Raw genomic sequence first — 230,686 nt, 5'->3', positions numbered from 1 at the left:
CCTACCGCATCGAGCTGCGGCGATCCCCTCTTCTCACCGCCTTTCCAGTGATGGTCGCGGTGGACCTGCTGGTGCTGTTCGGGCGGTCACAGTACTGGATCGGCGTGTGGCCTGAGGCGAGTGTGGCGGCGCAGATCGTCACACTCTTCCTGGGGCCCATCCTCGCTGGCGTTTCCGCCTGGCAGGCTGGACGTTCCTCTCGGGCGAGAGTCCCCGAGTTCCTACTGGCAGCTGCCCGGCCCGGCTGGCGGATCGAGGCCACAAGGCTGGCTGCCACTCTCACGCTCGGGTTCGTTGCGTATGGGGTCGGGTGCCTTACCGCCGCCGCTGTCTCGCTTCACGATGCAGGGCCAGGCTTTTTGTGGCCGTCCTACCTGCTGTTGGGAGCCGCGACCCTGATCATGTTTGCATCCGTGGGACATCTGGCCGGCCGGTGGTGGCCATCGGCCGGATTCACCCCCATCGTCTGTGCGCTGGGCTGCTTCATCAGCATGCTGGCGCTGCCGTTCAGATTCGAAGTCCTTGCAGGGCCTCCGGACACACACCTGCAGGTGCAGCCGACCGTCGTTCGTATGCTTTTCGCTCTCGCTCTCGTGGTCCTGGCAGTCACGGCACCACCGCGGAGGAGAAGGGCCGAGCGTGAAACACCTTTCCGGCGGTCATCGTGGCACATCAAGGGTGCTGCTGTCGGGGCACTGGTCTGCTCTCTTACCGCATTGTTCGCGATTCCGGCTGCCGGCGAACTGAGCGCGGACCGTCCAGCCTCTGCAACTGCGCCGCTGTGTGATCGTGTTAACGAAAGCACCTCGCGGGTGTGTGTATGGCCTGAGCACCGAAAGTACCTGCCAGATTTGACCCGAATGGTTCAGCGCCTTGGCGAGACCGGCCAGCATCAATTCAAAGCGCCCGACACATTTTATGAGTACGGGCTGCGGCGTATCGCACTGGGAGACCGAGGGTTCGATATCGCTGAAGGACATGTACGCACTGCGGCGATAGCCATGGCTGATCAGGTGTTCACCGAGTCGTTCGGGCTATGTCGCCCTCCTGCCAACGAGCGCCAAGCGTTGATGGCCATAGATAATATCCATCTATGGCTCGAATACCGGGCTATGGGCGAGGACCCGGCGGTTGCCGATAAGGGTCTCCACCAAGAAGGTGTCTCTGCCGCGCAGCGTGAAGCTACCAAGGCCGCCCGAATGTCTTCTGCTGATCAGCGGAAATGGGTCTCGCATGAGCGTAGCCATCTTCGCGAGAACTGGTGCAATCCTGATGAACGGCCCTGAACTACTCCGCTATGCAAGAGTCCACCGGGGCGGTGCCGTCCTAGCTGGAACAGCCTTCGTTGCCCTTCTATCAGCATTTTTCGGTGGTGTCCATATCTCGCTTCCCTCCATCGGTAGCGGGGGAGTCACCACAGGTGTGCCCTACCGGCATGAGCTTCCACTTCTGTCGGCCGTTTTCCTCACCGCGACCCTCGACGGAGCGCTATCGGCACATGAAGAAATGGGCACACCCACGATGTACCGATTTCGAGCCGCATACTGCATCTCCCTCACTCTGACAGCGTGCGCCTTCTCCTTTGGTGCTGAGGCACTCGCCGTCAGACCGGCGGACGGGGTGGTCTTCGTTCGCTCCATCTTGATCTGGCTTGGCCTCTCGCTGCTGTCTGTCAGGTTGCTGGGACAGCAACTTAGCTGGGCTATCCCCCTGGCTTCGACCCTCTTCCTGATCTGGTACCCCCTCTACTGGTGGGACTGGACGGCGAGTTCTCCCAGCGATCTCTTCAGTTGGGCAGCTGCCGCCATAGCTCTGAGTATTGGAGTTGGTGCGACCGCAACAACTCCCTGGCGAAGGAAAGTCTGGCTCCGCAGAAGAAAGCCTCCAGTGAAAGCAACATCTGTGTGAGAGCGGCCCCAGACCTGATCCGGCGAACGAGACGGGCTGCACATAGCCGCCGCGGAGGCCGGACGCTCGTCTTTTTCGGGCCGGCTACCCGTGGCAGGGCTCCCGCTTCAGCCGTTTCCAGCAGGCCGGTGATCTGCTCTACCCTGCCGTCGCCACCTACGTGTTGGCCGCGATCCACGGCATCGACTGGGAGCCGAGAGCCCGTGACTACCTCACAGCACCTGTACTACTACTACGACCTGTGGGCCGAGGGGTACGACCTCACGGCGTGACTCCGGGCCCGCCCGGCGGCTGCATGGGACGCAAGCTGTACGGCCGCCCAGGATCACGGCCAACTGTCCCAACTCCGGAAGGCCACGTTCGTGAACATCTGCACCGCTCGACTCCGCACGCTGCGCCCCGGCCCTACGATCGCCGCCGTCGCGCTGCTCCTGACCGGCTGTTCCTCCGGCGAGGAGTGCACGCCCGCGTGCCGCACCGTGCACTCCGAGGGCGGCGTCCTGGTCCCGTCCGGGCGGCGCCCGCCCCTGCGTCGTCCACGGAACCGGCAGCGGTGCACACCGCCCGGTCGGCCGGGGCGCGGCGGGGCCGGGCGCCCCGGCCGTCGACGCTGCAAACCACAACCAGACGAAGCCGAATGCGCCCGCTATGAAGGCCCCGGCCCTGGCGGTCAAGGCGGCCCGCGGTAAAGGCGTCTTCCTTGGTGAAGACCCGGTAGGACGCAGCCCTACTAGGCGTTCGCCACACCAGTTCGCCTCCACCAAAAACACCCTCCGCATCGAAGGTCGATGAGGAATTAGCACCCAGGGCCACGGATGACCTCTGCGCAACGACGGGATTCGTGTGCCGCCAGCCTGACCCTTACTCACGGCGTGCGTGACCGTCCGTAGCAGAAGGCCGAACGACGGACGCCCTGGTTTCGGCCTTGTCGTCGCCGCCGGACAGCCCATGACCGAACGGGGCATCCCCGCGGGCGCGGGGGCAACTGAGTCAGGCCGTTGGGGCGCTCCGCGTGCAGCGGACCATCCCCGCGGGCGCGGGGTCAACACTTCTTGACCTGGAGCGTTGTCCGGCGGCGGGGCCATTTTCATTCACTCAGAATATTGCGGCCCCCACCGCACCACACGCTGCCTTGATCACACTCCCGACGATCCATCAGGCCAACACCCCCGACGCCGCGGGGCCGACCGCGAGAAGTGTCACTCGTCGGGACGGATCGATGATCTCAGGACGGCATGACACGGGTGGCGAGTTCGCAAATTCTCGTCACCGGCTGCGGCCCCCCTTCCGGTGATGATGTCGCCTGTGATGTCAAGGTCGCCTGTGCTCCGCAAGCTGCACAGCCTGACCCGGACGACGGCCAGCACGCTCAGCGCCCCGGCGATGAGTGAATGCGCGAGAGCGTTCAAAACAACTGTTCCCTGCGGTGAGACGTAGGCCCCGGGTGCGGCGCGCACCAGGTGCGCCGCCACATCGCACCCAGGCAAATAAGAGCCCGCCACGCCGGCCTCGCCGATGCAGACGGTGTCTCCTGCCTGACCGGACACAGCAGGGACAGCGGGGATGTCATGCAATGTGGTGGGCCGGGGCGGAGCGCGAAGCCTCCCTCGACGGCCGTGGGACCCTTCAGTGACGCTCCCACCAGGGCGTCGCTGCAAAAGGCCTGGTCAAAGTTATACAGAGCTCGTCTGCGATGCGCGGGGACCCACGTTCGCCGCACCTTCGTGCGGCGAACGCTGCACGCAAAACAGCCCCCGAAAAGCGCGTTTCCCCAGGTCAGAACGACTCTGCCTGGGGATACTCGGTGAGGCGGGTGGGACTCGAACCCAAAGGCGTGACGCCCCTCACCTGCAACGATGCCGAAACAACGGACATAGCCACCCGTTTCCATCCGACTACGTCCCTCTCGATCCGGCTCGCGCGGGGGTCGGTTAGGCGTTCGCCACACCACTCCGCCCCCCCTTGGCCGGCGGCGCCGCCACCCCCTAGCGGAGCCTCATGATGCCCAGTCGCCTGACAGCGCCAGCCGTCTCACGATCAGCCCTATCAGCTCCCTCACCGCCAGAGCCATCCTTGGCAGTGACTACTCTCCGTTGTGGAGCCTTGCCGGGTGAGGGCACGCCTGTGTAGTCACGGATGACGTGGTTGCCCCCTGCTGCGATCAAGGTGGCGACTCTCACGGCAACGTCCGCGTCTGCTGCTCGTCGTTATGCCGAACGGACGGGGGCCAGCCGGCCCCTTCTCGGCATGTGGATGAGAATCCGTTGGATCCCAGTGAGAATGCCCAGTACTGCGAAGCCAGTGCCAGCAGGCAGGCGACCAAGAGAAACCGGACACAAAGAGTCTTTCCGGCCAGTGGCCCAACAGATGACGTCCCCGCCCGGACCTGGGCGGGGACTTTTGCTAACTGGCCGCGATCAGTCGCCCGGCGCCACCGGGACTCGGGCCCTCGGGCACTCTGACTGCTCAGCACTGTGGCACGGTCACAGGCACCAGTTTCCCGTCGCCAAGGTGGAGCCATCCTCTGCCTGGCGTGATCGGCCTTCCCACGATGGAGCCACTGACCTTGGCGCCGACCAGGTCGCCCGCATATCGGGCCTGTGGAGACAGAAGCAGTCCACGATGCGCGTTCCTAGCTCGTCGTGACCAGCGGAAGCCGCTCCTGAGTTCCTCCTCGTCCCCGCCGAGAACCAATGCAGTCCCGTCCGCGAAACCCTGTTGAAGTATCGCTTCCAGCAGACGCCTGGCGCCACACCCCTCCAGGCGATCCGCATCGTCCATCACGACGACGACCGGTTCCTCGCAGGACGCTTCCGCCAAGACAGCTGCGAGCTCGTCATGTCCCACGTCCTCCTGGTCGAAACAGGCAAGGACTCCGTTTCGGGAGGCCAGCTCTCGCAATGGACACGGCTTCGGTGCAACCAACACGACGCGTGTACCGGCTTCGAGGAGCGAACAGGCGATGGTGGCCAAAGTCGTGGATCGTCCCGAACCAGCCGGGCCGGCCACGGTGAAGGCCGGAACAGTCCCACGGGACAGATCGGGCCCGTAGGGCGCCAGAACGTCTCCCCCGACGCCGACAAGCGCCCACAGTTTGGAGGCCGTCGGGTCACGCAACGACCATGCCTCGTCGAAGCTGATCTGTTGAGGCAAGTCCTCGCAACGTCTCTCCACTTCCAGCGCGTCGTGGGCCGCTTCCCACAGGCCCAGGAGCAGCACATGGTCTTCCAGCATCGGGTTGAACGCGTGGGAGAAAGCGACGATTGCCTCGCGGCTGGGCAACTCGTCGTGGGTATACCAGCGGATCCAGGAGCTGGCCGGGATCCCCGTTTGGTTCTCCAGGTCTGTGAAGGACCACTTGCGCTTGACACGTTGCTCGTCGAGGCGCCGGTGCAACGTGACCAGTTCTAGGCGCGCTGGAGAGTACTCAACCTCGAACTCTCTGCTCTTCGTGCCGTAGAAGGTCGCGTTGGCGGGCCGCTGTTCCTCTGCGGCATCAGCCAGCTTGGAGAAACCAGGACTGCGGCGGACGACCCCCAGGAAGACTCTCAGTGCATCCTTGTCATCCCAAAGCGCTTGCGCCGCGTTGATGATCAAGCCCTTCAAAGACTCCTGGGCGTAGTTGAACTCCGCGGCTTGGTTTGCGTCCGCGTGTGAGCCCTTCGCGCCAGATTCTCCTCGCTCTTCCTCAACGCTGGGTTCCGTCGCCTCCTGGTCCGGCGCATCCTGGTCGAGTTCGCACTCGACGCCGCCTTCAGCGTCTGCCTGTGGGCCCACTGATGCCTGAGCAACCGTCTCCGTCACAGCCTGCTTCCACAGGCTCTTGAAGCGATTGACTTCGCTGGAGACGTCGTCGCATCGGGCGGCTCCGGCCAGAGCGGCAACGATGAGCTCAAGTCGGCCAAGGTCCGGGAGGTCAGGCCGTTGAAAGGCGTTGAGGACCGACTGATGGTTCACGATCCAGTAGTCCTGTGCGTCCCGTCCAATGTGGTTTCTTATCGTTCGAGCCGAAGGAAACCCGGCTTCGAACCTCAACGAGTGGAGCTCATCGTTCAGCTTCTTCAAGCGCGGATGCCCATCCAGGTCCGGCTTCTTCCACGGTTGGGCAACTGCCATCAGTTCCCCCCTCAGTCACGCACTGTCAAAAGGTGTCCAGCAACTCGCTTCTAGTTCCCCATGCTTGGCCGTGAGCATGCATCAGTCATTGTTCCGTCCTGGCTTTCGCTGGCCAGTTCCGTCACGCCTTGTTCTGGATCTGTCAGGCGCTCCTGTGTCGGTCCCACGGTGGCTCCCGAACCCGTTGGCCCCACAGAGAGAAGGTTCTGGTGGACCAGATCAACCGACGCCTCGTAGCCCTCCTGACAATCGGTGTCCTCGTCGCAGTTCTGTCGCTTCTGGCACCCGAAGTCGGGGCTTCCCTATCCGGTGCCGCAACCGTGGTGGCTCTGCTCGCTCAGGTCACGCATCGTAAGTAGCGTCACGGCGGCGCCCAAGCGGCCACCCTGACGACGAAGCGGCGTAGTAAGCGGCCGGCCGGTCGCAACTGAGGCCGACACAAAGTGAAAGGCTTGCGGCTGGTGGAGCAGCCGCAAGCCGGACGCACGAAGCCCCTCACCGTCGACACCTGGCGTGGGCCCTTCGTCGCGCCTGAGCCACCGAAGCTCCCACGAACAGCGCTCCCTTCCTTAGAGCTCGTGACACGATCACGAGCACGCTCTCCTCGCAACGGTGCCTACGCCAAGCAGGCTGGAGAACCCGTAGATATCCGTCAGGCACAGAGCATTGAACGCCGCCGCCTCTCAAGCGGCAGTCACGGTGCAGTTTGTAGCTCTTCATCTGGGCGAAGGCGTGCTCGACGCTGGTCCTGACCTGGCGGTGCGAGGCCTTGGGTTCGCCCTTCCAGCGCGGGAGTTCAGCCCAGCCGGGCTCACGGCGGTGAGGGGTGAGCAAGCCCGTGCCCCGGTAGCCGCCGTCTGCAATCACGGTAGTCCGGCCGACGACGTCCTTCGCTCCGGATAGATCCCATGCCGTATTTGAGATTATGCGCGTTCCACTTCTTGATCAGACGAGTGGCCGTTGGATAGGCTCCACCGATACGGTGTGTGACGCACAGGGAACATCTTGTGTGCAGCCACCGGCCCAGGGGGGTGGGCTGTGTCTGACTCAATAGCCGTGCCGACGGGTGTCCAGCCAATCAGTTTCGACGTGCACGTAGTCCGCGGGGGAGGCCTCGGCGGAGCCCGCGACGACTTCGAAACGATGATCGCTCAGCTTGCCGCCGCAACTACCCCAAACGTACGGTCCGTCGCCGCCAATCCGGGCGACTGGGGTATCGACGCCTTCGCTGGAAACCTCGGCGGGGCGATCACAGTGTGGCAGTCGAAGTACTTCATGCATGTCACCACCAAGAAGCACGTACAGCAGGTCGAAGACTCGCTCGACAACGTGCTGAAGGCAGCCGTTAAGAACGGCCACACCATCGCCAGCTGGATTCTGTGCATCCCTTCCAACATGGACGGCCCAATGACGGCATGGTGGGACACGTGGACGAGGGCGAAGGAGAAGGAGCACGGCCTCGTCATCCAGCTCTGGGACGAGACCGCCCTCCGGAAGAAGCTGCTTAGCCCCGAAGGCGACGACGTGCGTCGCGGCTTCTATGAGACGTACGCTCAGCCCGCCCCTGCCTCCGTGGAGCAGCTTCGGCTGGTACTCGAAGTCGAGGACGACGAGGCAGCCGCCCTTGGCTCCGCCTTGTTCATTCGGCAGATGGCCGAGGCCGGTCATATGGAGCTGGACTCGGCCAAGAGGCAGTTCTTCAATGCCGATCTTGTGGCTCGCGAGATCGCGCACAAGGACGTTCCGGCGGAGGTGGCGGCGCTCAGTTCCGCCGATGCGACGCTCCACGGTCTATGGGAGATGCAGTTCAACGAATGCGCGGCCGAGGACGCGCTTCGGGTTCTCCACTCCCGTGTCTGGCGGGATGTACGCAACGAGCACGACAAACTGCCGAAGTCGCTCCGCCTGGAGCTGGTGCATAGCTGGGGACTGGTCCACCGGCTGGTGGACAACCGCAAGGCGGGCTGGGTCAAACACTGGCGGCAGATCGCCGCCGAGCACTCCGACGGCTGACCGCCGTCGCCTGTCCTGTCCGACCTACGAGGAGTTCGCTGTGGAAGCACACCGGCCGGTGATGATGCCGGAGGACGAGGTGACCTTCCGGCTGGCGCAGCTGCTGCTGCTTCTCGACGCTGTCGCCGGACAGGACGCCAAGGGGGCGAGTCTGGAGCGCATCGGCTACTACGACTTCCTGTCGGCGAATCCCTTCCTCGTCGTCGATTCCGACGGCCGTGAGGGCAATATGCTCCGGCTGGCCGGGTTCGATCCGCAGGTGCTTTCGTACGCGTCCTCCTCGCAGCGCTTCACCAGTCGACGCGAGCGCATCCAGCACGACCTCGGACTGCTCGTGGCTTACGGGTGTTGCGAGGTGCACAACCGCAACGGCGCCTTCGCCTATGCGATCAGCAACCGCGGTCGGGAACTTGGGGCTCGCTTCACCGCCACCTACGCCGCGTCGTTCACCACTGCGGCGTCCATCGTCGTGCGTCGCCTGCGCAAGCTCAGCGACAAGGCGCTGCGGGAACAGACGGCACGGTGGCTGCGGCCGGATGGAGAGGGCGGGCCCGGTGCCGCGCTCCTCAGCGTCCTGGGACCGGGACCGCAGGCACCTGCCATGCCCTGGGAGGGATGACCACCATGCAGCCTCTGCCTGGCATCCGGATCCGGCGCCTGCGCCTTGCTGGCGTCAGCCGGAACTATGACGTCGATTTCACGCAGGACCAGCGGGTGCGGGACCTGTCCGTGGTGGCCGGGGCATTCAGCTCGGGCAAGACCGCGGTGTTGGAGTTCATCGCCTACGGCCTCGGTGGGAAGCGTCATCCACGGCATCTTGAGGTGTTGCGGAAGGTCCGTTCCTGCCTTCTGGAAGTCGAGCTGTCCGGCGAACCGCACGTCATCGAGCGGCCCGTCGGGGAGCCATCGAAGGTCGCCTACGTACGCCGGGGGACGCTGGACAGCCCGCCGCTCTCCAAACCTGAGAGCAGGACCATCGAGCCAGCGGGAGCCCCGGAGAGCCTCTCCGCTCTGCTGCTGGGGCACTGCAAGCTCGAAGGTGTCCAGCTGCGGGAGGCGCCCTCCAGCCGTGAGTCCCGGACCGACCCCCTGAGCATCCGCGACCTCATGAACCTCGCGTTCCTGCCCAACGAGCGCATAGCCTCCAAGAACTTCCTGTTCGAGAACGAGTACATGAAGAAGCACAAGCTGAAGCAGGTGGTCGACGTCGTCTTCGGCGTTCACGACGACCGAGCCGTCGAGCTTGGGCAACGCATCAAGGAACTGGGCGCCCGGCTCACCCAGGCACGCTCCGAACTCGCCGCAGCACGAGTGTTCGTCGACGAGCAGGACGTTCCCACCGTTGGCGCGCTGATCGCTGAGCAATACGAAGGCGAGCTACGGGAGCTGACCGAGCAGCTACGAGCCCTCGACGAGGCAGCGCAAGCCAGCACCACCTTCGCTGGACGTCTGCGCCGCGAACACCAGCAAGCTGCCCAGCGCGCCCGGCGAGCTGCCGGCGTGGTACGTGATTGCGAGACGCAACTCACCCGGATGATGCCCCTGAGGGCGCAGTACGCGGACGACCTCGTCAAGCTCAATATGCTGGCCGAAGCGCAGCGTCTGTTCGACCCACTCAGTGTCACAACCTGCCCCGCGTGCCTAAATCGGCTGCCCGCTCCCCCGTCGGTGGAGAACGGCTCGTGCAGTCTGTGCAGCCACGAGCTGCCCCACAGCGACGGGCACCTGACGCTCGGCACCGCCACGGCCGAACACTCGTCGGATGAAGAGCGGCTGAATATCGCGGCCGAGGTCAGAGCCACCAAGGCCCGTTTGAAGGAGATCACTGCCTACATCGAGGGCCTGGACAGCTCGCTCGCCACGTTGAAGATTCAGGCAGAAGGCGCCGCCATCGACGAAGAACGTGCCGCGGCCGCGGTCGACGAAGCCACTTCGCCCACCGTCACCCCGTTCCTCGCCGCTCGCGACAACCTCCAGCGTCGGCGCGAGGAAGTCCTCCGTCACCTTCAGCATGCCGAGAACGCGACGAAGCTTCAGGCTGGCCTGGAGAAGCGTGCCGCGCTCGTGGAGCGGCAGGAGGCACAGATCGAACGCCTGCGGGAGGAACGCGACCGGCTGGGAGATGCCGCACAGGACCGGGACTTGGTCGTCGGCAGAATCAACGGCCGGTACAGCGAACTCCTGCGGCAGTGGCACTACCCGAAACTCAGCCAGCCGATGATCGACACGAATCTGGTTCCTCACGTACGCGGCGATTCCTACCGCGAGGCATCATCCGGCGCCCGAACACTCCTGACCCTGGCCTGGCAGCTGGCCGCCTTCGAGGTGGCCGTCGAAACATCGGCCGCCCACCCCGGCTTCCTCATGATCGACAGCCCGCAGAAGAACCTGGGCCACGGCGGCACCCGGGACGCGGTAATTGCGGACGCGATCGCCATCGACGACTTCTACCGCCACCTGACCAGCTGGTTGGCTGAACAGGGAGCCGGCGCCCAGGTGATCATCGTCGACAACAGTCCGCCCATGCTCGTAGAGGAGAACGTCGTGGTCAGGTACAGCCGTAGCGAGGACCGGCCCCCCTATGGGCTGATCGACGACGAGACCACTACAGACGAAGGCAACCCTGAATGAGCTCCTCACCCTGCCTAGGCCATTCCCCCGTCCGCGCCTGCGCCTACCGCGGCGTTGGCGATCGGCCGCCAGCGGTCTCAGGGCTCGGCCGCGCCCTGGTAGTGGCCACGTACTGGCGGACGAACACGTCCCGCGTGACCGCCGCCCAGGCATTCCTCACCCTCAGGCGGCTGGACCACCCGAAAGTCCACATGCCGGCCTGCCCCTCTACCAGGTCCTTGACCTTCTTCAAGACCTCCTGAAGGGCTGGACCGGCACCGGCATCACCCAACCTGTGCGCCAGATCCCGAGGTCAACTCGGCCGTGGGACAGTTCATAACCCTCCCACGGCCACGGAGCCACAAAAAGCCCAGGTCACGGCCGTGCGGACCGCGTCCTCGATGCCAGAAGCCCCGCGTCCGCCACACCGCCGTGAGGCGACCGCCACACGGGAAACAGACCCGAAAAACGCGTTTCCCCAGGTCAGAACGATTCTGCCTGGGGAACCTGGGTGGGGCGGGTGGGACTCGAACCAAACCAGTGACGCGCCTCACCTGCAGTTTTCTCGGAGAAGCGGGCATATCAACCTGTTTCCGTCCGACTACATCCCGCTCGATCCGGCTCCAGTGGCTGCGGTGCAGCGTTCGCTACACCGCAGCCACTGTGACGCAAAACCAATCGGCTGATCCCTACACGGCCCATGACTCGCCTCGGTCCGCACAGAGCGAGACGCCCCTCCCCCGACGCACGGTGAACGCCCTTCCGCCTCACCAGCTCCTGCGCGGAGAGGGCGACTCACCAACCTCAGTGACGGCGATGGCGGTTCAAGCGGCGGAGCGGAGCCGTGCGACGAGATCGCGGCCACCGGCCTTGAAGGCGGGCGGGAACACCAACTTCAGCCCTTCGGGCTCCCCTTGGACGGTGAGAACGGTCTTCAGCCCCAGACCGAGCAGGGCCTTGGCCAGCGGCGCCGCGGCGAGAAGCCCACGTTCCAGCGACATCAGCGGCTTTCCCGGCCTGCCGCTCGTGGTGGCGCCGTCGAGGAATATCAGACGCTGATCCGTCAGGACCAGATACATCGGCCGCGGCTGGACGGTGGCGATGACAGTGCCCGCACTGAGCACCCCCACAAGGGTGCTGGTGAGCACCTGGCGCTTCACCGATACCGTCCCGGTCTTGGCCAGTCCAGTGAACTCGATCCGCTCCCCCGGTTGGAGCAGCGGGGTCGCGGCCTTCAGGACCTGGCGCTTCCGACGGTCGTTCATGACGCCGTCACGGCGACCGGCGCGTCCCAGGCGTCGCGGTCGATGGTGAGCGTGCCCCCGGTGTGCGTCACCTTCTTGTTGACGGCGAACTGGTGCCCGCGGCGATGCCCGGTGTAGAGCGTCGAGGCGTACGGGAAGCCCTTGGTGGTCGAGTAGACGTCGTCGTAACGGGCGTACCAGAGGATCTCCGGCAGGTCCGTGCGCGTCTTGGCGTTGGCGACGACGGCGGCGCTGGAGTTGCTGAAGCCGTAGAAGCCGGACCAGTAGCCCTTGGCCTTGACGGTCTTGTCGAAGGACCGGATATAGCTGAGGACGGTGTTCACGCAGGAGGTGTTCTTCGGGTCGAAGTACTCCATATCGAGGTAGACGGGGCTGCCGGCCTTCATCCCGAGCGCCGCCTCCTTCGCCACCGCGTCGGCCGCGTCGGTGGCCGCCAGCGAGGTGGCGTTCGACGCAGTCATCTTCTCGGGATTGTTGCTGGCCTGGCAGGGCGGCTGCGCACCGACGTACAGCGGAATCAGCTTCCAGCCCGTAGAGCTCACGGACTTGACCCAGGAGGCGGTCAGGTTCGGCTGGGCACAGCCCCGGTTCTTCCCGCCGACATACACGGCGGCCCCGCGGTAGACCGACGTGGCGTACCAGCCCTTCATCGCAGTCAGCGACGGAGCGGTGCAGGTGTCGAAAGCATGGCCGGTGAAGATCTTCGGCGCGGGCCGGGAGACCGTCCCCGCAGTGGCGGCCTCGGCGGCAAACGCGCCACCGAGCAGAACGGCCAGACCCGCCAGGGATATTCCGACATAACGCCGCTTTTTAGATATGCGGTGACTAGGCACAGAGACCTCAACGGTTCTCGAATAAGAAAAAGGGGAGCTGAGCCACGCGCATCGACAGCGGACTCAGCGGCAGATCATGCTCTCACGCCGGATACCCGGAGGGTGTTCTAATACGCGCATCACGGGAAGAGATTGCGAAAGTTTGGTGAATTCCTTGCCGAATACCCGCTTCCCAGGGCCGGTTGTGAAGCGCCGCCCGGCGAGCCCGGACACGCCGGGCGATCACTGAGGTGCCGCACCCACCGCTACGTGCGTGTGCGCACGCCGCGGCGATACCTTCCGCCACCTCGCCGGGGATACCACCGAGCCGGGGCGACCCACCGCATTGCGCAAAATCCGTCCACTGAGTTGTCGTCAACTACTGCCTCAGACACCGCAGAGGCCCACCGGATCCACTTCCGGTGGCCTCTGCGGCCAGCGGAGGAGGTTCCGCAAGCCGTTTCGAGAACACGATTACCGCGTACTCAAATTTCGGCGAATCTACTCGTAAGTTACGGCAGCACGGAATATTGCCGCGACCATTGCCCAGCTCGGCGATTCGGGAACTGGCTCTCCGATGACATTCATAAAGAACCCGTCCATCGCATTAGTCCACCGGGCAGAAGCGTCTAGGTAATCGGCGGTCAGGGGGTTCCCCAATGCAACCCGTCCATCGCTGACCGCCTTTGCCAGATCCTGCAAGTACGCAGCAAGATCATCCCTCGACTTGATCTCGTTCAGCTGCGCATCAGGCCAGTTCATGGGGCCCACCCCACTGGGTCGAAGTGATTGATCACAATCGACCTCCCTTCGTTTTTCGTCGTGAACTTCCATGATTCAGCTGCGATTTCTTCAGGGGTAGCCATCCTGAAGGGCATTTGAACCCCCGCCTTTTGGAAGGCAACCAGACGCCGATTGTCAAGCGTATGAAGGTTCCCACCCTTGTACTGGAGGCGCATAGTTGGCAAATCCTCCGGCTTTACGTAGCCCGATCGCAAGCCAGCAGCAGTCTGCTCAATTGTCTCACCGCTGCTGAAGCGCGGACTAACGGTATCCTGCGAGAACCTGACCAACTTGGGATCGATTGTCCCATTGCAGTTATGGACGAGGACCGGTGTGGCCCCAGCGAGCACATAGTACGTATGCAGGCTGCCGATGGTGAGGTCGTAGGTGGTGGTGTTGGCGTGGTAGAGGCGGACACTGATGACCTTTGCCGTGCCGGCTGGGGTCTGGAGGACGTCGCCCTGGTGGAGGTTCTTGGCCTCGGTGAATGCGGCTCGGGTTTTGTCGTAGAAGGGGTGGTGGAAGGTGGTGGTGAGGTGTTCGCCCTTCGTCGCCACCTCCTTGGCCGCCACCGGTGCTGATGCGTCAGCCGCCTGTACTTGACTGACAGCCGCGACTGTGGCCGTGTCAGAGGCCGGTCCTGTCGCGTGGTGCGCCGACAGCGCCCCCAGTACCGCGGCCGACGCTGCCAGGCCGAAGGCCGCCTTACGGACCGCCTTCTTAGCAATGCTCTTCGCCACCGACGCCTTACCCGCCGATGGTGATGCCGACGCGTCCTTCGCCGCGGCAGCTCCACCCGCCTTGACCGTCACGTCCACGAAGTCGTGGTCCGTGTGCGTGACGATCACCGCCGTGACCTTGTGAGCCTCGGTGCCCGACACGCCCGGCACCGAGTTCGCGATCGTGTCACCAACCTTGACCTGGGCAATGGCCTTCGAGAATCCGTTGGCCATCAGGACACGCGTCCCGCCGGTGAAGCTGTGGACGGTGCCGCATCCCTCGGTCCGTGACCCTGCCGCCTCCTGCTCGCCTCGTGCTGTGGCCTCGGACGTGGCGTCCGTGGCCGCGGTGTCCTCGGCTTCCGATGCGCCCTTCCCGAACAGCCCGCCGACGACCTTCATCGCCTTGGGTGCCGCTTTCGCCAGCAGGGAGCCGCCGATCTTGCCCAGGGCGCCGCCCAGTGCGCCCTCGATGCCGCCCTCGACCGCCGAGCCGGCGAAGGCTCCGACGCTGCACGCGTCGCCGCCCTTCTGGGCGCACGCGAAGCCCTGCGTGACCAGTGCTCCTGCCGCGCCCGCGGCTGCCGCGCAGCCGATCGAGCCGACGCCCGCGGTCACTGCCTCGCAGCCCGCGAACACCGCGGTCGATACGACGAATGACGTGATCGCAGCCGCATGGTGCTTGACGAACGTGGCCGCTGTCTTCGCTGCCGTGACCGTGGCGTGGTAAGCGGTGCGTGCCGCCTGCTTCACCACGTGCGCGGCCTTCTTGACGGCCTTCTTGACCGTGTGCACGACCTTCTTCGCCGCGTGCACCACACGGTGTACGACCTTCGACACCTTGTGATAGGCGGTATGCACCACATGGACCGCTGCGTGGTAGACCCGTCTGACTCTGCGTGACGTGTAGTGGTAGACGCGGCGGACGACCCGCACGGTTGCGTGGTAGACGTCCCGGACTTTGTGCACGATCTTGCGGGCGACGTGCTTGGCCGCGTGTACGACCTTCTTCACGGCCTTCTTGACCGCGTGGTAGACCTTGTGCGCCACCTTTTTGACGACGTGCTTGGCCTTGTGAACTACCTTCTTGGCACCGCAGACCACGTCGTACCAGGAGCAGTTGCCCGACTCGTCGGTGCCTGCCATGGGATTGTCATCGACGTAGGCGAAGGGGTTCGCGGACACCGAGTTCGGGACGGGGTCCAGCGCGATGCTGTCCTTATTCCGGAATGTCCCGGTGTCCGGGTTGTACCAGCGTGATGCTGTTCCGACATCACCCGAATCCGTATCCGGGGTCGAGCCCGGTTGCGTCCACCCTGACTGGAAGCCCAGGTGGCCTGCCACAGTGGACAGCCCAAGAGTGTTCCCCAGTGGGTCGTAACTCGCCGAGCCCGTCAGAGTGCTCGCGCCCGACGTGAACGTTCCGACGACGTCGTCGTGCTGATCCGTCAGCGCAAGCACACCAGGCCCGCCGGTCTGCGAGCCGATCCCGACCAGGCCGCCGGAGGGGTCGTAGGTATAGGTGGAGTCGTCGTCCGAGGCGATCGTGTTGTCCGCCCCGGAGTACTGGAAGGTCCGGGTGTCGCCGGACACGGATTCCCGGTCCGTGATGTCGCGGCCCATCGCGTCCAGGCCGAAGGACTGTGTACCGGCGGTGATCTGGCCGCCGTACGCGTCCGTTGTGAACTTCTGTGTGCCATCCGCCACCGATGACTGCGATGTCATGGTGCCGCGCGCCGAATAGCTGTAGGTGTGTGTGCCGTCCGAGGTCAGCTGGTCGCGGGCATCGTAGGTGTAGACGTCCGAGCCAACCCGTACCCGGTTGCCTGAAGCGTCGTAGCTGTAGGCGGTGTTCTTGGTTCCGTTGTTCCAGGACGTAAGGCGGTCCGCCCAGTCGAAGGTGTAGGTGTTCGAGGACGCGCCCGTCACACCCTCCGTCTTCTTCGACTTCAGGTTGCCGTTGTTGTCGTATCCATAGGTGATGTTCGACAGGTTCGTGGCGCCCTGGCGCAGTGTGTCTCCGGTCAGTTCGTGCGCGGAGTTGTAGCCCAGCGTTCTGACCTGGCCGGTGGCGCCGTACTGGATCTGCTTGACCTCGTTGAGCTGCCCGTAGGTGTACGAGAGCTGTGTGCCGGTGGCTGGATCGTCGAGGGTTTTGAGCCGGCCGGCTGTGTCGTAGCCGTACTTGGTGGTGCCGGCCGCGTCCGTCCTGGTCAGTGGGGACGAGTCGTCGTTGTAGGTGAAGCTGGATGTGCCCGCGGAGCCCGAGGCCGACAGGAGGTCGCTGCGGTCGTCGTAGCCGAATGCCTCGTGGGTGGCGTCCTGGTGGTCGGCCTGGCCTGCGATGCCCGCGGCATCGGTGTCGGCGCTCTTCACCCGGCCGTTGCTGTCGTAGGTGAAGTTGCGGGTCGCGGTGGCGGCGTCCGCGCCTTGTCCGGACATCGTTTTGAGGTCGCCGTTGGCGTCGTACGTCATCGACGTGGTCGTGCCGCCGGGCAGCACGGCCTTGGTCATCTGGCCGTCGGCGTCGTAGGCGAAGGCCGTGGTCGAGTCGGCGGCCGAGGTGTACTGCGCTGTGGTCGGCTCGGCGATCGACGCCTGCTGGCCGCGGCCGTTGTAGGTGTACCGCCAGGCGTTGCCGCGTCCGTCGGTGAAGCGTGTCCGGTTGCCTGCCGCGTCGTAGCCGAAGCTTGTCGTGATCGATGTCGAGGCGTCGACCGGCTGGATCTCCTGGGTGACCGTGCCGGCCCCGTCGTAGGTGAAGCGGCTGGTGTGCCCGTTGGGGTCGGTGGATGCGATGACGTTGCCGGCGCCGTCGTACTCCTGTGAGGACTGGCTGAGCAGTTTGTCGTTCGCGTCGTACTGCTTGTCGTACGTCGGCTGGCCGGACGCGTTGTAGTCGGTCTCGCTCCAGGTTCCGTCCGCCAGGATCGTCTTCTGCGGGTTGTCGTCGAAGTCGTAGGTGTACTTGGTCGTGTTGCCCGCGCCGTCCGTCATCGAGGTGACGTCTCCGGCCCGGTTGTAGCCGTATGACGTCGTGACGCCGCCTGGGGACGTGGTCGACGCGAGGTGTGCCCCGTACGGGTTGCCGGTGCTCACCGCATACGAATTGGTCGTGGTGAGGGTCCGCGTCGAGGGGTAGCGCTCCAGGGTGGTGGAGGTGAGGGGCCGGCCCAGGTAGTCGTAGGTCGACTGGGTGGATGCTCCTGTCGGGTCCGTCGATGTCAGCTGGTCGCCTGCGGTGTCGTACGAGGCCTGGGTGTTCTTTCCGTCCGCGTCGGTGACCTGGACGACGTTGCCCAGCTGGTCGTAGAGGGAGTGTGTGGTCCTGCCGCCCGGCGTGGTCTGCGTGAGCTGGTTGCCGTCGCTGTCGTAGGTCCACACCGAGGTATCGGCTACCGGTTCGCTCGCGTCCGGCGGTGTGTACGGCGGCAGGGCCTCGGAGACCTTGTTGCCATTGGCGTCATACGCCGTCGTTGTCACATTGCCGTCGGGGTCCTGCTCCTCCACTGACTCACCGAAGGTGTTGAAACCGCTGGAGGTGACCGGGTGCATGGTGGCCGGGTTGGTTCCGTCGGCCTCCGCCTGGACGGCCGGCGCGGTGGTGACGGCGAGGTTTCCGGCCTCGTCGTACGAGTAGTTCGTCGTGTTGTGCTCGGCGTCGGTCATCGAGGACTGGAGTCCGCGCTTGTCGTACGTGTACGACGTGGTCTGCTCGTTGGAAGAGCCGACGGTGCCGCCGTTGCGGCCCTTGCCGTACAGGGAGGAGACATCGGAGGCGGACAGAGCGCGCTGGTAGACCTGCACGTTGGATACTCCGCCGGGCAACGGATCGGAGTCGCTTCCCGCGTACTTATCCTGTCCGATGGTCAGCGGGCCGCTCGCGTTCCACGGTGTGGCGTTCGTGCCGGTTCCCGACAACGCGCCGTCCACGTAGAGCTGTTCGGCGCCGGTCGTGGCGTCGAAGACCCCCACCAGATGGGTCCAGGAGCCGGCCTTCGGCGCGGCCGTCGCGTAGGCCCCGGGGAAAGCAGTGCCTGACGCGTCCTTGGTGGTCTGCTCCATGTCCCAGAGCGGTGTGCCGTTGTGGGAGGTGTTGTACATGAGCATGAAGGAGCTGTTGGTGCTGCCCGTCTGGGCCACCACCGCTGCGTTGTGCGTGGGCAGCGAGTCCAGGTTCACCCAGGCGGAGACCGTGTACGACGCCGTGGTGTCGAGCACCGGCGCATTGGTGGAGATCTGCTGCCCCGTGGTGCCGGAGAAGTGCGCGGCGGAATCCGACCACGTCGCACCGGAGACGGTAGCTGTGTTCCCGGTCCCGGAGGAGTCGGTGACGTTGGTTCCCGAAGGCTGGTTCAGTTTCCACCAGCCGCTGGGATGCCCCGAGGCGTCGCCGTACAGCGTCTCACTGAGCGTGTTGCCCATCGCGTCGTAGGTGCTCGTCGTGGTGGCGTCATAGCCGGAGGCGTCGTGATCGCTCTCGCTGGCGACCTCGTCGTCGGGGGTGTACGAGACGGTGGAGACGCGGTCCACACCGGTCGGGTCGGTGGTGGTGGAGGTGTTGCGGGACGCCGCGTCGACCGTGTATGTGGTGACGTTCTCACCGTTGTCGGTAGTGCTGGTGAGTACGTTGCCCTCGGCGTCGTAGGTGTCCGCCTCCAGGACGGAGCTGCTGCTGCCGTCTGCGCTGGTGCGCTTCACCGTCGCGGTGAGCCCGTCGTCGGTGTAGGTGTACGCCGTGGTGTTGCCCATGGCATCGGTCACTGACGCGAGGCGGCCGGCCGGGTCGTAGGCCCGTGAGGACTCGGTGAGTAGTGAGGGGGGCTGCGGATTCAGCGGGCTGCCGCTGTACATGACGCCCTGAGTGAGCAGGTCACCGTTGTCGTTGTACGTGTACCGGGTTTCGGTGCCCGAGGAGGTGACCTCGGTGGTCTTGTTCCCGGAGAGGTCGTAGGTGTAGGTCGTCGTGTTGCCGTTGGACGCGCCTGCCGCATTGTTCGCGTCGGACTCGGTCTGCACGTGGTCGTAGGCGTCGTATGTCTGCTTTTCGGTACGGGACTTGTCTCCGCCCTTCGCGTCGGCGACCGTCTGCGAGGTCACGTTTCCGTCGGCGTCGAACGCCGTGGTGGATACGGCCGCGTGAGTGGCGCCGGTGATGCGGTCGGTGAGTTGGGGGTCGTCTTCCTCGGTGACCTGCCCTGCAGCGTCGTAGGTGAAGGTGGTGGTGAGACCGGCCGGGTAGGTGTCGGAGACGACCTTCTTGGTGAGGACCTGGCCGAGTCCGTCGTAGCTGAAGGTGGACACGAGGCCGACGGCGTCGGTGGTCGAGGCGACGTCACCGTTCTTGAAGTACGACACCGAGTTGACGGCGCCGCCCGGGCTGACCGTCTCCACGGGAAGGCCCTTCGGCACTGCTCCGCTGTCGGCGGCAGGGTAGGCGCTGGTGCCGTCGGAGTACACCGTGCTGGTGGAACGGCCGTCGGGAAATCCGGCCACCGCAGGGCCGGTGATCTTGGTCTGGTCACCTGCGGTGTCGTAGGTGTACGAGGTCAGATAGGTGTCGTCGGTCGCGGATGAGGAGCGTCCGTCCCGCTCCGTCAGCAGCAGGTCGTTGCGCGGGTCGGCGGTGGTGAGCTGGGCGGTGGTGTCGTCGGGGTAGTAGCTGTAGTAATCGGTCGAGCAGCGGTTGGCCGCCTGGTCCTGACAGGTGGTCGAGGAGACCACGTTGCCGCGCACGTCGTGGCCTGTGACGGTCATCGCCCCGTTGGGGTCGGTGACGGTGTGCTCGAATCCACCGGTGTCGTAGCCGAAGCTGGTCTTGTTTCCGAGACCGTCGGTCTCGGTCAGGGCCCGGTTGCTGTTGGTGACGTCGTAGGTGTACGTGAGGGTGGCCGGGGTCGGGGATGTCACCTTCACGGTCTCCACGGGCAGCAGCCCGGTGGAGTTCTTGGCCGCCTCCACGTGGGCTGCGGCGTCCTGCGCGGTGAGTGCGGTGCGGTAGAGCGCCGCTTCGGCGAGCGAACCGTTGTAGTAGGCGGTGGTGCCGCTGGTCAGACCGGCCCAGCCACTTCCGGTGGTGCCTGTGCCGAGATAGATCGTGCTGCGCGCGCTGTTCGTGAGGGCGGCGGTGGATGCCTTGGTCGCGGACTGGTTTCCGTCCAAGTAGAGGGTCTGGTCGGTTCCGGTGGCGCTGATCAGGGCGTGGTGCCACTTGCCGTCGGTGACCGTACCGGCGGAGGAGAGCTGGACGGAGCCGCCAGTTGTGTAGAAGCCGCCGTGCAGTTTGTTGTCCGAGCCGATCCACAGGATCGGGGCGGTGGAGGAAACAGTGCCGCCCACCGGGCCGGACTGGGCGTTGAGCAGAATGCCCCCGCCGTGCGTCGTCGAGAACCACACCTCCGCAGTCGCTTCCTTGTCACCGGTAACGGTGTCGGGTATCTGCACGCGCGACGAGGTGCCGTTGAAAGACGCTGTCTTCTGGTCGGTGAAGGGGCCGGCGGCGCCCAGCGTCGCGCCGCTGTAGGTGCCATTGCCACCGCGTGTCTCGTCGGCAGCCGTCGTAGCACCGGACGCTTCGCCGAGCCGCAAATAGGTGGCGGGCGCGCTGCCGAGCACCGCGCCCCGGTAGGTCTGGCTGGAGCCGGTGACGGTCGGGGCGCCGAGCTTCCAGACGCCGCCGTTCTCGTCGGTCTCCTGGGTCAGCGCAGTGGTGACCGGGTCGTAGGCCATCGCCTGGTAGGTCTTGCCGGACGGACGCGTGATGGAGGTCAACAGACTCGCCGCATGGGTGCCGTACTTGTAGAGCGAGCTGACGTCGGCGGCGACCAGCGGTCGGTCGTACCAGGCGGCATCCGCGATGGAGCCGTTGAAGTAGGTCGCGTACCCGTCCTTGGACGTGGAGCTCTGATGCGGCTCATCCGGCCAGTTACCGCCGAGGAATCCGGTGCCCAGGTAGTTGAAGGGCTGGTTCTTGCCGAAGGCGACCGCGCTCTGGATGGACACGGTGCCGCTGCGCGAGCCGACCTTCGCATTGTCCAGGTAAAGGCTCTGGGAGTTGCCCGCGGCCGAGAGCACCACGTGGTGCCACTTGCCGTCGGCGACCGATGCGCTGGTGGTGATGGGGTTGATGCCGCCGCTGTACCAGAACTCGGCGTTCAGTTTGCCGTCCGTACCCACGTAGACGGACGGGGTGTAGAAGCCGGCCGCGTCGCCTGAGCTGATGGGCTGGGAGGCGTAGGAGTACAGGACTCCCGGGCCGGCCGACGTCTTGAACCAGAGCGACAGCGCTCCGGAGTCGGTGTCATTTCCGAGGTCGTTCGGCAGCACGACGTCGGACGAGGTGCCGTTGAACCCGGCGACCGTGGCCGTACCGCCGGTCAGCGGACCGGGCTGTCCCAGGGCGACGTTCTGGTAGGTGGCATTGGTGGTGCCTTCGTTGGCCAGGACCGCGTCCTTGGCAGTGCTGCCGGAAGCCTCCGACATCGGCCACATCGCGTGCGGGTCGAGGTCGAGGGAGGCGTTCTGGTACTGCGAGCCCGATTGATAGCCGTACTTGGTGCAGGCGGTTGTCGATATCGGTGAGCAGACGGTGGACAGCTGGTCCCCGGTGTAGTCGTACGTCCAGGTCTGTGCGGTTGCCGGGGCACCAGCGGTGACGGGGTCGGTGACCACGGTCTGGATGTGCGCGGTGCTCGCACCGGCCGGGGTGAACCACGTCAGGTGCAGCGCGCGGCTGGACACCGTGGACGCCATCTGTGTGACGTGCCCGCCCGCCCAGGTGAGGCTGACAGCCCGGCCGTCGGCGTCGGTCACTGACGTGAGGCCGTAGCCTCCGGCGCCCAGGGACTGCGTGAAGGTGTAGGCCGTGTCGTCCTTGTCTGTCAGCGAGTACCCACCGGTGACCGCCTTGAAGGTGGCGAAGCGTCCGGCGCCCGCGGTGAACGTACCGTCGGGGTTCTTGCCGTATCCGACCTGGGAGCCGTCCGGGTAGGTGACGAAGACGCTCGATACGGCACCGGTCGCGGTGTACTGCTCGGTGGCTCGGGAGTCGAAGATGCTCGACCAGCCGGCTCCGAACCCTCCGGTCCAGCGCGGGTCGCGCGAGTTGTAGTCGCGCTCGACGTCCAGCGAAGGGCCGACGGTGGAGATCGACGCATCCGTGTCGGAGGTCGTGTAGTTGCTGCTGGAGGCGTCGAAGCCGTGGTCACTGCTGTTCTGCGAGAGCCCGGAGGTGATGGCAGGCTGCGGGACCTGAACGGAGATCGCGGTGTAGGTCGCGGTCGAGTACATGCCGGCGTCGTACGCCTGGACGGTCCAGTAGGAGGTCTGGCCCCACTTGAGCTTGCCAGCCGGTACGGTCCAGTCGCCGGTGGCGATCAGGCCGGAATCGGCGACCTTCTTGTTGGTGCTGTCATAGACCTGGAACTCGTACTTGTTCGTGCTGCCGTCGGTGGAGTTGGCGCCACCGGCCCACGCGGTCAGCTCCGGGGTGGTGGTGTTCACGACAGCGTTGTTGTCCGGGAACTGCTCATACAGCTGCGGCGGAGTGTTGGACGTGTAGTTGACGACGATGTACGGACCGAGCGACGGGTCGTTGAACGAACCGAACTGCTTCCAGTGCAGGGTGTCCGCGGTGGACGCGTACACGGCGAGCCCATTGTCGGCGGTGGTGCCGTTGAACCAGCCCTGGATGGCAGAGGCCGTCAGCGGGACGCTCACCCAGTCACCGACAGAGCGGTCCGCGGCGGAGTTGGCACAGGCGTTGGGGACACTCGGGGTGGCGTTGCCGATGGAGGAGCCGTGCGTCGGACCGGGGTAACCCGTGACACCGCTCGGAGTCCAGGCGCTCGTCACCAGGGCGACGTCGAACCGCTCGGCCGTACAGGTGGCGGCCCAGGTGTCGAAGAGATGCAGGGTCGCGGAGGTGACGGTGGCGCCGCTGCCGTCCCACGCGGTGTCCCAGTGGTTCACGTAACTGACGGCTGAGTGGGTGCCGGAGTCGTAGGAGCCGACCTTGATGGTCTGCTCGGACGAGTGGTCGCCGTCGTTGCCGGACTCGGCGTAGGTGGTGGTCCAGCCGTCGGTCACGGTCGGGTCGACCGTGACGGGGAAGACACGGCGTGTGTCGTGGAGCCAGTGCTCGTCGAGGGTCACTTTGAGCGCGTAACTGCCCTGTTCCCGGACGAGTGCGTAAGTGACCGCGTGGGTGGTGCCCGGGTCTCCGGAGCGCGGATCGATCTTCGAGTCGAAGGCATACGCCGAAGGGATGCGCTCGACCGTCTTGCCCGATGAGTTCCGCAGGTCGATGGAGCCGTCATCGGCCTGCTTCGGTGTCAGTCCCTTGAGCTTGAGGGGGAACGTCCAGGAGTTGCCGGCCTGAGCGGAGTGCAGGACGACGGACTCCTTGAGCCCGGTGGCGATCGGTGCGACTTCCAGATCGGTGTGAGGCAGAACGCCCTGGTACGTGACACGGGTTCCAGTGGTCTTGCCCGCGACCGGCGCGGCGCCCTTCAGTCCGTAGGCGAGGGAGTGCTTGTCGTCTGTTGCAAGGGAGGCGAGGGCGGAGTCGCCGGCCTGGGGTGCGAAGTCGACGGCCAGGGAGTTCTTCTTCTCGTGCCACCGGTGGTCGGATCCTGTCCGGACTGCGGTGTCGATGGGCTGCCACTGGCCTTTGCCATCCCGGTAGTTCACCGGTGACTGGTAGACTTTCCGGCTGACCGTGCCGTCTGCGTTGTCGAAGGCGGTGGCGGTGCGTGAGGACTTGCGTGCGTCGCGCTTGCTGGTGCGGGCGTCGAACCCCTGGGTGCTGCGGCTCTTGTTGCTCTTGCCGTGCTTCCCACGGCCGCCCGCCTTGGCGTAGGGACGGTAGGCGTCGAGTTCGCCGTGACCCTTCCCCGGAGCATGCCCTGCACCTTTGCCCGCCCGGGTTGCGGCAGCAGACGCGCGGTGGCTGCGGCTGACGGCCGAACCGCCCTGCTGATGGGGGAGTTTGCCCCACTTCGGATCCTTGAACCAGGACGACAACGAAGTGAGGCTCGGCAGCGCGAACGCTCCCAACGTCAGGTCTTCGGCCTCCGCCTGCTGGGTCGTCAGCATGACGGCCAGCGCCGTGAGTACGAGCAACGCCACCCGCCGTCTCATGCGGCGGGTACGGCGGTAGGGGCGAGCACGCACGGCGGAGACTCCAGCGGACAGAAGGAAAAGGAAGCGTGCTGATCTTGTGTGTATGGAAGACCTAAAGGACAGATCCCATAGAGGATCTTGACGCTTACATGATCAATACATGACCGGGGCTGAGTAGTTTGCCGCGATGATCCGTTTCGGACTTGTCTGGATTTTTTCCAGAGAATTGCCTGATGCCGGAAGAGCCAGGCACGGCGATACTCATTCCGCGAGGTGATACTCGCTGGTCAGAGCACCAAAGCCCGGTATGCGCCTCGTGCCGGACAGCCAAGGTCGGCCGTCAGTGGCGGAGACATGGCACGTAGGGTGCGCTTGTGAACGTGAAAGAGGCGTTGTTCGGGACACGGCAGCGCGTGCTGTTGTCCAGCGGTGCGGTGGTGGTCGCGGCTACTGCCGCGATGGTGGCCCTGATGGCAGGTGGAGGCGGAGCACACGAGATCCCGCCCTCTCGCGCCCGCGCCTACAGCCAGCAGCAGGCGTGCCTGCTGACACCCGCCAACGGTCTGGCGGATTCCGCCGTGACTCAGGTGTGGGAAGGGATGCAGGACGCATCCGCGCTGACCAAGGCCAAGGTGTCCTACCTCGCCGTGACGGGACCTCAGAACGCCGCCAATGCCGCCCCGTACCTCGCCTCCCTGGTCTCCCGGCAGTGCACCGTCGTCGTGACCGTGGGCGCCGCACCCGACGGGGCCGCCACCCGCGACGCCAAACGCTTCCCGAAGACGCGCTTCCTGCTGACCGGCACCCATTCGCAAGGTTCGGGCAGCGCCAATCTCACCAACGCCGAAAACACGCGCGCGGCGATTGCCTCAGCCGTGACGGCCGCAGTCCGCGACTGACTCCCCAGCTAACCAGCAGCGGCGGCAGGGAGTCGCCCCCACAGCCGGAACTCTGTCGTCGCCTCAACTCAGCTACGTTCACTGCGTCGCCCCAGCACAGACTCGGACCACTGAGCTGAACCGGGATTCGTAGCGGCCCTGAAGCCGGGCATGATTGATCCGGCAGATGGGAAGCACAGGTCTGATGCCTGCACCCCGGAAGTATCCCGACGAGCTCCGTGAGCGAGCCGTCCGTGAAGTACAGAACTCGGGCCGTCCGGTCGCCCACGTGGCTCGGGATCTCGGTATCCACAAGGAAGCCTTGCGGCTGTGGGTCCGCCAGGCCGAGGCCGACCACGGCAGCCGTCCCGACCTGCTCACCTCCGCCGAGCGAGCCGAGCTCGTACAACTCCGCAAAGAAGCAGCTGAGTTGCGACGGGCGAACGAGATCCTGAAGGCCGCCAGCGTGTTTTTCGCAAAGGAGCTCGACCAGCCCCGCACGAGGCCGACGCGGTGATCAACCACCTCCGCGATGACTTCGGGGTCGAGCCCGTCTGCCGGGAACTGGACCTGTCGGTCTCCGCCTACAACGCCCGCCGCCGGCGTCCGAAGTCCGCACGCCGGCGGCGCGACGATCACCTCGTCGCGGAGATCCGCCGCATCCACACCGACTCCGGCGAGACCACGGGAACTGGCAGCGCGGACCATCCCCGCGGGCGCGGGGTCGACAATGGCCCGCCTCGCCAAGTCGCGGTCCTCCCCGGACCATCCCCGCGGGCGCGGGGTTGACTCGTAGAGGTTCGCGTCGATCCGCTTGAGCACCGGACCATCCCCGCGGGCGCGGGGTCGACTCCAGCTCTGCATCAACGCCCGTATCGCCAAGCGGACCATCCCCGCGGGCGCGGGGTCGACTTATCGGGGATGACCCGCACGTACTGGTCGTCGGGACTATCCCCGCGGGCGCGGGGCATCCCCAGACCCTGCGTACGGATCGGGATGCCCGGACTATCCCCGCGGGGTCGACGCACCGGCCCGGCTGAGAGCCGTGGTCAGGCCCGGACTATCCCCGCGGGCGCGGGGTCGACGTCAGGGACGGGCTTTCCGCAGGTCACCTTGACGGACTATCCCCGCGGGCGCGGGGTCGACGGCGGATCAGGGCTTGAGTTCAGAGTCTGACACGGACTATCCCCGCGGGCGCGGGGTCGACAGCGCCAGCATTCGGGTCACCGGAAACCTGCACCGGACTATCCCCCAGGGCGCGGGGTCGACTGGGTGAGGCGGAGCCGTTCGCCGCTGGTCTGGGGACTATCCCCGCGGGCGCGGGGTCGACGAGCCGCGCACGCTCGCAGTCGTCGAGCCGGTCGGACTATCCCCGCGGGCGCGGGGTCGACGCATCCAGGCGCGGAGCGGCATGGCGGGCGTCCGGACTATCCCCGCGGGCGCGGGGTCGACCTGGCCATGGTTTCCGCCGACCTCGGCCAGGTCGGACTATCCCCCGCGGGCGCGGAGTCGACCACTTCACAGCGTCGGCGGTGGACCGGGGGTTCGGACTATCCCCGCGGGCGCGGGGTCGACCTCATCGCCATCCCCACCGGGCACGTAGGCCGCGGACTATCCCCGCGGGCGCGGGGTCGACCCGGTCTGCACGGTGACGCCCTGGGACCTGTCCGGACTATCCCCGCGGGCGCGGGGTCGACGCTCCGGGACGGTTGCCGTTCAAGGAGTCCTCCGGACTATCCCCGCGGGCGCGGGGTCGACCACGTCTGCGCGATCTTCTTACGCTTACGCAGAGGACTATCCCCGCGGGCGCGGGGTCGACGCCGTGCAGGTCAATCGTCGCGCACGTCTCGGGGGACTATCCCCGCGGGCGCGGGGTCGACTGAGTAGTAGCAACCAATGGTCTTGGTGTGGACGGACTATCCCCGCGGGCGCGGGGTCGACCTAACGTCCGGGGTACAGCTGTGTCTACAGAGCGGACTATCCCCGCGGGCGCGGGGTCGACACCGTCACCGCGGCCGAACTGGTGGTGCCGCCCGGACTATCCCCGCGGGCGCGGGGTCGACGCCGTCGGCCACCGTCTCGATCCCGTCGAGCGCGGACTATCCCCGCGGGCGCGGGGTCGACGTCGGTGACAGCGAGCAGGGTGGACAGCAGTGGGGACTATCCCCGCGGGCGCGGGGTCGACACACTGGGGCGGCGGCCACACGCCCCAGCTGCTGGACTATCCCCGCGGGCGCGGGGTCGACCTTTGTACTCACCGCCGGAATGTTCTCCGTGGCGGACTATCCCCGCGGGCGCGGGGTCGACTGCGAGAGCACGCGGATAAGAGCGGGGGCAGACGGACTATCCCCGCGGGCGCGGGGTCGACGCAGTTCGGCGGGACTGCGGATCCGCGCACGGAGGACTATCCCCGCGGGCGCGGGGTCGACGCTTTTTGAGCTGCGATTTTACCGAGCGGGATAGCTGTTTTCATTTAGTTGTTTCTTGGGGCGGGCAGAGAGGATCAGTCCGTCGAAGTCGACGGGCTGCCAGCGGTCGCGGCCTGCGGTACGGACGGCCCATCCCTGTTCGTTGGCGGCGGGCTCGATGAGGATGGCCTGCCCATCATCGATGCGGATGGCCAGAAGTTCCCAGAGGCGGTCGCGGATGCGGCGGCTGGGGTTGCCGACGAATACGCCGGCGCTGGCCTCGACCATCCAGCGGGTGAGGTGTCCTCGGAGGCCCTCTGGGGCGGCGATGAGGATGATGACGGTCATGATGTGGCTTCGGTGTCGTTGATTTCGGGACCGATAACGGCGATGTGGTTGTCGGTCATGTCGTGTGCTGACAGGTCTGCGTGGGCGGCGTAGTTGGTGCCGCCCGGAACAGCGCCGAGGTGCTCGTCCCACAGAAGGTTCGCTTCGGGGTCGTCGAAGTCCGTGCCTTCGGGGGTGAGCAGGTTTTTGACGTCGGTGACGATGCGGCTGAGGAGTCTGTCGCGGGCGATGAGGTCGCGCAGGCCGAGTCGTGCGTCGCGTTCTTCTGTGAGTCCTTGTGCGGCGAGATCGAAGGCGAGCGGAATGGTGTATTCGGCCTTGTAGAGGTCGGCGATGTCCAGGACGAAGGATGTTGCTTTTCCGGTGTGGACGAAACCGAGTCCTGGGCTGGCGCCGAGTCCGATGATGACGGCGTGGCAGATGCCGTAGAGGGCCGCGTTGGCTGCGGATAGGAGTCGGTTGAGGTCGTCACCTGCTGCGAAGGCGTCGCCGGCTTTGTAGAGGCGGCCATTCCAGGGGACTCCGGTGCGGTCCGCCTGGGAGCGGTAGTACTTGCGGACGCGTGTGCCTTCACGGCCGCGGAGTTGTTGCATGGTGAGGGCGGAGATGTCCTCGCCGGGGAAGCGCATGCTGTACATGGCGCGGGCGACGGCGAGGCGTTCCTTGGGGCGGGTGACGAGCCATGCCTGCAGGAGATGTCCTCGCCGGGGAAGCGCATGCTGTACATGGCGCGGGCGACGGCGAGGCGTTCCTTGGGGCGGGTGACGAGCCATGCCTGCCGGTGGAGGAGGCCGGCGCCCCGGCTGGGGCCCAGGCCGGCTGCGTACATGCGGACGCCTTGTTCGCCGACCCAGCACACGGTGGTGCCGGAGTCGGCGAGCAGGCGGATGGCACCGTGGGTGACGCGGGTTCCGGGGCCGAGGAGCATGACGGCCACCATGGCTGCGGGGACCCGGACGGTTTGCTGCTTGTTGATGATGACGACGGCGTTCTCGTCGCGGTCCAGGTGACTTCGCTCCACGTAGACGCTGGAGACCCGGTCGACGAGGCGGTGCAGATCCTGAGGGTCGGCCTTCCACCAGATATCGGGCACGGCTGTTCATGCCCCTTCGGGGAGCGGGGCGAGGGTGAGCAGTCCGCATCCGTATGCCTTGGAGGGGCCGATACCGGCCAGGAGGCGCTCGGTGAGAAGAGCGGGGTCAGTGATGCGCAAGCGTCCTTCGAAGGTCACGGAGTTCATGACGACGTGGGCTTCTTTCGCGGTGACCACCCCCTTGCCGAAGGAGCGGCGCTGACGGGTGGTGATGCGGATGTCGCGGGGTGGTTCGTTGTCTGTGTCGTGGGTTCCTTCAAGGTGTGGGGCGTTGGGAATGTCGAACCCCCAGCGTGCGGTGCGGGTGAGGAACCATCTGAGCTGGGCTGCGGTGGTCCGGTGGCCGAGGCGGAAGCTGCGGCGGTCGCCGGCTTCGACGCGTGCCTGTTGGCGCGCGGTGAGTTTGTCGGGCCGGTTGGTGTTCTGGACGGGGTTGGCCGTGAGGCGGAAAGCGAAGCTGCGGCCCAGTGCTAGTTGCTGCAGGAGCGGAGCGTAGTCGCGTACGGCATAGTGCTCGCCGTCGGCGCCGGGCCATCCTGCCTGTTCAACCAGGTGGGTCCAGTCTGGTTTGTCTGTGGTGAGGACGAACAGCTGGGGGCGGTGCGGGTTGTCCGGGTCGAGCCGCCACAGAGTGCGTTCTTGTTCGGGCAGGCCGGGGACCCCGCCTTGGACCGCGGCGTGCATCGCGCGCGGGCTGGCGAGAAGTTTGCGGCTCTCGGCGCGTAGAGGATTGATGCGGATACGGGAGAGATAAGGCATGTCGATCACCAGCCCAGTAGGGCGAAGGGGTCGTGGCCGCCGTTGGTCGGGGGCCGTGCGGGGTCGGGGGTGAGGCCGGTGGGGGCTTCGAGGTAGGTGTGGCGGGTACGGCGGGTGGTGAAGGTCCGGCCTGTGGGGGCGAAGGACAGGGGGACGTCATCGCGGACTTCGTCTCCTGCCGGATCGTCCAGGGTGGCGGGAAGGTCGATGTGTGCGGCGTCGTCGTTCTGCCGCCCCCACCGCTTGCGTACTGCGGGGGCAGCCTGCCAGGGCTCGGCACGCAGCGCGTCCTCAAGCGAGCTGGTGCGCTGGCCCAGGACCAGGGGCTGTGCGGGTACACAGGAACGGCGGCCGAGGGCGAGAGGGAAGACGGGGTGGCGTACGGCGTGTTCGAGGGCGGTGATGAGTCCCTGCGGACCTTCCACGGCAGCGAGGAAGACGGCGTCTTGGAGGTAGAAGCGCTGGGTGATGTGTGTGTGTTTGGCGGGTGAGGTGGGTTTCTGTACGCCCCTGGCGGTCACGGCGGCGGAGAGGAGCGGTTGGCCGCGGTAGTCGCTGACGGTGTGGTAATCGCGGAGGATGCTGCCGGGCTGGTCGATGCGGATGCCGAGTCCGAGACCGGCGAGGTCGTCCAAGGCGGCGTAGCGGGAGCGGCCGGCGGCTGCGGCAAGAAGGCCAACGACTCCGGACTTTGTGGGTTCGGGCCGGGTTTCACGTCGGTTGAAGGTGCTGCGGTCGCCCCATGACTGGAGGGGGGCGGCGAGCCGCAGCAGGAGGACGGAGGTGTGGCCGAGGTGCGTCACGCCTGTTCCCCCAGGGCGGTGGCGATGCGAGCGCGCAGAGTGGTGCGCAGGTCGGGAAAAGTGACGGGTTCGCCGAATGCCTGGGTAAGGGTTTCGGCGGTGTCTTTGGTGCGGGTTTCGCTGGTGGTGAAGGTGTGGCTGGCAGCTCCGTAGAGAGGGGTGTCTCCCCACACCTGTGTGGCGGTGATGTGCTCCTGCGCGAGGCGGCGGGCGGAGTTCGCCTGGATGCCGGCTTCTGCTGCGATGGGCTCTTCGAAGGCGGAGACCAGGTTGACGGGCTGGTCGGTGCGCACGACGACGGCGACGAGGCTGGGCCGGGTTCGGTGGGCGAAGGAGTTCTGGTAGCCGGTGGGGGCGGACCGGGCGAAGCTGTCGACGAACCGGTCGAGGGCGTCGAGGGCGGCTTCGGTGTCGCCGCCGAGGTTGTCGGTGAGCTGGGCGAATCCGACGGTGGCGTAGCGGTAGAGGGTTGCGGAGTTGAAGCCGATGGTGCCGATCATTCCGGCGCCGGTCTCGTCCTGTTCGTTCTGGTCGTCGACCGCAGTGAAGTAGTCGAATTCGAGTTGCGTCTCGTGGGTGGAGAGTGCGTGGGCGACCTGTACGGCGGCGTCGACGTTGAGCTTGGGGATATCGGCGACCATGCGGCCGAACAGGGCGACGCCCACGGGGTGCCCGGTCTTGAAGTTCTCGGCGACGGGCAGTTCCTTGACGGCTTCGGTGAGGGCCTTTTCGTCCAGGGCTGCTAGGTCGGTGGCGCGGTCCGTTACCAGGGCGGCCACGGCGTCGAGCTGGGCGTTGCCGTAGAAGAGGAGGTAGGCGGTGTCGCCGGCCTTCTTGCCCTGGCTCAGGCCGAGCTGTGCAAGAAGGGCTGCGGCGATCCGGTCGGTGTCCTCGCGGTCCAGTGTGGTGTTCCGTGAGATCCGGGTGCTGAGTTCGTTGGTGATGCGCTTGGTGCGGGTGGCGCGGTCGGGCTCGGGGGCCTGGGCGTCGAAGTGCTGGCGGGATGCCCGTTTCCATGCCTGGGAGGAGACGCGTGAGCGGCGAACCCCGCCGTAGATGGCCTCCTTGGGGTTTCCCTGATCGTCTCGGTTGAGGTTGGCGGGCGGGACAGTCTGGACAACGTGCACGTCGATGTAGAGGCGCTGGGTCATCGGATTGCTCCAGGTTGTGTGAGTGAGCGGTAGTCGGCGGGTCTGTTGCCAGTACGGATGCGGGCGCGCGCACAGGAGAAGGACGTCTGTGGCAAGGCGGACGTCAGGGCGTGCAGTGGATCAGCGGTCGGAACTCGGAGCTGTAGCCTTCTGGGTCCAGCCGTAGTAGTCCAAGCCCCAGCGGCGGCGGACACGGGAGCGGGAGCCGGGCCGGTCCCAGTCGTGGATGTCGCAGGCCAGGCGGTTGTAGTCGAGGGGCTGTTTGATGTCCTTGAGCTGCGTGATCAGGCCGCGCAGACGCAGTTGCAGTGCTGCCGTTGACGTTGCGGAGAACGCCTGTTGGAAGCGGGAGTCCACTGCCTCGTCACTGGTACGGTCGTGGCGCCGGAGCTCCAGCATGGCCCGGCCGAGGCTGAATCCGTCGCGGTGCATCGGTCGGTCCTGGCTCTGCTGGTGCAGCCCATAGAGAGCGAGCGCGATGTGCTCGGCCTCCTGCTCGGCCGAGACCTCGCCTCGACGTGCGGCGAAGTCGTCGACCGGACAGGTGTAGAAGGGGAACATCTCCAGCACGGTTCCCGCCGGGCGGCCCAGCCCCCGGCGCAGAACCGCGAGGTCCTCCCCGGGCGGGCGCCTCTCCGGCTCAGTGCCTTTCTTGCGGCGCCAGGTGCCGTCTGCGGCGATATAGCGGTGCCAGATTCTCTGCTTCGTGAGGTCTTCTTCGGTCATGAGCGTATCCAGACGTGATGAGGGACGCTGTGTCACAAAGGGCGTGCTGGAATGGCCCGGAGCGCGGGTATCCAGTGGCCCTGGGCCGGGGTGTGGCGCTTTGAAGGGCGTCTCGCCGGCTACTGGCTGTCAGGGGCGCGGTGGTTCCGCGGAGCTGCTTCGGCCCGGTGGAGGATCTCCTTACGACGCTTGAGGAAGGAAGCCTCGGCCAGCGAGACGCGATACGTGCGCTCGGGCTTTCCCTCCCCCTGCGAGATGTTTCTCCCCACGAATGCTCCGACGGGTACCGCCTGGAGGAGGCGGTCAGCTACCTCCCAGCTTCGGCGCCAGGCAAGCTGCTCCCAGGCGAGCTGGCCCGCCTCGATCCGCTCCAGGTCCTCCAAACCCCTCATCCCGGCCAACAGCCTTCGCACCAAGGGGTCCAAGGCATGCAGGACAAGCTCGCCGGGGCGCTGCCCCTTGTCCCAGGGGATCGGTTCGGTGCCGAGCGCACGCCGCAGATCAGCCGACAGATGATTGATAGATGTGGCCAACTGCTCAGCCTGTTCCGTCACTTCGAGGAGAGCCGAGCGGACGTCACTGTCGGCTTCGAGCGCTGCCAACGGGAGAGGCAACGCGTCAAACATCACGTCGTCGATGACAGCCGACTGATTCCCGTAGGCGATACCGGATAGTTCCACGCGCAGCGGATATGCCTCGCTGAGGTCGGGCGCCAGAGCGCCTGCTTGGTCCAGGAGCTTGCTCGTGGCGAACCCGCTCGTCTTCTCCCCGGCATCCCGCGACTGCCGTTCAGGCGCAAGGAGCGCATCGAGCCCACGCCACGCAGCCTTGCCGGGCTGGAGACGCAGAGGACGGCGCGGCGGCACGGTTCCGCCTTTGGTTCTTCGCGCGCTCCGGCCGCCGGTCGGCTCCACCCGCCACATGGTGTGCGGCTCGGTTTCAGGCGTGTGAGGCATCCGGTCCCCCGCAGCAACCAATACGCGCGTCACCCGAACACCTTCATCGGTCTCTTCGGGGAAGAGCCGGATTCGGCGAGACTGCCACGTCCACAGGTCCAGGAGCCCTTCGGGTGCCCGTTCCTGCCACTGGGGGGTACCGGCCGAGCACGGATGCGAAGGCTCGCGCCTCCTCCACTGCGGCAGGTCGGACGACGTCGGCGGAGCCCCGACCGGAAGATTCAGCAGCAAGGTCTCGAACAGTGTCGTACCGACCAATAAGGTGACGCCCATCTGCCCGAGCGGCCCAGTCGGGTTTCCTGTGGTCTTGCCCGCCTTCGCTTTCGGATCGCCCACGGCTCCCGTCTTGATCGCTGCAGTGTCCCAGCACTGCGTGTGCACCAACCAGTGCATCGCCTGCGCGGGAGTCAGCGAGAAGGCATCACCCTCCGTACGCGAAGCGAACAGCGGCACGTTGTTCCCGGTGGCAGCGGTCGCAACGATCAGCCCGGCATTCTTCGTCTCGCCCTTCGCAGTACACAGCCCGACGACCTGCCCAAAGGGCTGCGCCGGATCGAAGAGGTCGAACAACGCGTGGTGTGCGTCCAAGTAGGCTTCGAGAGTTCGGCGTTGCTCCTGTGACCATCGCCCCTTGGAGAACCAGCTCATCCACTCGCGCTCGTCGGCCGGGCGGCCCAGGGCATCGAGGACCACTGGCAGCAGAACCTGCCGGAATACTGCCGCCCTCTGGGTGGGGATCTCCACCACCAAGTCGCCGAACTCGTGCGCATCCAGCAACGCAGTTTTCAGAGGTCGCTCCCCCGCCGGTCCCCCCGCAGCAGGCGGTAAGAGCAACCAGGGATCGTCGTTCAGGGAAAAGCCATGAGTCATCATTCCCCCTCAATGGAATCTTCTATGTTTAACGCTAGCAGTGGTGTTGGGGAGCGCACATGTCTTCTCCACAACCAGGTGTAAGAATCCGGACGTTGACCCGGCAGACCAAGCCGCGATGGACGGTCTGCGGGGATGATCCCCTTCTCTGTTTGCACAGCAGATCGGGAGCTACCTCGACCCCGCGCTAGGCGGGGGCACCGAGCCGCCGGGATCCAGCCCGGCGGCTCGCCACTCCCCCTTCGGCCCGGCTACATCCGCACAAGCAGCCACAGGGCTCTACACCTGCCGGAGACCGAATTCGTCGTCGTACGACACCGTGAAGTCGCCCAGTTGGGCCCTGCGTGAAGCGTCCAGCACCAGAGCACGGCTCTGGCGCAACCACGGATGCCCGTGCCAGGCGGGCAACGGCCGCAGTTCCAAAGCCGATTGAGTGAACTTCGACGGCAGTCTCACCATCGAGCCCAACACCTCATCCAGCACATCCGGCGCCACATCACCATTGACGCTCAGCGCTCGCCCCGCCAAGGTCCGGAATGCCCCACCGGCTTCATCCCGGACCACCAGGATGACCTCGACGGATTCGTCACCGTCGCGAACCGCTGCCTGCAGCGAACTCTCGTCGCTGCCCGCAGTGGATCCCCCGTAGTGGAGGCCCGCCAGGGTGCGCCTCTCGTGTTCACCGTGCGGAGTCAGCAGAAACTGCCGCGCCTCTTCGGCACGGGCTCGGTCCCGGCCCTCCTGCTCCCGGCTGGCAACCTCACCGGCTTCTTGCCATGGCTCGGGCAGCAGCGACGTATCCGACCCGTACACCTTCTCCACCAGTCCAGGTACGTCTCCCGGAACCGACCACAGCTCTCCCGCTCCGGGGAGGACGGCAGCGGTCCGCAGGAGCAGATGGCGTCCGTAAATCATCTCGCTGGCAAACCCGAAAGCCGGCACACGGCCCTCACGCGGATCGAACCCGGTAACGAACACCCGTGGCACGCGCAGTCTGTCAGGGCGCCACGTGTCCTCATGCCGGTGCAGTCGTCCTACACGCTGCATCAGGAGATCGACAGGGGCCAGATCCGTGATCAGCATGTCGGCATCGACATCGAAGGACTGCTCAGCCAGCTGTGTGGCCACCAGAATCAACCGGCCGCTCCGGGGCCGCGGTGTCTGCGGACCCAGCAGACGCAGGCTCTCCTCTGTCAGATCGGCACGCCGGGCAACCGTGAACCGAGCATGCAGAAGCCGTACTTCGTCATCGCCGAAACGCTCGCGCAGTTCCTCGTAGAGACTCTGGGCCCTCGCAACGGAGTTGCGGATGACGAGCGCGGTCCCCCCATCGGCCAGTTCATCCGCCAACAGGCCCCCCACTTTCGCGTCCGCCGCACCCTGCAACCGCTGCCGCTCCGCACGCGAGGACCGGGCACCTGGCACCGCCTCGGGCACTACGCGCACCACCACTCCGAGATCCTCGCGCCAACTGTCCGTCGAATCAACGTGAACCTGTGCCTCCCCCAAGGCCGGCAATGATGCCGTCGTGACACTCGGATAGCCCGGCGGTGCCGGAACCTCGACCCGGAACTCCTCACGGGACGCCGCACCGGCCAAATACGCCTCGACCAATGCCTGCCGCTGTGCGGGGGCAAGCGTCGCCGACAGGACAAGCACCGGCACGGCGGCCTGGCCCAGCCACCGCAGCGCCTCACGCAGAAACTGACTCATGTACACGTCACACGCATGTACTTCGTCAAGGATCACGACTTTGCCAGCCAAGCCTGCCATCCGCAGCATCACGTGCCGCGTACGGGTAGCCGCATACAGAAGCTGGTCGACCGTGCCGACCACGAACGGTGCCAGCAGCCCGCGCTTCGCCCCCAGAAACCACTCAGCAGGCGCCAGCCGCTCCGGCGCATCGCGCACACCGGTCTCAAGGCCGTACGGGTCGCCATCCAACCCGAACTCATCCACCCCGCAGAATGCCTCGTCCGCATAGGCGCCCGCGCCCTCCAGCAGGCTCTTCCACTCCCGGTTGAACGCTCTCTTGCCGTGCAGCAGCACCACCCGAGACGCGAGCTGCTCTTCGATCGCCTTCACCCACCGACGTGTCCGGGTGAACATGGGATCGCTGGTCGCCTGGGTCGGCATCCCAACGAACACACCGTCCGCACCGAACCTGGCCGCAAGTACTTCCGCCGCAGCCTGAGCAGCTTCAGTCTTGCCCTCACCCATCGGCGCTTCGACCACCACAAGCCCTGGACCACTTATCCGGCGAGCTGCCTCGACCACCATTGCTTGCGAAGGCCTCGGCACATACCCAAACCGGTCCAGAAACGCCTCTGGCCCAGGCAGGGCCAGAGCCCCCCAGCCGCCCTGCAGCTCCAGAGCCTTCCACGCCAGTGCCGCCCGCCCACGGGAAGCATCCAGGCTCACCTGCTGCAGATCGTCCATACCCACGAAGAAACGCTCGTCGCTCGCGATCCAGTCCGCCATGACCACCAAGCCACTGAGCTGCAGCTGGAGCGCCCTGGATGGAACAGCCACCGGCTCCACCTCACCGAGCGCCCCGAAACCAACCTCCCGCGTGAAGACCTCAAGCAAGGCTTGCTGAACCCGGCGCCATGCTCCCCTGCCCCTCAACTGCCCCTTTGCCGAACGAGGTTCCTGCACATCGCGCAACGAAGGAAACGCACCATGATGCCCCGCCACCAGCGGCCACACCCAGTCCACCTGCTCCGCACTCCACCCGGCATCGGCCAGCAAGTCACGCGCCAACAGCCCACCGGCCCAGTCGTGACGCCAGCGCTTCTGCTGCTTCGCTCCCGCCACAGCAGCCATCTCCGCCCACGCCAGCCCCGACCGGCGTACGGCCTCCGCACCCTCCGGCCATAAACGCTGATGCGCCGGCGTCGCCTTCCCGCAGTCGTGGACCCCGCACAACCAGGCGAACAGCAGCCGCCCCTGTCCCGACCCACCCGCCATCTCATCCAACGCCGACCGTGTCGAACGGGCAAGGAAGCCATCCCACATCAGCTCCGCAATCGCCGCAGTATCCAAGAGATGCGCCATCAGAAGATTCGTAGAGCCCCCTGCCCGCTCCCTCGACTTCCCCCACAACGTCTCCAGCGCCGACACCACAAACGGCTCGTAACGCCCCCTCAACTCCCGAACATCCACTATGCGCCCTCGCATTCATCCAGAACTGAGCACCAGAGCGTAGAGGCGACCACTGACAACACGGCTTGAACTGCGGAAATACCGAAGCCTCCGAACCCGAAGGCACAAACACACTGGCGGCCTGAGGCCACGGCAGCAGAAGGTGGCGCCCTCAGGCACGGCGCCCAGCATTTGTCCGCCAAACAGGGTGGCGTCATTCCTCCTCACCAAAAGATCCCCGCGGATTCGAAGTCCGACAGGGGCTGGGAACGGACGGAGATTCCCGTCAGCGGAACACCCCCGCAAGTGCGTGGTCGACACCGCGAGACCCCCGGACCGGTACTGGTACGGGGGACCACCCCCGCGGGCGCGGAGTCAACTCGACTGCTGCAGAGGTCAGTTCGCTCGCCTGCCGACAGGCCATCCCCGCAGGCGCGGGGTCAACTCCTCGACCGCCGCGTACAGGTGCAGACCGGTCGGACTATCCCCGCAGGCGCGGGGGTCAACGCGCTCCGCCACCTGACCGCACGCCACTGCGCCGGACTATCCCCGCAGGCGCGGGGTCAACGCACAGGTATTTCGCTGCGGAGGGGATCGCGTCGGACTATCCCCGCAGGCGCGGGGTCAACCCGCTGATAGTGGGCGTCAACTGGTACGAGGGCGGACTATCCCCGCAGGCGCGGGGTCAACGTACAGCTCATCCAGGCTCACGTCCCGCCTCCCGGACTATCCCCGCAGGCGCGGGGTCAACGGCACCTTCGGACTGACCTTCGACACCGGGGCCGGACTATCCCCGCAGGCGCGGGGTCAACGCGTCCTACGTGCCACGATCAGCCCTTCACTACGGACTATCCCCGCAGGCGCGGGGTCAACACGGTCAGGTGTCGCAGGCATGGTCAGCTCTCCGGACTATCCCCGCAGGCGCGGGGTCAACTCACCAGGTCCAACACCAGCCCGGCCACACACTGGACTATCCCCGCAGGCGCGGGGTCAACCCCTCGGCCAGCGTCCGCTCAGCCCGCGCCACCGGACTATCCCCGCAGGCGCGGGGTCAACGCAAGCCGCCAACGGCGGTGGCAATCGACCCGGCCGTCCTGGCCCGCCGCGGGGTCGAGGACTATCCCCGCAGGCGCGGGGTCAACGCTGCGCCTGGCCGTGGCGGTCGTCGTGTGGAGGGACTATCCCCGCAGGCGCGGGGTCAACTCGGCCCGCACCTGCACCAGTTGGGCGTGCACCGGACTATCCCCGCAGGCGCGGGGTCAACGGCGTACAGCTCCCGACGCAACCGCCACTACCTGGACTATCCCCGCAGGCGCGGGGTCAACTCGCCGAAGATTTCCAGCGTGTGGTCGACCAGCGGACTATCCCCGCAGGCGCGGGGTCAACGGTGCGAGATCTGCCGAGGGGGGTGAGCTGGGCGGACTATCTCCGCAGGCGCGGGGTCAACCTGTTCAGCGTGATCGTCCGGCAGTCACTGCTCGGACTATCCCCGCAGGCGCGGGGTCAACTTCCTCATGGTTTGGCACTTACTGCACATGCGCGGACTATCCCCGCAGGCGCGGGGTCAACGAGGCTGGGGCCCATGCGGCTATGGGCTACGCCGGACTATCCCCGCAGGCGCGGGGTCAACGGACAGCTGCGGTGTCAGCCCAGTGCGCCCAAAGGACTATCCCCGCAGGCGCGGGGTCAACACGGGTACGAGGCCTCGGCCATGTCAGCCCGCCGGACTATCCCCGCAGGCGCGGGGTCAACGTACGACCCGAAGGAGAACCATGAGCACCACCCGGACTATCCCCGCAGGCGCGGGGTCAACGCCACTTGTCCGTCGGAGCCGGCGTCATCCAAAGGACTATCCCCGCAGGCGCGGGGTCAACCGCCCCACGGCGCACCCGGGGGTTGGCGTCGTCGGACTATCCCCGCAGGCGCGGGGTCAACAAGGCGGGCTCGGCGCTGGTGCGTCGGCCGCGGGGACTATCCCCGCAGGCGCGGGGTCAACATGCTGTCGCGGATCCGCCCCAGGCTGCTCGGCGGACTATCCCCGCAGGCGCGGGGTCAACGCACCGCGGCGCTCGACCTCGGCCCACACCCCCGGACTATCCCCGCAGGCGCGGGGTCAACGAGTCGTGGGGGCTGCCCGTCGTGTCCTTCAAGGGACTATCCCCGCAGGCGCGGGGTCAACGTCGAGGACGGCCTGGTGGAAGGCCACGGCGGCGGACTATCCCCGCAGGCGCGGGGTCAACTCCGTTCTGGACTGGTTTCAAGAAGGACATAGAGGACTATCCCCGCAGGCGCGGGGTCAACTTTCGTAGGCGCCCCGAAAGCAGTCCAAGGCAGGGACTATCCCCGCAGGCGCGGGGTCAACGACCGAGGCGGGGGTTAGCGGCGCAAACTCCGCGGACTATCCCCGCAGGCGCGGGGTCAACCACCCGCGCGCCGGCGCCGGCACGCCTGCCTGAGGACTATCCCCGCAGGCGCGGGGTCAACACTTCTTGACCTGGAGCGTTGTCCGGCAACAGCGCCGTTTTCATTCACTCAGAAATATTGCCACCCCTACCGCACCAACGCCGCCTTGATCACACTACCGACAGCCAGCGGGCCAACATCCGACGCCGCCCTGACGGCCTCAGTCACCGCCGTCACCCTTGTCCGTCGCTGGCGCGTCCCGGTCGCGCGGCGGGCGCAGGGCGCCGACGGCTGGGACAGAGGCGGTGAGGTTGTAGACGGCCCAGCAGGGTCAGGTTGCGGCGCAGCAGGAGCCTTCTCGGTCTATTTGCTTTAGCAATCTGCGTTACTTCTGCAAGAACTCCGATGAGCGCGAGACGCAGCCGCCCGCAAGGACATCGCGTGCGCAGATCGCGCCCGCGCAAGACCCTCAGGCAGTCAACGCACTGGCTCGATCTCACTTTCCCCACAGCGGCGACCGCAACAGCGACAATCGCCCGAAGCGCCCTGGTGACCGTGGCCACACCTGCCACAAGAGGATTCGTTTTGTCCATTTTACAACCTTTGGCGCATCGCAATCGAAAGCCAAGATCTCGAATTGATAACAGAGTCACCATCACTCATTGAAACCTGAAGCGTCCACGACAGATGGCAAACTTGCAGCTCAAACCATGATCAAGTGCTTGACTGGGTGATTTGATGCCTTTCTTGACATTGAAGGAGGCCCCGGGCGAGACACGGCGATCATGGTTTTTAGGCCACGTCTTGTCTGAGGTCTCACGTACTGTCCAAGAAGGTTCCCGCAAGCTCCACCGACGCAGCTTGCGGGTGGTTCACCGCGACTTCGCGTTAGCGAAAACAACGTGCAGAAGCAACCAGAAGGCCCGGCATCAAAGCCTCCTGACGGATCCTCGCTGGGCCCAGAGCTCTGCCGCCTGCCGCCGTTGACGTCATCGGCACGGGGCGGTGTCGAGCAGCCGGGAGCCGTCACTGCCGGTTGAAGGAGTTACCCAATGTGGCCAGGAAAGAGCGGCCGCGCCGCGGCTGAGTCAAGGGCTCCCGCCCGAGGCGCCGCAAACCGCGGGCGCCTTTGGCGCTGGCACCCAGCCACGAACCGGACGGTGGAGCGTGACCTGCATCGTCTGATCCGCCGCGAGCTGCGAGATCTCGGGATCCACCCACCGCTCGATGTCGACGAACTCTGCCGGGCTCTGAGCAGCAGGCGTGGACGGCCGTTGCACCTGCGGTCGGCGCCGCTGAAGAAGCCGGGCCACTCCGGGGCATGGTGCGAGTACGAGAATTTCGACGTCATCCTCTACCAGCAGGAAACGACGCGCCTCCACCAGGAGCACATAATCCTGCACGAAGTGGGGCATATCCTCCTGGCAGACAGAGAAGAGGCCGCGGCAGAACTATCGGCTGAGCCCGCTGAGGTCGCCGTTGATCCGGAGCGGCAGGATGCGGAGATAGCCGATTGGTCCAGCGTGCTTCCGCTGTTCGCCCCAGAGATGATCAAGCGCATGGCGCGGCGCTGTTCCTACGACGACGGCGAGGAGTGCGCAGCCGAACTGGCCGCGACCATCATTCTCGAATGGTCATCAGTGCTGGACACTGCGGCACCGATGTCGGAAGATCCGTCACTCCGACGCGTTCAGTCAGCTCTCGGTGACCGGCGGGGATGGCTGTAGGACATGGCCCTGCTACTCCTTGGACTCTCGGCTGCGGCTGTCTGGAAGCTCATCCAGTTGAAGCGATCCCCACATGACGCCCCCCTGCGTTCCGTCGCCTTGTGTCTCCTCTGCGCAGCGGTGTCCAACCTCTTGGCGATGCCAGGGGGCGAGGCCGGCGTTGAGTCAGTCGCCGGAAGCGGGACCGCGAGGCTCATTCAGAATCTTCTTCTGCTCCTCACGGTCTACTTCCTGATGTGCTTCTACCTGTATTCGGCCGACGGGCAGGCAGGACGCCGCAGGGCCAGGATCGAAGCCATCGTCGTGGCGGTGGTCGGCGTCACGATCACCGTTTGCGCGGAAACGGTCCCGGCGCGGGAACTCGCAGGAACCTTCACGTCGGGGGACATGACGGTTCCGCAGGTCGCCCTCTTCTTCAACGGGGCTGGCCTCTACCTCATGTACGCCCTGGGAATGGCCGCGTACTGGACCCGCCGCTATGCCCGTATGTCGCGGCGCCCACACTCGACAGGTCTGTGGATGGCCGCCGCGGGCCTGATCTTGATGGCCCTGGAGTGCGCGATACGCGCCGTCATTGTCACCGTCCGATGGGCGGGCGCAACGGTCCCGGAGCCGATCATCATCGCGGTGGCGTTCATGCTGATGGCCTCGATCTTGGTCTTCGTCGCGGGTATCACCTACTCAGGCGCGCGTGCCAGGGTCGCTTCGCTACAGCTCTGGCTCCGGCATCGGCGGGACCACCGTCGCCTCTACCCGCTGTGGGCATTGTTGTCGCAGGCGTATCCGCAGCATGTCCTGCCACCGGCCTCTCAGGCAGCTTTGGACCGGTGGCGGGCCCGGAGCGTGCACAGGCGGTATCACCGCAGGATCGTGGAGTGCCGCGACGGCCTGGTAGATATCAGTCCTTACCTGATCAACGAGGAAGATGACGCTACCGCTGTTCTCGACCTCGATTCCGTCCAGCTGGCGGCTCGGATCCGCCGGGCCTCCGCACTGGTGGGGCAAGGCACTCCCGCTCCCCGCACGGTTGTACCTCTCGCTATGGCGGCCGGGGGCGATCACCGGTCGGATGTGAGACAACTGATCGCGGTGTCAGACGCGTTGCGTGCGGAGCGTGGCCTTCAATGAGCAAGGAGACGAGATGCTGATCAGCGGGCGAGTACTTGTCGGATCCGGCACATACCTGGAGGGCGGCGCGGTCCTCGTTACGGGCGACTCGATCACCGCCGTTGGACCCCGGGCGCAGATCATCGAGCAGGCCGGCGCTGACACACCCCACGTCGAATTCTCGGGAGCCATCCTGCCGGGGCTGATCGACGCGCACGTGCACCTGGTCTTCGACGGCGGGGCCGAGCCTGTCTCCGTGCTTCAGGCGTCCACCGACGAGACCTTGCTCCGCGACATGCGCGACCGTGCCAAGCAGCTGCTGTTCAGCGGCGTCACCACGGCCCGGGATCTAGGTGACCGCGATGGCCTGGTGCTTCGCCTGGCCTCGGAGATCGCGGGAGGGCGTACTCCGGGACCGCATATCGTGTCCGCGGGTACTCCCCTGACCACCGTGGGAGGCCATACCCACTTCCTCGGTGGCGAGGTCTCCGGGGAAGCCGAAATTCGCGAATTGGTCCGGCGTAACGTCTCGGCAGGCGCTGGAGTGATCAAGGCCATGGTTACCGGTGGTGGACTGACGAAGGACGGCCCGAAGAGCTACGAGAGTCAGTTCTCTCCCGCCGAACTCGCGGCGATCGTGGACGAGGCTCACAAGGCGGGCGTGCCGGTAGCCGCCCACGCGCACGGCGCCGACGGCATCGCCGCATCCGTCGAAGCAGGCGTCGATACGATCGAGCACTGCACGTGGATGACCAGCACCGGCCTGGACCTTCGGCAGGACGTACTCATGCGGATCATCGAGCAAGGAATCACGGTCTGCCCGGCAGTAAGCCCTCACTGGCGGATGCTTCCCCGCTTCTTCAGTGAGGAACGAGCTGCGGCGATGTTCGGTCTCGTTCAGCAGATGGCCGAGGCTGGCGTTCATCTCATCGCCGGCACCGACGCGGGAGTCCAGCGCGCTGGCTTCGACGGCCTGGTTCCGGCCTTGTCGTTCTACTCCCACCTGGGCCCGCCGAACAGCACCATCATCGACATGGCAACGACCCAAGCGGCAGCTGCACTTGGTCTCGCGGGTACGACGGGCCGGATCGCTCCCGGCTACCGGGCCGACATCCTCTTGGTCGAGGGCGATCCGCTCAACGACCTCGGGGCACTGGGCGCTATCAGGGCGGTCTACGCCGCGGGTGTGCGCCACGAGCCGGGCGCTGTGAACGGTGAGCAGTAGTCCATTAGCGCCTGATCCCGGGCCGCACTTCGCAGCAGGCACTATTCCCCGGTGTCGGGATCAGCTTCTTCGAGTTCAATAGCCAGGTCGTTCAACAGCGCCAAGACATCGGGCGACAGCCCTTCTGGGCCACTGCCCCGACCTCTGACCCGGCGCACCTGCCCCGTCCTCGCAGCCGACATGAGGCGAAGCCCCTCATAGACCTGGCGCGCCACGGCATCGTTCGGCTCGAAGTACAGAGCGGAGACGCCGAAGGTCTCAGCAAGTCCTTGCAGGACAACCGGGGCGGGATCTTCCTCCTTGCCGGTCCGAATGCGCTCGATGTCCTCCGCAGTGGCGACCTGTGCCCCCGCGTAGGCATTCACTGCGTCCGCGATCTCCCCGTCCCTTGGTGCGGTCCCCTCGGGGTACGACCGCTCCAGGATCAGAGTGATCTTCTGGGAGAGCGTTTGAGGCGGTTCTCCGGTGGCCCCGTTGTCGGCAGGCTCCGCCATGGTCTCTTCGCCCTGGACCTTCGCGAGAGAGCGCGCCTGCGCCTGCTTCAGCTCGTCTTCGGTGACGCCGTAGGCGCCGGCCAGAGGACGGATGTACTTCTCCTTGAGCGGGCGTACCCCTTGTTCCGCACCGGCGACTGGGCCATCGCTCTTGGTTCCGATGACCTTCGCGACCTCGTATCGGTAGAGGCCAGCATCGCAGCGTAGATCGGTGAGATCGGGCAGGCCCCGTCGAGGGAAGAGTTTGTCCAGGTCCTGCTTGAGGACCCGCGCGAGGGCTGGCAGCTTTTCCTGGTCCGGCACCGAGGAGCCGAGTTCCCAACCTGCCACTGTCGAATCCGCGGCGGCGACGCCTGAAGCCACGTCGGCCTGCGGGATGTCGGCAGCTCGCCGCACAGAGCGCATACGGGCTCTATCGAAGCGTCGGGCTGGCATCAGACCTCGTCGTTTTTTGTGCGAACCGAAGAAACATCGGACTGTTGACTTTTCGTACGAGCCAAGATAGCTTCAGTTTAGCGAAAAAAGAGGGAGTTCGCACCCCCACAGCCTTCGCTCACGCGCCGAGCCCTCCCGGGCTCAGCCGCTGGCGGAGAGGAGAAGCCGCGCACTGGGCGTGCGCATCACTTCCCCCTCAACATGCCATCGGCGTCCGAGAGTTCGCACCTCCCGGACGCCAGACAGCTCGTGATCTGTGGACCCCGATAGGGGGCACAAAGATCACTCACAAGCCGCCCCATGTCCTGCACGGCACTACCGGAGCGGCGTACCACATAGAGGAGTGTCGCATGTCCCCCATTGCGGACTGCAACCCGAAGCAAGACATCGCTTCGGGGCCGCCTGAGCGGCTGGCCGCGCAGCTCACGTCCATGCTGCCCGGGGTCGCTGTAGTCCAGGTTCGCCTACAAGGCCCGCGGACCCTTTGGCCCCACCTGGGTCTTACGGCCCTCAATGAGCGTGGCCGTAAGCTTCGCGTCCCCCGGGCCAAGGCCCTGACCATCGCGCGGTGGATCATCCGTTCATTCCCTCACGCCGGGTGGGCAGCCACAGACGTTCATGCGTTCGACCTGCGAACCGCGGAGTTGCATACGGCCCGGTCACATGGGCTGGAAGCGTGATGTCTGCCGTGACGCCAGCGAGCCCGACCGCCCCCGGCCTCACAGAACTGCAGGGACTCGCCGCCGTGATGAGCGCGCTCGCGCGGGTCAGTGACATCGATGCGCTGCTGAGCACCCGCCCGTCAGAACCGCGCGATACACGTCTACACGTCGGGTACGACGAAGCGGCCGAGCGTCTCAACATTCCGGAAAAATGGCTGCGTGAGCGAATCTCTAAGCTCCCTCACCGGAAATTCGGAAAGTTCGTGCAATTCGCAGAGGAAGATCTTCGTGCGATTTCCGACATGCACTTTGTGAATCCTGGTGTGGCGAACGACAAGGACCACGAGTCGGCAGTCATGCCACTCCAGCCCTCCAAACGCGCGCGCAAGCGTTTCTGACTTTCCTCTTGCGCTCAGGCGCGCAACCGCGCTTAGCGCCGTGAACATCGTGAGATGAAATGAGCACTGGTATAACCAGCCTCACCGAGGCTGCCTATCAAGGGGATTGGGCTCCTCTCATCGCGGAGTCGAGGAAAGCCCCAGGGAAGCACTGGGCAGAAGAGGCCAGGTGCACCAACCAAGACATAAACATCTTCGTACCACTTTGCGATGGTCCGCACGAAGATCCTGAGATCGTGAAACAAAAGCTGGGCGCCTCCCTAAACCGGCCAAGGAATCTCTGTGCATCATGTCCGCTGGCCGTGGCGGCCCGGTGCCTGGTCGAATCGCTCAGGGACGACGACAAGTGGGGGATACGGGCTGGCCTCCTCGCCTCGGAGCGGTCCGCGTTGCGTACCGCCTGGCAAAAGCGTGTGAGCGAAGAGGTCGTCCAAGCGGCCTTGCATGGCTCTACAGCGGCGCTCGGCAAGGACGAGCGCGACGCGGTGATCGCTCGATTCGCGGCAGACCCATCGCTGGATCCTGACGCCGTGGCGCGGGGGCTCGGTGTTACACACGAATACGTCTTGAAGCTCGCTAGGCGACACCGGCAGAAGTATCGGCCGACGTCGGCTTCCCAGCCGTCTACTCACAGTGCTGACACTGCCTGACGCACCTCAAAGAGGAAACAATTCTTCCGCAAGCCGGTACTTGCGTTTCAGGAGTTTCCCCAATGATTTCAAACGCCTCCAGCGCTTCACGACGCATGAATATCAGTGACGCGATTCGGGAAATGGCCCCGACGGCAGTTTTGGTTCGCGTCTACCCAAAGCGTCAAGGCGTTACCCTCCTCTTCGAATCGGACTTCTACCAAATGCTCATTGATCACCAGGTCGAGGGAAGAGTGGCGTGCCTGATCCGGCAGGAGTTCGGCGCCGCCGCTGACTGGCGCCGTGCGCATGATTTCTATCTGCCTTCAGGAGCGCTGTACCTGACACCAGAACCGTACCAGAACGGGTACGTACCGGAGGACGATCGCTCCTTTGGTATTGCGCTCGCGCGACGTATAGCGATATCCGACGGGACAGAATGATGAGTGCCATAGCCACCGAACTGGTCTGGTCAGATTCCAAGTCGTGTAGGGGCTCGCGTCTCGTCATGCTCGCGCTCGCCCGTGAGGCCGATGAGATGGGGAAAGCCACGCTGACTCTGGAAGAGATTTCCCGCCTGACGCGGCTTACCGCCCGCTCGATAACGAAGTGCTTGGGTGAGCTGGCGATGCTCGGTGAACTCACCCATGAGCGCGGTGGGGGTGCTTCCAACCCCAACAGCTACTCGATACTCCTATTCGAGGGGACCACCGAAACTTCCGCTGATTCGCGGGCAGAACTTCCTACTTCACCTGGGGAATTTCCGGAAGATGGAATAAGCATCCAGGAAGTCTCTTCTCGGAAGACTCCTTCGGCAGCCACAAGCAGGAACTTTCTACATAACGAGTCGGAAGTTTCTTCCTCACATACGCGTGGTGGTAATACTCCCGAAGGGAGTATTACCACCATCAAGAAGCAAGCTAGCTTGCTTGGGTCGAGCCCACAGAGCAATCCGGCCAGCCAGGATTCAGTCAAGGTTCCGAATGGTGCTAGAGAGCTGGTAACAGCGATAACCGATGCTGGGATGCTCGTCGGCTGGCGGCTTACGGAATCGGAGTGGGATCGGGTAACAGTTCTTGCGGCTCGCTGGGGACATGAACGACTGGTCGAGATGGTCGCGCGTCGGTGGAATGTCGACCGACCGCCCCAGTCGGCCCGTTACCTGCTCCGCATCTGGGCAGACCTCCCATCGCACACCCCGGCATCAGCAGGCAACGTCGCTCCTCTGCGGCCGCATTCCGGGGGTTGGGTTCCATTTCAAATCAGTGCCGAGCCCAGTGCTTACCAGAACGGATTTTGATCATGGCACAGCCAGAACGCGCGGGCAGCGCCGGATCAATGGGCGCCCTGGAACGGATACTCGCTGCGAAAAGGATTCAGGTCATGCCCGAAAACCAAGACGCCGAGTCGGCGGGCGAGAATCCCGGTGACCAGGAGTGGCACCGCCGCGCACGGGCCGAGTACGCCCTAAACCGCTGGAAGACGGCCACCCCGCCGAGGTTCCGTGACGCCGAGGCAACGATTCCGGAGGTGGCGGCTTGGGCCGACCACGCCCTGTCGGACAACGCGTCCGCTGGGGCCCTACTCCTCACCGGCCTTACGGGGACGGGAAAGACCCATCAGGGATACGGGGCGCTGCGGAGGATCGCGGCCGGCGGTCCGGACCGATTCGAGTTGATCGCCGTGAACTCGGCGGACATGTACGGAAGCCTGCGGCCTTCGCAAGTCATGGGTGCTGGGGAGCGTGAGTTGCGACGGCTCAGTGAGGTGCAGTACCTGCTGCTCGATGATCTCGGTACGGCGAAGGCGTCGGAGTGGACCGAGGAGGTGACGTATCGGCTGATCAATTACAGGTACAACCACTGCCTGCCGACGATCATCACGTCCAATCTTCCCGCCCGCAATGAGAACGGGCCGGATCTGAGCGGCTTCGTAGGCGCTCGGGTGGCCAGTCGGCTTGCCGAGATGGTGACCGGCCTCGTGCCGATGGTCGGTGCTGACCGGCGGCGCAGCGGGAGGGCGGCCTGATGCCCGTCCGTCTTCGAGGAGCGCCCCAGGACGCCGCAGTCTTGTCACAGCCTGTGTATATGTGGGACCCCCCGCAGCCGGTACACGAATCTGTTCAGGGCAGGAGACCGCGGTCCGACCCCGCTCGGCACACCGATGGACGCGGCAGAGGCAGTAGACCTTTTCGTCGCCACGCTTCGGGGCCCGGTGGGCAGCTGCTACTCCGACCAGTTCGCCCGCGCGCTATGCGGCTTCGACCTGATGTGCACATGCCCTCTCGACGTGCCGTGCCACGCCGACGTTCTTCTTCACCTCGCCAACGAGTCGGGCGAAGACACCCCGACCTGCACCCAATACTTCCTGAAAGGCCCCCGATGAGTCACCCGATCATGATCGCTGCGGCCAAGCACCTCATGGTGGCTGAGGAGCGGCGCGCTGCCGCTCGGGAGACCGCCTTCCGGACCTGGGGGCCGAGGTCCATCACCGCGGCATCAAAGTACGCGCGCCATCTCCTGGGCGCCGACGCGGCCACGCTCGATTGGGAGATCTTGGGGCTGCTCCCCTTCGAGGAACATCTCCAGGCGTTCGCGTCGCTCGATACCGTCGGGGGCCAGCACTTGGAGCTTTTCTACACAGATCAAGGCGGGACTGAACGCATCCTGCTGCGGGTGTCGTGCGTGACCTGCCCCAGTCAGCACGTGCACGAGGTGACGTCTATGGACCAGCTCGGCCAGATGCTTGCCCGGACACCGGCATGGCAGTCCATCGACCCGCGCGACGGAGGCATTCTCTGATGTCTCGTGCCGATATAGGCCCGGCGCCGACGGAAACACAGAGTGCATTCAGGCTTCGTGGAATGACTGCCTGGGACCGCACAGCGATCATTCTGCTCGGTGCGGCCGGCTTTGCATTCTCCTATGACGCACTGCGTCAGATCGCCACCGCGATCCACGCGCGGGAGTCACTCTCCTACCTCTTTCCGGTGTTCGTTGACGGGTTCATTGCGTACGGCGTGCGAGCGATCGTGCTCCTTCGTCACAGGCCCTTCGGTGCTCGGCTGTACGCCTGGTTTCTCTTCCTCTCAGCCACGACCGCGAGCCTCGGGGCGAACGCCCTGCACGCCATCACGCTGAACGACGATCCGCAGGCGGGACGGTCCGCGCTGCACCTCACCGACGGAGTCGTCGGGGTCCTGTCGACGCTCGCACCGCTGGCTCTGGCGGGCTCCGTGCACCTGTACATCCTGATGGCGCGGAGTGCCGAGCTTTCGGTCCGGGACCGTGAGGACATCCGTCCCGGACCGGTCCGCCGACCCGTTCCAGGGCATAGCGGAAACGTACCTGTCGCGCCGATGTGCGGTTCGTGCAGCTCCGCGACGGAGGCCGGAGAGCAAGTGATCGCGGCCGGTCCGTCCGCTGACAATGCCCCTATCGGGGGCTTTGTTGACCTGCGGAAACCCGGAACCTTCAAGGCCAGCCGGACTCAATCGGCTGCGCCGGACGGACCGATGGCCGGTCCGTCCGCGCACACGGAACCGGCGGACGGACCGGCCCCCGGCCCCTCGGACTGCCGCGAAGGAACAGGGACCCACGCGGCCGTCGGATGGAGAGATCCGGGGACGGTCCCCGACCCCACGGACGGGAAGGAATCGTCCGTCCCGAACGACGTTGACTCCCAGCAGGACCGGGAGGCCGACGAAGAGTGGCTGGAACAGCTGCTGCCGATCGCGCGCGCAGCCTCCGAACGAGCCGGACGGATCAGCCGGGAGGCCGTGAAGAATGCCGTTCGCGCTCGCCAGCCCATCGGCAACGACCGTTTGGGGGTCCTGCTCGTCCGACTCAAAGAGGAAGAGGAGGCGGCGGCCCAAAAGGCTCCCGCCGGCCCCTCCAGCCGCCTCTGGTGATCTCATCTCTTAAGTGCCTCTGGGCCGCTACGTGCACTCCGAAGCGGCCCAGAGGCAGACGCTCGATGAGGAAGGAATGACCATGCGGCAAGGGCGACAGACCCGGACGGCGATTGCCGCCCAGCACGGTGCAGAGCAGGCAGCGTCCGCGCTCGTGCTCCACCTCCAGGGCGGCGGAAACCTTGCGCCGGTCCCGGTGACGGGCCTCCCCCTTGCCGATGGGGAGAGCGCCTACGCCGATGTGCTGTGCTCAACTGCCCGGTTTTACGGAAGCGAGACCGTCTTGCCTCCGTCCCCCGCCGGGTATTACGAGAACCACCCGACGTTCGGGCGGCGCTGGGTGCCTAATCGCCGTCTCGACGCACGACGGCGCGAAGAGGCAGCGGCTGCCGCTGCGGAGCGCTGGCGCGACCAGACTCCTGCTCGTGTCGTTTTGACCTCAACTGGGCTGAGGCTCATGCCAGCAGGGTCGCCGAAGACCTGGTTGCCGTTCGACCACACGCTGCTTACTGGGGTGACCACAGGCAGCCTCGAAGTCGTGCTCTCGTACAGCGTGTGCGCCCCGTTGTTTCTCGCCGGACCAGCTGCCCCGTGGCTCGCGGTGGCAATCGACTACCTGCACCGGATCGCTCCCTAAAAGGATCGGACGGGTCAGGAACCCGCCGATCGCGCGAACGTAGGGCAGTCCCCCCTGCAAATTACCGAGGGCTTGAGTGGATTGGCCATGTGGCGGCAGGATGACCCGGCCACTGGCCTCCCCTGCCGCCCCCTCCGCGCCCGACACACCATGGAGCCACCACGCCCATGAGTACACCCACACCTGCCATACCTGGGGCACCTCCATGGCCGTACTGCGCACACGGGGCGGACCCTGCCACCGACCCCGTCGGCTGCCTCGGCGTCCATGTCCCCGGCCACACCGCATGCCTTGCGCATCTGGCCGACGTCGACCGCGATGCCTACCTGGCCGGCCTGGCCCCCGGCGCCGACATCGATCACCGCGGCACCCCTTTCACCGAACTCCTTCTCGATGCCCTTCTGGCCGCCCTCCGTGACCCCGGCACCGGACACCCCCGCCTCGGCGACGCAGGGTTCGAGGCGGCGAGCTTTGAGGGCCGCGCGGGGTTCGAGGCGGCGACCTTCCAGGGGCGCGCCGCGTTCGAGGGGGCGACCTTTCAGGGTCATGCCTGGTTCGCGTTGGCGACCTTCCAGGGCGAGGCCTGGTTCAAGTCGGCGACCTTCCAGGGCGAGGCCTGGTTCAAGTCGGCGACCTTCCAGAGCGACGCCGGGTTCGGGTCGGCTGCTTTCCAGGGCCGCGCCGGGTTCGGGGCGGCGACCTTCCAGAGCGCCGCCTGGTTCGAGGCGGCGGCCTTCCATGGCGACGCCAGGTTCGGGGCGGCGACCTTCCGGAGCGGCGCCTGGTTCGAGGCGGCGGCCTTCCATGACGGCGCCTGGTTCGGGGCGGCTACGTTCCAGAGAAGTGCTTGGTTCGGGGCGGCGACTTTCCATGGCGACGCCAGGTTCGGGGCGGCTGCCTTTGAGCGCGACGCTTGGTTCGAAGGGGTGAGTTTCGCGCGGGAGGTCAGACTCGGGCCATTGGTGTGCGCCGGGAAGGTGACGTTGTCCAGGGCGGTGTTCGGCGGCCCGGTGACCCTCGCGCTCGCCACGCAACGCCTGGAGTGCCGACGAACCCGCTGGCTGTCGACGGCAGAGTTGCGTCTGCGTTACGCGACGGTGGACCTCGCCCACGCGGTCCTGGAACACCCTCTGACGATCGCCTCGGAGGCCGACCCGTTCGAGTTCCCCGACGGGCAGCCGGTGGCAGAACGGGATCTCGCCGACACCGCCGACGCCACAGTGCAGATGGCCTCACTGAGAGGGGTGGACACAGCCCATCTCCTCCTCGCCGACGTCGACCTGTCGCAGTGCCTGTTCACCGGGACCGTGCACCTGGACCAGCTGCGGCTGGAGGGCAACTGCTCCTTCGCCCAGGTCCCGCCCGGCACCCACTGGCGGCGATGGCATCCCGTCCGGTTCGCCCGGCGCCGCACCCTCGCCGAAGAACACCACTGGCGCGCGAACCAGCCGGCAGCGGTCCAGGGCTGGACCACGGCGGAGGGTTCCGCACATGTCGGGCCATTACAGCTGGCGCCGGTCTACCGGGCCCTGCGCAAGTCTTTCGAGGACGGGAAGCACGAGCCGGGGGCAGCGGACTTCTACTACGGCGAAATGGAGATGCGCCGTCATGCCGACGACATTCCGCGGGGTGAGCGCGGCCTGCTCCACGCCTACTGGCTGCTGTCCGGCTACGGCCTGCGTGCCTCCCGCGCCCTGGGCTGGCTCGCCGCCGCCATGCTCATCACCATCACGCTGCTGATGGGATTCGGACTCCCTCAACAGTCACCGAAGCAGCAAGCGACCGGCACGGTGCGGCCCGGCGGGGGCAGAGTCACCTTCGAGATCGACAGGGACGCCCCGCAGAACCCCACCGGGAACAGGGTCACCGGCGAACGTTTCGAGAAGGCCCTGAACGTCACTCTCAACTCCGTGGTTTTCCGCTCCAGCGGACAGGACCTGACCACCGCCGGCACCTACATCGAAATGGCCTCCCGGCTCCTGGAACCCACCCTCATCGCCCTCGCAGCCCTCGCCGTCCGCGGACGCATCAAACGCTGACCACTCACCACCGGGCGCTCGGCAAACCGCACCTCTGCCCATCGCCTGCCGCGCCACCCCGAAAAGCCGACTTGTACTCGCCCGTGCATGCATCGGCTCAGCCTCGACGGCAGACGCTCAACCTTCCGTGGTACATAACAGACCAAACAGGTATTTCAGGCGCATAGTTCGCTGAGTTAATATCGAATACATGAGCGAATGGTCGGCGGCCTCGGAGATCGAGCTACTTGAGTTCCATCGCCGAGTTCAGGTGCAGGATCTGGCTCGGACGGACCACTGGCTCGCCGAGGCGCGACAGCGAGAGACGGAGGAAGAGCTGCGCCGCGAGCGTGCGGCACAGCCCCCGCCCGAATGGGTCGCCGCTCGCGACCGGGCTCAAGGCACCGTCACCGTTCACACGACGCTCGGAGACCGCGCGGACATCTGCTGGGGGATCAAGGTCGACCACGTGCGCACCAAGGCCATCAACCGCGCGCAGGCCCTTCAGGCGCTGACAACCGACGGCGCGACGCCTTGCGATAAGTGCCGGCCGGACACCGTCCTCGGGGTGCTGGAATGACAGAGTCAGAGCACGCTGGAGGCATGGCACCGCAGGTCACCGTATATCCACCGGACCCGTCTGGCGGCCGCCGTGTACGCGCTGGCGCCGAGGACCTTGGGGTTGCCCACAACCGGAGGGACGCCTCCGAGTTCTTGCGCAGGGCGGGCCTGGAGGACGTAGACGAAGAGCTCGTTGCGACGAGCCCACTGATCAGATCGTTCAGCCAGCGGCCTCGAAGGTGGCGAGGAAGCGCTCGGCGTCCTGGCCCGGCCGACCGGCGGCGCGGTGATGCGGTGCCGGGGAGCCGGTGGCAGCGCTGCTACGGCCTGGGAACATGGGCAGCAACACCGCTGCCGACCAGATCACCACCACCCAACTCGCCTTGGTCCAGCTCCAAAAACGTCACCGGCGCGGCTGGTCCACACTGATTCGTACGGACTCCGCGGGCGGCACCCACGAGTTCGTCGCCTGGCTCTCGAAGCGGGGCCGGGTGGCTGTCGCACTCGGTCGGGATGACCATCACCGACACCATTCACCAGGCCGTTCTGAAGGCCCCCGCCTCCGCCTGGACGCCGACCGTCGAGCCCGGCGGCGAGATCCGCGAAGGCGCCTAGGCCGTGTGTCGAAAGTGGATCACAAGCTCTGAATGATCACGGTTCATGGGGCGGGGAGATCTCACGGATGAGCAGTGGGCGATGTTGGAACCGTTGTTGCCGAAGGGAGCGAAGACGGGGCGGCCGCCCGTTTGGTCCCGGCGGCTGCTGATCGACGGCATACGGTTCCGGGTCCGGACCGGTGTTCCGTGGCGGGACGTGCCGGTCGAGTACGGGCCGTGGTACCGGATCTACGACCTCTTCCGCCGATGGCAGCGGGACGGAACCTGGCAGCGGATCCTTACCCGGCTCCAGTCCCTGGCCGACGTGAAGGGTTTGATCACATGGGATCTGAGCGTCGACTCGACCGTGTGCCGCGCTCATCAGCATGCGGCCGGCGCCCGCAAGCAGGGTGACCTGCAGAAGGAACCACCGGGCGGTGTCTTCATCGAGCCTGGCGATCATGGCCTGGGTCGCTCACGCGGCGGGTTCACCACCAAGCTGCACCTGGCCGTCGAGCAAGGCCAGAAACCCATGTCGATCGTGATCACAGCAGGGCAGCGCGGGGACTCACCGCAATTCGAATCGGTACTGAAGAAAGTCCGCGTGCCCCGCATCGGACCAGGCCGGCCACGCGTCCGCCCCGATCGGGTCCGCGCGGACAAGGCGTACGCCTCCCGTAGGAACCGCGCCTACCTACGTCACCGAGGAATCCGCTGCACCATCCCGGACAAGGCCGACCAGGCACGAAACCGCCAGAAGCTCGGCTCCCGCGGCGGCCGGCCCCCGCACTTCGACCCTGACGACTACCGCGAGCGTCACGCGGTCGAATGCGGAATCAACCGCCTGAAGCGGCACCGGGCCGTGGCGACAAGATACGACAAGCTCGCCGTCCGTTACGAAGCAACCGTGCTGATCGCCGCGATCAACGAGTGGCTGTGAGACAAGCGTTCACCCCTCGTCCGACGCCGCAAGCCCGGACGTCAGCGGCTTGAACATGTGCACATCCGCATGTCCACCGGGAAACCCCAGGGTTCGGCCGGTCTCGACATAGCCGTGCCGCTGGTAGAAGTCTGGAGCCTGAAAGGTGAAGGAAGAGACAGCTACGCGGTCACAGCCGCGCCGCTGGGCCTCGGCCTCGGCAGCATGCAGGATCCTGCTGCCCCATCCATCCTTGCGGTCACCCTCGCGCACCCACATCAGTTCGATGCCGCACAAACCGCCCCAGGTCCAGGCAGCCAAGCCGCCGATCAACTCACCGGCTTCATCGGTGACCTTGACTGAAAACATGTCGCGATCGGCCGAACCTGTCGCGGCAGCGTTGAAGGCGATGAGTTCGGCATTCAGACGTTCGTTGAGTTCGGCGTCGCGTGCGCCGGTCATCAGGGCCGGGCCAGAGCTGTGGTGGGTAGTCACCGCGCGGAGTATGCCAGTGCAGCTGTGCTCTCGCACTCGATTAGCTGGACCTTGATCGACTTTCGCAACACGACCTAGACCGCCGAGCTCGATGGCGACGTCCTGAAGGGCTGGCCGAGAGGGATGCGGCTGATTGTCCGCAAGGAACGGCCGCACCTGGCAGCCCAGTTGCGGTTCACCGACGCCGACGGATTCCGGCTGACCTAATCCGGAGTTAAGAACAGCCCGTCGGTACGGGTAGCCAGGCGGACTGTTCGAGTGGTGTGGGCTGCGTGGGCGCCGGACGGACGCCCACGACTGACCTGGCCTCGACGCCTCGAAGCAGATCGCGCGGCCTCAGGTGTCCCTCGCAGCCCACCACAACGAGGTGACGGTGTTGGTGCCCGCGGGTGCCGGGCGGATGCCTAGGCCGTTTCGTTTGGATCATCTGATCGTTACTCTGGGAGTGCCGTTGACTGATGCGCAGTGGGCGCGGATTGAACCTTTGCTTCCGGATCGGGCGCCGAAGCGGGGTGGCCGGTGGCGGGATCACCGCGAGGTGATCGACGCCATCGCCTTCAAGTTCCAGACCGGCTCGCAGTGGGTCCATCTTCCGGAGAGGTACGGCAACTGGCGCGGCGTCTACAACCGACTGCGGATGTGGGCCATTGATGGCACCTGGGAGCGCGTGTTCAACGTATTGATGGCCAGGGCTGATGCCGACGAGGACCTCCACTGGGTCGTCTCGGTGGACTCCACGATCGTCCGCGCTCACCAGCACGCAGCCGGGGCCCGCAAAAGGGGGCCCCGGCCAGCGAACCGGACGACCGTGCCATCGGACGCTCTCGCGGCGGTTTGACCACAAAGATTCACCTCGTCGCCGACGGTCGGTGCCGTCCCCTGGCATTTCATCTCACCGCGGGGCAGGCTGGCGACGCGCCCGCATTCGCGGACGTGATGGCCCGACTCCGTGTTCCCCGGCCACGAGGGCGACCTCGGACCAGGCCGGATATGGTTCTGGCCGACAAGGCTTACTCCTCGCGAGCCATTCGCGAATACCTGCGCAAGCGCGGTATCCAAGCGGTGATCCCCGTTCCGGCAAACCAGCAGGGCCATCGCCTTCGCCGAGGTAGTCGCGGAGGCAGGCCCCCCGCCTTCGATCGCTAGATCTACAAACAGCGCAACGTCGTCGAACGATGTATCAACCGACTCAAACAGTGGCGAGGCATCGCCACCCGCTATGAAAAGACAGCAACCATCTACCTGGCCGGACTCCACATCGCAGGCATCTTCCTCTGGTCCGCTCGCTGACCGGTGAGTGCTGCTGGGCTACGCGGATGGATCGCCCTTGTGGACGGACCAGACGCCGACGGACGCACGACGTTTCTCCCTACGGCCCACCCATCTCGTCAGATGGAGCGGGGATCACGGCTTGCCAGCTGGTTCAAGGTGCTCAGTTGGGCCGGCGAAGGCCAGAAACAAGGAACGAGAACTGAGAAGCCACAGGTCGTCGACCTTGAGGAACGTGTCCTCGTAGTGGCCCACCTGCGTAGGGGCTCGTGGGGGCACGTAGCCATCGGTGTGTCCATCGACACGATAGGTCGTGAAGTAGGTGGTGGCCGTGGCTGTTTTCTCGGATGTGACATTGACCAGGATGTTCGTGCATATCCGGCGCGAGAGCCTATCCGCAGGTCGGCCAGCGAAATAAGACCGAAGTGCATCGCGGCCCTGGACGCGGCGGTCTCCCTCCGCCCACTCCCAGACCCCGACATCAGTGAACAGCTCTGCAACCTCCCCTGGGTCGCCGAGGTCGAGCTTGTGGACGAACTCGACGATGAGGCGCTCGCACGCCCGCTCAGCAATCAGACGGTCCGTTGGATCAAGGACTTCAGTAATCATCCCCATGTCGTATCAGGGAGGCCAAGTGCGCCGCGACAGCTTTTTGGCGCCATCTGCATTCACAAGTGCCTCGTGCGCCCTGGATCTCGTAACCACGCAACCGCAGTGGGTGATCCGAACGAAACGGCCTAGACATCACCAGGCTCTGCGCCTGCATGTAGAGCGGCGACGCCCGACACCTGCGAGCGTCAACACCCAATCCATGAACACTCGTTGGTGTTGGTGGTGCGAGCCCGCACCACGGTGACCTCTCGTTGAGCCCGAGCTGATTCGAGCTCCCGCATAGACCGAGTCCCGTGGGGCGAGCTGGTGCCACGAACAGCTACTGAGGTGGCGGACCGGCCCCCGTGTCGAGTCCAGGGATTAGGTCGCTGCGTGGTTCCGCATGAGCTCGTGACCAGCACGAACAGCGCTATAGGGAGGAACGTCTTGATCTACTGCGGAATCGACTGGGCCGAGCGCACGCACGACGTCGCACTGGTCGACGACAGCGGCCAGTTACTGGCGAAACGACACATCACGGACGACGTGGCTGGCTACAAGGTCCTGCTGGACCTGCTCGCCGAGTACGGCGACAGGGCGGAGAACCCGATCCCGGTCGCCATCGAGACCTCCCGCGGACTGCTGGTCGCCGTGCTGCGGACTGGCAAACGGCAGGTCTACGCGATCAACCCAATGGCCGCCGCCCGCTACCGCGACCGGACTTCCGTCTCACGCAAGAAGTCCGACCCTGGCGACGCCCTCGTCCTGGCGAACATCCTGCGCACCGACATGCACGCCCACCGGACGCTGCCCAACGACAGCGACCTCGGCCGCGCCATCGCCGCCCTCGCTCGCGCTCAGCAGGACTCATTCTGGAACCGGCAGCAGCTCTCTAACCAGCTCCGCTCCCTGCTGCGGGAGTACTACCCGGCCGCCCTGGCGGCCTTCGAGCCCTGGCGCAACGGTCTGTGCCGGCCAGAGGCCCAGGAGCTCCTCAAGGCCGCCCCGGCTTTGACCCGGGCCTCGCGGCTGACCCGCACGCAGTTGGAGGCCGCACTCAAGCGGGCCGGCCGCAAGCGTGGCATCTCCGCCGAGGCCGACCGGCTCCGTGACATCTTCCGCGACGACTACGCTCATCAGCCGCCGCTGGTCAAGGACGCGCTAGGCAAGCAAATGCTCGCCCTCCTGGTCCAGTTGGAGGCCGCCTGCACCGCCGCCGACGACCTTGCCGAGGCGGTCGAAGAGGCTTTCCCTCAGCACCCGGACGCTGAGATCATCCTCAGCTTCCCCGGCCTCGCCATCCAGCTCGGCGCCCGGGCGCTCGCCGAGATCGGAGACGACAAGACCCGCTTCGCGGACACCCGCGGCCTGAAGGCATACGCCGGGGCCTCACCCATCACCAGGGCCTCTGGCAAGAAGTCGAGCATCACCCGCAGGTGGGTGAAGAACGACCGGCTCAACCACGTGGGCTACCTCTGGGCCTTCGCCTCGATCACCGCGTCACCGGGCGCCAAGGCGCACTACAGGCGACGCCGCGACGACCACGGGGACTGGCACGCCGCCGCCCAGCGCAACCTCTTCAACCGCATGCTCGACCAGCTCTACCATTGTCTTCAGCACCACACGCTGTTCGATGAGCAGACCGCGTTTCCCACCGAACTCGCCGCTGCTGCTTGACACGTTGAGCGCCTGAGGTGTCTGCTTCGCCACCAACACCACCGACCATCCGATGGCCGCCCTGGAACTGCGGCACCGCCAGGCGCGCGGGCCGAGGACCGTATCCGCAATGCGCGCGCCACCGGCCTGCGCAACCTGTCTCTGCACGACACCGCGCAGAACCAGATCTGGCTGGAGTTCGTCCAGCTTGGCCTCGACCTGCTGGCCTGGCTGCCGATGCTTGCCCTGACCGGCAAGCCGAGGCTCTGGGAGCCCCCACCGCCTGCGGCTGCGACTGTTCTCCGCCGTCGCCCACCTCGTCACCACCGCCCGCCGCCGACACCTGAGATTCACCCATCACTGGCCCTGGAGCGACGTGATCGCAGGCGCGATCCAGCGACTCGACGCAGTCCCAAACCCTGACTGACCAGCGGCAACAGCCCGCCCCGACGAACTCGGACCGCTCGCTGGAGCCGTGGAACCCGGCGCACACCCGACGTGACAGCCGGGTCATCGTCCTACCGTCACCGACCCGACAAGTCGAAACGGGCCGCCGGAGAATCCGACGGCCCGTCACGAAATTTCGAGGCCAGCCTCCCCCAACCCGACACACCGAATCTAAGCTGCGACGACCTACTGGCAGTTCATAGAGCCATCGCCGCAATTGGCATATTGCTGCCTTATCCGCGACGACTTCACTGTCGGTGGGGCGTCCGCTGCAGTTCCTCGATGGTGATCTTCGGCTGAGCCGGCGCAGGCTTACCGCTCTGCTGTACCGCGAGTTCAGTAGGCCAGGATGTGCCGGGGTAGAGACCGACAACATCCAGTGAGGCCTGTGCGGTGGCGTTGTATCCATCCGGCCCGGTCACACGGATTCGAAATGTGTATGAGGCGCGCCGGTGACCGCTATTGGTGATTTTGCACGGCACGGTGAGCGTTGTGCCGTGGCGCCTGGCGGCATAGACGGTCAGGTCGCCCTGCGTCGCGACAGCCTTCCCGAACTTCTCCTCTCCTTGCGGAGTGCCACTGCGGGGAGGTTGGGTGATGATGTCGCCGGACGGTGCGCTGTTTCTGCGTTCTTCCGCAGCTTCGTCCTGGGCCGCCCTGTCTTCGCCCCGGTCTGTTGGGGCGGAGACAGGGTTTTGGAGAGCGCCAGCCTGGGGCGTCGCCGCCTGCGGGGACTTCATCGATCCGCCCGGCTCGGCGTGAGCCTCGGGCGTCGTCGTGTCAGCCTTGGAAGCAGCGCCTTCGTGCCCCGCCCCGCACGCTGTCACTGTCGATGCCATCGCCCCTAACAGAGTCGCCGCCAGGGCGGCGCGCCATATCGAATGGCGTTGTGTGCCTGCCACTTTCCCCCACGCAATCTTTTGGTGTTGAGCATGCCTTTGACGTCATGCTATCGAGTCCAGAGGGCCATAAGGCATGCTGCCGAGCGGGTCCTCCTCCGCGGGCAGAGCACTGATCATCACTGCGCCGGCGCGAGCCTGCGGTGACTCCGCTCTGACTACATGGCGTGATGGGTCTTAGTCGCAGAGGGTGGCTGACTCAACCCGGTCGATGATGGCCTTGCCGTTCGCGTCCCACATCAGCGCGGTGACCATGGAACACATGACGTAAGCCGCGTTGCTGTCCTCCCACTTCAAGGGGCCCGCGTACTGGCTGTAGGTACCCTCGTCGACCTTGCAGGCTACGCCGGACTTGTTGGGGCACAGCTTGAGCTTCATGTGCTTCGCACCGGTGGTGTTGTTGTCGAACAGTGCGCAGACGCCGTTCGACCCCGAAGAGTACTTGGTGTAAGTGAACAGGGTTCCGAACCGTCTGGAGTCCGGCAACTGCTGGGCGAACTCCAGTTCGTATCCGCTACCACAGAGCGTCGCCGTTGCGCTGACAGCGGCTGGGTCCGCTTTAGCGATGGCGCGCGTCTGGGCATCCTTTGCCCCGTTCTTGGACAGCAGAACGCTGGTGCCCGCGATCTGCTGATTGCTCGACGGCGACTCCTGCGCTGTTGCCTGAGGTGCGGTCAGGAGCGCGAGTGCAAGTGCAGCTCCTGCGGCGGCGGCGCGTATGAGGTTACGCATGAGTGAGCCACTTCCTTCTACGTGAAAACGCCCTGTCCGTACGCGAAACGGGCGTAACTGATCAATCGGGGCTGTGTGGTCATGTCTGGTGGCCGAACTTCTCGCTGCCGCAGCAGCCTGTCCTGTACGGCGACGAGTTGGGCCGACGTCGCTCTGGCGGGAAGTGTGCCCGCCTGACCTGGCGCGACTTTGGCGCGAACCCGCAAAAGTGAACCTGATGTCATCTGTTCGCGCTTCTGCACGCTAACTCACGGTCGACGGAAGCGAATAGGGAAATCCTCAGCCTGGTCGTCCGAAACATCCTCTCCGGAGGCTAAAGCTCCACAATTTCTGACCTATTTTCAACAGCACTGTGGCTGAAAGTTGTAGTCAGATGCTCCGACAGAAGACCAATCAAGTTGGTGGAATCATCAAGCAGGTGGATCCGAGTGGTGACAGCCGGCAAGCGGAACAAGTAGTTCTGTCTGACGATAAGCGGAAGAAGCCGTTCTGCCAGTGAGAGATAACGAGCCAGTGTTAAATAGTTGACTGTCCACCTCTCATGAGATGCGATACGTTCGCTGCGCGTTCAGACACGGCTCCATCGAGGACCGTGCTGAGCCATTAGGGGGAGAAGGGCCCGCAGCGTCGGGGCCGGCGGAACGGTTGTGGCTGCACAGCCGAGGGGCAGGGGGTATTCATGTCGCACGCGCACAGCAGGGGCTTGGAGTTATGTGCGAGCAGCCGCTATTCGCTGGAAGTGCCCTAGATGCTTCTCGCTGGCAGCGTGCACTGCCGAGCAGGTTGTGACCCAGGCTGGCGTATCTAAAAAGCATGCGGCAGCGGACTTCTCGGCAGTGTGGCGCCTCGTTCGCTCCGTGGATTGCGGCAGGTTAAAGCCTTGACCGGTCCGAAGGGGCGTCATGATGCCCGGCCATGGTCGATGCTGACTCGACCCATCTCTTATTCCCCAAAATGACACCGGGAGTCTTAAGGCGTCCGCGTGTTTGGTTCAGCACGTGAATAAGCGTTTGACATGTATCCGTAAGGAAAGCAGGGGGCTATCTCTTGAGACCCGGAAGAAGAACGTACGCGCCTATCGCAGCGCTTGCTGTTTGTGGCGCACTCGCCGGCGGGCTACTGCAGTCCGTGCCCGCCGTGGCAGCTCCCAAGCCGAATCCCGGCCGCAGCGACACCACCCCGTCACCGCCAGGCGGGGTCGCCCAGCCGGACAAGAAGCTCGGGGAGGACTGGAAGACATCCCCAGATCGGGCTGTCACCTCGGCGGCCGATGCTGACGGTCTGCGCATCCTTGTCGCGGACAGCGCGAAGGCGTATGCGTGGAAGCAAGTTGCCTCGCTGGCTGAGCCTGGTATGCCGGCGGATTCATGGATCGGCAACACGTGCGTCATGGACCGCTCACACGCCGCGGTCGTGTATGCGCCGAGGGGTTTCACGAACAAACCAGACCTGATGCAGGGCGGCGCATTCACCGCCATCGTCAACCTTGACACCGGCCATGTGGCGAAGCTCCCCTTCACGGCCTCTCTCGCCTACTTCGACCCGTCCTGCAACCCAAGCACGCACACCGCTGCGTTCACCGCCTTCCGGGGGATGAACGACGCCCAGGACATGAAGTCGCGCCTGGTGACCGTCGATACGAAAGGGAAGACGACTGGCGGCGCGGTGACCGCTGGTGAGCTCACCAGTGCTGTACCGGTGAAGGACGGCACGATCGCCGGACGCGGACACGACTTGATCCACATCGACCGCGCTGGCAAGGTGAAGACACTTGCTGCAGCGGAGAGCGTCCCGTTCGACATCCGCCCCGCCGCAAACGGGCGGATCGCTTTCGTCGAGCGCAAGGGCGCGAGCACTGCACGCGCCAAAGTGTGGAGCGGACTCAACGCACCGGCCGTCATTGCCTCCGGCAAGCTCGGCCAATTGGACCTGCACCAAGGCGCCGCGGGGCAGGTGTTCCTCACCGGCCACCCCATCGGAAGTCCCCACACGAAGAACACTGGCATCACCCAGATTAACGCCGCAGCCGACGCGACCCTTTCCACCCATGGCCGCCTGGCCGTGGACACAGTCCTCACATCCGGAGTCCAGGCCGGCCTTCGCCAGATCAAGAATGCCGGGAAGGGATTCACCAAGTCCGAACCCGGGCCGCAGGACCGTACCGCGCCAGCTACCCCAACCTTAACGGCGAATGAACCGGTTACGGTCACCTCCACGGCCACCTCCACCGGTGAGAAAATTACCCAAACCGTTCAGGACACGACAGCCTCCACCGGGAAGGCCCCCACGCCCGCTCTTGCGGGCGCTACCGGGAATGGCGACCCGAGCGGCAGCCACAAGCAGCTGGGGCGTGTGGCCGCCGCCCCAGTGTCGAACACCCCGGTGGACACCGACCGCTGGTGTGGCGTCTCCCGCAACGATGTGAGTGCGCAAGCTTTGCAGCCGACCTCGAACCAGGTGGAGTGGGCCGTCGATATGGCGGTACGTGGTGATCTGCGTGCGAGCTACATTCGTCAGGGCGGCTTTCGCAGCCAGGCTGGACTGGGCACCATCGACCCGCAGGGCCTTTTTCCTGCGCCGAATTTGACGGGCGGCGGACAGATCCCTGCCAACGTGCTCCTCGGCATCATGGCCCAGGAATCGAACCTGTGGCAGGCCGAGTCAGGGGCGATTCCCGGCCAGATGGGGAACCCGCTCGCTGCCGTGGACGGCTACTACGGGCACAAGGCCGTGGACGGTGACCCGGACGCCTACTGGCAGATCAACTGGGATAAGTCGGACTGTGGCTACGGTGTCGGCCAGGTCACCGACGGCATGCGGCTGGCCGGACACCCGAAGGACAATGAGAAGACTCTGTCCCCGGCACTGCAGAAGGCTGTGGCAGTCGATTACGCGACGAACGTCGCTGCCTCCATGCAGATCCTCGCGGACAAGTGGAACGAGGTCCACAAGGACGGCCAGAAGGTCACCGTCAACAACGACGACCCGTCCCTGGTGGAGAACTGGTTCACCGCGGTGTGGAACTACAACCTCGGCTTCAACCCGCCGTCAGACGCGTCGCAGCACGACGGGCACTGGGGTCTGGGCTGGTACAACAACCCGGCCAACCCCGTCTACGCGAAGAGCTGGGGTCACCCCTTCATGGACACCAGCGTCGACGGGCCAGACGCGAACAAGGACGCCGCCCATCCGCAGGACTGGCCGTACGAGGAGAAGGTGATGGGCTGGGCCGCCTGGTCCATGGACACCGGCTACTCCTACAGCACCTCGGGTCGCCAGGATTGGCCCGGCGAGTCCGGCTTCGCCTCGGCCGGATTCCGGCCCGCTTGGTGGACCACTGACCAGCAACGGCAGTTGGTCTCACCACCGCTTGACGTCTTCTGCAACAGCGGAAACAACTGCGACTCAGCGAACCCGCCTAACTGCAAGGACGAAGCATGCTATGCGCCGTACTGGTGGAACAAGCCCAACGTCACATGGAAGCTTGACTGCGCCACTAACTGCGGCCACGAAAACATCAAATACCAGACACTCGTTCAGGAGCCAGGCGACGGGTACCGCCTCCAGAATGGTGAACCGGTCTGCTCTGGAGCTCCGGCTGGATCCCAGGTCGTCGCATCGGTCCCCAACGGCACGCAAACGTGGGGTAGTTGTGGGCTCGCTAAATCAGCGGGCAGTTTCCAGTTCGGGTTCAACCCAGGTACGGAGGGCCGCTATGAGGCGAAGGCAGACCTGCACCAGATCGGCGGCGGCTACGGTGGGCACTTCTGGTACGCACACACCCGCAATACGAGCCACCTTGGAGGCGTCGGCGGCTACATGACCGTCGACGGGACCTGGACACTCGGACAGAGCCTCGGCTGGGCGCGCGTCCTGGTCAGCTTGCCCGACACCGGCGCGCAGACCCGGCAGGCTGCCTACGTGGTAGGGGGCACGGACAGCAGGAACTCCAAGCGGTTCGTAGAGCAGCGCGCGAACCGATGGGTGAGCCTCGGCGCGTTCCACTTCACCGGAACACCCAAGGTGTCTTTGTCGAACGCCACGGATGACGGAACGGCAGACGAGGACATCGCCTGGGGCGCGGTAGCCTTCCAGCCTCTCCCCGGCAAGCCGAAGAACATCGTCACGGCTATGGGGGACTCATATTCATCCGGCGAAGGCGCCTCGGAAGGCAACCGGGATTACTATCCGGAAACCAACTACCGCGACAAGAACAACCCGGACACCCGTGACGCCTGCCACCGTTCCAGCTATGCGTGGTCGCGTCAGGCGACGTTGCCGGGCGCGTCGAAGTCCATAGGTGACCTTGCGGATTCGCTGGATTCCAGCATGGACTACCACCTCATCGCCTGTTCCGGGGCTCGTACCTACAATGTCCTTGACCCGAAAAAGGTGCAAGGGAACGGCGGTGAAGTAGCCCAGATCAAGCAGGGCTACCTGGATCAGTACACGAGTCTGGTCACGATCTCCATCGGCGGTAACGACTCCCGGTTCTCCGACATTGTCCAAAAGTGCCTGCTGTCCGTCGGTAGCGGAAACTGCAAGGACAAGACATTCGACAAGCCTGACGAGAACGTCGACGGACGGGACCAGAAGTTCGTCGGCCAGAAGCTGGAGACGGCAGTGCCGGGCATCATCAACGAGATCGTCCGCCCGGACATCGTGAAGACCATCATGGCGATCCATACCGAGGCACCGAACGCCAAGATCGCACTCATGGGATATCCGCCCCTGATCTCCAACAACGGATCGTGCTTGAAGTTCAGCGTCATCGGCCTGCCTGATATTGGGCTGTCCGAGTCGTCCACAGCGTGGCTCAACGACACCGCCGGCTTGTTGGCCTCGGTGATGCAGGGTGCGGCTGACGACGCGAACAAGCTGGGCACTCGCGTATGGTTCTCCGACCCATCGAGCGATTTCGCGGGCAAGGGCGTATGCGGTGATCCGGAGGACGTGCATGGCATCGTCAAGACGCTGACGGACTCCGACGATCCGAAGATTGACTGGCCGTTCCTCCGGAATTATGGGCTCTCGGCGCAGTCGTTCCACCCGAAGATCGCAGGTGCGCGTCTGTATGCGAATTCTCTTGAACGGACCATGGCGGGCATGAGTCTGTAGCGCATCAGTTCCGGGGCAGCTCTTCTTGGCTGCCCCGGAACTGAGTACGTGTACTCATACGTGAGCCAGTGGTCTGCTGGACACTGGACCGGAAGTGGGCCTTGATGGAGACCCGCAGCGGAAGGAATCAGGTATGACGGTGCACTGGACGCCTGCGGTCGTTGTGTTGACGGTCCTCTTGCTGATCGTGGCAACTGCCGTTGTGATGTCACGTCCCGCACGCCGCCGTCTGCTGTCTTCTGATACCAAGAGCAAGTTCGGTCTCCTCTTGTTCGTCGTACTGTTCGCCGTTTCGGCCTGCTCGTCCGAAGACCGCGCGACCAGTCCGGAAGAGGTCCACAAACTTGCTGGCAGCAGCGATGCAGTACAGGCACGCCAGCAGACGGAGGGCAACCTTCTGAGCGTGGTGCGGGCATACGCTGATCACACCCCGCTCACACTCGCTTTGGTCACGGTGCGAGATACATGCCACGGAGGATCGGCGAAGGAATGGTTTTTCCAGACGGGTGACGACACGTACAAGATCGCCTGCTCCCTGGGGGTCACCGCATACTACGGAGCCGACCCCAAGCGTATGGGGGACGTCATCGACGGCATCCTGACCGCAGGCGACCACCATGGCTCTCTCATCTCGTTCGGCCACGACCAGTACCGCAGAAACCTTGTGGACTACTACCGAGGACATGGGCCCAACCCCGCTGGGCCCCAGGCGCCGGAGCCCAGCACTCTGTCAGACACCTCACAGTCGTTGACCTGGGATCCGGTCCATGACCGCAACCCGCCCACTCGAATCCAGGAGCCGGACCAGTGCCTGCAGAACGATCCGCCCGTGACACGGTGCCTGCATGAGCCGGAGTCCGCAACGGTCGCAGCCATCCGCAAGAAGCACGGCATGGTGTTCAAACTCGAGCTAGGCTCCGCCAACTACTACAAGGTATACAAAAACGGTAGGACGACGGGGTGATACCGCATCACCGACACCCGCAGCGCGGGCCCGACGGCCCCGGGCAAGCCGTCCTGGCTGGTGCGCCGGCCGGTGCCGTTCACTGTTGACCTGCCCCTCGGCCGCAGAGCCCAGCGGGGCGGAGGCTCCTCACGCCAGGGAGCGTTCAGATTTCGGTGTGCGGGACATCAGCTGAGTTGCGGCCTCAGCGACACTGATCCGCCCTCGGACAACCTCGACCACGACCTCGGTAATGGGCATGTCCACTCCGTGCCGGCGGGCAAGCTCCAGGATGGATTCGGACGATTTGACGCCTTCGGCGGTCTGCCGCGTTGCTGCGGTGGCCTGTTCGAGGCTCAGGCCCCGGCCGAGGTGTTCGCCGAAGGTGCGGTTACGGGACTGCGGTGAGGAGCAGGTGGCCGCGAGGTCGCCTAGACCGGCGAGGCCGGCCAGGGTCTGTGGATCGGCGCCCAGCGCCTGACCGAGGCGGATTGTCTCGGCGAGACCCCGGGTCATCAGCAGCGCGCTGGCGTTGTCGCCCAGTTCCATGCCGGAGGCGAGACCGATGGACAGGGCGATGACGTTCTTGACCGCGCCGCCGAGTTCGCACCCCACGATGTCGGTGTTGGTGTAGGGGCGGAAGGACGGCGTCATGCACGTGGCCTGGAAGGCAGCCGCGGTGTCCTCATCGCGGCTGGCGATGACGGAGGCAGCGGGCTGGCGGGCCGCTACTTCCTTGGCCAGGTTCGGGCCGGACACCACCACGATCCTCTCGGAGGGGACGCCGGTGACTTCGGTCATCACCTCGCTCATGCGCAGGCCGCTGCCGACTTCGATTCCCTTCATCAGGCTGACGACCACAGTCTGGGGTCCGATCAGCGGGGCCCACTGGGTGAGATTGGCGCGGAGCGACTGCGCGGGAATCGAGATGACCGCGTAGTCGGCACCCTCCAGAGCGGCTTCCGCCTCGGTGGTCGCCGTCACCGAATCGGCCAGCCAGACGCCGGGCAAGTAGTCCGGATTCTCGTGGCGCACGTTGATCGCGTCGGCGACTTCAGCCCTGCGAGCATGCAGAACGATCTCGTTGCCTGCATCGGCAAGGACCGTGGCGAAGGCCGTGCCCCACGAGCCAGCGGAGAGCACGGCCACCCGGTGCACAGGCTCAGACCCACGGTGGTGGTTCGTGGGGTGGTGGTGTTCGGCCATCATCGTCCCGCATCTCCCAAGACCCCGTCCGGAGCGACGAAGCGCCCCGGCAGCCTACCGAGCATCCAGACACCGCCCGGGACGGTCCGTTGGGCGTCTCAGGGTGAGGGCGACGGCCCGGCGGCCGGCCAGTGTGGGGAGCTTCCTGCGGGCCTCGGCCAGCATCCGGTCAGCAGCCTGATCGCCCAGCTCGCGCCGCAGGTCGGTTTCACGGGTGATCCAAAGACGGTAGAGGCGGCCCCACATGACGGGCTCGGTAGGGCCTTCATCGACGGCCTCTACTAGGGCCTGTGTGGAGTTGTGATCTCGTGGGGTCCCGGCCTGGTGGGCGGAGTCCTTGAGGTAGAACGGTGGGGTGTCTCGACCTCAACTTTCTGATGCTGAGTGGGAGTTCATCTCTCCGTTCCTGCCGGTCGGTGAGTACGGGCCGTATCCGGAGAATCTGCGGTCGCACTTCGAGGGCGTCGTGTGGCGGTTCAGGAACGGGGCGAAATGGCGGGAGCTGCCCGAGCGATTCGGGCACTGGTCCACCGTTTACGGCCGGTTTCGGCAGTGGCGGGATGCCGGGGTGTTCGCCGCGGTGTTCCAGGGTGCGATCGCCGAGGCGGCGAAGCGGGGCCTGGTGGACTTGTCGCTGGTCAGTGTGGACTCGACCACAGCCCGGGCCCATCATGATGCCGCAGGGATGGTCATGGAGCCCGAGACCCTGGACGCGGTGGTGAAGGCCACGGCGGAAAAGGGGGCACCAGCGGGGAACAAGACGGGCAAATCGACCCGGAGCGAGCAGAACGACGGCGCGTGAGGCGTCGCCGCAGGGCCCGGCTCGCCGCCGCTGAACTGGGGCGTTCCCGCGGCGGACTGACCACCAAGACGCATCTGTCCTGCGTACCGCAATGCCTACCCCTCTCGCTCAAGATCACCGCGGGGCAGGCCGGAGACAGTCCGCAGTTCATCCCCGTCCTGGACAAGATCCGCGTCCCCGGCCCGGTCGGCCGGCCCCGCACCCGGCCCGGCGCGGTCGCCGGCGACAAGGCGTACTCGTCCCGCCAGAACCGTTCCCACCTGCGCAGAGGTGGGATCAAAGCAGTCATCCCCGAGAAGAGGGACCAGGCCGCCCACCGCAAGAACCACGGCTCACGCGGCGGACGGCCCGTCACCTTCGACAAGCAGCTCTACAAGCTCCGCAACAGCGTCGAACGCACCATCAACAAGATCAAGGACTGGCGCGGCCTCGCCGTCCGCTACGACAAAAAGCCTGAAAGCTACCAGGCCGGACTGGAATTATGCGCCGGCCTCCTCTGGATCCGACACCTCGGATCACAGCTTTGATCACAACTCCACACGGACCCTAGGAGGCCCGCCTGCTCGGCCCCTCATCGCCGGAACCGCGCGGAGCCCTGGACCTTCTCGACGTCGCACTGGCTCAGCGAGCCGAGATTCCCTCTCCACGTGTGCTGACCATGCTGTACATCAGAACAGCCCGTGCCCACTCCATCGCTGGAGAACCAGCTGCGGCCTACCGAGCGATCGACACCGCGCTCGACGCTTACGGCAGCGGCGTCCCGGCGGGCGAGGACCTGCCGCAGATGTACTGGATCAACACGGGTGAAATCCTCCAGGCCGCAGGATCATCTGCACTCAGCCTCGGCGACCCAGCCCGGGCCTTGCGGTATTTCACCGAGGCCGCCACGCACAACGACCCGTACGACTCGACAAAGGAACCGCGGGGAACGGCAATCTACCTTGCACGGAAGGCGGCAGCCTACCGGGAGTTGGGCGACCTCGACGGTGCCGTGCACACGGCCGAGGAGGCAGTGGCCCTGATGGGCGGTGTCAGTTCAGCGAGGGGCAGCCGCACCCTGTGCGACCTCCGAGACGGTCTCGACCGGCACCGCACCGTCCCCGCAGTGGTGGCCTTCCTGGAAGCCACGGGCTGACCGCAACTGCGATAGAGGCCAAAGTCGGAACCTAATTCCAGGAATTAGGTTCCGATTTCTCAGTTGATTCGAGTTGTCCGTGAACCCCTGCGAAGGTTTAGGCACGGCCAACGCCACAAGGCATCTATTGGCCGCGCGGATTCCGTTGGCTTGGATTCCGCCCTGTCCTGGAGGGGGTTGATCGACCTTGATATGAAGCAACGCATCCGTCGCGAGCATCCAGTTCAAGCGCGCAGTGCCATGAACTGGAGAAGCGTACGGAAAGACAACCGCCATACGTCGCTGTCGAAGTTCGCCGAGTGACTCCCACTCAAGCATTAATCCGGCGAACGGGCCAAGCGGCCAGATTCCCTTCCTCAGATTATCCGGTAGTCGCCGGAGCCCGCAGGAGAATCCCCCACTCCTGCGAAGGGGTGTTGCGGTCCCCCGCCCCGCGGGACCGCAACACCCGCTCTCTCACAAGCTCTCCTGTGCCAAGGTTGTGGTTCCTGCATGCCTCGCTCCAGCCGCTTTCCACCCATATCTTCAGCAATATGCATTGCTGGCTCGCTTGCAGCGCTGACGGCCGGTTGTTCAAGCTCCACCAGCAGTCCGTCAGACGCGGCGTCCACACGGCGGCCCCACTCTGTCTCAGCCGGTATCACCGAGACGGCCGTGCCGAGCGCCGACGCTTCTTCCGCTGCGCCAAACACCCTGCCCCCAAAGAACGTCGACCGTATTGCGCGCCGCTTCACGACCGCATACGCACAACACGATGCCCGCGACGGCGCAGACAGGTCGTACGCGGATGCCGACGCCCGAGCGGCCAAGCTGGCGTCGGGTGAGCTGGTGGGCATCCTCGCCCAGAAGCGGCCGAGCCAGGATGCGCCGTGGGCGACCCTTCGCGCCGAAGGGGCCCGGCAGACGGCGAAGATCACCTCTGCCGTAGTCCCCGACGGCGCTCCACCCGTAGGCAGGTCTTCCGCGCTGGTCCGGGTCGGCTACGTCCTCACGACAACACCGACGTCCGGTCAGCCTCGCCACAGCGACGAGCAGCTTGTCCTGCGTATGGAGCACACCGCCCAGGGCTGGCGTGTCACTGCCCTCCCCTGGGCGTGAGGCCGACGTGAACAGAGGTACACAGCTCGGCTTGGGATTGTTCGCGGCCGTGGTCATTGCGGGTGCCTGCCTGCTGGTGACGTTCGGCGGTGCTGACAGCGCCTCTGCCCAAGAGGCCGGCCCTGGCGGCGGCATCACCACAGATGCACCTGTCCCCGGGTGGGTCCGCGGGCTCATCAACAAGCACGCAGGGGAGTGCCCGCAGGTCACGGCTTCGCTTCTCGCCGCACAGCTCTACACGGAGTCGAACTTCAACCCCAAGGCGAAGTCCCCTGCTGGTGCTATCGGCATCGCGCAGTTCATGCCGGCCACCTGGGCGGAACGCGGTGTGGACGGCGACGGTGACGGGATCAAGGACATTCGCAACCCGGCGGATGCCATCGCCGCTCAGGCCACATACGACTGCGCATTGGCCGAGGAGGTTAAGGGCGTCCCCGGGGATTCCACGGACAACATGCTCGCGGCGTACAACGCGGGTGGCGGTGTCGTGATCAAATTCGGCGGCGTTCCGCCCTACCCCGAGACGCGGAACTACGTACGGAACATCCGCCAGCTGGCGGCGACGTGGGCCGATGCAGTCAAGCCCGACGCCCCCGCCGGCAAGGGCCCCGCGCGCGCGATCTCCGCCGCGAAGACGGCTCTGGGCACCTGGTACCGGTGGGGCGGCGACTGTGTCTCGCCCTACAAAGGTCAGGGCGGATGCGATTGCTCGTCTCTCACCAAGATGGCCTGGGCCGCCGCAGGCGTGAATTTGCCCCGGGTCACCTACGACCAGGTCCATGCGGGAACGGCGGTCAAAAGCGTCTCCCAACTGAGGCCGGGGGATCTCCTGTTCGCCATTCCCGGTAGCGCCGGCCCTGAACACGTCGGGATGTACATCGGTGACGACCAAGTCATCGAGGCCCCGCACACAGGCGCCCAAGTGCGGATCAAGCCACTCAGCTACTGGACACCGCAGATCATCGCGATGCGGCATGTCGGCTAATCCAGCAAACCCATTCAACGTATTCAGCACTAAAAGGACCCTTAATGTACGACCTCCTCTCTGCCGCGGCCGATCCATCCCTCCACATCACTCTCGCCTCAGGGGCTGACGTCGTGACCGGCGTCAAGCCGGACTGGGGCCCCTTCGGGAAGCTGGGAGGGACGGCGAAGGTGCTCCTCGGCGTTCTGGCAGCCGTCGTGCTCACCATCGGACTCGGCGCCTTCATCGCGGGGATCGGCAAATCCAAAGGGTGGTTCGGGGAAGGGCGTTCCACGATGGACGCCTCACACGGCAAGGGCCTGATGGTCGGCGGACTGGTGGTCCTCTTCCTCGTGGCGTCCCTCGGGACGATCACCACCATCACCTACGGCATGGGTGTGTGACCTGTGCGTACTGGAAAAGGTTCCTCTCCAAAGGACGCCAGGTCGAGCAGAGCGTCGGCGAGGCTCTGGGGCGTCGCGGTCGGCGCGGTGGCTGTCGTCACCGCTGCCGGGGTGATCGTCAGTCTCTCCACCGGTAGTACGTCCGTTCCCTCCCCCACCGTCGCTTCGCCCTCGCACGCGGCACCGAACCCGAGCAAGCAGCGCGTACGCGTCCTGCACGGCGTACCAGTGGGCTACCCGCACACGCAGGCTGGCGCGAAGGCGGCAGCGTCGAACTACACCATCGTCAGCGGCAGTACCAAGTTCCTCACGAACAAGGGGGCGCGCCACCGCGCCGTGTCGGTAATGGCTGCCGACGACGCCACGTCCACGAACGTCGAAAGGGCCGACCACGCTGCTGGCCAGGCAGCCGGCGCGCTGCGCGGCGACAACACCAAAGTCCAGCCGAAGGAGGCCATCGCGCGTACCGGTGTGCTCTCTGCCCACGTCCTGGACTTCGACGCGCACGGCGCCATGGTCCGGCTGTGGACGACGACAGTCCGGGGCAGCGCGGCCGGGCACGAGACGCCGAAGGACGCCTTCCAGTCGGTAACAGTCACGCTTACTTGGCAGTCCGATGACTGGAAACTGAAGGACAGTTCGATCACGAGTGGACTGGTCGCGCCGATCGATGAGCGGCAGGCTTCCAACGTCACCGGCGACTTCTCCGACTACATACCTGCGGCTGCCGCAGATCCGGTCCTCAGTGGCACAGCAGGGAAGGACGGGTTCCCAGCCGACTACGCACGGAGCGAGCGCGGCGCCTTCGCCGCCGCGACCAGCGCCACGATGCTTTTCGGTGACCCACGGTTCTTCACGGATGGCAGCTGGCGCCACCGGATGCTGGCGGCAACCGCCGCCCCGGGTGTTCTGGACACGATCGCGTCCGATGCGGATTCGACGGCACGTCTGGTCACGGAGAACCGTGGGGTCGGAGCCAATGGCATGACGGCAGATGGCGGCGAGCTGATCACGCGGACGGCAGCACTCGGGGTTCGGTCTGTGTCCTACTCGGACCAAGCGGCCAGCGTCGAGCTGTGGACCGCGTCCGTGGGTGGGATCGCCGGTAAGGACGAGACGCAGCGCCCACAGATCGCCTTCCTCCGTATGACTGTCGACCTCACCTGGGTCGACGGCACCTGGAAGACCACTGCAGTAACGCCTTCCGAACCGCTCGTGCCCTCGCCGCCGACCGCGGAGGAGGCGGCCTCGGCTGACAGCTTCGCGGAAGTGGGAGGTGTCAGCAATGCGCCTTCGTTTGCGTGACGATGCCCCCGGGCTCCTGGCTATCGAGTGGGGTACGCCGGGCCGCTGGGGGCGGCGCATCCGGGCCGTGGCGTGGGTCAATTTGGTCATCGGCTTCCTGCTCGTGCCGTCCGCGGTGGCCAATCCGTTCTGCTACATCCCGATGGTCTGCAAGGCGAAAGCGGCCATCGACTTCGTCAACGACCCCTTGGGCTTCCTGCTCCAGAAGCTCACCGAGGCCAACATCTGGTTTCTCCGCAAGATGCTGGACCTCATCCAGAACACGAGCAAGATCGACCTAACGAGCACTGGCTTCCTCAAGCAGTACGCGATCATCTTCGCGGCCTCCAGCTTGCTCACGGTGGCCTTGTGGCTCATCGCTGTGGCTAAGCGCGCGGTCCGCGGCGTGGCGCTGACGACTGCCGTCTCCGAGGCTGTCGGGTTCCTGGTCCTCCAGTTCGTGGTCAACGCCATGACCCCCGGTGCAATTGCTCTTCTCATGAAGGCGATTGACGAAGTCACGGCCGTTTTCGAACCGTATGCGATCCGGAACTTCAAGCCCTTCCTGGAGAACCTCCTCAGAATCATGGCGGGGGACCCCACGCAGGGCGTGGGCCAGTTGCTGGTCGTCAACCTGATCATGCTGTTCGGCGCTCTGCTGATGTGGATCGAGCTTCTGATCCGCAGTGCCGCGATCTACGTGGCCGTTGCGCTCGGCCCCCTCGTGAACGGGGGCCTCGTGGACAAGGACCTGTGGGGCAAGAGCAAGAAGTGGGCCGGGGCGATCTTCGCGATCGGTTTGAGTAAACCAGTGCTCTTCGCACTGCTCGGCCTGGGTGGGGCGGTTCTCAGCGACTCGTCGGGGAGGATGTGCGACGCGGTCTCCAAGACGCTGGTGGGCGCGCTGATCCTGCTCCTGGCGGTGTTCGCGTCCGGCACCCTCTACCGGTGGGTGCCCGCCTTCGGCGACGAGATGGCGCAGCTCCACCACGACCGAAAGAACGCCCAGTCCTCGGGCCCGGCCTCGGTCATTGACGGCCCCGGCCAGCACGCGAACCGGGCGATCAACTCCCGTGTACAGGACTCGTTGGTCGGCGGCACCTCGAAGACGACTGCGTCGAAGATGGCCGGCGGCACAGCCGCGGCCGGGCCGATCGGTGTGGCAGCGGCTGTGACGAAGGCCGGCATCGACATGGCGAAGAGCAAGGCCACGAACTCCCCCGGCATGCAGGGCTCGCCCTCCGCCCAGGGCGGCTCCGGGCAGAGCCAGGACCAGCAGGGCGGCGACGATGCCGGGGCCTCCGGTGCACCGGCCGCTGCCCGTCCAGAGGGGGCGACCTCCGACCCGGTCGTCAGCTCACCTCCGGACTGGTCCTCGGCGGGCAGCCACGCGGCTTCCGGACGTTCCCCAGGCACCAGCGGGACACCGAGTACGGCACAACCGCTCTCGCCGCAGGCTCCGACCTCGGCGGCGCCGTCTCCGGCACCGGCGCAATCCCCTCCGTCCTCCACATCAGGAACCACCTCGGGCTCCGGGCCCTCGATCACGCCCACGCCGCCGTCGCGGCCGTCGGGCGGCCAGGCTCCCGGCAGGCAGACCCCCAGCAAGGATCAGTGACGCATGTCGACTCGTACGTATCAGTTCGGAAAGCACCGCCCGACGGGGCTGGTGGGACGTCGCGACCTCGGCGAGCAGGTGGTACTGGGCGGCGGTGCGGCCGCCGGCATCCTGCTCGGCTACCTCTTCAGCGGCGTTACGGCGGTTGCCGCGATCGGCCTGGTGCTGCCCATCCTGATTGCACTGGTCATCGTTTACGCTCCGTACCGCCCGAAGGGCACCTCTCAGCGGCGCACGCTCTACCGCTGGTGGAGGATCAACCGCTATCACCGCAAGGCGATCCGCCGAACAGGCGGTGTGTGGACGTCGCCGGCCTTCGAGGCCGGTGTGGGCCGCGACGGCACTCCGCCGGATGCCGCTCTGGCCGAGCCGGAGGGCATTGCGGGCATGACGTGGGTTCCGGTCACGGTCCGCGGCCAGAAGGCAGTCGTTGTTCTCCAACCGGAGGCCGGCTGCGTGACGGCCACGCTGGAGGTTGCCTCCCCTGGCCTGGGTGGCAAGGAGGTCGCGGAACAGGTCGTCGCCTTGGAGCGCTGGGGTGAACTCCTCGACGCCTTCGGCAACGTGGAGGAGCACCCGGTCAAGAGGATTCAGGTCCTCGCCCGGCAGATGAAGTCGGACCCGTACGCCCACCAGCGGTTCATCGCACAGCGCGACGAGTCGGCGGCGACGGCCGACGCTCCGCAGTGGCTGAAGGACTCGTACAACGTGCTGGCCAATGCCGTGTCCACCTCGGCGGAGGAGCACCGGTACTACATCACCATCCACGCGAGGTTCACCCGCGATCTGGCAGCCGAAGGAGCCGCCCGCGGATCCGGTGACGAAGGAGTAGCTGGAGCGCTGGCCGCGTACTTGGAAGAACTGTGGTCTCGCGCGGAGGACGCCGACCTCTCGGTGATCGCGCCTCTGGACGAAGGCCGGATGACCGCATTCATCCGCAATTCCTACGACCCGGACCACGCCATCTGGGACACGGACCTCCCGCAGGCACACGCCTTCCCCTGCAACGTCGATGTCCGTAACGGCGCGCACGTCGCCACGCGCGCCGCAGGGTCCACCGACACCTGGGTCCACGCCACAGCGGCTGTCGTCGGATGGCCCACTACCCCAGTCGGCCCGGACTTCCTGTCGCCCCTGCTGATTGGGATGCCCGACGTGATCCGCACCATCTCGATCACTCAGCAGCTGGAGCCGAACGACAAGGCCGTGGAACGCATGCTCGCGGAAGACACGAACAACCAGGCCGAGATACACCGCGACCGCCAGCGCGGCAAGAACATCGACCCCCGCGACCAGATCGCAGCAGACGCCACAGGTTCGCGGGGCATGTCCCTGGCCTCGTCGGGCGCAGCCGGGTCCGCCACCGTCGGGTACATCACCATCTCCGCGCGCAGCGCCGAAGAGCTGGAGCGCACGAAGCGTACGACTCGCTCCCGTGCCCGCAACGCCCACCTGCGGATCGAATGGCTCGACCTCGAACACGCTCGCGCCTTCGCGACCACTCTCCCACTCGCGGGAGGCATCAAGTGACTGACCTCCTCGACCTCGCCCCGCTGTCCCCGATGCACGAGACGGTGCGCCGTCCGCTCTACACGGAGACGACCACCAGCCAAGCCCTGTACCTTCCGATCACCCCGCCGACCCTCGGGACCTCGGGAGCGATCATCGGCCGGGAGCTGTACTCGGGCAAGGCATTCATCTACTGCCCCTTCTCGGCGTACGGTGACGGCCTGCCCGGCGGGAACATGATCGTGATGGGCGACACCGGCCGGGGGAAATCGGCGCTCACCAAGACCTACACCGCCCGGCAGATTCGCCTCGGCCGCCAGGTGGTCGTGCTCGACACCAAGGAACAGAAGGAGCGTGAGGAAGGCGAGTGGGCGGCGCTCGGCCGCTCGCTGACCGGCAAGGCACCGGTGAAGTTCGCTCCGGGCGGCGGCTCCGGCGCCTCCTGCATCAACCCGATGGACCCCGCCATCGCGGGCAAACGGCAGATCGAGCTGGTCCGGACGATAGTCGAACTCGGCCTCGGGAAGGCCTTGGACGAGTTCGCCGGCTCCGCACTGCGTATCGCGATCCGCCGGGCCCACCATCGGGCAGGCAGCCTCGGCCGCACGCCGGTCCTGACGGACGTCGCTGCCGCGCTCCGGTCCCCGGAAGAGGCCGACGCCGCAGCCAAGCAACGGAGCTGGGACCAACTCCTGGGTGACGGCCTGGAAGCGTCCTATGTACTGGACCGGCTCTGCGGGAGCGAACAGGACGCGACCGGCGACCTCACCGGCATGCTCGACGGCCCGACCAGCCTCGGCGTGGACCTCGACGCCGACATGATCGTCTTCGACCTGACGAAGGTACCCAGCGGCGGCGTCGCCATGACGATCCTCGTCGCCGTGATCTCGGTCTTCCTCGAAGAGGTCTGGCTGCGTCCGCGGTGCGAGTGCGGAACAGAGCCGAGTCAGCACGAGCGCGTCGTGGTCGACGCTAACTCGGGTGCCTGGGAACTCGGGTCGAACGCGGAATCAGGCTGCCGCCGCTACACCCAGCGCAAGCGCATCCTTGTCTGCGAAGAAGCGTGGCACATTCTCGGGACGCCTCAACTGGCCTCGCTCTTGGAGAAGTTCCTCAAATTCGCGAGGGGCTACGGACTTTCCTGCATCTTCATCGTCCACCACCTCTCTGACATTGACGACAGCCCGGAGACCCAAGCCGCTCTGAAAATGGCGGACACCGTCGTCATCTACTCGCAGAAGAAATCCGAGGCCGAGGCGACGGTGTCCCGGCTGGGCCTGCCGTTCTGGACGGCGGAGCACATCATGCGCCTGCGCCGCGGTATCGCGCTGTGGAAGGTCGGAGAGGTCATCTACCCCGGCGTCCAACACCTCTTGGTCGAAGCTGAGCAGCATCTCTGTTTCTCATCCGGCTCGATGACCGACCTCACCAGCACCTCCCCGGACGCCGAATGACTAGGTACCGCCACCTCGCCGCCGCCCCCTCTCACGCAGATTCGGAGCGCACCTCCTACATGACCACCAGCAAGACCATGCTCCCGGCCGCCGATCACGCAGTACGACAGGACATCGACCAGCTACACGCCGATGCGATCGAACTCGCCTGCCGTACGAAGGCGCTGGCCAGCGCGCTCGACCACGGCGACTACTCCGCCGCGGGTGGCCGCGTCCGTGCAGCCGTCACCCACATCTGGCGAGCGACGGAAGACCTCCACAGCGCCTTTCACACAGCTCCGCCGCGCTGTGCCGGGCCCGACGCCTCCTTGTCCCGGCTCTGCGGCCGGCGCATGCGCTACCTTGCGGCCCGGGTCGCTCGGAAGGTCGAGTAGTGAGCTTCATACCGAACGAGGTTTCCCTGGCCCTCTACGCCCTGACCGCCGTATGCGCGGTGGCTCTGGCCATGCTCTGGATCCTGACGAGCCGGGGACGACGCAACGCCGGGTTCGCGGACAAGGGCCAGCTCAAACGCCAGATGTCGGCCAAGGCAGTCCTGAAAGCCACGGAAGTCCGCCCCTCCCTCACACACGGTGAAGGCAGCCCCGCCCCGACATCAACGGCCAGCCTCGCCAAGGACCCATCGGCCGGTTTCTGACTCGCCCCCTCCACCACGCCTCGTTCCGGAGCACGTCATGCGCCAAAGCCTCGATCCTCACGACTTCGGATACTCGCTGGGGACCTCCCAACGCCCCAAGGGCGTCGAACTGTGGTCTCGCGCCGACAAAGCAGCCCGGGTCATCGGCCCCATGGGCAGCGGAAAGACCATGCGATTCTTCGCGCCCACCATCCGTAACTGGGCCGGTCCGGTCCTCGCCACCTCGACCAAACCGGACCTGGTGGAACTGACTCTCGATGCACGAAGTCGTAATGGACGACCAGTCATGGTCTTCGACCCGCAGAACATCGCTCCCTCTCTCCCCAGGTTCCGCTGGACGCCGATCGCAGGCGCGCACGAAACCGAAATCGCGATGATGAGGGCCAAAGCGTTCATCGCCGGGTCTCGAACGTCCGGATCCGCAGCGCAGTCCAGCGAGGGAAGCACCTTCTACAAAGGACAGGCGACCAAGATCCTTGCCGCCTTCTTCCATGCCGCCGCTCTCGACGGTGCCAACCTGGACTGGGTACTCAGGTGGGCCCGCAAACTGACCGACCCTGCACCCCTGGGGATCCTCAATGCCCACCCCGGTGCCGGCCCCGGGTGGGCTGACATGCTCAGGACCGCCACCTCCGGCGACAGCCGTACCGTCGGCAACACGGCTTCGACCCTCGACGCGGCCCTTGAACCCCTCATGCACCAATCGGTGATCCAAGCTCTACAAGCAGACGGAGAGGGCCCTACGGAATTCAACAAGTTCCTTGCCGCCGAAGGCACTGTCTACCTGCTCGGCAAAGACTCGGAAGTGACCTCCGTATCCCCGCTGACAACAGCGATAGCCGAAGACCTGTTGGACCTCGCCGAGGCGCACGCCATCGCGTCTCCGGCGGGGCGCCTTGATCCGCCCCTCCTGGCCGCGCTGGACGAGGCTCCGAACATCGCGCCCATCCCCAGCCTCCGCCAGCGGGTCGCCGACGGCCGAGGCCGGGGCATCACGGTCATCTACGGCCTCCAAGGATGGGCCTCCGCCCGAGCCCGCTTCGGGGAAGACACCGCGAACGAGCTGGCGGCTTTCACCAACAACGTCATCGTCTTCGGCGGAGCAAAGGACCCGGCCTTCCTGAAAGACATGTCTGACCTGTGCGGTCAGGTCGAGCGGGAACGCACCACGAAAACCACAACTGGAGGAGACCGCGGCGGCCACTCAACCGCCACTCACATGGCGCTGGAACCAGTCCTGCGCAGCGACGAGATCAGAGCTCTGCCCGAGGGCCACGCCCTCGTGCTCGCGGACAATCTCCCGCCCATCGTGACCCGGCTCGCCGGCATGTGGACCTGGGAGTCCTGGGCTGAGATCCAAGATCGAGTCCGCGACTTGCGAGCGGCCAACGAGGCGGAGCGCTCACGGCAGGAAACCGCGAAGGCGAACCGGGCGAAAGCTCACGCCGCAGCATGGGATAGGCGCGAAGAGGCAGCCGCAGCATGACGAATCCTCTTATGCACTTCGAGTCCTTCCCTGAACCCCCTGCGCTGATCTTGGACTACATCGCGAAACGGAGCGCAGAGGACTCCGTGGTCGGCGGCCCCGCTCCATGGGACATCGGAGCCCTGCCAAAAGAGTTGCTTGATCAGATGCCCGCCTGGCTCGACTCCGTGTGTCGCTGGCTGAACGGGCGGTACGCATGGCAGCCCCAGCACGTCATCCCCCCTTGCTGGACGAAGCACGAGGGCCTTGGGTACGAGATTGCAGCGCTGGCCTTCGCCAGAACCGACGCGTACGCGGCCGCGGGCTCGACCGTGGTCTGGCATGAGCAGTACGACCGCTTTCTCACCCGGATGAACAAGGCCCTCGGCAAGGCCGGCGACGAATGCAGAGTCGGACGGCACGAAGGCAGGCCAGCGCGCTTCCAGCTCGCAGCCTGGCCCCCAAGGGGAGTTGATGGTGCCGCGGAGCCCCAGCTCTCTGAGCGCAGCGGAGCGATGACGTGATGATGACGAACCCCGACGTGGTCTTCTCGACGGGCCCTCGTCACAGACTTGTGGCGCGAAGCAGTTGGGATCAGGCGGAGGCTCGAACCGTGCTCCGCGGCCTCGGCTGGGAGTGGGCGGAGGAACTGCATGCTCTCGTCCCGCGGGACGACGTGCCGGAGATCGAAGCGGGTGTTCAAGCGGTGGAGAGGCTGCACATGCATGGGCATCGCACCGGATACGCGGCTGGGCCGTACGGTGCGATGCGTCTGGATCTGGGATGTGCTGAGCAGGTCCTTACGAAATTGCTGACAGGGCCCGTACCTGTGCGAACGAAGGGCGAGGGCCACGACGGCGATCACGCAACGCCGATCCAACCCCGCGCGACATATGGTGACGTCATCACGTCAGAGGAACCCTTCTCCACAGAGCCCTTTGAAGGTCCTGCGCTTTAGCGATCAGCAGCGGGAAACCTTCCTTGATTCTTGGGCGACGACGGCCAGCCGCGTGGACGAATCCGCTGTCAGCTGCATCTAGGGCCTCTCGTTTGGATCAAGCTGTTGCAGCGGTCCTCCGCTACAGTGCGGGGATGACGATCCGTCGCATCATGCCCAACGTCATCACCCAGGACATCGAAGAGAGCCGAAGCTTCTACAGCGATTTCCTGGGCATGGACGTGCGCATGGACGAGCCCGGCTTCTTGATGTTGGCCTCGCCCGGTAACCCGACGGCACAGATGACCCTGGTCTCCCCTGCCGCAGACTCATGGGACCCACATACCGCCCATTCGACACTGGCGGTCGAAGTCGAGGACGTTGACGCCGCGTACGCCGCAGCCGAGCGCCAGGGGTACCAGGTGGTCTATCCCTTGACCACGGAACCATGGGGAATCCGACGCTTCTTTGTTCAGGCACCCGACGGAAGTGTCATCAACGTCCACAGTCACGTCTGAGGACGAAGGATCGGGCAGACCAGAGGAAAATACCGGCGATGTGGAGTCCGGCCAGATAGACGGTGGCGGTCTTCTCGTAGCGGGTGGCGATCCCGCGCCACTGACTTCAGGCGATTGATACACCGTTCGACAGCGTTGCGCCACTTGTAAGTCTCACGGTCGAAGGCCGGTGGTCTGCCGCCCCGGCTGCCCCGGCGTAGCCGGTGTCCGCGCTGGTCGGCGGGCACGGGGATCACTGCCCGGATGCCGCGCTTGCGCAGGTGCTCGCGGATCGCGCGGGAGGAGTACGCCTTGTCGGCCAGGACCAGGTCCGGCCTGGTGCGGGGCCGTCCTCGCCGACGAGGAACGCGCAGGCGGGCCATGACGTCGGTGAAGAAGGGCCGTCACCGGCCTGTCCGGCGGTGAGGTGGAAGGCCAGTGGGCGGCAGCAGTCGTCGGCGGCGAGGTGGATCTTCGTGCTCAGTCCGCCGCGGGACCGGCCGATGGCGTGGTCGACAGGTTCGCCCGCCGGGGCCCCTTTTCCCGGGCCCCGGCCGCGTGCTGGTGAGCCCGCACGATCGTGGAGTCCACCGACACGGCCCAGTTGAGGTCCCCGTCCGCGTCGGCCTGGGCCACCAGAGTGGTGAAGACCCGCTCCCACGTACCGTCGACAGCCCACATCCGCAGCCGGTTGTAGACACCTCGCCAGTTGCCGTACTTCTCCGGCAGGTGAACCCACTGCGTGCCGGTCTGGAAGTTGAAGGCAATCGCGTCGATCACCTCTCGATGGTCCCGCCAACGGCCACCCCGCTTCGGCGTCCGATCCGGGAGCAACGGCTCGATCCGCGCCCACTGCGCATCAGTCAACGACACACTCGGACCAACGACCAACTGATCCAAACGAAACTGCCTAGTGCTCATAGTGCGAAGAGATCCTCGTTGTTACCCCGGTAGACCTGGCCGCCGAGCACGAGGATCGACTTGACGACCGCGCCGGTCCCCTGACGGGCCGACAGGCCGATCAGCCGCCCCACTTCGATGGCCAGGATCTCCTGGTTGGTGGTCCGGGCCTGCCGGGCCGGTGGCGCGGTGCGCTGGCGCGGCTGACGGGCAGCGAGTTCGGCCGCCTCACGGTCCTGGATGGCGGCGGCCAGCTGGGCCTTCAGCGCCTCGAAACTGGCTTGGTCCTCCTTGCCGCCATCTCTGTTTAGCGCATCTTCTCCTGACCTGCGGCGCTGGTGAGCGGGGATTCACTCGATCGCGTGGAGAGTTCGACGTTCCGTCGGGATTCCCGAAGCTCTGCCGCTATCCATGACGCATGGTCGTTACCAGTGAGCTGAGGCGTCGATGACGCTCGCGGCGGCAGCACTGCGGGAGTTACGGGCGGAGCTGGCCGAGACGCCGCCGGTGCTGCTGATGCAGCCGACGACACTATGCAACCTCGACTGCTCCTACTGCTACCTCCCGGAGCGCAAGGTGTCCCGGCGTATGAGCCCGGAGGTCGTCCGGGCAGTCGCCGATGGCGTCCGGGGGTGGTCCCGGCGGCACCCGGTGACCGTGGTGTGGCACGGCGGTGAGCCGCTGGCCGTGGGCCCGGCGTATTTCCGCTCCTTGGTGGAACCGTTCAGTCCGGGCGAGGCGTACCCGGTGACGCACGCGGTGCAGACCAACGCCGCCCTCATCGACGAGGCGTGGTGCGAGCTGTTCGCGACCGTGCCGGTGCGGGTGGCGGTGAGCGTGGACGGCCCCGGGGATGCGAACGCCGCACGGGTGGACTGGGCGGGCCAGCCGACCCTGGACCGGGTGATCAGCGGCATCGAGACACTTCGCCGTGCCGGGATCCCCTTCAATGTCATCGCAGTGGTGGCCGACACGTCCCCGGGCGCGGCCACCGCTCTGTACCGCTTCGCCTGCGAGCTGGGCTGCGACGGCCTGGGCGTCAACCTCGCCGAGAAGAAGGGTATGTTCGAAGGCGTGCCCGAGTCGTACGGGGACGCAACCGCGTTCTGGCAGGAACTGTCGGCCTGCTGGCAGGCCGATCCCCGTATTCGGGTGCGGGAACTCGACCACGCCTACACCTACATCCGCGAGGAACTGGCCGGCGCCGGCACTCGGCGCGCCGACCGGCCGGTAGTCCCGCTGCCCATGGTGACCTGGGACGGCGACTACCTTCCCCTGGGCGCGGAGCTAGCCGGCTTCCGCTCGCCCCAGCACGGCTCGTTCACTGCAGGGAACGTCCTCCAGACCCCGCTGGCCACCCTGGCTGCCCACGCACATGAAGTGCCCTGGGTCGCCGAAGCCCTGGCTGGCGTCGCCAACTGCCGCCGAGCCTGCTCCTACTTCACCTACTGCCGCGGAGGTCAGCCCGCGAACAAGTACTTCGAGACGGGCCGCCTGGACGCCACTGAGACCACCTTCTGCCACACCAGCAAAATCAACCTATTGGAAGGAATCCTGCGCCATGCCGAGCACCAACACCCCTGACAACACTCCGCAGACCCCCCTCCCGCTCACCGAGCGTATCCAGGCCAGCCGGGACGCCCTCGCCACCTCCGCATCGCAGGCTGGCGAGTGCCACGAGACCGCTGGCATCTTCGGCTGGGCCTACACCCTCTGAACCAGAGGCAACCCGCGGTGGTGAGCCGACCCCGGTCGGCTCACCACCGTCGTCTTCTCAAGTTCCTGCTCTGGCGCCGCCGGTTCCGAAGATACGGCTGGAACTGCCGCCCGAGCACGTCACCCGCTAGGTCGGCGTCGCCGCCGCCGGGTTGGCCGCCTACGACGTCCCCCTCCCGGACGGCCGAGCGGCAACGCACCGAGCTGCGGAGCGACCGGCTGGCACGAGTGCACCCGCACTGACCCCCCAGGATCCATGATCCCGCGTCTCAGCCATGACCCAAACTTACGGGCGACGAGCGGCCACGTCCTCCCGTTCCGGAAGTGAGCACGGGCAACAGATCACGTATCCCCACCGGCGTCCATTCTGGTCGAGTTTGACCTTCAGGCCAGCACTCTCCGCTCGCCGGAGAGCCGCCTCGACGTCCGGCTTCGGGTGCCGATCGCCCTTCATATGGTGATCACCACCATGTCTCTGCAATGAACGCACGCCCCTTCCGCGAGGGCCTCGCCTACGGACAGGTCGGCGAAGTTTGGCGCGCGGAGGAACTCACCGGGTACGGCGGATCATCACCGTCAGGCGAGGCGACGCAGGTGAAGGCTGGCTGTGCCCTACTCCCTCGTAGCCCCAAGACCGGTACAGCGCGTGGACCTTTCCGTCTCCGGCTGCCTCATTGACCATGAGAGTCACGTACTGCTCATCTCGGCTGGCGAGGAACGTGTCGTGAATCTGCCGTGCAGTTCCTGTCCCACGCCATACGGGACGAACGCCGATCTCCTTCAGAGCCACGGCAGGGTGCACCGTGTACTTCTCATCCAATGCCGGGTTGGTGCGCTGCCAGTACCTATCGCCGCTCTCGATCCTGTTGCCGTAGGAGTACCCCACCGGCTGGTCATCTGCGTAGGCCAGCACTGCGGCGAATCCCGGTTCGGTGCTATGCCTGTCCAGGCGCTCGCCGAACGCGGTGACTGCGTAGTTCGGCAGGTGCAGCAGCGGGGCTCGCACTTCGGCATACACATCGAGCAGATCCCCGCGGACAGCGTCTAGTTCGGTGAAAGTGCGCAGTTCGATGGCGGCTGCTGTGGTCATGCTGTGGCCCTCCAAGCGGCAGTGTGCTCGGTCCAGGTGCGTGTGCTGACGCTGCCCGGCGCGGTGGCGCGCAGGGCAGCACTGAACTCCTGAAGCATGCGCGAAACTCGTGCGTGCTGGGTAGCGGCCTCGACTGGCACGGACATAGCGGAATGCGTAGCGGTGTCAGCGTCTCCTTGTGCGAGCTGGGCGTGGGCGAGGCGACTGGTCGCGATGGCTCGGGATCGGCGCATGTGTGGCCTGAGCGCTGCCAGGCAGCGGTGCGCGTGATACTCCGCGGTAGGCCAGTCACCGACGGCGAGGTGGGCCGTGAGCGCGAGAGAGTGGAGCTCAGCCTCGTCATAGAAGGCCAGCAGCCACACAGGCCGATAGGTGTCCGGCTCGGCCCGGCTCATTGCGTCCTGCGCCTGATCGAAGGTTCGGCTCAGGCTGCGTCGCTCGTGCGCGGCCCCCTGGATAGCCATCTGGCGGGCCATGCCGAGTGAGGCGAACATGGGGTCGCGGCGGGTGATGTGAAGGTTCCGCGCGACATCGTTAGCGGCGAGCGCATCAGCCGGGCGCCCCATGTGCCGGTAGAGGCTGCCCGCATGAGACCAGATGCGGAACTTGATCGCTTGATCGCCGGAGAGTTCGGCGAGGGTCTGGGCCTCGCGCATGTGGCCGACTGCTTCGTGGTAGCGGCGGCCGTCGATAGCGGCCCACATCGCTGAGGAACGAAACGAAGCTGCGGTGGCGTAGAGGTTGCTACGTACGCGCTGGGTGGCATAGCCGGAGTTCTGAAGATTCAGGGCTTCGTCGGCGAGGGCTGTGGCCCGCTGCTCGATGCCGAGCTGACCGCCGTGGCGGTGGTCACTGGCAACAACAGAAGCGAACTTGCGCTGCAGGCGCTCGACGTCACTCATACCGATCGTGCGGGGGGAGGCAGCACCAGGGACGGCGGCGGCCACAGCTGCCGTGAGAGATCCGGTGACGAATGTACGGCGGTGCATGGGGTCCTCCTGCTGTGGGGCTGCCGTACGCGAGGGCCGCCCCCGTGGCACGAAGCCTAAAGCGACCGGGGACAACCCCGTGACGTCTTCAAGCGCCCGCCGAGTTACTTCGTTAGGCCAACGGACCCTTCCGGAACGCCAGTCCCGGACCATGCGTCCGTCATAGCGCCCAGGCCGACCGGTGAGGCGTTCCAAAGCCGTATTCGCTTCTCTGGCAAGGCTGTTAGAGCTGTGGCCATGCTCGTTCATCCACGCCTCAAGGGCCTCGTTGCGCGTGGCATCCATAACCGCAGAGTAGATCTTCGCGCACACACTGTCAGGTAAAGAGATAGGCAAAAGCCCCTATTGGTCACGCACGGCGAAACGCGTCGATCCCCTAACCCAGCTCGGCAGGGCGGGAGTTAGCTGCTGTGCACGGCGCCGGACACACTCGATTCCACCGGGTCGGCGTCAGCAGCCCTACTGCCCCACTAAGAGCCGAGGCCAGCAATGCGCCAGAGCACCGCCCGCACAACTCAGTCCTGGATGGACCAGGAGCACGCCTTCGATGTGTTCTTACGCCCCGAGAAGGTACGCATTGAGGTCGACCCGTACGCCCAGCTCGCGGCGGCCCGGCGCGATCACCTCGGGCGGATAGTCGCGCAGCTCCACGCCAGGGGTCGAGCGCCGCGGGTGTGCCTGTATTCGCTGTCCGTCGGAGGGCATGAACCGCGGCACTCCCTGGATGCCGCCGGGGCCTTCGCAGTGCGTCAGACCTGGCGGGTGGGACTGGGACAGTCCTACACCGACCACCACGGTGCGACGGATCCGGTAGCGCGCCCGGGGTGGTGCCGTGTGCGACAGCAGATTCGGGCCGGTTATGCGGACGGGGTCGTGGTGGTCACCCACTCCGTCATCAGCCCGCGCCGCGATGAGTACAAGCAGGAGCTGCGCTGGATCGAAGAGCACTCCGGCTTTGTCGCCGTGGTCGTTCCTGAGGTTCAGGAGGGGCTGAGGTGAGCCGCCCGACCGCTGCCGCCAGATGCGCCGGCGCCGCCTCAGGGCCGACTGACGCAGCGGAATCCGGTGTCATTGTCCTGCATCGAGCTGTTCGCCGCGTTCTGCAACGAGGGGGCCGCTCTCTCGAATGGGCTCGTGAAGGCCGACCCCTTCAGCTCATACCGGCCGCTACCGGGGGTCTCCTCGGTGGAGCACCACTCCCACGTGTTGCCGCACATGTCGAAAACGCCGTAGGGGCTGGCACCGGACTGGTACCGGGAGACAGGCGTCGTGTCGTCCATTCCAGTCTCGGAGATGTTCGCCTTGGCGGCCGTAGGCTCGTTGCCCCAAGGATAGATGCGGCCCTTCGTGCCGCGGGCGGCCTTCTCCCACTGTCGGGCTGTGGGCAGAGCCTTTCCGGACCAGCGGGCGTACGCGTTGACGTCGAGCCAGGTCACCCACACCACCGGATGGTGAGACAGATCGGTGGGACACCGGCCGCTGGGCCAGTGCTGCGGCGGCCGGTGCCTGGTGAGCCGCACGAACTTCTCGTAGTCCTCGTTCGTCGTCGGGTAGATGTCGATGAGGAAGCTGTCCAGCCAGACCGAGCGGTTGTCCGCACCGGACAGGTAGATGCCCTCCTCGACAAGCGTCATCAGCATCCCGTCGACGGGGCGCCGGCTCGTGCGGGAGTCGCGGCGCAGCAGTTCCTCTGCGCGCTCGTCGTTCTCGACGGCGGCCCGCTCGGTGATGAGCGCTGCGAACCGTTGTTGTATGTCGCGGGGGGCCTCGGAGAGGACGGTATCGAGGGCCGCTTGATTGGTGAGGCTGAGTTCCAGGGTCTCGCCACGGCCTTCCCACCTGGGAATCTGGCGCGGGTTCACCCCGACCAGCTCGGCGAACGCTTTGCCGGGCTTACGCATTGCCTTTCGCAGCAGACCAGCCTCTCGGCCGGTCCACCTGGTCACCCCCGTCATGCTCTCGTTCTACAGGGTCTCGCCGGGGATCGAGAGGTAAGTCTCTTGAAGTCGGCTCAAGAGCGGGTGTTCGGTGGGGAGTTCGGTCGCATCGATCGCGGACAGCGGCCGGACGCCGATACTCGTGTTCGTCGCGAACGCGGCTGCCACGGCCCTCGCCTGCTCCAGCGTGACAGTGGCCACCCTGTGCTCGGCGTGCTGCTGGAGCAGAGCCATGGTGACGCCGGGAAGCACGGGAGCCTGCGGCCACACGACCGTGCCGTCCTGGTCGATGAAGCCCGCGTTCCACGTGCCACCCTCCGACACGAACCCGTCATGGCCAACGAAGAGGGCGTCGCCGTATCCAGCGAGTTGGGCTGTGCGGCGGGCATGCAGAGCCCCGAAGAGACCGACATGCTTGACCTCGGGCAGGTCCCGCTCGAACGTCACGCTCATGGCACGCAGCGGTTCCGGGGGCATCGCGCCGGCATCGCGCACGGATACCAGGATCTCCGGCTGATCAGCGCGCGCAGGGTGCCCCATCTCGACCTTGGGGTCATAGATCGTGACGCGGACGGTACACGGGAAGTTCCGCTCTCCCAGGCTCTGCTGCACGTAGGTGCGCACGCGCCCGGTGTCCAGGTCGGCACCCCACACGGTCTTGCAGTCCCTCACGAGGCGTTCCATGTGCAGCGACAGCCCGCGGATCGTGCCGTCGTCGCCCACACGCATGGATGTGAAGTGGCCGAGGCCGGTCAAGGCCAGGGGGAGCAACTGGTCTGCGGATACAGGGTTTCCATCGAGTGTCACCATGCCAGGAGAGTCGATTCCAGCGGCACCCCACACAGTGTTACTGACGGGTCAACGTCATCTGAAAGTCATTCCCAAGCCTCTACCGCGCAGTGTTCTCTAGTCACCATCCGGACACGCTTGGTGATCACTGAGGCGAGGCGTGCCCTGCTGCACCACCACGCCGCACCCCACACGACCCCTCGCACCGCCCACCTGGGAGGCTTCCGATGACCCGCGGCACAGTCGTCTCATCGGTCACCGCACAGCCACTGACGCAGACCGCCCGCCCCGCCCGCCTTTTCTCGGTGGCCTTCTCCCCGGAGCAGACCCGCGTGGCGCGCATGCGCCGGGTAACCAGAGCTTTCATGCGCCACTGGGCAGTGCCCGAGGTCCTGGCGGAGAACGTCGTGTTGTGCGTTTCCGAGCTGGTCACCAACGCGATCCAGCACGGCCACGGTGACATCGGACTGCGGGTGCGGTACACCGCTGACGAACTGCGTGTCGACGTCACGGACGGGAATCACGCTCCAGCCTTACTGCGCGCGGCGGGCGACGACGACGTTTCGGGCCGTGGACTGCTCCTCGTTGCCATGCTCGCGATGGACTGGGGCGTCGACAACGACGGCACAACCACGTGGTGCGTCTTCCACGTCGCGGGGAGGCTCTGATGGCCGCCGTCGACCAGGCCACGGCCGCCGCGCTGCTGAGCCGGCCTTTCTCCGCCGACCACGAGGCGATGCGGATGCTCGCCGTATCCCTATCTCGCTCCCTGGCCGCCGACGGGATCCCCGGTGACCTGATCGACGCCTTGGAGGACGCTCTGCGTCCCGAGCCCGATCCCAGCCCCGCACCCGACCGCAAGCTCGACGGCCTGTTAATCCGCCTCGGCCTCCCGCTCCCGCCGCGGCACCACCCGCCGAAACCGGCCCCCGCATGGAGCGAAGAGGAGACGGCGCGGATCACCGCCGTCTTCCACAGGGCAACAGTCCTGCTCATCCGTGTAGTTCAGTGGCGGACCACGTGGTACCCGACCGAGGAACTGCGTCTCCTGCGTCTCCTGCGGGACGAGCATCCGACCCCCGAGGAGTCCCGCGCATACCTGCGCCGGTACGCCCTCGCCATCCTCGCCGTCATCGACTTGATGGGAAACGACGCGTGACGCGCACTCCCGCCCCGGGAGTCGGGCCTGCTCTGAGGAATGTCTCTCCACAACAGCCCCGGCCCACCCGGCGCCGAGAAAACGAGACCCCTCACGCCCTGGGAGGTCGCCGCGCCTCGGTGCCGGGCACCTACCTCTACTGGGTGCCCCCCGCACTTCTCACCGCACTCGCCCGCATACACAGGACGCGCCGCCGCAGGCCAACGCCCGTCATGCACCGCCTGGCGGATGAGGAGGCGCGACGGTTCGCCGATGTGTGCCGCCAGTTGATCAACACTTCGGCAAGGGGTTCTCCATGATCTGCCGGGCGCTCTTCGAGTACGGCGTCCTGCCAGCATTCCTATTCGCCCTCGGGCGGCACGTCCTCGCGAGGCACCGAGCTCTCAGCGGCGCCCCGCCGCCGAAGTCGCAACGCGAACCGAGCTTCACCCGGGCGTACTTGCTGGGGTGCGCTGCTTTCCCTCTGGCCTGCCTTGCACTGCTTTCTCTGGCCATACTGCCCGGCCGTATCCCCTAGGCCCCAATCGACCGGTTGCCTCTCCGCCGTTGAACGCCCGCATCGCGGCGGAGAGGCAACCACCCACACCCACTCACGACTGACGGAGAACCCGTGCTTTTGCCCTTCGCATTGACCCTGTGTGCCGACCCGAAGCCCACCCCCATCTCAGACTCCGCGCTGCCCTTTGACCCCGCCTCCCAGACGACTCGCCGCCCGGCCGGGCACGACCTTCCCGTCACCATGTCCGACGTGGGAGGGTCCCCGAACGAAACGGACATCTCCGGTCGCTTGTGGTAGCCAACTTCGCCCGCACATCTCATTCCTGTGTCGCATTTTCCGTTGGCCCATTTCACAAACCCGGCCGTCGCTCGAAACAAGGAGATTCTGTGCCTCCGCCCCTCGCTCTGACCCTGTGTACCGCCCCGAAGCCCTTTTCCGTCCGGGAGGCGGGTCCGGAATTCGACCCGGCCCGGCAGATCACTTCCCGTACGGCCGAAGAGCCCTGGCCGGTCACGATGTCGCACATCGACCGGATTCCGGGTGAGAAGGACGACGGGTCCAGTGGCCTGTGGTGATGGCCAGCAGTTTCTCTTGATCTCGTTGCTATGTACGGAGACCTTCCATGTCTTTATCACCAGAGGGGCCCAGTCCCACCTGCGTCATTGTCACCACTCAGGAAGACGTCACGGCAGACCTCGTCATCCCTGAGATCGAGCGCCTCGGTACCGCGGTGGTCCGTCTGGACCTGGCTGACTTCCCGCACGACGTCCGGCTGAGCGCTGTCGGCCCGTCCGACTGGACCGGCATGCTCAGCGTGCGCGATCACCACGTCCGACTGCATGAGATCCGAACGGTGTGGTGGTGGCACCCGCAGCCTGCTCGCTTCGCTGAGGGCGACGGAATGACGGAGGAGGAGGTCCAGTGGGCCGGCCGTGAGGCGACCGCGGGTGTAGCCGGCGTCCTGGCCGCTCTGCCGGATTGCCTGCACGTGAACCACCCCGTGGCCACGCACGCCGCGCAGTCGAAGGCCGACGTCCTGGTGCAGGGGCCTCGCCACGGCCTCGCGGTCCCGCCCACCTGGATCGGTAACCATCTGGATGGTGCCCGTCGGTTCTCGCGCCAGCAGGACGGGTTGATGTGCAAATCGATCTCCGGACCCGCCATTCAGTATGCGGATTCGATGGCTGTCTTCTACACAACCCCGCTGGAATCAGAGGACCTTGACGAGAGCATCGCGGGATGCGCTCACCAGCTCCAGCGGAGGGTGCCCAAGGCCTTTGAGGTGCGAGTGACCTCGGTCGGAGGCAGACTTTTCGGGGCGCGGATCGACGCCCATTCCGCAGCAGCGAAGTCTGATTACCGCGCCGATTATGGGGCCCTGACCTACACCCCGATCGCGGTTCCCTGCGCGGTGCGTTCTGGTGTATCGCGTTTGCTGACCTACTACCGCCTTCACTATGCGGCCCTTGATTTCCTGGTCGATGCGGAGGGCTGCTGGTGGTTCGTGGATCTCAACCCGGCCGGTCAGTACGGGTGGATCGAGCGGGCGCTGCCCGAATTGAAGATCACCGCGGAACTCGCCGGGCTTCTCGCCTCGTCTGGGGAGGCCGCGTGAACACCACCACCGTTGAGGTCGTCGACCGGGCAGAGGTCCTGCCGCTCGTCGACACCGTGCTCGGCTGGGACCTGGATGGGCCGAGCCTGCCGGAGCCCGAGATCGCCTTGGGCATGGTCGAGCACCTGACCGACTTCGGACGGATCGCAGCCGACGCGCTGTGCACCCTGTGCCTCAGCATCCCTGCCAACTCCGCGGCCGGGCAGCGAGCTCAGGCCACGCTCAGCGAGGCGAGCCGACGCCTGTACATGCCGCCCCCGCACGTCACCCGGCGGGCAGCCGCGCACCGCGCCCAGAACCTCGCCCGCCTCTATCGGGCCCTGGTCCGCGCGACCGCCCAGGTCGAGGAGCAGGCGCGCACCGCGTTCCACGCTTCGCAGGACGCCACTACGGAAGGCAACCCGGGATGAAGACATCGCACGCCGTACTCGCCGCTGCGGGAGTCGCAGCTGCTGGCCTCGTGCTGTCCGAGAGGCAGCACCGGCAGCGCCTCGCCCTGCACGCTGCTGAGATCCATCAGGTGTGGCTCACGGGAGTGGTCACGAACCCCGAGCTGCGAGCTGTCTGGACACCGCCCGGAGGAGGGCTGTCGGATGAGGAGCATCTGCGCGCCATCGTGGTCAACCGGATGATCAGCATGCTGTCCGTGCGGTACCGCGTGGGGCTGATCACCAAGCGGGCGCTGCGCATTCAGGCACAGCGGCTGATGGACAACGAAGTCGGCCGTCAGTACTGGAATCAGTACGGCAGTACGCGCGAGGCGGAGGCAGCCGACCGGATCGGCCGACAGGTCTTCGAAGTGCTTGCTGACGCGTACGACGACGCATTGGACATGGCCGTGGCCGCCGACTGACCCACCTCAGACTGGGGTCTCCTTCCAGCTTGAGCGGCGTGGGAGGAGGAGGCGCTTCGCGCCCCGGCTGCGCTCTCCGTGCGGCGGAGTCAGTGGCCGGCCCCGCTCGTCCGCCGTCCGGTGCGTGAGTCCGGTCCGGCGGGCGAGTACACGACCCGGTGCAGGGCCTGCAACAGGGCTCCGCAGCGGAAGAGCCGTGGGGGGAGGCCCCTCCCACCCCTGGAATCTCCCCCACACGCGCTGCCGCTCAGGCCCCCACGGCTCTGTGTATCCGCCGAGGGCCGCCCTTTCCGAAACGACATGAGAAGAGAGGACGAGCAAAATGTGTCGGCACAAATCCCCCTGCCCCGCGGCGATGGCGCCCGACCGGGAACAAGCCGAGGTACTTGGCCGGGACAGCGTCTTGGGCTGGGCGCTGCTCTGCAATGGCGTGATCGTTTTCGATGACACGGGATGCCTCCTGGCCGACGGCCAGATCATCGCGCCGCACCGGCCCGTGCTCGCGGGAGCACCGGCATGACCACAGCCACGGCGAAGCCTGAGCAGTTCTATCAGGGAGGTCTCCATGTCCCCGTCGCGGTACTGACGCCCTCACCGGCTGCTGAGGGCGGCCCATCGCTATCGACCAACCAAGAGAGCCACCCGCCCATGTCTTGCTTCGAGAACCTTCGCCACCTTCGCTCCAAACGGCCTCCGCGCAAGTGCTATGAGCCGCACACGCTCTTAGACATGCTCCTGGACAGTGATGCCGGCGCGCCTGCGAGAGGGGGAGTCCATGGCTCACTCTGACACGAGCCCCCTTGCCCCGCCGCCTATCCGCATCGGCGGCCTCGGACTCATCCAGGACCCTGTGGGACGGATCCTGATGGTCCGTCCCACCTACGACAATCCGAAGGGCTTCTTCCAGCTTCCTGGGGGTGGAGCAGGCGAAGGCGAGCCGGACTGGGAAGCGGCGATTCGGGAGGTCCGTGAGGAGACCGGCTTGCTGGTCACCCCGCAGCGCCTCCTGGTCAAGGACTGGATGCCGCCACGTCCACATCGTGCCGCCGGGCTGAACTTCGTCTACGACTGCGGCACGGCGCCGGGCGACATTCCGATCGCCCTGCCGCCTGGCGAACCACCGGAGCTGGACCAATACCGGTGGATCGCACCCGCCCATCTCGACCTGCACTGCGCCGGCTATCAGGCCCTGCGTGTCCGCGCCGCACTCCATGCCCGAGCGACCGGGACCCTGGCCGAGTTGAAACGCGGCCTCCCCATCTACACGACCGTGACCTAGACCCGCACAGTTCCGCCGGGCAAGTACACGGCCCGGTGCAGGACCTGGAACAAGGCCCGATGCCGGACGAATGGCGGGCGGGGAAGCCCGGCCTCCCGCCCGCGCTACCGCTCAGCCCGCAGCACAGCGCATGCCCACCAGCCGCGCCCGCGGCCGTGCACCGACCTTGGAGGAGCCATGCTCACTGCCCCGACCTACCGCAGCGTTGAAGGCGCATACCTGGCGCTGCTGCAACTGGTATCGAACAACTCCGAGCACCACATCGCCGCCCGTGGAAACGAAGCCCACGAAGTGATCGGCGTCGGCTTCCGGCTGCCCGACCCTCGCCAGAGGCTCCCCTACCTGGCGACGCGCAAGGCCAACCCGATCTTCCAGTTCGCCGAAGCTCTCTGGTACCTGGCCGGCCGCCGAGACCTGGAAATGATCGGCTACTACGCGCCATCGATGCGCTCCAGCTCCGCCGACGGAATCAGCCTCGGCGGATCCGCCTACGGCTACACCCTCTTCGACCCAGCGGACGGTGACACCGTCGCACCGTTCGACCGGGTCCTGGAGCTGCTTCGCACGGAGGTCGACAGCAAGCGCGGTTACGTCCCGGTCTTCTCCGCAGCCGAGCTGGCCGTGAGCGACAACGTCGACATGGCGTGCCTGGCCGGGTTACACCTCCTCGTGCGTGGAGGACGGTTGCACATGGTGTGCCAGATGCGCGCGAACGACCTGGACTGCGGTCTGCTCAGCGACGTCTTCAGCTTCACCATGATTCAGGAGTACGCGGCTGTGCAGCTCGGTCTGGAGCTGGGGACGTATACGCACTTCATCGGATCGGCGCACGTCAACGACCGCAACACGGACCGGGTCAGGAAGGTGCTGGCCGAAGCCGATGTACGGCGCAGCCCGCAGCACTTCCCGTTCCCGGCGATGTCGCAGGAGACCACTGCGGCGACCATCACGCGGGTCCTGGGACATGAGGAGCTGCTGCGGACGAACAAGGTGCAGTACAGCGCGGACGACGTCGTGGGCCTCGACGTGGATGCGTACTGGCAGCAGGCCATCCTGCTGTTCGAGATCTACCGGCAGCTCGTGCACGACCCCAGTGACACGGTCAGCAGCGATGTGATCGATGCGCTGCACCCGGGTCTGCGCTGGCTCGTCGGTCACAAATGGGTGGCCTGCGCGACCCCCGGGGGCGAGCTGTGAGCCGGAAGCCGCCGAGCGGCACCGTCGTGGAGGGGATCGACTTCGACCGGTGGGCGGTGATCTTGTGCAAGCCGGACGCCGTGGCGCGGGGCCTGGTGGACACGGTGCTGGAGCGGATCGCTGCGACGGGAGTTGTCGTCACCGGCCGCCGCGATGTCACCGCTCAGGCGTGGCAGGCACACGTCGTCTATCGGGATCTCCTCACCGACACCAGCAGGGCTTCCCGCCCGCTGCTGCCCGAGCGGATTGACGCCGCGTATGCGGGCCAGCCCGTTGTCGTCGCTCTCGCACATGGTGAACCTGGCGTGCACGCGCGCCTGCGACAGCTGATCGGCCGCACCGATCCCGCCCATGCAGTCCCCGGGACAATCCGCCGGGATCTTGGCGACGACAGCATGACCCGCGCGCTCGCTGAGCAGCGCCTCGTGCGGAACCTCGTACACACCAGCGACGACCCGGCCGCCGCCCGAAGGGAGTTCGGCGCCTGGTTCAGGGCCGGCCGCACGCTGCCCGACTTCGCGCGCTGCTCGGTCATCCTGTGCAAGCCGGACGCCGTCGAGCGGAACATGGTGGACGCGGTCCTGGAGCGGATCGAGGCCGCCGGGATCGCCGTCACGGGCCGGCGCGACATCACGGTGGAATCGTGGCAGGCCCACGTCCACTACTGGGACCTGCTCGTAGACGCCGACTGGTTCCCCGACCGTGACATCCCCGCCTGCCTGGACGCGATGTACGCGAACAAGACCGTCGTCGTCGCCCTGGCCCACGGCGAGTTGGGCTTCCATGAGCGGCTGAGGCAGCTCCTCGGGCATTTCGACCCGACGCACGCCGCCGCCGGCACGATCCGCGGTGATCTCGGTGACGACAGCCTCGACGCCGCGCTCGCGGAGATGCGCCTCGTCCGGAACCTGGTGCACACCTCGGACGGCCCCGGTGCAGCGCGGCGGGACTTCGGTACCTGGTTCGGCGCCGCCCGCCACGAACTCCTCGTGCCCCAGGGCCCGTTGCAGGCCGATCCGCAGATGTCTGATCCCTTTCCCTGCGTCCGGAGGACCCCATGAACGTGCCCACAGCCGCTCCGCGCCGCGCTCTGCCGATTCTGTCGGCCGACAAGATCGGCGCTCTGAAGCCGGAGCTGGCCGACGTGATCGAGTACCGCAAATCGGGACTGTCGCTGAACTGGATCGTGGGCTGCCCGCTGGAGTGCGGGTACTGCGTCCGCCACCTCTTCGACAACTTCGAGATGAAGGTCCCACGCCGTCTGATGAGCGACGAGGAGGCCGTCACCCGACTGTTCGGCCACCCGTACTTCCGGGCGCACAAGACGCCCATCCAGCTGCTGAACCGGGCCACCGACCCCATGCTGCCCATCGTCAAGCCGCACGTGGTCAACGTACTGCGATGCCTGGACGAGCAGGGCCTGACGAACCACGTCCTGATCATCACCCGCTGGAGGGTGAGTCCCGAGGACTGCGCGGTCCTCAACTCCTTCAAGCACCTGCGCCTGACCGTGCTGGTCACGCACTCCAACATCGCGAACCCCGCCATCGAGCCCGTGGATTCCAACATCGCCGCGCAGAGCCTGCGCACCCTGTACGAGCACGCCGAGAGATACCGGACGGTTCTGTACTGGCGGCCGATCGTGCCCGGACTCAACGACTCCGACGCCGATATCGAGCGGGCCCGCGAGCTGTCGCAGCACGCGCACGCCACCGTGTTCACCGGACTGTTCTTCCGCGAGGAGATCGCCTCGTACTACGAGGCTCACGGTCTGCCGATGCCGTATGACGAGACGGCCCGGCGGAAGATCATGCCCGAGGCGGCCGAGGAGCGGATACTCGCCGCTTTCCAACAGGGCTCCTGGGGAGCCCTGTTCCGCAAGACGAGCTGCGGTGTCGCCTACGCGCACGGTGAGGCCGACTACAACGGCCACTACGGGGTGCGCGAACTGTGCGACATCTGCCCCGAGGACCAGATCGCGCGGTGTCACGCAGCGTGGGTCAAGCCGGAACTCACGGCCGTCACGCAAGAAGCCCGTGCTCTCGGCGCGACGGGCGAAATCGAGGTCAACGGCCGTGCCATCGTCGTGGAGGGACTGGATGAGCCGCCGCGCTACTACCTCCAGCACGGCTTCGGCTACCAGTGCCACGACCGAGCCAAGCCGCACCACCACCGTCAGCACGGCCGAGCCCCCATCGGCTGGAAGGCGGGGAACGGAAGAACCGCATGAACTTCACCTCCTGGCCCTCGCTCCTCGTTGTGGACGTCGAGGGCAACGGCGCCAACCCGCCCGACCTGGTGGAGGTCGCCGCCCTCCCCGTACGCGAGGGGCGGGCTGACACGGGCACCGCGGGTGCGTGGCTGACCAAGCCCCGCCACCCGGTCACCCCGTTCGCCGCTCGCGTCCACGGCCTGACCAACCAGCGGCTGGCTGCCGAGCCGGGCTGGGAAGAGATCGCCGAGCAAGTCCACACGCTCCTGGGCGCCTCGTGGATCTGCGCCCACAATGCCCACGTCGACTACCGGGTCCTGAAGGCGCACCTGCCGCAATGGGAGCCGGCCGGAGTCCTCGACACGCTCCGCCTCGCCAAGGCCACCTATCCCGGCCTGGCGAAGTACTCCCTCGACGCCCTGATCAAGCACGTCAAGCCGGACCTGAGCGCGGCCCCCGCGCAGCGTCACCGCGCCACGTACGACGCCTACGCCACGGCGCAGATCCTCATCGCCATGGCCGCCCACTACGACACCTGGGACCAGCTCGTCGCTGCGGCCGTGCCGCCCGGCCTGCCCGGTGCCCCCATTCCAGAAGAGGACCCAACCCTGTGGTGACGAAGACTTCGCCCGTCCGTATCGGCGTACTCGGTGCTCACTCCACCGGCAAGACCATGCTGCTCAAGCGCATAGAGATGGAGTTGCGCGCCAACGGCGCCACCCCGGTACGCACCGGACGCATCGGGAAGCGCGCGGCCCTCAACGGGCTGCCCAAGATGCAGCACCACACTGCCGCGTCCACCGAGTGGATCATCACGCAGGGCATCGCGGACGAGATTGCTGCCGCGGCCCAGGGCGCGGACGTCATCCTCGCGGACCGCGCCCCTCATGACGCCATCTCCTATCTCAACGCCGCTCTGGAGTTCCGCGGCGAGCAGATCCACCGCCTGGAGCGGAACCGACTGCTGTTGCTCGCCTCGACGCAGCTCCCGAAGTACGACCTGCTCTTGGCGACGGTCCTCGACCCGACGGTGCCGGTCGAGAAGAAGCACGACTACGACCCCCGCTACCGGGCGCTGGTCGACCAGCACACCCACGCCCTCCTCACCGGTGAAGAGATTCCCCACCTGCGCGTGACCAGCGCCCCCGAAAGCCAGGCGCACGCCGTCACCCGGGCACTCGAACTGTGCCTCAAGGAGGCCGCCGTATGAGTACCGCACGGCCTGCGGGCCAGATCGAAATCGCCGGGAAGACCGTCTCCCGCCTCGGGTTCGGCACGATGCGCCTGACCGGCCCCGGCACCTGGGGCGACCCCATCGACCGCGACACCGCGCTCAGCGTTCTCCGCCAAGCCGTCCACACACACGGCATCACCCACATCGACACGGCGGACGCCTACGGCCCCCACACCGTCGAGAACCTGATCCGCGAAGCCCTGTACCCGTACCCGGATGACGTGCTGATCGCAACGAAAGTCGGCATGCTCCGCCCGGCCCCCAACGTCTGGGCCCCGCACGGCCACCCCGCGTACCTCCGGGCCTGCGTCGAGGCAAGCCTGCGCCGTCTCGGTGTCGAACGGCTGGACCTCTGCTACCTCCACCGCATCGACCCCGAGGTTGCACTGACTGACCAGCTCGCCGTTCTGAAGGCTCTGCAGGACGAGGGCAAGATCGCCCACATCGGCCTGTCCAAGGTCACTCCCGAGGACATCCGCCTGGCGGGCAAAGAGGTCACAGTCGCGGCCGTGCAGAACGTCCTCAACATGAGCGACCGACACGACCCTGCCCTGGAACTCTGCCGTGACCGGGGCATCCCCTACGTCCCGTACCGCCCCCTCGATGCCGGCGCCCTCGCCCGCGAGCACGGAATCCTCGCCCCACTGCACTGGCTGCTCAGCCTCGGCGACCACGTCGCCCCCATCCCCAGCACCAGCCGGCCACAGCACCTCCACCAGATCGTGGCCGCCGTGACGGGCAAGCCCTGATGCCCCCGCAGACGACGCCCGTTACACGCGCCGAGCGCAGTTCAGCTCCATACGAGAACTGGCGGCCCCCGATCACCGGAGTGTCTCTGCTCGTCCCCGTAGGAGCGGATGCGCTGGTGGTCGCCGACCTCCTCGGAGGCGTCATGATGCCCAGCGGGCCCGTGCACGAGGGACAGACCCCCGAGCAGGCCGCCCACCAGATCCTTCGCGGCGCTCCGGGCGGCCTGCCGGCGCTGCGACGTGTCGCCCTGGCCTGGGTCCAGACGCGCCGCAGGAAGATCATCACGTACGTACTGGCGACAGCTTCGATTCCCCGAGAGACCGTCGGGCGCCTGAACTACCGCGACCCCAGGGCAGTCATTCGCGTCCTGCCCACGGTGCGCGTCATCGATGACCTCCATGAGCACGGACGGCTACGAATCCTCGTCGGGCTCCAAGCCCTCGCCACCGGCGAGACCGCCTACATCGAAGGCGGCCTCATACGCTCCTCCGCCCCTCCAGGGCTCATCCAGGAATGACGGGAGTCCGGGGCGGCGGTGGGCCACGCGCCAGTCCCGGATCTCCTCCACTGCTCTGCTCGGCGACCGGCCTGTCACGACGCTCGCGCCGTCGCCTGCCGAGCCGGGCCGCCGGAAACCCAGACGCCCCATGCGTCCCGGGCACCGGCGTTTCGGCCAACCACCAGCACCTCACGACGGCCCCAGCACGGCGATTACCTGTTCGACCCCTTGCGGTTCAAGGGGCCAAGCACGTCCGGAATCGAGCACGTTCGAATCCGCCGCAGCGTCGTTATGCCGTGCACTGCCGAGCCCTCCAGGTTCGGCACCAACCTCCAGGAGGGATGCAGGGTGACTGTGAATGACGCCTCGACTGCACACGCGGAGATGCCGCCCCCGCCTCCTCCGGCCGACCTCTCCTTCGAGGGGCAGTACGCCAAGAACCCCCTGGCAGAAGCCAGTTTCACGAAGATGTGCGGCCGGCTTCCCTCCGTACTGAGACACACCGCCCGCCTGGCATGGGCCGTGGACCGGACCGCCGTCGTACTGCTGCTCGCCTGCCAAGCCCTCACCGGAGCCTCGGCCACCCTGCTCCTCGCGTTCACCGCGAAAGCCATGACCCACCTCCTCGGAACCGGCCCGGTATCCGAACGCCTGCACGCCGCTCTGCCCGCGCTCATCGTCGTCACGACGGCAGCGGGCGTGGGCCGCATCAGCAGCGCCCTGTCCTCCTACGCCGACGGGAGGATCACACCGCTCCTGATGACGGAGGCGGACGTCGACCTCGTCTCCGCGGTGTGCCGGGTCGAAGCCGCCACCTACGGGGAGGACGGGTTCTCCGACCGGCAGGAGGCAGCCGAGGTCGGCGTCACACGCACCCGGATGCTGGTCCAGGACGCTCAGCGATTCATGGCCTCCCTGGTACGCATGATCGCCGCGGGCGGCGTCATCACGGCGCTGCACTGGATGATGCTGCCCCTCCTGCTGCTCGCGGTACTCCCGGCCGGCATGGGGGCCGTCCTGTCCGCGCGCGTGGACTACGAGACGCATTACGCCAACGTCGGTGACCGCAACGTTCGCGGCACGATGCGCTGGTGGGCCACGTACTCCCGATACGGCGACGAAGTCCGCGCCAACGGGATGACCGGCTACCTCATCTACTGGTACCGCGCCCTGTCCGAGCGCATCGACGAGCGCACCCTCACCGCAGCCCCGCGCATGCTCCGCATCGTCCTTGCGACCAGCGCGCTGGGCGGTGTGTTCCTCCTCGGCACCTGGGCCACCCTCGCCTGGCTGGCCACCACCGGCCGCGTCGCACTCCCGATCGCGGCCACCGCCGTGGTCGCCGTCCAGACCACCCTGGCCGCACTGTCGCAGTTCGTCATCTACGGCGCCGCCCTGTTCCACACCTCGCTCTACCTCGCAGACATGCAGTCCTTCCTCGACACCGCCGCCGAACGAGCCCCCAAACGCGGTGAACTGAGCGTTCCCGAACAGGTGGAGGAGATCCGCCTCGATGAGGTCGTGTACCAGTACCCCGGCAAGGACGAACCCGCCGTCGACGGCGTCTCACTCACCCTGCGCCGGGGCGAAATCCTGGCCATCGTCGGCGAGAACGGCTCCGGCAAATCGACCCTCGCCAAACTGATCACCGGAATCCTGCTCGCCGACAAGGGCCGAGTCCGGTGGGACGGCGCGGACCTGGCCGACGCCGATCCCGACTCCGTATGGTCGCGGACCTCACTCGTCCCCCAGAACTTCGCCTGCTGGCCGCTGCGCGTCCGCGAGAACGTCACCCTTGGGCAGCCCAAGACCTTCGATGACGATCTTGTGTGGGCAGCGGTCGACGCGGTCGGGATGCGAGAAGAGGTCGAGAAGCTGCCCAAACAGCTCGACACTCTGCTCGCTCGCGAGCTGTTCGGCGGCGCCGAGCTGTCCGGAGGACAGTGGCAGCGCCTCGTGTGCGCCAGGGCCCTGTACCGCAGGACCCCGCTGTTGATCTTGGATGAGCCGACCTCTCAGATGGACCCACGGGGTGAGCACCAAATTTTCCTGGAGATCAAGCGCATCGCCGCTGAGCGCATGACGATCGTCGTCACCCACCAGCTAGAGAACACCCGCCTCGCAGACCGCATTCTCGTCATGCAGGACGGCCGAGTGATCGAACAGGGCGGATACGACGACCTGGCCCACGCCGGCGGACTGTTCGCCGAACTCGTGGCCCTGGCCAAAGACCGGTAGACAGCCGTCGCTCACTGATCACGCCGCAGTAGAAATCACGTTCCCGACCGCTTGAAATCCACCCGTACGAGACGAATCGAGACACACATGACCGAGACCTGGCAGACCATTGCCCGCCTTGCCGGCCGCCTGGAAGACCACTCCACACTCCCTCGCGAACAACGCATTCTCCTGCAACTGCTGAAGATCCAAGAAGAGGCCGGCGAGGTAGCCGAGGCCGTGATCGGTGCCACGGGACAGAACCCTCGCAAAGGCCACTCCCACAGCTGGACGGACGTTGAAGCCGAGGTCTGCGACGTAATCGTCACGGGCATGGTCGCCCTTCTGCGGATGAACCCCGACGCCGAAGCGGTCTTCGCGACTCATATGGAGGGCATCGTCGCCCGGGACCTGAGCGCGGTTGAGGGTGCCGCCGCTCAGTGACGAGTGCGCCTGGTGGAAGGAGGCGCACGGCTCACACTCTGGCGTCGTGCGCTCTCCCTCATCACAACGCGACCGAAGGGAAGAACCCCCACCTTTCTGAGGGAGAACACCCGCGGCAGCTACGGCAGCGGCTCTGCCGGAGGTGCATCCGGGCCGTCATACGGCTGCTGGGCGTCCGGGACGGTATTGACCGCGTACGGAGACACAGGCCGAAGCGAGACAGACGTTGGCTCTTCGTCATCGGGCCGTTGTGCGTTCGGCCGGGTCCGCGCGGACATCTCGGCTCGAAGACCAGCCTCGCGGTATGCGGAACCTCGGGCAGTACTGCGAGCGCCGACCGCCTCAGCGCGTAGCTGCTGAGCACGTTCGTTATCCCGTTCCTGGGCACGTCGTAGAAGGGCGCGCATCTCCCGCTCAGGCAGTTCCGCCAAGGTGAGCACATCCTCGTACTCAGCGACTGGTCCGGCCTGCTGGGCAACCTGGCGAAGCCGCGTGTTCAGTTGCTCCAGCTCCCTCCCGGCCTCCTGGCACGTACGAAGCAGTTCCTCACGATCCGCCTCGGCCGCAGCCCGCTCGTCCCCACGGAGTACCGGACGCCCGAAGCGGCCCGTCGCGGCCAGCTGCTGTTCGAGTCCTTGTATATGTGCCTCTCCGTCGTGCAGTTGGGCAGTGCGCCCTGCGATCGTGATGTTCAGCGCTCGGACTTCACGGATTGCCCCGCCACGGTCGGCAACGCCCTGGTGTCGACGGTTGACCGCGAGGACGTTCGACCCCGTTCCAGCGGCGGCCTGCTGTTCGGTCCGCTCGGCGGCGGCTTCTGCCTTCTCTGCCGCTGACCTGGTGGCAGGGGCAGCCGCGGCTGCTTTGCGCGTGGCGTCGCGCAGAGCCGCGTTACTGAGGTGAGCGTAGGGACGGTCAGCCGTCGGCGTGGATTCCGGAGGCGTGGCCGGGGTCCGCCGGTCCCCAGGCTCCAACGTGTCCTCGGGACCGTCCGTCTCGTGCGGTTCCCCGGTGGCGGGAGCGCGCGGGGTCGGCAGATCTGCTACGGCCTGACGAACGTGGGCGGGCACCGCGTTCTTCGGGAGTTCGGTGAGGATCATGCGTTCCTCGGTGCCGTTCTCAATCTCGCGGATGAGACCGGCGACGGCGCGGTCAAGCTGTTCCTGCTCGGTGAGTGCGTCGCCGCTGCGGGCGCGGTCGGCGTCGGTTTCGTAGACGGAGAGTGGCAGGAAGAGGTGGGACTCCTTCTTGTCGCGGCTCATCATCGTGTAGAGCGCGTTCGCTTGTGCGCCGGGTCCGTAGACCAGGGCCTCTTCGATGCTGAGGCCCTGCGACTTGTGGCCGGTGATCGCGTATCCGAGGCTGAGCCCGCCCTGTGCGATGTAGTCGGCGTCGACCCATTCGGCAACGTCACGGTGGCCGTCCCCGGTCTTCTCCCGCCACTCGACAAGGACCCGACGCTCGGAGTCGACGGCGCGAACAATTCCGCGGTAGCCGTTCAGCACGTCTTCGTGCCCGCCACGGCTCCGCTTGCCCCGGTAGTCGTTGACCCGAAGAAGGACCTGGTCACCGATGGACAGCATCAGTTCGCCGCCGCCCGGCAGCGCGTAGATGTATTCCGGGCCGGTGATGTCGCCGCTCGCCTTCCGTACGGCGCGAGCCCCAAGATTCAGTTCCTCCACGATCTCGTTGGTGGCGGCGAGCATGAGGAGTTGCTTCACGGCGGTGTGGTCGTCGGTGTGCGCGGCGCGTTTGTCGGCCCAGACGGTGAGCATCGCGGCGAGGGTCGCGTCCTTGTCCGCGAGGGCGTGAACGCGGCCGGTGCCGGCGAAGGCGCGGAGGGCTTCAACGCGTTGGTCGTCGCGCCACAGCTCCAGTGCGCGACGCTCGACCATGTCCTTCTGCCGGAAGTTCTGATTGAGAGTGAGGCCGCCAACGATGTGGTGGATGGCGGCGAAGCTGCCGCCGATGCCGGGCGAGTGCAGCTGCCGGGGGTCACCGATACCGACGACCTTCGTGCCGGTCTTCGCGGCGTGGGTGAGGAGTTCAGCGATGTCGCGGTCGTCGCACATTGCTGCTTCGTCCACGACCAGCACGTCAACGCCGTTGAGGCCGGCGCCGCCGGTGCGGATGCCGGTGAGCCAGGACGCGAGGGTGCGGGATTCGATGCCCGCTTCGGCCTTGAGGTTCGCGGCGGCGACGGCGGCCGTGCTCGCTCCGGCGATGACGAGTCCGTGGGCCTCCCACCCCTGCCGGGCGGTCTCCATGATCGTCGTCTTGCCCGATCCGGCGATGCCCACCACGGCGTCGATTCCGTGTCCTGCGGTCAATAGCCGTTCGAGCACCGCACGCTGCTCGTCAGAGAAGGTGAAGCTGCCGCCGTGCTGGGCTTCGACGGTGGACAGGGTCATGTCGACCGTGTCGCGGCTGACGACGGCGGCCTGCTCGTTGAGACGGCTCGTGGTCTCGGAGACGATGAGCGTTTCCGCGGCCACTACGTCCGCCGTCGTGTAGCGATCGGCGTGGGCGAAGTGCTGAGCACCCTTGGGGTTCAGTTTGACCGCGTACCCCGCTTGCCGAAGTACGGAGTTGGTGAGCTGTTCGGCCTCCTCGGCATCTGCGACTCCGTACGGGAGGGAGTCCAGGACGGCCGCGATGGCGGCGGCGTGGGTGAAGTCCTTGCTGTGGCTGGTCAGGCCGGTCTTCGGGTCGAACACCACGGTGCACAGCTCGTCCAGGCCGGGGTTCTGCTCCACTCGGTCCTGCTCCATCGCGCTGGCCGCGATGGCGTCGGGGTCGTCACCCGCGGCCCGGCCTTCGGCCTGCCAGTAGGCGCGCAGGACATCGTCTGCGACTCCGGCGGCCTCTCCGTTCTTCGCGGCCTTGGACGCGGTGGAAGCGGCGGTGCGTTCACGGGTCGTGGCGCTGTCGTAGTCGATGCCCAGTTTGGCCAGCAGGTCTCGGACCTGGCTGTCGCGCTTGCTGAAGAGGCGGATCGTGGCCTCGGGGATCGCCGCGATCTCCCACGCGCCAGTCCGCTCTTCGCAGCGGAAGCTGATTCCGAACTCATCGGTCAGCCCCCTGCGTATGCGGGCATTCATGAGTGCCTGGGTCGCGCGAGTGTGCCTGTGCAGGTCGCGCCCCCCGCTGGCCATGGTGGACCACTTACCGTCGGCGCCCTTGACCATGTTGGCCAGGGTGAAGTGCAGGTGAAAGTGGGGGTCGCCGTACGGCGCGCCGTCCACGGGCCGGGCTGCGCGGTGCACCATCATCCAGCCGGAGAACCCGCTCGTCGCCACAGTCTCCGCCTCGTCACCGTCACCGTGGCGACCGCGCATGCCGTACGCGGTCCACCGCTCCAAAGCGCTGATGGACTCGCGGCCGGCGGACGTGTAGATGCCCTCTACCTGGGCGGCTATCTCTTCGGGTGCGTAGGCAAGGAACGCGCTCTTGGACTTCGCGAGGTCCAAGGTGACGTCGGCGCCGAAGTTGCCGACCTGCACGTGCCCTTCGAGGAGGGCTGCCTTGATCTCCTCGGCGTCCCACACGTCCTCGGGCGCAAGTCCTGCCGCCGTGGCCATGGCGACGGCTTCGCGGACGTCCATGGGCAGGTCCCGCAGTCGACGTTCGCCTTCGCCCGCGGTCTGGGCGTACCGACGCTTCATGGACACAGCAGTGAACAGGTCGGCGGGCTGCTGCCCGGTTTCGGCGGCGCGGGCCTCTACGCCGCGTAGGAGTGCGCGGGCGTCCAAGTGGCCGCCCGTCTCGGCGGTCACGCACTTCTCCAAGACGTCCTCGCCGTACAGGTCGACGGCGTCGATACCGACTGCGTCGGCGAGCTTGAGCAGGGTGGAGGCGGGGACGCGGTGAGACTCCCCGAACCGCTTGATCTGACTCTCCATCCTGCGGAAGGCGTCCTGCTTCCGCTTGGAGTCCAGCAGGGTCGCCGGGTTCACGCTGCGTTCGGCGGCGGCGCGGCGGATGGCACGAACCAGTGGGGCGGCAGGGAGCTTCGCGGCCGGCGCGATGGCGAGCTTGGGTTCCACGAGGGTCCGCCCGGTCCAGGGGTCCTCACCGTGCATGAGGCGTCGGGCGGCCCGGAAGTGCTCGGGGGCGAGGACGCTGCCGGGGGTGATGTCGAACTCATTGAGACCGTTGCCGATCCACACCAGGGGGCGTTCACTGGCGTCCAGGTGGTAGTCCACCTGTCCGTCGGCGGCAGGTTGGGGAAGGGCCTGTTCGTCGTACAGGTCGCTGGCGTTGATTCCGGCTGCGGCGGCGACTTCGATAGCGTCCAACCCGGTGAAGCGCGCCGTGCCCGTGCTGCGGATGAGTCCGCGGGCGCGGAAGAAGGCTCGCTTGGCCTCACGGGAGCCGAGCAGAGAAGCGACGGGGGCACCCGCTGCTTCGGCCTTGGCCTCGATGGCGGCGACGAGGGGAGAGGCGTCGACGGTGATCGACTTTCCGCAGCCGTGGCCCCCCGTGAGGCGGTACTCAACCTGTTCGTCGGACGGGCCGATCATGGTCACCCATCCCATCGGCCCGCTCACCTCCTGCGCTGACCCGACCAGTTCCAGCCATCTTGGCCGATTGTATCGTCACGGAGTGACGATACCTTGGTCCTTCGATTTCCATGGGTTCAGGATTTCTGAAGATACTTCACTGGGAACTCGGGCTGTTACCGGTGGATTTCCGGGGTCGCGGCTTGGGTTCCTGATGAGGTGGCGGCCGTGGCCTGCGTGGGAAGTCGCGTGCGGGCGGCAGTTGGAGGTCCGGACGAATGGAGCGTGGGCCTCCGGTGCCTTCGCCCACAGCCTGGCCTGCGCCATGGCACACAGGCTCCACGCCCGGCAATGATGTCCGTCATGGCCGCTGACCAGAACACTGATCTCGCACGTTCCACGCACCCGATGCCCCTGGTCTTCGGTGCGGGAGCGGCCATCGGCATCCTGGGCGGGATGATCGGCCTGGGCGGCGCAGAGTTCCGGCTGCCGCTGCTGATCAGTCTGTTCGGATTCGCCGCGCTCTCCGCGGTCATCCTGAACAAGGCGATGAGCCTAGTAGTGGTGCTGGTCGCGCTGCCCGCCCGGCTGGCGGCGGTCCCCGCCTCCGCCCTGGCCGCGCACTGGACGATCGCGGTCAATTTGCTGGCCGGGAGTCTGATTGGCGCCTGGGCCGGGGCGACCTGGGCTGTACGGATGCGCAGTTCCACCCTCTACAAGGTGCTGGCCGCCCTGATGGTGCTCATGGCTGCGGCGCTGCTGGTCACCCACGTCACCACCGTCGGCACGCTGTCACTGCCGGTGTGGGCGCAAGTGCCCCTGGGCGTGGTCGCCGGGTTCGGCATCGGGGTAGTCGCCGCGATCATGGGCGTGGCCGGCGGCGAGCTGCTGATCCCGACGATCGTGCTGCTGTTCGGCGTCGACATCAAGACGGCGGGAAGTCTGTCCCTGTTGGTGTCACTGCCGACCATGCTGGTCGCCTTCGCCCGATACAGCCGGGACGGCAGCTTCGCGGTGTTGGGCGCCAACCGCCGCTTCACCGTGGTCATGGCCGCAGGGTCGATCGTCGGCGCGATGCTGGGCGGCCTCCTGGTCGGAGTCTTCTCGGACCTGGTGCTCATCCCCGTGCTGGCCGTGATTCTGCTCGTCTCCTCGGTCAAGCTCGCTCGTCACGACTGACGTATCTCTGCGCGTCATTGGTGTCACCTCCGTGTGTACTTGCGTGCGGAGATCTGCTGAGTCGTTCGACTCTGAGCTGTGGGTGTCGTCCGCCATCGGGGCACCGTCCGCGGCTCAAGGCAGCTGTCCAGGGCCGAATCGATACAGCGGCATGACGAAGCCCCGGTCGTCAGGGGTAGAAGCGCCCTGCCGACCGGGGCTCAAGTCGCGATGATGATCAGCTGATGGTGACAGTTACCCGGAGGGGACGGAGGTTCACGTCGGCCCCAGTCTCCTGGCCCAGGTATGCCTGACGGTATCCGCCCAATTTCACGGCTCCGCTGCCCAGGACGATGGTGTACTCACCGGGTTCCAGGTCGATCCAGCTGGCGCCGTGCGCGCTGGTCCAGTCGTCGGTGCGTGTGCTGTCGAAGTCGGAGACTCGTGAGGCTTCGCCCGCCTGCACCAAATGGAGTGCACCACGGACACGGAAGTCGGTGTCCGGCAACCAGACGGAAAGCAAAGCGTAAGAGGCAGTTCCTGACCATACGGCGCGGATGCTGTGCTGGCCCTTGTCGTTCGTACAGACCTGCGCGCCGAGCAGATGCTCGACTCGGCTCCACCCGTCGTGGCTGAAGTCGGTACCACCGACGAATACGCGCTCTCCATCTGGGCGGCCGACCTCGAAGGCGGCGCGGTACGTGTCCGCCGCTGCTCCCGCTTTCCCTTCGGCTTCGGCCACAGCACTCTCCCATTCATCCACCGGGATGGTGGTGGCGCGTTCCACTTCCACGGCGTGGGAGAGACCGGTCCAGGTCAGCAGGAGCCGCTTCTGCGGCGACCGATCGGGAGCGAAGCCGATGTAGGTAGCCAAGCTGGGGAACATCGGTGACCAAGGGTCGCCTCGGAAGATGAGGTCCGAGCGCTCCGTCCAGGACGCCTGCGGGACGGTTCCCTGTCCCATTGGAGCGACCGTTCCGTCATGAGTGGCGATCCGTACACGAGGGGTGCCTTCGTCGCTGAAGACGACGGAGAAGGCGATGTGCAGCTCGCCGTCGTAGACCGCCGTAGCCACGCGCTCCCCCTGCACAACATCGAGAAGAGGCGAACTGACCTGCCGCCCGGAGGTGTCGAACTCCAGACCATCGAGCGCCCGGTAGTGCATCACAGTGCCGTCGTTGACGAACAGGTGGAGCACGTTTCCGTAGGAGACGAGGGAAAGGGTCCGTCCGAGTTCCTGTGGAAGGTGGGGTGCGTCTGTCCAGCCCGAGCCGTCGAAGAGACGGTGCACGCCGACCTCTCCGCTGGCGGCTCCTGCATCGGTGGGCTTGTTCTGGTAGACGGCGTGCAGCCGGTCCTTGTGCACCGCGAGGGCAGGGGTGGACACTCCCTTGCCCAGCCCGTGGTCGGCGGGTGTCCAGGTCCCTGCATCCTCGTCGAGGATCATGAGCCCGAGTTCACGGCGGCCGTCCTCGTCTTCTACCACGTTGGCGTCGGCCTGGTATGCGAGGAACAGCTGCCCGCGAAACGAGGCAAGGGAGGGCAGCTGTGCCACCTCCACACCATCGACCTGCCGCTTGGGCGTCCAGTCGGCGCCAGCACCGGTTTCGTCCTCGCCGGCGGGGTCGAAGACCGTCCACCAGAGGGTGGAACTCTCCTCCTCTGATCCGGCATCGTCCGTGCTCTGGCGGCCTACTTGCACGCAGTACAGCTTGCCGTCGTGTTCGGCGACCACTGCGGCATCTGCGGCCAGCTCGGTCAGGGAGGCCACATCGGCGCTCCAGTCCGCCGCGGTGCTGAACGATGCCCACCGGAGCTGGGTCCTACCGGCTTGTTCGGCCACGGGAAACTCCTCTCACATACGGCTGGGCCGGGCAGGACACTCAGAGCGACCTGCCCGGCCCTGATGATTCACCGTATCGAATTCGCCGCCTCCGATTTGAAAGGGAAGCGGTCTCTCAATCAGCACTGTTACCCGGGCGCTGCTGCGGGTCTTTTTTGTTGCTGAGCCGAGTGTGAATTTGACGACGCCGGTCCGCGACGCAGAAGTACTGCGCGATGTGAAGACGGGGAGTGACACGATCCGGCCCGATGGTGGTCCTCCCCGCTTCATTGACTATTTCATCGGCCAGTCACCGAATGGGACTGGTGGCTGGTGAGTAGCTTCTCGCACGGCTTCGTCCGTCCCGCACGTAGTGCAAATCCGTACCTCACGGTCGACCTTGAGACGGGTCCGGGCGGGGCGTACACCGATCGGCCCTCCGCAGCGCGGGCAGCAGTTTTCGAGCACGGGTCACTCCTCGGGATGCTCGCGGGCGGACTTGAGGATCAGGTTCCAGACAGGCCGAGAGTAGGTCTTCTCTGTCTGCTCCTGAAGTTGGGGAATCAGGGTGGCGTTCGTGGCGCCGGGGTTCGCCGCGATGGCCTCTCGTGCGAGGGCGAGCCGCTCGTCCCCCTGGTACGGGTAGGCCAGGCCCCGGCGGCCCTTGGGCCGCCCGCCGGCGTGGCCCCGGCCTTTCCGGTTCGCTAGGTACTGCCACAGGTGCCAGCGCTTCCACTTCGGGCGCCGCCGGGTCGGGAGCTCGTCCCAGCCGTCCGGTGGCGGCCACCCCTCGGGCGGGTTCTTGACGTAGTGGGAGACGGTGGCGGAGTCGGCGAACCCGCAGACCTTCGCCGCTTCGGCCGGGCCGACCATCTCTTCGGGGTCGCCGTCGAGCTTCGGCGAGTTGGTGGTGTTTGCGGCTGCACGCTGTCGCTGAAGCTCGTGGTGCCACGGTGCCCAGACGGCGTCATCCCAGTGCATGACGCCGTCGATGGTCTCCGCGACGGGCGGGTGACCGTTGTTCTCCCGGTCGGTCCAGAGGTTCTGAAGCGTGGACTCGCTGAGGCCGTGAGCTTGGCGTAGGTCCGCTCGTGAGTAGAGCGTGCGGCTGGTTTTTCTGGGCACGGTCGTCTCCTGTGTGCTCGGGGTCGTGACCGCTCGGTGGGGGTCACTGGGTGTCGTCCGGTTCTGGGGCCGGCGCCCATGTACGGCTGCCCGCCGCTTCGAGCCGGGTGAGGGTGGCGATGTCGGCCAGGGGAACGGCGGCGGCCCAGTCGGCGCGGCCGAGGTGACCGGTGGGGAGGTTGAGCACGAGGTGCCGTCCGGTCGGGGGGAAGTCCTCCACGACGACGAAGCTGTCAGTGTGATCAGCACCGATGCTGTTACCCCTCTTGAGCTGGGCGATGTCGCCAGGCTGGGGGCAGTCTGGGTGTCGGTCGCATATCATGATGTGGTCTTTCTGGTGAGAGAGACACCGACGGCCAGCGCCTTGTTGCCCTTGTGCGCTGGCCGTCATCTGTTGTCTGGGGTGTGCGGCGTCCGTGGGACGCGCTGCCGCTCGGAGGTTGCCCGCTCCACTTACGGCGGAGTAATTAAACCACCTTTGGGTTGAGTGGGGGTGGGTCCCTGATCCGGAGGACCGCGGTCATCAGAAGAGGGCCCCCTGATCCGGGGGTCGGCGGCTCTTGCCGCTCGGTGGCCGGGCGACGTGGAGTTCGTAGCGGGGGTGTCCCGCGTTCGGCGGAGTGTGAGCTTCGCGGCGGTACCGGCTCCAAGCCAGGACTGGGGCGCCCTGGTCGATCCAGCCTTCCGGGTACTGGGAGGTGAGCTGAGCCCAGCGGCTCCGGCTCTGCAGAACGGCCCATCGGTCCTCGACCATGGTGATCGGTGGCAGCGTCCGCCAGCCGGGGAATGCGTGGTCGTGGGCGTCCTCCACTGCCTCGTTGTCGCCGTCGCCGTATCCGCTACCGCGGTGAACGGGGCCTTCCCAGCCGCAGGCGAGACACCCGCCCCGGAACTGCTGCTCTTTCCGGCGGACGGGTCCAACGGCTGCGGGACATCAGGGGCGGGGTGTGGTGTGCGGGCGGGTCCAGCTCGTGACCGAGGTCGCAGTAGGCGCCGCCGGGGTGTCCGGGGTGGATGTGCCACGCCTGCTCCGCGCTCGCGGTTGGCGGGCTCGTCCGTGCGTTGCGCACCCGCCAGTAGTACGTCTGCCGTGCCCGTGCTCCGGTCGGCTCGGTGACGGGCGCGGTCATGACGTTCTCCTTCCGCCGGCGAGCACTTCGCGGAGAGGATCAGCGAGCACGGCCTGTTCTTCGGGAGCGTCGAGGAACCGCGGCCCGTACGCGCGGCGCACGGCGCGGCGGGCGTCCCGGTGGCGGTTGAGCTCCGGGTCGTATGGCGATCGGTCGAGCACGTCATAGCCGTGCTGGGTGAGCACGTCGGCGATGAGCGACCGGATCTGTACGGGGTCGAGGGCGGAGAGGTCGGATTCCCCCGGGGCCGCGAGGGTGTGCGGATCAGCTCGGTCGCGCTGAGCCGGGGGTGGAGGGGGACGCTGAGCCGGTGGACGCCGTCCCGGCTGGGGGTGGCGGCTCCTCGGCGGCTCGGTGTCCTGGTGGTGCTGCGGTTTTCTGTCGTCTCGTCCATCGTGTGGGCCTTCGATGACTCGGGGTGTTGGCGGGCGGCGGGCTCAGAACAGGGCGTGTTCGGCGCGGGTGGCGGCGCTGCGGAAGGCGAGGGCGGCGTCGGCGGCGGTACGTCCGGGCTCGGCGCTCCACCGGTCGATGGTCTGGCGGTGGAGGGCCTTGGCGGCGGCGGGGTCGTCCGCTTCGACGGGGTGCCCGGCGAGGGTTTCCGCGAGGATGGCGAACGCCTGGTCGCGGGCGTGGTTGATGCGGTCCCAGTCGTACGTCCGGCCGGCGGCTCCCCGCCCGTGGCCGGCGGCGACTTCGAGGGCGCCGCGCGGCCAGCACGGCAACGTGGCGGTGCGGCCGGGCCCGGCGAACAGGCGGGGGCCCTGGTGGAGGCCGACGTGTTCGATGCGGCGGGCGGCCCATTCCAGGATCGCGGCGGGCGTGTCCGCGATGACGATACTTCCGGGGGCGTGGCGGGTCGGCACGGTGCTGTCCTTCGGGAAGACGGGGTCGGCGGCGCGCTGCCGCCGCCCCCCCCTGTCAGGCTGCTAGGCCGTGTGTCGAAAGTGGATCACAAGCTCTGAATGATCACGGTTCATGGGGCGGGGAGATCTCACGGATGAGCAGTGGGCGATGTTGGAACCGTTGTTGCCGAAGGGAGCGAAGACGGGGCGGCCGCCCGTTTGGTCCCGGCGGCTGCTGATCGACGGCATACGGTTCCGGGTCCGGACCGGTGTTCCGTGGCGGGACGTGCCGGTCGAGTACGGGCCGTGGTACCGGATCTACGACCTCTTCCGCCGATGGCAGCGGGACGGAACCTGGCAGCGGATCCTTACCCGGCTCCAGTCCCTGGCCGACGTGAAGGGTTTGATCACATGGGATCTGAGCGTCGACTCGACCGTGTGCCGCGCTCATCAGCATGCGGCCGGCGCCCGCAAGCAGGGTGACCTGCAGAAGGAACCACCGGGCGGTGTCTTCATCGAGCCTGGCGATCATGGCCTGGGTCGCTCACGCGGCGGGTTCACCACCAAGCTGCACCTGGCCGTCGAGCAAGGCCAGAAACCCATGTCGATCGTGATCACAGCAGGGCAGCGCGGGGACTCACCGCAATTCGAATCGGTACTGAAGAAAGTCCGCGTGCCCCGCATCGGACCAGGCCGGCCACGCGTCCGCCCCGATCGGGTCCGCGCGGACAAGGCGTACGCCTCCCGTAGGAACCGCGCCTACCTACGTCACCGAGGAATCCGCTGCACCATCCCGGACAAGGCCGACCAGGCACGAAACCGCCAGAAGCTCGGCTCCCGCGGCGGCCGGCCCCCGCACTTCGACCCTGACGACTACCGCGAGCGTCACGCGGTCGAATGCGGAATCAACCGCCTGAAGCGGCACCGGGCCGTGGCGACAAGATACGACAAGCTCGCCGTCCGTTACGAAGCAACCGTGCTGATCGCCGCGATCAACGAGTGGCTGTGAGACAAGCGTTCACCCCTCGTCCGACGCCGCAAGCCCGGACGTCAGCGGCTTGAACATGTGCACATCCGCATGTCCACCGGGAAACCCCAGGGTTCGGCCGGTCTCGACATAGCCGTGCCGCTGGTAGAAGTCTGGAGCCTGAAAGGTGAAGGAAGAGACAGCTACGCGGTCACAGCCGCGCCGCTGGGCCTCGGCCTCGGCAGCATGCAGGATCCTGCTGCCCCATCCATCCTTGCGGTCACCCTCGCGCACCCACATCAGTTCGATGCCGCACAAACCGCCCCAGGTCCAGGCAGCCAAGCCGCCGATCAACTCACCGGCTTCATCGGTGACCTTGACTGAAAACATGTCGCGATCGGCCGAACCTGTCGCGGCAGCGTTGAAGGCGATGAGTTCGGCATTCAGACGTTCGTTGAGTTCGGCGTCGCGTGCGCCGGTCATCAGGGCCGGGCCAGAGCTGTGGTGGGTAGTCACCGCGCGGAGTATGCCAGTGCAGCTGTGCTCTCGCACTCGATTAGCTGGACCTTGATCGACTTTCGCAACACGACCTAGTGGTAGGCGGGGATCAGTCGGCGGACCTTGTCCTCTCCGATGCACCCGCCCTTGTGACGGCGCGCGCTCGGCGGCTCTTCGTTGCGCCCGCGCAGGTGGCTCCAGAACTTCGGGCCTTGCCAGTCACACAATTCGCAGCTGAGGAACCAGTGGTTATCGCTGCCGGGGAATCCGGTGAGGACTGCCCGCCAGTGGTGGGCCCGGAGTCCGGCGAACGCGATCTGGGCACCGTCGATGTTGCGATCGGTGACAGGCATCCTCGGGTGCAGGAGTGGCACCGGCCCGCACAACGGAGTTGGGGCCTCGGCGAGCACTTGGTCCAGCGGGACGGCGTCGATCCGACCGGCGGCGTACTCCCCCGCTAGATGGGCGGCGGCCATGTCGGTGCCGGGGGTCCCCTTGGGCGGGCGGCGGAGGTTGCGTTCGCCCTCGGTGGTGAGGACGAGCCAGTCACGGTGCCACCTGTAGGCGCGGCCGATGACCTGGTCTCCGCCGATGATCACGGGGTATCGGCACTGGATGTCGGGGGAGCCGACGCGGTATGTCGGGACGGTGGTGCTGCCCTCGGTCGCGGGGACAATGAGCCTGCGCGCTTCGGTGTCGGGGACGGTGATGGTCGCGAGTCGTTCGAGGAGTTGCGTGGTCATGGTGGTGCCCTGTTCTGGTGAGAGAGGGGCCCGCCCCGGCGCACTCGGCCGCCGGGGCGGGCGGGGCATGGTTACGCGGCGTTGGCGGGGGCCTGCGGGGCGGCGGTCCATTCACGGCGCGGGGTGATGCCCAGCTCGTCTAGGACTGGCGCGTGGCTGCCGTTGTCCGGGACCCATTCCCAGTCGGTGCCCTCGGTGCCGGGCCGGTCGGTCGGTCCAGGTGAGCATGTAGGAGCGGCCGAAGGTGCGGGGGTCGCCGCACACGGCCTGTGCCTCGCGGCGAGTCATGGCCCACAGGGCACGCCGCTTGCGGCGGCTGGAGTTCTTCGAGGCGATCAGCACCAGCGCCATGCCGTCTTGCCAGTTCGCACCTGCGGCGGGGGCCGCCACGGGGGTCGGCTTCGCCGCCGGTACAGGCTCCTCGACCGGCGGGGACTGCTTGGCCTGTTCATGCTGTTCGGCGGTCTCGGCCTGGGGCGGCTGCTGCATCGCGTCGGCGCTCTTGCGCCCGGACACGTCGTCGTAAGGGGCGGTCCAGGTCCAGTCGTCGTGCCGGTTGCCGGTGGCGCGGACGATGCGCTTGCCGGTGCCGTTATGGATGTGCGGAATGGTCACGGACTTCGGGTTGACCCGCAGGACCTCGTACCAGGTACCTCGGTAGAGAACGAAGTCCCCGCGCGTGAAGTCGGCTTTCGACCACACCTTGAAGCCCTCGGCTTCGGTGTCCTTGATGATCTTCTCCCAGTGCTTGATCTCCTCGGTCAGCTCCTGGTGCTCGATCTCCAGCTCCGGGTCTGCCGGGTTCCGGGAATACCCCTTGGCGGACTCGCCGCGCTGCCACTTCTCGACCGCGCGGAGGTCGGCCCGCAACTTGTCGAGACGGCGGAGCGTGCGGCCGGGGTCCTTCCTGAACTGCTGGTAGTTCGCGGCGGCCTGCGCCCGGCCGGTCCAGTGGGCGGCGCGGTCGCTCTCGCCGATGCTCTTGCGCATCGCGTCGTCCATCCGCGCGTGATCGCGGCGGGCGCGGCCCTCGGAGTGGTGACCGGTGAGGATCGGCTGACCGAAGGCGAACCGCTCGGATATGTCGTGGCTCTTCTTCCACGCGGCCTCGGAGGACTGGGCGGCGCTCGCGGCGTATCCGCCGAACCGATCCGCGCGGTCTTCGGCCTTCTCCTCCCGCTCCTCCTCGGCCTCGCTGAAGCTCCGGCGGTCGGCGTTGTCGATGGTCAGCGTGACCTCGTAGCCCGCGTCTCGGAGTCGCTGCGCGAGGAGTTCGAGCGAGGGGGTGTAGGTGGCGTGGTCGCGGCTGTGCGGGAGGTACCAGCAGTCAAGGTTCCTGCTCCAGCGGAAGGGCTGGCGCTGAGTGCGGCCGTACTCGCGAAGTCGCAGGATCTCGGCCGATCCGTCGCCCCGGCTGGTCCCCTCGATCAGGGTTCCTTCTCGGCGGGTGTGGGTGATCTCGATAGTCACTGAACTGGTCTTTTCTGGTGAGAGTTTGTGGTCCGGCCGCAGGGCGGACCGTGCGTTGGCAGCGGCGCTGCACCACCGGCGCGGGCCGTGAGGGACGATCGGCTCGCGGGTCGTCGCGCCTGCGCGGCGACAGGGGCAGTCGCGCCCCGGCGGGGCGCGTCCGCTGCGGTCCGGTGCCCGTCGTCGGTCGGCGGAGCCGCCTGCGGCGGAGTCGGCCGACGGCGGTGAACGCACCGGACCTGTCCTGCCGCCCCGAAGGGGTGTCCGCTGGGGTGCTGGGGGCCTGCCAGTCCGGAGGGTTGCCCTCCCCCGGACCGGCGGGCCTCGGTGTCAGCTGCGGTGGAGCGTGTGTCGGGCGACCGGGTCGGCGTCGGCCAGTCCGGTCCGCTCGCGCCATGCCTGGCGGGCGGCGGCGCGCAGTTCATTCCCGTCGTCGTAGGCGAACCGGCCACGGCGCAGACCGCACACGATGTCCCGGAAGACATCCGGGTTCATCGTGGTGAGGGTGTCGTCAAGCGGCGTCAGCTCGTGGGGGAACATCGCCTGGACGTTGTCGCCGGGCTGCGGGGCCCCGAGGGTGAAGTACCAGACCACGGTCATGGTGGCCGTGTCCTTGAACTCCGTTCCGCCGAAGGGGCCCACGACGACGGCGGGGCGGGTGTCGAGCTGGTGGCCCCGGTGCCAGGGTCCGGCGATCACGAGCGTCGCGGTGGGGAAGTCCTGGACGGTGGGCTTCTTGTCGGTGGTGAGCATGTCGTGCCCTGTCTGGTGAGAGGTTCCGCCGGGGCCGGTCGGCCCCGGCGGGGGTGCCGGTCGGGGGGTTGCCCTCCCCCTTCCGACACCATTAATTAAGCCATGTTCCTGGGTTCGGGTCAACCGGTCACGGCAAGTTCACGGCGGTGCTCGGCGGCGGCCCTAACCGCGCGGGCGATGGCGCGGCCGGTCTCGATGGCCCGTACGGCGGACTCGTGAACCGGGGGCTTCCTGTCCTGGGTGATGATGCCTGCGAGCGGCGGCATGACGGCGGGGCCCGGAGTGATTCCGAGGATGAGCGCGGCCGCGTGCGCGGCCGAGGCGACCTCGGCGGCGTGCTGGCCGGGAAGGGGCGCTTCCGCCTCGGTGATACGTCGCCACGCGTGGCCGTACAGGAGGATGCGGACGGCGTTGTCGGGGGCTTCCTGGGTGAAGTCGAACCCCCCGGCCTGCTCGGGGTCCTCGTGATACTGGTCGCGGTACTGGTTCACCAGGACATCGCGGATGACCTCAGCGGCGAGCGGGGTGACGGCGGGCGGCTCATAGGCGTCGCCGTCGGTCTGGCTGATGTCGAAAACCGGCCCGGCCTTGAACCCGGACACCTTTCGCGTCTCACCCTCGGCTGCCTCGCTGGCGGCCTCTCGCTGTCCGCCGTCGGCGGCTGCGGCCGTGACCTCCTGACCCCCCTCGGGCCGCCGCTTGACCGGCGTCCAGATGCGGAGGGAAGTGGACCCCTTAACCGGGAAGCGCCCGACCTTTCGCCAGTCTCCGGAGCTGAGTACGTGGGTGGCGTTGGGGTGCTGGGCGGCGATGGCCATGCAGTTGGTGGGGCTGCGGTCGTCGCGGTCCGCGTGGGTCAGGTTCGCAGCCGTGCGCATGACGGCGGCCCAGAACTCTTCACTGGCGACCATCGCGCCGTACGCGCGATCCATGACTGCTTCGAGTTCACCGCGCATCTTGGCGGAGTAGGCCCGGCGCTCTTCGTCGGTCATCTTGGCCTTGCGGGGCATGTCGCGGTCCTCCTGGTGAGAGATAGGCGTCCGGGGCAGCTGGCCCTCGGGGTGTCGGTTGGGGGGTTGCCCTCCCCCTTCCGACATCACTAATTAAACCATGTTCTAGAGGTTGGGTCAACCCCAATAAGGGCTCTGACCTGGCCTTTCCTCGCACCCACGGCCCGCACCCGCTCGGCCGGGCCCGGCCACAACGGGCCTGGGCGGGGTTCCCTCCTCGGTCGGACAGCTCCGCCGTACCAGGATTCCGGGCGCGGCGTCCTGGCTCGCGCAGCGACCGCGAAGCGGCTCGGCCTGGACGCCGTGTCCGGGTTCCTGGTACGCCCCCTGGGTGTCCGACCGAGGAGGGAACCCCGCCTCCACCACCCGCACCACAACGGCGCGGCACTCAACCAACCAGCCCCCACCCCCTCCGAGTAGGACCCGCCGGAGGCAGCCCTTCCGCCCCCGCCGGCACCCAACGAAACTGTTCGCCGGAACATGGTTGGTCGGGCGGCGCTCGGATGCGTCACCGTCACCACAAGGCCGGTTGCACGGCGGTGTGCCGGTGCAAGGGCAGGGTGATCCGGACGGGCGAGCTCGCGACGGAGTCCACCGCGGGGCGCGGAGCGTGAGCGCCGGAGCAGTAGCCGCCCTCGTCCTCCCAGCGTCGGCGGCGTCGCGCTCGGCGCGGACCCGCTGTTCAGTGAGGGTGACCGGCTTCCGGTACAGGTTCCGGGCGCTGGAATCGAGCGGCGGCAGTACGCGGGCTGCGGCTTTCTGGTCGTCGCGGCGCTTGTGGCGTCGCCGGACCCGTGCAAACCGTGCCTCGTAGGCGGCCTGGTCGCTCTCGTGGAGTCCGGCGGGGTGGAGCCGGGCCAGTTCAAGGGCGACCTGACCCATCGGGCTGGGGCGTCAATACGCGGGTGCCGTCGCCCTGGCGGACGGCGACGAGGAACCGCGCGGCGAACAGGGCCTCAGTCCGGTCGCGACTGAGCCGCTGGCCACCGGACCACACACCACGCCGGGCTGCCTGCCGGGCCCTACCGTCTCGCCAGTACAGGCGCCCGGACTCGGCGGCTTCCAGCACGCGGGCGTGCCCCGCCGTCCAACCGAGTTCGGCAACGTGCCCTTCGGCGAGATACCGGTTGCTCACCGTCTGGTTCCGGTTGTCCGCGTCCATGCCAGTGGCCGCACGTTCCTCGGCCTCCCGCTCGGCCTCTTCCCGACGACGTTCGGTCTCCCGCTCGGCGTACTCGGCCGACGTCAGCTTGCGCTCCAGTTCGGCCCGCAGGTCCTCGGCCGTTGTCCTTTGACAGCGAACCCAGCCGTTTCGACTCCCGACGGGCGTTCTTCAAGTTGTGGGCCGCGCGAGGGGGGCCGAAGCCCCCCTCGCACGACGGGTCGTGCTATTAGATGCCGAAGGGTGCTGCGTAGCGGACGGTGCCGCTGGGCAGCGGGTGGGCCTCGTCCAGGGTGAGGGCCATCATGGCCTCGTCCGGGACGTCGATGGTCAGGCCAATGCCATGAGTTGAGGCGCGGGTGAAGCCGAAGCGCGGGTAGTACGTCGGGTGTCCGAGGACGGTGACGTAGTACTCGTCCATCTCCTTAGCAGCCTGGAGGGCTGCACGGATGACTGCCGAGCCGGCGCCACTCTTCTGGTACTCGGGCCGTACGGCGACGGGGGCCAGGCACAAGGCCGGGATATCCCCGATGTGGCAGCGAGTCAGCAGGGCATGGCCGATGAGGGTGCCGTCCTCGTCGGTGGAGACAAGGGAGAGGCCGTCGATCCAGGAGGTGTCGGCGCGCAGAGAGTCGACGAGGTCGGCCTCCATCGCGGTCTCGAACGCAACGAGGTTGATCTCGTGGATGGTGGGGATGTCGGCGCCGGTCTCGGCGCGGGTGATCCAGTTGCTGTGGGTACGCATGACGGGATGAATCCGTTTCATGGTGAGGTTCGTGCAGGGAATGCCGCGCGAGCTCACGCTCTCAGCGGGGCAGGAGTGACGGGTCAGACCGTCGCCCGGGACGTGAGGGCGGTCCGGGCGCTGCGCATCGCAGTGGCCTTGAGTGCGGTCATCAGCCCCACCTCCCTTTCATCCTCAACCTGGATCAACACGAACTCATCAAACATACCACACACCCCGTCACTCGCCCTTCGAATTGAAGGCAGTCCCAGCTCGGCCCCTGCGGCCGGTCCCCGTCCAGCGTGTTTCGTCATCACCCCCGCGTCCGACAACTCGTTGACATCCAATCCAGTCGCCGCAGGTCAGCGAGCTGCACACGACTAAATTCGCCGTCAAAGGACAGCCGTCGTCTCGGCTCCGGCGGCCAACTGAGCCCGAACAGCGTGGCCGACGGCCGCACGGGCGCAGTACAAGGGGGCGCTGCTCGGCATGGTGGGGTCATCGGCGTACCGCTTGGCGCGGTCCGCGTGCCCCTCGGCTCCGACGGCTTCCTTGTGGGCCGCGTACATGGCCGCCTCCAGACGGACGGCGGCACCGGACCGGCTGCGGCACATCGCGGTCATGGCGTCGTCGGCTGCGGTGACGGCGCGGATCGCGGCCTGCCTGGCGACCTGGATACAGGTCTGCGGGGACGGGTTTCCGGGGTGGGCAACCTGATGCGGGGTGACGGGTGCGTTCTCGGGCATAGGGGTGTTCCTCGGGACTTCGGTGGTGCGGTCGGCGGCGTGCCGTACGGCGTCGGGGAGATGCCGCCCGTCATCGTGCGGAGCGCGATGGAAAGTGGCGTCGTGCCCGAAGGGCACGCCCTTCGGCCCGGCGTCCGGACGGGACGGGAGGGCCGCCCGCGGCCCGGACGTTCCGTCCGGCTGCGAGCCGGGCCAGGCTGAGCCGTCCCGGAGGGACGCCCTTCGTACGGGGGGGGCCGGTGAGTGAGGCCGGCCGCCGACGCGGGCGTGCCCGAACGGCGGTGGGCGGAGCGTGGGGTGGGCGGCTCGATGCCGCCCACCCCACCGCCCGGCGGCCTGGGTCCGGCCGGACGGTGGCTCCCGCCCGGCCGGGGCTGCTGCTACGCGGCGACCGGTTCTCGCGCGGCGACGCGGCACCGGGTGAGCACGGTCTGTGCGGTCTCGCCGTAGATGCTGTGGTCCTTGACCGTGCCGGTCAGCTCGACCTGGTCGCCCTGGTCGGGGATGTCGGCGGCGGAGCTGAACCAGATGAACACATTGCCGCTCGGGTCCTGGAACTTCACCAGTCGGCGGCGCTGGGTGTGGTAGCCGTACGTCCGGCCCTCCAGCTCGATCACGGTGGTGACGGTGGCGGCGGTGGTGATCCGCTCGCCCACCGTGCCCTGCGGCCGGGAGTTCTGGGCGGTCCGCTCGCTGGCCTCCTTCTCCTGGTCGCGGTACCAACCCGCGATGGCGGACACCAGTGCCGGCAGGTGGCGCGGATCGACGGTCTCACCCTTCGCCAACTGGCCCACCTTGTGGCGGTAGTCGGAGAGGCTGCCGTATCCCTGGACGGCCCATGCCCGGACGGCGACGGCGGTAGTCGGCGCGTCGGGGTCGCCGTCGATGCCGGCCCGCCACTCCATCGGGGCCTTGCGGTCGAAGAAGTACGCTTCGACGCCGTCGGCGGTCGGCGGGGTGTTCTTCCACTGCTCGGACCGGCTGTAGAACCTGCCTTCGGTGTTCACGATGGCGGCGGTCACCCGCAGCACCTCGATCACCGGCACGCGGAGATCGGCCGGGATGCCGCCCTCTTCGCCGTCCCAATCGGAGTCCTTCAGCGTGCCGAACCGCCACAGGGCCTCAAGTCCCTTGATCGGCAGACCGGTGTACGGCTCGACGCACGTCGTGCCCAACTGCCGCATCTCGCCGGTCTCGTGGCGGGCAAGGTAGGTGGCGGTGCGGTGCCGGGCGACGGCACACCCGTGGCAGAAGGACTCGATGGCGCGGTACTGGCGCGCGGCCTCGGCGTCCTGCTCGGGCAGACCGGGGAACAGGCTGGTTATCGTCTCGCCCTCCTCGTCGTGGTCCAGGCGGGCGATGACGGTCCAGCCGTGGTGACGGGGGATGTCACCGGAGATCGTCACGGTGACGGTGGGGCGCTGGCCGATCAGGCGGCCGTCGATGTCGTGGTAGTCGGCAAGGAACGGCTTGGAGATGTCCATCGCGTACGCGCTGAGGTGGTGGACGGCGGCGCGGGCGTTGGTCGCCTCGACAAGCTGACGGACGCGGGACTGAGCGGTCGCGGGGATGGAAAACCGCATGGCTGCGCTGGTCATCGTGGGTGCTCCTGCTGGTGAGAGAGGAATCGCGGGCCCGGCCGGGCGGGTTGCCCTCCGCGTACGGCCGGTCTCGGGCCGGCTGGCGGCCCGTCGTGTCGGAGGAGGGGTGCCCTCCCCCTCCGACATCATTAATTAAACCATGTTTTGAGGCATGGGGCAAGCCCCCCGGCAGCCGGGGATGTCGAGTGCGGCGCGGTCGCGGAGGAACGCGGCGAACAGAGCGGCGGTGTAGCTGTCGGCGGTGCCGTACGTGCGGCGGCAGTCCAGCGCTCCGATGCGCTCGCCACGGTGGCGGACGGGGAACGGCTGGCCGGGGCCGGGATGGCGAGCGCGTACAGCCCGCGCGGGGTGTCCACGCGCAGGACAACGGCGGCGGCCTGGTGGTCGTAAGCGGCGGACCAGCGGCGGGGCCCGATGCCGAACTCCGCCAGTCCGCCTGCGATGGCGCGGGCCTGCATGATGTCGGCGGTGGTGCCGGGGTCGGGCTCGGCGGGGGCGGGGACGCATCCGCAACCGTGGTCGTCGGCGTGGGTCTCGAACAGAGCTGTACGGGTCACTGTGGGGCTCCTGGGGGTGGCCGGGGGCGGGAGGATTCCCGCCCCCGGCGTCGGGCGACTAAGGCGGCTAGACGGTGGCTTCGTCGTCGCTGGCCGGGTCGTCGGCCTCCTCGGCCTCCGGCTCGCCCTCCTCCTCGTCGGTGCCGGGCTCCTGCTCGGCCTCCGGCTCGCTGCCGGACGTGATCGCGCGGGGCTTCTTCTTCGACGGGTCGTACGGCTCGTCGTCCACGACCGACTGCTCAATGGGCGTGAGCAAGTACCCGAGAGACGCAAGCACCTGGAACCACCGGCCGGTGGGCTTCCGGGTCCACGGGGCGCGCTGGCTGTCCGTCCTCCACGCGGACCGGTTCGCGCACTTCTCCCGTACAGCGGCGATGGCGGCGAACTGGAGTTGCGGGGCCCTGCGGGGGTCCTTGGCGACGTGCCCGGCGAAGTTACCCCGGTCCTTGGCCTGCTCGGTGCTCAGCCCCAGGAAGGCGGCAAGGATCTCGGTCGTCGGCTCCTTGGTCAGATCATCGAGTCCCCAACTGGCGTTCAGAAGAGCGTTGTTCACGTGACCGATCAGGGTGCTGGTCGTGGCCTTCGGGAGGTTGCGCCGCTTGATCAGGTCGGTGATCCACTTCCGGCGCAGGGCCTCGGCCGCGTCCCAGTCGATGTTCCCCTTCTTGACGGCGGCGCGGGCCGCGCGCTCGGCCTCTACCTCGGCGGCGGTCTTCGTGCCGCCGCTGCCGCTGCTGCTGCCCTCGGGCACCGTGTGCCCGTACAGGCCCGGGGCGGAGCAGTAGGGCTCGTACCGGTCTGCCCGCCGCTCGTCGAACACCCACACCAGCCCCTCGCAGTCGGCGTGCTCCTCGGTGCTGATGCCACGCAGCCGCCACACGGGCATGGCGCGCTCGGACAGCTCCTCGGCGTCCCGGATCTTCTGCCCGGCCGCCTCCAGATCCGCGCGGTGGGCCTCGGCCTTGGTCCGCTTGTCGCGCTTGGTCCGCTCGACGGCGATGGCCCAGTCAACGTCTCCCTCGTCGGCGTCATCGTCGGCGGCGGCCTCGGTGATCGCAGCGAGCGCTTCGGCGTCGTCCGCGAACTCCGAGAGCGCGGCCAGGTGCTCGAACGTCCACTCATAGCTGCTCGCGCCGCTGACGGCGGCCGACAGCTTCTCGTCGGACCGGACCTTGACCAGCGTCTTGACGTCCTTCTGCCGCACGCCTGCGGCCTTGGCGATGCGGCCGACCTGCGCGCCCGCCTCGGCGGCGCTGAACATGGCCTGGTTCATCTCGGAAGCGCTCAGGCTCTTGCGGTGCTGAGCGGTCGTGATCATGTCGAGGAACTGTCCGGCCGCGTCGCGGTCGTCGTCCTCCCACTCGTACGGCAGGTGGGTAAGGCCCGCGTCCGTCGCGGCGTGGTAGCGGCGGTTTCCGTCATTGATCTGGAGGACTCCGCCGTCAAGGCGCTGGATCTTGACGGGGATGCGGCACCCCTCGGCGCGGAGGGATTCCACGAACGGCGGGTTGAGGTCGAGGTCTTCGCGGGCGTTCTTCGGGTGCGGGGTGAGCGCGTCGATCCGAATGACGGGGCGCGGGGTGACCGGAACGGTCTCCAGCCCTGCGGCGACGGCGGCGGCCAGTCGCTGGAACCCGTCGATGATCTGCGGCACGTCGCCGTTGGTGCGCACGACGTACAGCGGCTCCATGACGCCGATGTCCTTCACGTCGGCCAGCAGATCGGCCGGGGCCTCGATATCGCGGACGTTGCCGGGGTGCGCGGCCAGCTCGGCGACCGTGAGGGTCGGCCACGGGGCAGGAGCGGTCTGGACGCTGGCCTGGGTCTTGGTTTTCGTCATCGGTCCTTCTCTTTCTGGTGAGAGTTCGTCGGGCCGTTCGGCCCGGTGACGGTGTCGGTCGGGGGGTTGCCCTCCCCCTTCCGGCATCATTAATTAAACCATGTTATCGGGAGAGCGGGGAACCGAGGATGCTGTGATCGCCGTCACTCGGGTGCAGGGCCGCGGCGGTGCGGATCATGGCGGCGGCCTCGGCGGTGTTTCGCTCGGGCTCGTCGCCCCAGCACCACAGGAGGGTGCGCCGGTAGGCGTCCTCCGTGAGCCGCAGCTTTCGCCACCGAACCCTGGACACGGGACGGCCGTTGACCTGGTTGCTGAGCACCACAAGGGAGTCGAACAGGGCGCGTTGGAAGATGTTCCACGGTTCACCGCGTACGGACCAGCGGGGCCGGACGGAGCGCACCCCTCGTTCCCATGCATGCAGCACGGTGCACGGGGCAGTGTCGCCCATCCGGCCGGGCTGCCAGAGGTGGTCACCGTGATAGAGCCCGACTCGTTCGATGTGGTCGGCGGCGGCGGTGAGGATGCGGGCGGGGGTGGCCGGGAGCTTTCGTGTCGGCACGGTCATGCCTCCTGGGTTGGTCGCGGGCTCGACGGCCGGGGGCGGACGGCCGCCCCCGGCCCTGACGGGGCTACGCGGCTATGGACCCAGCCGAGGTGCGGCCGATCGACTTACCGCCGATGTCGGCCCGGCTTCCCGCGATCCATCCGGACCCGTACCCGTTGCCGGTCATGGTCGTAGTGCCGCCCTTCCGTGAACGCGGGTATGCCTGCTGGTAGTTGCGGGAGACGACAGCCTTGCGGTCCGCGAGCACGAGGGCCGCGCTGCGCCCGGTGGCGCTGGTCCCCCCCCTGGCCTCTTCGCGTGCGCCGCGCTCGGCCTCCTCGATGCGGTCGCCAACCCGGTTGATGAAGCCGAGGAGCCAGGACCGACGCCAGGCACGCGCGCCCTGGCCCGGCGGGACCGACTGAGCGGCCAGCCCGCTGTTCATCTGAAGCAGTAGAGAGGTGTAGAGCAGTTCGACGCGCTGAAGGTCGCTCACGTACCCGAAGACGTGAACCCGGCGGGCCGGGCCGCTACCGTCCCGGCCAAGGTGGATGAGCTGGCAGCCGAGAGCAAGCGCGATGCGGTTGACGAGGCGGACTCGCTCCATCGCCCAGGGGTTGTCCAGAACGATCTTGCGGTCCGCCGGGGCGTCGCTGGCAGGGTTGGCGTCGTTGAGCATGGCCTGTTCGACGCCGTACTTCGCCATCATCTGGAACGCCCGCTTCCGGGCAAGCTCCGCCTCCGACTCCGGCGTACGGGGGTCCTCCGCCTTGGCGAGAAGGGCGCGGATGGTTTCGAGCTTCGCGGGGGCCTTCGTGGTGCTCACGTTCATTCTCCTGGCGAGAGAGGTTGTCGGCGGCCGGTCGGCCTACCGGTGTCGGCTGGGGTGTTGCCCTCCCCTTCCGACATCACTAATTAAACCATGTTACAGGGGTTGGGTCAACCCGAATATAGGCCCTGACCTGCTATTTTCCCGTACCACCGGCTCGCACCCGCTCGGCCGGGCCCGGCCACAACAGGCCTCTGGGCGGGGTTCCCTCCTCGGTCGGACAGCTCTGCCGTACCAGGGTTCCGGGCGCGGTGTCCCGGCTCGCGTAGCGACCGCGCAGCGGCTCGGCCTGGACACCGCGCCCGGGTTCCTGGTACGCCCCCTGGGGTGTCCGGCCGAGGAGGGAACCCCGCCCCCACCACCCGCACCACAACGAACCCGCACCCAACCAACCAGCCCCCACTCCCTCCGAGTAGGACCCGCCGGAGGCAGCCTTTTCGCCCCCGCCGGCACCCAATGAGCTGGTGGTTCGAGATGTCCGCGGACCTGTGCCTACGGTGCGTGCGATGAGCAGTGATTTCGAACAGAACCGGGGGCACGGGTGAGCACCACTTCGGCAGGACCAGTGAGCGCGGCGGAGCTGCGGCGGCGGGTTCGCGCTGCTGAAGCGCTGAAGGCGAAGACGCGAGAGTTGGCCGCTGCGAACGCGTTGACCGCGCGTGAGGCTGCGGTGAAGGCGGCCAGGGCGAAGGAGGAGGCCGACGTCACGGCGCGCGAAGCTGCTGCTGTAGTTCTGCGGCTGTTCGACAATGACGCCGAGTTGGTCTCAGAGCTGCTGGGTGTGCCTGCGGAGGACCTGGAACGTGAGGCGAAGCCTGTTACCGCCGCTCGGGCGAAGGAGATCATCGAAGTGCTGCGGACCCGCGCCGAGCGGCCCCGCTCCACTCGAAGCCGTAAGCCTCGGCCAGATGGGGCAGAGACGTCTTCTCCAGTCTCGGACGCCCCGGCCCCGATCGTCACGGCGGACGGCAGCCGGGCTGATGCCGCCTGAAAACGACCTCGGGCCCGGCCTCTTCCCGCTCGCGGCGGTGAACGGGGCCGGGCCCGCTCACGTTGACGAACAGCTTGCCCTCATCGGTGAGCCAACGACCGTGCGGATACCAGCCGTTGAGTGGCTGGTCTGGCTGGCCGATGAGTCCGTTCGGGCCCGGTACTGGGCCAAGGTCTACCGGACCTCGTCAACCGAGGACTGCTGGTTCTTCCTCGGCGGGATCTCCAGCACCGGCCACGCCAGCAAACGAGCGGAATTGCATCTGCTGCATCATTGAGCACCCGTTGCTGAGGTCGTTGACCAGCACGTGAGAGAGGGAGCCAACCAAGGGTTGGCTCCCTCTCTGCTGTTACCGGCCTGCAGTGATGTCGACCACGACGTAACCAATGCATCGATGTTGCGTTGAATGCATCGTGACGAGAGCAGCTGAACTGCCGGGTGCGGCCTCGCTCGTGCTGGCCTCGGGGGTCGTACACCTCGACCCAGCGCCCGCGGTCTTCGCCGCGATGATGGACGGTTGGTCGATGCAGCAGCGGACCCGGTTCCTGAAGGCGGAAACGATTCAATCCCGCATCGATCTGGTGCGGCGCTTCGCAGCGTTCACCAACGAGTATCCGTGGCAGTGGCGACCAGCCGAGGTGGAGGCGTTCATCGACCACCTGCGGTCGGGGGCACGACCGATCGTGGTCTCCACGGCCCGCGGCTACCAGAACACGTTGCGGCTGTTCATGGAGTACATCACCGATGCCCGCTATGCGTGGCCGCGGGAGTGTGAGGAGAAGTTCGGACAGGCGCCGGTGCAGATCCTGCACGAGTGGAACACCGTCGCGCATGTCACCGAGTACGAAGGCGATCCCCGCCGCCGCCCGCTGACCTACGACGAGGTTCAGGCGCTGTTCGACGCTGCGGACGGCCGGGTGGAGGAGATCAGGGCCCGGCGGCGCAAAGGGGCGCTTGCCGCAATGCGTGACGCCATGGTCCTCAAGACCGTCTACGCCTACGGTCTGCGCCGCAGGGAAGCGTGGGGCTTGGACCTGCCTGACTTCCGGCACAATCCCAAGGCCCACCAGTACGGCCGATGCGGCGCGCTCTACGTCCGCTGGGGCAAGTCGTCCAAGGGCAGCCCGCCCAAGCGGCGAACGGTGCTCACGGTCCCGGAGATGGACTGGATCGTTCCGGTGCTGGAGCAGTGGCTGGACGAGATCCGGCCTGCCTTCGGCCCTGGCCGACTCCCGGCGTTGTGGGTGACCGAGCGTCAGAGCCGACTCTCGCGCCGCTCGTTGAACGAGGCGTTCGAGGAGGCCCGCGACGCGGCCGGCCTGCCTGTGGAGCTCGACCTGCACTGCCTGCGCCACTCCTACGTCACGCACCTGATCGAGTTCGACTACCCGGAGCGGTTCGTCCAAGACCAGGTCGGCCACGAATACGCGTCCACCACCGCGCTCTACACCAACCCTCCGGAATTGCATCAGACGGGCGAGAAACCGCAGGTCGCCTGGTCGTGGGGGGAAACGGAAGGAGTCCATAGCCTCTACGAACTGGCCTCCTGAACAGGGATGTTGCCGAGTTGATCCCTTCTGATGCATGATCTGCTCTCCAGAAGGGATGGTCTGGAGTGGTGCATCAGCGCAAGGTGGCCCTGGCCGGCTCGGCCCACATGGAGCTCGTCTCCGGGGTCGTTCAGCTGCGTCCCGAGGACGCGATGTTCGACGCGATGCTGCGCGGTTGGCGTGCTCAGCAGAAGTCGCGAGGGCTGAAGGACGAGACGATCGCCCCGAGGGAACGGCTGATCCGCCGGTTCCTGGAGTTCACCAACGAGTACCCCTGGCGATGGACGCCTTCCCATCTGGACGAATGGTCGGCCTCGCTGACGAGCGAGAGGCGCCTGGCACCCTCCACGATCCGCAGCTACCAGGGCACCGTTGGGCTGTTCACCGAGCTCCTCATCGATGCCCGATACGGCTGGGTCCCAGCGTGCGAAGAAGCCTTCGGCACCTTCCCGGTGGCGATTTGCCATGAGTGGAATACCCTCCCTCACCTGCAGGATTACGAAGGCAATCCAGAGGCGAGGCCGTTCACAAGGGAAGAGCTGCAGCGCTTCCTCGACTACGCCGACGACCAGGTCGCACGCGCGGTGAAGGCCAAGCGCAAGGGGGCCCTCGCCGCCTACCGCGACGCCACGTTGTTCAAGGTCATCTACGGGTGGGGGCTTCGCCGGACCGAGACGTCCAAGCTCGATGTCGTCGACTTCGGACGCAATCCGCAGGCCCGGCAGTTCGGCCGGTACGGCACGCTCAACGTCCGCTACGGCAAGGCGAAGAAGGGCCAGCCGCCGCGGCGGCGGAACGTGCTGTCGGTGATGGACTGGGCCGTCGAGGCGGTCGCCGACTACGTCGAAAACGTTCGGCCTCGTTTCGGGTTCCCCGATCACCCGGCTCTGTGGATCACGGAACGTGGGGGCCGTCTCCAGCCCGGCTCCATCAACGACCGGTTCGAGGCATACCGAGACGCTCTAAAGCTCCCAAAAGACCTGACTCCCCACTCAATCCGACATTCTTACGTCACGCATCTGACCGAGGACGGAGTCGACCGCCGGTTCATCCAGCAGCAGGTCGGCCACGAGTGCGACAGCTCCCTGGCCATCTACACGCACGTCAGCGACGACTTCATGAACACTTCCCTGCACAAGGCACTGGCCCCGGCGTTCGCCGGAGCCTGAAGAGGAAGGATCCGGCGATGGCCGCCAAGCTCGACTACCACTGGCACCTGCGCAAAGTCATGGCCGACCGCGGGATGTTCTCCACCACCGACCTCCTCCCACCGCTCAAGGAACGCGGCATCAGCCTGTCATCGAGCCAGGTCTACCGGCTTGTCGTCGAGCGACCGGAGCGACTGAGCCTGAAGATCCTCATGGCCCTGCTCGACATCCTCGACTGCACCATGGACGACCTCATCGAGCCCATCGCGGCGGCCGGCGCCGTGAAGAAGCCGAAGAAGGCCGCTGCCGGTGGCTCGGCACCTTCCGTGGAGGGGCTTGGCGGGCTGCGGCCAAAGCGGGCTCGGATCAGGAGTGTTGACCGGTCATGACCACGGCTGACCAGCTCGACCGCGCCGTCACAGACCCGGTCGGCTTGATCACCGACCTCGTCGCCGACATCGAGAGGGAACTCGGCATCGAGATGATCCGGGCCGTGGTCACCGCGGTCGCGGGCGGCCGAGCGAAGTCACGAAGCTTGGCCAAGGCCCTGGCCATACGGCCCGCTGTCCTCACCGACGGCCGGTCCCCGGCGCCCCGGGCCATCGGCGATCTGCTCATCGAGCTCCGCAAGGCCGGCGCCTCGGTGATCGCACCACCTCTCTGCGCCGAGTGCGGCAAGATTCTGCGGACTCTTCAACGCAAGGGGCAGGACTGGTACTGCTCAGTCTGCGGGCAGGAAACCGCCGAGTGCACCGCCTGCGGCAACGTCCGTCGCGTCGGCTTCCGCGACCGTAAGGGCCTGCCGCGCTTCAAGGTGTGTCCCGACCACGACCACCGCGATCCTGTCACGGTCGTCCAGGACCTGATCACCGCGATCGCCCCGGGCGCCGACCGTGATGCGGTCGCCGAGGCTCTCCGCCGGACGGCGCCCGACCGTCCCCACTATCGCCAGCGAGTGGTCTGGGCCTTGGAGGAGAATCCCCGGCTGCTGACCGGAGAGGGCTACCTGGCGCCGCATCGCGCCATCTTGAAGTTCATCGAGCTGCTGCACGAGGCCGGTGTCGCTGGGATCGTCCGGCCTGCCTGTCCTCGCTGCTGCCGGGTGGTCCGCATCGACAAGCCGCTGGACGGACAGCGGGTCTGCCGCAACTGCATCGCCAAGTCCCGCGTCGAAGAATGCGTACGCTGCGGGGCCCGGCGTGAGCCGGCCACTCGCGACGACCAGGGGCGACCGCTGTGTCCGAACTGCCTGATCACCGACCCCGCGAATACCGAGGTCTGCATCAGCTGCGGCGAACGACGCCGAGTACAGAACCGCACCGCCGACGGTCCCCTCTGCCCCAACTGCTGCCCCCTGCCCGTCCTGGTCTGCGCGATCTGCGGCCGCACCGCGCCCGGCACACTCTCGAAGCTCACCGGCCTGCCCCGCTGCCGCGGCTGTTTCCAACGACAAGCTCACTGCACCATCTGCGGAGGACTCCGCGGCATCCACTCCGGCACCGCCGACGCGCCCATCTGCGGTCCGTGCACGACACCGGACGCCGAGCTCTGGCGCCCATGTCCCACTTGCGGACAAGCCGAGCGGCTGCACGCGCCGGGTCCGTGTCCTCGCTGCACTCTCAAGCAGCGGCTCCACGATCTCCTCGCCGACGATACCGGCTCCATACCCTCGAAGCTGCAGCCCCTCTACGACGCCCTGGCCAGCACCGAACGGGCCCGCACCGCGATGAGCTGGCTCTCCAAAGGCATCGTATCCACCGTCCTGTCCGATCTTGGCTCCGGCCGCCGCCCTCTCACCCACCAGGCCCTGGATGAGCTCCCGGAAGGCAAGGTCGTGGAGCACATCCGCAGCGTTCTCGTCGCCGCCGGAGTCCTGCCTAAACGAGACGAGCAGATGATCCGTCTCGAACGGCACGTAAAGGACCTCGTCACCTCCCATACGACGGTCGAGGGACGCAAAATTCTGCACCGGTACGCAACTTGGCACCTTCTACGTCGGCTTCGCCGACGCAGCCGCGGCAAGGAGATCACCCACTACCAGCTCGCGACCGCGCGGCAGCACCTGCGGGCGGCCGTCTATCTCCTGGACTGGCTCGAGGAACAGAATCTGACCCTGACCACCTGCCGACAGGCCGATCTTGATCGCTGGATGACCAGCGACGGCGTCCTCCTTCGCACAGAGGCAGGCCACTTCGTTCGCTGGGCCCTGGCCCAGAAGATCACCCGCGACCTCAGCTTCCCGGCCGTCAGATGGAACGGCCCCACCCAGCCGATGGACGACGAGGCCCGCTGGGACACCGCGCGACGCCTGCTGCACGACGACGCCCTCAAGCCCGAAGACCGCCTCGCCGGCCTGCTGTTGCTCCTCTATGCCCAGTGGCCCGCCACGATCTCCCGGCTCACCGTCGACCACGTCGAGGAGACGGACACAGCCGTCCGTATCCACCTCGGCGCCGTCCCGGTCGAACTACCGACACCCGTCGCTGAACTCGCCCTCCACCAAGTCGCGGTCCGCCGCAGCCATGCCGTCCTCGCCCGGACGGACTCACCCTGGCTCTTCCCCGGCGGCCAGCCCGGCCGCCCGATCAGCGCCTGGGCCATGGGCGAACGCCTCCGCAAACTCGGCATCCGCCTCGCGGAAGCCCGCTCGACTGCTCTTTTCCAGCTCGCCACGGAACTGCCCGCAGCAGTCCTCGCCCGCACCCTCGGCATCGACATCACCGTCGCCGTCAAATGGCAGCGAGCCGCCGCCGGAGACTGGGCCGCCTACGCAGCCGACGTCGCCAGCCGCCCGTGAGCCAATGCCATGCGCTGCTAACCCATGCCGCCGTTGCTCTGGAGAAGCTGGGCGTTGATCCATCCGCCCTCTGCAGAGCAGAGGAAGGAGACAAGATTCGCGCAGTCCTGCGGCACACCGAGGCGTCCCAGGGGCGTGAAGCGGATCATGTCCGCCTTCTGATCTTCGGTCATCCAGCCCGTGTCGGTCGGTCCGGGATTGATCGCATTACAGGTCACTCCCAGGTGGGCGAGCTCACGGGCGGCCGCCAGCGTGATCCGGTCCATCGCTCCCTTGCTTGCCCCATAAGGCAGGTTGCCGGCCGTGTGGTCGCTGGTCAGGCTGACGATCCGCCCGCTGCCGTGCTGTCCGCGGAACCGCAGCCCGTACTCCCGGATCAACAGCCAGGTTGCCCGCGCATTGACTGCGAAATGCAGGTCGAAGCTCTCCACCGTGGTGTCCAACAAGCCGGAGTCGACCGACTCGCAATGGCAGAGCACCAGCGCGGTGACGTTTCCCAGTTCACGCTCGACTCTGTCGAAGAGCTGAGCCGGCACGGCCGGGTCGCTCAGGTCCGCCTCGACCGCAAGCGTTCTCGCCCCGAGCGACGCCACCTTCTTCTGCAGCTCTTCGGGCGCACCCGGCTCCAGGCCCCACTGCATCCGCGCGTCATACGGAGTCCAGTACGTGAAGGCCACATCCCACCCGGCCCGGGCCAGATTCAGCACCACGGCCGCCGCGATCCCCGCCGAACGGCCCGCCCCCGTGACCAAGGCAAGCGGGCGCCCCGCTTCTCCCACGTGCTGCCGTCTCCCCAAGGGCGTCTCACCAGTCATGATCCTCATCCTGGCGGGCCACCCTTCGCACGGCACCCGATTTTCCCGGTCGCTGCCACAGTCACACGCGGAGACCTAGCCGCCACAAGGCACACATGGCATAGATCAGACAGGTATTCAGGCAGTTCCAATACCCGACTCCACCATTAGGGGTGAGCGACGAGTACCGCAACCGGCTACTCCAGCGCTCCCTGAACCGCCAGGCTGACCGATGGAGCGTGTCGTGATCCGCAAGATGGGCTACGAGTGGCACCTGCGCAAGATCATGGCCGACCACGGGATGTTCGCCACCACGGACCTTGTGCCCCTGCTCGCCGAGCGCGGCGTGCACCTGTCGCGGGAACAGGTCTTCCGCCTGGTGACTCAGCCACCGCAGCGCATGTCGATGGACACCCTGGCGGCGCTCTGCGACATCCTCGACTGCCAGGTCCAGGACCTCATCGAGATCACCGTGGTCAACCAGCAGGTCCGCAAGACCGGCACGGGAGATAGCAGCCCGACCGTTCCGCAAGTACGCCGCACGTCCATCCGGCGCCCGGAGGGGCTGTGACAGTTCCGCCGGAGGTGACAGACGCAATCGTTGAGTTGCTACGGCGAGCCCTGCCCGGGGCGGACAGCGATGCTCTGTCCGCTCATGTCGCGAGCTTGCGGCTCCGCCGCTCTGCCGCCGGTGAACTGCTGGGGCACCTCGCAAACTCCCCGGATGCGCTGTTCTCGGGCCACTCCGGAGGGCCAGCCGCCCGGCTCCGGCTTCTGGATGTCCTCGCCGCCGAACATCCCCTGGTCGAGCGGGCCCGATGCATCCGCTGCCAGCGGGCCAAGACGCTGCGGCACCGTGTGGATGACGGCAGGGCCTGCGTCAGCTGCTACAGCCGTCAGCACGTCGAGACGTGTGTCCGCTGCGGCGATCTACGCGAGGTCGCCCTGCGTCAGACGGACGGCGGAGCCGTCTGCCCCAAGTGCAAGCGCCGGGACACGTCCTTCTGGCGAGAATGCTGCGTCTGCGGCAAGTCGGCACCGGTCGTCGCCCGCCGTGACGGACAGCCGCTCTGCCAGACCTGCCTTCCCAAACGGCCACAGATCTGTTCCGCCTGCGACCGCGACCAGCCGGTAAGGGCCTACACCGACCAAGGTCCCCTCTGCGGAAGCTGTTACCAGCGGTCGAAGGCTGCGGAGTGCGCGGACTGCGGCCGGGTAACAGCAAACCGCCGCCGAGACCGGGAGTCCGGGAAACTGGTCTGCGAGCGCTGCTGGAACCCGCCTGTGCTGACCTGCGTCGACTGCGGTCAGCAGAAGCCCTGTCCACGCGGGCTGAAGACGGGCGAACCACGCTGCAGCAGCTGCCGCGCCCGCAGACGCCCGCGGCGCCCCTGCGTTCGCTGCGGAAAGTCCCAGCGCATCCACTCGCGGCTCCCGCTCGGGGACGTCTGCGCCCCCTGCCACACGAAGATTCGTCGAAATGCCGAGCCCTGCGGCCAGTGCGACGCCGCCCGCCCCCTCATCGGCATCGGCACCGCCGGGCAACTGATCTGCGGACCCTGCGCGGGCGATGACCGGGAGTGGAACTGCGGCCGATGCGGTCGCTTCGATGCCCTCTTCTCCGACGGCCTTTGCCCACGCTGCGTCGCCCACGACCGCGTACATCAACTGTTGTCCGGCCCGGACGGGAACGTCCGGCCCCAGTTGGCCCCCTTGATCGGCCTGCTCGACGCCGAATCAGATCCCTACCAGATCCTGCTCTGGCTCTACCGCTCCGGCTGGGGCGACCTCCTTGGCCGCCTCGCCAGCGACCACGAAGAGATCACCCACGAGCTCCTCGACTCGTTTCCCTCCCACCACAAGCCCGTCCAATACCTGCGCACGGTCCTGGTGACGGCCGGCGTGCTGCCTGCCCGCGACGAACACCTCGACGGCATCCCGGGCTGGCTCGATACCCTCCTCGCCACTCAGCCACCGCACATCACCATACTCATCCGCCCCTACGCGTCCTGGTCCGTACTGAGCCGGGCCCGCGGACGCAGCATGCGACGAGCCTCGACCCCGAGCGTCCGCAAGTACGCCCGCTCGCGCATCCTCATCTCCGTCCGCTTCCTGACCTGGCTCGATGAACAGCAGTTGACGCTGGCCACGGTCACCCAGGCACACATCGACGGCTGGCTGGACGCCGGCACCGACACCCACCACCGCCTCCGCGACTTCCTGCGCTGGGCCCACAGCCGCCGTCTCGCTCCCGACCTCTATGTCCCCTGGCTTGGCAGCCGGGACGAACCCGGTGACGTCCTCGATGACCACGAGCGGTGGCGACTGCTGCGACGCTGCTTCACCGAAGAGGGCATCCCGCTCCACCAGCGTGTCGCTGGCGCTCTCGTGCTGCTCTACGGCCAGCGGCCACAGCGCATCGTCACGCTCACCCGCTCCCACATCACCATGCGAGGCGAGTACACGTATCTCACTCTCGACCGGCACCCCGTGCTGTTGCCGCCTCCGCTCGCTGAGATCGTCCAACGGCTCGCTACTGCAGAGCCGTTCAGTCGCCGCCCCATCATCCGAGACCTTGCCCCAGGTAGTGGGTTGCTGTTCCCCGGCGCACGTCCCGGCGCCTCCATGGACCACGGCCGCCTCACCCATCAGCTCAACGCCCTCGGTATCCGCGTCCGCCCCGCCCGCAACAGTGCCCTGTGTTCCATGGCTGCCGACCTCCCCGCTTCGGTGATCGCCGACTTGCTCGGACTCCACATCACAACCGCTGTCCGCTGGGCGAAACTCGTCAAGCGAGACTGGACCAGCTACCTTGCAGCCCGCGCCGACAACGGGTAACAGCACCCCAGCACCAGGGACGGGAGGCCATCCTCGATGCCCCAGTACAGCCCCAGGCTTCAGGAGGATGTCCTGCCGTTCATGCCGTCGCCGGGCACTGAGCGCACTCAGCATGACGATCAATTGGCCCTGTTCGGACAGCCTCAGCGCGTCCGCATCCCCGCTGAACTCTGGCAGAGCTGGCTGGACGATCCGGCGATCGTGGCGCGCTTTGAAACCAAGCGCTACAGGCGTCCCGAACCCGCCTGCTGGATATGGACCGCGGGGATCTCCTCGACCGGTCACGGAAGCTTCCGCGCCGCCAGCCTCCCTGGCCGTTCCCGCCGCGGCACCGTCCCCGCGCACCTCTTCGCCTACCAGCTTGAACACGGGGTGATCCCCCGACTTGGCTGGTCCGGGGAAGACGACCCTTGCCTCTGCCACCGCTGCGACGAAGCCGGATGCGTCAACCCAGCTCACCTACGCCTCGGCACCAACACCGAGAACCGCGCAGAGTGGGCCCAGCGTCACCGCAACCCTCACGGGCCACTCGCTGACCTGCGGGGCGCCGCAGGCCGTGCCCGAGCCGTCGGGGCAGCTATCCGCGCCGGCATCACGGCAGGGGACAGCGCCGAGCAGATCGAACGGCGGATCCGTGAAGCCCGGACCGTCGGCGCACCGCTCACTCTGTGGTGAGGGACAACCCGTCCAGTTCCACTCCGATCGCTTGCCGCAGCGCGTCATGCTGCGAACCGAGGGCGAAGCGCTCATCACTCCATCGCTCACTCGGATACAGCCACACCGGCTTACCCACCAACTCGCCGGGCTCCCAATCGAACCGCGGCCACACGTGGGCATGCAGGAAGCTGTCGGTGTTGCCTAGGATCTCCAGATTCACGCGCCTGAAGGCAGGGTCCAGGCGGCGGCAAGCGCGTTCGACCGCTTCCCCGAGACGATCCATGTCGGAGAGGAAGGACATCCGCTTCGGCTTTGGCAGATCCGACAGCCGTTGCACATCCAGTTCATCGGCCAACAGCACCGAATACCCCGGAAGGAATTGGACGTCCCCGATCACCGCGAACCCAGCCTCCAGCCGTCGCAGCACAGTGGGGTTCTCGCCCCTCACGGCACTCCCGATCCGATCCTCACGCCAGTCATCCGTCATGGCGGGAACCTACACGGCAACGATCATTGGGTCCTTGTTGGCCCGTGATCCGTCTGAATACCGCAGCCCAGCAATAAGTGATCTCCACCAGTATTCAGGGCCGCCTCGCGGCCCGGCAGGACACGCACGGGCACGGTGCCGGGCCACCTGTACGGATACCAACTCGCGCATGGTGTCATCCCTCGACTCGGCTGGGGAACCGACAGCCCGACCGTCTGCCACACCTGCGACAACCACTCGTGCCAGCAGCCAACGCATCTCCGGTTGGGCACGGCTGCGGAGAACCGGGCCGAATGGCTGGCACGCCGCACAGACCCCGGCAGCCCCCTTGCGGACCTCCGCGGCCCGGCCGAACGCTCCCGCGCGATCGGTGCCACCATCCGAGAGGGCCTGGCGAACCACGAATCAGGTCAGGAAATCGCGGACCGCATCAGCGCAGCAATCGTGGAGGGCCGGCCGCTGAGCCTCTGGTGACCTCACGCTTCGGTCCCCAGAGCGCGCCGCGCGGCGATCTGAAACGCCTCCTCGAAGGGCCTCTTGGCCTCGAATGCCGCCATGAACTGCACGTCATGCTCGTTGAGTCGCCCTGTGCCCTGCTGGATCGCCGCGCGGATCCAGGCTCCAGTCAGCATCTCCCAATGCCTCATGGACCCGCGCAAATCCTCGGCGGCAGCCGCTACAGCATGCGGGCCGGCCATGGTGACGGCCGCGGAGGCCGCACTGAACTGCGTCCAGGCGTCGTGCACGCTCCGGAAGGCGCCCTCCCAGTCTTCTGCAGCGCCTTCACTGTGGAGTGAATCGGACGCCTTCCAGACTGCATTGGACAACTGCTTCGTACAGGTGACGAACCCCGTGTAGGTCTCGCGACGCAAGTCCGCGAGCCAACGCTTCTCCTCCGCACGATGCTGAGCATCGAGGGTCCGAACCTGTGCGCCGAGGGTGAGCAAGCCACCGCCAAGGCCGCCGACGGCACCGATCGCCGCGCCGAGTATCGCTGCAACGCTAGCGTCCACCTGACATCTCCCCCGTCCGCCTTCGACCGTCCTACCCTGGCACGTCCTGGCGCAGGCGAACGGACGGCCGGGACGCGGCCTGCGCTCTAGGGCAGGACATCGTTCTCGTGCTGTCTGCTGACTCCAAACGGCTCTCAGGCCACCCTGGAGAGATCACGCTTCACAGCAGCAGCACCCATAGCCCATTTGACGGCTGCCACGACCTCGTCATCCGAGGACTCCAGGAGATGCCCGTACCGGTCCACAGTCGTCGTGATCGACTCGTGGCCAAGGCGAGCCTGGATAACCGGCAGCGGGACCCTACTGGCTATCAGCCAGGACGCATGAGTGTGGCGGAGATCGTGAATCCGGGGTTGCTTGGTGAGGCCTGCGGCATTGGCGCCCTTCAGGGCGGGCTTCCATCGGTGAGCATGGAACACCCCGGAGTGCCAGGCGCCGCCTTCAGGCGCGGTGAAGACGAGGTCGTTCGGCTTCTTGCCCCGGCAGAGCCGCTGGAACATCTCTACTTGATCCGACGTCAGCACGAGGGTGCGGCGTGACTTCTTCGTCTTCGGAGCGCCGAGGAACGTCCCGCCCTCACCACGACGCTTCCACGCCCGCTGGACCCGCAGCGTCGGCCGCTTGGAGGCCAGAGTGAAGTCCTTCGGCTGTAGCGCCGTCACCTCGCCCCACCGGAGCCCCGTGCTCACGAGGACATCGATGATGTCCACCGCATCCGGCCGGAGGTGCGCACGGAGGAGGGCGTACTCCTCAGGTTCGAGGAATACCTCGTCGTCCTCGGCGTCACCGCTCCTAGGCAGCCGGGTGTGCGCGCAGGGGTTCGAGTCGCGGAGCGCCGGATCGGACTCCACGGCCGACTGCAAGATACTGAAGAGCAGGCCATGGAGGTTGGCAATCGTCTTCGCCGCATACGCGCGGCGTGCGGTCCCCGGCGCGTGCAGGGGGCCGGGGCGACCGTCCTTGAGATCCAGGATCCACCGGCTGACATGGTCACGGGTGATCCTGCTGCCGCGGTCCGAAACGGAGAGCTTCCCGAACCACGGCACCATGTGATTATCGATGAACCTCGTGTAGTTGATTCTCGTGTGGTCCGATATGTCGGTCAGCAGCCCCACGTAGTTGTGCGCGAACAGCGGGAACATTTCCGCGTCACTCACGTCCGGCTCACTCGGCTCGACAAACCCCTCCCCCTTGACCCACCCCGGGGGCCATTGCTGTCCGTGACCGTTGACCAGGTCGCGGAAACGTTTCGCCTGGTCCTCATCGTCGAAGGTCTCACGGCACCAGCACCCCGTCCGGGAGCCACCGGCCCGCCATACGACGGTATAAGAAGGGTCTCCGGACAGCCGGGAGTTGGTCTTGATCGAAGCCATGGAAGAAATCGTACGGGGCTTCGGTGTGGCGTTTGTGTGGCGAACGCCTTGACCGCGGTACGCTTGACGAAGCGTATCCGCAGGTCACGACGTTTCTTCTGTGTGGGGCGGGTGGGACTCGAACCCACGGCCGACGGATTATGAGTCCGCTGCTCTAACCGGCTGAGCTACCGCCCCATTACGGCGTGGCGCGTACACGTGTGCGCGCCGTCTGCCGCAGCATAGCCGCTCATACGATCTCCTGCCTCGGATGGTCGGCATCGCTGACCATGAGGACTGCGCCGTCGACGGGACGGTTCCACCCCAGCGGAAAACAACACGAAAAAGGGCCCCTGAGGGCCCTCTTCCGTCATGTGCTCCCCCGACTGGACTCGAACCAGTAACCCTCCGGTTAACAGCCGAATGCTCTGCCAATTGAGCTACAGGGGACCGCGCTCCCCCGACTGGACTCGAACCAGTAACCTGCCGGTTAACAGCCGGCTGCTCTGCCAATTGAGCTACAGGGGATTGCTGCTGTGCACCGAACGTACCCACCGGACCGTTCCCAGGGGGCGTGTGCTCGCTGCGACACATACATTAGCGCAAGCAGGGGGGTGCTCCGCCAATCGGTTCCGCCCCGGGTGATCACGCGCCGGCCGGGTAGGCGGGAAGCACCGGCACAAGGGAAGGCAGCCATGCGGTACAAGCTGACGTTCGTCGTAGGACTCGCTCTCGGTTATGTGATCGGCACACGTGCCGGTCGGGAGCGTTACGAGCAGTTGAAGAAGTCCGCCCGCCAGGTCGCGGAGAACCCGGCCGTGCGCAACGCGGCGGAGGCCGCCGCGCAGAACGGGCGGGATGTCGCGGGCAAGGCGCTCCACACCGTGAGCGAGAAGATGGGCGACAGGATGCCCGACGCGATGGCCCACCGGGTCCGGTCGCTGCGCGAGCGGAACGGAGCCGTTGAGGACGACTGGGGCACCACCAACACCTGACGTTCTCGCGTGCGGCACAATCGGGCCGTATGGGGATAGTCGCCGGTCTTGACAGCTCAGCCGCCTTCACGCGCATCGTCGTGTGCGACACGGACACGGGTGCCGTGCTGCGCCAGGGGTATGCGCCCCATCCGCAGACGGGTGAGGCGGGTGAAGAGACCAATAAGTACGAAGCCGATCCGCAGAGCTGGCTGCTCTCGCTCGGTGAGGCGGCGTCCGGCGGGCTGCTGGAAGGCGTGCAGGCCATTGGCGTGTCCGCCCAGCAGCACGGCCTGGTGCCGCTGGACCGGCAGGGCAATCTCGTACGGCCCGCGCTGATCGGCAATGACAAGCGGGCGCAGGTCGCCGCGGCGGATCTGATCGATTCGCTCGGCGGCCGGTCCGCGTGGGCCGAGGCCGTCGGCTCCGTACCGCAGGCCGCCCAGCCGGTGGCGAAGCTGCGCTGGCTGGTGCGGGAGGAGCCGGAGGCGGCCGCGAAGATCGCCTCGCTGCTCCAGCCGCACGACTGGCTCGTGTGGCAGTTGCTCGGGCGGCCCGCCCGGCGGATCACCGACCGGGGCGCCGCGTCGGGCTCCGGCTACTGGTCGGCGGCGACCGGCGCCTACCGCCCCGACCTGGTGGAGCTTGCTCTCGGGCACACGGCCGCGCTGCCCGAGGTGCTCGGCCCGTCCGACTCGGCGGGGACCACCCCCGAGGGGCTGCTCATCTCGGCCGGCACCGGCGAGACGATGGCCGCCGCCTTCGGGCTCGGGGTCTCGGTCGGCGACGTGGTCGTGTCGCTGGGAGCCTCGGGTTCGGTGATGGCCGTGCACCACGAGGCGCTGTCCGACCCGTCCGGGATGATCACCTCGTTCGCCGACGCCACCGGGATGCATCTGCCGGTGGTCCACACGGTCAACGCCGTACGGGCGCTGCGCGGCACCGCCGAACTGCTGGGCGCCGAGGACCTGGAGGCCCTGTCGGCGCTCGCCCTGACCTCCACCCCCGGCGCGTCCGGGGTGGTGCTGCTGCCGTATCTGGAGGGCGAGCGCACCCCGCAGCTGCCGCACACCGCGGGCACCCTGTCCGGGCTGCGGCGCGAGTCGATGAAGCGCGAGCACGTGGCGCGGGCCGCCTTCGAGGGCATGCTCTGCTCGCTGGCGGACGCCATGGACGTGCTGCGGGACCGCGGCGTCGAGGTGCGCCGGGTGTTCCTGCTGGGCGCCGCCGCCGAACTGCCCGCCGTCCAGGCCGCCGCCCCCGGCATCTTGGGCGCGCAGGTCGTCGTCCCGCAGCCCGCCGACTACGCGGCGGTCGGTGCGGCCCGGCAGGCGGCCTGGGCACTCGGGGTCTCCGAGGGGACACTGGATCCGCAGACGCCGCCCGCCTGGCAGGGCGCCGCCGCGCAGGTATTCGAACCGGGCGACGACCTCCCGGTGGGCCAGGCGGTCCGTAAGCAGTACGAGGCAACGCGTGACCAGATCCATCCGGGAGCGTTCGGCACGCCGTCCTGACAGCCGTGTTCTTGACCTCGGTTTGAGGAAAACGGTTCGTATCAGGTTGCGCGGTGCCGGAAACTGGGTTGGCCGGACACCGTCCCCTGCCTTGCCCTGCCCTGCCGGAAGCCCCGCCGGACCGCCGACCCGAGAGACTGCACGTGCTCATAACACTTCTGCGGACCTATGTGCGCCCGTACAAGAAACCCATGGCTCTGCTGGCGCTGCTTCAGCTGCTCCAGACCTGCGCCACCCTCTATCTGCCGACGCTCAACGCGGACATCATCGACAACGGTGTCGTGAAGGGTGACTCGGGTTACATCCTGAGTTTCGGCGGGCTCATGATCGCCATCAGCGTGGTGCAGGTGATCTGCAACATGGGCGCCGTCTACTTCGGTGCCAGGACCGCGTCCGCACTCGGCCGGGACATCCGTGCCGGCGTCTTCGACCGGGTGCAGTCGTTCTCCGCCCGCGAGGTCGGGCACTTCGGCGCCCCGTCCCTCATCACCCGGACGACCAATGACGTCCAGCAGATCCAGATGCTGGTCCTGATGTCGTTCACCCTGATGGCCTCGGCGCCGATCATGTGCGTGGGCGCCATCGTGCTGGCGCTCGGCCAGGACGTGCCGCTCTCGCTCGTACTGATCGCGGTCGTCCCGGTCATGCTCGTGCTGGTCTCCCTGATCGTCCGGCGGATGCGGCCGCTCTTCCGGAAGATGCAGGTCCGGCTCGACACGGTGAACCGGGTGCTGCGTGAGCAGATCACCGGCAACCGCGTCATCCGCGCCTTCGTGAAGGACGCGTACGAGAAGGAGCGCTTCAAGGGCGCCAACACCGAGCTGACCGATGTCTCCCTGGGGACCGCGCGGCTGATGGCCCTGATGTTCCCGACGGTGATGACCGTGGTGAACGTGTCGTCGATCGCGGTGGTCTGGTTCGGCGCGCACCGGATCGACAGCGGCGCGATGCAGATCGGGGCGCTCACCGCGTTCCTCTCCTATCTGATGCAGATCGTGATGTCCGTGATGATGGCCACCTTCATGTTCATGATGGTGCCGCGCGCGGAGGTCTGCGCCGAGCGGATCCAGGAGGTGCTCGGCACCGACTCCAGCGTGGTGCCGCCGGTCCGTCCCGTCACCGAGCTGGCCAGGCACGGCCATCTGGAGATCCGCGGGGCCGGGTTCAAGTACCCGGGCGCCGAGGCGTCGGTGCTGCGGGAGGTCGCCCTGGAGGCGCTGCCGGGTGAGACCACCGCGGTGATCGGATCGACCGGCAGCGGGAAGTCGACGCTGCTCGGTCTCGTACCCCGGCTGTTCGACGCCACGGGCGGCGAGGTGCTGGTGGACGGCACCGACGTACGGGAACTCGACCCCGTCCTGCTGGCGAAGACCGTGTCCCTGGTGCCGCAGAAGCCGTATCTCTTCTCCGGGACCGTCGCGACGAACCTTCGCTACGGGAACCCGGACGCGACCGATGAGGAGCTGTGGCACGCGCTGGACGTGGCGCAGGCCAAGGGGTTCGTCGAGAAGCTGGAGGGCGGGCTCAACGCGCCGATCGCCCAGGGCGGTACCAATGTCTCCGGCGGGCAGCGGCAGCGGCTGGCGATCGCCAGGACGCTGGTCCAGCAGCCGGAGATCTATCTCTTCGACGACTCGTTCTCGGCGCTGGACTACGCGACCGACGCGGCGCTGCGGACCGCGCTGCGGCGCGAGACCGCCCGGGCGACCGTGGTGATCGTCGCCCAGCGCGTCTCGACCATCCGCGACGCGGACCGGATCGTCGTCATGGACGAGGGCCGGGTCGTCGGGACCGGCAGGCACCACGAGCTGATGGACGGCAATGAGACATACCGGGAGATCGTGCTCTCCCAGCTGACCGAGGCGGAGGCAGCCTGATGGCCGGTCCTGGTGGACGCATGATGGCAGGACCGACCCAGAAGTCCATGGACTTCAAGGGGTCGGCCAAGCGGCTGCTGCGGCAGCTGTCGCAGGACCGCGCGGCACTGTTCACGATGCTGGCGGCGGTCGTCGGCAGCGTCGCGCTCTCGGTCGTCGGACCGAAGATCCTGGGCCGGGCCACCGACCTGATCTTCGCGGGGATCATCGGCCGGCAGCTGCCCGCGGGCACGACGAAGGCGCAGGCCCTGAAGGCCCTGCACGCCAAGGGCCAGGGCGCGATGGCCGACATGCTCTCCGGTGTGGACTTCACCCCGGGCAAGGGCATCGACTTCTCCCAGGTGGGCGAGATCCTGCTGCTCGCGCTGGTGGCCTTCGCCTGTGCGGGGCTGCTGATGCTCGTCACCACCCGGCTCGCGGCCCGGATCATCAACCAGGCCATGTACCGGATGCGTGAGGAGATCCAGGCGAAGCTGTCGCGGCTGCCGCTGTCGTACTTCGACAGGGCGAAGCGCGGCGAGGTGCTCAGCCGGACGACCAACGACGTCGACAACATCGGCCAGACGATGCAGCAGACCATGGGCCAGCTCATGAACTCGCTGCTGACCATCATCGGCGTGCTGGCGATGATGTTCTGGATCTCCTGGATCCTGGCGCTGGTCGCGCTGGTGACCGTACCGCTCTCGGTGCTGGTGGCCACGCGCGTCGGCAAGCGGTCCCAGCCGCAGTTCGTGCAGCAGTGGAAGGTCACCGGCAAGCTCAACGCCCACGTCGAGGAGATGTACACCGGGCACGCCCTGGTCAAGATCTTCGGGCGGCAGGCGGAGTCGGCCGAGGCCTTCCGCGAGCAGAACGACGCGCTGTACGAGGCCGGGTTCAAGGCCCAGTTCAACAGCGGCATCATGCAGCCGCTGATGATGTTCGTCTCCAACCTCAACTATGTGCTGGTGGCGGTCATCGGCGGGCTGCGGGTCGCTTCCGGCACGCTGTCGATCGGTGATGTGCAGGCGTTCATCCAGTACTCGCGGCAGTTCTCGCAGCCGCTGACCCAGGTCGCCTCGATGGCGAACCTGGTGCAGTCGGGTGTGGCGTCCGCCGAGCGGATCTTCGAGCTGCTCGACGCGGAGGAGCAGACGCCCGACGCCGACGCCTCCGCTTCCGGCACGGAATCCGGCGCGGAATCCGGCGTCGGCACGGCCGTGCACCCGGTGGCGGTCCGCGGCAGCATCGCGCTGGAGAAGGTCTCCTTCCGGTACGAGGCCGACAAGCCGCTCATCGACGACCTGTCGCTCGCGGTCGAACCGGGCCACACGGTCGCGATCGTCGGACCGACCGGCGCGGGCAAGACGACGCTGGTCAACCTGCTCATGCGGTTCTACGAGGTCACCGGCGGGCGGATCACGCTCGACGGGACCGACATCGCCAGGATGACGCGAGAGGAACTGCGCTCCGGGATAGGCATGGTGCTCCAGGACACCTGGCTCTTCGGCGGCACCATCGCGGAGAACATCGCGTACGGCTCGTCGCACGCCGTGACCCGCGAGGAGGTCGAGGAGGCGGCGCGGGCGGCCCATGCCGACCGGTTCATCCGCACCCTGCCCGAGGGCTACGACACGGTCATCGACGACGAGGGTACGGGGGTGAGCGCGGGCGAGAAGCAGCTGATCACGATCGCGCGGGCCTTCCTCTCCGATCCGGTGATCCTGGTGCTCGACGAGGCGACCAGCTCCGTCGACACCCGTACCGAGGTGCTGATCCAGAAGGCGATGGCCCGTCTGGCGCACGGCCGCACCAGCTTCGTCATCGCGCACCGGCTCTCCACGATCCGGGACGCGGATGTGATTCTGGTGATGGAGAACGGGTCGATCGTGGAGCAGGGTTCGCACGAGGAGTTGCTGGCTGCGGACGGGGCTTACGCGCGGCTCTACGCGGCGCAGTTCGCCCAGGCCGTGGTGGAGGTGGACTAGGTCCACCCGGGGGTGCGGGGTGCGGGGTGCGGGGTGCGGGGTAACTGCTCCCCGTACCCCGTCCGTTCCCGTCACCGGCGCTCAGTCCAGATAGCCCCGCAGCTGGTCCGCCAAGGCGTGGTCGCGCAGCTTGTTCAGTGTCTTGGACTCGATCTGGCGGATCCGCTCACGCGTCACCCCGAAGATCCGTCCGATCTCCTCCAGCGTGCGGGGCCGGCCGTCCACCAGGCCGTAGCGGAGCTGGACGACCTTGCGTTCACGTTCGCCCAGTGTGGAGAGCACCGCCTCCAGGTGCTGGCGCAGCAGCAGGAACGCCGCCGACTCCACCGGGGACGCCGCGTCGCCGTCCTCGATGAGGTCACCCAGCGCCACCTCGTCCTCCTCCCCCACCGGGGCGTGCAGGGACACCGGTTCCTGGGCCAGCCGCAGCACCTCCCCCACGCGTTCCGGGGTGAGTTCGAGCTGGGCCGCGACCTCCTCGGGCGTCGGTTCGTACCCGCGTTCCTGGACCATCCGGCGCTGGACCCGCACCACGCGGTTGATCAGCTCGACCACGTGGACCGGGACCCGTATCGTCCGGGCCTGGTCCGCCAGGGCGCGGGACATCGCCTGGCGGATCCACCAGGTCGCGTACGTGGAGAACTTGTAGCCGCGGGCGTAGTCGAACTTCTCCACCGCCCGGATCAGGCCGAGGTTTCCCTCCTGGACCAGGTCGAGCATGGTCAGCCCGCGGCCCACGTACCGCTTGGCGACGGAGACCACGAGGCGGAGGTTGGCCTCGATCAGCCGCCGTTTGGCCATCCGGCCGAGCACCACGAGGCGGTCCAGGTCGGCGGCGAGGCGGGAGTCGGGATCGGACGAACTCCCCAGCCGTTCCTCGGCGAAGAGGCCCGCCTCCACACAGCGGGCGAGGTCGACCTCGTCGGCAGCCGTGAGCAGCGGGATGCGGCCGATCTCCCGTAAGTACTGGCGGAAGAGGTCCGACGACGGGCCCCCGGTGTCCGCGGCGCGGGTGCGCGCGGGTGCGGGCGCTTCGTCCGGGTCCTCCACGACGACCTCGGGCTCGGGACGTCCCGGGCCGGGGACGGTCTCGGGATGGCCTGCGGCCGGGCCCTGCTGAGGGATTGCCGGGGCCACATCGGTTTCGGTCAGGGTCCGGGTCTGCACGGGGGCGGCCTCCAGGATGACTGCCGGATCGGGGGCGTGCGGCAGCGGGACGGCGGCGGCGGGGCCGCCTTCCGTCCCCCGGGTGGCGGTCGGTCTCGGGCCACCGCTGTCCAGTGTGGGGTACGACACAGCACGGCCACGAGAGGTGTGCGGTGACTTTCTGAGTCCGCTTCGTGACCCGGCGGTTACGGGAACGCCACCGGGCCGCCGGGAGCCCTGCGGACCCGTCCGGCGGCGGGCGGCGGGCGGCAGCCGGCCCGGCTCAGAGCGCGGCGGCGCCGTGGTTGCGCAGGGACTGGCCGTACTGCTGGAGGGTCCACAACTCGCTCTGGACCGCCGCGTACTGCTCCGCGTCGCCCTGTGTGGAGGCCCGCGCCAGCGTGCCCTGGACGTCCGCGATCCGGCGGTCGACCGCGCGCAGCCGGACGTGGACCAGCTGCTCGCCCGCGTACAGCTCGTCGACCGTGCGGCGCATGATCGGCTCCACGGCCAGCTCGGTGACCACGGCCCGGGCCGTGTCGTTCGGCGCCGCCGCGCGGACCCGGGTGAGGTACTCGAAGGAGTCGGTGATGCCCTCCTCGGCGCCGCCCGCCTCCATGATCGCCTCGCGTACGGCGGCGTACGGCGGGGCGGTGAACTCGTCGGCCCCGTAGGCGTCGAAGGCCGGGGAGACCAGCTCGGGGCGCTGGAGCGCCAGCTTCAGCAGCTCGCGTTCGGTGCGGTGGGCGGGGCTGCGGAGGTTCAGCGCGGGGCCGCTCGACGGGGGGCGTGGCGCCTCGGTCTGCTGCGGGGGGCGGCCGCCGCGCGAGGGCCCCGGTGCGTTGCCCCTTCCGCGGGCCCACTGCGCGAGCTGGCTGATGCGCTTGACCACGAACTGGGTGTCGAGGATGCCGACCATGCCGGCCAGCTGCACGGCGACCTCGTGCTGCGAGGCGCTGTTCTTGATCCGGGCCACCACCGGCGCGGCCTCGTCGAGCGCCGCCGCCCGGCCCGCCGGGGTCTCCAGGTCGTAGCGCGAGATGATCTGACGGAGCGCGAACTCGAAGAGCGGGGTGCGGGGTTCGACCAGGCCGCGCACGGACTCGTCGCCCTGCGCGAGCCGCAGATCGCAGGGGTCCATCCCGTCGGGGGCGATGGCGATGTAGGTCTCGGCTGCGAACTTCTGGTCGTCCTCGAAGGCCCGCAGGGCGGCCTTCTGCCCGGCCGCGTCACCGTCGAAGGTGAAGATCACACGGGCGCTGCCGTTGTCCATCAGCAGACGGCGGAGGATCTTGATGTGGTCGGTGCCGAAGGCCGTGCCGCAGGTGGCGACCGCGGTGGTCACACCGGCCAGGTGGCAGGCCATGACGTCGGTGTACCCCTCGACGACGACGGCCCTGCTCGACTTGGCGATGTCCTTCTTGGCCAGGTCGATTCCGTAGAGGACCTGGGACTTCTTGTAGATCGAGGTCTCGGGGGTGTTGAGGTACTTCGGCCCGTTGTCGTCGTCGCGGAGCTTGCGCGCGCCGAAGCCGACGACCTCGCCGCTGATGTCGCGGATCGGCCACATCAGCCGGCCGCGGAAGCGGTCGATGGGCTTGCCGCCGCGCGCCTCCTGGGAGAGGCCGGAGGTGATGAGCTCCTTGTCGGAGAAGCCCTTGCCGCGCAGGTAGCGGGTCAGGTGGTCCCAGCCCGCGGGGCTGTAGCCGACGCTGAAATGCGTGGCGGCGGCCTGGTCGAAACCGCGCTCGGCGAGGAACTTCCGGCCGATCTCGGCCTCGGCGCCGGCGAGCTGCTCGACGTAGAACTGCGCGGCCGCCTTGTGCGCCTCGACCAGCCGGATGCGCTCGCCGCGCTGGCTGTTGGGGGTGTAGCCGCCCTCCTCGTACCGGAGGGTGATGCCCGCCGTGCCCGCGAGGCGCTCGACCGCCTCGCTGAACGAGAGGTGGTCGATCTTCATGATGAAGGCGAGGGTGTCCCCGCCCTCCTGGCAGCCGAAGCAGTGGAAGAGGCCCTTGGCCGGGCTCACCTGGAAGGAGGGGGACTTCTCGTCGTGGAAGGGGCAGAGGCCCTTGAGGTTCCCGCCGCCCCCGTTCCGCAGCTGGAGGTACTCGGACACGACGGCGTCGATCGGGACCGCGTCCCGGACCGCCTTCACGTCGTCATCGTTGATCCTGCCTGCCACGGGTGAAGTCTACGGTCCGGCTCGGACACTCCGTGCGGGCCTGCCCGCCCGACCGGCGGCCCGCCCGGCGCCGGACCGCCGCCCGGGCGGGCCGGGGGCGGCCCGGCCCCGCCTGCCCCGGCTGCCGGACCGCCGCCCCTCCTGCCCCGCCCGGCCTCAGGTGCCCAGCGTGGCCAGGTCGACCGACGGGTCGGCGAGCGCCTCCGGGTCCAGCGTCGCGCCGGAGCGGATCAGCCGCTGGAGCTGTTCGGTGACGTCCCACACATTGACGTTCATCCCGGCCAGCAGCCGCCCGTCCTTCATCCAGAAGGCGATGAACTGCCGCTTCCCCGCGTCGCCCCGGATGAGCACCTGGTCGTACGAGCCGGGCGGCGCCCATCCCGAGTACTCCAGGCCCAGGTCGTACTGGTCGGAGAAGAAGTACGGGATCCGGTCGTACGCCACGCCTTGGCCGAGCATCGCGCGGGCCGCCGCCGGGCCGCCGTTGAGCGCGTTCGCCCAGTGCTCGACGCGCAGCCGGGTGCCGAGCAGCGGGTGCCGGGCCGCCGCGACGTCGCCCGCCGCGTAGATGTCCGGGTCGGAGGTGCGCAGCGAGGAGTCGACGGCGATACCGCCGCCGTCCGCCCGGTCGACGAGTTCCAGCCCCGCTGCCTCGGCGAGGGAGACACGGGGGGCCGCGCCGATCGCGGCGAGCACGTCGTGCGCCGGGTGCTCCTCGCCGTCGTCGGTCTGGACGGCCAGGACCATGCCGTCCTGGCCGGTGATCTCGGTGAGGCGGGCGCCGAAGTGGAAGCGGACACCGTGCTCGGCGTGCAGGTCGGTGAAGATCTGGCCGAGCTCCGGCCCGATGACCGCGTGCAGCGGGGTCTGGTGCGGTTCGACGACGGTGACCTCGGCCCCGTAGCCGCGCGCGGCCGCCGCGACCTCCAGGCCGATCCAGCCCGCTCCCGCGATCACCAGGTGGCCGTTGTCCCGGCCGAGTGAGGCCAGGACGTTCCGCAGCCGGTCGGCGTGGGCGAGCCTGCGCAGGTGGTGCACGCCCGCGAGTCCGGTGCCGGGGATGTCGAGGCGGTGCGGCTCGGCGCCGGTCGCCAGCAGCAGTTTGTCGTAGTGGATGGCCGTGTCGTCACCGAGGCGTACCACCTTGACGGCACGGTCGATGGAGACGACGGTCTGTCCCAGGTGGAGCTCGATGTCGGCCTGCGCGTACCAGGCGGTCTCGTGGACGTAGACGCTGTCGCGCTCGTCCTTGCCCGACAGGAACCCCTTCGACAGGGGCGGGCGTTCGTAGGGGTGGTCGCGCTCGTCACCGATGAGGATCACGCGGCCCGCGAACCCTTCGGTGCGGAGCGTTTCGGCGGCCTTCGCCCCCGCGAGCCCTCCGCCGATGATGACGAACGTCAGATGTGCGTCGACCACTTGATGCCTCCTTGGAGTGCTGGCGCCACTTGCGAGCGTCCCGCACGGAGTGTGATGGGGGAAGAGGTGTGAGGTGTTGAGGCTCACGCACGGTCAGGAATGGCCGGTCATGATGGCATGGCGGCGGACAGCCGTACCCGGCCGTACCGCGGACGGTCACCTCAGTGACGGACGGTCAGCCGCGCGTGCAGCGAGCGCGCCGAGGTGTCCGTGAGCGAGGCGATCTGGTCGACGATCACCCGTTTGCGGTCGCGGTCGCCGGGTGCCGCCTCGAACAGCGCGCGGAACTGCGGGTCGAGCCCTTCGGGTGCTCGGGCCGTGAGCGCCTCGGCCAGTTCGGCGAGCACTTCGCGCTGGTCGATACGGAGCCGCTCCTGCTCCTCGCGCTGCATCACATAGCGGTCGGCGACGGCCTTGAGGACGGCGCACTCCAGTCGCGCCCGCCGTGGCACGACCAGTTCCGCCGCGTATCTGGTGAGCGGTCCCGCGCCGTACGACGCCCGGGTCGCACTCTCGGCCGCCAGGCAGAACCGGCCGATGAGCTGGCTGGTGGCGTCCTTCAGCCGGGCCTGCGCGACGGCGGTTCCGTCATAGCCGTGCGGCCACCACTCCTGGGCGAGGAGGCCGTCGAGTGCGTCGGTGAGCTCGGCGGGGTCGGTGTCGCCGGATACGTAACGGCCGACGGCCACCGCCATGATGGCGTCCCGCTCCGGCCCGGAGGTCAGACAGCCGGGTTCGATGTGCCCGGCGTGCAGCCCGTCCTCGACATCGTGCACGGAGTAGGCGACGTCGTCGGACCAGTCCATGACCTGGGCCTCGAAGCACTTGCGGTCGGCCGGGGCGCCGAGCCTGGCCCAGTCGAAGACGGGCAGGTCGTCCTCGTACACCCCGAACTTCACCGAGCCGGGCTCGGTGGGGTGGGCGCCGCGCGGCCACGGGTACTTGGTGGCCGCGTCGAGGGCGGCCCGGGTGAGGTTCAGGCCGACGCTGACCGGCTCGCCGGTGGTCTCCGAGTGGACGAACCGCTTGGGTTCGATACGGGTGAGCAGGCGCAGCGACTGGGCGTTGCCCTCGAAGCCGCCGCAGTCCCGGGCGAAGTCGTTGAGCGCCAGTTCGCCGTTGTGGCCGAACGGCGGGTGGCCCAGGTCGTGGGCGAGGCAGGCGGTCTCCACGAGATCGGGGTCGCAGCCGAGCGCGGCGCCGAGTTCCCTGCCGACCTGGGCGCATTCCAGGGAGTGGGTGAGGCGGGTGCGGGGGCTGGAGTCCCAGATCTGGAAGGGGGTCTCCCCCGCCCGTACGGCACCGCGCGCCTGCGGCAGCGAGCCCGGTGTGACCACCTGGGTCTTGCCCGCGAGCCGGCGCAGCGCACCGGAGTGCAGCACGCGGGCACGGTCGCGCTGGAAGGCTGTACGGCCCGGCCTCTTGTCCGGCTCGGTGTCCCAGCGCTCGCAGTCGGTCGGGGTGTACGCGGTGCCTTCCATGCTCCGACACTACTGAGTCCCGGGCCCCGGACGCCGCCGGGCCCGCCAGGCGGCGGTTCAGGACGCGGCGCCGGAGCAGACCGCGGGCGAAGCCTCCGGGGCGCCGGGTCTGGTCGGGCCCGGTCAGGTCCGGTCAGGTCAGGTCAGGTCAGGTCAGGTCAGGTCAGGTCAGGTCAGGTCGCCGGACCGTCCGTACCGGAGGAACGTGGAACGGGAGACGGCCGAGCAGAGCGGAGAGAACCGATGGCCAAGGTGACCGCCAACATGTCCATGTCGCTGGACGGCTTCGTCTCCCACCCCTCCGACGGGATCGACCAGCTGTTCCGCTGGTACGGCGCCGGGGACGTCACGGTCAGGACCGCGGACCCGGACATGACCTTCCAGGTGTCGGAGGCCAGCGCCCAGCGGCTGAACCGCGGGCTGTCGGAGACCGGTGTGCTCGTCTACGGACGGCGTACGTTCGACGACGCGGGCGGCTGGATCGGCGGGCACCCCATGGGCAAGCCGGTGATCGTCGTCAGCCACAGCATCCCGGACGGCTGGCCCCGCGCCGACACCCCGCTGACCTTCGTCACCGACGGGGTAGAGAGCGCTGTCGCACAGGCCAGGGCGACGGCCGGTGAGAAGACGGTCACCATCGGCAGCGCCGAACTCACCCAGCAGTGCATCAACGCCGGGCTGCTGGACGAGCTGCAGATCGATCTGGTGCCGCTGCTGCTCGGCTCGGGCGTGCGTTTCCTCGACAACCTGCGGGACGCGCCGCGCGCGCTGGAGGGCCCCACGGTGATCGAGGGGAACGGCGTGACCCATCTGACGTACACGCTGCGCTGAGGCGGCTGCCGTGCGCGTGGCCCGGCGCGAGGGGCCGGGCGGGCGAACCGGATGGGCCCCTGTACGCGTCCGACCTTCCGACACGTCCGGCGTCGGAAGGCCACCCATGCACCCACCCGCGCTGCCCCGCATACGACGGCTGCTCCCGCCCGCCTGGCCGCACGCGCTGCGGCTGCCGAGGACCAGGCGCGGCCGGCGCCGCGCCGTGCAGGCCGTCATGCTCGGCTGTGTCCTGGCGCTCGCCCCTGCCACCTGGATGTTCGCCGTCGCGAGCGACCGGGTGCGGTCGGCGGCCGACGTGCCCCCGGCCGATGTCGCCGTGGTCTTCGGGGCGGGTCTGTGGGAGGGCCGTCCCTCGCCGTACCTCGCGCACCGGCTCGACGCCGCCGCCGGTCTGTACCGGGCGGGCACGGTGAAGGTGGTCCTGGTCACCGGTGACAACAGCCGGACCGACTACGACGAACCGGACGCGATGCGGGCCTATCTCGTACGGCACGGGGTGCCGGGCGGGAAAGTGGTCAGCGACTTCGCCGGTTTCGACACCTGGGACTCGTGCGTCCGGGCCAGGAAGGTGTTCGGGGTCCGGCGGGCCGTCCTGGTCAGCCAGGGTTTCCACCTCCGCAGGGCCATCGCGCTGTGCCGGTCGGCCGGTATCGAGTCGTACGGGGTCGGTGCCTCCGACCCGCACGACGTGACCTGGTACTACGGCGGCGCCCGCGAGATCCTGGCGGCGGGGAAGGCGGCCCTGGACGTGGCGTTCCGGCCCGACCCGCACTTCCTCGGCCCCCGCGAGAAGGGTGTGGCGCGGGCGCTGGGCGAACGCTGACGGCCGGGCCCGCACCGCCCGGCCTCGTCACTTCCCGTACGGGCGGACCGCCTTCGCGTCCCGCAGCGCCAGCCCCCACCAGACGAGCTGGTCGAGCATGACCTTGGCCGCCCCGTCGGGCGCTTCGGGGTCCTTGTGGGTGCCGTCCTCGTCGAAGTGGCCGTGTGCGTTGTGGAAGCTCACCGTGTCGCGGACGGTGACCGCGTGCAGCTCGGCGAAGACCTGCCGGAGCTGTTCGACCGCGCGCAGCCCGCCGGAGATCCCGCCGTACGAGACGAACGCGACCGGTTTGGCCTGCCACTGGCCGTAGTGCCAGTCGATGAGGTTCTTGAGGGACGCGGGGAAGGAATGGTTGTACTCGGGGGTCAGGACCACGAAGGCGTCGGCGGACTCCAGCTGCGGGCTGACCCGGTCGAGCACGTCGCGCACCGCGGGCGGCGGATTGAAGGAGAGCACGGTGGGCAGCTCGACATCGGCGAGGTCGAGTACTTCGACGGCGAGGTCTTCACGGAGCCGTGCACGGGAGAGGAACCAGTCGGCGACGGTGGGGCCGAAACGGCCGGTGCGATTGCTGGCGATGACGACGGTCAGCTTCAAGGGGCGCGTGGTGATGTCCATGACCAGAGCCTCTTACCTCAACCATGATTGAGGTCAAGCGTCGCGCATCCGCCCCTCCCAACCCCCTCCAACCGGTCCAGCTGGTCCAGCCGGCCAAACCGGTCCGTGCGGACGCCCCCCTCCGTACCGTGATCCCATGCATATCGAGATCGACGGCCGGCCCGTCACCGACACGTCCCTCAGCACACCCGCCTTCCTCAACTACGGCCATTTCACCGCCATGCAGGTCAGCGACTACCGGGTACGCGGCCTCGCTCGGCATCTGGCCAGGCTGGATTCGGCGACCCGCGAACTGTTCGGCGCGGGGCTCGACGGCGGCCACGTCCGCCGCCTGATCCGGCACGCGCTGGAGGGGGCGGGCGTACGGGACGCGTCGACGCGGGTGTACGTGCACTGGCCCGACGGGGACGAGGCCGCCACCGTCACGGTCACCGTGCGGCCGCCCGCCGCACCGTCCGGTGAACCGCTGAGCCTGATGTCCGTCCCGTACCAGCGGCCGGTTCCCCACATCAAGCACCTCGGCGGTTTCGCCCAGATCCACTACGGCAGGGCCGCTGTCCGTGCGGGCTTCGACGGCGCGCTGCTGACCGGCCCCGGCGGGGTGGTCTCGGAGGGGGCGGTCACCAACATCGCCTTCTGGGACGGCACTTCGGTGGTCTGGCCGGACGCGCCCGCGCTGACCGGGATCACCATGGCACTGATCGGGCCGGGTCTGCCGTCGGCACGCCGCCGGGTGACGCTGGGCGACCTGGGCGCGTACCGGTCGGCCTTCGTGACCAACTCGCAGGGCATCAGCCCGGTGCACCGGATCGACTCCACGGAGTTCATGGTCGACGAGGAGCTGATGCGGCGGGTGGCGGAGGTCTACGCGTCAACACCATGGGAAGAGATCCCGGCGCTGGCGTAGTCGCGATGCCGACGCCCGCCACAGCGGACGGATCCCGGCCCTGCCGTCCCGCACGACCTCGCGGCCGGCCGGCCGCGAGGGTGCCCTACACTCCGCCGCATGAGCATCACCACTGCTGCCATCGCCCAGGATCTGGCGCCCACCGGCGCGTTGCGGGCCTCGATCAATCTGGGCAATCCGGTACTGGCCCAGGGCCTGCCGACCGCGCCCGCCGGGGTCACGGTGGACATCGCGCGGGAGATCGGCGCCCGGCTGGAGGTGCCGGTGGAACTCCTCTGCTTCGACGCGGCACGGAAGTCGTACGAGGCGATGGCGGCGGACCGGGCCGACATCTGCTTCCTGGCCGTCGAACCGGCACGGGAGGCCGAGGTCGCCTTCACCGCCCCGTACGTCGTGATCGAGGGCGTCTTCGCCGTGCCCCGCACATCGGCCTTCACCACGGCCGCCGACGTCGACCGGGCAGGCGTACGCATCGGCGTGAAGCGCGGTTCGGCCTACGACCTGTTCCTCACCCGCACCCTTCAGTACGCGAGCGTCGCACGGGGGGAGGAGGGGGTCGACGAGTTCCGCACCCAGGGCCTGGAGGCCGCGGCTGGGATCAGGCAGCCGATGACCGCGTACGCCGCGAACCACCCCGAAGTCCGGCTGATCGAGGACCGGTTCATGGAGATCCGGCAGGCGGTGGGCACGACCAGGGCCCGTCGGCCGGAGACGGTCCGGTTCCTCCGGGATCTCGTCGAGGAACTGAAGGCCGCCGGCTTCGTCGCGGACGCACTGCGGCGCGCACAGCAATCGGACACCTTGGTCGCCCCGCCCGCATAGCCCTCCCGGACAGCTGAAGGGGCAGTCGCCGCTCGGCCGGGTCGCGTCCACCGCCGAGGTCGCGGCGGCCGTGCTCCATCCGGCCTCGCAGGACGCCGCGGCCGTGGCCGGGGCGGACCCCTACGGTGCTCGACGGTGGAGCGGCTGCCTGACCGTGGCCCCGGTCGTACGCTGGAATCATGACCAAGGGCTGGAACGCGAGCGACATCCCCGACCAGAGCGGGCGCACCGCGGTGGTCACCGGTGCCAACAGCGGCATCGGCCTCGTCACCGCACGTGAGCTGGCCCGGCGGGGCGCACGGGTGATCCTCGCCTGCCGCAGCGAGGTGCGCGGCCAGGAGGCGGAGGCCGTGATCCGGGGCGACGTCCCGGACGCAGAGGTCGAGTTCGTACGACTGGACCTCGCGGACCTGTCGTCCGTCCGGGAGTTCGCGTCCGCCGTCCGGGCCGAGCGCCTCGATCTGCTCATCAACAACGCGGGCGTCATGGCCCTGCCGTACGGGACGACAACCGACGGGTTCGAGACGCAGTTCGGCGTGAACCATCTCGGGCATTTCGCCCTGACCGGGCTGCTGATCCCGAAGCTGCTGGCCACACCGGGCGCCCGGGTGGTGAGCCTGTCCAGTGGCCTCCACGCCGTCGCCAATATCGACATCGACGACCTCAACAGCGAGCGGAACTACCGCCGTTGGATCGCCTACGGCCGCTCCAAGACGGCGAATCTCCTCTTCGTCCACGAACTGACACGACGCCTCGCCACGGTCGGGTCCGGCCTCGTCGCGGCCGCTTCGCACCCCGGGTACGCGGCCACCAACCTCCAGACGGCCGGGGCGAAGATGGAGGGCCGCAAGGGGGCCGAGCGGCTTGCGGAACTGGGCAACCGGGTGTTCGCCCAGCCGGCCGAGACCGGTGCGCTGCCCACGCTCTACGCCGCCACCGCACCCTGCGTCCTGCCGGATTCCTTCACCGGACCGAGGTTCCTGGGCTGGCGCGGAACCCCCGGCCCGTCCCTGCGGATGAAGTGGACGACGAACGACGTGGCGGGTGAGCGGCTCTGGACGGCGTCCGAGCAGCTCACCGGGGTGACGTACCAGGGCCTCGACACCCTGGGCGCCCCGGGGCGCGGCAACGCCTGACCGGACCCACCCACTGAAGCGCAGACCCGACGGGCCGATCCGACGGGCCGTTCCGACGGACCGACGTGACCGCTGGATGCAGCGGCGGGTGAGAGGGAGCGGCACGACACGGCACGCCCCCCTCTCCCCCGCCCTTGCACCGGCACCCGGCGCCCACCCTGCGGCATCACCCCGGACTTCGGTCAGCTCCGGATCCGGTCAGCCCTGGACCGCGGCGGGGTCCATCCACATGACCTCCCAGATGTGGCCGTCCGGGTCCTGGAAGGAGCGCCCGTACATCGGGCCCTGCTCCTGGGTCTCGTTCGCGGGCGAGCCGCCCGAGGCCAGCGCGGTGTCGACCAGCCGGTCGACGTCGGCTCTGCTCTCCGCGCTGAGACAGACCAGCACCTCGGTGGTCCTGGTCGCGTCGGCGATCTCCTTCTTGGTGAACTGCTTGAAGAACGGCTCCGTGATCAGCATCGTGAAGATCGATTCGCTGATCACGACGCAGGCCGCGTTCTCGTCGGTGAACTGGGGGTTGATCGTGTATCCGAGCCCGGCGAAGAAGGACTTGGAGACCTCAAGGTCCTTGACCGGCAGATTGACGAAGATCATCTGGGGCATTGGGAGCTCTTCTCTCATGTCAGCCTGGTGGCCCGCCGAGCGGCGCGCCTTTCGGATGTATAGACGGCGGGGTCCCCGGAAACTCATCGGTCGTACGAAAACCCGTCCGGGCCGACACACCCGCGCAACACCTCTGTCGCAATCCCGCACCATGGTTGATCGTTAGGGCGTACAACGGGAGACCTGAGGAACGACGCCGGCCGGAGCCAGGGGGACGCACCATGACCATCAGCCGCAGGCGACTGCTCGCCACAGGGGGCAGCCTCGCACTGACCGGGGCACTCGCCGCCGCGTGCGGGTCCAACACCGGTCGGGGCAAGGACAGTTCGGGCGGCAGCGGACCCACGTTCCAGCAGTGGTACCACCAGTACGGCGAGGCCGGGACCGAGCAGGCCGTGCGGCGGTACGCGGCCGCCTACCGCGAGGCGACCGTCAAGATCCAGTGGCGGCCGGGCAATTACGACCAGCAGACCGCCGCCGCGCTGCTGTCCTCGTCGGGCCCCGACGTCTTCGAGGTCAACGGCCCCGCCCTCGACCAGATCCAGGGTGGCCAGGTCGTCGATCTGACCGACCTGTTCGACGGGGTGAAGGACGACTTCAACCAGGCGGTGCTCGCCCCGAAGACCTACGGCGGGAAGATCTGGGGCATCCCGCAGACCATCGACACCCAGCTCCTCTACTACCGCAAGAGCCTGCTCAAGGACGCGAACATCCAGCCGCCGCGGACGCTCGACGAACTCGTGGACGCGGCAAGGGCGTTGACCGACAAGAAGGTCAAGGGCCTGTTCCTCGGCAACGACGGCGGCGCGGGCGTCCTCGGCGGCACCCCGCTCTACGCGGCCGGGCTCAGCCTCGTCACCGAGGACGGGAAGACCGGCTTCGACGATCCGGCGGCTGCTCGCACCCTGGCCAAGTTCCACCGGTTGTACGCCGACAAGTCACTGCTGCTCGGCGCCCCGGCCGACTGGTCCGACCCGTCGGCCTTCGTCCAGGGCCTCACCGCGATGCAGTGGTGCGGTTTGTGGGCGCTCCCCGCGGTCAAGAAGGCGCTGGGCGACGACTTCGGCGTCCTGCCCTTCCCCGAGGACGGCGCGGCCGGAAAGCCCTCCGTCCCGGTCGGCGCGTACAGCTCGGCGGTCAACGCACGCGGCAAGCACCGCGCCGAGGCCAAGGCGTTCGTCAAGTGGCTGTGGATCGACCGGACCGCGTACCAGGAGGACTTCGCCCTCTCGTACGGATTCCACATCCCGGCCCGGATCTCCCTCGCCAAGAAGGCGGCGAAGCTGCGGGAGGGAGCGGCGGCGGACGCGGTCCGGTACGCCACCGACAACGGCTGGGCCCAGCCGCTGCTGTGGACGCCCGCCTGCCAGGTCGCGTACCAGGACGCCCTCAACCGGATCATCAAGGACGGCGCCAACCCGGAGAACGAGGTCAGAGCGGTCGTCCGCAAGACCAACGGTGAGCTGCGGCGGGTCCAGAAGAAGAAGTCGTGACGGGCCGTCGTGAGGGACCGGTGGAACACCGCTGGGCCCGTCGTGCGGGACCGGTGCGACACCGCACGCTCTGGTTCTGGATCTTCGTCGGCCCCTTCGCCGCCGGCCTCGCGCTCTTCACGTACGTCCCGCTGCTGTGGAGTCTCTGTCTGAGCTTCTTCGACGCCCACAACACGGTCTCGCCGACGAAGTTCGTGGGGCTCGACAACTACACGTCGATGCTGACCGACGGCGCGTTCACCTCCAGCCTGTGGACGTTCGCGGTCTTCTCGCTGTTCATCGTCCCGGCGACGTACGCGCTCTCACTCGCCCTGGCGCTGATGGTGAACCGCCTGCGGTTCGCGCAGTCCTTCTTCCGGTCGGTCTTCTTCCTCCCGGCGGCCTGCTCCTATGTGGTGGCCTCGATGGTCTGGAAGCTCTCGATCTTCAACGGGGTGCGGTTCGGGCTGGCGAACACCGTGCTCGGCTGGTTCGGCGAGGACCAGACCGCGTGGCTCTCGACGACCCACCCGCCCTGGTACTGGCTGGTGATCGTGACCCTGCGGCTCTGGCTCCAGGCGGGGTTCTACATGGTGCTGTTCCTCGCCGGGCTCCAGCGGATCGCTCCACAGCTGTACGAGGCGGCCGCCGTCGACGGTGCGCGCCCCGGCTGGCAGGTCTTCCGGCACATCACGTTCCCGCAGCTGCGGGCGACCTCGGTCGCCGTGGTGCTGCTGCTCGTGATCAACGCGTTCCAGGCGTTCGACGAGTTCTACAACCTGCTGAGCGATGCCCGGGGCTATCCGCCGTACGCGCGGCCACCGCTCGTGTACCTCTACTACACGGCGCTCGGGCAGGGGCAGAACCTCGGTCTCGGCAGTGCGGGCGCGGTCATTCTCGCCCTGATCATCGCGGTGGTGACGATCGTCCAGGCCCGCTGGTTCGGGCTCGGCAGGACGGAGGACTGACATGCCTCTCAGCACCGGCGCACCCCGCCGTGACGACGCCCTGGTACGGGCCGGGCGCGCACTGCGCACCGTCCTGGTGATCGCGCTGGCGGCGCTCTTCCTCATCCCGTTCTATCTGCTGCTGCGGAACGGGCTTTCCAGGGAGCAGGACATCACGTCACCCGCGTGGACGTTCTTCCCCGCCCACCTCCAGTGGTCGAACATCCGCGAACTGTTCGACGACCCGGCGGTCCCGATGGCCCGCTCGCTGCTGAACTCGGCCCTGATCGCGGTGACCACGACCCTCGGCACGGTCCTGCTGGCCTCCCTGGCCGGGTACGGCCTGGCCCGCATCCCGTACCGCCACGCGAACAAGGTGTTCTACGCGATCCTGGGCACCCTGATGGTCCCGGCGGCGGTGACCTTCGTACCGAGCTTCGTCCTGGTGTCCACGCTCGGCTGGATCTCCACCCTGCGCGGCCTGATCATCCCGACGCTGTTCTCGGCGTTCGCCTGCTTCATCTTCCGCCAGTACTTCCTGGGCTTCCCGCAGGAAGTACTGGCGCATCGTGGTCCCCAACTCCGGCCCGGTCTTCGCGGCGGTCGGCACGATCGTCTTCATCGGCGCGTGGAACGCCTTCCTCTGGCCGCTGGTGATCGGCCAGGACAAGAACGCGTGGACGGTACAGGTGGCACTGTCGACCTTCACGACGGGCCAAGTGGTCAACATCCACGAACTGTTCATCGCGGCGGCAGTGTCGATCGTGCCGCTGCTGCTGGTGTTCCTGCTGCTGCAACGGCACATCGTGGCGGGGGTGGAGCGGTCGGGGATCGACGACTGAGGGCGATCCTGCGCCTCCCCGGTTGGGGGGGGCTGGCACCACCAAAGGTTCGGAGTTCACGTACACCCGTGCTCACCCGCCAGCCCCATCGTCCACCGGCCCGGATCCAACAAGACTGAAGGCGTTCACCAGAACCCGCCGAAAGCCGGTACCAAGCCGCCCGGCGCACGGTATTCCCCGCCTTCAGGAGCCAGCCATGAGTGCACGCACCACCACACCACGTCGCCGTACGGCAGTGCTCGCGACAGCGGCCCTGGCCACGGTCGTGACCGGAGCCCTGGTGGCCTGCGGGAACTCCGCCGCTTCCGCCGCGGCGGCACCTGCACGGTCAAGCGGTCCTTCGGCCTCCGCCGTCGCTGGTCCTTCGCTCCACATGATCTCGAACAACGGCCACAGGCTCGCCTTCCATGTCAAGCCCGGCCACCTGCCTGCCATCGTCCTGGATGCGGGCGGCGGGGAGGGCGCGTCACAGTGGCAGAAGATAGCTCCTGCCCTGGCCGAGCAGACCGGATCCGAGATCATCACGTACGACCGTGCCGGAATCGGGAAGAGCGACGAGGTCGTCGGCGCCTGGAACGCGGAGAACGCCGCATCGGACCTGGAGGCCGGCCTCACCAAGCTGGGCGTCACCCATGACGTGGTCCTCGTCTCGCACTCCCAGGCGGGCGAGGTCGCCACGTACTTCGCGAAGAAGCACCCGAAGTGGGTTTCCGGCGCCGTCCTGGTCGACGCCAGTCTGCCGAACTTCTATACGGACACCGAAACGGCGAGGATCGTGGCCGCGAACCAGGCGCAGGTGGCGCAGCTCGACGGCACGCTCTCGACGAAGCCGGTCCGCCAACTGCTGGCGACAGCGGACAACTACGGCCCGATGCACCACGCCTACCACCGGATCTCCTGGCCGCAGAGTGTCCCCGCCACCGTGATCGCGTCGTCGAAGACGCCTTTCGGTACGCCCGACGACGCACAGCTGTGGCGGGACGCCCAGACCCAGTTCGCGAAGGCTGCCACCAACCGGACGTACCTCGTCGCGAAGGGAAGCTCACACGAGATTCCGACCGACCGCCCGGATGTCGTCGTCAAGGCGGTCGAGGCCATGGCGAAGGCGCGCGGCTGACCCCGCGCCGACCCTGCCGGCCGGTCAGACCTTTTCGCGACGGGGCGCAGGGGCGACAGCCGGAGTACCGGCCCGGAAGTTAGGGTGTCTGGGCGTAGACACCCCAAGGAGATACCGGAGAACGCGCAATGCCCCAGACAGCCCGCCAGATCGCTGACGACCTGCGGGCACGCATCACCTCCGGGGAGTTCGGGGCCGGTTCCCGGCTGCCCGGTGAGCCGGCGCTCGTCCAGCAGTACGGCGTGGCCAAGATGACCGCGGGCGGAGCGCTGAAGCTGCTGATCGCCGAGGGTATCGCCTACGCGCGTCCCGGATCCGGTACGTACGTGCGGGACTTCCAACCGATCCGCCGCGTCGCGAACCAACTCTGTCGACCGACGGCAGAGGCCCCGTGGCCCGGCTCGCCGGCAGCATGGAAGCAGTCCAGCTCGGCATGAGCGCCCAACTCCTCGGCCACGCGCGTGCTCCGGTCGCCGAACAGGGGTTATCTGCCGATGAGTTGCGCTACCTGGCTGGCCGGCTGACCGAATCGCTCCGTGACACACTCCGGATCGCCGAGAGCCGGGGCCGACGGCTCCGTACCTACGGGGAGGACGCTGCTGAGGCAGCCGACTGCGGCGACCTCTGAGCCCCCGAAAAAACCAGGAGGGACGGCATCCCCGCACGGGTGCCGCCCCTCCGTCCGGTGCACCGGAGCCGCCGGCGGGGTCGGTGAGGGTCGGGGTGAACCCGACGGCGGCTCCGGGGGTCTGGTCAGCGGCTGTCGCTGCCGTCCGACTGGGCCGCCGCCCGGCCCGCTTCGAGCCTGGCCACCGGGATGCGGAACGGTGAGCACGAGACGTAGTCCAGGCCCACCTGGTGGAAGAAGTGCACCGACTCCGGGTCGCCGCCGTGTTCGCCGCAGACCCCCAGTTTGAGGTCGGGGCGGGTCGCGCGGCCCGCTTCGCAGGCGCTGCGGACCAGGGCGCCGACCCCGTCACGGTCGATCGTCTCGAACGGGGAGACCCCGAAGATGCCCTTCTCCAGGTACGCGGTGAAGAACGACGCCTCCACATCGTCGCGGGAGAAGCCCCAGACCGTCTGGGTGAGGTCGTTCGTGCCGAAGGAGAAGAACTGCGCGGCCTCGGCGATCTGGCCCGCCGTCAGCGCGGCGCGCGGCAGTTCGATCATGGTGCCGATGGTCAGTATCAGCTCCGTGCCGGTGGCGGCCTCCACCTCAGCGATGACGCGGTCGGCCTCCTCGCGGACGATCTCCAGCTCCTGCACGGTGCCCACCAGCGGAATCATGATCTCCGCACGCGGGTCGCCCTTGGCGGCCTTGCGGGCGGCCGCCGCCTCGGCGATGGCCTTGACCTGCATGGCGAACAGGCCCGGGATGACAAGACCGAGACGCACTCCGCGCAGCCCCAGCATCGGGTTCTGCTCGTGGAGCTTGTGCACCGCCTGGAGGAGGCGCAGATCGTTCTCGTTGGCGTCCTTGCGGGACTCCGCGAGGGCCACGCGCACCGAGAGTTCGGTGATGTCCGGAAGGAACTCGTGCAGCGGCGGGTCGAGGAGGCGGACCGTGACGGGAAGCCCGTCCATCGCCTCGAACAGCTCGATGAAGTCCTTCTTCTGGAGCGGCAGCAGCGCGCCGAGTGCCTTGTCGCGCTCGTCGTCCGTGTCGGCCAGGATCAGCCGCTCGACCAGCTCGCGGCGCTCACCCAGGAACATGTGCTCCGTCCGGCAGAGCCCGATGCCCTGGGCGCCGAACCGCCGGGCGCGCAGGGCGTCCTCGGCGTTGTCCGCGTTGGCCCGCACCCGCAGCCGGCGGCGCCGGTCCGCGTACGCCATGATCCGGTGGACGGCCTCGACCAGCTCGTCCGCGTCGTCGGCGCCCGCGTGCATCCGGCCCTCGAAGTACTCCACGACCGGTGACGGGACGACCGGCACCTCACCCGCGTACACCTTGCCGGACGAGCCGTCGATCGAGACGACGTCGCCCTCCTCGATGACCACGCCGTTCGGCGCGGTCAGCCGGCGGCGCTTGGTGTCGACCTCGATCTCCTCGGCGCCGCAGACACAGGTCTTGCCCATGCCGCGTGCCACCACGGCCGCGTGCGAGGTCTTGCCGCCGCGCGAGGTGAGGATGCCCTCGGCGGCGATCATGCCGTCGAGGTCGTCCGGGTTGGTCTCGCGGCGGATCAGGATGACCTTCTCGCCCGAGCGCGACCACTTGATCGCGGTGTACGAGTCGAAGACCGCCTTGCCGACCGCCGCGCCCGGCGACGCGGCGATGCCGCGGCCGAGCAGGTCCGCCTTGGCCTGGCCGTCGAAGCGCGGGAACATCAGCTGGGCGAGCTGGGCCCCGTTGACCCGCTGGAGCGCCTCGGCCTCGTCGATGAGCCCCTGGTCGACGAGCTGGGTCGCGATCCGGAACGCGGCACCGGCGGTGCGCTTGCCGACGCGGGTCTGGAGCATCCACAACTGGCCGCGCTCAATGGTGAATTCGATGTCGCAGAGATCCTTGTAGTGGGTCTCCAGGGTCTCCATGATCTGCATGAGCTGGTCGTACGACTTCTTGTCGATCCGCTCCAGATCGGCGAGCGCCACGGTGTTGCGGATGCCCGCGACGACATCCTCACCCTGCGCGTTCTGCAGGTAGTCGCCGTAGACGCCCTGGTGCCCGCTGGCCGGGTCGCGGGTGAAGGCGACACCCGTACCGGAGTCGGGGCCGAGGTTGCCGAAGACCATCGAGCAGATGTTGACCGCGGTGCCGAGGTCGCCGGGGATGCGCTCCTGGCGCCGGTAGAGCTTGGCCCGGTCGGTGTTCCACGACTCGAAGACGGCCCTTATGGCGAGGTCCATCTGTTCGCGCGGATCCTGCGGGAAGTCCCGGCCGGCCGAGTGCTTGACGATCTTCTTGAAGCGGGTGACCAGCTTCTTCAGGTCGGCGGCTTCGAGGTCGGTGTCGACACTGACCTTCTTGCTCTTCTTCGCGGCCTCCAGGGCCTCTTCGAAGAGTTCGCCATCGACGTCGAGCACGGTCTTGCCGAACATCTGGATGAGCCGGCGGTAGGAGTCCCAGGCGAAGCGCTCGTCGCCGGACTGCCGGGTGAGACCGGCCACGGACTTGTCCGAGAGGCCGATGTTCAGAACGGTGTCCATCATGCCCGGCATGGAGAACTTGGCGCCCGAACGGACCGAGACGAGCAGCGGGTTGTCGGGCTGGCCGAGTTCCTTGCCCATCGTCTTCTCCAGGGCGGCGAGGTGCGCACTCACCTCGTCGCGGAGTTCGACGGGCTCGTCCCCGCTGTCGAGGTACGTCTTGCACGCCTCGGTGGTGATGGTGAAGCCCGGAGGGACGGGCAGACCGAGGTTGGTCATCTCGGCGAGGTTGGCACCCTTCCCGCCGAGCAGGTCCTTGAGGTTGCGGTTGCCTTCGGTGAAGTCATAAACGAACTTCTGCGGCGCTTGCGCCTGAGTTACGTGGGGTTCTGCGTTCTTCGATTCCGGCACGGGACTCGACTCCTCGCGGACTGGCTGCCCTGACGGCGAGGAACATACCCAGATCGAAGGCTCCTGGGTACGTCCACCTGGTCGTCGTACGGCCGTAACCACTCGTCTGCCAGCAGATCGAAAGCGATCAGAAGATCGGGGTTCACCACCCCATTGGTTCAACTCCTGAAGACATCACAGCTGTGCGTAGCAACGTGAGTGCAATTTCGGCCACGCTTGGCGATATCGGGTTCACAGCAGGAACGATTGGCGACTGGCACCCAGTGCCAGCCTTTGAGAAGTACACCCCATGTTTAATCGCTCATCTGAGCAACACCGCGATCAGAGGTGGCGAGAATCACGCCACTCGCCCGGCTCAGAGGCCACCATTCGGACCCTCCGGGTTCGTCAGCCGGACAGCCATCCGCGCATAGCGGTGCAGTGTGCACTCAGTGCCGCGCCCGTATCGGTCCTGAGGCACCCGGACAGGCGCTCTCCGCTGGCGAAAAGCCCTCCGCCCCTCGCCCGCGCTCTTATGAGCGGAGGCCAAGGGGCGGAGGATGCCGGGTGGCGAGGGGGCGCGGCGAGCCGGACCGGGCCGCTCTCAGCCGCCCGAGGTGTTCAGCTCGGCGTCCGCGCTCACACCCGAGCAGTCGTACGGGTCCTTCAGCCAGCCGTCGGGGAGCACGACCCGGTTGTTGCCCGATGTGCGCCCGCGCGGCCCGTCCGCACCGTCCGGCCACGGCTGGTCCAGGTTCAGCTCGTGCAGCTGACTGCCCAGCTCGTCCAGCGACGAGGTGACCGCGAGCCTCTTGCGCATCTCGGAGCCGACCGAGAACCCCTTCAGGTACCAGGCCACGTGCTTGCGGAAGTCGATCACGCCACGGGTCTCGTCGCCGATCCACTCCCCCAGCAGCGTCGCGTGCCGCAGCATCACCGTCGCGACCTCCCGCAGCGTCGGCGCCTGCCGGGTCGGCGTCCCCTCGAAGCCGCTCACCAGGTCGGCGAAGAGCCAGGGCCGCCCGAGGCAGCCGCGCCCGACCACCACACCGTCGCAGCCGGTCTCGCGCATCATCCGCAGCGCGTCGTCCGCGCACCAGATGTCACCGTTGCCGAGGACGGGGATCTCCGGGACGTGCTCCTTGAGCCGGGCGATGGCGTCCCAGTCGGCGGTCCCGCCGTAGTGCTGGGCGGCGGTCCTGCCGTGCAGCGCGACGGCCGTCACGCCCTCGTCGACCGCGATCCGGCCCGCGTCGAGATAGGTGAGGTGGTCGTCGTTGATGCCCTTGCGCATCTTGATGGTGACCGGGAGGGCGCCCGCGTTGGAGACCGCCTCGTGCAGGATCGCGCGCAGCAGCGGCCGCTTGAACGGGAGCGCCGAGCCGCCTCCCTTGCGGGTGACCTTGGGGACCGGGCAGCCGAAGTTCAGGTCGATGTGGTCGGCCAGGTCCTCGTCCACGATCATCCGGACCGCCTTGCCGACCGTGACGGGATCCACTCCGTACAGCTGAATCGAGCGCGGTGTCTCGGTCTTGTCGAAGTGGATCAGCTGCATGGTCTTGGCGTTGCGCTCCACCAGCGCCCGCGTCGTGATCATCTCGCTGACGAACAGGCCCTTCCCGCCGCTGAATTCGCGGCAGAGCGTGCGGAAGGGGGCGTTGGTGATACCCGCCATGGGGGCGAGCACGACGGGCGGCTGCACGGAGTGCGGGCCGATGGAGAGCGTGGTCATGCACCCATTGTCGCGTACACCGAAGTCGTTAGTTAGCCGTACTATTCATGCATGCCCGAGCTCAACCACCGCCGGCGGATGCTGGTGCTCGCGATCTGCTGCATGAGCCTGCTGATCGTGAGCCTCGACAACACCGTCCTGAACGTCGCCCTCCCCTCGATGCAGAAGGAGCTGCGCGCATCGGTCTCCGGACTCCAGTGGACGATCGACGCATACACCCTGGTCCTGGCCTCGCTGCTGATGCTGGCTGGCTCGACGGCCGACCGGATCGGCCGCCGCAGGGTCTTCAAGGCGGGGCTGGTGATATTCACCCTCGGCTCCGCACTCTGCTCGATCGCACCGAACCTGGAGTCGCTGGTCGTCTTCCGGATGGTGCAGGCCATCGGCGGCTCGATGCTCAACCCGGTCGCGATGTCGATCATCACCAACACCTTCACCGAACCGCGTGAACGCGCCCGCGCCATCGGCGTCTGGGGCGGCGTCGTCGGGATCTCGATGGCCGCGGGCCCGATCGTCGGCGGCCTCCTGGTGGACTCGGTCGGCTGGCGTTCGATCTTCTGGATCAATCTCCCGGTGGGCCTGGCCGCGCTGCTGCTCACCTGGCGTTACGTACCGGAGTCGCGCGCCCCGAAGGGCCGCAGGCCGGACCCGGTGGGCCAGCTGCTCGTGATCGCACTGCTGGGCTCGGTGACGTACGCGATCATCGAGGCGCCGTCGGCCGGGTGGACCTCGCCGCTGATCCTGTCCTTCGCGGGGGTGGCCCTGCTGGCGCTGGCGGGACTGCTGCTGTACGAGCCCAGGCGCCCCGAGCCACTGATCGACCTGCGCTTCTTCCGCAGCGCGCCGTTCAGCGGAGCCACCGTCATCGCGGTCTGCGGCTTCGCCGCGCTCGGCGGCTTCCTCTTCCTCAACACGCTCTATCTCCAGGACGTCCGCGGCCTCTCAGCCCTGCACGCCGGTCTCTACATGCTGCCGATGGCGGCGCTCACCCTTGTCTGCGCCCCGCTGTCGGGGCGGCTGGTGGGCAACCGGGGGCCGCGGGTCTCGCTGCTGGCAGCCGGGGTGGCGATGGCGCTGAGCGGCCTGGTCTTCGCCGTGCTCGACGCGGAGAAGCACATGCCGCTGCTCTTCGCCGGATACGTCCTGTTCGGGATCGGCTTCGGCATGGTGAACGCGCCGATCACCAACACCGCCGTCTCCGGGATGCCCCGCGCACAGGCCGGGGTGGCCGCGGCCGTCGCGTCGACCAGCCGGCAGATCGGATCGACGCTGGGTGTCGCCGTGATCGGGGCCGTGCTGGCCTCGGGTGTGAGCGGCGCCGCGCACACCGAAGGCTTCGCCGGAGCCAGCCGTACCGCCTGGTGGATCATCACCGGATGCGGTCTGGCCGTCCTGGTCTTCGGGCTGCTGACCAGCGGGAAGTGGGCGCAGCGCTCGGCCCGGCGGACCGCGGAGCGGCTGGACGCGCCCGAGACGGCTCAGACGGTGGCGGACGCCAGGGCGTAGAGCTGCCCGAGCCGCTCCCGGGACTCGGCGTTGGCCGGTACGTAGGTCACCAGGCGCGGGCCGGGGGCGGGGCCGAGCCACAGGTCGGTGTGGTCCACGAGCAGCGCCCCGACGTGCCGGTTGTGGAAGCGCTTGGTCCTGCTGCCGGGGCCGACGATCTCGTGCCGCGCCCAGATCTCGCGGAACTCGGGCGAAGCCGCCTCCAGCCGTCTGAGCAGCGCCTTCCAGGCGGGCTCCGCCAGATGTCCGGCCATCGACGCACGGAACTTGGCGGCCATCACCCGGCACATGGCGTCGAGGTCGACGACCGATGACCGCCAGTCCTCGTTCGTGTACGAGAGCAGCATGCAGTTGCGGTCCTCGGGGGCGACGGCGTCGAGGTCGCAGAGCAGCCGTCCGTACGTCCGGTTGTACGCGAGGATGTCGTAGCGGCTGTTCTGGATGCAGGCCGGGACGGGGTCCAGCTGCTCGATCAGGGACGAGAGCGCCGGCGTGATGGACGGGCAGACCGCGCCGGGCGACGGGTCGACCGCACCGGCCAGCGAGAACAGGTGCGCGCGCTCGTGCAGGTCGAGCAGGAGCGCGCGGGCGATGGCGTCGAGGACCTGCGGGGAGACCGTGATGTCGCGTGCCTGCTCCAGCCACGTGTACCAGGTGACGCCCACCGCGGAGAGCTGGGCGACCTCCTCGCGGCGCAGCCCGGGTGTCCGGCGCCTGGCCCCGCGCGGCAGCCCCGCCTGCTCGGGCGTGATGCGCTCGCGGCGGCTGCGCAGGAAGTCGGCGAGTTCGTGTCTGCGTACGTCCGTCTCCGGCGCGACTGTCGTCATGGTTCCAGGGTGCGGTACCGGGCAGCCCATTGCCAGGTACTCCTTGTACCAGGATAAGAAGACTCTGGTACCAGCCTGAGCGACGGAGGATTCTCGTCTCCGTGAGCAATACGACAGGCACGACAGTACGGACTTCATCCACCCTCCCCGGTACGGTCCACCGATCCGGTACGGGCCGCCGGCACGATCACCCCACCCCGGTGCTCGGCACGCTGGGGCTGTTCACGGTGCTGCTCGGGGCGGCGCTGCCGCTGATCGACTTCTTCATCGTCAACGTCGCCCTGCCCACCATCGACCACGACCTGGCCGCGGGCCCCGCGATGCTGGAGCTGGTCGTCGCCGGATACGGCGTCGCCTACGCGGTGCTGCTCGTGCTCGGCGGCCGACTCGGGGACATGGCCGGGCGGCGCAGGCTCTTCCTGCTCGGTATGGCCGCCTTCGGTCTCACCTCGCTGGCCTGCGGTCTCTCGCCCACCGCCTGGACGCTGGTCGGCGCACGGGTGGCGCAGGGCGCGTCGTCGGCGCTGATGCTCCCGCAGGTGCTCGCCACCATCCAGGCCACCACGGCGGGGCCGCGCCGGGCGAAGGCGATGGGGCTCTACGGAGCCACGGCGGGGCTCTCGATGGTCGCCGGGCAGATCCTCGGCGGCGTCCTGGTCGCCGCCGACGTGGCGGGCACCGGCTGGCGGTCGATCTTCCTCGTCAACGTTCCGGTGGCGCTGCTCGGTCTGGTGCTGGCGGTCCGCTCCGTACCGGAGACCCGGTCGGAGAAGCCCGCGCCGGTCGACATATCCGGCACCCTGCTGCTCGCACTCTCGCTGGTGACGCTCCTCGCGCCGCTGACCGAGGGCCGGGCCGCCGGGTGGCCGCTGTGGACCTGGATCTCGCTGGGGGTCTTCCCGTTCGCCGCGGCGGCCTTCTTCTTCACCGAGCGGGCGGCCGACCGCAGGGGCGAAGTACCGCTGGTGCCGCCGAGCCTGCTGCGCCTCGACTCGCTGCGGCGCGGGCTCACGCTGGTGGTGCCGTTCTCGATCGGATTCGGCGGGTTCATGTTCGTCATCGCGGTCGCGCTGCAGCAGGGGCTGCGGATGGGTCCGGTGGCGGCGGGGCTCGCGCTCGTACCGATGGCGGCGGCGTTCTTCACCGCGTCGCTGGCGGGCCCGCGGCTGGTCGGCAGGTATGCGAGCCGGGTCGTGACGGCGGGCGGGGTGATCCAGGCCGTGGGTGTCGCGGTGCTCGCGGCGACCGTGTGGTGGGACTGGCCGGGGCTCGGCATCGCGGCCCTGGCGCCCGGCACGGCGCTGGCCGGGTTCGGCCAGGGGCTCCAGCTGCCGGTGCTGTTCCGGATCGTGCTCTCCGACGTACCGGCGGAGCGGGCCGGGGTCGGCGGCGGCGTGATGACCACGACGCAGCAGGCGTCGCTCGCGCTGGGGGTCGCGACCCTCGGCACGCTCTTCCTGTCGCTGACCACGTCGCTGGGGATGCGGGAGGCGCTGGCGGTGACGCTGCTGCTGCAGCTGGCCGCGGTCGCCGTGACGGCGCTGCTCAGCCTGCGGCTGCCGCGCACGGTGCGGTGACCGGGGTGCGGTGACCGGGGGCGGACATGACGGTGGGCCCGGATCGTGGAGACGATCCGGGCCCACCGTGCTGTGCTGGGTACCGCTCCGTGCCGTGTACTGCTCGGTGCTGTGTCCTGCTCCGTGCCGTGTGCTGCTCGGGTGCGGGCTTCTGCCGGGTGGCGTCAGCCCTCGGCGTCGGGGGTTCCGGCGGCTCCGGTCCCCTCCGCGCGCTCGCGCATCTTCTGCAGCAGTTCCTGCTTCTGGTCAGCGGCCGACCTGCGGTCCTCGGCTCCGGCGGCGGCCGAGCTCTGTGCTCCGGAGCGGGGCATCTTCTTGCGCTGCCCGCCCACGCCAAGAAGGTTGTTGCGACTCTTTGCCATGCCGGTCAGAGTACCGGGCGCACCACTGGGGGGCGCACCGCATTTTCCCGGCCGCACCGGACTCCGGCCGGGTGTCACGATCAGCCGTTCCCCGCGGATGCGCGCAATGAATCGCCGCAGATGGACAAGGAACCTGCATTACGGCCCGCTACGCACGCCTCGTAGTGTTCTGCCCTGTACGTGGAGCGGTGGAGACCCCAGGCTCGGCGGTCCCCTCCTGCTGTGCGCCGGGACGCGCACCCCTGGTCGGTGCCGTCCGCGCGGGTCGCCGCCGCCGGAGCAGGCAGCGATGAAGGAGCCTCACCGTGGCACGACCTGACGCAGCACCGACCACCCGGGACCGTGCCGGCCCGGGTCCCGGTCCCGGGTCCGGCGGTGGTGGCATGGGTACCCGGCTGATGCGCCGCAAGCCCGTCGAGCGGCTGATCGCCGAGGGCGGTCAGGGCGAGGGCGGACAGCTCAGGCGCTCGCTGGGCATGTGGCAGCTGACCATGATCAGCATCGGGGCCACCCTGGGCACCGGCATCTTCGTGGTCCTCGGCGAGGCGGTCCCCAAGGCCGGACCCGCCGTCGTGATCTCCTTCGTGATCGCCGGGCTCACCGCCCTCTTCTCCGCGCTGTCGTACGCGGAGCTGGCGGGCACCATCCCGGTCTCCGGCTCCTCGTACTCGTACACCTACGCCACGATGGGCGAGTTCATCGCCTGGATCTGCGGCTGGTGTCTGATGCTGGAGTACGGGGTGTCCGTCGCGGCCGTGGCCGTCGGCTGGGGCCAGTACCTCAACGAGTTCCTGGACGGCACGATCGGGGTCACGATCCCCACCGCGCTGTCCGCACCGCCCGGCGACGGCGGCATCGTCAACATCCCCGCCCTGCTCGTCGTCCTGCTGGCCATGGCCTTCCTGCTGGGCGGCGCCAAGGAGAGCGCCCGCGCCAACACGATCATGGTGGTCGTGAAGATCGCCTCACTGATCCTGTTCTGCGCGGTGGCCGCATCGGGCATCAAGGCGGGCAACTACAAGCCCTTCATGCCGCTCGGCATGACCGGCGTCAGCGCGGCCGGCGCCAGCCTGTTCTTCTCGTACATCGGCTTCGACGCCGCCTCCACCGCCGGGGAGGAGGCGCGTGACCCCAAGCGCGACATGCCGCGCGCGATCATGCTCTCGCTGCTGATCGTCACCGCCCTGTACTGCCTGGTGGCCCTCATCGCCGTCGGTGCCATGCCGTGGCAGCACTTCCACAACGCGGACGCCGCCCTCGCCCAGATCATGCGGGACGTCACCGGCCAGAGCTTCTGGGCCGTGCTGCTCGCCGCCGGGGCGGTCATCGCCATCGCCAGTGTGGTGCTGACCGTGCTCTACGGACAGACCCGCATCCTGTTCTCGATGGCCCGTGACGGCCTGGTGCCCAAGGTGTTCGCCAAGGTCGGCCCGCGGACCGGCGCGCCCGTCGCCAACACGGTGATCGTCTCGCTGTTCTGCGGCATCCTCGCCGCCGTCGTCCCGCTCGGCGAGCTGGCCAACGCCACCAGCATCGGCACGCTCTTCGCGTTCGCGCTGGTCAACGTCGCTGTCATCGTGCTTCGCCGGACCCGGCCCGACATGCCGCGGAACTTCCGGGTGGCGTTCTCGCCGGTGACCCCGGCCATCGGCTTCGCCCTGTGCCTGTGGATGATGACCAGCCTCGGCGCCAAGACCTGGGTGTGGTTCGGAATCTGGATGGCCGCCGGGCTCGTGCTCTACTTCGGCTACGGCATGCGCCGCTCCCAGCTCGCCCGCGAAGACGTGCCCGTCCGCTGAGACAGGTCCGCCCGAGAAGAAGTGTGACCCACCCGCCTTGCGACTGAACGATCTCGACGAACGTATCGTCCACGCCCTCGCCGAGGACGCCCGCCGCTCCTACGCCGACATCGGCGCCCGGGTCGGTCTGTCCGCCCCCGCCGTGAAACGCAGAGTCGACCGGCTGCTCGCGTCCGGCGCCATCACCGGCTTCACCGTGCGGGTGGACCCGGCGGCGCTGGGCTGGGAGACCGAGGCGTTCGTCGAGATCCACTGCCGTCACAACACCTCCCCGGAGGACATCCGCCGCGGTATGGCGCGGTACCCGGAGGTGGCGTCCGCCTCGACCGTCACCGGCGACGCGGACGCGGTCATCCAGATCTACGCCGAGGACGTACGGCACTTCGAGCGGGTGCTGGAGCGCATCGCGGGCGAGCCGTTCGTCGAACGCACCAAGTCCGTGCTCGTGTTGTCCCCGCTCGTACGCCGGTTCAGCTCGGGCTCGCCCGCGTAGCGCCCCAGCGGTCGCCGCCCTCTCCCGGGGAGACAGCACACATGACGCCATGACGGGTGACAGAAATTGAAATCTGTCACCCGTCATGCCATAGTCGCCATGGATCGACTTCTGTCAGCTTCTGTTCCGGCGAAGGAGCCCTCATGGCCACCACTCCCGTCCCCGTCCGCACCCTGGGCACCACAGGACCGCTGACCTCCGTCCTCGGCCTCGGCTGCATGGGAATGTCCGCGATGTACGGCGCCGCCGACCGCGCCGAGTCGATCGCGACCATCCACGCCGCCCTCGACGCCGGGGTCACGCTGCTCGACACGGGCGACTTCTACGGCATGGGCCACAACGAGCTGCTGATCGGCGAAGCCCTGCGCACCGCCCCGGCCGCCCGCCGCGAACAGGCCCTCACCAGCGTCAAGTTCGGTGCACTGCGGACCGTCGACGGAGGTTTCACCGGCTACGACGGCCGCCCGAACGCCGTCAAGAACTTCGCCGCGTACTCGCTCCAGCGGCTCGGCACCGACCACATCGACATCTACCGGATCGCCCGTGTCGACCCGGACGTGCCGATCGAGGAGACCGTCGGCGCCATCGCCGAACTGGTCGAAGCGGGCCATGTGCGGCACGTGGGCCTCTCCGAAGTGGGCGCCGGGACCATCCGCAGGGCCGCGGCCACCACGCCGATCGCGGACCTCCAGATCGAGTACTCGCTGATCTCCCGGGGCATCGAGACGGAGATCCTGCCCACCACCCGCGAGCTGGGCATCGGCATCACCGCGTACGGGGTGCTCTCCCGCGGCCTGATCAGCGGCCACTTCACCCGCGACCGCGAGCTGGGCCCCGGCGACTTCCGGGGCATGAGCCCCCGCTTCCAGGGCGAGAACCTCCAGCACAATCTGGACCTGGTCGACGCGCTGCGGAAGGTCGCCGAGCAGAAGGGCGCTTCCGTCGCCCAGACCGCCATCGCCTGGGTCGCGGCCCGCGGCGAGGACATCGTTCCGCTGATCGGCGCCCGGACCCGCGACCGGCTGGCCGAGGCCCTCGGCTCGCTCGACGTCACACTCGACGCGGCGGACATCGCCGCCATCGAGGAAGCCGTCCCGGCGGGATCCGCCGCGGGCGACCGCTACCCGGCCGGCCAGATGGCCCACCTGGACAGCGAGCACTGACCCCCCGGTACCGTCGGTAGCGCTCCACTCCCCCGCACGGCAGCGCGTCCGCCGCAAGGCAGCGCCGCACCGAAAGGCAGCGCAGACGCGATGACGCCCGAAGCCCTGACACCCGAACGCATCCTTGAGGCGACCGAGGATGTGCTGCGCCGGTACGGCCCGGCCAAGGCCACGGTGGTCGACGTGGCGCGGGCGCTCGGGGTCAGCCACGGCAGCGTCTACCGCCACTTCCGCACCAAGGCGGCGCTGCGTGAGGCCGTCACCGAGCGCTGGCTGCACCGGTCGGAGGCCGAACTGGCCCGGTTCGCCGACGACCGGGAGGGCTCCGCGACCACCCGGCTGAAGAACTGGCTGGCGGCCCTCTTCGCGGCGAAGCGCGAGAAGGCGGGCGCCGATCCCGAGCTGTTCGCCACCTTCGGGGTGCTGACCGGGGAGGACAGCGGAGTCGTGGAGACCCATATCGGGGTGCTCGTCGGGCAGCTCGCCCGGATCATCGAGGACGGCTGCGACCGGGGCGAATTCGCCCCGGTCGAGGGGGACTTCACAACGCCGGCCCGCGCGGTCTTCCACGCCACGGGCCGCTTCCACGACCCGGTGTACGCGGCGGAGTGGAGCCGCCCCGGCATCGAGGACGACTTCACCGCCGTACGGAATCTGCTGCTGGGCGGCCTCAGGTCCCGGTGACCGGTCCGTGTACGGGCCCCCGCCGTGGGCCCGGTTACGCTGCCGGTATGGCCAGCCACAAGCCCGTACGGACGATCGACGCCCGAAGTCTGCGCGCCCTCGCGCACCCGCTGCGGGTGCGCATCATGGAGTCGCTGCGCCGCGACGGCCCCGCGACGTCGACCACACTGGCCGGGGAGTTCGGCGAGAGCACCGGCACCGTGAGCTGGCATCTGCGGCAGCTCGCCGAGCACCGCTTCATCGAGGAGGACGTGGAGCGGGGCACCAGGCGGGAGCGCTGGTGGCGGGCGGTGGAGGACCGCCAGGTGCTGCACACCGCGCAGTTGAGCAAGGAGGACCCCTCGGCGCGCGTCGCCGTGGACGCGTACGTGCAGGAGCTCATCCAGCTGTACTTCCAGCGGGCGTCCGCGTACGCGGCGCAGGAGTGGCCCGCCGAGTGGGAGAGCGCGGGCACCATCGCCAACTGGGACGATCTGCGACTGACCCCGGCGCGGCTGCGGGAGCTGAACGACGAGCTGATGGCCGTGGTCGACAAGTACTACCCGGCGGACGGCGAGCCCGCCGCGCCCGGATCGCTGCCGATCAGTATCCAGATCCAGTCGTTCGCGCGCCCCGAGGGCAGGGGCTGAGACACGGTCCGTTCCACCTCTTCCGAAGCCACCTCTTCCGAATAGTGCAGACCCCTTCCGACTGTTGCAGAGGACTCTCTGCAAACCCCTTTGCAGAGAGTCCTCTGCAAGCTATCTTCATACGCATGCCGACTCCGGGTACGCCAACGCGCTCCACCCCACGCAGCCTCCTGCTGCGCAACCGCGATTTCCGCCTCCTCTGGACGGGGTCGACCACCGGGAAGTACGGCGCATCGGTCACCTCGGTCGCCCTGCCCCTGATCGCGGTCACGCTGCTGCACGCCTCCACCTTCCAGGTGGGCCTGCTCACCGCCGCGGCCTGGCTGCCCTGGCTGCTCATCGGCCTGCCCGCCGGCGCCTGGGTGGACCGGCTGCCGCGCCGCCCGGTCATGCTCACCGCCGACGCCGCCGCACTGCTGCTCTTCGCCGGGATACCCGTCGCCGCCGGGCTGGGGCTGCTCTCGATCGGCTACCTGCTCGCCACGGCGGTCCTGGCCGGCACGGCGACCGTCTTCTTCCAGACCGCGTACACCGCACTGCTCCCCCACCTCGTCGCCCCCGGCGACCAGGCGGAGGGCAACTCCAAGCTGCACGGCAGCGAGTCGGCGGCCCAGCTCGCCGGATTCGGCTCGGGCGGCTTCCTGGTGCAGGCGGTCGGCGCCGCGAACGGGCTGTTCGTGAACGCGGCGACGTTCGCGGTGTCCTTCCTCTGCGTCCTGCGCATCAGGCACCGCGAGCCGCGCGGCCCGGTGGTCGCACGTGCGCGCGGGGCGCTCGGCCGGGAGATCCGTGCGGGACTGCGGCTGACCTTCGGCGATCCGTACCTGCGCGCCCTCGCCGTCTCGGGTGGCGCCTCCAATCTGGCGCTGATGGCGTATCAGTCGATCCTGGTGGTCTTCCTGGTCCGCGAGGTGCACCTCTCGTCGGGGACCATCGGCGCGCTGATGACGGCAGGCGGCATCGGGGGCATCGTCGGCGCCTTCGCCGCCCGCCGGGTCGCCGCCCGGATCGGCAGCGCCCGCGCCCTGATCCTCTTCCAGCTGGCGGTGCCCTCGCTCGCGCTGCTCATCCCGCTGACCACACCGGGGTTCGGTCTGGTGCTCTTCGTGATCGGCTACACCTCGGTGTCCATCGGGGTGATCGCGGCGAACATCATCTCCTCGACCTTCCGTCAGCAGTACTGCCCCAAGGACATGCTGGGCCGGATCTCCGCTTCGGCGGCGTTCCTCAACTACGGCACCATCCCGCTCGGGGCGGTCATCGGCGGCGCGCTCGGCGAGGGGCTCGGGACGCGTACCGCACTGTGGATCACCATCGCCGGGCTCCCCCTCGCCGCGTCACTGCTCTTCTTCTCCCCGATCCGCCGCGCCCGCGAGCTGCCGACCGCACCCCCGACCACCACCCCGGCACCCCGACAGAACGCGGAGCCGGCGCTCTGAGCCCGGCTCCGAGCCGCTCCGAGCCGCCGCTCCCCCACCGGCCCCCGTTTTCGGCCACTGCCGGAGATGGAGGCCGGTTACCGACCATCACTTAGGTTAGGCTAACCTTCATTGGGTGATCGCGACTGCACCCGACCGAGAAGACGCCCAACGGCCCCGCCGCACCACGGCAGATGGCCCCGGCACATCCGCCGAATGCGCCGAGAGCGCCGGCGTCCCGTCCGGACTCGCCGCCACCGGAATCACGGTCGCCTACGACGGCGTCGATGTCGTACACACAGCAGACCTCCGCCTTCCGCGCGGACAGGTCACCGCACTCATCGGCCCGAACGGCAGTGGAAAATCAACCCTGTTGAGGGCCGTCGCCCGTCTGCACCGGGCCCGCGCCGGCCAGGTGACCCTGGGCGCCGACGGCGGGGACACCGTCGACGCGCTCGCCCTCTCGCGTACGGACTTCGCCCGGCGCATCACGCTCCTCGCCCAGAGCCGTACGACCCCGGCCGGTCTCAGCGTCCGCGACGTGGTCGCCTTCGGGCGGCATCCGTACCGCAGCCGGCTGAGGGGAAGCGATCCGGACGGTGCGCGGCTCGTCGAGCACGCCCTGGCCGTCACCAACGTCACCGAACTCGCCGACCGGGGCGTCGAGAGCCTCTCCGGGGGGCAGCTCCAACGCGTCTGGTTCGCCTGCTGCCTGGCCCAGGACACCGAAGTGCTGCTCCTCGACGAACCGACGACCTATCTCGACCTGCGCTACCAGGTGGAGATCCTCGACCTCGTCCGGGAACTCGCCGACACGCACGGCGTGACCATCGGCGTCGTCCTGCACGACCTGGACCAGGCCGCCGCCGTGGCGGACCAGGTCGTCCTGCTCTCCTCGGGCCGCGTCGCCGCGGCCGGGACCCCGGCGCAGGTGTACGACGCCGAGTTGCTGACCGACACCTACGGCATCCGTATCGAGGTCGAAGCCGACCCGACTACGGGCATCCCCCGCACCCGCGCGGTGGGAAGACACCACCATCGCCCCGAAAGGCCCTGAAACATCTCATGACGACCAAGCTCATGACGGCCAAGCCCATGACGGTCAAGCCCGCGACCAGGCACTGGGCATGGCCCCTGCTCGTCGGGACCGCCGCGATCGCCCTCGTCGGCTGCGGCACGTCCGAGGCGCCCACGAAGGAATCCGCCCCGGCCGCCAAGCTGACGCTCACCGATTCACGCGGCAAGAAGGTGACACTCCACGGACCGGCCAAACGCGTCGTCGGCACCGAGTGGAACGTCGTCGAATCCCTCGTCTCGCTGGGCGTCGACCCGGTCGGCGCCGCGGATGTGAAGGGGTACAAGGCGTACGACACCGCAGCTCCGCTGCCCAGCGGCGTCAAGGACATAGGCACCCGCGGCGAGCCCAGCGTGGACACCGTCGCCGCCCTGAAGCCCGATCTGATCGTCGCGACGGACGACCTGTCGGACTCGGCCGTCAAGCAACTCTCCAAGGTGGCGCCCGTCATCGTGGTGCGGTCCGCGGACGCCGGCCGGCAGATCGGTCAACTGACCGACAACGTCAACCTCATCGCCAGGGCCACCGGCACCGAGGACAGGGCCAGGACCGAACTCGCCGCCTTCCGCAAGAAGATCACTGCGGGCCGGAAGGAACTCGCCGCCGCCGGGCTCGACGGTGAGAAGGTCGCCTTCGCCGACGGGTGGAAGGAAGGCAGCCAGGTCTCCGTACGCCCCTACGTGAAGGGCGCGCTGATCACCGACGTCAACACCGAACTCGGCCTGGTCAGCCCCTGGACCATGAAGGGGGACAAGGGGTACGGCCTGGCGGCGACGGACGTGGAGGGTCTCACCAGGATCGGCGACGCCCAGTTCGTCTACATCACGAACACCGCTGACGGCGAGGACCCGTTCGCCGGCGGGCTCAAGGACAACGCGGTGTGGAAGTCGCTGCCCTTCGTCAAGAAGGGCGGCGTCCACCGGCTCCCGGACGGCATCTGGATGTTCGGTGGTACGGCGTCGATGACGCAGTACATCGACGCCGTCGTGCACGCGCTGACCAAGTGAACGTGACCACCCGCCCGGCGGAGGCCGTACGTACGCCGTCGACGGCCCCGGTGGAGGAGTCGCCGCCCTCCCCGGGGGCCGGCCGGCCCGCGCACCGCGGCGCTCTCGCCCTTCTCCTGCTCGGGGCGCTCCTCGCGCTGCTCGCCCTGTCGGTCGTGCATATCGGCCAGGGCACGGCGTCCGTCGGACCGCACGCCCTCTGGCGCGCCTTCACCACCCTGTGGACCGGCCACGGCAGTTCGGGCCGGGCGGACGCCGTGCTCGTGGCCTCGCGGCTGCCGCGGCTCGCCGCCGGGCTGGTCGTCGGCTGCACCCTGGGTGCGGCCGGAGCCGTACTGCAGTCGGTGTCGCGCAATGTCCTGGCCTCGCCCGACACGCTCGCCGTGAACGCGGGCGCCTATCTGGCGGTCGTCGCCGTCGCCGCGTTCGGCATCACCCTGCCCGCCTTCCCGGCCGGCGGCACGGCGCTGGCCGGCGGACTGCTCGCAGCCGGCTGCGTGCTGGGCCTCGCCCGAGCCGGGACCGGGTCCACCCGGCTCGTCCTGGCGGGCTCGGCCCTCACTCTCGGGCTCAGCGGTCTGAGTCAGATGCTCCTCCTGCTGCGCACCCAGCAGACCACCGGCCTCTACGCCTGGGGCAACGGCTCGCTCGCGCAGATCGGCATGCAGACCATCGAACCGCTCGCCCCGGTCGCACTCGTGGCGCTGCTGGGGCTGGTCGCCCTCGGCAGGCGGCTCGACATCCTCGGGCTCGGTGACGACGAGGCCCGGGTGGTCGGGGTCAACCCACGCCTGACCAGGGCCGTCGCCGTCGTCCTCGCCGTGGTCCTCTCCGCTGTGTCCGTCACCGTCGCCGGGCCCATCGGCTTCGTCGGGCTGTGCGCGCCCGCGGTCGTCCGGCTCATCGGCACCCGCGTGCCCGCGCTCCTGCGCCACCGGGTGTTCGTCCCCGCGTCGGCGCTGGCGGGCGTCCTCGTGGTGCTCGGCGCCGACGTCCTCCTGCGGGCCCTCTTCGGGGCCCAGGCGGGCACGGCCGTACCGACCGGAATCGTGACCAGTTTCTTCGGCGCCGTGGTGCTCGTCCTCCTGGCGCACCGGGCCCGGGACGGGGGCTCCACCCGTCCCGACGCGGCCTTCGCCCGGCTGCGCAGCCACCGCGCCTTCGTCCTCACCCTCGCGGTGACGGCCGTCGCCCTCGTCGCCGCGGTCGTCGCGGCGACCCTCCTGGGCGATACCACCCTGCTGCTCGGCGACGTGGGGAACTGGCTCACCGGCCGGTCGGGGCGGCTCGTGACCTTCGTGCTCGACACCCGGGTGCCGCGGATCGCCGCGGCGCTGCTCGCCGGGGCAGCCCTCGCCACGGCGGGCACGGTGGTACAGGCGGTCTCGCGGAACCCGCTTGCCGAGCCGGGCATCCTCGGAGTGGTCGGCGGGGCCGGGGTGGGCGCCGTCATCACGCTGACGGCCGTCCCGCTCGCCGGGTTCTGGCTGATCGGCGGATCCGCGCTCGCCGGGGCGGCGGCCGCCACCGCGCTGGTCTTCGGGCTCGCGGCGCGGCACGGCCTTGAGCAGAACCGGCTGGTCCTGATCGGTATCGGGGTGTCCGCGGGCGCGGCGGCTTTGGTCAGCCTGCTGATCGTCCTGACCGATCCGAACAACGGGACCAAGGCGCTCGTGTGGCTCTCCGGCTCGACGTACGGGCGTACGTTCCCCGAGGTCCTCCCGGTGCTCGCGACGCTCGTCGTATGTCTGCCGGTCCTTGCCGTGATGCGGCGCGACCTCGACATCATCGGCCTGGACGGCGACACACCACGACTCCTCGGGATCCGGCTCGGCGCCACGCGTCTGACGCTGCTCGGGGTCTCCGTCGTGCTCACCGCGGCGGCGGTCGCGGCGGTCGGTGTCATCGGATTCGTCGGCCTCGTGGCACCGCACGCGGCACGCGCCCTGGTGGGCCGGCGGCATGCCCGGGTCCTTCCGGTCGCCGCGCTGATGGGCGCCCTGCTGGTGGTGGTCGCGGACACCCTCGGCCGTACGGTCATCGCGCCCGCGCAGATCCCCGTGGGAGTCGTCACCGCGGTGATCGGCGCCCCGTACTTCGGGTGGCTGCTGTGGCGGGCCAGGGCGGAGGGGTAGCCGGGCAGCCCGCGGTGGTGAGGGGCGCGCGTCGGGCGGATGCCGGTCCGGTGGCGCGCTCCCAGGTCTCCGGGGACCACACGCCCGAGCGGCGGAGCGAGGCCGGGCAGTGCCGGAAGATCTCCTCGATCTCGACAACCAGGGCGAGTTCCGGACGCCGCCCCTTGACGGTCATCGCGTCGAAGAACGGGGCGTCCCTGAGGAGTTGGGCGCGACCGTTGACGCGCAGCACGTCCATCACACCGGGTATCAGATAGAGCAGTCCCACATGCGGGTTGGACAGGACGTTGTGGAAGCTGTCGCCGCGCCGGTTGCCCGGACGGTCGGGCAGGACCAGGGTGCGCTCGTCGAGTACGTGGGTGAAACCGGGTGCGTCACCGCGCGGGGAGACGTCACAGTTCCCGGCCGCGTCGCAGGTGGACAGGGCGCAGAGGGGGGATCGCGCCAGCAGGTCCAGATCCTCATCGATGAGCCGGTCGTGCACCTTGTCGATGACGATGGGGTGGGGCACCCCGAGGATGTCGCGCAGCTCGTCGGCCGACCGCACGGGCACGGCTCCGGCGAGCGGACCGTGCGCGGCGGGGACGACGGGGGCCGGGGCGAGCGGGGACGCGACGTACGACAAGGGGTGCTCCGTACCGTGAGAGGCTGCCACAGCGGGACGCTGACCAGGCATGGTTAGGCTTACCTTACTTGTCTTCTGCGTGCGCGTACCCGCCGGGGCCACAGACCGCGGACAGGCCCGCGGAAGCCGGCCGGGCCGCCGCCGGGCACGTCAGGAAGAGCACCGGCCGGGCCGCCCAGACCACACCGGCCGCGGTGAAGGCGTACGGCTCCCCCGCGCGCAGCCGGTAGAGGGCCTCCCACTGCCCGTGATCCAGCCAGCGGTACGCCCGCGCCCGTTCGTCGGCTCCGAACTCCCAGAGCAGCAGCCGGACTTCGATGCGCATCCAGACGAGCACCCGCTCAGGACGGTCGGCCCGGCACGTGAACGACGTACCGGGGGAACGCACTTCGCACCACCAGCCGGGGCACACGGGCCCACCGGACGGCCGGTGCAGCAGACTGACGTTACGCATCGCCACCGCCCCGGGTGGCGAGTTGGACCCAGACGGTCTTGCCCGCCACGGAGCGCTCCCGCACGCCCCAGGCGTCGGCGAGCGTGTCGACCAGCCATAAGCCCCGTCCGCCGAGCGCTTCCGGGTCGGGCTTGCGCAGTTCGGGCCGGGCCCAGGTGCAGGCGTCGGCGACCTCCAGCACCAGCACGGAGCGGCGTCGGCGCAGGGTCAACTCGAAGTACTCGGAGATCCCGTGGGCATGCAGGACGGTGTTCGTGGCCAGCTCACTGGTGATGAGGGCGGCCGGCTCCACGAGGTGACCCAGCCTCCAGTCGATGAGTACGGCTTCGACGTGACGCCGGGCCTTGGACACGGATGCCCTGGTGCGGCGGAAGCGGGTGGTGTTCGTACGCCCGGACATAGGGCCTCCAAGGGGCACTGGGCAGCCGGAACTTGATCACTCAGGGCGCATTGAGCGTCGCTCCAAGTGACAGCAATCACGCTACTCAGAGACCATGCACAAATTCAACTACGTGAAAGCGAGAAGTTGCATGCGACTCTCTGTTTCAACCCACTGGCATGTAGCGTCCGTTGACGTGCAGACTGAACGCGCGCAGTGAAGGAGGGGACATGCCCGCAGGTGGACGCCCTACCGTGCGGAGCCGTCGCCTTGGCGCGGCCCTCCGCCGTTATCGCGAAGCGGCGAAGCTGGACCAGCAGCACGCCGCTGATCACATCGCAAGCTCCAAGGCCAAAATCAGCCGTGTCGAGGCGGGCCAAGTGTCCGCTCGGCCAGGCGACGTGCGGCTGATGCTGGAGCTGTACGGGGTCGAGGACCGCGGGGTGTACACGCACCTTGAGCAGCTCGCTCGCGACTCCAACAAACGCGGATGGTGGCTCGACTACGCGGTGCCGGACGGTTTGGGCGATTACATCGCTCTGGAAACTGACGCCACCTACATCCGCACCTGGCAGCCGTTGCTGATTCCCGGCCTCTTGCAGACGGAGGGCTACACACGTTCCCTGCTGGAGGGCAATGCCGCCAACTCGGACCCGGCGTTCGCCGAGCAGGTGGTCAACATCCGCCAGGAACGTCGGAAGAAGGCGGAGACATCAGGTGCCCGATTTGCTGCCGTAGTGGGCGAATCCACCATCACCTCGGCCCTGCCGTCACGCGCTGCACACCGCGCACAGCTGGCCGACCTTATCGAATCGTCCGAACGCGCCAACGTAACCCTCCAGGTACTCCCTGGTTCCGAGTGGGCTGCCACCCGGTGTTCGCCCGGATTCGTCATGCTGTCGTTCGATGGTGAATGGTCGCCGACAGCCATCGGCCAGGACACTCACAGCAGCATCTTCGTAGCGGAGGATCCCGAGGAGATCGCGGCCTACGCACACTCCTTTGAACTGCTTCGCTCCACTGCACTGAACCCGGCCGAGAGCAAAGCGTTCATTCGGCAAGCCATGAACGACCTTCCTGAAGAGAGCACGGAGCAGTGAGCAGCCCTCAAATCGTCAATCCGTTCCGCAAGTCCTCCTACTCCGGTGCCAACCTGAACGAGTGTGTCGAGGTGGCCGAGACTGCCTACGGCGGCCGCGCCGTCCGCGACAGCAAGTGCCCCGCCCACGGCACCACGTACCACTCCCCCACCGCCTGGGCCGCCTTCCTCACGGCAGTGAAGGCAGATGGCAGCCACTGAACTCGACCGCCACAGCGGTGGGCGCCCCTCCATGAGTGACCTCGTGACAGCGCGGCTCCCTCACCATCGGGTACGGCCTGGTCCCGGCCGCGCAGGGCAGGGGGTACGCGTCCGAGGCGGTCCGGGCGGTGCTCGCCTCAGCCCGTGAGCGGGGCTTCGCCCGGGTGAAGGGGGACGCCGACCATGACAATGCCGCGTCCCACCGCGTGATGATCTCTGCGGGCATGGCGCTGACCGGGCAGGACGAGCGGGTCAAGTACTACGAGATCGCCTGGGCCGGGATCGCGGCCCTCCGAACTCCGTGCCAGACCGCTCGGAGCCGATGACACGGTCTCGTGGGACAGAGACCGAGCCGCGTGCGCCTCATGCCGGCGCGGGATGGAGGCGTGGTTGGTCAGGGCGCCAATGGGCAGTGGGTGCCTGTGTAGATGGTGGGCATGCAGAGGTTGCAGTGGATGCACTGCGAGGCGGTGTCGCGGGCGGCCGTGATCCGGGCGATCAGGTCCGGTTCGCGCAGCAGGGCCCGGGCCATGGCGACGAACTGGAAGCCCTCGACCATGGCCCGGTCCATCGTCTCCCGGTGGGTGATGCCGCCGAGCAGGATCAGCGGCAGGTCAAGGGCGGCACGGAAGCGCTGCCGGACTCCAGCAGGTACGCCTCCCGGTACGGGTAGGCGCGCAGGATCTGTTTGCCGATCAGGCGGATGCCCAGCCGCTGAGGCTGCGGGAACTGCGCCGCGAACTCCTTGACCGGGGCGTCGCCGCGGAAGAGGTACATCGGGTTCAACAGGGAGCTGCCCGCGGTGAGTTGGAGCGCAAGCATGCGCCCCGCGGGGCGGGCGGCCAGTTCGGCCAGCGGGCGGACGACGACGTCGACGAGTTCGCCCGCGCCGGGGGTCCAGCCAGCGGCCCGGCGCCGCGTCAGGGTGGCAAGACGATCGGCCCACAGCGGACCGAGACGGCTCTGCAACAGGGCCACGACCAGATCCTCCTTGGAGCCGAAGTGGTAGTGGACCGCGGCGGGGTTCATGCCTGCGGCGGCGTTGACCGCGCGCACCGAAACCAGCTCGTAGCCCCGTTCGAGGAAGAGCCGCTCGGCCTCGTCCAGCAGTCGCGCCCGGGTTGTGTCAGTGGCCATGGCACCGCATGACAGCACGGCTCACGACACTTTTCAATCAGTGATTGAAAAGTCGTCACGAGGGTTGACATGCCTGTTCGTCATGTGTCCCCACGGACCACCGGGCAGCGCCGGCCGGCGCTCCGCACGCCGTCGGGCGAACTGGATCAGGAGCCGAGAACGGCGAACGCCTCGCGGAGCAGGGTGGTGATCGTCCCGGGGGTGGGCCGGTCTTCGCCCAGGTCGCTGTGCGCGATCATCGCGCTGCGGACGGCGGCGACGGAGGCCCGCGCGAGCACCGAGGACCGCAGGGGGATGGCCGACCCGTCAGCGGCGTCCCGGGGCTCGCCCAAGCGCTCCGCCAGGGCTGTGGCGACGCCGCTCTCGAAGTCGAACAGGACGGCGAGCGCCGGGCGGGAGGCCCGGGGGGCGAAGCGGGCGGGGGGTCCGCTGAAGAGGAGCACCAGCCCGGTTTCGGGGCGTTTCCCGCCGAGCGCGAGCAGGGCGTTCAGCACGGCGGTCAGCGGGGGTTCCCCCGCGGGCCGGGCGCGGATCTCGTCGCGCAGCGGCGGCAGCAAGTCAGTGATCTCGCTGAGGACGAGGTCTTCCTTGGAGGGGAAGTACCGGAAGAAGGTGCGCTCGGTGACATCCGCCGCGGCGGCGATGTCCCGGACGGTCGTCCTCTCGTAGCCGTTCTCCTCGAACATGCGCAGAGCGGCTCGCTGGAGGGCCAGCCGGGTGGCCGCCTTCTTCCGCTCGCGCAGCCCCGGCTCCCGGGGTTCTGTCGTGCTCACGTTGAGCGATTGTGGCACGCGGGCCGGGAACTGTCATGTATGACACTTCCGCCGCACGGAACCGGCCGGGCACTAGAAAAAGTCAGGACTGACACTTTACGGTGGCGAGCGTCCTGGCCAGCCCCGTGAGGAGTCGCGCATGCCGAGCACCGAGCCCGCCGACGAGCCTCCCCGGGCCGGCCTCATGCGGTCTGAGCGGCCCAGCCGCGGGGTCCGTGCCGGGTATCTGGTCGCAGGACTGGTGATGGCGGGGATGTGGTTCCGGGGTGCCGGTCTGCCGGTCTGGGAGCACGCGCTGCGGGTGCTGGTGTTGATCCTGGTGGTGCCGCCGCTCATCCACCTCGTGCGCCGTCGGCGCGAGCGGCGCACCGGCCGTGCGCCGTCCCGCCGGGTGCCACTGCGGCGCCTGGTGGCGCTGAAGGTGACGCTCGTCGCGGCAGCCGTGTGCTGCGACTGGCTGCTCGGGCTCCGGCTGCCGGAGCCCGGCGCGATCACGGCCGTCGGACTCCTGCTGGCCGTCGCGCTGGGCGGACCGGCCTTCCACCAGCGGCAGTTGAGCGCGGCTCGCCCAGGGCTCCGGGGACGGCGGCCCTCCCCCGTACGGAAAGAAATGTGAGCACCATGACCACGTACAGCACCGATCACCTCGCCTGGGACGACGACCAGGACTTCGCCGACGCCGACCGTGGCTTCCTCGGGCGCCTCGACCCCTGCGTCGTACGCGACGCGGACGGGCGGCCGGTCTGGGACAACGACGCCTACGCCTTCCTGGAACGGGACGAGGAGGCGCCGCCGACGGCCCACCCGTCCCTGTGGCGCCAGGGCCGGCTGACGGTGAAACAGGGCCTGTACGAGGTGGTGCCCGGCATCCACCAGGTGCGCGGACTGGACCTGTCCAACATCACCTTCGTCGAGGGCGAGCGAGGCGTCATTGTCATCGACCCGCTGATCAGCGAGGAGGTCGCCGCTGCCGCGCTCGGGCTCTACCGCGAACACCGGGGGGAGCGGCCGGTGACGGCCGTGATCTACACCCATTCGCACGTCGATCACTTCGGCGGTGTGCGGGGCGTGGTGGACGCAGCCGATGTGGCGTCCGGCGCGGTGCCGGTGCTGGCGCCCGCGGGCTTCATGGAGCACGCCGCGAGCGAGAACGTCTTCACCGGGCCCGCGATGAGCCGCCGGGCCGGCTACATGTACGGCGCCGCACTGGCCAAGGGGCCCGCCGGGCAGATCGGCTGCGGCCTCGGCATGACGACCTCGCTGGGCACGGTCGGGCTGATCGCCCCGACCCTCGACATCACCAGGACCGGCCAGGAGGAGACCGTCGACGGTGTCCGTATGGTCTTCCAGCTCACTCCGGGTACCGAGGCCCCCTCGGAGATGAACTTCCACTTCCCCGGCCTGCGAACGCTGTGTGTCGCCGAGAACGCCTGCCACACCCTGCACAACGTGCTCACCCTGCGGGGCGCGCTCGTCCGCGACCCCAGCGCCTGGGCGCGCTATCTGACCGAGACACTGCGGCTGTTCGCCGGGGAGTTCGACACCGTCTTCGCCTCCCACCACTGGCCGACCTGGGGCCAGGAGCGGGCAGTCCGCTTCCTGGAGGAGCAGCGGGACACGTACGCGTATCTGCACGATCAGTCCGTACGGCTCATCAACGCCGGCCGCACCGGGGCCGAGATCGCCGAGGAACTGCGCCTCCCCGAGGCGCTGGACCGCGCCTGGCACGCCCGCGGCTACTACGGCACCCTCAGCCACAACGCCAAGGCCGTCTACCAGCGGTACATGGGCTGGTTCGACGGCAACCCGGCCCATCTGTGGGCGCACCCGCCCGTCGAAGCGGCCGGCCGGTACGTGGAGTTCATGGGCGGGGCCGAAGCCGTACTCGCCAAGGCCAGGAAGTCCTATGAGGACGGCGACCTGCGCTGGGTCGCCGAGGTCGTCAACCATGTGCTGTTCGCCGATCCGGACAACGACGAGGCACGCTCCCTGCAGGCCGATACCTTCGAACGGCTCGGCCACAGTGCCGAATCGGGCCCCTGGCGCAACTTCTACCTGATGGGCGCGGCCGAACTCCGCGGCGGCATCATCGCGACCCCGACCCGCCGCGCCCCCGACGTCCTCGCCGCGCTGACCGCGGGGCAGGTCTTCCAGTCCATGGCGGTACGGATCAACGGACCGCGCGCAGCGGCGGCCGGACGGCTGCTGCTGCGCTGGGAGTTCACCGACACGGACGAGACCTGGACGCTGCTGCTCTCCAACGGCGCCCTCACCGCCATGGCGGGCGACGCGCCGCGCGGTGAACAGCCACACGCCACCCTGCGGCTGGCACGCACCACCCTGAACGCCGTCCTCGGCGGACTGACCACCTTCGTCGACGAGATCACCACCGGCAGCGCAACCATCGACGGCGACGCCATGGCCCTGGCGGACTTCAGCACCCTGCTGGACACCCCGGACCCGGACTTCCCCCTGGTCACGCCCTGATCCCATCCGCCCCCGGTCGTTCACCACTGCGACCGGGATGCCGACCGGTCCGGACATGAGCGGGGGCATCGGCCGGCGGCTGACCGCGGCGACGGTCAGGGCCGGGCGAAGAACCAGACGTGCAGGTGCGCGCCGCCGTCCCCGATCCGGTGGACACCCTCAGTAGCCGCGCCAGACGTTGTCGAACGCCGCGTCCTCGATCGCCCTGCGCTGTCGTACGGCCCGCAGTTCCTGCACAGCGCCGCCGACGGCGGCCAGCACCGCCGCGATCGTGTCGTCGGCGGGCTCCTGCGCGTCCTCGGCCGGCTCGTCGCCGATTCCGGCCGCGGACGCCAGAGCGGCAAGCACCGGTTCGCCCGCCGCCCAGCGGTCCTCGGCCCGGCGCCGGGCCGCCGAGTCGACCAGCTCCGCCCGCCCCTTCCGCAGTGGAATCAGATGGCCCCGCGGCCGGGCCGTCAGCCCCGCCCGCTCCAGGTCATCGGCGTAGGCAGAGAAGAGCCCGCGGCCCCTGCGCCACAGCCAGTCCTCCACCGACTCGTACGGCTCCTGCCGCCTGAGCGCCGCAGCGGCCTCGTCCAACAGACGTTCCGTCGTGGGCGCTTGGGCGCTGGGCAGCAGGCGGTCACCGTCGACCACCAGAGCCCTGGCCTCGATGAGGTCGAGCACCTCGGCTCCCGCGAGCGCGAGCGACAGGTCGCCCTGCTCCACGGGGAGGGTGGGTTCCACGTCCAGGGCGACGATCGCCAGGTCCCGTGCGGTGGTCATGAGCGGCTCCACGTCAGTCGGCCGAGTGTCGGGCGAGGGCATCGGGACCGACCACGGCGGGCCGGACGTCCCCCAGCCGATTCTCGCCCCCCGTCGGGTGCTGTGTGCCTGTTACGGCTGTGTGGTGCGGGGAATCCGCAGAGAAGTCCCTCATTGGAAGTCGTCCGCGGGCCCTCGGGCCGGGGACGACCGGCGCAGGGAGGGGTCGGCCAGCCCGGCCGGACGCTGGTCGATGCCGAGCTGAGGGCCTCGTACCCCGCACTCTCCCTGCCATGGCAGAGGGCCCCGCCCCCGCCGAAGCGGGTGCGGGGCCCTCGGTGACGCCCTCAGTGACGCCCCGGTGGCGCAGGAGCGACGCGAGACTGATCGCACGAGCGGCCGCGAGAGCGACCGCAGGCGTCACACCAGGTCAGCAGCCCAGCAGACGGCCACCCAGGTACGACTGGATCTGGTCCAGCGAGACCCGCTCCTGCTTCATCGTGTCGCGCTCGCGCACCGTCACCGCGTTGTCGTCGAGCGTGTCGAAGTCGACCGTGACGCAGAACGGCGTACCGATCTCGTCCTGGCGGCGGTAGCGGCGGCCGATGGCGCCCGCGTCGTCGAACTCGATGTTCCAGTTGCGGCGCAGGTCGGTCGCCAGACCCTTGGCCTTCGGCGAGAGCTGCGGGTTGCGGGAGAGCGGCAGCACCGCGACCTTGACCGGCGCGAGGCGCGGGTCGAGGCGCATCACGGTGCGCTTCTCCATGACGCCCTTGGCGTTGGGCGCCTCGTCCTCGATGTACGCGTCGAGCATGAAGGCCAGCATCGCCCGGCCGACACCCGCCGCGGGCTCGATGACGTACGGCGTCCAGCGCTCGCCCTTCTCCTGGTCGAAGTAGGAGAGGTCGGTGCCCGAGGCCTTGGAGTGTGCGCCGAGGTCGTAGTCGGTGCGGTTGGCGACGCCCTCCAGCTCGCCCCACTCACTGCCGCCGAAGCGGAAGCGGTACTCGATGTCGGCGGTGCGCTTCGAGTAGTGGGAGAGCTTCTCCTTCGGGTGCTCGAACCAGCGCATGTTCTCCTCGCGCATCCCGAGGTCGCGGTACCAGTTCCAGCGCTGCTCCATCCAGTATTCCTGCCACTGCTCGTCCTCGCCCGGCTTGACGAAGAACTCCATCTCCATCTGCTCGAACTCGCGGGTGCGGAAGATGAAGTTGCCCGGAGTGATCTCGTTCCGGAAGGACTTGCCCATCTGCGCGATACCGAACGGCGGCTTCTTGCGCGAAGTCTGCTGCACCTGGCCGAAGTTGGTGAAGATGCCCTGGGCCGTCTCGGGGCGCAGGTAGGCGACGGAGCCGCTGTCCTGGGTCGGGCCGAGGTGGGTGGAGAGCAGGCCCGAGAAGTTCTTGGGCTCGGTGAAGGTGCCCTTGTTGCCGCAGTTGGGGCAGTTCAGGTCGGCGAGGCCGTTCGCGGGCGCGTGGCCGTGCTTCTCCTCGTACGCCTCCTCCAAGTGGTCCGCGCGGAACCGCTTGTGGCAGGAGGTGCATTCGGTCAGCGGGTCGGAGAAGGTCGCGACGTGGCCCGACGCCTCCCAGGTCTCGGAGGCCAGGATGACCGACGAGTCGAGACCGACCACGTCCTCGCGCGCGGTGACCATGTAGCGCCACCACTGACGCTTGAGGTTCTCCTTCAGCTCGACACCCAGCGGCCCGTAGTCCCAGGCGGCACGCTGACCACCGTAGATCTCACTGGAGGGGTAGACGAAGCCACGGCGCTTGCTCAGGCTGACGATGGTGTCGATCTTGTCGGCGGCCACGGTGCTCTCTTCATTACGACGATTGCGAACAGCGGAATACCTCAGGTTACCGGCGGCTGCACCCCCCGGATCAAATCGGTTCCCGGTTCCTGCCGGGATCGTCCACAGATCCGCCCCCTCAGCGACCGGGCGCCGACCTGGCACGAATCCCTTGTTGACAATCGTTTCCAGTTTTGTTGAAAATGACTGTCATGAACGTACGACGCCTCATACCCGCCACAGCCGTCTCCGCGGCGGTCGCCGCCGGACTGGTCGCCCTCTCCGCCTGCTCCGGTTCCTCCTCCGCCGCCGACCACAAGGACGGCAAGCTGCACGTGGTGGCGTCGTTCTATCCGCTCCAGTACCTGACTCAGGAGATAGGCGGCGATCATGTCTCCGTCACCAATCTGACGAAGCCGGGCGTCGAGCCGCACGACCTCGAACTCAGTCCGAAGCAGACCGTCGCCCTCTCCGACGTGGACGCGATCGTCTACCTCAAGGGACTCCAGCCCGCCGTCGACGAGGCGATCAAGCAGTCCGGCGTGAAGTACACCGCGGACGCCGCCTCGATGACCACACTCGAAAAGCACGGCACAGAGGTCGACGGCGACCACCACACGACCGGTGACAACGACTCCCACTCGGCGAGCGAGGCCGGACTCGACCCGCACATCTGGCTCGACCCGGTGCGGTTCGCCCGGATCGCCAAGGGTGTGGACAGGACGCTCGCCGCGGCGGACCCGAAGCACGAGGCCGACTACCGCAAGAACACCGACGCCCTGGTGAAGAGGCTCGACGCCCTCAACAAGCAGTACGTGAACGGGCTGAAGAACCGCACCTCCGACACCTTCGTCACCACGCACGCCGCCTTCGGCTACCTCGCCGAGCGGTACGGCCTCACCGAGGAGGCCATCAGCGGGATCGACCCGGAGAGCGAGCCCAGCGTGTCGCGCATGAAGGACCTGCACAGCCTCGCCGCGAAGCACCACGTCTCCACGGTCTTCTTCGAGACCATCACGAGCCCCGACACCGCCAGGACGCTCGCCGGGGACCTGCATGTGCGGACCGACGTGCTGGACCCGCTGGAGGGGATCACCGGCAAATCCCGGGGCCACGACTACATCCAGGTCATGCAGTCCAACCTCGTCGCGCTCCAGAAGGCGCTCGGCGCGAAGTGACCGTGCAGCACCCAGGCCCGTCCGTACCCGCGACCGCACCGGAGGCACCCGCCATGGACATGGACCCAGAAGAGGCATCCGTCATCTCCGTACGCGGTGCCACCGCCGCGCTCGGCTCCCGCCCCGTGCTGCGCGGCATCGACCTCAGCGTGGGCCGCGGCAAGGTCGTCGCCCTGCTCGGCGCCAACGGATCGGGCAAGTCGACCGCCGTACGCGCGGTGATCGGGCAGGTCCCCCTCACCGGCGGCTCGATCGAACTCTTCGGGAGCCCGCTGGGGCGGTTCAGGCAGTGGGCGCGCATCGGCTACGTACCGCAGCGCACGACAGCGGCCGGCGGGGTGCCCGCGACGGTGCGGGAGATCGTCTCCTCCGGGAGGCTCGCCCGTACGAAGCTGCGGTGGCCGTCGAAGGCCGACCGGGCGGCAGTCTCCCGCGCCATCGAGCTGGTGGGGCTGAGCGACCGCGCGGGCGACTCGGTGGGCGCGCTCTCCGGCGGCCAGCACCAGCGGGTGCTGATCGCCAGGGCGCTGGCGTCCGAGCCGGAGCTGCTGATCATGGACGAACCGATGGCCGGGGTCGACCTGGCCAGCCAGGAGATCCTCGCCTCGACGCTGCGCGAGCAGGTGGCCGCCCGGACGACCGTGCTCCTGGTCCTGCACGAGCTGGGGCCGCTGGAACCGCTGATCGACCGCGCCGTCGTCCTGCGCGACGGGTGCGTCACACACGACGGTCCCCCACCCGCCACGGGGCATGCCCTGGGCCAGCACGCGCTGCCCGGCCACGACCACGTACACCCGCACACGGCGGCCGAGCCGGCCAGGACAGGACTGCTGAGCTGATCATGGAACTTCTCCAGAGCCCCCTGATGCAGCGGGCCTTGCTCGCCGCCGTCCTGGTCGGCATCACCGCCCCCGCCATCGGCATCTACCTCGTCCAGCGCCGCCAGGCGCTGATGGGCGACGGCATCGGCCACATCGCCATGACCGGGGTCGGCCTCGGCTTCCTCCTCAACTCCAGCCCGGTGTGGATGGCGACGCTGGTATCGGTCGTCGGAGCCGTCTCGATGGAGCTGATCCGCAGTTACGGCCGGATGCGCGGCGATGTCGCGCTGGCGATGCTCTTCTACGGCGGTATGTCGGGCGGGGTGCTGCTGATCAACCTCTCCCCGACCGGCTCGAACGCCAACCTCTCGTCGTATCTCTTCGGCTCGCTCGCGACCGTCTCCGACAGCGATGTCACCGCCATCTGCGTGCTGGCCGCGTTCGTGGTCCTGGTGACGCTCGGGCTGCGCAGGCAGCTCTTCGCGGTCAGCCAGGACGAGGAGTTCGCCCGGGTCACCGGGCTGCCGGTGCGGGTGCTGAACCTGCTCATCGCGGTCACCGCGGCCGTCACCGTCACCGTCGCCATGCGGGTGGTCGGGCTGCTCCTGGTGAGCGCGCTGATGGTGGTGCCGGTCGCGGCGGCGCAGCAGCTGACGAAGTCGTTCGCGGTCACGTTCACGCTGGCCGTGGTGATCGGCACGGCGGTGACGCTTTCCGGCACCATCACTTCCTATTACCAGGACGTGCCGCCGGGAGCGACAATTGTGCTGCTGGCCATCGCGGTTTTCGTCGCCCTGACCGCACTCGCCGCACCCCTGGCGAGGCGGCGGGCACGAGCCGCCGAGGCGGCGGAGGCGGAGTGCGCCCCCGGGGTCCCGGCGGCGCGGCGGCCGGTGGAATCGGCCAGGACCTGACGGAGCTGGCACAATGGCCCGACACATGGGCGGGCGACGCACGGCGAGGAGGCACCTGTGACTGCGGGAGCACCAGTACGAGGCCGGTCGACCCGGCAGCGGGCCGCGGTGGCCGCGGCGCTCGACGAGGTGGACGAGTTCCGCAGTGCCCAGGAGCTGCACGACGTGCTCAGGCACCGGGGTGACTCGGTCGGGCTGACCACCGTCTACCGCACGCTCCAGTCGCTGGCCGACGCGGGCGAGGTCGACGTGCTGCGCACGGGCGACGGCGAGTCGGTGTACCGGCGGTGCTCGACCGGCGAGCACCACCACCATCTGGTCTGCCGCACGTGCGGCAAGGCCGTCGAGGTGGAGGGGCCCGCGGTGGAGAAGTGGGCCGAGTCGATCGCGGCGCAGCACGGGTACGTGAACGTCGCGCACACCGTGGAGGTCTTCGGGACCTGCGCGGAGTGCGCGGGCTCCGCCACGGAGAGCTGAGGGCGGTCCGGGGCCGGGCTCCGGACCGGCCGGTCATGTCCCAGCGGCGTCCGGGGCCCGGCTCAACGGCCGCCCCGCAGGCTGTCAGCCGGTCGTCTCCTCGATCGCTCCGCCGAACCGCCGGTCGCGCTGGGCGTATTCGAGGCAGGCACGCCACAGGTCGCGGCGGTCGAAGTCCGGCCAGAGGACGTCCTGGAAGACCATCTCCGCGTACGCGCTCTGCCAGATCAGGTAGTTGGACGTGCGCTGCTCGCCGCTGGGGCGCAGGAAGAGGTCCACGTCCGGCATGTCCGGGTAGTAGATGTACTTCGCGAAGGTCTTCTCGTTGACCTTCGACGGGTCCAGCTTGCCCGCCGCCACATCACGGGCGATGGCCTGCGCCGCGTCCGCGATCTCCGCCCGCCCGCCGTAGTTGACGCAGAAGTACAGCGTCATCGCGTCATTCTTCTTGGTCTGTTCCTGTGCGACCTGGAGTTCCTCGACGACCGACTTCCACAGCTTGGGCATCCGGCCCACCCAGCGGATCCGGATCCCCAGCTCGTCCATCTCGTCCCGGCGCCGCCTGATGACATCGCGGTTGAAGTTCATCAGGAAGCGCACCTCGTCGGGCGAGCGCTTCCAGTTCTCGGTCGAGAAGGCGTACAGCGAGAGGTTCTTGACACCCATCTCGATGCAGCCGTTGAGCACCTCGAGAACGGTGGCCTCACCGACCTTGTGACCCTCGGTGCGCGGCAGCCCACGGTCCTTGGCCCAGCGGCCGTTGCCGTCCATGACGATCGCCACGTGGTTCGGCACCAGTTCGCCGGGGATCTTCGGCGGGCGGGCGCCCGACGGGTGCAGTTCGGGGGTTTTGTACTCCTGCTTGTTTCGCCCCAGAATCCCGCGTCCTGCCATGTGCTCGTCTCCCTCTCACTACTTCTCTACGTACCGCAACGAGCGCAGCCCGCGCTCCAAATGCCAGTGCAGGTAGGCCGATACGAGCCCACTGCCCTCCCTGACGTGCCGCGGCTCGGCCGCGTCGGCCGTCGTCCAGTCCCCCGTCAGCAGCGCGCTGAGCAGCCGGACGGCCTCCGCAGAGGGTACGACGCTGCCGGGCACCCGGCAGTCGCCGCACACCGCCCCGCCACCCGCCACGGAGAAGAACCGGTTCGGTCCCTCCAGGCCGCACTTCGCACAGTCGTCGAAGCTCGGCGCGTAGCCGTTGACGGCGAGCGAGCGCAGCAGGAACGCGTCGAGGATCAGATTCGGGGCGTGCTCACCGCGGGCGAGCGTGCGCAGCCCGCCGACGAGCAGCAGATACTGCTGGACGGACGGCTCGCCCTCGTGGTCGGTGAAGCGCTCCGCCGTCTCCAGCATGGCCGTGCCGGCCGTGTAGCGGGCGTAGTCGCTGACGATCCCGCCACCGTACGGAGCGATGGTCTCGCTCTGGGTGCACAGCGGGAGCCCGCGCCCGATCAGTTCGCTGCCGCGGGCGAAGAACTGCACATCGACATGGGAGAACGGTTCGAGCCGCGCCCCGAACTTGGACTTCGTACGCCGCACGCCCCGCGCCACGGCACGCACCCGCCCGTGGCCCCGGGTCAGCAGCGTGATGATGCGGTCGGCCTCACCCAGCTTCTGAGTCCGCAGGACGACCCCGTCGTCACGGAAAAGACTCATGGGGCCCATTGTCCCGTACGGGCGGCACGCGCGACGACGTGGACCGACTTCCGAACGGCAGGCCGGCGCCGGCACTCCTCCTGCCCCCTCCCGCTCCCTGGCGTGGCACTGCATTCACTCAGCGTGACGGCGCCAGGTCATGAGGCTGCCAGCTGAAAGTGGTCATGATCGCGTCGAAGAGTTCGACGAGGAGCAGTGCGAAGTCACCGTCCGGATCGCCGTCGCCCGGAGTCGAAAAAGCGATGCTGAGCAATCGGCCGGAATTCCCGGGCACCGGCAGGACATAGTCCACATGGCGCGCCCGCTCCGTCTCCTTGGGTCCCTTGGCTCCCTTGGCCTTTTCGGCCCCCTTGGCCGCCTCGGCTCCCTCGGCTCCCTCGGCTCCCTCGGCTCCTTGATCAAGAGCGGTCGTACGGAGACGTTCACTTCGAGCACCCGCAGAACCGTCGACATCAGCCGGGCGGAATTCGGCGTCTTCAGTGAGCCGCCGCAGCATGTCAGCCACCTCGACGGCCTCACCGCCGGGAAGCCGCATTTCCGAAACGACAATGGAACAGGGGGTCGCGACCCCTCCCCGTAACGACGTGGGCAGGTACAGGTCGACCCCACCGTTATCGGCTGCTCGCACGGCGAGCTCCCGCAGCTTTCCTTCAACTTTCAATCGATACTTGACCAGCTCGTCGCGCGGGATTTCGTCATGCGCAGCCCCCCGGAAAACCTGGTTCGCGGCATGCCGCACAGCGTCTTCGGAACCGCTCCGCAACGGGATCCGCACCCAGCCGGGCGGCAGGACAAGTGAGTAACCAGCAATGGACATCGGCTGCTTCGAGTCGGCTGTCATGGTGGACCAGCCTACTGACCCCGGCGGGGCTTGAAAGCGCCGTGCGGTGTCTGAGGCCACGGCACGATACGGCACTGTGTGGCCCCAACAGTCAGCCGGCGGGGCCTACTTGACCGGGCACACGGCCCCGCGAAAGGGTGATCATTCGCGCTGTCCAAGCACGCGCAGAATCGCACAGGCACGCACCGGCACGCAGGGGGGAACACGTGGGTGACGAATCGAACTTGAAGGTGGACTACGACCTTCTGACCGAAACAGAGAGGTCACTGAAGCACATCCGCCGCGAGTTCAGGAAGTGCGGAACACGGCAGGACGAACTCGCCGAGGACGTCGGTGCCCAACCACTCAGGGACGCCATGCACGAGTTCGCGGACAACTGGTCGGGGAACCGCAAGCAGATGCTGGCCAACCTGGATGACGTCCTCAAATTGGTGACCACGACCAGGGAGAGCTTCGAGTCGACGGACAACAAGCTCGCACGCCAGGCCAAGGGCGCACGGTAAGAGAGCTCCGGAGCTTCGGGGGGGGGAGCACGAGATGGCAACAGGGACAAAAAACCGTCCGACCGATTGGCATCCGCTCGGCGAGGCGGACCCGACGCCGGGCGACGTGGACGGCGTGACCGCAGGACAAAAAAACATGCAGTCCACGGCTGCCGAAATCCGCCTGCAGATCAAAAAACTCAAGACCATCAGCGATGACACGACACTCAAGGGCAAGTACGTCGACGAATTACAGAGCGGCGCGGACAAGTTCCGCGGAAAACTGGAGAAGTCAGCCGGCCGCTACGAGCGGGTCTCGGCACAACTAGGGGAATGGGCCACAGAGCTCGACTTCGCACAAACCTCCACAGCAAAAGCCTTGAGCTCGGCGAAGAGTGCACAAGCCGACATCAAAAGACTGTTGGGGAGCGCAGATCCGGACTCGGAATCGGCAAAGAAGGCCGAAGAGGAGCTGGATCACCACAAGAAGGAAGAGCTTCACCGCGCCCGAGGCGTCCTGGCAACGGCGAAGAGCGACTACCAGCACTCGGTCGAGTCGTACGAAGCTAAATCGAAGAATATCGCCAAGAAAATCCGGGATATTATCGATGATGCACTGGAAGATGGTTTCTGGAGCTGGGTCTCCAACATCATCGAGCAACATATCGACGCAATCAAAATCACGCTGGAAGTCATCGGCTACATCGCGACGATCGCCGCCATAGCGGCGCTCGCCATCACGGTCCTGGCAGCCTGCATCGCCATGCCGGGCCTCCTTCTGGCCCTGGCCCCCATGCTCCTGACCTTCGGCACCGTGGCATCGGTCGTCTCCCTGGGAATGCACAGCCTCATGGCCGCCACCGGAAACGGCGGATGGGGAGACGTCGGGTTCGACATCCTGGGCCTACTCACCTTCAAAGCGGGTGGCGCGGTGGCGCGCGGAGTGGAGCAGGGCGCGGCCGCCACACAACGGGCCTCGACGCAGGCTGCGCGCAGGGCGACCGCGGACGCGATGGCCAATAGCCCGAAGAGGGACGCGCTGATGCTGGCGTCTTCGCAGGCGAAGGGCAAGTATGCGAAAAGAGCCGCGAAAAAGAACCTCAGGGAATACGAGAAGACCCTCAAATCAACCGGAGCCGCACAAGGTCTACCCACTCCGACACCGATGGAAATCGCCATGGCGGGCGGCGATGCGAAATTGGCGGCTCAGTGGAAGTACGCAGCGCGAGAGCAAGTGAAACGTGACGGAGATGCCGCCACCCAGGAGGCAGCACACAGAACATCAAGAGCCGCTGCCCAGAATTCTGGCATCTTCATAGGAGGTACGGCACTCGATTTGGGCGACAAGACGGCAGGCAGCAGCGACATTTATCCGAAAAAATGGGATATCAAACCCTACAGCGATGCAAAAGACTGGAATTTTTACAATTCTGGAATGTACGACTTCGCACCTTGAGGGAATAAATAGATGAGCCGACTGGACACCGATGAAGATTACGATCATTGGATCGACCTACCCGTATATGACGGGTGGCAAGATTTCTGGGGAAGTGAGAAGAAGTGGGCCAAATTCACGGCGGAGAACTTTCTCCAGATTAACGATCTCCCGTCAGGGCGAGGGGAGATCAAGCGCCTGGCGAAGATCTTGATCGAAAACCGTCGAGCTTGCGAGGCGAGCTCGCTCGGTAACGAGCACTTTCTCTACTTTGCAGATCCGGAGCAACCACCCATCGCGCTTCATATTCCCTACGGCCCATCGGAGGGTGAGCGCGAAGCCACATTGCGGCAACTTGCGCACGCAGACAGCACCGAAGTAATCACTTCACCACAAGTCGAGGTTTTCGAGACAAGGGCTTTCGGGGCAGGTCTGCGCTCCCGGAATCATGTGATGCTCGACGACCAAAGCATCGTCGTCAACCTCTGGTACGGCTTTCGCGACGAAGCCCACGGCATGGATCTGATCGTCTTTGTTTCAACGGGCGACCTGGGCCGCCTCGCAGCAGCCGAACCGCACATCGACGAGTTCGTACGCAGTATCAAGTTCGTCGACGAGGACGAAGAAGTGTGACGCCCGGCGTAGTCACCGTGGAGACACCACCCAGCCACGACCACCCCTCAGGACGGCATCCGCGCCGCTGCCGCCAGCAGCCGGGCGGTGTCGTCCGTGCAGAGCTGGAGTGCGCCGCCGACCGTCGCGAGCACCTCGCGCTCCGCCGGACTGTACGGGCCGTCCGCCAGGGCGATCCGGGCACCCTGCAGCAGGATCGATTCCCGGCCCACCGGGGCGAGATGCGGCGCCAGCGGCTGTAGCGACTCGTGCAGCTCGATGGTCAGCGCGGCCCCGCACGGCTCGGCGTCCGAGACGAAGCGGCCGGTGTCCGCGGCGAGCGCGTCGACCAGGGCGGTCAGCTGCTCCTCGGTGCACTCGTCGAACCCGGCGGCCCTGACCGTGGAGACGGCGGTCTCGATCACCGCGTGGGACCCGGTGCCGCCCGCGGTGAGGACGGCGAGCGTCACGGTGTGGACGGCGTCGCGCAGCATCGCCGAGAAGCGCGTCGTGGTGGGGCGGTCCAGGGTTTCGGTGGAGAACTGCGTCCAGCAGGCGGCGCATTCGACCACCGGGCCCGTACGGCCGCGCGACAGGAGCGGCAGGCCGAGCACGGTGAGCCTGCGGCGGCCGGTCAGACGGCGGTAGTTACGGTCTCCCCCGCAGTCGGCACAGAAGAACTCACCGTCACCGACCGTGTCCCAGGAGGTGCGGACGGCCCAGATGATCGACTTCTTGCCGCTTCGCCCACGGACTGACAGCACGGCTCACCTCCGTAACACCGGCAACGCTCCGTTGCGTTGCGCTCCACCACGCCCGTGTCCCCCGGTTGTTCCGCTGGACACAGGGCCGCCATGTGGACGTGATGTTAGCCACATCGGTGATGTGGCGTCAGCACCCTGACAGGAGATGGCTTGGTCCCGACCATCGGTGTGCGGCACCGCGACCGGGAAAAGATGAGGTCAAATGGGTTCCGCGCGGCAGAGAGCGCCGAAATTTCGCAAGCGGGGCCGTACCCGTAAGAACACCTCGGGTACGGCCCCGGTCATGCGGGCGATTCAGGTGCCGACCGGAGTCAGCGGGCGGCGCGGTTGACCGCGGAGACGACCGCCTTCAGCGAGGCCCGCGTGGTGTTGGCGTCGATGCCGATGCCCCACATGACCTTGCCGTCGATCGCGCACTCGATGTACGAGGCGGCCAGCGCGCTCGCGCCCTCGCTCATCGTGTGCTCCTGGTAGTCCAGGAGCCGGGCGTCCACGCCGGTCTCGGACAGCGCGGCGAAGAAGGCCGAGATCGGACCGTTCCCGGTGCCCGACAGCGCCGTCTCGACTCCGTCCACGACGGCCTCGACGGTCAGGGTGTCCCGGCCGTCGGTGTCCGTGGTGGTCTGGCCGGAACGCAGCTGGATCCGGCCCCAGCGGGCGTCGCCCTCGACGGAGCTGGGCAGGTACTCGTCCTGGAAGATCGCCCAGATGTCCTTCGGCGTGACCTCGCCGCCCTCGGCGTCGGTCTTCGTCTGGATGATCTTCGAGAACTCGATCTGCATCCGGCGCGGCAGGTCCAGCTTGTGCTCGTTCTTCAGGACGTAGGCGATACCGCCCTTGCCGGACTGCGAGTTGACCCGGATCACGGCCTCGTACGAGCGGCCGACGTCCTTGGGGTCGATCGGCAGGTACGGGACAGCCCACTCGATGTCGTCGACCGTCTTGCCCTGCGCGGCCGCGTCGGCCTCCATCGCGTCGAAGCCCTTCTTGATGGCGTCCTGGTGGGAGCCGGAGAAGGACGTGTAGACCAGGTCACCCGCGTAGGGGTGGCGCGGGTGGATCTCCATCTGGTTGCAGTACTCGGCGGTGCGGCGCACCTCGTCGATCTGCGAGAAGTCGATCTGCGGGTCGACGCCCTGGCTGAACAGGTTCATCCCCAGCGTGACCAGGTCGACGTTGCCGGTGCGCTCGCCCTGCCCGAACAGACAGCCCTCGATACGGTCGGCGCCCGCCATGATGGCCAGTTCGGCGGCGGCGACGGCGGTACCGCGGTCGTTGTGCGGGTGCACGGACAGACAGACGAACTCGCGGCGCGACAGGTTGCGCGACATCCACTCGAAGCGGTCCGCGTGCGTGGACGGCGTCGAACGCTCCACGGTGGCGGGCAGGTTGAGGATGATCTCGCGGCCGGCCTCGGGCTGCCAGACGTCCATGACCGCCTCGCAGACCTCCAGAGCGAAGTCCAGCTCGGTGTCGGTGAAGATCTCCGGGCTGTACTGGTAGCCGAAGGTCGTCTCGGGGCCGAGGATCTTCTCGGCGTACTCCATCACCAGGCGGGTGCCGTCCACGGCGATCTGCTTGATGTCGTCCTTGGAGCCGCGGAAGACGACCCTGCGGAAGGTCGGCGCGGTCGCGTTGTACAGGTGCACGCTCGCCCGGTGCGCGCCGCGCAGCGACTCGACGGTGCGCTCGATGAGGTCCTCACGGGCCTGGGTCAGGACGGAGATGGTCACGTCCTCGGGGATCGCGCCCTCTTCCTCGATGATCGAGCGTACGAAGTTGAAGTCGGTCTCGCCGGAGGCCGGGAAGCCGACCTCGATCTCCTTGTAGCCCATCTTCACCAGCAGGTCGAACATCTCGCGCTTGCGGGCCGGTGACATGGGGTCGATCAGGGCCTGGTTGCCGTCGCGCAGGTCGGTGGACAGCCAGCGGGGGGCGCGGGTGATGCGGTTGTCCGGCCAGGTGCGGTCGGGGATCTCGACTGCTTCGTACTGGCCGTACTTGTGCACCGGCATTCCGGACGGCTTCTGCGTCCGGGTGGCATTGGTGATCGGCGTGGGGTGAGACATCTGCGTGGGGCTCCTCGGGATCCAGCGGGGGAAGGCCGACTGTGCCGCTGCAGCACCAGACTCCGCGGGGAGGGGGTCGACCTACGACTACAGGCCCTCGCCGCGGCAGCTAAGGAGAAGCAGCCCGAAACGCATGATGTTCCGCAGCCTAGCCCAGCGGCGCCGGGAACGCCGCTCCCGTATCAGTATGCGGGACACCCTGCGGGTGACGTCAGCGCGGTGCCGGGTCACTCTTTCTCGTCAATAACCGTCGCAACCAGTGACAACTTCCTTACTCAGTGCCACATTCGAAGACATGACTGACACTCCTGAGACGACCGGCCCGACCGCCGGCTCCGTCTTCTGCACCATCATCCCGCCGCACATCCTCAGCAAGCTCGCCGATGCCGATGACCCGGAGCTCTCCGGCCCGGCCCGCCGCACCCTCGAGGCGGACGACTCACACCGCAGCAGGCGCCGGACGGCCGTGGCCGCCACCGTGCGCGAGGCCGGCGGCGTCTCCGGGCCGGCCGATCCGGCCCCCAGGACCCCGAAGCGCACCATCTACGACGCCGGGCACGGCACCAAGCTGCCCGGTACCAAGGTCCGCGCGGAGGGCTCGGAGCCGGGCAAGGACGCGACGGTCAACCGCGCGTACGCGGGCCTCGGCGCCACCTTCGAGCTGTACCTCAAGGCGTACGGGCGGTACTCGATCGACGGCAAGGGACTGGCACTCGACGCGAGCGTCCACTACGACCGGAAGTACAACAACGCCTTCTGGGACGGCAGCCAGATGGTCTTCGGCGACGGTGACGGGGAGATCTTCCTCGACTTCACCATCCCGGTGGACGTCATCGGCCACGAACTCACCCACGGCGTCACGCAGTACACCGCGAACCTGGCGTACTCCGGCCAGTCCGGCGCGCTCAACGAGTCGGTCTCGGACGTCTTCGGCTCGCTCATCAAGCAGTACGCCCTGGGCCAGACCGCCGACCAGGCCGACTGGCTGATCGGCGCCGGCCTCCTCGCGCCGCGCGTCTCGGGGGTCGCGCTGCGCTCCATGAAGGCACCGGGCACCGCGTACGACGACGACGTACTCGGCAAGGACCCGCAGCCCGCGACCATGAAGGGGTACGTCAGGACCACCGACGACAACGGCGGGGTCCACCTCAACTCCGGCATCCCCAACCACGCCTTCTATCTGCTGGCGGACGCTCTGGGCGGCAAGGCGTGGGAGCGGGCCGGGCAGATCTGGTACGACACCCTGACCGGCGGCGAGCTGGCGGCCGGCGCGAGCTTCGCGGACTTCGCCCGGCTGACGGTCAAGGCGGCCCAGGCCCGTTTCGGCAGCGGCGACGAGGAGGAGGCGGTGACCAAGGCCTGGTCGACGGTCGGTGTCGCGACAGGCGCGTAACCGGCGGACAGCGGGTAGACAGGTCCCATGCGTATCCAGGTAAGGCGCACGGGAGGCTTCGCCGGTATCGAGCGCCGGGCCGAGGTGGACACCTCGGCCCGGCCCGATGCCGGTGAGTGGCACGAGCTGGCCGAACAGGCGGTGGCGGCGGGCCACGACGCACCGCCCCAGGGGGTGCCCGACGGGTTCAACTACCGGATCACCGTGGACGGCCGGACGGTGTACTGCACGGACCCGCGGCTCAGCGACGCGCAGCGGTCGCTGATCTCGCGGGTGCTGAAGGAGGGAGCGTAGCGGGCCGGGGCCCGTCCAAACCGGAGCGGCGGCTCAGAACCCGAGCTTCCGCAGCTGCTTCGGGTCCCGCTGCCAGTCCTTCGCCACCTTCACATGCAGGTCCAGGAAGACCGGCGTGCCCAGCAACGCCTCGATCTGCTTGCGGGACTTCATGCCGACGTCCTTCAGGCGGGCGCCCTTGGGCCCGATGATGATGCCCTTCTGGCTCGGTCGCTCGATGTACACGTTCGCGTGGATGTCAAGGAGCGGCTTGTCCGCGGGGCGGTTCTCGCGGGGCAGCATCTCCTCGACGACGACGGCGATGGAGTGCGGCAGCTCGTCCCGTACGCCCTCCAGCGCGGCTTCCCGGATCAGCTCCGCGACCATCACCATCTCGGGCTCGTCCGTGAGGTCGCCCTCCGGGTAGAGCGGGGGGCTCAGCGGGAGCAGCGGGGCGATCAGGTCGGCGAGGAGCGAGACCTGCTGGTCGCCGACGGCGGAGACGGGGATGATCTCCGCCCATTCGAAGCCGAGTTCCGTGGCGAGCTGGTCGATGGCGATGAGCTGCTCGGCGAGCTGCTTGCCGTCGACCAGGTCGGTCTTGGTGACGACGGCGATCTTCGGGGTCTTCTTGATCCCGGCGAGTTCCTTGGCGATGAACTTGTCGCCGGGGCCGAGCTTCTGGTCGGCGGGGACGCAGAAGCCGATGACGTCGACCTCGGCCCAGGTGGTCCGCACGACGTCGTTGAGCCGCTCGCCCAGCAGCGTGCGCGGCTTGTGGAGGCCGGGGGTGTCCACCAGGATCAGCTGGGCGTCGGCGCGGTGCACGATGCCGCGCACGGTGTGGCGGGTGGTCTGCGGCCGGCTGGAGGTGATGGCCACCTTCTTGCCGACGAGAGCGTTCGTGAGAGTGGACTTGCCCGCGTTGGGGCGGCCGACGAAGCAGGCGAAACCGGCCCGGTGGGCGGCTTCGGATGACTGGGTGTGAACGCTCATGGCGCCCATTCTCCCCGATCGGCCGGTGGACGCCGACCAGGTGGCCCCACGGTGAGTTCCCGGTAACCGCCCCGCAACACGAAATGCGGACGAAACACGGGTGCAGCGGGGCGGAAACGCGAAAGCGGGAACCTCTACCGGAACGTAACCGGAGAGGTGACCCCCCTGTGACGCATGCGACGCCTGCGACACCCTTGTCCCCGCTGGCCGCCACCCTGGCCGCCCGTATCGACACCGGCGACACCGCCTGGCTGCTCGCGGCGACAGCGCTGGTGCTGCTGATGACACCCGGCCTCGCGCTCTTCTACGGCGGGATGGTCCGCACCAAGAGCGTGCTGAACATGCTGATGATGAGCTTCGTGTCGATCGCACTCGTCACCGTGGTCTGGCTGCTCGCGGGCTACTCGCTGGCCTACGGCCCCGACGCGTTCGGCGGGCTGATCGGCGGGCTCGGCCACGCCGGCATGGCGGGGATCGGGCCCGGCAGCGTGCGGGGCTCCGTGCCGACGCTGCTCTTCGCCACCTTCCAGCTCACCTTCGCGATCATCACAGCCGCGCTCATCAGCGGGGCCATCGCGGACCGGGCGAAGTTCGGCGCCTGGCTGGTCTTCGTCCCCGTATGGGCGCTGCTCGTATACGTCCCCGTGGCGCACTGGGTGTGGGGGCCCGGCGGCTGGATCCTCAGCGATCTGAAGGCGCTGGACTTCGCGGGCGGTATGCCGGTCGAGATCGTCTCGGGTGCTTCGGGGCTCGCTCTCTGTCTGGTGCTCGGGCCGCGGCTCGGCTTCAAGAAGGACTCGATGCGCCCGCACAACCTGCCGATGGTCGTGATGGGCGCGGGGCTCCTCTGGTTCGGCTGGTTCGGCTTCAACGCGGGCTCGGCGCTCGGCGCCAACGGGCTGGCTGCCGCCGCGTTCCTGAACACCCTCGCCGCCGGCTGCACGGGCCTCCTCGGCTGGCTCTTCGTCGAACAGCGGCGGGACGGCCACCCGACGACCCTGGGCGCGGCGTCCGGGGCGGTGGCCGGGCTGGTCGCGATCACCCCCGCCTGCGGTGCGGTGGGACTGGTCGGGGCGCTGGCCGTCGGGCTCGCGGCCGGGGTGCTCTGCTCGTACGCGGTCGGCTGGAAGTTCCGGCTGAACTACGACGACTCGCTGGATGTCGTCGGGGTGCACCTGGTGGGCGGGATCGTCGGCACGCTGCTGATCGGGCTGTTCGCGACCTCGGCGATGACCGGTGGCGCGCGCGGGCTGCTGTACGGCGGAGGGTTCGGCCAGCTGGGCCGGCAGAGCGTCGGCGTGCTGGCGGTCGGGGTGTACGCGTTCGCCGTGACGTACGGCATCGGCAGGGCGATCGACCGGCTGACCGGCTTCCGGGCCGACGAGGAGCACGAGCAGCAGGGCCTCGACCTGACGGTGCACGCCGAGAGCGCCTACGATCACGGCGTGCTGGGCCACGGAGCCCCGCTCTCCGCCTCCGTGCTGCAGAAGGTCAAGCCATGAAGCTGGTCACCGCGGTCGTCAAGCCGCACAAGCTCGACGACGTCAAGACGGCCCTCCAGGAACTCGGGGTCAATGGCCTGACGGTCACCGAGGCGAGCGGTTACGGCAGGCAGCGCGGGCACACCGAGGTCTACCGGGGCGCCGAGTACCGCGTCGACCTCGTCCCGAAGGTCCGGATCGAGGTGGTCGTCGGCGACGCGGAGAGCGAAGCGGTCATCGACGCGGTGGTACGGGCCGCCCACACCGGCAAGATCGGCGACGGCAAGGTCTGGGCCGTGCCGGTGGAGACGGTCGTACGCGTCCGGACGGACGAGCGCGGCCCCGACGCCCTCTGACCGCGACGCCCCCGTTCAGTCACCGCCGAGTCCGTTGCTGACGGGGGCCGTTGAGCCGGGTCAGCCCGCCGTCACCGTCGTCCGCAGTGTGCCGTCGGGACCCGCGAGCAGCACCGGGGTACCGGCTCCGCCCAGGTCCTTCACCGCGGCACGGTCCTCGACGGTCACCTCTCCCGCGGCGCTCACCACGGCGGCGGCCTCCAGCGAGCTCGCCCCGCTCGCCACCGCCATCGCCACGGCGGTCCGCAGCGCGGAGAGCTTCAGCGAGTCGAGCGCGACGGTGCCCGCGACGTACGTACGCCCGGTCTCGTCCCGTACGGCGGCGCCCTCGGGCACTCCGTTGCGGGCCCGGGCGCTGCGCGCCAGCGTGATGATCTTGCGGTCCTCGGCGTCCGGGACCGGGGCCCCGGCCGCCGGGCCGCCCGTACCGGTGCCCGTACCGCTGTCTGCGCTGTTCGCTGCGTCGTCGCTCATGGGCAGAGCATAAAGAGCCCGCACCGGTCAGTTGGCGACCGGGTACATCGAGCCCCTGCGGCCCTCCGGCGACGCCAGCCACTGGAGCTTGGCCTCCGTACCCGTGTCGGGCAGCGGGGTGTGCAGCACGATCGCCAGATCGGGCCGGGCCGGGACCCTCAGCTGGGTGGACTCGACGAACAGCGTGCCGACCACCGGATGCTCCAGCTCCTTGCGGACCTGGCCGGCCGGAGCGATGTCACGGCGGTCCCACAGTTCGGCGAACTCGGGGCTGCGCTCCTTCGCCTCGCTGACGACCGCCTGGAAACCTTCGTCTTCGGGGCGCTCCGAGCAGGCGGCCCGGAACTGGGCGACCACCTGGTGCGCGATCGACTCCCAGCCCCTGGCGCGGGCCCGGTAGACGGGGTCGGTGAAGAACGCGATCAGACAGTTCTGCACGAGATCGGGGCGCATGGCCAGCGTCATCGCCGAGGCGTCGTTGTACATGATCGTGTTCCAGTACTGGTCCATGATGTGCGCGGGGAACGGCATCCAGGCGTCGATCAGCCGCTTGAGCCCGTCGCACATGTCGACGTTGGCCGGGTCGACCTCCTGCGGCGGCGGGTTCAGCCCGGCCAGCATGTACAGGTGGCGGCGTTCGACGCTGCTCAGCCTCAGCACCCGGCCCACCGAGTCCAGGACCTGCGGCGACACCGTGATGTCCCGGCCCTGCTCCAGCCACTGGTACCAGGAGACGCCCACGCCCGCCAGGACGGCGACCTCCTCGCGCCGCAGCCCCGGTGTCCGCCGCCGGCCACCGCCGTCGGGCAGCCCCGCCTCGGCCGGAGTGATCCTGGCCCGCCGGCTCATCAGGAACTCCCGCAGCTCACTGAGCCGGTGTGCCTTGGTGCCGGGCCGCGGCCCCGCAGCACCGCCCTCGATCGGACTCGCCACGCCATCTCCCCCTGTACGGCTGCCTGGTGGTGCGGCCACCAGCATAAGTTCCGGCTCCCCACGCTTGTTCCCGGAGCCCGAAGCTCGGGACATGGCGATCGATACCTCACCCACACTCACTCCGAGCCCCGCCCCTCCCACAGCCGACCGGCTCTCCGGCCGGGCCGGGCTCGTCCTCCTCGTCCTGTGCGCGGCCCAGTTCATGGTGGCGCTCGACTTCTCCGTACTGAATGTGGCGCTCCCCGTGCTCGGCAACGACCTGGGCATGACCCGGGCCGGGCTCCAGTGGGCCGTCACCGCGTTCGCACTGCCCTCCGGCGGCTTCCTGCTGCTCTTCGGCCGGATCGCCGACCTGTTCGGCCGGCGCCGGCTGTTCCTCACCGGTCTCAGCGTCTTCGGCGCGGCCTCGCTGATCGCGACGTTCGCATGGAACCAGGAGGTGTTCCTCACCGGGCGGGCCCTCCAAGGCCTGGGCGCCGCCGTCATCGTGCCGACCGGGATGTCCCTGCTGACCACCACCTTCCCCGAGGGCCCGCAGCGCGACCGGGCGCTGGGCATCAGCGGCACCCTGCTCTCGCTCGGTTTCACCGTCGGCATGGTGCTGGGCGGTGTCCTGACGGACACCCTGGGCTGGCGCTCGACCATGGGCCTGCTGGGCGCGGCAGCGGTGATCGTGCTCGCCCTGGCACCCGGGCTGCTCACCGAGTCGCGCCACCCCGAGCGGCCGCGGCTCGACATCCCCGGAGCGGTCACCGTCACCGGCGGGCTGCTCGCGATGATCTACGCCCTGTCGACGGCGGCGCAGCGCGGCTTCGGCCACGCCGACGTCCTGGTGTCGCTGGTGCTGGGCATCGCCCTGCTGGCCGGCTTCGTGGTCGTCGAATCCCGCGCCGAGGCTCCGCTGGTGTCCCTGCCGATGCTGAGGCGGCGCACCGTGGCCTGGGGCAATCTGGGCGGGCTCGTCACCTTCTCGATGATGTCGACGGTGGTCTTCGTCCTGACCCTCTACCTCCAGGAGGTCCTGCACCTGTCGAGCTTCCGGACCGGACTGGTCTTCGGCGTCCAGGGCCTGGCATCGGTGGCCGCCGGAATGGCCGCCCCGAAGGTCATCGGCCGGTTGGGTGCCCGCCGGGTGCTGGTCGGTTCGCTGTTCGCCCAGGGCCTGTTCATCGCCGCGATGCTGGGACTCGGCGCCGACTCGGGGGTCTGGCTGGCCACGGTCGCCGTCTCGGTGGCCAGCATGGCGCACCTGGGCGCGATCATCTCGTACGGGCTGACCGTCACCTCGGGGGTGCCGGACGCCGAACAGGGCCTGGCCACCGGGCTCGTCACCACGACCCAGCAGGTCGGCATCACCGTCGGCATCCCGCTGCTGGGGGTGCTGGCCACGACACAGACCGACCTCTTCGACGGGGTACGGACCGTGCTGGGCATCAGCGCGGCGATCCTGGTCGGGACCGCGGTGCTGGTCGCGGTGGGCCTCGGACGGTACAGCCGTGACCGCCGCCGCACCGCCTGAGAGGCGTGCGGTCAGGCGCGGTCGAGCCGGAGACGCTCCGCCTTCGGCAGGCCCGCCACCACCAGGTCGTACGAATCCTCGACGAGCTCACGGATCAGACGGTCGGGCAGCGGCCCGACCGTCACCGTGTTCCAGTGGCGCTTGTTGAGATGCCAGCCGGGAACGACCGCCTCGTACTCGGCGCGCAGCCGGACCGCTTCGTCCGGGTCGCACTTGAGCGAGATCTGCAACGGGTCTCCGTCGAGGTGGCTCAGGGCGAAGACCTTGCCGCGCACCTTGAACACCGAGGTCTCCGGGCCGAACGGGAACTCCTCGGCCGCGGCGTTGAATTCCAGGCAGAACGCCCTGAGCTCCTGCGGTGTCATCCCGCTGCCTCCTCCATCTCGGCGACCGGCTCGGCCAGCACTGTCACGATCTTGTTCCGGCGGCCCGCGGGGGACTCGGCGGTGAGCCGGAGCCGTCTGCCGTCCGGCAGGTCGACGATCGCGGACGCGCCCGCGATCGGGACCCGGCCGAGCGCCTTGGCCAGCAGCCCGCCGACGGTCTCCACGTCCTCGTCGTCGTACTCGTCCAGGCCGTACAACTCGCCCAGGTCGTCGATGTCCAGACGGGCGGTGACCCGGAAGCAGCCCCCGCCGACCTCCTCCACCTGCGGCAGCTCACGGTCGTACTCGTCGGTGATCTCACCGACGATCTCTTCGAGGATGTCCTCGATGGTGACGATGCCCGCCGTGCCGCCGTACTCGTCGATGACGACGGCGACGTGGTTGCGGTCCTGCTGCATCTCGCGCAGGAGATCGCCGGCGTTCTTGGTGTCGGGCACGAAGACCGCGGGGCGCATCGCCGTGGAGACCAGGTCGGTCTCCGCGTCCCGGCTGATGTGGGTCTTCCTGACCAGGTCCTTGAGGTAGACGATGCCGACGATGTCGTCCTCGTTCTCCCCGGTCACCGGGATCCGCGAGAAGCCCGAGCGCAGCGCCAGTGTGGTGGCCTGCCGGATCGTCTTGGAACGCTCGATGCAGACCAGGTCGGTGCGCGGGACCATCACCTCGCGGACCAGGGTGTCGCCAAGCTCGAAGACGGAGTGCACCATCCGGCGCTCGTCGTCCTCGATCAGCGACTCCTGCTCGGCGAGGTCGACCATGGCGCGCAGCTCGGCCTCGGAGGCGAACGGGCCCTTGCGGAAGCCCTTTCCGGGAGTCAGCGCGTTGCCGATGAGGATCAGCAGCTGCGGGACCGGACCCATCACACGGGCGAGCGGCAGCAGCACATAGGCGGCAGCGGTCGCCGTGTTCAGCGGGTGCTGGCGGCCGATGGTGCGCGGTGAGACGCCGACGGCCACATAACTCACCAGCACCATCAGGGCGATGGCCAGTGCCAGCGCCTGCCAGGTCTCGGACAGCTCCCGGAGGCAGACATAGGTGACGAGGACCCCGGACGCCATCTCACAGGCGACCCGCACGAGGAGCGCCACATTGAGGTAGCGGGTCGGGTCGGTGGCGATCTGCGCCAGCTTCTCGCTGCCGCGCCGGCCCGACCGTACGGCCTCGGCGGCCCGGAAGCTCGAGGTACGGGCGATGCCCGTCTCGGCACAGGCCGCCAGCCAGGCGACCACGACCAGCGCGACCGCGCCGACGATCAGCTGCGCGGTCATGAGACGGTCGGCGCCGGGGAGGGGCCGGTGTGGCCCTTCTCCGCCCGCCAGCCGTCGACGATCGCGGCCTGGAGGCCGAACATCTCGGCCTTCTCGTCGGGCTCCTCGTGGTCGTAACCCAGCAGGTGCAGCACCCCGTGGACGGTCAGGAGCTGGAGCTCCTCGTCCATGGAGTGCTGCGTCGGGGCGTCCTCGCCCTGCTGCTTGGCGACCTCGGGACAGAGCACGATGTCGCCGAGGAGCCCCTGCGGGGGCTCCTCGTCGTCCTTGGCCGGCGGACGCAGCTCGTCCATCGGGAAGGACATGACATCCGTGGGACCCGGCAGGTCCATCCACTGGATGTGCAGCTGCTCCATGGCCTCGGTGTCCACGACGATCACAGACAGCTCGGAGAGCGGGTGGATCCGCATCCGTGTGAGGGCGTAACGGGCGATGTCGAGGATCGCCTGCTCGTCGACCTCGGTTCCGGACTCGTTGTTGACGTCGATCGACATGGGGCTGCTGACTCTTTCGGTCTGTGCCTACAGCCGTTTCTGGCTGTCGTGCTTCTTACCGGCGCGCTTCTCGCCGGCGTGTTTCTCGCTGTCCTGCTTCTGGCTGTCGTGCTTCTCGTACGCGTCGACGATACGGCCGACGAGCTTGTGCCGGACGACATCCTCGGTGGTGAGCCGGGAGAAGTGCACGTCGTCGATGCCCTCCAGGATGTCCTGCACCTGCCGCAGCCCGCTCTTGGTGCCGCTCGGCAGGTCGACCTGGGTGACGTCACCGGTGACGACGATCTTCGAGTCGAAGCCGAGCCGGGTGAGGAACATCTTCATCTGCTCGGCGCTGGTGTTCTGCGCCTCGTCGAGGATGATGAAGGCGTCATTGAGGGTGTTGTGCGTCAGCAGATGGTCCTGGGTGACGTACAGCGAGTCCTCGGCCGCGACCTGGATACAGACCGTCTCTTCGCGGCCCGCCGGCTCGATGCTGTCGATGAAACGCATCGGGCGGCCACCGCCACCGGCCGCGTGGTACTTGTCGCGCTTGCGGGTGAGACGGAAGGGCTCGATGTCTTCGGGGAGCCGGATGTCGATGACATGGGCATCACCGCAGTAGGGGACTTCGCGGCCATTGGCCCGTCCCGGCTTCCTGCCCGCGGCGGCCCTGCGGCGCGTGTAGGCGACACCTCCCAGCGACTGGACCAGGGCAATGACATCGTCCCGGAGCAGGATCGACGTGGTGGTGTACTGGACGCGGCACGTCCTGTCGGCCTGCGTCACAAGGCCCCCGTCCGAGTCCAGCAGTCCCTGGAGCAGGGCCAGCCGGACCTCAGCGGAGTTGTACTGGTATTCGTCGGGGACGAATTTCGTACCTGACCTGGAGCCGAGCAGGTCGAGGGCACGGAGCGCCCCGGTGACCGGGTCCTCCAGGGTGACGACGTCGCCCGGGGCCTTCACCCGGTTCAGGGTGTGGTTCACCCGGTCCGTCCCGCGCACCCGCACACCCGGCAGCGCTGTCTCCAGGGCAACGGCCAGTTCGGGATCGGCGGTCGCGAAGGAGGGCGTGGTGGACCCGGTCAGGCACCCGTCGCCCAGCAGCAGACCCAGTGCGTACGGGTCCATGGGGACCGCACGCCCGGGAAAACTGACGGGCGCCGTCAGCATCGGCAGCTCGTACCGCCGCGCGTGTGCGGCACGGAGGTTGCCGATCATGTCCTGGGTCTCCAGGACCCGCCAGGGCTTGTCCCGGCGGCGGTCGGAGGCCGTGCGGACCGTCCACAGGTGCTCACCGCAGCAGAGCGTCCAGGCACCGTCCTGAGCCGTGACACGGTAGATGTCCTTCTCGCCCTGCGGATAGACACCGAGAACCGGGGTCGGTTCGCCGTTCGACCCGGTAACCAGGTCACCGACGCGAAGGTCACCGATGGGACGCCAGCCGTCCGGTGTCAGGACCTTGGTGAAGACCGGCTGCGCCCGCCCCCGCATATAAGCCAGCGGCGCCACCTCGATCGTCCCCGCCGCCATCAGCCGGGGAATCGAATCCGGGTCCAGCATGTCGTGCAGCGCGTCGTACAGCGGGCGCAGATAGGGGTCGATCTTGTCGAAGAGGGTGCCGGGGAGGAAGCCGAGCCGCTCCCCCGCCTCGACGGCGGGGCGGGTCAGGATGATCCGGCTGACCTGCTTGGACTGCAGGGCCTGGACCGCCTTGGCCATCGCGAGGTAGGTCTTGCCGGTGCCCGCGGGGCCGATGCCGAAGACGATGGTGTTCTTGTCGATGGCGTCGACGTAGCGCTTCTGGTTGAGCGTCTTGGGGCGGATCGTGCGGCCGCGGCTGGACAGGATGTTCTGCGTGAGGACCTCGGCGGGGGTCTCGCCTCCCGGCTCGCCCTCGCCGTTCTCGCTGGCCCGGAGCATGGCGATCGAGCGTTCCACAGCGTCCTCCGTCATCGGCTGCCCGGTGCGGAGCACCAGCATCATCTCGTCGAACAGGCGCTGGATCAGGGCGACATCGGCCGCCGCTCCCGTGGCACTGATCTCATTGCCCCGGACATGGATGTCGGCCGCCGGGAACGCCGTTTCGATCACGCGCAGCAGCGAGTCGCCCGATCCGAGCAGCATCACCATGGGGTGTGCGGCCGGAATCGTGATGTGGGCACGCGCCTGCGGCTGTGTAGGTGTCTGAGTCATGGGCCGGCCCTCGGGCCTGCGCATACCTCCCGTTGCAGGGTTCTCGCTGCTCGACAACCTCTGGACCACCAAGCCTACGACGCCGCACCGACAACGCCACGGCTTTTAGGCCGGTCTCACGGTGCGCGGAAGCCGATCGTCGGCACGGCCCGGCGCAGCGGCCAGGACCGGGCCGCCGCGGGCAGCAGTTCCTCCAGGAAGGCGTACCGGCGCAGTGCGGCCGGGTCCTGGCCCTCGCAGGTCCGCACCCGCTGCCACCAGGCGGCGACCTCGGCCCAGCCGGGCGCCGAGAGCGAGCCGCCGAACTCCTGGACCGAGAGGGCCGCCGTGAGCCCCGCGAAGGCCAGCCGGTCGGCGAGCGGCCAGCCCGCCAGTGTCCCGGTGACGAAGCCCGCGACGAAGACGTCGCCCGCCCCCGTCGGGTCGAGCGCCTCGACCGCGATGGCGGGCACCGACGCGGACTCGCCGGTCGATCCGTCGACGGCGTACGCGCCCTCGGCGCCCAGCGTGACGACGGCCAGCGGGACCTTCTCGGCGAGGGCGTGGGCCGCGGCGCGCGGGCAGTCGGTGCGGGTGTAGCGCATCGCCTCCTCGGCGTTGGGCAGGAAGGCCTCGCAGTGCTCCAGGTCGGCGAGGCCCGCAAGGTCCCAGCGTCCGGTCTCGTCCCAGCCGACGTCGGCGAAGACCTTCGTGCCGCGGTCCGCGGCGTGCGGCACCCACTCCTCGCGGCTGCCGGGCCCCAACGAGGCGATGGCGGCCCGGGCGCGCGGCGGGCAGTTGGGGTAGCTGGACGACGGCGGGGGTGCCTCGTGGCCGTGCGAGACCATGGTGCGCTCGCCCTCGTACGCCATGGAGACGGTGACCGGGGAGTGCCAGCCGGGCACGGTGTGTGAACGCGACAGATCGATCTGCTCGCCCTGCTCCAGGGCGTCCCAGCAGTACTCGCCGTAGTGGTCGTCGCCGAAGGCCGCGGCGAGCGAGGTGTGCAGTCCGAGCCGGGCCAGCGCGGTGGCCATGTTGGCCACCCCGCCGGGGCTCGAACCCATGCCGCGCGCCCAGGACTCGGTGCCGCGCACCGGTGCGCTGTCGAGGCCGGTGAAGATGATGTCCAGGAAGACCGTGCCGGTGAGGAAGACGTCGCAGGCGGGATCCTGGGGGGCGCGCAGCCCGTCCAGCGGGTCGAGTTTCTTGTTGTCGTGGACCACCCTGCGCTCCCCGGTTGCCGTGCGATCAGGCCAGTCTGCCCGAAACGGTGCCCGGCACACCGCTACCAGCGGGGCAGAGCCGGGCTGGTCCAGTTCTCGTACCCGTCGGCCTTGCGCATCGCGGCGGCGTCGTCGCGGTCACGCATCGTGCCGTCGTCGTCGAGCCAGCGGCGGTGGAGTGCGGCGAGCCGGTCGCGGTCGAGGGTGACGCCGAGGCCGGGGGCGTCGCCGACCGGGAGGCGGCCGTCGCGGAAGACATGGCGGGTGGTGATCACGTCGTCGGTCTGCCACGGGTAGTGGCTGTCGCAGGCGTAGTCCAGGTTGGGCACGGTGGCCGCGACATGGGTCATCGCGGCGAGGCTGATGCCCAGGTGGGTGTTGGAGTGCATGGAGAGCCCGACGCCGAACGTGCGGCAGATCGCGGCCAGTTCGCGGGTGGCGCGCAGTCCGCCCCAGTAGTGGTGGTCGGAGAGGACGACCTGGACGGCGTCCGTGCGGAACGCCTCGCGGATCTCGGGCAGCGTCGTCACGCACATGTTGGTGGCGAGCGGGACGCGGGTGCCCGCGGAGACCTCCGCCATGTCCGCGGTACCGGCGGCCGGGTCCTCCAGGTATTCGAGCACGTCGGCGAGTTCGGCGGCGACCTCCAGTGAAGTGCCCGGTGTCCAGCCGCCGTTGGGGTCGAGCCGCAGCGGGTGGCCGGGGAACGCCTCGGCGAGTGCGCGGACCGCGGCGATCTCCTCGGCCGGCGGGAAGACCCCGCCCTTGAGCTTGAAGGAGGTGAAGCCGTAGTCGTCGGCGAAGCGCCGCGCCTGCGCGACGATGCCGGCCGGGTCGACGGCCTCGCCCCAGGTGTCGGTCTCCCCCGCGCCGCCGGGGTGTGCCGCCCAGCGGTAGAAGAGGTACGCGCTGTACTCGACGGTGTCGCGCACCTTGCCGCCGAGGAGGGCGTGCACCGGCAGGCCGCGGATCTTGCCCAGGGCGTCCAGGCAGGCGACCTCGAACGCCGAGTAGACGGAGAGCCGCAGCTTGTCGGCGGTCTGCACACCGCGCAGCCCGCCCCCGTCGACGGCCCCCGCCACCTGCGCCCGGTCGACGCCCACCTGCTGGGCGAGGGCGGCGATGGTGTTGAGGTCGTACAGGGCGTGGCCGGGCAGCAGGTCGGCGTAGGGGCGGGCGATGTCGAGGTACCGGGTGTCGCCGTAGGTCTCGCCGACGCCGGTGACGCCGTCCTCGGTGACGATCTCGACGATGAGGCGCGGGGTGTACGGCTGGTGCACGCCGTGCACGTTGAGCAGCGGCGGATCCGAGATGAGCACGGGGGTGAGCCGGACTTCGGCGATCGTCGTGCTCTGCGGCGTCGGCCCGGTCGCGCGCGGGGTCATCGGGTGGCTCCTGCGAGGTCGAGTCCGGTGGTCAGCAGGGCGTCCAGGACCGCGAGGTCCTCGGGGCCCGGGTCGGTCAGGGGTGCGCGTACCGGTCCGACCCGGTGTCCGCGCAGCCGGGCGGCGGCCTTGATCAGGGAGACGGCGTAGCCGGGGACGCGGTCGCGCAGCTCGACCAGCGGGACGTAGAAGCCGCGCAGGAGTGCGTCCAGCCGGGCCCGGTCGTCGGTGCGCAGGGCCGTGAAGAAGGCTCCGGCGATCTCGGGGGCGAAGGCGTGGACGGCGGAGGAGTAGGCGGGGACGCCCACGGTGGCGTAGGCGCGGGCCTGGATCTCGGCGGTGGAGGCGCCGTTGAAGAAGAGGAAGCCGTCCGGGGCGGCGAGGGTGAGCCGCTGGAGCCGGTCGAGGTCGCTGTGGCCGTCCTTGAGCCCGATGACGCCGGGGATGGCGGCGATGCGGCGCAGCGACGCGGCGGTGAAGACGACCTGGCCGCGCTGGTAGGCGATGAGGGGCAGCCGGGTGCGGGCGGCGATCTGCTCCAGCTGGGCGACGAGTCCGTCCTGCGGGGCCGCCACGAGGTAGTGCGGGAGGACGAGCGCCGCGTCGGCGCCGGCCTCCTCGGCGATCCGGGCGAATCGGCCGGCCTGCGCCCAGCCGTATCCGATGCCTGCGACGACGGGTGTCCGCCCGGCGGCCGCTTCGACGGTGGCGGTGACGACCCTGCGGTACTCGTCCTCGTCCAGCGAGAAGAACTCGCCGGTGCCGCAGGCGGGGAAGACCGCGCCGGGGGCGGCGGCCAGCTGGGTCTCCAGATGGGCCCGGCAGGCGTCGGTGTCGAGCTCACCGCCGTCGGTGAAGGGGGTCAGCGGGAACGAGAGGACCCCGCGGGCCATGCCCTCCCGGAGCCGCGCCACCGTCCCGGCCGCCTCCGCCGTCGTCGTGCCGGTCCCCGTACGCATCATGTCTCCGTATGTAGATGGTGTCCATGCATGGAAATGGACCCTAGATACATGAACGAGGGGCGTCAAGGGTGCCGACCGGCCCCACGCAGCCGCCCGCGTCACGGGATCTAGGCTCTGGGCATGCCGGAGACCGGAGGCGTACGCGAGGTGAAGTCGGCGGGCCGCACCGTCGAGCTGCTGGAGGTGCTCGCCGCACGCGGTGACCGGCCCGCCCGGCTGCGGGAACTCGCCGATGAGCTCGGGGTGCCCCGCAGCTCCATGTACGCCCTGCTGCAGACCCTGACCGACCGCGGCTGGGTCCGTACCGACGCGACGGGATCGCTGTACGGCATCGGCATCCGCGCCCTGCTCACCGGCACCAGCTACCTCGACACGGATGCCCGGGTGCGAGCGGTGAAGCCGTATCTGGACGAGGCGTCCGCCGCCCTGGGCGAGACCGTCCACCTGGGGCGGCTCGACCGCGGTGACGTCGTCTATCTCGCCACCCGCGAGTCGCACGAGTATCCGCGCACCCTCAACCGTGTCGGCCGCAGGCTGCCCGCCCACGTCAGCGCACTGGGGAAGGCGCTGCTCGCCGAGCGGGACACCGGCGGGCTGCCCGCCGGTGAGCTGGAGCGGTTCACCGCGAACACGCTGACCGACCGGGCCGCCCTCGCGGCCGATCTGGCCCTGGTGCGCGAGCGGGGCTACGCGGTCGACCGCGAGGAGGGCGTCACCGGCATCGTCGGCTTCGGCTTCGCGCTGCGGTACGACACGCCCGCCGTGGACGCCGTCAGCTGCTCGGTCCCGGCGACCCGGCTGACCGCCGGGCACGAGCGCCGGATCGTCGCGACGATGCGCGAGGTACGGGCGGAGATCGAGGCCGCGGCACACACGCCGTCCGGCGCACCCGACTGGATCTGAGTAAAGAAACAGGCTCTTTGTCCGTGCCTGCGTGACTATAAACCGAAAGTGCTATAGATCACATAGTGGCAGCTTTTCGTTGACGCAGCGTGGCTGATCCGGATCGGCCCCGCGCTCCTGTCAACGACACGACGCCCACTCCCCCCACTCTTCTGCCTGCTCACAGGCATGTCTCTGTCAGGAACTCCCCCGTGTCTTCGCGCGCACGCGCCACATGGCCCCTCATTGCCATGTTCACCGCTGGTTACCTCGCCTCGTACCTTCTCCCGACCATCGTCGGACGCCTCGGCTCCGGTCTCGGTCTCTCTCCTGCCGAAGCCGGCGTCGCCGGCTCGGCCCTCCTCCTCTGCTCGGCGGGCGCCGGTCTCGTACTGGCCTCGCACGTCGAGCGCATCGGCCCGCAGCGGGTCGCCCGCACCGGGCTGTTCCTCGCCCTCGCCGGATACGGCGCGGCCGCCGCCACCGCGTACCTCCCGCTCGTCATCGCGGGAGCCGCCATCGGCGGCGTGGGTTCCGGTACGGCGACGGCGGTGGCCGCAGGCGGTATCGCCGGCCTGCCCGACCCCCACCGGGCATCGGCCACCGGACTGCTCACGGTGTCGGCGACCGCCGGCGCGCTCTACCTCGTCCTGCCCCATCTCGGCGGCGGACACCGGGCGCCGTTCGCCGCCATCGCGCTGGTCGCCGCCCTCGTCTGGCCCGCGACCCGGCGGCTCGGCCGGGCCCGCGACCGGCCACCCGCCACCGGGGCCGGCCGCGGCCGGATCCCCCATCTGCGCTCGGGCTCGGTCCTGGCCGGTGCGATGGTCTGCTGGGCGATGGCCCAGAACTCCCTCTGGGGCGTCAGCAGCCGGATCGGCCAGGAACAGGCAGGGCTGTCCGAAGTGGCCGTCGGCGCCATCTTCGCGGGGTCGCTCGGCGCCGGCCTGATCGGTGTCGCCGGAGCCGGGGCGCTCGGCTCGCGGCTCGGCAGAGCACTGCCGATCGGCGGCGGCACGGTCATCATCTCGGCCTGTATCGCGCTGAGTTCATCGGCGCACGGCTTCTTCTCGTTCGCGTCGGGCGAGATCCTCTGGAACACCTTCTACCCGGTGGTCCTGTCGTATCTGATCGGTCTGGCCGCCTCGATGGACCCGCGTGGCCGCTGGGCCGTCCTGGTCGGCTCGGCATCGTCGATCGGCGTGGCCTGCGGGCCGGTCGCGGGCAGCCTGCTCTCCGCCCGGACCGGATTCCCGCTGATGGGGGCGGTGCTGTGCGCACTGCTCCTGCTGCTCGCGGTCCCGCTGACCGGGGTCGCGCTGCACACGTCGGGCCGTCTGGCGCTGCCCGGTTCGGTACGCCGCAGAAGCGGCGCACCCGCAGCGGGCGTCGCGGGCGATCCCGGCGCGGAGGCGGCCACCGTGCCCCAGAGTGGCGCACCCGGACTCACCGTCACCGAGATCGCCCTGGACCCGCCACCGCGCCGCAAGTACTGGCTCGCCGGGGGCATTCAGCCCAGATCGAGGTCCGCGTCGAAGTCGTACGCGTCGACCTCGGCCAAGTAGCGCGCCCTGCGCTCCTCGTCGTGGTCCAGGAAGGAGGCGAGGAAGGAGTTGCGGGCCAGTGTCCGCAACTCCTCGTGCCCGAGGCCGAGCGCCTCGTGCACGGCGTGGAAGGTGTCGCCGGCGTAACCCCCGAAGTACGCGGGGTCGTCGGAGTTGACGGTGCAGAGCAGCCCGGCTGCCATCATCTGCGGCAGCGGGTGCTGCTCCAGGGTGTCCACGGCCCGCAGCCGTACGTTCGACAGCGGGCAGAGGGTCAGCGGCACCCGGTCCCTGACCAGCCGCTCCACCAGCTCCGGGTCCTCCATCGAGCGCAGCCCGTGGTCGATCCGCTCCACCCCGAGGACGTCCAGGGCCTCACGCACATAGGCGGCGGGGCCCTCCTCACCCGCGTGCGCGACCTTGCGCAGTCCCAGTTCCCCGGCCGCCGCGTACACCTCACGGAACTTCGACGGCGGGTGCCCGACCTCGGCCGAGTCGAGGCCGACCGCCGCGATCCGGTGCAGATGGGGCTTGGCCGCCTCCAGCGTCCGGATCGCCGAGTCGGCCGACTCGTCGCGCAGGAAGCACATGATGAGCTGCGTGGAGATGCCGTGCCGCTCCTCGCTGCGCCCGAGCGCCCGGGAGATGCCCTCGATGACGGTGCCGATCGGCACACCGCGCGCGGAGTGCGCCTGCGGGTCGAAGAAGATCTCCGCGTGGCGCACGCCCTGCCCGGCGGCGCGCGCGAGGTAGGCATCGGTGAGCTCTTCGAAGTCCTCCTCGGTGCGCAGCACCGCCATCAGCCCGTAGTACAGGTCGAGGAACGACTGAAGGTCACTGAAGAGGTATGCCTTGCGCAGCGCTTCGGTGTCCGCGTACGGAAGCTCGATGCCGTTGCGCGCGGCGAGCGCGAAGGCCAGTTCGGGTTCGAGGGTGCCTTCGATGTGGAGGTGGAGTTCGGCCTTGGGGAGGTGGCGCATCGGGGGTCTCGCTCAGTTCGGTGGTGTGGGTGGGATGTGGGGGCTGGGGGCGGCGGTCAGGTGGTGGTGTGCCGGGTGGGGACCGGCACCCGCATCAGGTCGTCGGCGACGGTGAGTTCACCGTCGAAGCCCGCGGCGCGCGCCTGTCTGCCGAATTCCGCGGGATCGGGGTACCGCTGCGAGAAGTGCGTCAGGACGAGGTGCCGTACGCCCGCGTCGCGTGCGATCCGGCCCGCCTGTCCGGCCGTCAGATGGCCGTGGTCGGCGGCCAGCCGGGCGTCCTCGTCGAGGAAGGTCGACTCGATGGCCAGCAGGTCGCAGCCGTCCGCGAGGCGGTGGACCCCGTCGCAGAGCCGGGTGTCCATGACGAAGGCGAACCGCTGGCCCCGCCGTACTTCACTGACCTGGTCGAGGGTGACCCCGTCGAGCACGCCCTCCCGCTGGAGGCGTCCGATGCCGGGGCCGGACACACCGTGCTCGGCGAGCTTCGCGGGGAGCATCCGGCGCCCGTCGGGTTCGGTCAGCCGGTAGCCGTACGACTCGACGGGGTGCGAGAGCCTGACCGCCTCCAGCTCGTACGCGGATGTCCGCGCCAGGACTCCGCCGTCGCCGGTGGCCGGGGCCTGCGCCAGGCTGACGGATTCGCGGTAGGCGGTGGAGTACCGCAGCCGGTCGAAGAAGTGCTGCCCGCTCGCCGGGTAGTGCGCGGTGACCGGGTGCGGGACCTGGTCCAGGTTGATCCGCTGGATCACCCCGGCCAGGCCCAGCGAGTGGTCCCCGTGGAAGTGCGTGACGCAGATCCGGTCGATGTCGTGCGCGGCCACCCCGGCGTGCAGCATCTGCCGCTGGGTGCCCTCACCGGGGTCGAACAGGATGCCCTGCCCGTCCCAGCGCAGCAGATAGCCGTTGTGGTTGCGGCGCCGGGTGGGGACCTGGCTGGCGGTGCCGAGCACCACGAGTTCTCGTACGGACAACGGAACTATCCGGGCGGCCAGTTGAGTCCGCGGCCGCCCAGGACGTGTGCGTGCGCGTGGAAGACGGTCTGGCCGGCGCCCGACCCGGTGTTGAAGACGATCCGGTACCCGGTCCGGTCGACCTGCTCCTCGGCGGCGACCACGGCCGCCTCGCGCAGCACGTCAGCGGCGATCTGCGGTTCGGCCGCCGCGAGGGAGGCCGCGTCCGGGTAGTGCACCTTGGGGATCACCAGGACGTGCGTGGGTGCCTGCGGGTTTATGTCACGGAAGGCGACCGTGGTGTCTGTCTCGCGGACGACGGTCGCCGGAATGTCCCCCGAGACGATCTTGCAGAACAGGCAGTCGGTCTGCGGCTCTCCCGCCATGCGCTCACTCCTCGGTCGTGGCCGGTCGATGATGATCGTGTACGCCGCCATGCTAGCCGGGGGCGGCCGGCGGACCCGTGCTCCGCCCCCGGTGCACGCCCCCGCCCCGTCGCGGGCGGGGGCGTGGCCGTCAGCCCGGCAGGCCCGGTGGGGTCTTCGCCGGGGTCTCCTCCAGTGCGGCGAGCGCGATCCTGATCGCCTCGTCCAGCTGCGGGTCCCGCCCCGCCGCGTGGTCCTGCGGCGCCTGGACCACCTCGACGTCCGGGTCGACCCCGTGGTTCTCCACGCCCCAGCCGTAACCCTCCAGCCAGAAGGCGTACTTGGGCTGCGTCACCAGTGTGCCGTCGACCAGCCGGTACCTGCTGTCGATGCCGACGACGCCGCCCCAGGTACGGGTGCCCACGACGGGCCCGATCCCCAGTGCCTTGATCGCCGCGTTCACGATGTCGCCGTCCGAGCCGGAGAACTCGTTGGCGACGGCCACCACCGGACCGCGCGGGGCGTCCTGCGGGTAGCTGGAGGGCCGCATGCCCCGCGGGAGGTCCCAGCCCACGATGCGGCGGGCCAGCTTCTCCACCACCAGCTGCGAGGTGTGGCCACCGCGGTTCTCCCGTACGTCGACGACCAGGCCCTCCCTGGCCACCTCGACCCGCAGGTCGCGGTGGAGCTGCGCCCAGCCCGAGCCGATCATGTCGGGGACATGGAGATAGCCGAGACGGCCGCCGGACCGCTCGTGGACGTAGCTCCGGCGGTCGGCGACCCACGCGTGGTAGCGCAGCGCCTCCTCGTCACCGGTCGGTACGACCACGACATGGCGGGGGTCGCCGCCGTCCGCGGGCGAGACGGTGAGTTCGACGGGCTTGCCCGCCGAGCCGGTGAGCAGCGGCGCGGGGCCGGTGAGCGGATCGACCGCCTGGCCGTCGACGGCCAGGACGGTGTCACCCGCGCGGACGGCGACGCCCGGCGCGGCGAGCGGCGAGCGCGCCGCGGGGTCGGAGGTCTCCGAGGGCAGGACCCGGTCGATGCGCCAACTGCCCTCTTCGGTACGGGAGATGTCGGCGCCCAGCAGCCCCTGCCGGGTGGTGTCGTCGCGCCAGCCGCCCGGCGGTGTCACATAGGCGTGCGAGGTGCCCAGCTCGCCCTGCACCTCCCAGAGCAGGTCGACCAGGTCGTCGTGGGTGGCGACCCGGGCGAGCACCGGCCGGTAGCGGTCCAGGACCCCGTCCCAGTCGACGCCGGACATGTCGGGGCGCCAGAAGTTGTCCCGCATGATGCGTCCGGCCTCGTCGTACATCTGCCGCCACTCGGCGGCCGGGTCGAGGGTCCGGCGGATGCGGGACAGGTCGACGGAGACGTTGCGGTCGCTGTCCTCGTCCGCGTCGGGCTTGGCCACCCGGCTGTCCGAGGGGACGACGCGCAGCTTGCCGTCCGTGTGCAGCACGAGCCGCTTTCCGTCGCCGCTGACCTCGAAGTGGTCGACGTCCGGGGCGATTTCCTCGTCGCGCAGCTTCTCCAGGTCGTACCGCTCCAGGACGGTGTGCGGCCAGGGTGCGTCGGGGGTGGCCCTGGTCGTGCCGAGGACCCCGCGCAGCGGGTGGCGCAGCCAGAGCAGTCCGTCCCTGGCGGCGCGCAGCGTCGAGTAGCTGCCGGCCTCGACGGGCAGCGGCACGATCCGGTCGGCGAGACCTTCGAGGTCGATCCGGGTCACGGGCAGCGCGGTGGGTGCGTCGTGTTCGTCGGCGTCCTTGTCCTTCTCGGTCGCGCGGCCGTGCCGCTGCGGCCCGAACGGGGACGGTGTGGTCGCGGCGAGGGTCAGCAGGTGCGGACGGCAGCTGCCGATGAACGCCAGGTCGAAGACGTGTGCGTCGTAGATCGGGTCGAAGGCGCGCTCGGAGAGGAAGGCGAGGTGTTTGCCGTCGGTGGTGAAGGCCGGGTCGAAGTCCCGGAAGCGCAGCGGGGTCGCCTCGGACACGGAGAGGTCGGCGAGGTGCGCGAGCTTGAGCTGGCGCAGCGGCTCGGGGCCGGGGTGCGACCAGGCCAGCCAGGCGGAGTCGGGCGAGAAGACCAGGCCCGAGACGTCGCCGTCCGCACTGCGGTCCACCTCGTGCACATCGCCGGACTCGCGCTCGACGACCAGCACCCGCCCGTCGTGCGCGGCGACGGCGAACCGGCTGCCGTCCGGCGCCGCGGCGAGCCCGAGCACCCGCCCGATGCGCCCCTGGGCGATGCGGCGCGGGGCCGCGGCCGGGGCGGCGCCGGTCGCGGGCGCGCACTCCAGGGCGTCCTCGCCCTCCGCGTCGGTGACCCAGACGACCTGCTCGGCGCCGTCGGCCCGGAAGGTGCGGGGCAGCCTCGCCCGGACGCCCGGCTCGGCGGCCAGCGCACGGACCGGGCCCTCGCGGTGGGTGACCCAGTGCACGGCGCCACGCGACTCGACGGCGCTGCCGCGGCCGGTACGGTCCGGGGAGGCCGCGCCGATGTGGTGCCCGGCGCGCACGGAGTGGGGCTGGAGGTCGGCGCGCTGGCCGCCGAGGCGGACGTCGATCCGGCGGGGCTCAGCGCCTTCCAGGTCGTCGACGATCCACAGTTCACCGGCCGCCATGCAGACGACCCGGGTGCCGTCGGTGGTGGCCTGGCGCGCGTAGAACCCGTCGGCCGCGGTGTGCCTGCGCAGCTCCGTGCCGTCCGGGAGCGAGGAGTAGAGCGCGCCGACGCCTTCGTGGTCGGAGAGGAACGCCACCCGGTCGCCCACCCACAGCGGGCACTCGATGTTCCCGTCGAGGCCGGCGTGGAGCCGTACGAAGTCGCCGCCGGTCTCACCGGTCCACAGCTTGCCCGCGGTGCCGCCCCGGTACCGCTTCCAGCTGGCGGCCTCGCGGCCCATCGTCGCCGAGAGGAGCAGCACCCGCCCGTCCGGCCCGTACGCGAGGGAGCCGACCGGCCCGTACGGCAGGGTCCGTGCCGGGCCGCCGTCGACCGGGACGGCCCGCGCCCAGCTGCGCCGCAGCGAGACCTGGCCGTGGGTGCTGATGGCGAGCACCTCGCCGTCCGGGGTCCAGCCCCGGACGGACGTCCGTGCGTCGCCCCAGTACGTCAGACGCCTGGAGGGGCCGCCGTCGGCCGGGGCGAGATGCACTTCGGGCGCCCCGTCCCTGGTGGAGGTCCAGGCGACCCAGCGGCCGTCGGGCGATATCCGGGGATGGTTGACGGGGCTGTTGTCGGCGCTGACACGCCAGGCACGGCCACCGTCGAGCGGGGCCATCCAGACGTCGTCCTCTGCGGTGAAGGCGATCAGATCGCCCTGGACATGCGGAAACCGGAGATAGGAAGGCTGCGTCACAAGGATCACCCTAGGGCGTCGCCCAGCCCGGCGAGCCTGAGTTGTCCGTACTCCCTGTGCGCCAGCGGCAGCCGGTACGTCCCGTCGCTCCGGGCGAGCACCACCGACGAGCTCACCAGCGACGCGAGCGAGGATCCGTCGGGAAAGACCGTACGGACCTGCTCGGCGGTGAAGTCACCGGTGAACGCCGACAGCCGCGCCCAGAGCAGCCGTTCGGCCCTGCTGCACAGCTCGTGGCTCCACTCGACGGCCTCCAGCAGCGTGCGGTGCCTGGCCGGGTCGCCGGGTCCTTCGGTGAGGACGGTGAACCGCCCGCCGGGCGCGCGGAGTGCGCCGTACAGCTGCTGGGCGGTCATCTGCCGCAGGCTCCGGGCGGCGAGCACGGTGGAGAGCGGATCGCCGTCGAGCTCGCCGGCCAGGCGCCCGGCCCAGTAGTCGGGCAGCTCGACACCGTATGCGGCGGCGTGCTCCTGGAGCAGCCCGGCGGTCCGTTCGCGGGGCAGCGGCGCGACCTCCACCAGGTGTTCGCCCGGTACGTCGAGCGGTTTGCGGCTGGTGGTCAGGATCCGGAGCGCGGGACAGGTGTCGTGCAGCCTGCCGACGAGATAGGCGCAGCCCGTCAGCACGTGTTCGCAGGTGTCCAGGACGAGCAGCCCCCGGCTGTGGGCGAACAGGTCGAGCACCGTGCGCACCGGGTCGGAGCCGGGCGGGGGTACGGCGTTCAGCGCGGTGGCCACCATGTACGGGACGAGCGCGGCGTCCGGGCAGCCGGAGAGGTCGACCCAGTACACGGGTGGGCCTGTGGTCTCGCTGAGCCGGGTGGCCAGCCGTGACTTGCCGACGCCGCCGGGGCCGGTGAGGGTCACGAGGCGGGTGACGGCAAGGGCTTCGGCGAGCGCACCGAGCTCCGGCCCGGGAAGGACGTCCGATTCGGGAAGAGCAGCCATGCCCCCACTCTGACCGGCGAAAGCCCGCCACGCGCGGGCCTGGAGAGAAGATCCGTACACCTAAATCCACGGACGGGATACCTAGCCGGGATACCTAAGGGCGCCCCCGGGGGTGGGCTGTCCGGCTCGCTGTCCGGCTCCCGGGCGGGCTGTTGCTCGGCTACTTGCCCGGGTACTGCGTCACGGTGGCGGTCACTGTCACGGTCGCCGTCGGCCGCACGCCGCCGTCGCCGACGTGCCCCGGCGCGGGGATACCGGCGTCCGGGGGCGGGGCCGCGCAGTTGCCCAGCAGTGTGGCGGTGAAGGCCAGTTCACCGCCGACCGTGCTGGTCAGATTGCCCCGTACGCACCGCCCGTCGACGGTCCTGGTGACCCTGCCCTTGACGGTGATGTCCTTCTTGTCCTTGGTCCTGCCCCGGCAGTCGACCTGTGCCACGTCACGCGGGGCGGCGGTGGGCGCGGGTGAGGCGGCCGCGGCGTCGGCCGTGCAGGTCAGCCAGTCGACGCCGACACCGTGGTGATCCAGGGCGCTGGTGGCGGTGCGGTCGGTGGTGTAGGCGACGGACGCCGTGTTCATCCCGTCGACCGGATCGCAGGCCGCGACGCCCGCAACTGCCGTACAGACAGCGCCGACTGCCGCGAGAACCGACCGGTACCGTACGCGCCTCGATACGTGTCTCAATGCGCCCATAAGCGGCAGGGTCCCACTGAAAGGGGCCGATGTGCACTCCTTTCGCGCCCACTTCACTCTCGCGGGTGGCCGGCCGGGCCGGGATCCGGACCGGGGCTGCGGGGCCGCTCAGCCCCAGCGGCCCGTCCGGGCCAGCAGCAGCGCTCCCGCGGCCGTCCCCGCCGTCGAGGTACGCAGCACGCTGCGTCCCAGCCGGTACACCCCGGCCCCGGCCGCCGTGAAGGCCGCGAGCTCGTCCGGCGACACTCCCCCTTCGGGGCCGACGACCAGCACGATCTCGCCCCGCGCGGGGAGTTCGGCCGCGGCCAGTGGCTCGCTGCCGTACTCCTGGTCCTCGTGCAGCACCCCGGCCAGGTCGGCGTCCGCGAGAAGTGCGGCGACCTGCTTGGTGCTCAGCGCGTCGGTGATCTCGGGGAAGCGGGTCCGGCGGGACTGCTTGCCCGACTCGCGTGCCGTACTGCGCCACTTGGCGAGGGACTTGGCGCCACGGTCGCCCCGCCACTGGGTGATGCAGCGCGACGCCTGCCACGGCACGATCACGTCGACGCCGGTCTCCGTCATGGTCTCGACGGCGACCTCACCGCGATCGCCCTTGGGCAGCGCCTGTACGACGGTGATCCGGGGTACGGGCGGCGGATCCTCGGCGCACGTGTCCACCCGGACCTCCAGCCGGTCCTTGCCCTCGGCCGACAGGACCACGCACCGCGCCGAGCGGCCCGCGCCGTCGGTCAGTACGACCTCCTCGCCCGCCCGCA

General features: G+C 68.1%; 198 protein-coding genes, 3 tRNA genes, 12 pseudogenes and 2 CRISPR repeat arrays (2 of these 215 running past the window's edge). Of the genes and pseudogenes, 118 read left to right on the top strand and 95 right to left on the bottom strand.

Annotation, left to right across the window (positions count from 1 at the left end):
* Positions 1-1,286, top strand: the 3' portion of a protein-coding gene (locus OG285_RS25545) for an ABC transporter permease (RefSeq protein ID WP_371792344.1). It extends 10 nt beyond the left edge of the window; 1,286 of the gene's 1,296 nt are visible here — the last part of the coding sequence; its start codon lies off the left edge, out of view; the stop codon is at positions 1,284-1,286.
* Positions 1,234-1,908: a hypothetical protein gene (locus tag OG285_RS25540; protein ID WP_371792343.1), complete on the top strand. Its 675-nt coding sequence runs from the start codon at positions 1,234-1,236 to the stop codon at positions 1,906-1,908. Before OG285_RS25545 ends, OG285_RS25540 begins: the two co-directional genes overlap by 53 nt.
* Before the next feature lie 2,466 nt (positions 1,909-4,374).
* On the opposite strand, the gene OG285_RS25535 is transcribed toward OG285_RS25540, so the two are convergent.
* On the bottom strand, positions 4,375-6,024 hold the full coding sequence (locus OG285_RS25535; protein ID WP_371792342.1) for a hypothetical protein: 1,650 nt from the start codon (positions 6,022-6,024) through the stop codon (positions 4,375-4,377).
* 669 nt (positions 6,025-6,693) lie between these two features.
* Positions 6,694-6,936 (bottom strand): annotated as a pseudogene (locus OG285_RS25530) (IS5/IS1182 family transposase); the annotation flags it as partial.
* A 126-nt stretch (positions 6,937-7,062) separates the two neighbouring features.
* Between OG285_RS25530 and OG285_RS25525 the strand changes: the two are divergent.
* The 3 genes from OG285_RS25525 to OG285_RS25515 are packed head-to-tail and all read left to right on the top strand — an operon-like array spanning position 7,063 to position 10,668.
* Positions 7,063-8,037: a serine/threonine protein kinase gene (locus OG285_RS25525; RefSeq protein ID WP_371792341.1), complete on the top strand. Its 975-nt coding sequence runs from the start codon at positions 7,063-7,065 to the stop codon at positions 8,035-8,037.
* Between the two features lie 40 nt (positions 8,038-8,077).
* The gene (locus tag OG285_RS25520) at positions 8,078-8,656 is read left to right on the top strand and encodes an ABC-three component system middle component 2 (protein ID WP_371792340.1); all 579 of its coding nucleotides are present in this window, start codon (positions 8,078-8,080) and stop codon (positions 8,654-8,656) included.
* Positions 8,653-10,668 (top strand): DNA recombination protein RecN, encoded by a 2,016-nt coding sequence (locus tag OG285_RS25515; RefSeq protein ID WP_371792339.1) that lies wholly within the window; start codon positions 8,653-8,655, stop codon positions 10,666-10,668. Before OG285_RS25520 ends, OG285_RS25515 begins: the two co-directional genes overlap by 4 nt.
* 803 nt (positions 10,669-11,471) lie before the next feature.
* Here OG285_RS25515 and OG285_RS25510 read toward each other — a convergent pair.
* From OG285_RS25510 to OG285_RS25495, 4 genes are all read right to left on the bottom strand, one after another.
* Entirely contained in the window at positions 11,472-11,912 is a 441-nt protein-coding gene (locus OG285_RS25510; protein WP_371792338.1) for a hypothetical protein, read from the bottom strand.
* Positions 11,909-12,745 (bottom strand): glycoside hydrolase domain-containing protein, encoded by an 837-nt coding sequence (locus tag OG285_RS25505; RefSeq protein ID WP_371792337.1) that lies wholly within the window; start codon positions 12,743-12,745, stop codon positions 11,909-11,911. The genes OG285_RS25510 and OG285_RS25505 overlap by 4 nt, the downstream gene beginning before the upstream one ends.
* A 480-nt stretch (positions 12,746-13,225) precedes the next feature.
* Positions 13,226-13,486, bottom strand: coding sequence for a hypothetical protein (locus OG285_RS25500; protein WP_371792336.1), 261 nt, complete (start codon positions 13,484-13,486; stop codon positions 13,226-13,228).
* Complete coding sequence (locus OG285_RS25495; protein WP_371792335.1) at positions 13,483-24,354, bottom strand: LamG-like jellyroll fold domain-containing protein; 10,872 nt, start codon at positions 24,352-24,354, stop codon at positions 13,483-13,485. Before OG285_RS25495 ends, OG285_RS25500 begins: the two co-directional genes overlap by 4 nt.
* A 368-nt stretch (positions 24,355-24,722) precedes the next feature.
* Between OG285_RS25495 and OG285_RS25490 the strand changes: the two genes are divergently transcribed.
* Positions 24,723-25,247, top strand: a complete 525-nt coding sequence (locus OG285_RS25490) for a BMP family ABC transporter substrate-binding protein (RefSeq protein WP_371792334.1) — start codon at positions 24,723-24,725, stop codon at positions 25,245-25,247.
* Between the two features lie 166 nt (positions 25,248-25,413).
* Positions 25,414-25,743, top strand: a complete 330-nt coding sequence (locus OG285_RS25485) for a transposase (protein WP_371792333.1) — start codon at positions 25,414-25,416, stop codon at positions 25,741-25,743.
* Between the two features lie 184 nt (positions 25,744-25,927).
* Positions 25,928-27,655: direct repeats of the CRISPR family, unit length 28 nt; unit sequence GGACTATCCCCGCGGGCGCGGGGTCGAC.
* A gap of 18 nt (positions 27,656-27,673) precedes the next feature.
* On the opposite strand, the gene cas2e is transcribed toward OG285_RS25485, so the two are convergent.
* From cas2e to cas3, 9 genes and pseudogenes are all read right to left on the bottom strand, one after another.
* Entirely contained in the window at positions 27,674-27,982 is a 309-nt protein-coding gene (gene cas2e, locus OG285_RS25480) for a type I-E CRISPR-associated endoribonuclease Cas2e (protein WP_371792332.1), read from the bottom strand.
* Positions 27,979-28,620 (bottom strand): CRISPR-associated endonuclease Cas1, encoded by a 642-nt coding sequence (cas1, locus tag OG285_RS25475; RefSeq protein WP_371792331.1) that lies wholly within the window; start codon positions 28,618-28,620, stop codon positions 27,979-27,981. Before cas1 ends, cas2e begins: the two co-directional genes overlap by 4 nt.
* 140 nt (positions 28,621-28,760) lie before the next feature.
* Positions 28,761-29,003, bottom strand: a pseudogene (locus OG285_RS25470) (type I-E CRISPR-associated endonuclease Cas1); the annotation flags it as partial.
* A 78-nt stretch (positions 29,004-29,081) separates the two neighbouring features.
* The gene (cas6e, locus tag OG285_RS25465) at positions 29,082-29,834 is read right to left on the bottom strand and encodes a type I-E CRISPR-associated protein Cas6/Cse3/CasE (RefSeq protein WP_371793614.1); all 753 of its coding nucleotides are present in this window, start codon (positions 29,832-29,834) and stop codon (positions 29,082-29,084) included.
* Positions 29,835-29,839: 5 nt separating this feature from the next.
* Positions 29,840-30,637 (bottom strand): type I-E CRISPR-associated protein Cas5/CasD, encoded by a 798-nt coding sequence (gene cas5e / locus OG285_RS25460; protein WP_371792330.1) that lies wholly within the window; start codon positions 30,635-30,637, stop codon positions 29,840-29,842.
* A complete protein-coding gene (gene cas7e, locus OG285_RS25455) occupies positions 30,634-31,788 on the bottom strand; it encodes a type I-E CRISPR-associated protein Cas7/Cse4/CasC (protein WP_371792329.1) in 1,155 nt (384 codons plus the stop codon). Before cas7e ends, cas5e begins: the two co-directional genes overlap by 4 nt.
* 120 nt (positions 31,789-31,908) lie before the next feature.
* Positions 31,909-32,514, bottom strand: a complete 606-nt coding sequence (casB, locus tag OG285_RS25450; protein ID WP_371792328.1) for a type I-E CRISPR-associated protein Cse2/CasB — start codon at positions 32,512-32,514, stop codon at positions 31,909-31,911.
* Between the two features lie 119 nt (positions 32,515-32,633).
* Positions 32,634-34,340, bottom strand: a complete 1,707-nt coding sequence (casA, locus tag OG285_RS25445; RefSeq protein ID WP_371793613.1) for a type I-E CRISPR-associated protein Cse1/CasA — start codon at positions 34,338-34,340, stop codon at positions 32,634-32,636.
* 279 nt (positions 34,341-34,619) lie between these two features.
* Positions 34,620-37,397 (bottom strand): CRISPR-associated helicase Cas3', encoded by a 2,778-nt coding sequence (gene cas3 / locus OG285_RS25440; protein WP_371792327.1) that lies wholly within the window; start codon positions 37,395-37,397, stop codon positions 34,620-34,622.
* 378 nt (positions 37,398-37,775) lie between these two features.
* Positions 37,776-39,968: a CRISPR direct-repeat array (repeat unit 28 nt; unit sequence GGACTATCCCCGCAGGCGCGGGGTCAAC).
* A gap of 1,079 nt (positions 39,969-41,047) precedes the next feature.
* On the opposite strand from cas3, the gene OG285_RS25435 reads away from it, so the two are divergent.
* Genes OG285_RS25435 through OG285_RS25425 form a run of 3 tightly spaced genes read left to right on the top strand, consistent with a single transcriptional unit; the run spans position 41,048 to position 43,946 of the window.
* Positions 41,048-41,614 (top strand): hypothetical protein, encoded by a 567-nt coding sequence (locus OG285_RS25435; protein WP_371792326.1) that lies wholly within the window; start codon positions 41,048-41,050, stop codon positions 41,612-41,614.
* Positions 41,615-41,617: 3 nt separating this feature from the next.
* Positions 41,618-42,742: an MAB_1171c family putative transporter gene (locus OG285_RS25430; RefSeq protein ID WP_371792325.1), complete on the top strand. Its 1,125-nt coding sequence runs from the start codon at positions 41,618-41,620 to the stop codon at positions 42,740-42,742.
* 13 nt (positions 42,743-42,755) lie between these two features.
* The gene (locus tag OG285_RS25425) at positions 42,756-43,946 is read left to right on the top strand and encodes an amidohydrolase family protein (RefSeq protein ID WP_371792324.1); all 1,191 of its coding nucleotides are present in this window, start codon (positions 42,756-42,758) and stop codon (positions 43,944-43,946) included.
* A gap of 41 nt (positions 43,947-43,987) precedes the next feature.
* Here OG285_RS25425 and OG285_RS25420 read toward each other — a convergent pair whose 3' ends face one another.
* Entirely contained in the window at positions 43,988-44,845 is an 858-nt protein-coding gene (locus OG285_RS25420; protein ID WP_371792323.1) for a DNA-binding protein, read from the bottom strand.
* 709 nt (positions 44,846-45,554) lie between these two features.
* Between OG285_RS25420 and OG285_RS25415 the strand changes: the two genes are divergently transcribed.
* The 13 genes and pseudogenes from OG285_RS25415 to OG285_RS25355 all read left to right on the top strand — a co-directional run bounded on the left by OG285_RS25415 (position 45,555) and on the right by OG285_RS25355 (position 55,226).
* Positions 45,555-45,935: a helix-turn-helix domain-containing protein gene (locus OG285_RS25415; protein WP_371792322.1), complete on the top strand. Its 381-nt coding sequence runs from the start codon at positions 45,555-45,557 to the stop codon at positions 45,933-45,935.
* Between the two features lie 59 nt (positions 45,936-45,994).
* Positions 45,995-46,585, top strand: a complete 591-nt coding sequence (locus OG285_RS25410) for a WhiB family transcriptional regulator (RefSeq protein WP_371792321.1) — start codon at positions 45,995-45,997, stop codon at positions 46,583-46,585.
* A 62-nt stretch (positions 46,586-46,647) separates the two neighbouring features.
* A complete protein-coding gene (locus OG285_RS25405; protein ID WP_371792320.1) occupies positions 46,648-47,007 on the top strand; it encodes a hypothetical protein in 360 nt (119 codons plus the stop codon).
* 65 nt (positions 47,008-47,072) lie between these two features.
* Positions 47,073-47,864: a hypothetical protein gene (locus tag OG285_RS25400; protein WP_371792319.1), complete on the top strand. Its 792-nt coding sequence runs from the start codon at positions 47,073-47,075 to the stop codon at positions 47,862-47,864.
* An 83-nt stretch (positions 47,865-47,947) separates the two neighbouring features.
* Positions 47,948-48,592 carry an ATP-binding protein gene (locus tag OG285_RS25395; RefSeq protein WP_371792318.1) on the top strand — a complete coding sequence of 215 codons (645 nt, stop codon included), beginning with the start codon at positions 47,948-47,950 and terminating at the stop codon, positions 48,590-48,592.
* A gap of 51 nt (positions 48,593-48,643) precedes the next feature.
* Positions 48,644-48,949, top strand: a complete 306-nt coding sequence (locus tag OG285_RS25390; RefSeq protein WP_371793612.1) for a DUF4326 domain-containing protein — start codon at positions 48,644-48,646, stop codon at positions 48,947-48,949.
* Positions 48,950-48,960: 11 nt separating this feature from the next.
* Entirely contained in the window at positions 48,961-49,365 is a 405-nt protein-coding gene (locus tag OG285_RS25385) for a DUF6195 family protein (protein ID WP_371792317.1), read from the top strand.
* A 62-nt stretch (positions 49,366-49,427) separates the two neighbouring features.
* The gene (locus tag OG285_RS25380; protein WP_371792316.1) at positions 49,428-50,474 is read left to right on the top strand and encodes a DUF2637 domain-containing protein; all 1,047 of its coding nucleotides are present in this window, start codon (positions 49,428-49,430) and stop codon (positions 50,472-50,474) included.
* 457 nt (positions 50,475-50,931) lie between these two features.
* Positions 50,932-51,111: a hypothetical protein gene (locus OG285_RS25375; RefSeq protein ID WP_371792315.1), complete on the top strand. Its 180-nt coding sequence runs from the start codon at positions 50,932-50,934 to the stop codon at positions 51,109-51,111.
* Between the two features lie 167 nt (positions 51,112-51,278).
* Positions 51,279-53,150 (top strand): pentapeptide repeat-containing protein, encoded by a 1,872-nt coding sequence (locus OG285_RS25370; protein ID WP_371792314.1) that lies wholly within the window; start codon positions 51,279-51,281, stop codon positions 53,148-53,150.
* Positions 53,151-53,340: 190 nt separating this feature from the next.
* Entirely contained in the window at positions 53,341-53,709 is a 369-nt protein-coding gene (locus OG285_RS25365; protein WP_371792313.1) for a DUF6233 domain-containing protein, read from the top strand.
* 274 nt (positions 53,710-53,983) lie between these two features.
* Positions 53,984-54,302 (top strand): annotated as a pseudogene (locus OG285_RS25360) (transposase); the annotation flags it as partial.
* A 48-nt stretch (positions 54,303-54,350) separates the two neighbouring features.
* Entirely contained in the window at positions 54,351-55,226 is an 876-nt protein-coding gene (locus OG285_RS25355; protein WP_371792262.1) for an IS5 family transposase, read from the top strand.
* Between the two features lie 9 nt (positions 55,227-55,235).
* On the opposite strand, the gene OG285_RS25350 is transcribed toward OG285_RS25355, so the two are convergent.
* Positions 55,236-55,700: a GNAT family N-acetyltransferase gene (locus tag OG285_RS25350; protein ID WP_371792261.1), complete on the bottom strand. Its 465-nt coding sequence runs from the start codon at positions 55,698-55,700 to the stop codon at positions 55,236-55,238.
* Positions 55,701-56,100: 400 nt separating this feature from the next.
* On the opposite strand from OG285_RS25350, the pseudogene OG285_RS25345 reads away from it, so the two are divergent.
* Positions 56,101-56,990: pseudogene (locus tag OG285_RS25345) on the top strand (IS5 family transposase).
* Positions 56,991-57,104: 114 nt separating this feature from the next.
* On the opposite strand, the gene OG285_RS25340 reads toward OG285_RS25345, so the two are convergent.
* On the bottom strand, positions 57,105-57,578 hold the full coding sequence (locus OG285_RS25340) for a nuclear transport factor 2 family protein (RefSeq protein WP_371792312.1): 474 nt from the start codon (positions 57,576-57,578) through the stop codon (positions 57,105-57,107).
* 429 nt (positions 57,579-58,007) lie between these two features.
* Here OG285_RS25340 and OG285_RS25335 point away from each other — a divergent pair, with 429 nt between their 5' ends.
* Both OG285_RS25335 and OG285_RS25330 read left to right on the top strand, forming a co-directional pair.
* Positions 58,008-59,237, top strand: coding sequence for an IS110 family transposase (locus OG285_RS25335; protein WP_371792311.1), 1,230 nt, complete (start codon positions 58,008-58,010; stop codon positions 59,235-59,237).
* Between the two features lie 22 nt (positions 59,238-59,259).
* Positions 59,260-59,643, top strand: a pseudogene (locus tag OG285_RS25330) (transposase); the annotation flags it as partial.
* 268 nt (positions 59,644-59,911) lie between these two features.
* On the opposite strand, the gene OG285_RS25325 reads toward OG285_RS25330, so the two are convergent.
* Both OG285_RS25325 and OG285_RS25320 read right to left on the bottom strand, forming a co-directional pair.
* On the bottom strand, positions 59,912-60,502 hold the full coding sequence (locus OG285_RS25325; protein ID WP_371792310.1) for a hypothetical protein: 591 nt from the start codon (positions 60,500-60,502) through the stop codon (positions 59,912-59,914).
* 237 nt (positions 60,503-60,739) lie between these two features.
* On the bottom strand, positions 60,740-61,294 hold the full coding sequence (locus OG285_RS25320) for a hypothetical protein (protein WP_371792309.1): 555 nt from the start codon (positions 61,292-61,294) through the stop codon (positions 60,740-60,742).
* Between the two features lie 1,137 nt (positions 61,295-62,431).
* On the opposite strand from OG285_RS25320, the gene OG285_RS25315 reads away from it, so the two are divergent.
* Both OG285_RS25315 and OG285_RS25310 read left to right on the top strand, forming a co-directional pair.
* The gene (locus OG285_RS25315) at positions 62,432-66,412 is read left to right on the top strand and encodes an SGNH/GDSL hydrolase family protein (RefSeq protein ID WP_371792308.1); all 3,981 of its coding nucleotides are present in this window, start codon (positions 62,432-62,434) and stop codon (positions 66,410-66,412) included.
* 133 nt (positions 66,413-66,545) lie between these two features.
* On the top strand, positions 66,546-67,376 hold the full coding sequence (locus OG285_RS25310) for a hypothetical protein (protein WP_371792307.1): 831 nt from the start codon (positions 66,546-66,548) through the stop codon (positions 67,374-67,376).
* 129 nt (positions 67,377-67,505) lie between these two features.
* Here OG285_RS25310 and OG285_RS25305 read toward each other — a convergent pair whose 3' ends face one another.
* Positions 67,506-68,561: an NAD(P)H-dependent glycerol-3-phosphate dehydrogenase gene (locus OG285_RS25305; protein ID WP_371793611.1), complete on the bottom strand. Its 1,056-nt coding sequence runs from the start codon at positions 68,559-68,561 to the stop codon at positions 67,506-67,508.
* 355 nt (positions 68,562-68,916) lie between these two features.
* Here OG285_RS25305 and OG285_RS25300 point away from each other — a divergent pair.
* From OG285_RS25300 to OG285_RS25235, 14 genes and pseudogenes are all read left to right on the top strand, one after another.
* Positions 68,917-69,890 (top strand): annotated as a pseudogene (locus OG285_RS25300) (IS5 family transposase).
* A 122-nt stretch (positions 69,891-70,012) separates the two neighbouring features.
* Positions 70,013-70,498 carry a hypothetical protein gene (locus OG285_RS25295; RefSeq protein WP_371792306.1) on the top strand — a complete coding sequence of 162 codons (486 nt, stop codon included), beginning with the start codon at positions 70,013-70,015 and terminating at the stop codon, positions 70,496-70,498.
* A gap of 654 nt (positions 70,499-71,152) precedes the next feature.
* Positions 71,153-71,596, top strand: a complete 444-nt coding sequence (locus tag OG285_RS25290; protein WP_371792305.1) for a hypothetical protein — start codon at positions 71,153-71,155, stop codon at positions 71,594-71,596.
* Positions 71,597-71,627: 31 nt separating this feature from the next.
* Complete coding sequence (locus OG285_RS25285; RefSeq protein WP_371792304.1) at positions 71,628-72,581, top strand: NlpC/P60 family protein; 954 nt, start codon at positions 71,628-71,630, stop codon at positions 72,579-72,581.
* A 113-nt stretch (positions 72,582-72,694) separates the two neighbouring features.
* A complete protein-coding gene (locus OG285_RS25280; RefSeq protein ID WP_371792303.1) occupies positions 72,695-72,964 on the top strand; it encodes a hypothetical protein in 270 nt (89 codons plus the stop codon).
* An 87-nt stretch (positions 72,965-73,051) separates the two neighbouring features.
* Positions 73,052-74,269, top strand: a complete 1,218-nt coding sequence (locus OG285_RS25275; protein ID WP_371792302.1) for a hypothetical protein — start codon at positions 73,052-73,054, stop codon at positions 74,267-74,269.
* Positions 74,250-75,866 (top strand): hypothetical protein, encoded by a 1,617-nt coding sequence (locus tag OG285_RS25270; protein ID WP_371792301.1) that lies wholly within the window; start codon positions 74,250-74,252, stop codon positions 75,864-75,866. The genes OG285_RS25275 and OG285_RS25270 overlap by 20 nt, the downstream gene beginning before the upstream one ends.
* Positions 75,867-75,869: 3 nt before the next feature.
* A complete protein-coding gene (locus tag OG285_RS25265) occupies positions 75,870-77,396 on the top strand; it encodes an SCO6880 family protein (RefSeq protein WP_371792300.1) in 1,527 nt (508 codons plus the stop codon).
* A complete protein-coding gene (locus OG285_RS25260) occupies positions 77,393-78,829 on the top strand; it encodes an ATP/GTP-binding protein (protein ID WP_371792299.1) in 1,437 nt (478 codons plus the stop codon). The genes OG285_RS25265 and OG285_RS25260 overlap by 4 nt, the downstream gene beginning before the upstream one ends.
* Positions 78,830-78,888: 59 nt before the next feature.
* Positions 78,889-79,203, top strand: a complete 315-nt coding sequence (locus OG285_RS25255) for a DUF6238 family protein (protein WP_371792298.1) — start codon at positions 78,889-78,891, stop codon at positions 79,201-79,203.
* On the top strand, positions 79,203-79,466 hold the full coding sequence (locus OG285_RS25250) for a hypothetical protein (protein WP_371792297.1): 264 nt from the start codon (positions 79,203-79,205) through the stop codon (positions 79,464-79,466). The genes OG285_RS25255 and OG285_RS25250 overlap by 1 nt, the downstream gene beginning before the upstream one ends.
* Before the next feature lie 37 nt (positions 79,467-79,503).
* Entirely contained in the window at positions 79,504-80,952 is a 1,449-nt protein-coding gene (locus OG285_RS25245; RefSeq protein ID WP_371792296.1) for a type IV secretory system conjugative DNA transfer family protein, read from the top strand.
* Entirely contained in the window at positions 80,949-81,455 is a 507-nt protein-coding gene (locus OG285_RS25240) for a hypothetical protein (RefSeq protein ID WP_371792295.1), read from the top strand. Before OG285_RS25245 ends, OG285_RS25240 begins: the two co-directional genes overlap by 4 nt.
* A 568-nt stretch (positions 81,456-82,023) precedes the next feature.
* Positions 82,024-82,386 carry a VOC family protein gene (locus OG285_RS25235; protein ID WP_371792294.1) on the top strand — a complete coding sequence of 121 codons (363 nt, stop codon included), beginning with the start codon at positions 82,024-82,026 and terminating at the stop codon, positions 82,384-82,386.
* Here the strand turns inward: OG285_RS25235 and OG285_RS25230 are convergent.
* Positions 82,364-83,286: pseudogene (locus OG285_RS25230) on the bottom strand (IS5 family transposase). The gene OG285_RS25235 and the pseudogene OG285_RS25230 overlap by 23 nt on opposite strands.
* Before the next feature lie 426 nt (positions 83,287-83,712).
* Here OG285_RS25230 and amcB point away from each other — a divergent pair.
* On the top strand, positions 83,713-84,849 hold the full coding sequence (amcB, locus tag OG285_RS25225) for a cyclophane-forming radical SAM peptide maturase AmcB (protein WP_371792293.1): 1,137 nt from the start codon (positions 83,713-83,715) through the stop codon (positions 84,847-84,849).
* On the top strand, positions 84,827-84,982 hold the full coding sequence (locus OG285_RS25220) for a hypothetical protein (protein ID WP_371792292.1): 156 nt from the start codon (positions 84,827-84,829) through the stop codon (positions 84,980-84,982). Before amcB ends, OG285_RS25220 begins: the two co-directional genes overlap by 23 nt.
* Before the next feature lie 549 nt (positions 84,983-85,531).
* Here OG285_RS25220 and OG285_RS25215 read toward each other — a convergent pair.
* From OG285_RS25215 to OG285_RS25205, 3 genes are all read right to left on the bottom strand, one after another.
* A complete protein-coding gene (locus tag OG285_RS25215) occupies positions 85,532-86,071 on the bottom strand; it encodes a GNAT family N-acetyltransferase (protein ID WP_371792291.1) in 540 nt (179 codons plus the stop codon).
* Positions 86,068-86,973: a hypothetical protein gene (locus OG285_RS25210; RefSeq protein ID WP_371792290.1), complete on the bottom strand. Its 906-nt coding sequence runs from the start codon at positions 86,971-86,973 to the stop codon at positions 86,068-86,070. The genes OG285_RS25215 and OG285_RS25210 overlap by 4 nt, the downstream gene beginning before the upstream one ends.
* A gap of 642 nt (positions 86,974-87,615) precedes the next feature.
* Positions 87,616-87,765 (bottom strand): hypothetical protein, encoded by a 150-nt coding sequence (locus OG285_RS25205; protein ID WP_371792289.1) that lies wholly within the window; start codon positions 87,763-87,765, stop codon positions 87,616-87,618.
* Positions 87,766-87,894: 129 nt separating this feature from the next.
* On the opposite strand from OG285_RS25205, the gene OG285_RS25200 reads away from it, so the two are divergent.
* Positions 87,895-88,059 (top strand): hypothetical protein, encoded by a 165-nt coding sequence (locus OG285_RS25200; protein ID WP_371792288.1) that lies wholly within the window; start codon positions 87,895-87,897, stop codon positions 88,057-88,059.
* A gap of 38 nt (positions 88,060-88,097) precedes the next feature.
* Here OG285_RS25200 and OG285_RS25195 read toward each other — a convergent pair whose 3' ends face one another.
* On the bottom strand, positions 88,098-88,961 hold the full coding sequence (locus tag OG285_RS25195) for a formylglycine-generating enzyme family protein (protein ID WP_371792287.1): 864 nt from the start codon (positions 88,959-88,961) through the stop codon (positions 88,098-88,100).
* Positions 88,962-89,024: 63 nt separating this feature from the next.
* A complete protein-coding gene (locus OG285_RS25190; RefSeq protein WP_371792286.1) occupies positions 89,025-89,807 on the bottom strand; it encodes an aminotransferase class IV family protein in 783 nt (260 codons plus the stop codon).
* 206 nt (positions 89,808-90,013) lie between these two features.
* On the opposite strand from OG285_RS25190, the gene OG285_RS25185 reads away from it, so the two are divergent.
* From OG285_RS25185 to OG285_RS25105, 17 genes are all read left to right on the top strand, one after another.
* Positions 90,014-90,454: an ATP-binding protein gene (locus tag OG285_RS25185; protein ID WP_371792285.1), complete on the top strand. Its 441-nt coding sequence runs from the start codon at positions 90,014-90,016 to the stop codon at positions 90,452-90,454.
* Entirely contained in the window at positions 90,454-90,945 is a 492-nt protein-coding gene (locus OG285_RS25180; protein WP_371792284.1) for a hypothetical protein, read from the top strand. The genes OG285_RS25185 and OG285_RS25180 overlap by 1 nt, the downstream gene beginning before the upstream one ends.
* Before the next feature lie 885 nt (positions 90,946-91,830).
* Complete coding sequence (locus OG285_RS25175) at positions 91,831-92,019, top strand: hypothetical protein (RefSeq protein WP_371792283.1); 189 nt, start codon at positions 91,831-91,833, stop codon at positions 92,017-92,019.
* Between the two features lie 47 nt (positions 92,020-92,066).
* Positions 92,067-93,059: an MvdC/MvdD family ATP grasp protein gene (locus OG285_RS25170; RefSeq protein ID WP_371792282.1), complete on the top strand. Its 993-nt coding sequence runs from the start codon at positions 92,067-92,069 to the stop codon at positions 93,057-93,059.
* Positions 93,056-93,469, top strand: coding sequence for a DUF6415 family natural product biosynthesis protein (locus OG285_RS25165; protein WP_371792281.1), 414 nt, complete (start codon positions 93,056-93,058; stop codon positions 93,467-93,469). The genes OG285_RS25170 and OG285_RS25165 overlap by 4 nt, the downstream gene beginning before the upstream one ends.
* Positions 93,466-93,912, top strand: a complete 447-nt coding sequence (locus OG285_RS25160) for a DUF6082 family protein (RefSeq protein WP_371792280.1) — start codon at positions 93,466-93,468, stop codon at positions 93,910-93,912. The genes OG285_RS25165 and OG285_RS25160 overlap by 4 nt, the downstream gene beginning before the upstream one ends.
* 322 nt (positions 93,913-94,234) lie before the next feature.
* Positions 94,235-94,432, top strand: a complete 198-nt coding sequence (locus tag OG285_RS25155) for a DUF5999 family protein (protein WP_371792279.1) — start codon at positions 94,235-94,237, stop codon at positions 94,430-94,432.
* Positions 94,433-94,657: 225 nt separating this feature from the next.
* Positions 94,658-95,191 (top strand): NUDIX domain-containing protein, encoded by a 534-nt coding sequence (locus OG285_RS25150; RefSeq protein ID WP_371792278.1) that lies wholly within the window; start codon positions 94,658-94,660, stop codon positions 95,189-95,191.
* 177 nt (positions 95,192-95,368) lie between these two features.
* On the top strand, positions 95,369-96,388 hold the full coding sequence (locus OG285_RS25145) for a thymidylate synthase (protein ID WP_371792277.1): 1,020 nt from the start codon (positions 95,369-95,371) through the stop codon (positions 96,386-96,388).
* The gene (locus OG285_RS25140; protein ID WP_371792276.1) at positions 96,385-97,449 is read left to right on the top strand and encodes a nucleoside-diphosphate kinase; all 1,065 of its coding nucleotides are present in this window, start codon (positions 96,385-96,387) and stop codon (positions 97,447-97,449) included. Before OG285_RS25145 ends, OG285_RS25140 begins: the two co-directional genes overlap by 4 nt.
* Complete coding sequence (locus OG285_RS25135; protein ID WP_371792275.1) at positions 97,446-98,618, top strand: radical SAM protein; 1,173 nt, start codon at positions 97,446-97,448, stop codon at positions 98,616-98,618. The genes OG285_RS25140 and OG285_RS25135 overlap by 4 nt, the downstream gene beginning before the upstream one ends.
* Positions 98,615-99,217, top strand: a complete 603-nt coding sequence (locus tag OG285_RS25130; protein ID WP_371792274.1) for an exonuclease domain-containing protein — start codon at positions 98,615-98,617, stop codon at positions 99,215-99,217. Before OG285_RS25135 ends, OG285_RS25130 begins: the two co-directional genes overlap by 4 nt.
* The gene (locus tag OG285_RS25125) at positions 99,214-99,810 is read left to right on the top strand and encodes an AAA family ATPase (RefSeq protein WP_371792273.1); all 597 of its coding nucleotides are present in this window, start codon (positions 99,214-99,216) and stop codon (positions 99,808-99,810) included. Before OG285_RS25130 ends, OG285_RS25125 begins: the two co-directional genes overlap by 4 nt.
* Positions 99,807-100,583, top strand: a complete 777-nt coding sequence (locus OG285_RS25120; RefSeq protein ID WP_371792272.1) for an aldo/keto reductase — start codon at positions 99,807-99,809, stop codon at positions 100,581-100,583. The genes OG285_RS25125 and OG285_RS25120 overlap by 4 nt, the downstream gene beginning before the upstream one ends.
* A gap of 80 nt (positions 100,584-100,663) precedes the next feature.
* Positions 100,664-101,101 (top strand): hypothetical protein, encoded by a 438-nt coding sequence (locus OG285_RS25115; RefSeq protein WP_371792271.1) that lies wholly within the window; start codon positions 100,664-100,666, stop codon positions 101,099-101,101.
* A 366-nt stretch (positions 101,102-101,467) separates the two neighbouring features.
* A complete protein-coding gene (locus OG285_RS25110) occupies positions 101,468-103,321 on the top strand; it encodes an ABC transporter ATP-binding protein (protein ID WP_371793610.1) in 1,854 nt (617 codons plus the stop codon).
* An 87-nt stretch (positions 103,322-103,408) separates the two neighbouring features.
* The gene (locus OG285_RS25105; protein ID WP_371792270.1) at positions 103,409-103,744 is read left to right on the top strand and encodes a MazG-like family protein; all 336 of its coding nucleotides are present in this window, start codon (positions 103,409-103,411) and stop codon (positions 103,742-103,744) included.
* Between the two features lie 119 nt (positions 103,745-103,863).
* Here the strand turns inward: OG285_RS25105 and mobF are convergent, their stop codons facing one another.
* Positions 103,864-108,282: a MobF family relaxase gene (gene mobF, locus OG285_RS25100; RefSeq protein ID WP_371792269.1), complete on the bottom strand. Its 4,419-nt coding sequence runs from the start codon at positions 108,280-108,282 to the stop codon at positions 103,864-103,866.
* A 327-nt stretch (positions 108,283-108,609) separates the two neighbouring features.
* On the opposite strand from mobF, the gene OG285_RS25095 reads away from it, so the two are divergent.
* Entirely contained in the window at positions 108,610-109,425 is an 816-nt protein-coding gene (locus OG285_RS25095; RefSeq protein WP_371792268.1) for a sulfite exporter TauE/SafE family protein, read from the top strand.
* Positions 109,426-109,642: 217 nt separating this feature from the next.
* On the opposite strand, the gene OG285_RS25090 is transcribed toward OG285_RS25095, so the two are convergent.
* The 8 genes and pseudogenes from OG285_RS25090 to OG285_RS25055 form a co-directional block, all read right to left on the bottom strand.
* Positions 109,643-111,247: a hypothetical protein gene (locus OG285_RS25090; protein WP_371792267.1), complete on the bottom strand. Its 1,605-nt coding sequence runs from the start codon at positions 111,245-111,247 to the stop codon at positions 109,643-109,645.
* A 450-nt stretch (positions 111,248-111,697) separates the two neighbouring features.
* A complete protein-coding gene (locus OG285_RS25085) occupies positions 111,698-112,351 on the bottom strand; it encodes a hypothetical protein (protein WP_371792266.1) in 654 nt (217 codons plus the stop codon).
* A gap of 43 nt (positions 112,352-112,394) precedes the next feature.
* Positions 112,395-112,673: a DUF6211 family protein gene (locus OG285_RS25080; protein ID WP_371792265.1), complete on the bottom strand. Its 279-nt coding sequence runs from the start codon at positions 112,671-112,673 to the stop codon at positions 112,395-112,397.
* Positions 112,674-112,874: 201 nt separating this feature from the next.
* A pseudogene (locus OG285_RS25075) lies at positions 112,875-113,201 on the bottom strand (DUF6349 family protein); the annotation flags it as partial.
* A complete protein-coding gene (locus tag OG285_RS25070) occupies positions 113,191-113,481 on the bottom strand; it encodes a DUF6349 family protein (RefSeq protein WP_371792264.1) in 291 nt (96 codons plus the stop codon). The pseudogene OG285_RS25075 and the gene OG285_RS25070, both read right to left, overlap by 11 nt.
* Positions 113,478-113,723, bottom strand: a pseudogene (locus tag OG285_RS25065) (DUF6181 family protein); the annotation flags it as partial. The gene OG285_RS25070 and the pseudogene OG285_RS25065, both read right to left, overlap by 4 nt.
* Positions 113,724-113,749: 26 nt before the next feature.
* Positions 113,750-113,875 (bottom strand): annotated as a pseudogene (locus tag OG285_RS25060) (DUF6181 family protein); the annotation flags it as partial.
* A gap of 43 nt (positions 113,876-113,918) precedes the next feature.
* A complete protein-coding gene (locus tag OG285_RS25055; RefSeq protein WP_371792263.1) occupies positions 113,919-114,347 on the bottom strand; it encodes a DUF6197 family protein in 429 nt (142 codons plus the stop codon).
* A 112-nt stretch (positions 114,348-114,459) separates the two neighbouring features.
* Here OG285_RS25055 and OG285_RS25050 point away from each other — a divergent pair, with 112 nt between their 5' ends.
* A complete protein-coding gene (locus OG285_RS25050) occupies positions 114,460-115,335 on the top strand; it encodes an IS5 family transposase (RefSeq protein ID WP_371792262.1) in 876 nt (291 codons plus the stop codon).
* Positions 115,336-115,344: 9 nt separating this feature from the next.
* Here OG285_RS25050 and OG285_RS25045 read toward each other — a convergent pair whose 3' ends face one another.
* The 8 genes from OG285_RS25045 to OG285_RS25010 form a co-directional block, all read right to left on the bottom strand.
* Entirely contained in the window at positions 115,345-115,809 is a 465-nt protein-coding gene (locus OG285_RS25045; RefSeq protein ID WP_371792261.1) for a GNAT family N-acetyltransferase, read from the bottom strand.
* Between the two features lie 74 nt (positions 115,810-115,883).
* Positions 115,884-116,534 (bottom strand): hypothetical protein, encoded by a 651-nt coding sequence (locus OG285_RS25040; RefSeq protein WP_371792260.1) that lies wholly within the window; start codon positions 116,532-116,534, stop codon positions 115,884-115,886.
* 111 nt (positions 116,535-116,645) lie between these two features.
* Entirely contained in the window at positions 116,646-118,004 is a 1,359-nt protein-coding gene (locus OG285_RS25035) for a DUF3560 domain-containing protein (RefSeq protein ID WP_371792259.1), read from the bottom strand.
* Positions 118,005-118,334: 330 nt separating this feature from the next.
* Positions 118,335-118,757 (bottom strand): DUF6409 family protein, encoded by a 423-nt coding sequence (locus OG285_RS25030; RefSeq protein WP_371792258.1) that lies wholly within the window; start codon positions 118,755-118,757, stop codon positions 118,335-118,337.
* Between the two features lie 119 nt (positions 118,758-118,876).
* Complete coding sequence (locus OG285_RS25025; RefSeq protein ID WP_371792257.1) at positions 118,877-119,767, bottom strand: hypothetical protein; 891 nt, start codon at positions 119,765-119,767, stop codon at positions 118,877-118,879.
* Positions 119,768-121,158: 1,391 nt separating this feature from the next.
* On the bottom strand, positions 121,159-121,674 hold the full coding sequence (locus OG285_RS25020; RefSeq protein ID WP_371792256.1) for a GNAT family N-acetyltransferase: 516 nt from the start codon (positions 121,672-121,674) through the stop codon (positions 121,159-121,161).
* Positions 121,675-122,045: 371 nt separating this feature from the next.
* Complete coding sequence (locus tag OG285_RS25015; protein WP_371792255.1) at positions 122,046-122,399, bottom strand: hypothetical protein; 354 nt, start codon at positions 122,397-122,399, stop codon at positions 122,046-122,048.
* 380 nt (positions 122,400-122,779) lie between these two features.
* Positions 122,780-123,997, bottom strand: a complete 1,218-nt coding sequence (locus tag OG285_RS25010; RefSeq protein WP_371792254.1) for a hypothetical protein — start codon at positions 123,995-123,997, stop codon at positions 122,780-122,782.
* A gap of 147 nt (positions 123,998-124,144) precedes the next feature.
* Between OG285_RS25010 and OG285_RS25005 the strand changes: the two genes are divergently transcribed.
* Entirely contained in the window at positions 124,145-124,390 is a 246-nt protein-coding gene (locus tag OG285_RS25005; protein ID WP_371792253.1) for a hypothetical protein, read from the top strand.
* Positions 124,391-124,624: 234 nt separating this feature from the next.
* Here the strand turns inward: OG285_RS25005 and OG285_RS25000 are convergent, their stop codons facing one another.
* The 3 genes from OG285_RS25000 to OG285_RS24990 all read right to left on the bottom strand — a co-directional run bounded on the left by OG285_RS25000 (position 124,625) and on the right by OG285_RS24990 (position 127,767).
* Entirely contained in the window at positions 124,625-126,397 is a 1,773-nt protein-coding gene (locus tag OG285_RS25000) for a ParB/RepB/Spo0J family partition protein (protein ID WP_371792252.1), read from the bottom strand.
* Between the two features lie 103 nt (positions 126,398-126,500).
* Complete coding sequence (locus OG285_RS24995) at positions 126,501-126,956, bottom strand: DUF6197 family protein (RefSeq protein ID WP_371792251.1); 456 nt, start codon at positions 126,954-126,956, stop codon at positions 126,501-126,503.
* Positions 126,957-127,026: 70 nt separating this feature from the next.
* Positions 127,027-127,767: a DUF2786 domain-containing protein gene (locus tag OG285_RS24990; RefSeq protein WP_371792250.1), complete on the bottom strand. Its 741-nt coding sequence runs from the start codon at positions 127,765-127,767 to the stop codon at positions 127,027-127,029.
* A gap of 568 nt (positions 127,768-128,335) precedes the next feature.
* On the opposite strand from OG285_RS24990, the gene OG285_RS24985 reads away from it, so the two are divergent.
* The 6 genes from OG285_RS24985 to OG285_RS24960 all read left to right on the top strand — a co-directional run bounded on the left by OG285_RS24985 (position 128,336) and on the right by OG285_RS24960 (position 134,256).
* The gene (locus OG285_RS24985; RefSeq protein WP_371792249.1) at positions 128,336-128,761 is read left to right on the top strand and encodes a hypothetical protein; all 426 of its coding nucleotides are present in this window, start codon (positions 128,336-128,338) and stop codon (positions 128,759-128,761) included.
* Positions 128,751-129,038, top strand: coding sequence for a hypothetical protein (locus OG285_RS24980; RefSeq protein ID WP_371792248.1), 288 nt, complete (start codon positions 128,751-128,753; stop codon positions 129,036-129,038). Before OG285_RS24985 ends, OG285_RS24980 begins: the two co-directional genes overlap by 11 nt.
* A 109-nt stretch (positions 129,039-129,147) precedes the next feature.
* Positions 129,148-130,311: a tyrosine-type recombinase/integrase gene (locus tag OG285_RS24975; RefSeq protein WP_371792247.1), complete on the top strand. Its 1,164-nt coding sequence runs from the start codon at positions 129,148-129,150 to the stop codon at positions 130,309-130,311.
* Positions 130,312-130,376: 65 nt separating this feature from the next.
* A complete protein-coding gene (locus tag OG285_RS24970) occupies positions 130,377-131,480 on the top strand; it encodes a tyrosine-type recombinase/integrase (protein WP_371534869.1) in 1,104 nt (367 codons plus the stop codon).
* Positions 131,481-131,497: 17 nt separating this feature from the next.
* On the top strand, positions 131,498-131,848 hold the full coding sequence (locus tag OG285_RS24965; RefSeq protein ID WP_328333079.1) for a helix-turn-helix transcriptional regulator: 351 nt from the start codon (positions 131,498-131,500) through the stop codon (positions 131,846-131,848).
* Entirely contained in the window at positions 131,845-134,256 is a 2,412-nt protein-coding gene (locus tag OG285_RS24960; RefSeq protein WP_371792246.1) for a site-specific integrase, read from the top strand. Before OG285_RS24965 ends, OG285_RS24960 begins: the two co-directional genes overlap by 4 nt.
* A 17-nt stretch (positions 134,257-134,273) precedes the next feature.
* Here OG285_RS24960 and OG285_RS24955 read toward each other — a convergent pair whose 3' ends face one another.
* Complete coding sequence (locus OG285_RS24955) at positions 134,274-135,071, bottom strand: SDR family oxidoreductase (protein ID WP_328333083.1); 798 nt, start codon at positions 135,069-135,071, stop codon at positions 134,274-134,276.
* 223 nt (positions 135,072-135,294) lie between these two features.
* Between OG285_RS24955 and OG285_RS24950 the strand changes: the two genes are divergently transcribed.
* On the top strand, positions 135,295-135,621 hold the full coding sequence (locus tag OG285_RS24950; RefSeq protein ID WP_371792245.1) for a helix-turn-helix domain-containing protein: 327 nt from the start codon (positions 135,295-135,297) through the stop codon (positions 135,619-135,621).
* Positions 135,622-135,659: 38 nt separating this feature from the next.
* Here OG285_RS24950 and OG285_RS24945 read toward each other — a convergent pair whose 3' ends face one another.
* Positions 135,660-135,905 (bottom strand): hypothetical protein, encoded by a 246-nt coding sequence (locus OG285_RS24945; RefSeq protein WP_371792244.1) that lies wholly within the window; start codon positions 135,903-135,905, stop codon positions 135,660-135,662.
* 849 nt (positions 135,906-136,754) lie between these two features.
* On the opposite strand from OG285_RS24945, the gene OG285_RS24940 reads away from it, so the two are divergent.
* Both OG285_RS24940 and OG285_RS24935 read left to right on the top strand, forming a co-directional pair.
* The gene (locus OG285_RS24940; protein WP_371792243.1) at positions 136,755-137,888 is read left to right on the top strand and encodes a hypothetical protein; all 1,134 of its coding nucleotides are present in this window, start codon (positions 136,755-136,757) and stop codon (positions 137,886-137,888) included.
* Between the two features lie 36 nt (positions 137,889-137,924).
* A complete protein-coding gene (locus OG285_RS24935; RefSeq protein ID WP_371792242.1) occupies positions 137,925-138,563 on the top strand; it encodes a hypothetical protein in 639 nt (212 codons plus the stop codon).
* Here OG285_RS24935 and OG285_RS24930 read toward each other — a convergent pair.
* The 6 genes from OG285_RS24930 to OG285_RS24905 form a co-directional block, all read right to left on the bottom strand.
* Entirely contained in the window at positions 138,550-139,032 is a 483-nt protein-coding gene (locus OG285_RS24930) for a diadenosine tetraphosphate hydrolase (RefSeq protein WP_371792241.1), read from the bottom strand. The two genes, OG285_RS24935 and OG285_RS24930, sit on opposite strands and share 14 nt — an antisense overlap.
* Before the next feature lie 476 nt (positions 139,033-139,508).
* Positions 139,509-140,045 (bottom strand): hypothetical protein, encoded by a 537-nt coding sequence (locus tag OG285_RS24925; protein WP_371792240.1) that lies wholly within the window; start codon positions 140,043-140,045, stop codon positions 139,509-139,511.
* Between the two features lie 134 nt (positions 140,046-140,179).
* Positions 140,180-141,418, bottom strand: a complete 1,239-nt coding sequence (locus OG285_RS24920) for a tyrosine-type recombinase/integrase (protein ID WP_371792239.1) — start codon at positions 141,416-141,418, stop codon at positions 140,180-140,182.
* A 103-nt stretch (positions 141,419-141,521) separates the two neighbouring features.
* Positions 141,522-141,595: transfer RNA gene (locus tag OG285_RS24915), tRNA-Ile, on the bottom strand.
* Positions 141,596-141,774: 179 nt separating this feature from the next.
* Positions 141,775-141,847 (bottom strand) — tRNA-Asn (locus tag OG285_RS24910).
* Positions 141,848-141,852: 5 nt separating this feature from the next.
* A tRNA-Asn gene (locus OG285_RS24905) sits at positions 141,853-141,925 on the bottom strand.
* 167 nt (positions 141,926-142,092) lie between these two features.
* On the opposite strand from OG285_RS24905, the gene OG285_RS24900 reads away from it, so the two are divergent.
* The 4 genes from OG285_RS24900 to OG285_RS24885 all read left to right on the top strand — a co-directional run bounded on the left by OG285_RS24900 (position 142,093) and on the right by OG285_RS24885 (position 147,729).
* A complete protein-coding gene (locus OG285_RS24900) occupies positions 142,093-142,392 on the top strand; it encodes a YtxH domain-containing protein (protein ID WP_328317365.1) in 300 nt (99 codons plus the stop codon).
* A gap of 29 nt (positions 142,393-142,421) precedes the next feature.
* Complete coding sequence (locus tag OG285_RS24895; RefSeq protein ID WP_371792238.1) at positions 142,422-143,885, top strand: FGGY family carbohydrate kinase; 1,464 nt, start codon at positions 142,422-142,424, stop codon at positions 143,883-143,885.
* Positions 143,886-144,028: 143 nt separating this feature from the next.
* A complete protein-coding gene (locus tag OG285_RS24890) occupies positions 144,029-145,762 on the top strand; it encodes an ABC transporter ATP-binding protein (protein WP_356825583.1) in 1,734 nt (577 codons plus the stop codon).
* Complete coding sequence (locus tag OG285_RS24885; protein WP_371792237.1) at positions 145,762-147,729, top strand: ABC transporter ATP-binding protein; 1,968 nt, start codon at positions 145,762-145,764, stop codon at positions 147,727-147,729. The genes OG285_RS24890 and OG285_RS24885 overlap by 1 nt, the downstream gene beginning before the upstream one ends.
* An 81-nt stretch (positions 147,730-147,810) precedes the next feature.
* On the opposite strand, the gene OG285_RS24880 is transcribed toward OG285_RS24885, so the two are convergent.
* The 4 genes from OG285_RS24880 to OG285_RS24865 all read right to left on the bottom strand — a co-directional run bounded on the left by OG285_RS24880 (position 147,811) and on the right by OG285_RS24865 (position 153,960).
* Positions 147,811-149,025 (bottom strand): sigma-70 family RNA polymerase sigma factor, encoded by a 1,215-nt coding sequence (locus OG285_RS24880; protein WP_371792236.1) that lies wholly within the window; start codon positions 149,023-149,025, stop codon positions 147,811-147,813.
* A gap of 133 nt (positions 149,026-149,158) precedes the next feature.
* Positions 149,159-151,060: a DNA primase gene (gene dnaG / locus OG285_RS24875; protein ID WP_356825587.1), complete on the bottom strand. Its 1,902-nt coding sequence runs from the start codon at positions 151,058-151,060 to the stop codon at positions 149,159-149,161.
* A gap of 156 nt (positions 151,061-151,216) precedes the next feature.
* On the bottom strand, positions 151,217-152,479 hold the full coding sequence (locus OG285_RS24870; RefSeq protein ID WP_356825589.1) for an FAD-dependent oxidoreductase: 1,263 nt from the start codon (positions 152,477-152,479) through the stop codon (positions 151,217-151,219).
* Positions 152,480-152,640: 161 nt separating this feature from the next.
* Complete coding sequence (locus OG285_RS24865; RefSeq protein WP_356825591.1) at positions 152,641-153,960, bottom strand: deoxyguanosinetriphosphate triphosphohydrolase; 1,320 nt, start codon at positions 153,958-153,960, stop codon at positions 152,641-152,643.
* 243 nt (positions 153,961-154,203) lie between these two features.
* Here OG285_RS24865 and OG285_RS24860 point away from each other — a divergent pair, with 243 nt between their 5' ends.
* A complete protein-coding gene (locus OG285_RS24860) occupies positions 154,204-154,791 on the top strand; it encodes a dihydrofolate reductase family protein (RefSeq protein ID WP_356825593.1) in 588 nt (195 codons plus the stop codon).
* 217 nt (positions 154,792-155,008) lie between these two features.
* Positions 155,009-155,617: an ElyC/SanA/YdcF family protein gene (locus OG285_RS24855; RefSeq protein ID WP_356825985.1), complete on the top strand. Its 609-nt coding sequence runs from the start codon at positions 155,009-155,011 to the stop codon at positions 155,615-155,617.
* Positions 155,618-155,644: 27 nt separating this feature from the next.
* Here the strand turns inward: OG285_RS24855 and OG285_RS24850 are convergent, their stop codons facing one another.
* On the bottom strand, positions 155,645-156,235 hold the full coding sequence (locus OG285_RS24850; protein WP_356825595.1) for an NAD(P)H-dependent oxidoreductase: 591 nt from the start codon (positions 156,233-156,235) through the stop codon (positions 155,645-155,647).
* A gap of 136 nt (positions 156,236-156,371) precedes the next feature.
* Between OG285_RS24850 and OG285_RS24845 the strand changes: the two genes are divergently transcribed.
* The 3 genes from OG285_RS24845 (at position 156,372) to OG285_RS24835 (ending at position 159,100) form a co-directional block, all read left to right on the top strand.
* The gene (locus tag OG285_RS24845) at positions 156,372-157,142 is read left to right on the top strand and encodes an aminotransferase class IV (protein WP_371792235.1); all 771 of its coding nucleotides are present in this window, start codon (positions 156,372-156,374) and stop codon (positions 157,140-157,142) included.
* A 99-nt stretch (positions 157,143-157,241) separates the two neighbouring features.
* Positions 157,242-157,964, top strand: a complete 723-nt coding sequence (locus tag OG285_RS24840) for a transporter substrate-binding domain-containing protein (protein ID WP_356825599.1) — start codon at positions 157,242-157,244, stop codon at positions 157,962-157,964.
* A gap of 179 nt (positions 157,965-158,143) precedes the next feature.
* A complete protein-coding gene (locus tag OG285_RS24835) occupies positions 158,144-159,100 on the top strand; it encodes an oxidoreductase (protein ID WP_356825601.1) in 957 nt (318 codons plus the stop codon).
* Positions 159,101-159,298: 198 nt separating this feature from the next.
* Here the strand turns inward: OG285_RS24835 and OG285_RS24830 are convergent, their stop codons facing one another.
* A complete protein-coding gene (locus OG285_RS24830) occupies positions 159,299-159,703 on the bottom strand; it encodes a VOC family protein (RefSeq protein WP_356825603.1) in 405 nt (134 codons plus the stop codon).
* Between the two features lie 221 nt (positions 159,704-159,924).
* Here OG285_RS24830 and OG285_RS24825 point away from each other — a divergent pair, with 221 nt between their 5' ends.
* From OG285_RS24825 to OG285_RS24805, 5 genes and pseudogenes are all read left to right on the top strand, one after another.
* Entirely contained in the window at positions 159,925-161,196 is a 1,272-nt protein-coding gene (locus OG285_RS24825; RefSeq protein WP_371792234.1) for an ABC transporter substrate-binding protein, read from the top strand.
* 20 nt (positions 161,197-161,216) lie between these two features.
* Complete coding sequence (locus OG285_RS24820) at positions 161,217-162,143, top strand: carbohydrate ABC transporter permease (protein WP_371793609.1); 927 nt, start codon at positions 161,217-161,219, stop codon at positions 162,141-162,143.
* 1 nt (position 162,144) lies between these two features.
* A pseudogene (locus OG285_RS24815) lies at positions 162,145-162,964 on the top strand (carbohydrate ABC transporter permease).
* 196 nt (positions 162,965-163,160) lie between these two features.
* On the top strand, positions 163,161-164,081 hold the full coding sequence (locus OG285_RS24810; protein WP_371792233.1) for an alpha/beta fold hydrolase: 921 nt from the start codon (positions 163,161-163,163) through the stop codon (positions 164,079-164,081).
* Between the two features lie 128 nt (positions 164,082-164,209).
* Positions 164,210-164,518, top strand: coding sequence for a winged helix-turn-helix domain-containing protein (locus tag OG285_RS24805; RefSeq protein WP_371792232.1), 309 nt, complete (start codon positions 164,210-164,212; stop codon positions 164,516-164,518).
* A 316-nt stretch (positions 164,519-164,834) separates the two neighbouring features.
* Here the strand turns inward: OG285_RS24805 and ppdK are convergent, their stop codons facing one another.
* Positions 164,835-167,579, bottom strand: a complete 2,745-nt coding sequence (ppdK, locus tag OG285_RS24800; RefSeq protein ID WP_356825615.1) for a pyruvate, phosphate dikinase — start codon at positions 167,577-167,579, stop codon at positions 164,835-164,837.
* A gap of 583 nt (positions 167,580-168,162) precedes the next feature.
* Positions 168,163-169,290: a tRNA dihydrouridine synthase DusB gene (gene dusB / locus OG285_RS24795; RefSeq protein ID WP_371792231.1), complete on the bottom strand. Its 1,128-nt coding sequence runs from the start codon at positions 169,288-169,290 to the stop codon at positions 168,163-168,165.
* Positions 169,291-169,341: 51 nt separating this feature from the next.
* Here dusB and OG285_RS24790 point away from each other — a divergent pair, with 51 nt between their 5' ends.
* Positions 169,342-170,796: an MFS transporter gene (locus tag OG285_RS24790; RefSeq protein ID WP_371792230.1), complete on the top strand. Its 1,455-nt coding sequence runs from the start codon at positions 169,342-169,344 to the stop codon at positions 170,794-170,796.
* Here the strand turns inward: OG285_RS24790 and OG285_RS24785 are convergent.
* Positions 170,769-171,623, bottom strand: coding sequence for a helix-turn-helix transcriptional regulator (locus OG285_RS24785; protein ID WP_356825621.1), 855 nt, complete (start codon positions 171,621-171,623; stop codon positions 170,769-170,771). The genes OG285_RS24790 and OG285_RS24785 overlap by 28 nt on opposite strands.
* A 200-nt stretch (positions 171,624-171,823) precedes the next feature.
* Here OG285_RS24785 and OG285_RS24780 point away from each other — a divergent pair, with 200 nt between their 5' ends.
* The gene (locus OG285_RS24780) at positions 171,824-173,200 is read left to right on the top strand and encodes an MFS transporter (RefSeq protein WP_371793608.1); all 1,377 of its coding nucleotides are present in this window, start codon (positions 171,824-171,826) and stop codon (positions 173,198-173,200) included.
* A gap of 164 nt (positions 173,201-173,364) precedes the next feature.
* On the opposite strand, the gene OG285_RS24775 is transcribed toward OG285_RS24780, so the two are convergent.
* Positions 173,365-173,562 (bottom strand): DUF6243 family protein, encoded by a 198-nt coding sequence (locus tag OG285_RS24775; RefSeq protein WP_356825623.1) that lies wholly within the window; start codon positions 173,560-173,562, stop codon positions 173,365-173,367.
* Between the two features lie 383 nt (positions 173,563-173,945).
* On the opposite strand from OG285_RS24775, the gene OG285_RS24770 reads away from it, so the two are divergent.
* The 9 genes from OG285_RS24770 (at position 173,946) to OG285_RS24730 (ending at position 183,965) form a co-directional block, all read left to right on the top strand.
* Positions 173,946-175,361 (top strand): amino acid permease, encoded by a 1,416-nt coding sequence (locus OG285_RS24770; RefSeq protein WP_371793607.1) that lies wholly within the window; start codon positions 173,946-173,948, stop codon positions 175,359-175,361.
* Positions 175,362-175,398: 37 nt separating this feature from the next.
* Positions 175,399-175,854, top strand: coding sequence for an Lrp/AsnC family transcriptional regulator (locus tag OG285_RS24765; protein WP_356825625.1), 456 nt, complete (start codon positions 175,399-175,401; stop codon positions 175,852-175,854).
* Between the two features lie 143 nt (positions 175,855-175,997).
* A complete protein-coding gene (locus tag OG285_RS24760) occupies positions 175,998-177,017 on the top strand; it encodes an aldo/keto reductase (protein WP_356825627.1) in 1,020 nt (339 codons plus the stop codon).
* 90 nt (positions 177,018-177,107) lie between these two features.
* Positions 177,108-177,701: a TetR family transcriptional regulator gene (locus OG285_RS24755; protein ID WP_356825629.1), complete on the top strand. Its 594-nt coding sequence runs from the start codon at positions 177,108-177,110 to the stop codon at positions 177,699-177,701.
* A gap of 47 nt (positions 177,702-177,748) precedes the next feature.
* Positions 177,749-178,330 (top strand): helix-turn-helix domain-containing protein, encoded by a 582-nt coding sequence (locus tag OG285_RS24750; RefSeq protein ID WP_371792229.1) that lies wholly within the window; start codon positions 177,749-177,751, stop codon positions 178,328-178,330.
* A 125-nt stretch (positions 178,331-178,455) separates the two neighbouring features.
* A complete protein-coding gene (locus tag OG285_RS24745; RefSeq protein ID WP_371792228.1) occupies positions 178,456-179,769 on the top strand; it encodes an MFS transporter in 1,314 nt (437 codons plus the stop codon).
* Between the two features lie 115 nt (positions 179,770-179,884).
* Positions 179,885-180,805 carry an ABC transporter ATP-binding protein gene (locus OG285_RS24740; protein ID WP_371792227.1) on the top strand — a complete coding sequence of 307 codons (921 nt, stop codon included), beginning with the start codon at positions 179,885-179,887 and terminating at the stop codon, positions 180,803-180,805.
* A 38-nt stretch (positions 180,806-180,843) separates the two neighbouring features.
* Positions 180,844-181,830: an iron-siderophore ABC transporter substrate-binding protein gene (locus OG285_RS24735; RefSeq protein WP_371793606.1), complete on the top strand. Its 987-nt coding sequence runs from the start codon at positions 180,844-180,846 to the stop codon at positions 181,828-181,830.
* Entirely contained in the window at positions 181,827-183,965 is a 2,139-nt protein-coding gene (locus OG285_RS24730) for an iron ABC transporter permease (RefSeq protein WP_371792226.1), read from the top strand. Before OG285_RS24735 ends, OG285_RS24730 begins: the two co-directional genes overlap by 4 nt.
* Before the next feature lie 52 nt (positions 183,966-184,017).
* Here the strand turns inward: OG285_RS24730 and OG285_RS24725 are convergent.
* The 3 genes and pseudogenes from OG285_RS24725 to OG285_RS24715 form a co-directional block, all read right to left on the bottom strand.
* Positions 184,018-184,590: pseudogene (locus OG285_RS24725) on the bottom strand (MSMEG_1061 family FMN-dependent PPOX-type flavoprotein); the annotation flags it as partial.
* Positions 184,591-184,654: 64 nt separating this feature from the next.
* On the bottom strand, positions 184,655-185,044 hold the full coding sequence (locus tag OG285_RS24720; protein ID WP_371792225.1) for a hypothetical protein: 390 nt from the start codon (positions 185,042-185,044) through the stop codon (positions 184,655-184,657).
* Complete coding sequence (locus tag OG285_RS24715) at positions 185,037-185,444, bottom strand: ATP-binding protein (RefSeq protein ID WP_371792224.1); 408 nt, start codon at positions 185,442-185,444, stop codon at positions 185,037-185,039. Before OG285_RS24715 ends, OG285_RS24720 begins: the two co-directional genes overlap by 8 nt.
* A gap of 209 nt (positions 185,445-185,653) precedes the next feature.
* On the opposite strand from OG285_RS24715, the gene OG285_RS24710 reads away from it, so the two are divergent.
* From OG285_RS24710 to OG285_RS24700, 3 genes are all read left to right on the top strand, one after another.
* Positions 185,654-186,523, top strand: coding sequence for a helix-turn-helix transcriptional regulator (locus OG285_RS24710; RefSeq protein WP_356825643.1), 870 nt, complete (start codon positions 185,654-185,656; stop codon positions 186,521-186,523).
* The gene (locus OG285_RS24705; RefSeq protein WP_371792223.1) at positions 186,520-186,723 is read left to right on the top strand and encodes a DUF397 domain-containing protein; all 204 of its coding nucleotides are present in this window, start codon (positions 186,520-186,522) and stop codon (positions 186,721-186,723) included. Before OG285_RS24710 ends, OG285_RS24705 begins: the two co-directional genes overlap by 4 nt.
* A 65-nt stretch (positions 186,724-186,788) precedes the next feature.
* Positions 186,789-187,049 carry a GNAT family N-acetyltransferase gene (locus tag OG285_RS24700; RefSeq protein ID WP_371793605.1) on the top strand — a complete coding sequence of 87 codons (261 nt, stop codon included), beginning with the start codon at positions 186,789-186,791 and terminating at the stop codon, positions 187,047-187,049.
* Between the two features lie 68 nt (positions 187,050-187,117).
* Here the strand turns inward: OG285_RS24700 and OG285_RS24695 are convergent, their stop codons facing one another.
* From OG285_RS24695 to OG285_RS24685, 3 genes are all read right to left on the bottom strand, one after another.
* Positions 187,118-187,294 (bottom strand): hypothetical protein, encoded by a 177-nt coding sequence (locus OG285_RS24695; RefSeq protein ID WP_371792222.1) that lies wholly within the window; start codon positions 187,292-187,294, stop codon positions 187,118-187,120.
* A gap of 32 nt (positions 187,295-187,326) precedes the next feature.
* The gene (locus OG285_RS24690; protein WP_371792221.1) at positions 187,327-187,860 is read right to left on the bottom strand and encodes a TetR/AcrR family transcriptional regulator; all 534 of its coding nucleotides are present in this window, start codon (positions 187,858-187,860) and stop codon (positions 187,327-187,329) included.
* 146 nt (positions 187,861-188,006) lie between these two features.
* A complete protein-coding gene (locus tag OG285_RS24685) occupies positions 188,007-188,633 on the bottom strand; it encodes a TetR family transcriptional regulator (RefSeq protein WP_371792220.1) in 627 nt (208 codons plus the stop codon).
* Between the two features lie 139 nt (positions 188,634-188,772).
* Between OG285_RS24685 and OG285_RS24680 the strand changes: the two genes are divergently transcribed.
* Together OG285_RS24680 and OG285_RS24675 are read left to right on the top strand one after the other, a co-directional pair.
* Positions 188,773-189,249 (top strand): hypothetical protein, encoded by a 477-nt coding sequence (locus OG285_RS24680; protein WP_371792219.1) that lies wholly within the window; start codon positions 188,773-188,775, stop codon positions 189,247-189,249.
* Positions 189,250-189,254: 5 nt separating this feature from the next.
* A complete protein-coding gene (locus OG285_RS24675; protein ID WP_371793604.1) occupies positions 189,255-191,120 on the top strand; it encodes an alkyl/aryl-sulfatase in 1,866 nt (621 codons plus the stop codon).
* 159 nt (positions 191,121-191,279) lie between these two features.
* Here the strand turns inward: OG285_RS24675 and OG285_RS24670 are convergent, their stop codons facing one another.
* The gene (locus tag OG285_RS24670; RefSeq protein WP_371792218.1) at positions 191,280-191,885 is read right to left on the bottom strand and encodes a GPP34 family phosphoprotein; all 606 of its coding nucleotides are present in this window, start codon (positions 191,883-191,885) and stop codon (positions 191,280-191,282) included.
* Positions 191,886-192,294: 409 nt separating this feature from the next.
* Positions 192,295-193,677, bottom strand: coding sequence for a glycine--tRNA ligase (locus tag OG285_RS24665; protein WP_266857194.1), 1,383 nt, complete (start codon positions 193,675-193,677; stop codon positions 192,295-192,297).
* Between the two features lie 191 nt (positions 193,678-193,868).
* Between OG285_RS24665 and OG285_RS24660 the strand changes: the two genes are divergently transcribed.
* From OG285_RS24660 to OG285_RS24645, 4 genes are read left to right on the top strand one after another with little or no spacing between them, the layout of a single operon-like run.
* On the top strand, positions 193,869-194,834 hold the full coding sequence (locus OG285_RS24660; RefSeq protein ID WP_371792217.1) for a metal ABC transporter substrate-binding protein: 966 nt from the start codon (positions 193,869-193,871) through the stop codon (positions 194,832-194,834).
* Positions 194,835-194,887: 53 nt separating this feature from the next.
* Positions 194,888-195,673, top strand: a complete 786-nt coding sequence (locus OG285_RS24655) for a metal ABC transporter ATP-binding protein (protein ID WP_371793603.1) — start codon at positions 194,888-194,890, stop codon at positions 195,671-195,673.
* Between the two features lie 2 nt (positions 195,674-195,675).
* The gene (locus OG285_RS24650; RefSeq protein ID WP_371792216.1) at positions 195,676-196,569 is read left to right on the top strand and encodes a metal ABC transporter permease; all 894 of its coding nucleotides are present in this window, start codon (positions 195,676-195,678) and stop codon (positions 196,567-196,569) included.
* 57 nt (positions 196,570-196,626) lie between these two features.
* Positions 196,627-197,046: a transcriptional repressor gene (locus tag OG285_RS24645; protein WP_356825653.1), complete on the top strand. Its 420-nt coding sequence runs from the start codon at positions 196,627-196,629 to the stop codon at positions 197,044-197,046.
* An 84-nt stretch (positions 197,047-197,130) separates the two neighbouring features.
* Here the strand turns inward: OG285_RS24645 and OG285_RS24640 are convergent, their stop codons facing one another.
* The 3 genes from OG285_RS24640 to OG285_RS24630 all read right to left on the bottom strand — a co-directional run bounded on the left by OG285_RS24640 (position 197,131) and on the right by OG285_RS24630 (position 199,546).
* Positions 197,131-197,940 carry an isoprenyl transferase gene (locus tag OG285_RS24640; protein WP_356825655.1) on the bottom strand — a complete coding sequence of 270 codons (810 nt, stop codon included), beginning with the start codon at positions 197,938-197,940 and terminating at the stop codon, positions 197,131-197,133.
* A gap of 18 nt (positions 197,941-197,958) precedes the next feature.
* Positions 197,959-198,705, bottom strand: a complete 747-nt coding sequence (recO, locus tag OG285_RS24635) for a DNA repair protein RecO (RefSeq protein WP_356825657.1) — start codon at positions 198,703-198,705, stop codon at positions 197,959-197,961.
* Between the two features lie 118 nt (positions 198,706-198,823).
* Positions 198,824-199,546 (bottom strand): hypothetical protein, encoded by a 723-nt coding sequence (locus tag OG285_RS24630; protein ID WP_371792215.1) that lies wholly within the window; start codon positions 199,544-199,546, stop codon positions 198,824-198,826.
* Between the two features lie 206 nt (positions 199,547-199,752).
* On the opposite strand from OG285_RS24630, the gene OG285_RS24625 reads away from it, so the two are divergent.
* From OG285_RS24625 to OG285_RS24615, 3 genes are read left to right on the top strand one after another with little or no spacing between them, the layout of a single operon-like run.
* Positions 199,753-200,049 (top strand): hypothetical protein, encoded by a 297-nt coding sequence (locus OG285_RS24625; RefSeq protein WP_356825661.1) that lies wholly within the window; start codon positions 199,753-199,755, stop codon positions 200,047-200,049.
* Between the two features lie 34 nt (positions 200,050-200,083).
* Positions 200,084-201,484: a hypothetical protein gene (locus OG285_RS24620; protein WP_371792214.1), complete on the top strand. Its 1,401-nt coding sequence runs from the start codon at positions 200,084-200,086 to the stop codon at positions 201,482-201,484.
* Positions 201,485-201,496: 12 nt separating this feature from the next.
* A complete protein-coding gene (locus OG285_RS24615) occupies positions 201,497-202,096 on the top strand; it encodes a hypothetical protein (RefSeq protein WP_356825669.1) in 600 nt (199 codons plus the stop codon).
* A gap of 47 nt (positions 202,097-202,143) precedes the next feature.
* Here the strand turns inward: OG285_RS24615 and OG285_RS24610 are convergent, their stop codons facing one another.
* Together OG285_RS24610 and leuA are read right to left on the bottom strand one after the other, a co-directional pair.
* Positions 202,144-202,839 carry a TerB family tellurite resistance protein gene (locus OG285_RS24610; RefSeq protein ID WP_356825671.1) on the bottom strand — a complete coding sequence of 232 codons (696 nt, stop codon included), beginning with the start codon at positions 202,837-202,839 and terminating at the stop codon, positions 202,144-202,146.
* Positions 202,840-203,150: 311 nt separating this feature from the next.
* Positions 203,151-204,908, bottom strand: a complete 1,758-nt coding sequence (leuA, locus tag OG285_RS24605) for a 2-isopropylmalate synthase (protein ID WP_356825673.1) — start codon at positions 204,906-204,908, stop codon at positions 203,151-203,153.
* A 295-nt stretch (positions 204,909-205,203) separates the two neighbouring features.
* Here leuA and OG285_RS24600 point away from each other — a divergent pair, with 295 nt between their 5' ends.
* Together OG285_RS24600 and OG285_RS24595 are read left to right on the top strand one after the other, a co-directional pair.
* The gene (locus OG285_RS24600) at positions 205,204-206,301 is read left to right on the top strand and encodes a M4 family metallopeptidase (RefSeq protein WP_371792213.1); all 1,098 of its coding nucleotides are present in this window, start codon (positions 205,204-205,206) and stop codon (positions 206,299-206,301) included.
* A 27-nt stretch (positions 206,302-206,328) separates the two neighbouring features.
* Positions 206,329-206,595: a protealysin inhibitor emfourin gene (locus OG285_RS24595; protein ID WP_356825677.1), complete on the top strand. Its 267-nt coding sequence runs from the start codon at positions 206,329-206,331 to the stop codon at positions 206,593-206,595.
* Positions 206,596-206,628: 33 nt separating this feature from the next.
* On the opposite strand, the gene era is transcribed toward OG285_RS24595, so the two are convergent.
* The gene (gene era / locus OG285_RS24590; protein ID WP_328326416.1) at positions 206,629-207,579 is read right to left on the bottom strand and encodes a GTPase Era; all 951 of its coding nucleotides are present in this window, start codon (positions 207,577-207,579) and stop codon (positions 206,629-206,631) included.
* Between the two features lie 158 nt (positions 207,580-207,737).
* Between era and OG285_RS24585 the strand changes: the two genes are divergently transcribed.
* Together OG285_RS24585 and OG285_RS24580 are read left to right on the top strand one after the other, a co-directional pair.
* Complete coding sequence (locus tag OG285_RS24585) at positions 207,738-209,072, top strand: ammonium transporter (protein ID WP_356825680.1); 1,335 nt, start codon at positions 207,738-207,740, stop codon at positions 209,070-209,072.
* Positions 209,069-209,407, top strand: a complete 339-nt coding sequence (locus OG285_RS24580; protein ID WP_164264502.1) for a P-II family nitrogen regulator — start codon at positions 209,069-209,071, stop codon at positions 209,405-209,407. The genes OG285_RS24585 and OG285_RS24580 overlap by 4 nt, the downstream gene beginning before the upstream one ends.
* Positions 209,408-209,467: 60 nt before the next feature.
* Here the strand turns inward: OG285_RS24580 and OG285_RS24575 are convergent, their stop codons facing one another.
* Both OG285_RS24575 and OG285_RS24570 read right to left on the bottom strand, forming a co-directional pair.
* Positions 209,468-209,881, bottom strand: coding sequence for a cytidine deaminase (locus OG285_RS24575; RefSeq protein WP_371792212.1), 414 nt, complete (start codon positions 209,879-209,881; stop codon positions 209,468-209,470).
* A gap of 27 nt (positions 209,882-209,908) precedes the next feature.
* Entirely contained in the window at positions 209,909-210,730 is an 822-nt protein-coding gene (locus tag OG285_RS24570) for a helix-turn-helix transcriptional regulator (RefSeq protein WP_356825999.1), read from the bottom strand.
* A 175-nt stretch (positions 210,731-210,905) separates the two neighbouring features.
* Between OG285_RS24570 and OG285_RS24565 the strand changes: the two genes are divergently transcribed.
* Positions 210,906-212,333 (top strand): MFS transporter, encoded by a 1,428-nt coding sequence (locus OG285_RS24565; RefSeq protein ID WP_371792211.1) that lies wholly within the window; start codon positions 210,906-210,908, stop codon positions 212,331-212,333.
* Between the two features lie 11 nt (positions 212,334-212,344).
* Here OG285_RS24565 and OG285_RS24560 read toward each other — a convergent pair whose 3' ends face one another.
* From OG285_RS24560 to OG285_RS24530, 7 genes are all read right to left on the bottom strand, one after another.
* Positions 212,345-212,698, bottom strand: a complete 354-nt coding sequence (locus OG285_RS24560; protein ID WP_371792210.1) for an MmcQ/YjbR family DNA-binding protein — start codon at positions 212,696-212,698, stop codon at positions 212,345-212,347.
* Entirely contained in the window at positions 212,695-213,987 is a 1,293-nt protein-coding gene (locus OG285_RS24555) for a hemolysin family protein (RefSeq protein WP_356825688.1), read from the bottom strand. Before OG285_RS24555 ends, OG285_RS24560 begins: the two co-directional genes overlap by 4 nt.
* Positions 213,984-214,481, bottom strand: coding sequence for an rRNA maturation RNase YbeY (ybeY, locus tag OG285_RS24550; protein WP_356825690.1), 498 nt, complete (start codon positions 214,479-214,481; stop codon positions 213,984-213,986). Before ybeY ends, OG285_RS24555 begins: the two co-directional genes overlap by 4 nt.
* Positions 214,482-214,508: 27 nt before the next feature.
* The gene (locus OG285_RS24545; protein WP_371792209.1) at positions 214,509-216,656 is read right to left on the bottom strand and encodes a PhoH family protein; all 2,148 of its coding nucleotides are present in this window, start codon (positions 216,654-216,656) and stop codon (positions 214,509-214,511) included.
* Positions 216,657-216,772: 116 nt separating this feature from the next.
* Entirely contained in the window at positions 216,773-217,861 is a 1,089-nt protein-coding gene (locus tag OG285_RS24540) for a PfkB family carbohydrate kinase (protein ID WP_356825694.1), read from the bottom strand.
* A gap of 62 nt (positions 217,862-217,923) precedes the next feature.
* Positions 217,924-219,246 carry a glucarate dehydratase family protein gene (locus OG285_RS24535; protein WP_356825696.1) on the bottom strand — a complete coding sequence of 441 codons (1,323 nt, stop codon included), beginning with the start codon at positions 219,244-219,246 and terminating at the stop codon, positions 217,924-217,926.
* The gene (locus OG285_RS24530; RefSeq protein ID WP_371793602.1) at positions 219,243-220,205 is read right to left on the bottom strand and encodes a 5-dehydro-4-deoxyglucarate dehydratase; all 963 of its coding nucleotides are present in this window, start codon (positions 220,203-220,205) and stop codon (positions 219,243-219,245) included. Before OG285_RS24530 ends, OG285_RS24535 begins: the two co-directional genes overlap by 4 nt.
* 123 nt (positions 220,206-220,328) lie before the next feature.
* Here OG285_RS24530 and OG285_RS24525 point away from each other — a divergent pair, with 123 nt between their 5' ends.
* Both OG285_RS24525 and OG285_RS24520 read left to right on the top strand, forming a co-directional pair.
* Positions 220,329-221,111: an IclR family transcriptional regulator gene (locus tag OG285_RS24525; protein WP_356825700.1), complete on the top strand. Its 783-nt coding sequence runs from the start codon at positions 220,329-220,331 to the stop codon at positions 221,109-221,111.
* A gap of 191 nt (positions 221,112-221,302) precedes the next feature.
* Complete coding sequence (locus OG285_RS24520) at positions 221,303-222,655, top strand: MFS transporter (RefSeq protein WP_356825702.1); 1,353 nt, start codon at positions 221,303-221,305, stop codon at positions 222,653-222,655.
* On the opposite strand, the gene OG285_RS24515 is transcribed toward OG285_RS24520, so the two are convergent.
* The 7 genes from OG285_RS24515 to OG285_RS24485 all read right to left on the bottom strand — a co-directional run.
* Positions 222,601-223,614: an adenosine deaminase gene (locus OG285_RS24515; protein WP_371792208.1), complete on the bottom strand. Its 1,014-nt coding sequence runs from the start codon at positions 223,612-223,614 to the stop codon at positions 222,601-222,603. The genes OG285_RS24520 and OG285_RS24515 overlap by 55 nt on opposite strands.
* A gap of 56 nt (positions 223,615-223,670) precedes the next feature.
* Positions 223,671-224,588 carry a ribonuclease Z gene (locus OG285_RS24510; RefSeq protein WP_371792207.1) on the bottom strand — a complete coding sequence of 306 codons (918 nt, stop codon included), beginning with the start codon at positions 224,586-224,588 and terminating at the stop codon, positions 223,671-223,673.
* Between the two features lie 5 nt (positions 224,589-224,593).
* Entirely contained in the window at positions 224,594-224,953 is a 360-nt protein-coding gene (locus OG285_RS24505) for a histidine triad nucleotide-binding protein (RefSeq protein WP_356825708.1), read from the bottom strand.
* A gap of 130 nt (positions 224,954-225,083) precedes the next feature.
* Entirely contained in the window at positions 225,084-228,293 is a 3,210-nt protein-coding gene (locus tag OG285_RS24500) for a S41 family peptidase (protein WP_371792206.1), read from the bottom strand.
* A gap of 5 nt (positions 228,294-228,298) precedes the next feature.
* Positions 228,299-229,240, bottom strand: a complete 942-nt coding sequence (locus OG285_RS24495) for a hypothetical protein (protein WP_356825712.1) — start codon at positions 229,238-229,240, stop codon at positions 228,299-228,301.
* 160 nt (positions 229,241-229,400) lie between these two features.
* A complete protein-coding gene (locus OG285_RS24490; RefSeq protein WP_356825714.1) occupies positions 229,401-229,817 on the bottom strand; it encodes a hypothetical protein in 417 nt (138 codons plus the stop codon).
* A gap of 222 nt (positions 229,818-230,039) precedes the next feature.
* Positions 230,040-230,686 carry the 3' portion of a 16S rRNA (uracil(1498)-N(3))-methyltransferase gene (locus OG285_RS24485; RefSeq protein WP_356825716.1) on the bottom strand. 112 nt of this gene lie beyond the right edge of the window, so 647 of the gene's 759 nt are visible here — the last part of the coding sequence; its start codon lies off the right edge, out of view — the gene reads right to left on this strand; its stop codon occupies positions 230,040-230,042.

Origin of the sequence: Streptomyces sp. NBC_01471 (genome assembly GCF_041438865.1) — a bacterium.
In the GTDB taxonomy this organism is placed as follows: domain Bacteria; phylum Actinomycetota; class Actinomycetes; order Streptomycetales; family Streptomycetaceae; genus Streptomyces.
This window is presented reverse-complemented; position numbering and strand designations above follow the sequence as displayed.

Coding starts and splice junctions, on each gene's coding strand:
- OG285_RS25145 (WP_371792277.1), top strand. CDS start 95,369: ATGCTCACTGCCCCGACCTACCGCAGCGTTGAAGGCGCATACCTGGCG.
- OG285_RS25385 (WP_371792317.1), top strand. CDS start 48,961: ATGATCGCTGCGGCCAAGCACCTCATGGTGGCTGAGGAGCGGCGCGCT.
- OG285_RS25185 (WP_371792285.1), top strand. CDS start 90,014: ATGACCCGCGGCACAGTCGTCTCATCGGTCACCGCACAGCCACTGACG.
- OG285_RS24670 (WP_371792218.1), bottom strand. CDS start 191,885: ATGACCACCGCACGGGACCTGGCGATCGTCGCCCTGGACGTGGAACCC.
- OG285_RS24615 (WP_356825669.1), top strand. CDS start 201,497: ATGAGCCGACTGGACACCGATGAAGATTACGATCATTGGATCGACCTA.
- OG285_RS25400 (WP_371792319.1), top strand. CDS start 47,073: ATGCTCGCGCTCGCCCGTGAGGCCGATGAGATGGGGAAAGCCACGCTG.
- dusB (WP_371792231.1), bottom strand. CDS start 169,290: ATGACCACGCTCTCCATCGGCCCGCACTCCGTGCAGCCGCCCGTCGTG.
- OG285_RS24790 (WP_371792230.1), top strand. CDS start 169,342: ATGCCCGAGCTCAACCACCGCCGGCGGATGCTGGTGCTCGCGATCTGC.
- OG285_RS24775 (WP_356825623.1), bottom strand. CDS start 173,562: ATGGCAAAGAGTCGCAACAACCTTCTTGGCGTGGGCGGGCAGCGCAAG.
- OG285_RS25070 (WP_371792264.1), bottom strand. CDS start 113,481: ATGACCGCGCCCGTCACCGAGCCGACCGGAGCACGGGCACGGCAGACG.
- OG285_RS24935 (WP_371792242.1), top strand. CDS start 137,925: ATGCCCCAGTACAGCCCCAGGCTTCAGGAGGATGTCCTGCCGTTCATG.
- OG285_RS25535 (WP_371792342.1), bottom strand. CDS start 6,024: ATGGCAGTTGCCCAACCGTGGAAGAAGCCGGACCTGGATGGGCATCCG.
- OG285_RS24745 (WP_371792228.1), top strand. CDS start 178,456: ATGCCGACTCCGGGTACGCCAACGCGCTCCACCCCACGCAGCCTCCTG.
- OG285_RS24655 (WP_371793603.1), top strand. CDS start 194,888: ATGGACATGGACCCAGAAGAGGCATCCGTCATCTCCGTACGCGGTGCC.
- OG285_RS24930 (WP_371792241.1), bottom strand. CDS start 139,032: ATGACGGATGACTGGCGTGAGGATCGGATCGGGAGTGCCGTGAGGGGC.
- OG285_RS25355 (WP_371792262.1), top strand. CDS start 54,351: ATGGGGCGGGGAGATCTCACGGATGAGCAGTGGGCGATGTTGGAACCG.
- OG285_RS24955 (WP_328333083.1), bottom strand. CDS start 135,071: ATGACTGGTGAGACGCCCTTGGGGAGACGGCAGCACGTGGGAGAAGCG.
- OG285_RS25380 (WP_371792316.1), top strand. CDS start 49,428: ATGACTGCCTGGGACCGCACAGCGATCATTCTGCTCGGTGCGGCCGGC.
- OG285_RS25170 (WP_371792282.1), top strand. CDS start 92,067: ATGTCTTTATCACCAGAGGGGCCCAGTCCCACCTGCGTCATTGTCACC.
- OG285_RS25205 (WP_371792289.1), bottom strand. CDS start 87,765: ATGCCCTCCGACGGACAGCGAATACAGGCACACCCGCGGCGCTCGACC.
- OG285_RS24755 (WP_356825629.1), top strand. CDS start 177,108: ATGACGCCCGAAGCCCTGACACCCGAACGCATCCTTGAGGCGACCGAG.
- era (WP_328326416.1), bottom strand. CDS start 207,579: ATGGGCGCCATGAGCGTTCACACCCAGTCATCCGAAGCCGCCCACCGG.
- OG285_RS25105 (WP_371792270.1), top strand. CDS start 103,409: ATGACCGAGACCTGGCAGACCATTGCCCGCCTTGCCGGCCGCCTGGAA.
- OG285_RS24490 (WP_356825714.1), bottom strand. CDS start 229,817: ATGAACACGGCGTCCGTCGCCTACACCACCGACCGCACCGCCACCAGC.
- OG285_RS25015 (WP_371792255.1), bottom strand. CDS start 122,399: ATGCCCGAGAACGCACCCGTCACCCCGCATCAGGTTGCCCACCCCGGA.
- OG285_RS24600 (WP_371792213.1), top strand. CDS start 205,204: ATGACTGACACTCCTGAGACGACCGGCCCGACCGCCGGCTCCGTCTTC.
- OG285_RS24750 (WP_371792229.1), top strand. CDS start 177,749: ATGGCCAGCCACAAGCCCGTACGGACGATCGACGCCCGAAGTCTGCGC.
- OG285_RS25340 (WP_371792312.1), bottom strand. CDS start 57,578: ATGATTACTGAAGTCCTTGATCCAACGGACCGTCTGATTGCTGAGCGG.
- OG285_RS25235 (WP_371792294.1), top strand. CDS start 82,024: ATGACGATCCGTCGCATCATGCCCAACGTCATCACCCAGGACATCGAA.
- OG285_RS25160 (WP_371792280.1), top strand. CDS start 93,466: ATGAAGACATCGCACGCCGTACTCGCCGCTGCGGGAGTCGCAGCTGCT.
- ybeY (WP_356825690.1), bottom strand. CDS start 214,481: ATGTCGATCGACGTCAACAACGAGTCCGGAACCGAGGTCGACGAGCAG.
- OG285_RS24895 (WP_371792238.1), top strand. CDS start 142,422: ATGGGGATAGTCGCCGGTCTTGACAGCTCAGCCGCCTTCACGCGCATC.
- OG285_RS24830 (WP_356825603.1), bottom strand. CDS start 159,703: ATGCCCCAGATGATCTTCGTCAATCTGCCGGTCAAGGACCTTGAGGTC.
- OG285_RS25245 (WP_371792296.1), top strand. CDS start 79,504: ATGCGCCAAAGCCTCGATCCTCACGACTTCGGATACTCGCTGGGGACC.
- OG285_RS24885 (WP_371792237.1), top strand. CDS start 145,762: ATGGCCGGTCCTGGTGGACGCATGATGGCAGGACCGACCCAGAAGTCC.
- OG285_RS24505 (WP_356825708.1), bottom strand. CDS start 224,953: ATGGCGGGAGAGCCGCAGACCGACTGCCTGTTCTGCAAGATCGTCTCG.
- OG285_RS24630 (WP_371792215.1), bottom strand. CDS start 199,546: ATGACAGCCGACTCGAAGCAGCCGATGTCCATTGCTGGTTACTCACTT.
- leuA (WP_356825673.1), bottom strand. CDS start 204,908: ATGTCTCACCCCACGCCGATCACCAATGCCACCCGGACGCAGAAGCCG.
- OG285_RS24845 (WP_371792235.1), top strand. CDS start 156,372: ATGCATATCGAGATCGACGGCCGGCCCGTCACCGACACGTCCCTCAGC.
- OG285_RS24980 (WP_371792248.1), top strand. CDS start 128,751: ATGCCGCCTGAAAACGACCTCGGGCCCGGCCTCTTCCCGCTCGCGGCG.
- OG285_RS25305 (WP_371793611.1), bottom strand. CDS start 68,561: ATGGCCGAACACCACCACCCCACGAACCACCACCGTGGGTCTGAGCCT.
- OG285_RS25020 (WP_371792256.1), bottom strand. CDS start 121,674: ATGCGTACCCACAGCAACTGGATCACCCGCGCCGAGACCGGCGCCGAC.
- cas3 (WP_371792327.1), bottom strand. CDS start 37,397: ATGGCGCATCTCTTGGATACTGCGGCGATTGCGGAGCTGATGTGGGAT.
- OG285_RS25395 (WP_371792318.1), top strand. CDS start 47,948: ATGCCCGAAAACCAAGACGCCGAGTCGGCGGGCGAGAATCCCGGTGAC.
- OG285_RS24575 (WP_371792212.1), bottom strand. CDS start 209,881: ATGAGCGACGACGCAGCGAACAGCGCAGACAGCGGTACGGGCACCGGT.
- OG285_RS24835 (WP_356825601.1), top strand. CDS start 158,144: ATGACCAAGGGCTGGAACGCGAGCGACATCCCCGACCAGAGCGGGCGC.
- mobF (WP_371792269.1), bottom strand. CDS start 108,282: ATGGGATGGGTGACCATGATCGGCCCGTCCGACGAACAGGTTGAGTAC.
- OG285_RS25240 (WP_371792295.1), top strand. CDS start 80,949: ATGACGAATCCTCTTATGCACTTCGAGTCCTTCCCTGAACCCCCTGCG.
- OG285_RS24695 (WP_371792222.1), bottom strand. CDS start 187,294: ATGGACCGGGCCATGGTCGAGGGCTTCCAGTTCGTCGCCATGGCCCGG.
- OG285_RS24850 (WP_356825595.1), bottom strand. CDS start 156,235: ATGGACATCACCACGCGCCCCTTGAAGCTGACCGTCGTCATCGCCAGC.
- OG285_RS25095 (WP_371792268.1), top strand. CDS start 108,610: ATGGCCGCTGACCAGAACACTGATCTCGCACGTTCCACGCACCCGATG.
- OG285_RS25150 (WP_371792278.1), top strand. CDS start 94,658: ATGCCGGCGCGCCTGCGAGAGGGGGAGTCCATGGCTCACTCTGACACG.
- OG285_RS25080 (WP_371792265.1), bottom strand. CDS start 112,673: ATGATATGCGACCGACACCCAGACTGCCCCCAGCCTGGCGACATCGCC.
- OG285_RS25050 (WP_371792262.1), top strand. CDS start 114,460: ATGGGGCGGGGAGATCTCACGGATGAGCAGTGGGCGATGTTGGAACCG.
- OG285_RS24720 (WP_371792225.1), bottom strand. CDS start 185,044: ATGCGTAACGTCAGTCTGCTGCACCGGCCGTCCGGTGGGCCCGTGTGC.
- OG285_RS25110 (WP_371793610.1), top strand. CDS start 101,468: ATGCCGCCCCCGCCTCCTCCGGCCGACCTCTCCTTCGAGGGGCAGTAC.
- OG285_RS24900 (WP_328317365.1), top strand. CDS start 142,093: ATGCGGTACAAGCTGACGTTCGTCGTAGGACTCGCTCTCGGTTATGTG.
- OG285_RS24515 (WP_371792208.1), bottom strand. CDS start 223,614: ATGCGCCACCTCCCCAAGGCCGAACTCCACCTCCACATCGAAGGCACC.
- OG285_RS25310 (WP_371792307.1), top strand. CDS start 66,546: ATGACGGTGCACTGGACGCCTGCGGTCGTTGTGTTGACGGTCCTCTTG.
- cas1 (WP_371792331.1), bottom strand. CDS start 28,620: ATGTACAGCATGCGCTTCCCCGGCGAGGACATCTCCGCCCTCACCATG.
- OG285_RS25425 (WP_371792324.1), top strand. CDS start 42,756: ATGCTGATCAGCGGGCGAGTACTTGTCGGATCCGGCACATACCTGGAG.
- OG285_RS25365 (WP_371792313.1), top strand. CDS start 53,341: ATGAGCGAATGGTCGGCGGCCTCGGAGATCGAGCTACTTGAGTTCCAT.
- OG285_RS25420 (WP_371792323.1), bottom strand. CDS start 44,845: ATGCGCTCTGTGCGGCGAGCTGCCGACATCCCGCAGGCCGACGTGGCT.
- OG285_RS25265 (WP_371792300.1), top strand. CDS start 75,870: ATGTCGACTCGTACGTATCAGTTCGGAAAGCACCGCCCGACGGGGCTG.
- amcB (WP_371792293.1), top strand. CDS start 83,713: ATGACGCTCGCGGCGGCAGCACTGCGGGAGTTACGGGCGGAGCTGGCC.
- OG285_RS24650 (WP_371792216.1), top strand. CDS start 195,676: ATGGAACTTCTCCAGAGCCCCCTGATGCAGCGGGCCTTGCTCGCCGCC.
- OG285_RS24960 (WP_371792246.1), top strand. CDS start 131,845: ATGACCACGGCTGACCAGCTCGACCGCGCCGTCACAGACCCGGTCGGC.
- OG285_RS25515 (WP_371792339.1), top strand. CDS start 8,653: ATGACCACCATGCAGCCTCTGCCTGGCATCCGGATCCGGCGCCTGCGC.
- OG285_RS24555 (WP_356825688.1), bottom strand. CDS start 213,987: ATGACCGCGCAGCTGATCGTCGGCGCGGTCGCGCTGGTCGTGGTCGCC.
- OG285_RS25220 (WP_371792292.1), top strand. CDS start 84,827: ATGCCGAGCACCAACACCCCTGACAACACTCCGCAGACCCCCCTCCCG.
- OG285_RS24530 (WP_371793602.1), bottom strand. CDS start 220,205: ATGCGTACGGGGACCGGCACGACGACGGCGGAGGCGGCCGGGACGGTG.
- OG285_RS25195 (WP_371792287.1), bottom strand. CDS start 88,961: ATGCGTAAGCCCGGCAAAGCGTTCGCCGAGCTGGTCGGGGTGAACCCG.
- OG285_RS25430 (WP_371792325.1), top strand. CDS start 41,618: ATGGCCCTGCTACTCCTTGGACTCTCGGCTGCGGCTGTCTGGAAGCTC.
- cas7e (WP_371792329.1), bottom strand. CDS start 31,788: ATGACCCAGCGCCTCTACATCGACGTGCACGTTGTCCAGACTGTCCCG.
- OG285_RS25040 (WP_371792260.1), bottom strand. CDS start 116,534: ATGACCACGCAACTCCTCGAACGACTCGCGACCATCACCGTCCCCGAC.
- OG285_RS25405 (WP_371792320.1), top strand. CDS start 46,648: ATGATTTCAAACGCCTCCAGCGCTTCACGACGCATGAATATCAGTGAC.
- OG285_RS25135 (WP_371792275.1), top strand. CDS start 97,446: ATGAACGTGCCCACAGCCGCTCCGCGCCGCGCTCTGCCGATTCTGTCG.
- OG285_RS24975 (WP_371792247.1), top strand. CDS start 129,148: ATGCATCGATGTTGCGTTGAATGCATCGTGACGAGAGCAGCTGAACTG.
- OG285_RS25155 (WP_371792279.1), top strand. CDS start 94,235: ATGTGTCGGCACAAATCCCCCTGCCCCGCGGCGATGGCGCCCGACCGG.
- OG285_RS24735 (WP_371793606.1), top strand. CDS start 180,844: ATGACGGTCAAGCCCGCGACCAGGCACTGGGCATGGCCCCTGCTCGTC.
- OG285_RS25000 (WP_371792252.1), bottom strand. CDS start 126,397: ATGACGAAAACCAAGACCCAGGCCAGCGTCCAGACCGCTCCTGCCCCG.
- OG285_RS24805 (WP_371792232.1), top strand. CDS start 164,210: ATGCCCCAGACAGCCCGCCAGATCGCTGACGACCTGCGGGCACGCATC.
- OG285_RS24660 (WP_371792217.1), top strand. CDS start 193,869: ATGAACGTACGACGCCTCATACCCGCCACAGCCGTCTCCGCGGCGGTC.
- OG285_RS24560 (WP_371792210.1), bottom strand. CDS start 212,698: ATGACACCGCAGGAGCTCAGGGCGTTCTGCCTGGAATTCAACGCCGCG.
- OG285_RS25540 (WP_371792343.1), top strand. CDS start 1,234: ATGAGCGTAGCCATCTTCGCGAGAACTGGTGCAATCCTGATGAACGGC.
- OG285_RS24710 (WP_356825643.1), top strand. CDS start 185,654: ATGCCCGCAGGTGGACGCCCTACCGTGCGGAGCCGTCGCCTTGGCGCG.
- OG285_RS24620 (WP_371792214.1), top strand. CDS start 200,084: ATGGCAACAGGGACAAAAAACCGTCCGACCGATTGGCATCCGCTCGGC.
- OG285_RS24545 (WP_371792209.1), bottom strand. CDS start 216,656: ATGACTCAGACACCTACACAGCCGCAGGCGCGTGCCCACATCACGATT.
- OG285_RS24860 (WP_356825593.1), top strand. CDS start 154,204: ATGGCCAAGGTGACCGCCAACATGTCCATGTCGCTGGACGGCTTCGTC.
- cas2e (WP_371792332.1), bottom strand. CDS start 27,982: ATGACCGTCATCATCCTCATCGCCGCCCCAGAGGGCCTCCGAGGACAC.
- OG285_RS24770 (WP_371793607.1), top strand. CDS start 173,946: ATGGGTACCCGGCTGATGCGCCGCAAGCCCGTCGAGCGGCTGATCGCC.
- OG285_RS25215 (WP_371792291.1), bottom strand. CDS start 86,071: ATGACCACAGCAGCCGCCATCGAACTGCGCACTTTCACCGAACTAGAC.
- OG285_RS24675 (WP_371793604.1), top strand. CDS start 189,255: ATGACCACGTACAGCACCGATCACCTCGCCTGGGACGACGACCAGGAC.
- OG285_RS25410 (WP_371792321.1), top strand. CDS start 45,995: ATGAGCACTGGTATAACCAGCCTCACCGAGGCTGCCTATCAAGGGGAT.
- OG285_RS25030 (WP_371792258.1), bottom strand. CDS start 118,757: ATGCTCACCACCGACAAGAAGCCCACCGTCCAGGACTTCCCCACCGCG.
- OG285_RS24965 (WP_328333079.1), top strand. CDS start 131,498: ATGGCCGCCAAGCTCGACTACCACTGGCACCTGCGCAAAGTCATGGCC.
- OG285_RS24760 (WP_356825627.1), top strand. CDS start 175,998: ATGGCCACCACTCCCGTCCCCGTCCGCACCCTGGGCACCACAGGACCG.
- OG285_RS24855 (WP_356825985.1), top strand. CDS start 155,009: ATGCTCGGCTGTGTCCTGGCGCTCGCCCCTGCCACCTGGATGTTCGCC.
- cas6e (WP_371793614.1), bottom strand. CDS start 29,834: ATGCCTTATCTCTCCCGTATCCGCATCAATCCTCTACGCGCCGAGAGC.
- OG285_RS24690 (WP_371792221.1), bottom strand. CDS start 187,860: ATGGCCACTGACACAACCCGGGCGCGACTGCTGGACGAGGCCGAGCGG.
- recO (WP_356825657.1), bottom strand. CDS start 198,705: ATGAGTCTTTTCCGTGACGACGGGGTCGTCCTGCGGACTCAGAAGCTG.
- OG285_RS24840 (WP_356825599.1), top strand. CDS start 157,242: ATGAGCATCACCACTGCTGCCATCGCCCAGGATCTGGCGCCCACCGGC.
- OG285_RS25270 (WP_371792301.1), top strand. CDS start 74,250: ATGCGCCTTCGTTTGCGTGACGATGCCCCCGGGCTCCTGGCTATCGAG.
- OG285_RS25025 (WP_371792257.1), bottom strand. CDS start 119,767: ATGCCCCGCAAGGCCAAGATGACCGACGAAGAGCGCCGGGCCTACTCC.
- OG285_RS25375 (WP_371792315.1), top strand. CDS start 50,932: ATGCCAGCAGGGTCGCCGAAGACCTGGTTGCCGTTCGACCACACGCTG.
- OG285_RS25370 (WP_371792314.1), top strand. CDS start 51,279: ATGAGTACACCCACACCTGCCATACCTGGGGCACCTCCATGGCCGTAC.
- OG285_RS24580 (WP_164264502.1), top strand. CDS start 209,069: ATGAAGCTGGTCACCGCGGTCGTCAAGCCGCACAAGCTCGACGACGTC.
- OG285_RS24640 (WP_356825655.1), bottom strand. CDS start 197,940: ATGGCAGGACGCGGGATTCTGGGGCGAAACAAGCAGGAGTACAAAACC.
- OG285_RS24825 (WP_371792234.1), top strand. CDS start 159,925: ATGACCATCAGCCGCAGGCGACTGCTCGCCACAGGGGGCAGCCTCGCA.
- OG285_RS24495 (WP_356825712.1), bottom strand. CDS start 229,240: ATGGCTGCTCTTCCCGAATCGGACGTCCTTCCCGGGCCGGAGCTCGGT.
- casA (WP_371793613.1), bottom strand. CDS start 34,340: ATGACTCATGGCTTTTCCCTGAACGACGATCCCTGGTTGCTCTTACCG.
- OG285_RS25010 (WP_371792254.1), bottom strand. CDS start 123,997: ATGACCAGCGCAGCCATGCGGTTTTCCATCCCCGCGACCGCTCAGTCC.
- OG285_RS24570 (WP_356825999.1), bottom strand. CDS start 210,730: ATGAGCCGGCGGGCCAGGATCACTCCGGCCGAGGCGGGGCTGCCCGAC.
- OG285_RS25120 (WP_371792272.1), top strand. CDS start 99,807: ATGAGTACCGCACGGCCTGCGGGCCAGATCGAAATCGCCGGGAAGACC.
- OG285_RS24785 (WP_356825621.1), bottom strand. CDS start 171,623: ATGACGACAGTCGCGCCGGAGACGGACGTACGCAGACACGAACTCGCC.
- OG285_RS25210 (WP_371792290.1), bottom strand. CDS start 86,973: ATGAGTGACGTCGAGCGCCTGCAGCGCAAGTTCGCTTCTGTTGTTGCC.
- OG285_RS24680 (WP_371792219.1), top strand. CDS start 188,773: ATGCCGAGCACCGAGCCCGCCGACGAGCCTCCCCGGGCCGGCCTCATG.
- OG285_RS25510 (WP_371792338.1), bottom strand. CDS start 11,912: ATGAACGACCGTCGGAAGCGCCAGGTCCTGAAGGCCGCGACCCCGCTG.
- OG285_RS24565 (WP_371792211.1), top strand. CDS start 210,906: ATGGCGATCGATACCTCACCCACACTCACTCCGAGCCCCGCCCCTCCC.
- OG285_RS24715 (WP_371792224.1), bottom strand. CDS start 185,444: ATGTCCGGGCGTACGAACACCACCCGCTTCCGCCGCACCAGGGCATCC.
- OG285_RS25325 (WP_371792310.1), bottom strand. CDS start 60,502: ATGGCATCGACAGTGACAGCGTGCGGGGCGGGGCACGAAGGCGCTGCT.
- OG285_RS25415 (WP_371792322.1), top strand. CDS start 45,555: ATGTCTGCCGTGACGCCAGCGAGCCCGACCGCCCCCGGCCTCACAGAA.
- OG285_RS25500 (WP_371792336.1), bottom strand. CDS start 13,486: ATGAACTGGCCTGATGCGCAGCTGAACGAGATCAAGTCGAGGGATGAT.
- OG285_RS24525 (WP_356825700.1), top strand. CDS start 220,329: ATGCCGGAGACCGGAGGCGTACGCGAGGTGAAGTCGGCGGGCCGCACC.
- casB (WP_371792328.1), bottom strand. CDS start 32,514: ATGACCGAAGAAGACCTCACGAAGCAGAGAATCTGGCACCGCTATATC.
- OG285_RS24535 (WP_356825696.1), bottom strand. CDS start 219,246: ATGACCCCGCGCGCGACCGGGCCGACGCCGCAGAGCACGACGATCGCC.
- OG285_RS24810 (WP_371792233.1), top strand. CDS start 163,161: ATGAGTGCACGCACCACCACACCACGTCGCCGTACGGCAGTGCTCGCG.
- OG285_RS24865 (WP_356825591.1), bottom strand. CDS start 153,960: ATGGAAGGCACCGCGTACACCCCGACCGACTGCGAGCGCTGGGACACC.
- OG285_RS25485 (WP_371792333.1), top strand. CDS start 25,414: ATGGGAAGCACAGGTCTGATGCCTGCACCCCGGAAGTATCCCGACGAG.
- OG285_RS24920 (WP_371792239.1), bottom strand. CDS start 141,418: ATGGCTTCGATCAAGACCAACTCCCGGCTGTCCGGAGACCCTTCTTAT.
- OG285_RS25130 (WP_371792274.1), top strand. CDS start 98,615: ATGAACTTCACCTCCTGGCCCTCGCTCCTCGTTGTGGACGTCGAGGGC.
- OG285_RS25255 (WP_371792298.1), top strand. CDS start 78,889: ATGACCACCAGCAAGACCATGCTCCCGGCCGCCGATCACGCAGTACGA.
- OG285_RS24595 (WP_356825677.1), top strand. CDS start 206,329: ATGCGTATCCAGGTAAGGCGCACGGGAGGCTTCGCCGGTATCGAGCGC.
- OG285_RS25320 (WP_371792309.1), bottom strand. CDS start 61,294: ATGCGTAACCTCATACGCGCCGCCGCCGCAGGAGCTGCACTTGCACTC.
- OG285_RS25190 (WP_371792286.1), bottom strand. CDS start 89,807: ATGGTGACACTCGATGGAAACCCTGTATCCGCAGACCAGTTGCTCCCC.
- OG285_RS25180 (WP_371792284.1), top strand. CDS start 90,454: ATGGCCGCCGTCGACCAGGCCACGGCCGCCGCGCTGCTGAGCCGGCCT.